The 175,178-nt window shown below is 64.4% G+C and carries 160 protein-coding genes, 1 pseudogene and 2 riboswitches (1 of these 163 only partly in view); of the genes and pseudogenes, 86 read left to right on the top strand and 75 right to left on the bottom strand.

Going from position 1 to position 175,178, the window contains the following annotated elements; all coding sequences use genetic code 11:
• Positions 1–251: hypothetical protein (locus tag AC5RVN_RS10800; protein WP_494137915.1), on the top strand; the 251-nt coding region annotated here is incomplete at its 5' end.
• Between the two features lie 56 nt (positions 252–307).
• On the opposite strand, the gene AC5RVN_RS10795 is transcribed toward AC5RVN_RS10800, so the two are convergent.
• Entirely contained in the window at positions 308–961 is a 654-nt protein-coding gene (locus AC5RVN_RS10795; protein ID WP_494137914.1) for a uracil-DNA glycosylase, read from the bottom strand.
• Between the two features lie 38 nt (positions 962–999).
• The gene (locus AC5RVN_RS10790; protein ID WP_494137913.1) at positions 1,000–1,980 is read right to left on the bottom strand and encodes an aldo/keto reductase; all 981 of its coding nucleotides are present in this window, start codon (positions 1,978–1,980) and stop codon (positions 1,000–1,002) included.
• 223 nt (positions 1,981–2,203) lie between these two features.
• Between AC5RVN_RS10790 and AC5RVN_RS10785 the strand changes: the two genes are divergently transcribed.
• The 3 genes from AC5RVN_RS10785 to xdhC are packed head-to-tail and all read left to right on the top strand — an operon-like array spanning position 2,204 to position 6,892.
• Positions 2,204–3,700: a xanthine dehydrogenase small subunit gene (locus AC5RVN_RS10785; RefSeq protein ID WP_494137912.1), complete on the top strand. Its 1,497-nt coding sequence runs from the start codon at positions 2,204–2,206 to the stop codon at positions 3,698–3,700.
• Positions 3,697–6,084 (top strand): xanthine dehydrogenase molybdopterin binding subunit, encoded by a 2,388-nt coding sequence (gene xdhB / locus AC5RVN_RS10780; protein ID WP_494137911.1) that lies wholly within the window; start codon positions 3,697–3,699, stop codon positions 6,082–6,084. The genes AC5RVN_RS10785 and xdhB overlap by 4 nt, the downstream gene beginning before the upstream one ends.
• A gap of 1 nt (position 6,085) precedes the next feature.
• A complete protein-coding gene (gene xdhC, locus AC5RVN_RS10775) occupies positions 6,086–6,892 on the top strand; it encodes a xanthine dehydrogenase accessory protein XdhC (RefSeq protein ID WP_494137910.1) in 807 nt (268 codons plus the stop codon).
• A gap of 27 nt (positions 6,893–6,919) precedes the next feature.
• Here xdhC and AC5RVN_RS10770 read toward each other — a convergent pair whose 3' ends face one another.
• Positions 6,920–7,099 (bottom strand): hypothetical protein, encoded by a 180-nt coding sequence (locus tag AC5RVN_RS10770; protein WP_494041417.1) that lies wholly within the window; start codon positions 7,097–7,099, stop codon positions 6,920–6,922.
• A gap of 367 nt (positions 7,100–7,466) precedes the next feature.
• Between AC5RVN_RS10770 and pucL the strand changes: the two genes are divergently transcribed.
• Both pucL and AC5RVN_RS10760 read left to right on the top strand, forming a co-directional pair.
• The gene (gene pucL / locus AC5RVN_RS10765) at positions 7,467–8,375 is read left to right on the top strand and encodes a factor-independent urate hydroxylase (protein ID WP_494137909.1); all 909 of its coding nucleotides are present in this window, start codon (positions 7,467–7,469) and stop codon (positions 8,373–8,375) included.
• 146 nt (positions 8,376–8,521) lie between these two features.
• Positions 8,522–10,033 carry a nucleobase:cation symporter-2 family protein gene (locus AC5RVN_RS10760; protein WP_494137908.1) on the top strand — a complete coding sequence of 504 codons (1,512 nt, stop codon included), beginning with the start codon at positions 8,522–8,524 and terminating at the stop codon, positions 10,031–10,033.
• A gap of 71 nt (positions 10,034–10,104) precedes the next feature.
• Here the strand turns inward: AC5RVN_RS10760 and AC5RVN_RS10755 are convergent, their stop codons facing one another.
• Positions 10,105–10,860, bottom strand: a complete 756-nt coding sequence (locus tag AC5RVN_RS10755) for an IclR family transcriptional regulator (protein WP_494041414.1) — start codon at positions 10,858–10,860, stop codon at positions 10,105–10,107.
• Between the two features lie 211 nt (positions 10,861–11,071).
• Between AC5RVN_RS10755 and AC5RVN_RS10750 the strand changes: the two genes are divergently transcribed.
• The 5 genes from AC5RVN_RS10750 to AC5RVN_RS10730 all read left to right on the top strand — a co-directional run bounded on the left by AC5RVN_RS10750 (position 11,072) and on the right by AC5RVN_RS10730 (position 17,494).
• On the top strand, positions 11,072–12,511 hold the full coding sequence (locus AC5RVN_RS10750; protein WP_494137907.1) for an NAD-dependent malic enzyme: 1,440 nt from the start codon (positions 11,072–11,074) through the stop codon (positions 12,509–12,511).
• A gap of 37 nt (positions 12,512–12,548) precedes the next feature.
• On the top strand, positions 12,549–14,147 hold the full coding sequence (aceB, locus tag AC5RVN_RS10745; protein ID WP_494137906.1) for a malate synthase A: 1,599 nt from the start codon (positions 12,549–12,551) through the stop codon (positions 14,145–14,147).
• 3 nt (positions 14,148–14,150) lie between these two features.
• The gene (locus AC5RVN_RS10740; RefSeq protein ID WP_494137905.1) at positions 14,151–15,431 is read left to right on the top strand and encodes a DUF6986 family protein; all 1,281 of its coding nucleotides are present in this window, start codon (positions 14,151–14,153) and stop codon (positions 15,429–15,431) included.
• Positions 15,432–15,442: 11 nt separating this feature from the next.
• Positions 15,443–16,255 carry a bifunctional allantoicase/(S)-ureidoglycine aminohydrolase gene (locus AC5RVN_RS10735; protein WP_494041410.1) on the top strand — a complete coding sequence of 271 codons (813 nt, stop codon included), beginning with the start codon at positions 15,443–15,445 and terminating at the stop codon, positions 16,253–16,255.
• Between the two features lie 87 nt (positions 16,256–16,342).
• Positions 16,343–17,494 (top strand): serine hydrolase domain-containing protein, encoded by a 1,152-nt coding sequence (locus tag AC5RVN_RS10730; RefSeq protein WP_494137904.1) that lies wholly within the window; start codon positions 16,343–16,345, stop codon positions 17,492–17,494.
• A gap of 77 nt (positions 17,495–17,571) precedes the next feature.
• Here AC5RVN_RS10730 and AC5RVN_RS10725 read toward each other — a convergent pair whose 3' ends face one another.
• Positions 17,572–18,753 (bottom strand): zinc-dependent alcohol dehydrogenase, encoded by a 1,182-nt coding sequence (locus AC5RVN_RS10725; RefSeq protein ID WP_494137903.1) that lies wholly within the window; start codon positions 18,751–18,753, stop codon positions 17,572–17,574.
• Positions 18,754–18,929: 176 nt separating this feature from the next.
• Between AC5RVN_RS10725 and AC5RVN_RS10720 the strand changes: the two genes are divergently transcribed.
• Positions 18,930–19,178: a hypothetical protein gene (locus tag AC5RVN_RS10720; protein ID WP_494041407.1), complete on the top strand. Its 249-nt coding sequence runs from the start codon at positions 18,930–18,932 to the stop codon at positions 19,176–19,178.
• A gap of 11 nt (positions 19,179–19,189) precedes the next feature.
• On the opposite strand, the gene AC5RVN_RS10715 is transcribed toward AC5RVN_RS10720, so the two are convergent.
• From AC5RVN_RS10715 to AC5RVN_RS10705, 3 genes are all read right to left on the bottom strand, one after another.
• The gene (locus AC5RVN_RS10715; protein WP_494137902.1) at positions 19,190–19,909 is read right to left on the bottom strand and encodes an HAD family hydrolase; all 720 of its coding nucleotides are present in this window, start codon (positions 19,907–19,909) and stop codon (positions 19,190–19,192) included.
• On the bottom strand, positions 19,909–20,199 hold the full coding sequence (locus AC5RVN_RS10710; RefSeq protein WP_494105138.1) for a hypothetical protein: 291 nt from the start codon (positions 20,197–20,199) through the stop codon (positions 19,909–19,911). Before AC5RVN_RS10710 ends, AC5RVN_RS10715 begins: the two co-directional genes overlap by 1 nt.
• Positions 20,200–20,315: 116 nt before the next feature.
• Positions 20,316–22,124 (bottom strand): glycoside hydrolase family 15 protein, encoded by a 1,809-nt coding sequence (locus AC5RVN_RS10705; protein WP_494137901.1) that lies wholly within the window; start codon positions 22,122–22,124, stop codon positions 20,316–20,318.
• An 86-nt stretch (positions 22,125–22,210) separates the two neighbouring features.
• Between AC5RVN_RS10705 and AC5RVN_RS10700 the strand changes: the two genes are divergently transcribed.
• Together AC5RVN_RS10700 and AC5RVN_RS10695 are read left to right on the top strand one after the other, a co-directional pair.
• Complete coding sequence (locus AC5RVN_RS10700) at positions 22,211–22,942, top strand: DUF72 domain-containing protein (protein WP_494137900.1); 732 nt, start codon at positions 22,211–22,213, stop codon at positions 22,940–22,942.
• Between the two features lie 66 nt (positions 22,943–23,008).
• A complete protein-coding gene (locus tag AC5RVN_RS10695; protein WP_494137899.1) occupies positions 23,009–24,100 on the top strand; it encodes an App1 family protein phosphatidate phosphatase in 1,092 nt (363 codons plus the stop codon).
• Positions 24,101–24,166: 66 nt separating this feature from the next.
• Here AC5RVN_RS10695 and AC5RVN_RS10690 read toward each other — a convergent pair whose 3' ends face one another.
• Positions 24,167–25,744, bottom strand: a complete 1,578-nt coding sequence (locus AC5RVN_RS10690; protein ID WP_494137898.1) for a glycoside hydrolase family 1 protein — start codon at positions 25,742–25,744, stop codon at positions 24,167–24,169.
• 121 nt (positions 25,745–25,865) lie between these two features.
• Here AC5RVN_RS10690 and AC5RVN_RS10685 point away from each other — a divergent pair, with 121 nt between their 5' ends.
• The gene (locus AC5RVN_RS10685; RefSeq protein ID WP_494137897.1) at positions 25,866–27,254 is read left to right on the top strand and encodes an AAA family ATPase; all 1,389 of its coding nucleotides are present in this window, start codon (positions 25,866–25,868) and stop codon (positions 27,252–27,254) included.
• 66 nt (positions 27,255–27,320) lie between these two features.
• Here the strand turns inward: AC5RVN_RS10685 and AC5RVN_RS10680 are convergent, their stop codons facing one another.
• The 3 genes from AC5RVN_RS10680 to AC5RVN_RS10670 form a co-directional block, all read right to left on the bottom strand.
• On the bottom strand, positions 27,321–27,698 hold the full coding sequence (locus AC5RVN_RS10680; protein ID WP_494041399.1) for a hypothetical protein: 378 nt from the start codon (positions 27,696–27,698) through the stop codon (positions 27,321–27,323).
• 83 nt (positions 27,699–27,781) lie between these two features.
• Positions 27,782–28,204 carry a J domain-containing protein gene (locus AC5RVN_RS10675; protein WP_494137896.1) on the bottom strand — a complete coding sequence of 141 codons (423 nt, stop codon included), beginning with the start codon at positions 28,202–28,204 and terminating at the stop codon, positions 27,782–27,784.
• A gap of 81 nt (positions 28,205–28,285) precedes the next feature.
• Positions 28,286–28,711: an Hsp20/alpha crystallin family protein gene (locus AC5RVN_RS10670; RefSeq protein WP_494137925.1), complete on the bottom strand. Its 426-nt coding sequence runs from the start codon at positions 28,709–28,711 to the stop codon at positions 28,286–28,288.
• Positions 28,712–28,848: 137 nt separating this feature from the next.
• Between AC5RVN_RS10670 and AC5RVN_RS10665 the strand changes: the two genes are divergently transcribed.
• Entirely contained in the window at positions 28,849–29,169 is a 321-nt protein-coding gene (locus AC5RVN_RS10665; RefSeq protein WP_494041397.1) for a MerR family transcriptional regulator, read from the top strand.
• 72 nt (positions 29,170–29,241) lie between these two features.
• On the opposite strand, the gene AC5RVN_RS10660 is transcribed toward AC5RVN_RS10665, so the two are convergent.
• Positions 29,242–30,045 (bottom strand): phosphatase PAP2 family protein, encoded by an 804-nt coding sequence (locus AC5RVN_RS10660; protein WP_494137895.1) that lies wholly within the window; start codon positions 30,043–30,045, stop codon positions 29,242–29,244.
• Positions 30,046–30,192: 147 nt separating this feature from the next.
• Here AC5RVN_RS10660 and AC5RVN_RS10655 point away from each other — a divergent pair, with 147 nt between their 5' ends.
• A complete protein-coding gene (locus AC5RVN_RS10655) occupies positions 30,193–31,305 on the top strand; it encodes a DNA alkylation repair protein (RefSeq protein WP_494137894.1) in 1,113 nt (370 codons plus the stop codon).
• Between the two features lie 15 nt (positions 31,306–31,320).
• On the opposite strand, the gene AC5RVN_RS10650 is transcribed toward AC5RVN_RS10655, so the two are convergent.
• From AC5RVN_RS10650 to AC5RVN_RS10640, 3 genes are all read right to left on the bottom strand, one after another.
• Positions 31,321–33,150: a S8 family serine peptidase gene (locus AC5RVN_RS10650; protein WP_494137893.1), complete on the bottom strand. Its 1,830-nt coding sequence runs from the start codon at positions 33,148–33,150 to the stop codon at positions 31,321–31,323.
• Between the two features lie 168 nt (positions 33,151–33,318).
• Positions 33,319–34,191, bottom strand: a complete 873-nt coding sequence (locus AC5RVN_RS10645) for an NAD-dependent epimerase/dehydratase family protein (RefSeq protein WP_494041393.1) — start codon at positions 34,189–34,191, stop codon at positions 33,319–33,321.
• Positions 34,188–34,781 carry an adenylate kinase gene (locus AC5RVN_RS10640; protein WP_494041392.1) on the bottom strand — a complete coding sequence of 198 codons (594 nt, stop codon included), beginning with the start codon at positions 34,779–34,781 and terminating at the stop codon, positions 34,188–34,190. The genes AC5RVN_RS10645 and AC5RVN_RS10640 overlap by 4 nt, the downstream gene beginning before the upstream one ends.
• A gap of 291 nt (positions 34,782–35,072) precedes the next feature.
• Here AC5RVN_RS10640 and AC5RVN_RS10635 point away from each other — a divergent pair, with 291 nt between their 5' ends.
• Positions 35,073–35,816: a GAF and ANTAR domain-containing protein gene (locus AC5RVN_RS10635; RefSeq protein WP_494041391.1), complete on the top strand. Its 744-nt coding sequence runs from the start codon at positions 35,073–35,075 to the stop codon at positions 35,814–35,816.
• 122 nt (positions 35,817–35,938) lie between these two features.
• Positions 35,939–36,376, top strand: coding sequence for a response regulator transcription factor (locus AC5RVN_RS10630; protein ID WP_494041390.1), 438 nt, complete (start codon positions 35,939–35,941; stop codon positions 36,374–36,376).
• 199 nt (positions 36,377–36,575) lie between these two features.
• Here AC5RVN_RS10630 and AC5RVN_RS10625 read toward each other — a convergent pair whose 3' ends face one another.
• From AC5RVN_RS10625 to AC5RVN_RS10605, 5 genes are all read right to left on the bottom strand, one after another.
• Positions 36,576–37,412 carry an alpha/beta fold hydrolase gene (locus AC5RVN_RS10625; protein ID WP_494137892.1) on the bottom strand — a complete coding sequence of 279 codons (837 nt, stop codon included), beginning with the start codon at positions 37,410–37,412 and terminating at the stop codon, positions 36,576–36,578.
• 96 nt (positions 37,413–37,508) lie between these two features.
• Positions 37,509–37,706: a hypothetical protein gene (locus AC5RVN_RS10620; protein WP_494105124.1), complete on the bottom strand. Its 198-nt coding sequence runs from the start codon at positions 37,704–37,706 to the stop codon at positions 37,509–37,511.
• Positions 37,707–37,926: 220 nt separating this feature from the next.
• Positions 37,927–39,111, bottom strand: coding sequence for a fatty acid desaturase family protein (locus AC5RVN_RS10615; RefSeq protein ID WP_494041387.1), 1,185 nt, complete (start codon positions 39,109–39,111; stop codon positions 37,927–37,929).
• Between the two features lie 12 nt (positions 39,112–39,123).
• A complete protein-coding gene (locus AC5RVN_RS10610) occupies positions 39,124–40,221 on the bottom strand; it encodes a ferredoxin reductase (protein WP_494137891.1) in 1,098 nt (365 codons plus the stop codon).
• A gap of 231 nt (positions 40,222–40,452) precedes the next feature.
• Positions 40,453–41,487 (bottom strand): LLM class flavin-dependent oxidoreductase, encoded by a 1,035-nt coding sequence (locus tag AC5RVN_RS10605; protein WP_494137924.1) that lies wholly within the window; start codon positions 41,485–41,487, stop codon positions 40,453–40,455.
• A gap of 146 nt (positions 41,488–41,633) precedes the next feature.
• On the opposite strand from AC5RVN_RS10605, the gene AC5RVN_RS10600 reads away from it, so the two are divergent.
• Both AC5RVN_RS10600 and AC5RVN_RS10595 read left to right on the top strand, forming a co-directional pair.
• Positions 41,634–42,038: a YidH family protein gene (locus AC5RVN_RS10600; RefSeq protein ID WP_494137890.1), complete on the top strand. Its 405-nt coding sequence runs from the start codon at positions 41,634–41,636 to the stop codon at positions 42,036–42,038.
• A gap of 3 nt (positions 42,039–42,041) precedes the next feature.
• A complete protein-coding gene (locus AC5RVN_RS10595; protein ID WP_494041384.1) occupies positions 42,042–42,380 on the top strand; it encodes a DUF202 domain-containing protein in 339 nt (112 codons plus the stop codon).
• A gap of 18 nt (positions 42,381–42,398) precedes the next feature.
• Here the strand turns inward: AC5RVN_RS10595 and AC5RVN_RS10590 are convergent, their stop codons facing one another.
• A complete protein-coding gene (locus AC5RVN_RS10590) occupies positions 42,399–42,797 on the bottom strand; it encodes a hypothetical protein (protein ID WP_494041383.1) in 399 nt (132 codons plus the stop codon).
• Between the two features lie 55 nt (positions 42,798–42,852).
• Here AC5RVN_RS10590 and AC5RVN_RS10585 point away from each other — a divergent pair, with 55 nt between their 5' ends.
• The 3 genes from AC5RVN_RS10585 to AC5RVN_RS10575 all read left to right on the top strand — a co-directional run bounded on the left by AC5RVN_RS10585 (position 42,853) and on the right by AC5RVN_RS10575 (position 45,673).
• Positions 42,853–43,089: a DUF2630 family protein gene (locus AC5RVN_RS10585; RefSeq protein ID WP_494137889.1), complete on the top strand. Its 237-nt coding sequence runs from the start codon at positions 42,853–42,855 to the stop codon at positions 43,087–43,089.
• 122 nt (positions 43,090–43,211) lie between these two features.
• Positions 43,212–44,006, top strand: a complete 795-nt coding sequence (locus AC5RVN_RS10580; RefSeq protein WP_494137888.1) for a carbon-nitrogen hydrolase family protein — start codon at positions 43,212–43,214, stop codon at positions 44,004–44,006.
• A gap of 329 nt (positions 44,007–44,335) precedes the next feature.
• On the top strand, positions 44,336–45,673 hold the full coding sequence (locus tag AC5RVN_RS10575; protein ID WP_494137887.1) for an ammonium transporter: 1,338 nt from the start codon (positions 44,336–44,338) through the stop codon (positions 45,671–45,673).
• A 19-nt stretch (positions 45,674–45,692) separates the two neighbouring features.
• On the opposite strand, the gene AC5RVN_RS10570 is transcribed toward AC5RVN_RS10575, so the two are convergent.
• A complete protein-coding gene (locus AC5RVN_RS10570) occupies positions 45,693–46,307 on the bottom strand; it encodes a PadR family transcriptional regulator (RefSeq protein WP_494137886.1) in 615 nt (204 codons plus the stop codon).
• Positions 46,308–46,483: 176 nt separating this feature from the next.
• Between AC5RVN_RS10570 and AC5RVN_RS10565 the strand changes: the two genes are divergently transcribed.
• Together AC5RVN_RS10565 and AC5RVN_RS10560 are read left to right on the top strand one after the other, a co-directional pair.
• Entirely contained in the window at positions 46,484–48,658 is a 2,175-nt protein-coding gene (locus tag AC5RVN_RS10565; protein WP_494105119.1) for a transglycosylase domain-containing protein, read from the top strand.
• Positions 48,659–48,730: 72 nt separating this feature from the next.
• Complete coding sequence (locus tag AC5RVN_RS10560) at positions 48,731–49,309, top strand: GNAT family N-acetyltransferase (RefSeq protein ID WP_494137885.1); 579 nt, start codon at positions 48,731–48,733, stop codon at positions 49,307–49,309.
• Here the strand turns inward: AC5RVN_RS10560 and AC5RVN_RS10555 are convergent.
• Positions 49,306–49,902 (bottom strand): DnaJ family domain-containing protein, encoded by a 597-nt coding sequence (locus AC5RVN_RS10555; RefSeq protein ID WP_494041733.1) that lies wholly within the window; start codon positions 49,900–49,902, stop codon positions 49,306–49,308. The two genes, AC5RVN_RS10560 and AC5RVN_RS10555, sit on opposite strands and share 4 nt — an antisense overlap.
• Before the next feature lie 137 nt (positions 49,903–50,039).
• Between AC5RVN_RS10555 and AC5RVN_RS10550 the strand changes: the two genes are divergently transcribed.
• Entirely contained in the window at positions 50,040–50,564 is a 525-nt protein-coding gene (locus AC5RVN_RS10550) for a PaaI family thioesterase (RefSeq protein WP_494137884.1), read from the top strand.
• A 64-nt stretch (positions 50,565–50,628) separates the two neighbouring features.
• Here the strand turns inward: AC5RVN_RS10550 and AC5RVN_RS10545 are convergent, their stop codons facing one another.
• Both AC5RVN_RS10545 and AC5RVN_RS10540 read right to left on the bottom strand, forming a co-directional pair.
• On the bottom strand, positions 50,629–51,126 hold the full coding sequence (locus tag AC5RVN_RS10545) for an SRPBCC family protein (RefSeq protein WP_494105117.1): 498 nt from the start codon (positions 51,124–51,126) through the stop codon (positions 50,629–50,631).
• 14 nt (positions 51,127–51,140) lie between these two features.
• Entirely contained in the window at positions 51,141–51,473 is a 333-nt protein-coding gene (locus tag AC5RVN_RS10540; RefSeq protein ID WP_494041374.1) for an ArsR/SmtB family transcription factor, read from the bottom strand.
• 93 nt (positions 51,474–51,566) lie between these two features.
• Between AC5RVN_RS10540 and AC5RVN_RS10535 the strand changes: the two genes are divergently transcribed.
• Complete coding sequence (locus AC5RVN_RS10535) at positions 51,567–52,298, top strand: Type 1 glutamine amidotransferase-like domain-containing protein (RefSeq protein WP_494137883.1); 732 nt, start codon at positions 51,567–51,569, stop codon at positions 52,296–52,298.
• A 28-nt stretch (positions 52,299–52,326) separates the two neighbouring features.
• Here AC5RVN_RS10535 and AC5RVN_RS10530 read toward each other — a convergent pair whose 3' ends face one another.
• The 4 genes from AC5RVN_RS10530 to AC5RVN_RS10515 all read right to left on the bottom strand — a co-directional run bounded on the left by AC5RVN_RS10530 (position 52,327) and on the right by AC5RVN_RS10515 (position 54,842).
• Complete coding sequence (locus tag AC5RVN_RS10530; protein ID WP_494041372.1) at positions 52,327–53,061, bottom strand: GAF and ANTAR domain-containing protein; 735 nt, start codon at positions 53,059–53,061, stop codon at positions 52,327–52,329.
• A 118-nt stretch (positions 53,062–53,179) separates the two neighbouring features.
• Positions 53,180–53,611 carry a hypothetical protein gene (locus AC5RVN_RS10525; RefSeq protein ID WP_494137882.1) on the bottom strand — a complete coding sequence of 144 codons (432 nt, stop codon included), beginning with the start codon at positions 53,609–53,611 and terminating at the stop codon, positions 53,180–53,182.
• A gap of 2 nt (positions 53,612–53,613) precedes the next feature.
• Positions 53,614–53,871 (bottom strand): hypothetical protein, encoded by a 258-nt coding sequence (locus AC5RVN_RS10520; RefSeq protein WP_494137881.1) that lies wholly within the window; start codon positions 53,869–53,871, stop codon positions 53,614–53,616.
• Positions 53,872–54,050: 179 nt separating this feature from the next.
• On the bottom strand, positions 54,051–54,842 hold the full coding sequence (locus tag AC5RVN_RS10515; protein WP_494137880.1) for an ANTAR domain-containing protein: 792 nt from the start codon (positions 54,840–54,842) through the stop codon (positions 54,051–54,053).
• Between the two features lie 480 nt (positions 54,843–55,322).
• Here AC5RVN_RS10515 and AC5RVN_RS10510 point away from each other — a divergent pair, with 480 nt between their 5' ends.
• The 3 genes from AC5RVN_RS10510 to AC5RVN_RS10500 all read left to right on the top strand — a co-directional run bounded on the left by AC5RVN_RS10510 (position 55,323) and on the right by AC5RVN_RS10500 (position 56,870).
• Entirely contained in the window at positions 55,323–55,517 is a 195-nt protein-coding gene (locus AC5RVN_RS10510) for a hypothetical protein (protein WP_494041368.1), read from the top strand.
• A 163-nt stretch (positions 55,518–55,680) separates the two neighbouring features.
• Positions 55,681–56,031: an ArsR/SmtB family transcription factor gene (locus AC5RVN_RS10505; protein ID WP_494041367.1), complete on the top strand. Its 351-nt coding sequence runs from the start codon at positions 55,681–55,683 to the stop codon at positions 56,029–56,031.
• On the top strand, positions 56,028–56,870 hold the full coding sequence (locus AC5RVN_RS10500) for a CPBP family glutamic-type intramembrane protease (protein WP_494137879.1): 843 nt from the start codon (positions 56,028–56,030) through the stop codon (positions 56,868–56,870). The genes AC5RVN_RS10505 and AC5RVN_RS10500 overlap by 4 nt, the downstream gene beginning before the upstream one ends.
• A gap of 66 nt (positions 56,871–56,936) precedes the next feature.
• Here the strand turns inward: AC5RVN_RS10500 and AC5RVN_RS10495 are convergent, their stop codons facing one another.
• Both AC5RVN_RS10495 and AC5RVN_RS10490 read right to left on the bottom strand, forming a co-directional pair.
• A complete protein-coding gene (locus AC5RVN_RS10495; RefSeq protein ID WP_494137878.1) occupies positions 56,937–57,521 on the bottom strand; it encodes a hypothetical protein in 585 nt (194 codons plus the stop codon).
• A gap of 395 nt (positions 57,522–57,916) precedes the next feature.
• Positions 57,917–58,957, bottom strand: a complete 1,041-nt coding sequence (locus tag AC5RVN_RS10490) for an NAD(P)-dependent alcohol dehydrogenase (RefSeq protein ID WP_494137877.1) — start codon at positions 58,955–58,957, stop codon at positions 57,917–57,919.
• A gap of 149 nt (positions 58,958–59,106) precedes the next feature.
• On the opposite strand from AC5RVN_RS10490, the gene AC5RVN_RS10485 reads away from it, so the two are divergent.
• Positions 59,107–59,991: a helix-turn-helix transcriptional regulator gene (locus AC5RVN_RS10485; protein WP_494137876.1), complete on the top strand. Its 885-nt coding sequence runs from the start codon at positions 59,107–59,109 to the stop codon at positions 59,989–59,991.
• 29 nt (positions 59,992–60,020) lie between these two features.
• Here the strand turns inward: AC5RVN_RS10485 and AC5RVN_RS10480 are convergent, their stop codons facing one another.
• Positions 60,021–61,172 carry a PQQ-dependent sugar dehydrogenase gene (locus AC5RVN_RS10480; RefSeq protein WP_494137875.1) on the bottom strand — a complete coding sequence of 384 codons (1,152 nt, stop codon included), beginning with the start codon at positions 61,170–61,172 and terminating at the stop codon, positions 60,021–60,023.
• Between the two features lie 318 nt (positions 61,173–61,490).
• Here AC5RVN_RS10480 and AC5RVN_RS10475 point away from each other — a divergent pair, with 318 nt between their 5' ends.
• From AC5RVN_RS10475 to AC5RVN_RS10460, 4 genes are all read left to right on the top strand, one after another.
• On the top strand, positions 61,491–62,606 hold the full coding sequence (locus AC5RVN_RS10475) for an ABC transporter substrate-binding protein (protein ID WP_494137874.1): 1,116 nt from the start codon (positions 61,491–61,493) through the stop codon (positions 62,604–62,606).
• Positions 62,603–63,466 (top strand): ABC transporter permease, encoded by an 864-nt coding sequence (locus AC5RVN_RS10470; protein WP_494137873.1) that lies wholly within the window; start codon positions 62,603–62,605, stop codon positions 63,464–63,466. The genes AC5RVN_RS10475 and AC5RVN_RS10470 overlap by 4 nt, the downstream gene beginning before the upstream one ends.
• On the top strand, positions 63,442–64,212 hold the full coding sequence (locus AC5RVN_RS10465) for an ABC transporter ATP-binding protein (protein WP_494137872.1): 771 nt from the start codon (positions 63,442–63,444) through the stop codon (positions 64,210–64,212). Before AC5RVN_RS10470 ends, AC5RVN_RS10465 begins: the two co-directional genes overlap by 25 nt.
• Positions 64,213–64,302: 90 nt before the next feature.
• Complete coding sequence (locus AC5RVN_RS10460; protein WP_494137871.1) at positions 64,303–65,694, top strand: LLM class flavin-dependent oxidoreductase; 1,392 nt, start codon at positions 64,303–64,305, stop codon at positions 65,692–65,694.
• On the opposite strand, the gene AC5RVN_RS10455 is transcribed toward AC5RVN_RS10460, so the two are convergent.
• Together AC5RVN_RS10455 and AC5RVN_RS10450 are read right to left on the bottom strand one after the other, a co-directional pair.
• Entirely contained in the window at positions 65,683–66,558 is an 876-nt protein-coding gene (locus AC5RVN_RS10455) for a phosphatase PAP2 family protein (protein WP_494137870.1), read from the bottom strand. The genes AC5RVN_RS10460 and AC5RVN_RS10455 overlap by 12 nt on opposite strands.
• 67 nt (positions 66,559–66,625) lie before the next feature.
• Positions 66,626–67,402, bottom strand: a complete 777-nt coding sequence (locus AC5RVN_RS10450) for an oxygenase MpaB family protein (RefSeq protein WP_494137869.1) — start codon at positions 67,400–67,402, stop codon at positions 66,626–66,628.
• Positions 67,403–67,541: 139 nt separating this feature from the next.
• Between AC5RVN_RS10450 and AC5RVN_RS10445 the strand changes: the two genes are divergently transcribed.
• Entirely contained in the window at positions 67,542–67,964 is a 423-nt protein-coding gene (locus AC5RVN_RS10445; RefSeq protein WP_494105109.1) for a universal stress protein, read from the top strand.
• A 190-nt stretch (positions 67,965–68,154) separates the two neighbouring features.
• Here AC5RVN_RS10445 and AC5RVN_RS10440 read toward each other — a convergent pair whose 3' ends face one another.
• From AC5RVN_RS10440 to AC5RVN_RS10400, 9 genes are all read right to left on the bottom strand, one after another.
• Positions 68,155–68,397, bottom strand: coding sequence for a hypothetical protein (locus AC5RVN_RS10440; protein ID WP_494041358.1), 243 nt, complete (start codon positions 68,395–68,397; stop codon positions 68,155–68,157).
• 366 nt (positions 68,398–68,763) lie between these two features.
• Complete coding sequence (locus tag AC5RVN_RS10435) at positions 68,764–69,591, bottom strand: methylenetetrahydrofolate reductase (RefSeq protein ID WP_494137868.1); 828 nt, start codon at positions 69,589–69,591, stop codon at positions 68,764–68,766.
• A gap of 58 nt (positions 69,592–69,649) precedes the next feature.
• The gene (gene lipA / locus AC5RVN_RS10430) at positions 69,650–70,657 is read right to left on the bottom strand and encodes a lipoyl synthase (RefSeq protein ID WP_494137867.1); all 1,008 of its coding nucleotides are present in this window, start codon (positions 70,655–70,657) and stop codon (positions 69,650–69,652) included.
• Positions 70,658–70,670: 13 nt separating this feature from the next.
• Complete coding sequence (locus tag AC5RVN_RS10425) at positions 70,671–72,113, bottom strand: L-serine ammonia-lyase (RefSeq protein ID WP_494137866.1); 1,443 nt, start codon at positions 72,111–72,113, stop codon at positions 70,671–70,673.
• Between the two features lie 39 nt (positions 72,114–72,152).
• Positions 72,153–73,466: a serine hydroxymethyltransferase gene (gene glyA / locus AC5RVN_RS10420; protein ID WP_494137865.1), complete on the bottom strand. Its 1,314-nt coding sequence runs from the start codon at positions 73,464–73,466 to the stop codon at positions 72,153–72,155.
• An 11-nt stretch (positions 73,467–73,477) separates the two neighbouring features.
• Entirely contained in the window at positions 73,478–73,861 is a 384-nt protein-coding gene (gene gcvH / locus AC5RVN_RS10415) for a glycine cleavage system protein GcvH (RefSeq protein WP_494042166.1), read from the bottom strand.
• 105 nt (positions 73,862–73,966) lie between these two features.
• Positions 73,967–75,115 carry a glycine cleavage system aminomethyltransferase GcvT gene (gene gcvT / locus AC5RVN_RS10410; protein ID WP_494137864.1) on the bottom strand — a complete coding sequence of 383 codons (1,149 nt, stop codon included), beginning with the start codon at positions 75,113–75,115 and terminating at the stop codon, positions 73,967–73,969.
• Positions 75,116–75,125: 10 nt separating this feature from the next.
• Complete coding sequence (gcvP, locus tag AC5RVN_RS10405) at positions 75,126–77,978, bottom strand: aminomethyl-transferring glycine dehydrogenase (RefSeq protein ID WP_494137863.1); 2,853 nt, start codon at positions 77,976–77,978, stop codon at positions 75,126–75,128.
• Between the two features lie 52 nt (positions 77,979–78,030).
• Positions 78,031–78,137: riboswitch (glycine riboswitch) on the bottom strand.
• A gap of 1 nt (position 78,138) precedes the next feature.
• Positions 78,139–78,236, bottom strand: a riboswitch (glycine riboswitch).
• A gap of 172 nt (positions 78,237–78,408) precedes the next feature.
• Positions 78,409–78,972 (bottom strand): DoxX family protein, encoded by a 564-nt coding sequence (locus AC5RVN_RS10400; RefSeq protein WP_494137862.1) that lies wholly within the window; start codon positions 78,970–78,972, stop codon positions 78,409–78,411.
• Positions 78,973–79,018: 46 nt separating this feature from the next.
• Between AC5RVN_RS10400 and AC5RVN_RS10395 the strand changes: the two genes are divergently transcribed.
• From AC5RVN_RS10395 to AC5RVN_RS10385, 3 genes are all read left to right on the top strand, one after another.
• Entirely contained in the window at positions 79,019–79,174 is a 156-nt protein-coding gene (locus AC5RVN_RS10395; protein WP_494042162.1) for a hypothetical protein, read from the top strand.
• Between the two features lie 46 nt (positions 79,175–79,220).
• On the top strand, positions 79,221–80,606 hold the full coding sequence (locus AC5RVN_RS10390; protein ID WP_494137861.1) for a dihydrolipoyl dehydrogenase family protein: 1,386 nt from the start codon (positions 79,221–79,223) through the stop codon (positions 80,604–80,606).
• 109 nt (positions 80,607–80,715) lie between these two features.
• A complete protein-coding gene (locus tag AC5RVN_RS10385; RefSeq protein ID WP_494042160.1) occupies positions 80,716–81,822 on the top strand; it encodes a spore photoproduct lyase family protein in 1,107 nt (368 codons plus the stop codon).
• 4 nt (positions 81,823–81,826) lie between these two features.
• Here the strand turns inward: AC5RVN_RS10385 and AC5RVN_RS10380 are convergent, their stop codons facing one another.
• Together AC5RVN_RS10380 and AC5RVN_RS10375 are read right to left on the bottom strand one after the other, a co-directional pair.
• On the bottom strand, positions 81,827–82,597 hold the full coding sequence (locus AC5RVN_RS10380; protein ID WP_494137860.1) for a GOLPH3/VPS74 family protein: 771 nt from the start codon (positions 82,595–82,597) through the stop codon (positions 81,827–81,829).
• Between the two features lie 89 nt (positions 82,598–82,686).
• Positions 82,687–84,330, bottom strand: a complete 1,644-nt coding sequence (locus AC5RVN_RS10375) for a serine hydrolase (protein WP_494137859.1) — start codon at positions 84,328–84,330, stop codon at positions 82,687–82,689.
• A 209-nt stretch (positions 84,331–84,539) separates the two neighbouring features.
• On the opposite strand from AC5RVN_RS10375, the gene AC5RVN_RS10370 reads away from it, so the two are divergent.
• The 4 genes from AC5RVN_RS10370 to AC5RVN_RS10355 all read left to right on the top strand — a co-directional run bounded on the left by AC5RVN_RS10370 (position 84,540) and on the right by AC5RVN_RS10355 (position 87,862).
• The gene (locus AC5RVN_RS10370) at positions 84,540–84,863 is read left to right on the top strand and encodes a hypothetical protein (protein ID WP_494137858.1); all 324 of its coding nucleotides are present in this window, start codon (positions 84,540–84,542) and stop codon (positions 84,861–84,863) included.
• A gap of 342 nt (positions 84,864–85,205) precedes the next feature.
• Entirely contained in the window at positions 85,206–85,532 is a 327-nt protein-coding gene (locus tag AC5RVN_RS10365) for a hypothetical protein (RefSeq protein WP_494042156.1), read from the top strand.
• A gap of 125 nt (positions 85,533–85,657) precedes the next feature.
• A complete protein-coding gene (locus AC5RVN_RS10360; RefSeq protein WP_494137857.1) occupies positions 85,658–86,131 on the top strand; it encodes a GNAT family N-acetyltransferase in 474 nt (157 codons plus the stop codon).
• Between the two features lie 117 nt (positions 86,132–86,248).
• Positions 86,249–87,862 carry a phospholipase D family protein gene (locus tag AC5RVN_RS10355; protein ID WP_494137856.1) on the top strand — a complete coding sequence of 538 codons (1,614 nt, stop codon included), beginning with the start codon at positions 86,249–86,251 and terminating at the stop codon, positions 87,860–87,862.
• 43 nt (positions 87,863–87,905) lie between these two features.
• Here the strand turns inward: AC5RVN_RS10355 and AC5RVN_RS10350 are convergent, their stop codons facing one another.
• A complete protein-coding gene (locus AC5RVN_RS10350; protein ID WP_494137855.1) occupies positions 87,906–89,351 on the bottom strand; it encodes an HNH endonuclease signature motif containing protein in 1,446 nt (481 codons plus the stop codon).
• 169 nt (positions 89,352–89,520) lie between these two features.
• On the opposite strand from AC5RVN_RS10350, the gene AC5RVN_RS10345 reads away from it, so the two are divergent.
• The 3 genes from AC5RVN_RS10345 (at position 89,521) to fdhA (ending at position 94,463) form a co-directional block, all read left to right on the top strand.
• Positions 89,521–90,084, top strand: a complete 564-nt coding sequence (locus AC5RVN_RS10345; protein WP_494137854.1) for a hypothetical protein — start codon at positions 89,521–89,523, stop codon at positions 90,082–90,084.
• Positions 90,081–92,966, top strand: a complete 2,886-nt coding sequence (locus AC5RVN_RS10340) for an ATP-binding cassette domain-containing protein (RefSeq protein WP_494137853.1) — start codon at positions 90,081–90,083, stop codon at positions 92,964–92,966. The genes AC5RVN_RS10345 and AC5RVN_RS10340 overlap by 4 nt, the downstream gene beginning before the upstream one ends.
• A gap of 279 nt (positions 92,967–93,245) precedes the next feature.
• Entirely contained in the window at positions 93,246–94,463 is a 1,218-nt protein-coding gene (gene fdhA / locus AC5RVN_RS10335; protein ID WP_494042150.1) for a formaldehyde dehydrogenase, glutathione-independent, read from the top strand.
• A 759-nt stretch (positions 94,464–95,222) separates the two neighbouring features.
• Here the strand turns inward: fdhA and metH are convergent.
• Entirely contained in the window at positions 95,223–98,861 is a 3,639-nt protein-coding gene (gene metH, locus AC5RVN_RS10330; protein WP_494137852.1) for a methionine synthase, read from the bottom strand.
• 317 nt (positions 98,862–99,178) lie between these two features.
• On the opposite strand from metH, the gene AC5RVN_RS10325 reads away from it, so the two are divergent.
• Positions 99,179–100,105 carry an esterase/lipase family protein gene (locus tag AC5RVN_RS10325; protein WP_494137851.1) on the top strand — a complete coding sequence of 309 codons (927 nt, stop codon included), beginning with the start codon at positions 99,179–99,181 and terminating at the stop codon, positions 100,103–100,105.
• The gene (locus AC5RVN_RS10320) at positions 100,098–102,722 is read left to right on the top strand and encodes a tetratricopeptide repeat protein (RefSeq protein WP_494137850.1); all 2,625 of its coding nucleotides are present in this window, start codon (positions 100,098–100,100) and stop codon (positions 102,720–102,722) included. Before AC5RVN_RS10325 ends, AC5RVN_RS10320 begins: the two co-directional genes overlap by 8 nt.
• 655 nt (positions 102,723–103,377) lie before the next feature.
• On the opposite strand, the gene AC5RVN_RS10315 is transcribed toward AC5RVN_RS10320, so the two are convergent.
• Positions 103,378–104,664: a hypothetical protein gene (locus AC5RVN_RS10315; protein WP_494137849.1), complete on the bottom strand. Its 1,287-nt coding sequence runs from the start codon at positions 104,662–104,664 to the stop codon at positions 103,378–103,380.
• 214 nt (positions 104,665–104,878) lie between these two features.
• On the opposite strand from AC5RVN_RS10315, the gene AC5RVN_RS10310 reads away from it, so the two are divergent.
• The 6 genes from AC5RVN_RS10310 to AC5RVN_RS10285 are packed head-to-tail and all read left to right on the top strand — an operon-like array spanning position 104,879 to position 114,889.
• Entirely contained in the window at positions 104,879–106,849 is a 1,971-nt protein-coding gene (locus AC5RVN_RS10310; protein WP_494137848.1) for a type I restriction-modification system subunit M, read from the top strand.
• On the top strand, positions 106,846–108,141 hold the full coding sequence (locus tag AC5RVN_RS10305; protein WP_494137847.1) for a restriction endonuclease subunit S: 1,296 nt from the start codon (positions 106,846–106,848) through the stop codon (positions 108,139–108,141). Before AC5RVN_RS10310 ends, AC5RVN_RS10305 begins: the two co-directional genes overlap by 4 nt.
• Complete coding sequence (locus tag AC5RVN_RS10300) at positions 108,138–110,240, top strand: GmrSD restriction endonuclease domain-containing protein (protein ID WP_494137846.1); 2,103 nt, start codon at positions 108,138–108,140, stop codon at positions 110,238–110,240. The genes AC5RVN_RS10305 and AC5RVN_RS10300 overlap by 4 nt, the downstream gene beginning before the upstream one ends.
• On the top strand, positions 110,237–110,584 hold the full coding sequence (locus AC5RVN_RS10295) for a DUF4357 domain-containing protein (protein WP_494137845.1): 348 nt from the start codon (positions 110,237–110,239) through the stop codon (positions 110,582–110,584). The genes AC5RVN_RS10300 and AC5RVN_RS10295 overlap by 4 nt, the downstream gene beginning before the upstream one ends.
• A gap of 10 nt (positions 110,585–110,594) precedes the next feature.
• Positions 110,595–113,672, top strand: coding sequence for a type I restriction endonuclease subunit R (locus tag AC5RVN_RS10290; protein WP_494137844.1), 3,078 nt, complete (start codon positions 110,595–110,597; stop codon positions 113,670–113,672).
• Positions 113,669–114,889: an FRG domain-containing protein gene (locus AC5RVN_RS10285; RefSeq protein WP_494137843.1), complete on the top strand. Its 1,221-nt coding sequence runs from the start codon at positions 113,669–113,671 to the stop codon at positions 114,887–114,889. The genes AC5RVN_RS10290 and AC5RVN_RS10285 overlap by 4 nt, the downstream gene beginning before the upstream one ends.
• 200 nt (positions 114,890–115,089) lie before the next feature.
• On the opposite strand, the gene kilB is transcribed toward AC5RVN_RS10285, so the two are convergent.
• The 10 genes from kilB to AC5RVN_RS10235 all read right to left on the bottom strand — a co-directional run bounded on the left by kilB (position 115,090) and on the right by AC5RVN_RS10235 (position 126,090).
• Positions 115,090–115,542, bottom strand: coding sequence for a plasmid transfer protein KilB (gene kilB / locus AC5RVN_RS10280; protein WP_494137842.1), 453 nt, complete (start codon positions 115,540–115,542; stop codon positions 115,090–115,092).
• 135 nt (positions 115,543–115,677) lie between these two features.
• Complete coding sequence (locus AC5RVN_RS10275) at positions 115,678–117,696, bottom strand: ABC transporter ATP-binding protein (RefSeq protein WP_494137841.1); 2,019 nt, start codon at positions 117,694–117,696, stop codon at positions 115,678–115,680.
• Complete coding sequence (locus tag AC5RVN_RS10270; protein WP_494137923.1) at positions 117,693–119,426, bottom strand: ABC transporter ATP-binding protein; 1,734 nt, start codon at positions 119,424–119,426, stop codon at positions 117,693–117,695. Before AC5RVN_RS10270 ends, AC5RVN_RS10275 begins: the two co-directional genes overlap by 4 nt.
• A gap of 196 nt (positions 119,427–119,622) precedes the next feature.
• The gene (locus tag AC5RVN_RS10265; RefSeq protein WP_494042146.1) at positions 119,623–120,069 is read right to left on the bottom strand and encodes an HPP family protein; all 447 of its coding nucleotides are present in this window, start codon (positions 120,067–120,069) and stop codon (positions 119,623–119,625) included.
• Between the two features lie 97 nt (positions 120,070–120,166).
• A complete protein-coding gene (locus AC5RVN_RS10260; protein ID WP_494137840.1) occupies positions 120,167–121,543 on the bottom strand; it encodes an NAD-dependent succinate-semialdehyde dehydrogenase in 1,377 nt (458 codons plus the stop codon).
• A 56-nt stretch (positions 121,544–121,599) separates the two neighbouring features.
• Positions 121,600–121,836 carry a hypothetical protein gene (locus tag AC5RVN_RS10255; RefSeq protein ID WP_494042144.1) on the bottom strand — a complete coding sequence of 79 codons (237 nt, stop codon included), beginning with the start codon at positions 121,834–121,836 and terminating at the stop codon, positions 121,600–121,602.
• Between the two features lie 41 nt (positions 121,837–121,877).
• A complete protein-coding gene (locus AC5RVN_RS10250; protein WP_494137839.1) occupies positions 121,878–122,972 on the bottom strand; it encodes a heme-dependent oxidative N-demethylase family protein in 1,095 nt (364 codons plus the stop codon).
• 9 nt (positions 122,973–122,981) lie between these two features.
• Positions 122,982–123,953 (bottom strand): PDR/VanB family oxidoreductase, encoded by a 972-nt coding sequence (locus AC5RVN_RS10245; protein WP_494137838.1) that lies wholly within the window; start codon positions 123,951–123,953, stop codon positions 122,982–122,984.
• The gene (locus AC5RVN_RS10240; RefSeq protein ID WP_494137837.1) at positions 123,950–124,555 is read right to left on the bottom strand and encodes a dimethylamine monooxygenase subunit DmmA family protein; all 606 of its coding nucleotides are present in this window, start codon (positions 124,553–124,555) and stop codon (positions 123,950–123,952) included. Before AC5RVN_RS10240 ends, AC5RVN_RS10245 begins: the two co-directional genes overlap by 4 nt.
• A gap of 23 nt (positions 124,556–124,578) precedes the next feature.
• Entirely contained in the window at positions 124,579–126,090 is a 1,512-nt protein-coding gene (locus AC5RVN_RS10235) for an APC family permease (protein ID WP_494137836.1), read from the bottom strand.
• A 344-nt stretch (positions 126,091–126,434) separates the two neighbouring features.
• Here AC5RVN_RS10235 and AC5RVN_RS10230 point away from each other — a divergent pair, with 344 nt between their 5' ends.
• From AC5RVN_RS10230 to AC5RVN_RS10200, 7 genes are all read left to right on the top strand, one after another.
• Positions 126,435–127,196: a FadR/GntR family transcriptional regulator gene (locus AC5RVN_RS10230; protein ID WP_494137835.1), complete on the top strand. Its 762-nt coding sequence runs from the start codon at positions 126,435–126,437 to the stop codon at positions 127,194–127,196.
• Positions 127,193–127,900 (top strand): cache domain-containing protein, encoded by a 708-nt coding sequence (locus AC5RVN_RS10225; protein ID WP_494137834.1) that lies wholly within the window; start codon positions 127,193–127,195, stop codon positions 127,898–127,900. The genes AC5RVN_RS10230 and AC5RVN_RS10225 overlap by 4 nt, the downstream gene beginning before the upstream one ends.
• 375 nt (positions 127,901–128,275) lie before the next feature.
• Complete coding sequence (locus AC5RVN_RS10220; protein WP_494105074.1) at positions 128,276–129,205, top strand: hypothetical protein; 930 nt, start codon at positions 128,276–128,278, stop codon at positions 129,203–129,205.
• Between the two features lie 90 nt (positions 129,206–129,295).
• Positions 129,296–130,711, top strand: coding sequence for a hypothetical protein (locus AC5RVN_RS10215; RefSeq protein WP_494042136.1), 1,416 nt, complete (start codon positions 129,296–129,298; stop codon positions 130,709–130,711).
• Between the two features lie 182 nt (positions 130,712–130,893).
• Entirely contained in the window at positions 130,894–131,247 is a 354-nt protein-coding gene (locus AC5RVN_RS10210) for a SpoIIAA family protein (protein WP_494137833.1), read from the top strand.
• Between the two features lie 172 nt (positions 131,248–131,419).
• Positions 131,420–133,714, top strand: coding sequence for a catalase/peroxidase HPI (gene katG, locus AC5RVN_RS10205; protein WP_494137832.1), 2,295 nt, complete (start codon positions 131,420–131,422; stop codon positions 133,712–133,714).
• Positions 133,715–133,816: 102 nt separating this feature from the next.
• Positions 133,817–134,578, top strand: a complete 762-nt coding sequence (locus AC5RVN_RS10200; protein ID WP_494042133.1) for a glycosyltransferase family 2 protein — start codon at positions 133,817–133,819, stop codon at positions 134,576–134,578.
• Here the strand turns inward: AC5RVN_RS10200 and idi are convergent, their stop codons facing one another.
• Positions 134,579–135,124, bottom strand: a complete 546-nt coding sequence (idi, locus tag AC5RVN_RS10195; protein ID WP_494042132.1) for an isopentenyl-diphosphate Delta-isomerase — start codon at positions 135,122–135,124, stop codon at positions 134,579–134,581.
• A gap of 20 nt (positions 135,125–135,144) precedes the next feature.
• Here idi and AC5RVN_RS10190 point away from each other — a divergent pair, with 20 nt between their 5' ends.
• Genes AC5RVN_RS10190 through AC5RVN_RS10165 form a run of 6 tightly spaced genes read left to right on the top strand, consistent with a single transcriptional unit; the run spans position 135,145 to position 140,272 of the window.
• A complete protein-coding gene (locus AC5RVN_RS10190; protein ID WP_494137831.1) occupies positions 135,145–136,230 on the top strand; it encodes a polyprenyl synthetase family protein in 1,086 nt (361 codons plus the stop codon).
• Complete coding sequence (locus AC5RVN_RS10185; RefSeq protein WP_494137830.1) at positions 136,227–137,141, top strand: phytoene/squalene synthase family protein; 915 nt, start codon at positions 136,227–136,229, stop codon at positions 137,139–137,141. The genes AC5RVN_RS10190 and AC5RVN_RS10185 overlap by 4 nt, the downstream gene beginning before the upstream one ends.
• Positions 137,138–138,745, top strand: a complete 1,608-nt coding sequence (gene crtI / locus AC5RVN_RS10180) for a phytoene desaturase family protein (protein ID WP_494137829.1) — start codon at positions 137,138–137,140, stop codon at positions 138,743–138,745. The genes AC5RVN_RS10185 and crtI overlap by 4 nt, the downstream gene beginning before the upstream one ends.
• The gene (locus tag AC5RVN_RS10175) at positions 138,745–139,089 is read left to right on the top strand and encodes a lycopene cyclase domain-containing protein (protein ID WP_494042128.1); all 345 of its coding nucleotides are present in this window, start codon (positions 138,745–138,747) and stop codon (positions 139,087–139,089) included. Before crtI ends, AC5RVN_RS10175 begins: the two co-directional genes overlap by 1 nt.
• Positions 139,086–139,412: a lycopene cyclase domain-containing protein gene (locus AC5RVN_RS10170; protein WP_494137828.1), complete on the top strand. Its 327-nt coding sequence runs from the start codon at positions 139,086–139,088 to the stop codon at positions 139,410–139,412. Before AC5RVN_RS10175 ends, AC5RVN_RS10170 begins: the two co-directional genes overlap by 4 nt.
• Positions 139,409–140,272 carry a prenyltransferase gene (locus AC5RVN_RS10165; protein ID WP_494105068.1) on the top strand — a complete coding sequence of 288 codons (864 nt, stop codon included), beginning with the start codon at positions 139,409–139,411 and terminating at the stop codon, positions 140,270–140,272. Before AC5RVN_RS10170 ends, AC5RVN_RS10165 begins: the two co-directional genes overlap by 4 nt.
• A gap of 60 nt (positions 140,273–140,332) precedes the next feature.
• Here the strand turns inward: AC5RVN_RS10165 and rlmN are convergent, their stop codons facing one another.
• Positions 140,333–141,574, bottom strand: coding sequence for a dual-specificity RNA methyltransferase RlmN (gene rlmN, locus AC5RVN_RS10160; protein ID WP_494042125.1), 1,242 nt, complete (start codon positions 141,572–141,574; stop codon positions 140,333–140,335).
• Between the two features lie 110 nt (positions 141,575–141,684).
• Positions 141,685–143,637: a glycosyltransferase gene (locus AC5RVN_RS10155; protein ID WP_494042124.1), complete on the bottom strand. Its 1,953-nt coding sequence runs from the start codon at positions 143,635–143,637 to the stop codon at positions 141,685–141,687.
• A 192-nt stretch (positions 143,638–143,829) separates the two neighbouring features.
• On the opposite strand from AC5RVN_RS10155, the gene opgC reads away from it, so the two are divergent.
• The gene (opgC, locus tag AC5RVN_RS10150; RefSeq protein ID WP_494042123.1) at positions 143,830–146,322 is read left to right on the top strand and encodes an OpgC domain-containing protein; all 2,493 of its coding nucleotides are present in this window, start codon (positions 143,830–143,832) and stop codon (positions 146,320–146,322) included.
• Between the two features lie 90 nt (positions 146,323–146,412).
• Here the strand turns inward: opgC and AC5RVN_RS10145 are convergent, their stop codons facing one another.
• Positions 146,413–147,261 (bottom strand): aldo/keto reductase, encoded by an 849-nt coding sequence (locus AC5RVN_RS10145; protein WP_494137827.1) that lies wholly within the window; start codon positions 147,259–147,261, stop codon positions 146,413–146,415.
• 153 nt (positions 147,262–147,414) lie between these two features.
• A complete protein-coding gene (locus tag AC5RVN_RS10140; RefSeq protein WP_494042121.1) occupies positions 147,415–148,299 on the bottom strand; it encodes an NAD-dependent epimerase/dehydratase family protein in 885 nt (294 codons plus the stop codon).
• Between the two features lie 193 nt (positions 148,300–148,492).
• Here AC5RVN_RS10140 and AC5RVN_RS10135 point away from each other — a divergent pair, with 193 nt between their 5' ends.
• Together AC5RVN_RS10135 and AC5RVN_RS10130 are read left to right on the top strand one after the other, a co-directional pair.
• Positions 148,493–149,479 (top strand): aldo/keto reductase, encoded by a 987-nt coding sequence (locus AC5RVN_RS10135; protein ID WP_494137826.1) that lies wholly within the window; start codon positions 148,493–148,495, stop codon positions 149,477–149,479.
• Between the two features lie 113 nt (positions 149,480–149,592).
• Positions 149,593–149,769, top strand: coding sequence for a CsbD family protein (locus AC5RVN_RS10130; RefSeq protein ID WP_494042119.1), 177 nt, complete (start codon positions 149,593–149,595; stop codon positions 149,767–149,769).
• Positions 149,770–150,359: 590 nt separating this feature from the next.
• On the opposite strand, the gene AC5RVN_RS10125 is transcribed toward AC5RVN_RS10130, so the two are convergent.
• From AC5RVN_RS10125 to AC5RVN_RS10115, 3 genes and pseudogenes are all read right to left on the bottom strand, one after another.
• Complete coding sequence (locus AC5RVN_RS10125; protein ID WP_494042118.1) at positions 150,360–150,545, bottom strand: hypothetical protein; 186 nt, start codon at positions 150,543–150,545, stop codon at positions 150,360–150,362.
• A gap of 192 nt (positions 150,546–150,737) precedes the next feature.
• A pseudogene (locus AC5RVN_RS10120) lies at positions 150,738–150,819 on the bottom strand (YkvA family protein); the annotation flags it as partial.
• 314 nt (positions 150,820–151,133) lie between these two features.
• Positions 151,134–151,889 carry a ZIP family metal transporter gene (locus AC5RVN_RS10115; protein WP_494042117.1) on the bottom strand — a complete coding sequence of 252 codons (756 nt, stop codon included), beginning with the start codon at positions 151,887–151,889 and terminating at the stop codon, positions 151,134–151,136.
• A 207-nt stretch (positions 151,890–152,096) separates the two neighbouring features.
• On the opposite strand from AC5RVN_RS10115, the gene AC5RVN_RS10110 reads away from it, so the two are divergent.
• Positions 152,097–152,567 (top strand): sensor histidine kinase, encoded by a 471-nt coding sequence (locus tag AC5RVN_RS10110; RefSeq protein ID WP_494042116.1) that lies wholly within the window; start codon positions 152,097–152,099, stop codon positions 152,565–152,567.
• Between the two features lie 62 nt (positions 152,568–152,629).
• Here AC5RVN_RS10110 and AC5RVN_RS10105 read toward each other — a convergent pair whose 3' ends face one another.
• Positions 152,630–153,241, bottom strand: a complete 612-nt coding sequence (locus AC5RVN_RS10105; protein WP_494042115.1) for an NADPH-dependent FMN reductase — start codon at positions 153,239–153,241, stop codon at positions 152,630–152,632.
• Positions 153,242–153,446: 205 nt separating this feature from the next.
• Here AC5RVN_RS10105 and AC5RVN_RS10100 point away from each other — a divergent pair, with 205 nt between their 5' ends.
• Both AC5RVN_RS10100 and AC5RVN_RS10095 read left to right on the top strand, forming a co-directional pair.
• A complete protein-coding gene (locus tag AC5RVN_RS10100; protein ID WP_494042114.1) occupies positions 153,447–153,596 on the top strand; it encodes a hypothetical protein in 150 nt (49 codons plus the stop codon).
• A gap of 266 nt (positions 153,597–153,862) precedes the next feature.
• The gene (locus AC5RVN_RS10095; protein WP_494137825.1) at positions 153,863–154,777 is read left to right on the top strand and encodes an SRPBCC family protein; all 915 of its coding nucleotides are present in this window, start codon (positions 153,863–153,865) and stop codon (positions 154,775–154,777) included.
• A gap of 211 nt (positions 154,778–154,988) precedes the next feature.
• Here AC5RVN_RS10095 and AC5RVN_RS10090 read toward each other — a convergent pair whose 3' ends face one another.
• Positions 154,989–155,930 carry an SMP-30/gluconolactonase/LRE family protein gene (locus AC5RVN_RS10090; protein WP_494042112.1) on the bottom strand — a complete coding sequence of 314 codons (942 nt, stop codon included), beginning with the start codon at positions 155,928–155,930 and terminating at the stop codon, positions 154,989–154,991.
• Between the two features lie 200 nt (positions 155,931–156,130).
• On the opposite strand from AC5RVN_RS10090, the gene AC5RVN_RS10085 reads away from it, so the two are divergent.
• The gene (locus AC5RVN_RS10085; protein WP_494137824.1) at positions 156,131–156,469 is read left to right on the top strand and encodes a hypothetical protein; all 339 of its coding nucleotides are present in this window, start codon (positions 156,131–156,133) and stop codon (positions 156,467–156,469) included.
• 33 nt (positions 156,470–156,502) lie between these two features.
• On the opposite strand, the gene AC5RVN_RS10080 is transcribed toward AC5RVN_RS10085, so the two are convergent.
• The 3 genes from AC5RVN_RS10080 to AC5RVN_RS10070 form a co-directional block, all read right to left on the bottom strand.
• Complete coding sequence (locus AC5RVN_RS10080; protein WP_494042110.1) at positions 156,503–157,435, bottom strand: threonine/serine dehydratase; 933 nt, start codon at positions 157,433–157,435, stop codon at positions 156,503–156,505.
• A 1-nt stretch (position 157,436) separates the two neighbouring features.
• Positions 157,437–157,697, bottom strand: coding sequence for a hypothetical protein (locus AC5RVN_RS10075; protein WP_494042109.1), 261 nt, complete (start codon positions 157,695–157,697; stop codon positions 157,437–157,439).
• 99 nt (positions 157,698–157,796) lie between these two features.
• A complete protein-coding gene (locus tag AC5RVN_RS10070) occupies positions 157,797–158,678 on the bottom strand; it encodes a hypothetical protein (RefSeq protein WP_494137823.1) in 882 nt (293 codons plus the stop codon).
• A gap of 268 nt (positions 158,679–158,946) precedes the next feature.
• On the opposite strand from AC5RVN_RS10070, the gene AC5RVN_RS10065 reads away from it, so the two are divergent.
• Positions 158,947–160,212: an N-acetylglucosamine-6-phosphate deacetylase gene (locus tag AC5RVN_RS10065; RefSeq protein WP_494137922.1), complete on the top strand. Its 1,266-nt coding sequence runs from the start codon at positions 158,947–158,949 to the stop codon at positions 160,210–160,212.
• 58 nt (positions 160,213–160,270) lie between these two features.
• Positions 160,271–161,764, top strand: coding sequence for an HNH endonuclease signature motif containing protein (locus tag AC5RVN_RS10060; protein WP_494137822.1), 1,494 nt, complete (start codon positions 160,271–160,273; stop codon positions 161,762–161,764).
• A gap of 62 nt (positions 161,765–161,826) precedes the next feature.
• On the opposite strand, the gene AC5RVN_RS10055 is transcribed toward AC5RVN_RS10060, so the two are convergent.
• Both AC5RVN_RS10055 and AC5RVN_RS10050 read right to left on the bottom strand, forming a co-directional pair.
• Positions 161,827–162,711 (bottom strand): Rieske (2Fe-2S) protein, encoded by an 885-nt coding sequence (locus tag AC5RVN_RS10055; RefSeq protein WP_494137821.1) that lies wholly within the window; start codon positions 162,709–162,711, stop codon positions 161,827–161,829.
• A 106-nt stretch (positions 162,712–162,817) separates the two neighbouring features.
• Complete coding sequence (locus tag AC5RVN_RS10050; protein WP_494137820.1) at positions 162,818–163,117, bottom strand: putative quinol monooxygenase; 300 nt, start codon at positions 163,115–163,117, stop codon at positions 162,818–162,820.
• Between the two features lie 125 nt (positions 163,118–163,242).
• On the opposite strand from AC5RVN_RS10050, the gene glgX reads away from it, so the two are divergent.
• The 9 genes from glgX (at position 163,243) to bcp (ending at position 174,350) form a co-directional block, all read left to right on the top strand.
• A complete protein-coding gene (glgX, locus tag AC5RVN_RS10045) occupies positions 163,243–165,456 on the top strand; it encodes a glycogen debranching protein GlgX (protein ID WP_494137819.1) in 2,214 nt (737 codons plus the stop codon).
• Between the two features lie 599 nt (positions 165,457–166,055).
• On the top strand, positions 166,056–166,556 hold the full coding sequence (locus tag AC5RVN_RS10040; RefSeq protein ID WP_494137818.1) for a hypothetical protein: 501 nt from the start codon (positions 166,056–166,058) through the stop codon (positions 166,554–166,556).
• 211 nt (positions 166,557–166,767) lie between these two features.
• The gene (locus AC5RVN_RS10035) at positions 166,768–167,568 is read left to right on the top strand and encodes a hydroxypyruvate isomerase family protein (protein WP_494137817.1); all 801 of its coding nucleotides are present in this window, start codon (positions 166,768–166,770) and stop codon (positions 167,566–167,568) included.
• 120 nt (positions 167,569–167,688) lie between these two features.
• Entirely contained in the window at positions 167,689–168,567 is an 879-nt protein-coding gene (locus tag AC5RVN_RS10030; protein ID WP_494137816.1) for a 2-hydroxy-3-oxopropionate reductase, read from the top strand.
• A gap of 151 nt (positions 168,568–168,718) precedes the next feature.
• A complete protein-coding gene (gene gcl, locus AC5RVN_RS10025; protein ID WP_494137815.1) occupies positions 168,719–170,509 on the top strand; it encodes a glyoxylate carboligase in 1,791 nt (596 codons plus the stop codon).
• Positions 170,510–170,522: 13 nt separating this feature from the next.
• On the top strand, positions 170,523–171,722 hold the full coding sequence (locus AC5RVN_RS10020) for a glycerate kinase (protein ID WP_494137814.1): 1,200 nt from the start codon (positions 170,523–170,525) through the stop codon (positions 171,720–171,722).
• Positions 171,715–173,058 (top strand): allantoinase AllB, encoded by a 1,344-nt coding sequence (gene allB / locus AC5RVN_RS10015; RefSeq protein ID WP_494105049.1) that lies wholly within the window; start codon positions 171,715–171,717, stop codon positions 173,056–173,058. Before AC5RVN_RS10020 ends, allB begins: the two co-directional genes overlap by 8 nt.
• Positions 173,059–173,067: 9 nt before the next feature.
• Entirely contained in the window at positions 173,068–173,790 is a 723-nt protein-coding gene (locus AC5RVN_RS10010) for a winged helix-turn-helix domain-containing protein (protein ID WP_494105048.1), read from the top strand.
• Positions 173,791–173,870: 80 nt separating this feature from the next.
• Positions 173,871–174,350 carry a thioredoxin-dependent thiol peroxidase gene (gene bcp / locus AC5RVN_RS10005; RefSeq protein WP_494137813.1) on the top strand — a complete coding sequence of 160 codons (480 nt, stop codon included), beginning with the start codon at positions 173,871–173,873 and terminating at the stop codon, positions 174,348–174,350.
• Here the strand turns inward: bcp and AC5RVN_RS10000 are convergent.
• Positions 174,347–175,178, bottom strand: partial view of an MFS transporter gene (locus tag AC5RVN_RS10000; protein ID WP_494137812.1) — the 3' portion only. It continues 659 nt past the right edge of the window; 832 of the gene's 1,491 nt are visible here — the last part of the coding sequence; its start codon lies beyond the right edge, outside the window; it ends in the stop codon at positions 174,347–174,349. The two genes, bcp and AC5RVN_RS10000, sit on opposite strands and share 4 nt — an antisense overlap.

The raw sequence follows: 175,178 nt of genomic DNA, 5'->3' as shown, positions 1-175,178 counted from the left end.
CGGACCAGATCCGCCAATTCGTCCCCAACGAATTCGCCACCCTCGGCGCCGACGGCTTCGGCTTCTCCGACACCCGCGCCGCAGCCCGCCGCTTCTTTAAAAACGACATCCACTCCATCGTGGTGAAAGCCCTGCAGATGCTCGCGGCAAGGGGCGAAGTGGAGGAGGGCGCACCGCAGTACGCGATGGATCGCTACAAGCTCCTGGACGTGAACGCCGGCACTACCGGCGGGGCGGGCGGCGACGCCTGACCTGCAGCGCCGCGCGGCGGGCAGGGCCGGCCCCCGGGCCTTGGTTGCGCGAAGGGCTACCGGCCCTCCAGTCCGGCTTCCAGCAGCTCCTCAAGTCCCCGCTTGAAGCCGGACCGTCCGCCATGGGACGGGTGCCGCACCTTCGGCGCGCTATAGCCGCTGGAAAGCAGGGCGCGGTGTGCCACGTTGCCCACTGCCACCACGGTTTTGATGCCGAAGAGTTCTGTCAGCGCCTGCCGGAACGGGATTCCCAGCCTGGCCTCGACTGTCCGGGGCGTGCGGTTGGACTGGGGGTCCCCTGGCACATGGGTATGGAAGGGGCAGGCGCTCCAGAGCAGTGGAAGGAACTTCAGTTCCGCCAGGACCTCCCACATCACCGTTGCGGTAGGCTCCGCCGCCACTCCGGCAGCCTCCGGAGGCAGTGTGTAGCCCTTGCCCGGCCCGAACAAGCCGAAACTGTTGGCCGGCCCCTGAAGCATTGTGCGGTTGGTGAAGGGGATCCCGGTGATCCTCATGCCGCGAAAACCCGGCGCCTCGCCGAGGAGCAGCACCCTTGGGGAACAGTCCAGCATCTCCTGGAGGTAAAGCTCCAGGTTGCGCCGGCGCTGGGCATTAGCAGGTTCCCGGTGGTCAAGGAAGTTGTTGAGCCCGGGTCCTGACGGAACAATGGACAGCCGCTCCACCAAGGTGCTGACGGAAGTTGCCACCATTCGCCCTCCCATTTCCCGTCAGGAATCAGCCTTGCGGGTTACCAGCGCGGGTGGATGGCCTCGCGGAAGTAGTGGTCGTAGATCCAGCGGACTCCGCTGTCGAAGTCTTCACCAACAGCGATACCGGCGGCAGCGGCGTTGGCCGTCGCCTGCTCTATGTTGCGCGCGCCGGGAATCACGGTGGTAACGCCGTCCTGAGCGGCAATCCAGGCGATGGCGGTCTGTGCCGTGGTGGCGCCGGCAGGGACCAGTTGCTGGAACTCTGCCACGGCCTTCAGCCCGAGTTCGTAGTCCACCCCGGAGAACGTCTCGCCGACGTCGAAGGAGTCACCATTGCGGTTGTAGTTCCGGTGGTCGTTTTCCGCGAAGGTAGTCTCCTTGGTGTACTTGCCGGAGAGCAGACCCGAAGCGAGCGGGACACGGGCGATGATGCCCACGTTCGCCGCCTTCGCGGCGGGAAGCACCTCGTCGAGTGGCTTGAGGCGGAACGCGTTCAGGATGATCTGCACGGAGGAGGTGCCTTCGTGGCGGATCGCTTCCAGTGCCTCATCCGTGCGCTCAACACTGACGCCGTAGTTGCGAATGGCGCCTTCTGACACCAGGGTGTCCAGGGCGTCGTAGACTTCGCTGCTGCTGAAAACCGGGGTGGGCGGGCAGTGCAGCTGGACCAGGTCCAGCGTGTCCGTTCCCAGGTTCTTCCGCGAGCGGTCCACCCACTGCCGGAAGTTGGCCAGGCTGTAATTTTCCGGCTGCTGGTCCACGCGCCGGCCCATCTTGGTGGCCACCGTGATGTCCAGCCCGGGGTTATCCGCGAGGAACTTCCCGATGGCCTGCTCGCTCTTGCCGTCACCGTAAACGTCGGCGGTGTCAAAGAAGTTCACTCCCGCCTCGACCGACGCCGCCAAAATGGCTTGGGCCTGTGCCGGATCGACGGCGCCCCAGTCCCCGCCGAGCTGCCAGGTACCCAGTCCTACGGTGGACACGTTCCGTCCGGTCTTGCCTAAAATCCGCTGTTCCATCCCATGACTATATGGCGTGGAAACCCCAACACATGAAGTCGGCGTTGATCCTTCTGCGGAAATCCCCCGGCGCCGGCGCTTTGTGGAAAAACGCTTTCCGGCGGCGTGTGTAAGCTTAATCACATCGGACAGGTGACGGGCATTCCGGCGGGGCCGCTGGCTCGCTTCCCGGAATCGGAGGTCTGCTTGGCGTGGAGGGCTGGTTCGTACGGGAGCGAGAAGCATGGACGGAATGAAGATAGTCGTCAATGGGCAGGCCCGCGATTGCAGTGGGACCAGTGCTCATACCAGGCTTCTTGATTGGCTGAGGGGAGAAGGCCTCACAGGCGCGAAGGAGGGTTGCGCCGAGGGAGAGTGCGGTGCCTGTGCGGTCCTGGTGGTGCGCCCGGATGGGCCCGGTCACAGCCGCTGGACATCCGTTAACGCGTGCCTGCCCCCTGCCCTTGCGTTCGACGGCCAAGAGATCATCACTGCTGAAGGTCTGGCCGGGACCGCCACTGGGCAGAACAAGGAAGGTCTCCATCCTGTCCAGCGCCAGATGGCAGACCGGGGCGGGTCCCAGTGCGGATACTGCACCCCCGGCTTCATTTGCTCCATGGCTGCCGAGTACTACCGCCCGGACCGGAGCCCCGACGAGGCAACCAAAGGGACCGGCACTGACCTCGTTGGTGAAGAGCACGCCACTGACCACGAATGCGGTCCAAACGGTTTTGACCTGCATGCGCTCAGCGGAAACCTCTGCCGCTGTACCGGCTACAGGCCCATCAGGGATGCGGCCTACGCGCTCGGGCAGCCCCCCGAAGCAGATCTGTTGCGCACCCGGCAAAACCTGCCTGCGCCGCCGGCCATGCACACCCGAACAGACGGAGGGGCGCGGTTCCTGCGCCCCCGGACCCTTAACGAGGCGCTGCAAACGCTGCGCGAGAACTCCGGCGCGACGGTGGTGGCAGGTGCAACCGACCTTGGAGTTGAAATAAATCTTCGGCACGCCAGGCCTCCCCTGGTCCTCGCCATTGACCGCTTGGAAGAGCTGCGGCAGCTGACGCTCGGCTCCGGCCACATCGAGATCGGGGCTGCCCTGACGCTTTCGGAGGTTGAGCGCGGCCTCGGCGGTCGTGTACCCCTCCTGGGCCAGCTGTTTCCACAGTTCGCTTCCCGTTTGATCCGCAATGCAGCTACCTTCGGCGGGAACCTCTCCACCGGCTCCCCCATCGGCGACACCGCACCGGTACTCCTCGCACTGGATGCAACGGTTGTCCTGTCCTCGGCGGAGGAGGAAAGTGAAGTGCCGCTCTCGGAGTTTTACACCGGGTACCGGCAGAGTGTCAGGAGGCCGGATGAGTTGCTCCGCGCAGTCCGGATACCCTTGCCGCTGGCTGAAAACACCGCGTTTTATAAAGTCGCCAAGCGGCGCTTTGATGACATCTCCAGCGTGTCAGTCGCCATTGCGCTGCAGGTTGTTGATGGCGTCGTGGCATCGGTCCGGATCGGGCTCGGCGGCGTGGCAGCCACGCCGATCCGGGCATTCGCAACCGAAGAGGCGCTGTCCGGCCAGCCGTGGACCCCTGGCACGGTGGCCCGGGCAGCTGCAGTAATGGCGGGTGAGGGAACACCTATCGATGACATGCGCGCGAGTGCCCTCTACCGCTCGGCCATGTTGGGGCAGGCCCTGCTGCGGTTCCAGGCAGGGAACGCTTCGGCACTGGAGGAGGCACGGTGAAGTCCTTGGCAGACCGTCCCGTCAACCCTGTTGTTGGGGTCGCGGTTTCCCATGAGAGCGCTGCGGCGCATGTAACCGGGACCGCCCTCTACACCGATGACCTTGCAGTCCACACCCGGAATGTCCTGCACGCGTGGCCCGTCCAGGCACCCCACGCCCACGCGCGGATCCTGGCCATGCAGACCCAGGAGGCACTTGAGGTTCCCGGCGTCGTGAAGGTCCTCACGGCGTCGGACGTTCCGGGCGTCAACGATGCCGGCGCCAAAAACGACGAACCGCTCTTCCCCAGCGAAGTCATGTTCTACGGCCACGCCGTGTGCTGGGTCCTCGCCGAAACACTGGAGGCGGCACGGCTGGGGGCGGAGGCAGTCAAAGTCGACTACGAACCCCTGCCGTCCCTCCTGACGCTGTCCGAAGCCATGGAAGCCGGAAGCTTCCAGGGCCACCAGCCCACCATCTCCCGCGGGGATCCGGCGCAGGCCCTGGAAAGCTCCCTCCACCGGTTCACGGGCGAGTTCGAGTTCAGCGGCCAGGAGCACTTCTACCTTGAAACCCATGCGTCCTTTGCGTACATCGACGACGGCGGGCAGGTCTTTGTGCAGTCCAGCACCCAGCATCCCTCCGAGACACAGGAAATCGTGGCGCACGTGCTGGGCCTGCATAACCATGAGGTAACTGTGCAGTGCCTTCGGATGGGCGGAGGCTTCGGTGGTAAAGAGATGCAGCCGCACGGATTCGCGGCAGTCGCGGCGCTGGGTGCCATCCTGACCGGACGCCCCGTCCGCCTCCGCCTCAACCGGACCCAGGACATCACCATGACCGGCAAGCGCCATCCCTTCCACGCGCGCTGGGAAGCAGGATTCGGCCCGGACGGCCGCCTCCAGGCACTCAAAGCCACCCTCACCAGCGACGGAGGCTGGAGCCTGGACCTCTCGGAGCCGGTCCTGGCGAGGGCGCTGTGCCATATTGACAACGCGTACTACATCCCCAACATCGAGGTCCACGGGCGCGTCGCCAGGACGAACAAGACATCCCAGACAGCGTTCCGCGGGTTCGGCGGCCCGCAGGGGATGCTCGTGATCGAGGACCTGCTGGGCCGCTGCGCACCCCTGCTGGGCCTGAATCCGGCCGAGCTTCGCCGCCGCAACTTTTACCAGCCCGGGCAGACCACACCCTACGGGCAGCCGGTGCGCCACGCGGAACGGCTGCTGGCCGTATGGGACACGCTGCTGGACCGCGCTGACGTGGAACGGCGGCGGGCGGATATCACCGCATTCAATGCAGCTCACCCCCACACCAGACGGGCCCTGGCGATAACACCCGTGAAGTTCGGCATCTCCTTCAACCTCACCGCGTTCAACCAGGCCGGCGCATTAGTCCATGTGTATAAGGACGGGTCCGTGCTCATCAACCACGGTGGCACCGAGATGGGGCAGGGCCTGCACACCAAGATGCGCCAGGTAGCGGCCACCGCGCTGGGTGTGCCCCTCTCGTTCATCCGGCTCGCTCCTACCCGCACCGACAAAGTCCCCAACACCTCGGCCACGGCCGCAAGCTCGGGCGCGGACCTCAATGGCGGGGCAGTCAAGAACGCCTGCGATCAGATAAGTGCCCGGCTGGCTGAGGTGGCAGCCAGGAGGCTCAACATCCACCCGGACGATGTACGGTTCGACGACGGAAAGGTAACGGGCATCGGGTTCCACGACCGCTGGCTCAGCTTCGCCGAAGTGGTCCACGACGCCTACTTCCAGCGCGTCCAGCTTTGGGCAGCAGGGTACTACCGGACCGAGGGACTGCACTGGGACAGCGCCCGGATGCAGGGGGAGCCTTTCAAATACTTCAGCTACGGGGCAGCGGTAACTGAAGTGGAGGTGGACCGTTTCACCGGCACCTACCGCCAGTTGCGCGCTGACATCGTGCACGACGTCGGCGACAGCCTCTCGCCAATGATCGACGTCGGCCAGATTGAAGGCGGCTTTGTGCAGGGCGCGGGGTGGTTGACCCTTGAGGACCTGCGGTGGGATGTATCCGACGGCGCGACGCGGGGACGGCTGGCCACCGCATCAGCCAGCACCTATAAACTGCCGAGCTTCTCCGAAATGCCGGAGCAATTCAATGTCCACCTCTTCGAACGTGCCACTGAAAGCGGCGTCGTCTACGGTTCCAAAGCCGTAGGTGAGCCTCCGCTCATGCTGGCAATCAGCGTTCGCGAGGCACTCCGCGCCGCTGTCGCAGCCTTCGGCCCGCCTGGCAGCTCGATAGCGCTGGGCAGCCCCGCAACCCCGGAAGAAGTGTTTTGGGCGCTCGAACGGATAACCGCTCCGTTCCATGACACACCCGACGGCGACGCCCTCCGGCCGCCGGCCCCGACGTCAGCGCTGTGACATGGACTGGTTGGAAGCCCTGCAGTACTTGAGGACCGCAAGCCTGCCTGGGGTCCTGGCCACGGTGTCCGAAGTGCGTGGCCACGCACCCCGGGAGGCGGGCGCCAAAATGGTTGTCGGGGCAGACTCCACCTGGGGCAGCATCGGCGGAGGCAATCTCGAGGCAACGGTGGTGGATCAAGCCCGCGACATGATGGCCCGGGGTATCTCCGCGCCCCAAAACGCCGAGTTCTCGCTTAGTGAGCATGCCCCCGCGCAGCACGGCCGGCAGTGCTGCGGAGGAAAAGTCCGGGTGCTGCTGGAGCCCTTCCTGTCCCTTCCCACCGTGGCGGTCTTCGGCGTGGGGCATGTGGGATATGAACTCGTCCGCATCCTGTCACGGATGCCAATGACCCTGTATCTGGTGGACAGCCGCGGGGAGCAGCTCGACGCCGACCGGCTGGCGGACGTGGCTTCTGGTGTCGCGGACGTGCGTGCCGTGCACACGCCGGTTCCGGATTCGTTCCTTCGGGAGCTGCCCGCCGGCGCCCACGTATTCATCATGAGCCACGACCACTCCGAGGACTTCCTTCTGTGTGATGCGGCCCTGCGCCGCGGAGACCTGGGAAGCGTGGGGCTGATCGGCTCACGGGCCAAGTGGCTTCGCTTCCGGCAAAAGCTGGGGGCGGAAGGTTTTACTGATGCAGAGATTGACCGGATCCAATGCCCGATCGGCTTACCGGATATACCGGGCAAGCACCCGGCTGTCATTGCTGTGAGCGCGGCGGCGGCGCTGCTGCGCGGGCTTCCTTCAGCCCAGCGACGGTAGGCAGCACAAGGAGCAGGATCCGCGCAATTACATGGAGCGCGGGCGCCCGAAGACAGGCAGGCCGCGCAGCCAGTTCGAGAAGCCCCGGCCCCGCCGGTCGCAGTCAGCCGGAATATGAAAGTCCGGGTCCGTGCCTCCATATGGGTGGTACAACTCCTGGCCAACCGCCGGAAACTCCATCGAGCCGTTCTTGTCCTGCAGGTCCATCTCGCCCTCCTTCATGCTGTCGTTTCATATTATGGAAAATAATTATCGTTCAGTGGAAAGCGTAGAACGCTCAAGCTATGCCGTCAAGGGTGCGCGCCCGCCGGCTGAAGGCGGCCCAGGCTTGCCCGCAGTCACAAACCGAATTTTGAACCTGTGATGTACACCACCGGATTCCGGAGGTACGCTGGTTGTCAATTCGTGGCGCAGGTCACGTAACCTGGGAGCAGCAGGCAGGGTCGTAATGAGCTGACATCTATTGATGTCGGCTCTTTTTTGTGGGCCGACGGTACAAGAAACGTGCGGGAAACGCGCGCTTAATTTCTATGCGGGACTGTGGTCCCACATACCTGAAGTTGGGAATCTGACCATGAGCAGCAAAATCATCCTCGGCGAAAACCAGTACGGAAAGGCCGAAGTCCGGGTCGTCAAGATCACCCGCGACAGCGACCGCCACGAAATCGAAGACCTCAACGTCACCTCGCAGCTGCGCGGTGATTTTTCGGCCGCACACCTCGAGGGCGACAACGCCCACGTGGTGGCCACCGACACCCAGAAGAACACCATCTATGCTTTCGCCCGCGACGGTGTGGGTTCCCCCGAGGCGTTCCTGCTTCGGCTCGGCGAGCACTTCACCTCCAGCTTCGACTGGGTGACGGGCGGCCGCTGGGAGGCCGAGTCCTACAGCTGGGACCGAATCCAGGCCCACGGCGCCGAGCATGACCACTCCTTCGTGCGCAACGGCCAGGAAGTCCGCACAGCCGTCCTGGTCCGCGACGGCGCCACCACCCACCTGATCTCCGGACTCAAGGACCTGACCGTCCTGAAGTCCACCCAGTCCGGCTTCGTGGGCTACCCAAAGGACAGGTACACCACCCTGCAGGAGACCACCGACCGCATCCTGGCCACCGACGTCTCGGCACGCTGGCGCTTCAAGACCGGAACCGACTTCAGCGCGCTGGACTTCAACAAGACCTACGAGGACGTCAAGGGACTCTTGCTCGAAGGCTTCACCGAGAAGTACTCCCACGCCCTGCAGCAAACCCTGTTTGACATGGGCACCAAAGTACTGGAGGCCCACAGCGAGATCGACGAGATCAAGTTCTCCATGCCCAACAAGCACCACTTCCTCGTGGACCTCTCACCCTTCGGCCTCGACAACCCCAATGAGGTCTTCTACGCGGCGGACCGCCCCTACGGCCTGATCGAGGCTACCGTCCAGCGGGAAGACGCAGCCGCAGCTCCCGCTGCCTGGTCCGGCATCGCCGGCTTCTGCTAAAGCTCAAGCGCCACCCATTACACCGCCCGGAGTTTTTGCCACCCCGACAAAAGCTCCGGGCTTTCATCCAAGCCTTTCAGCAACACACCGTTAGCCAGACAACGTTAGCCAGACGAAGACGTCTGCCATGAACCAGAAAGTCTGCCATGAACACCAAAAACCCCTTCAAAGCCGCGTCCAGACAACACAGTAAGCGCGCCGTTTCCAACAGGCCCGAAGATGAGCGCCTGTCCGTAGGAAGCAGCTTCGCCTACGGCTTCCAGCACGTCCTGACAATGTACGGCGGCATCATCGCTGTTCCGCTGATTGTGGGCCAGGCCGCCGGGCTGTCACCTGCGGACATCGGCATCCTGATCGCGGCCGCCCTCTTTATGGGCGGCCTGGCCACGCTGCTGCAGACCATCGGCGTCCCCTTCTTTGGCTCGCAACTGCCCCTGGTGCAGGGCGTATCGTTTGCCAGCGTTGCCACAATGGTTGCCATCGTCAGCGGCGGCGGTGGGCTCCCGGCAGTCTTCGGGGCAGTCATGGTCTCCGCGGCGATCGGCCTGCTGATTGCGCCGGTCTTCTCGAAAATCGTCAGGTTCTTCCCGCCGGTAGTGACCGGCACCGTCATCACCACCATTGGCCTGACCCTCATGCCGGTTGCCGCCAACTGGGCGATGGGCGGAAACCGGACCGCTGAGAACTACGGGAGTACGGCGAACATCGGCCTCGCCGCCGCCACCCTGGTGCTGGTCCTGCTCCTGAGCAAGGTGGGCAGCGCAACGCTTTCCCGCCTGTCCATCCTCCTGGCGATGGTGGGCGGCACCCTTATTGCTGTCATCACCGGCATGGCGGATTTTTCCAAGGTGGGCAACGGCCCCATCGTTGCCTTTCCAACCCCGTTCCACCTCGGTGCTCCGACCTTCGAAATCGCGGCCATCATCTCCATGGTGATCGTGGTGCTGGTGATCCTGACTGAAACCATGGCCGACATCCTCGCCGTTGGCGAAATCGTCGGGACCCGGACGGACTCCAAGCGGATTGCGGCAGGCTTGCGGGCAGACATGGGTTCGAGCCTGATCGCTCCTATTTTTGGCTCATTTACCCAAAGCGCTTTTGCCCAGAACGTGGGCCTGGTGGCTGTCACCAGGATCAAGAGCCGCTACGTAGTGGCAGCCGGCGGTGTGATCCTCGTACTGCTGGGTCTCCTGCCGGTCCTGGGCCGGGTCGTCGCCGCCGTGCCCACCGCCGTCCTTGGCGGTGCAGGCATCGTGCTCTTCGGCACTGTGGCAGCCAGCGGCATCAGGACGCTGGCAAAGGTGGAGTACCGGAACAACATGAACCTGATCATCGTGGCCGCCTCCATCGGGTTCGGCATGATTCCCATCGCCGCCCCCACCTTTTACGATCAGTTCCCGTCCTGGTTCAGCACCATCTTCCACTCCGGCATCAGCTCAGCAGCCGTGATGGCCATCCTGCTGAACCTGCTCTTCAACCACCTCAAGGCCGGCAACTCGGAAAACCAGTCGGTGTTTGTGGCCGGTACCGGGCGGGTGGTCCGGGAAGAGGACCTGAAATGCCTGGCGGACGGCGACCGCTTCGAGGGCGGCAAGCTCATCGACTGCGACGGCAAGGAAGTCCCGGTCCAGTCGTCTGAAAAGGCGTCAGAGCACTAGCACCGCGACAAAAGAACGACGGCGGCCCGCTTCAGGAAGGAGCGGGCCGCCGTCGTGCTCAGCATGGCGCGTCAGGTGCGGTTAAGCTCCAGGGAGATGGCCTCGGCCGCCTCGCGGAGCACGGGCACAGCCTGGTCGGCGAAGTTCCCATCCACCCGTGACACCGGCCCGGAAACGGAAATCGCCGCGGGAGTGGGCGCGTTGGGCACGGCCATGGCGAAGCAGCGCACGCCCAGCTCCTGCTCCTCCTCGTCAATGGAGTAGCCGCGTTCCCGGATGAGCTTGAGATCGGCCAGCAGGTCCTCGACATCTCCGATGCTCTTGGCCGTGGGGGTTGGCATCCCGGCACGGGTAACGATCCCGCGGACCGTGTCATCATCCAACTGGGCCAGGATGGCTTTGCCGACGCCGGTGGCATGGGTGTGGGCGCGCCGGCCCACCTCGGTGAACATCCGCATCGAGTGCAGTGACGGCACCTGCGCCACATAGATCACCATGTCCGAGTCGAGCACGGCCATGTTGGAGGTTTCCCCCAGCCGGTCCACCAGAGTCTTGAGCTGCGGGCGGGCCACGGCGCCAAGCTGCTTGTTGGCTCCTTCCCCAAGCCGGATGAGCCGCGGGCCCAGGGCATACCGCCGGTTCGGCAGTTGCCGGATGTAGCCCAGCGACACCAGTGTCCGGAGCAGCCGGTGGATTGTAGGCAGCGGCAGGTCCGTAGAGGAGGACAGTTCGCTAAGAGTGACGTCGCCGCCGGCGTCTGTGATCAGTTCCAGCAGTTCGAAGACGCGCTCAACGGATTGGACGCCACCTGCGGCTTTCTCAGCCATGTACCAGTCTCCTGTGGACTCGGATTCCGACAAGTCTTATCCGCATCGTGAAAAGAGTTGCCCTAATGCTCTCAAGATACAGCACCTGCCTTATGGAAGCGATGAAGAACCGGAAGGGGTTGTCTTTCCACTAAGTAGATAATAATATCCATAATACGAAAACATTTTGTTTCAGCAGCTGCCCATCCCGGGCCGAACCAGAGGACATTCAATGGCGAACCCCAGCCCCGGAAATTCGATCACCCTGCGCGTGGAAGCACCCTCCAGCTTCAGCGCCACCAGCGAGCTCGCCGCGGCCGTCGGCGCCGCGGGTGCAGCCATCACCGCCCTGGACGTCAGTGAGTCCCACCACGAGACCCTGGTGGTCGATGTCACCTGCAACACCACCGACGACGAGCACGCCGGCAGGGTCAAAGACGCCCTCAACGCGCTCGACGGCGTCACGGTCCAACACGTCTCGGACCGCACCTTCCTCATGCACCTGGGCGGCAAGCTGGAGGTCGTCCCCAAGGTGGCCCTGCGCAACCGCGACGATCTCTCCCGCGCCTACACTCCCGGCGTCGCCCGCGTCTGCCTGGCCATCGCCGAGGATCCCGCGGCAGCCCGCAACCTGACCGTCAAGCGCAACACCATCGCCGTTCTCACCGACGGTTCGGCCGTCCTGGGCCTGGGCAACATCGGCCCGGCAGCGGCGCTGCCGGTGATGGAAGGCAAGGCGGCGCTGTTCAAGCAGTTCGCCAACGTTGACGCCTGGCCCGTCTGCCTGGATACACAGGACACCGAGGAAATCATCATGATCGCCAAGGCCATGGCTCCCGTGTATGGCGGCATCAACCTGGAAGACATCGCAGCCCCGCGCTGCTTCGAGATCGAAAACCGGCTCCGCGAGGAACTGGACATCCCGGTCTTCCACGACGACCAGCACGGCACCGCCATCGTCACCCTCGCTGCCCTGGTGAACGCGCTCCGCGTTGTGGGCAAGAAGCTTGATGAGGTTCGGATTGTAGTTTCCGGCGTCGGCGCCGCAGGCTCCGCCATCATCCAGCTGCTGAAGGCCCAGGGCGCACGGCACATCATCGCCGCAGGCCGCTCTGGCGCCATCCACTCCGGCGAGAAGTACAACGACGAGCACCGCAGCTGGATTGCCGCGAACACCAATGAAGAAGGCTTCGCCGGAACCCTGCACGATGCACTCGAAGGTGCCGACGTGTTCATCGGCGTCAGCGCCCCGCACGTGATCGGCGAGGAGCAGGTTGCCGCCATGGCAGAAAACGCCATCGTGTTCGCCATGGCCAACCCCACGCCGGAGATCGATCCCGTCGTCGCCTCCAGGCATGCCGCAGTGGTGGCCACCGGCCGGAGCGACTTCCCCAACCAGATCAACAATGTGCTGGCCTTCCCCGGCTTCTTCCGGGGCCTGCTGGACGCCGGAGCCTCGGACATCACCCCGCAGATGCTGGTGGCCGCCGCGGAGGCCATCGCCAACCGGGTAGCTGACGACGAGCTCAATGCCAGTTACATTATCCCCAGCGTCTTCGATCCCCATGTTGCCGCCGATGTTGCCTCAGCCGTTGCTGCCGCCGCCCACGCTGCCAACGTGGCAACCGCGGCTGCAGCCAAGGAACTCGAAGAAGCCCTGGCCGGCGCCTGATTCACTGCCTGACTTCAGTACAAGGAAAGGACCAGAAATGGCCATCACTGTCACAGATCCCCGGCCCATCGACCGCGCGGAGGAGATCCTCACCCCCGAGGCGCTGGCCTTTTTGGAGGAGCTGCACACCCGCTTCGCCGGCACCCGCAATGAGCTCCTGGCAGCCCGCGCCGTCAAGCGGCAGCGAGTGGCGGAAACGGGAAAGCTTGACTTCCTGCCGGAAACACAGGACGTGCGCGACGGCGACTGGAAGGTTGCGCCCGCGCCCGCACCCCTGCAGGACCGCAGGGTGGAGATGACCGGTCCCGCGTCGCCGGCGAAGATGGCCATCAACGCGCTGAACTCCGGTGCCAAGGTATGGCTCGCGGACCTTGAAGATGCCAGCACGCCCACCTGGGGCAACGTCATCGACGCCATCCTGAACCTTCGCGATGCCGCCAGGGGCACCCTCAGCCATACCTCCGCGGAGGGCAAGGAATACAAGCTCCGCACCGACGCGCCGCTCGCCGTCGTGGTGGCCCGCCCGCGCGGCTGGCACATGCAGGAAAAGCACCTGCTCATCGACGGCGAACCGGCCGTGGGCGCGCTGGTGGACTTCGGCCTGCACTTCTTCCACGTGGCCAGGCAGCTGGTCCTCAACGGACAGGGCCCCTACTACTACCTGCCCAAGATGGAGAGCCACCTCGAGGCCCGGCTCTGGAATGACGTCTTTGTGTTCGCGCAGGATCAGCTGGGACTGAACCAGGGGACCGTCCGTGCCACTGTTCTGATCGAAACCATTCCGGCCGCCTTCGAAATGGACGAGATCCTTTACGAACTGCGGGACCACGCTTCCGGCCTGAACGCCGGCCGCTGGGATTACCTCTTCAGCATCATCAAGTACTTCCGGGACGCCGGCGAGGAATTTGTGCTCCCGGACCGTGCCTCTGTCCTGATGACTGCGCCGTTCATGCGTGCGTACACCGAACTGCTGGTCAAAACCTGCCACAAGCGGGGCGCCTTCGCGATGGGAGGCATGGCAGCCGTCATCCCCAACCGGCGCCACCCCGAGGTTACCGAGGCGGCCTTCGCCAAGGTCCGCGCGGACAAGACCCGCGAGGCGAACGACGGCTTCGACGGTTCCTGGGTGGCCCACCCGGACCTGGTCCCGACGTGCCGTGAGGTGTTTGATTCCGTGCTCGGTGACAGGCCGAACCAGCTGGACAAGCAGCGGCCCGAAGTGTCCGTCACGGCCGGGCAGCTGCTGGATATCGCCTCAGCCGGCGGCCAGGTGACGGAGGCGGGCCTGCGGCTGAACCTCTACGTGGCCGTTGCCTACACTGCCGTGTGGCTTTCGGGCAACGGTGCTGTGGCCATCCACAACCTGATGGAGGACGCCGCCACCGCGGAAATTTCCCGCTCGCAGGTGTGGCAGCAGATCCGCAACAAGTCCGTGCTTGCGGACACCGGCAACACTGTTACCCGGGAGCTGGTGGAGCGGATCCTCGGGGAGGAAACCGAACGGCTGCGCACTGAATTCGGCGATGAAGCCTTCCGTCGCTACTACAAGCCGGCCAGCGACCTGATTGCAGGCATTTGCCTCTCCGAGGACTACACGGACTTCCTCACCACCCCGGCCTACGAATTGGTGGGCTGAGGCATGGCAGGACCCAAAGTGTCACTGTCACCAACGGACCTGGCGGACATTAACGGGCAACTGGCCGCCACGGACCGCCTGCTGGAGCGCAACTACCCCGGCGACGACGGCTCCCGCCAGCCCGTGCACACGGTGTACGTGCCCGCGGACCGCTTTACGCCGTCGTTCGCTGCCAGCTGGGGTGCAGAGGCGCTGGCGACGGCCGAGGCGCACGGGGGCCTCCACAAGCTGGGCGCGCTGCTCGGCCAGGACGCCGCGCTGGCGGAGGCGGTTGCCTCCCGCGTCGAGGGCAAGCTTGCCAGCGAACCGATCGAGGACCTGCGGCTGGACTTTGAGGACGGCTTTGGGGACAGGGGCGACGACGCCGAGGACACCGCCGCCGTCGCCGCGGCGTCCGCGGTGGCTGCCGCCGTTACTGCCGGCTCTGCTCCACCGTTCATCGGTATCCGCTTCAAGTGCTTCGAGGCTGCCACCCGGGCCCGCGGGCTCCGCACGCTGGACCTGTTCGTTTCGGAACTTGCTGCCGCAGGTGAACTGCCGGAGGGGCTGGTCCTGACCCTGCCCAAGGTCACCACCGTCGCCCAGGTCCGGGCGATGGACTACGCGGTCTCCCGCCTGGAGGAAGTGCACTCACTGCCTTCCGGCCGGCTCCGCTTCGAGGTCCAGGTGGAAACCCCGCAACTCATTCTTGGGCCGGAGGGAACGTCTCCGGTGGCGCAGCTGCCGCACGCGGTTCCGGGGCGGATCAGCGGCCTGCACTATGGCACGTACGACTACTCGGCGTCGCTGCAGGTTGCCGCCGAATACCAGTCGATGGAACACCCGGTGGCGGACTTCGCCAAGGAAGTCATGCAGCTGGCCGTGGCCGGCACCGGGATCCGGCTCTCCGACGGCTCCACCAACATCATTCCGGTGGGTGACAACGTGGAGAACGCCTGGCAGCTGCACGGGCGACTGGTGCGGCGGTCCCTCGAACGCGGGTACTACCAGGGCTGGGACCTGCATCCCGCGCAGCTGCCCAGCCGCTTCGCCGCCACCTACGCCTTTTACCGGCAGGGGCTTCCGGCCGCTGCGGCGCGGCTGCGGAACTACGTGGAGCAGACTGAAGGCGGGGTCATGGACGAGCCCGCCACCGCCCGTGCCCTGGCAGCGTTTGTGCTCCGCGGCGTCCAGTGCGGAGCAGTAGGTGCCGATGAAGTCCAGGCACTCGCCGGCGTCGGAATCGCCCAACTTACTGCGCTGGCCCACCCGCGGCTCGCAGCCACCTCCAATTCTCCAGCATAAGGACCTCCTTCATGGGTAAGTACTACTCCCCCACCGGCGGGTTGCCGCCGCAGACCCACCTCACCACCGAACGGGCCATCGTCACCGAGGCCTACACGGTGATCCCCAAAGGTGTCATGACAGACATCGTGACCAGCAACCTGCCCGGTTTCAGCCACACCCGTTCCTGGATTATTGCCCGTCCCATTTCGGGCTTCGCCACCACGTTCTCGCAGCTGATCGTGGAGATTGGCCCCGGCGGCGGCGCTCCCAAGGCCGAGTTCGAAGCCGGCGTGGAAGGCGTCGTTTTTGTGACGCGGGGCAAGGTCAACCTCACCCTGGACGGCGAACTGCACCAACTGGAGGAAGGCGGCTACGCCTACCTGGCCGCCGGCTCGGAGTGGGGCCTGGAGAACGTCTCCGACGACGTCGTCTCCTTCCACTGGATCCGCAAGGCCTACGAACGCCTCGAGGGCTATGAGGCCAAGTCCTTCGTTACCAACGAGAAGGACGTGGAGCCGACGTCGATGCCGGACACTAACGACGTCTGGAAGACCACCCGTTTCACGGACTCCAGCGACCTGGCCCACGACATGCAGGTCAACATCGTGACCTTCCAGCCGGGCGGCGTTATCCCGTTCCCGGAAACCCACGTGATGGAACACGGCCTGTACGTCCTGGAGGGCAAGGCCATGTACCTGCTCAACAATGACTGGGTGGAGGTGGAGGCCGGCGACTTCATGTGGCTCCGTGCTTTCTGCCCGCAGGCCTGCTATGCCGGCGGCCCCGGTGAGTTCCGGTACCTCCTGTACAAGGACATGAACCGCCAGGTCCGGCTCACCTAAGCGCCCTCCCCCAACCAGGCAGCGCTAAGTGTCGTAATGGATTCCCAAAACCGCACTTTGCGCTACCTGGCGGGGGCAAGATTGGTTATGGGCACAAACCGGGGCGGGTGGAAGGCGATTGCAGCGACCCTGTTCTCCGTCCTGCTGCTGGCCGCGTCGGCGGGCTGCATTGAGGAACCGCCAGCTCCGGAGCCGGACAAGCCCGCCGCCTTCGCCCTTCTGGAAGATTTCAGCGCCCGCATGCTGGAGGAAGGTGCCCCCGCAGTCCTGATCTCCGTCCGGGACCGGGGCCAGACCTGGACACATGCAGCCGGCGTCCGGAGCCTCGATTCCCGTGAACCTGCCACGGTTGCCGATCCCGTCCACGTAGGCACCGTCACCGAAACCTTCGTTGCAGTCTCCGTGATGAGGCTGGTGGAGGAGGGAAAGCTTGACCTGGAGGCACAGGTCAGCCGCTATCTGCCCGAGTTTGGGACCGTGCTCCACCCGCCCGGGCCGGTCACAGTCCGCCAGCTTCTGACGCACGAATCCGGCCTCCCCGACTTCACCGTCCCCCTCCTGGCCTCCGGACCATGGGAGGAGACAATGAACCGGCCGCTCAGCCTGGAACAGCAACTCGCCCTGGCCGCCACCGTGCCCTGGGACGGCCGGCTGACGCGGATCTTCGACTATTCCCGCTCAAACTACGCAGCCCTCGCGCTGATCGTTGAGCGGCTCCGCGGCCAGCGGATCGGACAGGTCCTGGCTGAGGACCTCGCCGGGACCCTGGGCCTGAAGTCAACCCGGCTGGGCGGGCCGGCGCCCAAGGACATAGTTCATGGTTACGTCACTGTGGAGGGCGCCCGCAGGGACACAACCATGCTGGCCTCCCATACCGGGAGGCCTGCCACTGGAGCCGTGTCCACCGTGGAGGAAGTGTCCCGTTTCTACGCCGCGCTGCTGCAGGGAAGGCTGCTGACGCCGGAAAGCGTGACGGCCATGAAGGGCGGCTACTCCCAGTATTACGGCTTTGCCCTGCGGCGGTGGAACAACACCTGCAACAACCGCTTCTACTACGGCCTACCCGGTGACACGGACGGCTACGGCATGGTGTCCATGACCAGCGAGGACGGCAGCAGGCAGCTCACCATGGCCGTCACCTACCCGCCGGCCCCGCCGACCCTGGAATCCAACCCGCTGATCCTCGAACTGCAGGACGTGGCCCAGGAAGCCATGAACAGTTTGTGCGGGCCGACCTGACCCGCAGCCAGAGCCGCCCATACAGGGTTTACGGACGCTCACTGCGAGCCAGTCGGGCAAGGCATCAGGGTCAGGGCTTAGGCGCCCGGGTTGAGGACCACCTTGATGCAGCCGTCCTCCTTCTTCTGGAACTTTTCGTAGAGCGCCGGTGCGCCTTCCAGCCCCGATCGGTGGGTGACCAGGTCCATGACAGCCAACGGATCGGCGTCGTCCTCCACAAGGGGAAGAAGGTCATCTATCCATCGCTTCACGTTGCACTGCCCCATCCGGAGCTGAATCTGCTTGTCGAACATGGTCAGCAGCGGCATGGGGCTGGCCTGCCCGCCATAGACCCCGCTCAAGGAGACGGTTCCGCCGCGCCGCACCGCGTCGATGGACGCATGCAGGGCAGCGAGCCGGTCCACGCCTGATGTCTCCATCGCCTTCTGGGCCAACTTATCCGGCAGGAGGCCCAGCGCCTGGTGCGCGAAACCCGCCACCGGCGATCCGTGGGCCTCCATACCGACGGCGTCCACCACCGCGTCAGGTCCGCGTCCGCCGGTCATCTCCCGCAACTGGTCTGCGATGTCTTTGGTGTAGTCAAGCGTCTCAATCCCGTGCCGGGCTGCCATGTCACGCCGCTCGGGAACCGGATCAATGCCAATGACGCGCAGGCCGCGCTGGACCCCGATGCGGCCCGAAAACTGTCCCACGGGCCCCAGCCCGAACACTGCCAGTGTTCCGCCGGCGGGGGTGTCGGCGTACTCCACTGCCTGCCATGCGGTGGGAAGGATGTCAGAGAGGAAAAGGTACCGCTCGTCCGGCAACTCGGTGCCCACCTTAACCGGGCCGTAGTCGGCGTGGGGTACGCGCAGGTACTCGGCCTGCCCACCGGGAACGGAACCGTAAAGCTCAGAGTAGCCAAACAGTGCGGCGCCGGAGCCCTTGTCGTTGACCTGGGTGGTTTCGCACTGGGACTGCAGGCCCTGGGCGCACATGTAGCACCGGCCGCAGGAAATGTTGAAGGGAACCACCACCCGGTCCCCCTTGCGGAGGTTGGTGACGGCGCTCCCCACCTCTTCGACGATACCCATCGGTTCATGGCCGATGACGTCGCCCTTGTGCATGTAGGGACCCAGGACTTCGTACAGGTGCAGGTCTGATCCGCAGATCGCGGTGGAGGTAATCCGGACTATGGCATCCGTGGGTTCCTCGATCACCGGGTCAGGTACTTCTGCCACACTCACGGAGCGCTTTCCCTGCCATGTCAGTGCTTTCACAATTCACCTTTCCTGGAAGTTATTCACTGCAGCCGGACTCGCCGCGCATCCTTCGACGCTATCGGCTCCTGCAACAAAAAGTAAGCAGGCTGACTAAAATCCTTGTTGTCACGGCCTGCAGCTTCTAGCGTAGGAAGAGGCAAACTCACAGGACTCACCAGCGAAAGAGGAACAACATGTCGCTTTACCAGCCCGAACCGGTCGAGATCTCCACCCGCATGCGCCCTGGGGAGTGGACGGAGGAAAGCCTGGAACTGCTTGTGGAAAACTACCGCGAGAGGATCGTGGAGATGGGCGCCAGCCCATCCGATGTGGTGACGGATATCGACCGCAGCGACGACGGCGGGGTGCGTGTCGCGGTTTCCTGGGCCAAGCCGGCCAACGCGGGTGACGAGGACACGGTAGCCGGCGGCCAGACTCTCTGACGCGCTGCTCGTCAGGCGTTCGGCGCCAGCGAGAGGAGCCTGCCGATGGCGCTTGTGGCGAGGTTGTCCAGCAGGTCCCGCGGTCCCTCATAAACCTCTACTGCCCCCGCCTCCAGCAGTTCACCGGCGCTGACGCCCCCGCAGGTCACCGCAATAGCCGGCATGCCCAGGGCGCCAGCGGCCTTCATGTCCCACACGGCGTCTCCCACGTACACGGCGTCGGAGGCCTCAACGCCAAGTGCCTCCAACGCCGCCACGAGGATGTCCGGGGATGGCTTGCTTTCCTTGGCGTCGTCGGCGCTGGTGGCTGCATCGATGAAGGCATCCGAATCCAGGTGGGCCTTCATGACCTGCAGATCCTGCTTGCGCGCCGAGGAGGCAAGGGCCACCGCGAGCCCCGCCTCGTGGCATTGCGCCAGCAACTCCTGGACGCCGTCGAAGGTACGAAGGCTCGGCCAGTGCGAGGCGTACAGCGCGGCGTGGCTGGCCATGATGTCAGGATCAAGGGACCGCTCACGGCCTGCCGGCAGGAGGTTGTCCACCAACCGGTCGCCGCCCATTCCCACGTAGTGGTGGATGGAGGCCATCGGAATATCGTAACCGTGCTGTCGGAAGGCGCCCCACCAGGAAATGGTGTGGATGTAGGACGAGTCGATCAGCGTGCCGTCGATATCAAAGAGGATCCCCTGCCGGCGCCGGACGCCAGGGGATCCAGAGTTCTGCGCGGCCATTAACCGACCGCTGCCCGCCTGGCTCCGGGAGTTTTCCTGGCCCGGGCGGCGTCATCCTTGGCCGTGCTTACGGGACGCACGCGCTCCCGGATTACCGTGCCGGCGCCGTCGTGGCTCTTATCCCGGATAAGGCCGGTCCCGGCGATTTCCCGCGCCATTGCCACTCCGGCGACCGCTGCCCTTTTGGTAGGAAAGGTTACCGAGATGGCCATCAGGTTCCCGGTCCCGTCCATCATGCGAATTCTGTAGCCGCCGTCAGGCGCATCCACGAGCTCAAAATACCCGGCCATTTGCAATCACTCCTCCGTCAGTCACGGCAATGTGCTTACTGGGAGCACTCCATGAGGTTTTAGTAAGTATACTTATCTGTTCCGCGAAGGAGAAGTGCCACCCTGAACGCACCGCCTCAGCGCGCCGGCGCCGTTTCCGGCGGGATAGGGGTGTCACTTCGCCGAACCGTATCCTGATGCAGCTCCAAGGCGCTTGTCACAAGCGCGAAGTGACTGAAGGCCTGGGGCGTGTTGCCCAGCTGGCGGCCCGCCCGGACGCCCCATTCCTCACTCAGCAGCCCCACATCGTTGCGCAGGCCCAGGAGGCGCTCGAAGAGTTTCCTCGATTCCTCGTGGCGGCCCGCGCCCAGCAGCGCCTCCACGAGCCAGAAGGAACAGGCGAGGAAGACGCCCTCATCCCCCGGCAGGCCGTCGTCGCTCTCGGCTGGACGGTACCGGAGCACGAACCCGTCCTCGGTCAACTCCCGCTGGATGGCTTCGATGGTTCCGACAACGCGGGGATCGTCAGGCGGCAGGAACCCCACCCGCGGGATCAGGAGCAGGCTTGCGTCAAGCTCCGGGCGCCCATAGGACTGCACAAACGTGTTGCGGCGGGCATCAAATCCGTTGTCCATCACATCCCGGTGAATGGTGTCGCGGAGTGTTTCCCAGCGCTCCACCGGCCCGGGCAGTCCGGACTCGCGGACACCCTTCACCATCCGGTCCGCGGCAACCCACGCCATGACCTTGGAATGGGTGAAATGGCGGCGTGGGCCGCGCATTTCCCACAGCCCGTTATCCGGCTGGTCCCAGATGGTCTCGAGATGCTCCATCAGCGCCACCTGTACATCCCAGGCCTCATCGGAGTGCGCGAGCAGGGAGTTGCGCGTGAGCGCAAGGCAGTCCAGCACCTCCCCCCAAACGTCGAGCTGGAGCTGTTCTGCCGCCCCGTTGCCGATGCGCACCGGGGACGAGTTTTCGTAGCCCTTCAGCCAGGGCAGCTCCATCTCGGGCAGGCGCCGTTCGCCATGGATCCCGTACATGATCTGCAGGTCCGCTGGATCACCGGCCACGGCCCGCAACAGCCAGTCCCGCCAGGCGGCCGCTTCGGCGGTGTAACCGGCGGCCAGCAGAGCCTGGAGCGTCATGGTGGCATCGCGAAGCCAGCAGTAGCGGTAGTCCCAGTTGCGGGGGCCGCCCAGCTGCTCGGGCAGCGAGGTGGTCACTGCCGCCACGATACCGCCGGTGGGGGCGTACGTCAGGGCCTTCAGGGTCACGAGGGACCGGATCACTGCCTCCCGGTATCTGCCCTCGACGGTGCACTGCGAGGCCCAGCCCCGCCAGAACGCATAGGTGGTGCCCAGTACTTCCTCGGCATCGACGGTATGCGGCCGCCCCACGTGGCTGGGCGCCCACGTGAGGACAAAGGGGACCCGTTCCCCTGCATTGACGGTGAAGTCGCTGACGGTGTGCATGTTCTCGCCGTGCAGCGGGGCGGGGGTGACAAAGTAGACGGCATCGGGGCCGGCAATCGCGTGCAGGCCGTATTCGTCCCGCCGCACCCAGGGGATGATGTGGCCATAGTCGAAACGGAGGGTCAGTTCCCCATGCATCCTGACGCTTCCGCTGACGCCTTCGACAATCCGGACAATGTCCGCCACCGAGTCCCGGGGAGGCATGAAGTCGATGACACGTACAGTTCCTTCGGGGGTTTCCCACTCCGTTTCCAGGATGAGGCTCCCGTCCCGGTAGCCCCGGCGCGTGCAAGGGCCCCCGGCGGCAGGCGCCAGGAGCCAGCGGCCGGCGTCGGGCGTGTCCAGCAGTGCGTTGAAGCACGCGGGGGAATCAAACCGGGGAAGGCAGAGCCAGTCGATGGAGCCTTCCTTATTGACCAGCGCCCCGGTGTGGAGGTCGCCGACAACCGCATAATCTTCAATTCGCGCCATGCCCTTACCCTGCCACAGCCGGAGCCTAAGTGGACCGGGTGGAGGGGTGTAGCCTCAAAACAAAGCAGCAGTCACCGGAGGCATTCATGGCAATCCACATCGGCACCTCCGGATGGAGCTACAACCACTGGGAGAACGTCCTTTATCCTCCCAAGCTGCCGGTGAAGGACCGGCTCCAGCACTATGTGGCCCGTTTTCATACCGTTGAACTGAACGCCAGCTTCTACCGCTGGCCCCGGGACACGACGTTTGCCGGCTGGAACCGGCGGTTGCCGCCCGGCTTCAACATGTCCGTCAAGGCTCCCCGGGGCCTGACACACGCCAGGAAACTCTACGAACCCGAGGTGTGGCTCGAGCGCATCACGCGGTGCTGGCACGAGCTGGGCGATAAGCGGGCCGTCCTCCTGGTGCAGCTGCCGCCCGGCATGGAACGGGACGATGCCAGGCTGGACTACTTCCTGGCCGCTGTCCCGGACTGGATCCGCGTCACCGTGGAATTCCGCCACCCCAGCTGGGACTGCCCCGAAGTATTCGCCCTGCTGGAGCGCCACCAGGCTGCCTACTGCATCATGAGCGGCGCCAACCTTCCCTGCCTCCTGCGCACCACAGCGCCCTTCACCTATGTCCGGCTTCACGGACCGGACCACCAGCACCTGTATGCCGGCTCCTATTCCGACGCGGACCTGCAGTGGTGGGCGGACCGGATCAGGGAGTGGTCCGGCCGGGGGCTGGATGTTTACGCGTATTTCAATAACGACGGCGACGGCCACGCCGTGCGGAACGCCGAGACCATGCGGGCGATCCTGGGGGAAGGATGACGTCACACAGGTCCGCGCAGCCCAGCGTTCCCTTCCGCGGGCGCCGCCCTGTGGCAGAGTGGAACCATGGACACGGCTCCGAATAATTCGTCAGAGAAAACAGCGCAGACCAGGCTCCCGGAAGCGCTCTCGGGAAACCAGGTGTTCCGGCTGGCACACCGGATCTCGGACACCGTTAACTCGGTCCGCATCCGGCTGGCCAAGCGCTGGAAGTTTGTCCCCCAAACGATTGCCTACCAGGGTTACGGCTCCACCACCCAGGTCCGCGTCCTGGGACGGGTCCTGCTGACGCAGAAACCGCTGCCCGGGAGCAAAGCGGAGCACGCGGCGCAGAACGGCAACCAGAACGTCCGCGGCTGGCGGGCTTTCACCAGCGTGCCGCTGCAATTCACCGACGTCGAAATCACTATCGGCGACGTTGTCACCCACGTCCGGGCGGACCGGGGCGGGCTGGTTGACACCGAGGTCAACGTCCAGCTTTCACCTGGCTGGCACACCGCCGTCCTTCGGGCGGAGGGAACGGATCCTGTGGAGGCCCGGATCCGGGTCGTCGCACCGGACGTGAAGTTCGGGATCGTTTCGGACATCGATGACACCGTGATGGTGACGGCCCTGCCCCGGCCGTTCCTGGCCCTCTGGAACACCTTCGTCCTCAGCGAGCGGGCGCGCATGGCCACTCCCGGCATGGCTGTCCTGCTGGACCGGCTCACGGTGGAGCACCCCGACGCGCCGGTGATCTACCTGTCCACGGGGCCATGGAATGCCGCCCCCACGCTGGCCCGGTTCCTGACCCGCAACATGTATCCGTCCGGCGCCCTGCTCCTCACGGACTGGGGACTGACGCAGGACCGCTGGTTCCGCAGCGGCCAGGACCACAAGCTCCGCAACCTGGCGCGCCTGGCCAGTGAGTTCCCGGACATGCAGTGGCTCCTGATCGGTGACAACGGCCAGCACGACGAGGCGATTTACTCAGAATTCGCACAGGAGAACCCGAACCGGGTCGCGGCCATCGCCATCCGGCAGCTGTCCGTCAGTGAGTCGGTGTTCGCCGGCGGCCACTCCGAGGACGGGGACCACACCACCTCCCAGGTACCGTGGATCTACTCGCCGGACGGTGCCGGCATGGCCAAGCAGCTCGCCACACTGGACGTCCTCTGACAAGCCGGGCCGGGAACCGCGGCTAACCACGTTTCCCAGCCCATAGCCTGCCGCTGGGGCAACTCCCTAGGCGCTGGCACCCAAAGGCGCCACGCCGTCGTCGGGCGCTTCGGTATCGAGCACCTCCGGATCCAGAACCCCGGCATCAAGGTCCCCGGACACTGCCGCCTGCGCGATGGCAACCTCCGCGGCGAGGGCAAGGTCCCGCTCCTCGATCAGTTCCTGGAACCAAAAGTAGGAGGCCTTGGGCGTACGCTCCAGGGTTTCGCGGTCCACGTGGAGCAGCCCGAAAGGCTGGTTGTAGCCGGCGGACCACTCAAAGTTGTCCATGAGGGACCAGACGTAATAGCCGCGCAGATCGATGGATTCGGCGTCACCGCCCGGAGCAGTGGCCCGCAGCGCTGCCTCCAGGTGGTCCGAGAGGTATTTCAGGCGGCGCTCGTCGGGGATGAACCGCGTATTGGTGGACTTGTCCCGGACGAGGATGTCCTCGAAGCTGGCCCCGCCCTCGGTGAGGATTACCGGCGGCAGGTTTGGATAACGCTCCGCCATCTCCTTCAGGGCCACCGCCATGTACTCGGGCTTTACCGGCCAGCCGTAAGCCGTGATGTCCGCTTCCGGCCAGGTCTCCACATGGAAGGGCGTTCCGCCGCTGCCCGCAGCACTGAGGTCGCTGCCCATCGCCTCGGCCATGCTTGCCGGCACGGCGCCGCCGCCCGGCCCCACAGCCACCTTGGTGGGCATGTAGTAGTTCAGCCCGTAGAAATCAAGCTGCTGGGAGATGAGTTCCATGTCTTCGGGCGGGTGCTCAAAGGAACTGAAGAACTTGGCCGCGCGGATCAGGTCCGGATACTTCCCGGTGAGCACGGGGTCCGCATAAAGCCGGTTCTGCGCCAGATCCATCAGGCCAGCGCTGATGTAGTCCAGCGGGTTAATGGTGTTGGGCACCATGGGCGAGTAGACGTTTGTCATGCCGATTTCGCCGGGAACCTTCGCGGCCCGCAGGGCCTGCACAGCCAGGCCGTGGCCCAGCAGCTGGTGGTGGACGGTGGGGAAGGCATTCAGGACCAGCTCCTTCCCCGGCGAGTGCAGGCCGAGGGAATACCCGTTGGTACTCACGGTGGCGGGCTCGTTGATGGTCACCCACCTCGCCACCCTGTCGCCGAACGCCTCGGCCAGGATGCCGGCGTACTCCCCCAGCCGGTAGGCAGTATCGCGGTTCATCCAGCCCCCTGCCTCGTCCAAGGCCAGGGGTGTGTCCCAGTGGTAGATCGTGGCCATGGGCGAAATTTCGTTGGCGAGGAGTTCGTCAAGGAGCCGGTCGTAGAAGGCCAGGCCGGCCCGGTTGGCAGGGCCGCTGCCGGTGGGCTGGATGCGGGGCCAGGCGAACGAAAACCGGTATGAGTCCACGCCCAGCTGCTTCATGAGCGCCACGTCCTGGGGCATGCGGTGGTAGTGGTCGCAGGCCACCACCGGGCTGTGGTCCTCCACAATGGCACCCGGCTTGGCAGCAAACACATCCCACCCGGCAGGTCCCCGGCCGTCCTCCTCCAGCGCGCCCTCAATCTGGAAGGCGGCAGTGGCTACCCCGAGCGTGAACCCCGGCGGGATGAGGGCCGCGAGGTCCTTGGCGGAAATATGCATTGAGTAAACCCTTACTACGGACAGGACGGTACAAGCGAGGGTCCTTGAACCCGCGCGAGGTCAGGACCATATCCTCGCATGATTCCCAAGCTGCTGGTGAGCGTGCTGCTAGGGTCTGGGAATGGATGAAAAACTGGGGAAGTTCATCGACAATTTTGCTGATTTGGTGCAGCTGGCCCAGGCCCGCACCCATCGGCGCGAGGCCGGAGTGCAGCTGCTGGATACGATAACGGCGCACGTGGGCCGGGCTGCTGAGGACCTCGCCGTGGTGGAGGAACAGATACCGCCGCACAGATTCGTGGATGCAGACATCGTGACGGCGGAAATCGCGGCGCTGGATCCTGAAAGCCGGTTGGTGGGAATCGGCGGCGGCGGCCAGCGGCACCACCAGTCGTTGAGCGACATGCTTCAGCAGTCACAGGCCTTCCCCCAGTTTCCGATTGCCCAGCCCGACTACGTCAACCTGGCCGTAGGGCCGGACTCCCAACGCCAGGCAGTGGCTTTCGGGCTGCGCCTGTTGACGTATGACGGCGGCCGGCTGGCTGTGTTGCAGCGCGCGGCGGATCCGCGCTCCGGCCGGCAGACAGCTGCCCTCGAGGTGGTGGCGGAAAACACTGGAACGGGGGCGGCGTTCCTCGCCGGGTACCGGCGACGGATGGACAGCCAGAGCGTCTTCAAGGGCCAGGTCATTTCCCTGACCATGAGTGAGTTCGGGCCTGGCAGCGGCGGAGTGACCTTCCACCACCGGCCAAACCTGCCGGGGCAGGACGTCATCCTTCCGGCGGGCCTTCTGCAGAAGGTAGCGGGCCACGCCGTCGGTATTGCCGGCCACCGCGAAACCTTGAAGCGCCACGGCCAGCACCTCAAGCGCGGCATTTTGCTCTACGGCCCGCCCGGTACAGGCAAAACGCACACCGTCCGGTACCTTCTTGGACAGAGTCAGGGAACCACTGCCATCCTCCTCAGCGGCGGCTCCCTTGCCCGCATTTCGGAGGCGGCACGGATGGCCCGGGCTTTGCAGCCCTCGATGGTGGTGCTGGAGGACTGCGACCTGATTGCGGAGGACAGGAGTTTCGGCCACGGGCCGCAGCCGCTGCTTTTTGAGGTCCTGGATGCCATGGACGGCCTGGATAACGACGCTGACGTCGCCTTTGTGCTCACCACCAACCGGCCGGACATGCTGGAGCGGGCGCTGGCACAGCGGCCCGGCCGGGTGGACCTGGCCGTGGAGATCCCGTTACCTGCGCCGGGCGAGCGGATTGAGCTGATCCGCCTCTATGGCCGAGGTGCCGGTTTCAGTCCTGACGCCGTGGCTGCCGCCGCCGAACGTACCCGCGGAACCACTGCATCGTTCGCCCGTGAACTGGTGCGCCGGGCAGTCGTTGCTGCAGCCCTCGAGGACGTGCCGGTCTCCGACACCCACCTGGCTGCGGCCACCGAAGAACTTCTGGGCGACGCCGAATCCCTGACCCGGAGCCTGCTGGGCAGCGGTGCCGCCGGCACCGCTTGACCTCACCTACGCCGGGCAAGGGCTTCCGGGACCTCCTGGCCGCCCGGGCACCACTGGCCCAGAGGCTTACTGTTCACCGAATAGGAATTCCTTCGCGTGTGCCACGGCCTTGCGGAAGGCATCGTTCCGGAGTGTAACGAGGTGCTCGGTGTCGCCGTCGGCCGGTTCCAGGTACCCGGTGTAACCGGGCCGCAGGACCCAGATGTCACCGGCGGGGGGAAGATAGAACACACCGAAGGACCGCTGCTGCCTTTCGTCGTTCGTCCAAACCGGCACTACGGCGAGCGCCGCGCCCGTTGCGGGGTTGATCCACTGGGCTCGGGGTAGGGGTTCCTCGTGGGCTTCCGGATCCAGAAACGGCGCGGTGCCTTTGCCCCACCGCTGCTCAAAGCGCTCGTGGAACACCGGCATCAGGTGTGAATCGTAGCGGCGCCAGTCACTCATACAGTTCTCTGCCTCCTCAAGGTGGTGCTCCCGGGGACGGTCCCGGACAGCTTCGACGTCGAAACGCAAGGGGCGCCGGGCACCTAGGCCCAGGGGCCGCTTTCCCAGCGCACGGGGGTGACACGAATAGCATCCCCGTGCGAGCCGGCCGGGTCCCGGACCTTGCGGACCGGGATGTCGGTACCGGTCCGGGACGCCGGTGCTGTACGGGCTGCCGGCCCTGCCGCGGCTTCACGGTCATACGCCGCCCGCCGGGCAGGATCGTGGAGGACCGCAAAGGCCTGCATGATCCGCAACAGTTCCGCCTCAGGCGGCGGTGTGCCTCCACCTGGGTCAGTCCTCTGCCCGCCGTGCTGCACACCCTGCTGCCCGGCTGCGGCAGCCCGGCCCCCCTCCATGTCCGGATGGTGGCTGCGCATCAGGGCCCGGTAGGCGCGCGAAATCTGCTGCTGGGTGGCGTCCCGCGGGACGTGCAGCGCGGCGTAGTAGTCCGGGGTTTTGCTCATGTCACTCTTCCGGTCAGCTGCTGTGCCGGACGCGCGGCGCAGGGCGGCCAAGGCAACCCTGCGCCGACGCCACCACCTGCTTTAGGTTCCGATCTGCTGCATCTGGCCCTGCTGCGTCTCAATCTCGATCTTGCGGGGCTTGGCCTTTTCCGCCACGGGGATACGCAGGGTCAGGACGCCGTTGTCGTAGCTGGCCTTGATGTTGTCCGTGTTCAAGGTGTCGCCCAGGATCAGCTGCCGGCTGAAGACGCCGCGGGGACGCTCGGAAGCCACCAGCTCTACATTGGGCTGGGTGGGGTCCTGCCGTTCCGCCCGGACCGTAAGGACGTTGCGTTCAACGTTCAGGTCCAGTGAATCGAGCTTGACGTCCGGTAGATCAAAGGCCACCACGAACTCACCGTCTTCCTGCCAGGCATCCATGGGCATGGCGGCCGGGCGGGCGGCGGTTCCCAGGACCTGCTGCGTGAGCCGGTCCAGCTCACGGAACGGATCGGTGCGCATCAACATCATTTCCCACTCCTTCAGCTTGTTAGATGTTGGATCGGTGCGGTATCCAACTCCATGATCTATGGTGTTGGATATAGATTTTTTATAGCACCCGTGGGACACTGAGGCAAGACTCATCAAAGTTTTTTGGAGAACTGATGGCGGAGCAGAAAGCAGGGCGGGACCCAGTGCCCGCAAAGGGACGTGCCCTCTATGCCATTTCAGTTGCGGCGAAACTGGCAGGCACGGGCCAGCAGAACATCCGTCTCTATGAGACGCGCGGGCTGCTGACGCCGTCGCGCACTTCCGGCGGCACGCGGCAGTACAGCGACGCGGACATTGCGGTGCTGCTGCGGATCGGGGAACTCCTGGAACAGGGACTGAACCTCGCCGGAGTGGCAAAGGTCCTGGAACTGGAGGAAGCCAACATCAAGCTTCACCGGGCGCTCAAGCGTGCCCGGTCCCGGCCGCCTGCCTGACAAAGCCCAGGAGCCTGCAGCCGGGGCAAGACAAAGCGCCGCCGGGCCCACATGCCTGCCGGCCGCGCCACCTCAGTCGCGCGGCGCATCCGCCTTCGACAGTTCGCCGGTAATCCGCTCGCCCGGAATCCGCGCTGTCCGCCAGGTATCGAGGGCAATAACGCCACCCAAAATGACCAGGGACAGCGAAAGTGACGCCAGGGCATCGCTGAGCCAGTGGTATCCCAGGTACAGCCGGCTCAGCGCTGCGAGCACAATGCCAATCCCTGCGCCAACAAACCCCAATAAGGCAGCCCGCCGGTTACTGCGCCGGGAGTAGATCAAAAAGGCACCCACCAGCAGGAAGTCGCATGCTCCCAGGACGTGCCCGGACGGGAACGAGAAGGTGCGGTCAATGCCAAAAAGCATTTGATCCACGGGGGGTCGGGACCGCCTCACAATATGGAGGATGATCTGCGAAATGATCACGCCGGTAAGCATTGCGGCGGCCAGCAGCATTGGGCGCCAGGCATGCTTCGCAGAGAATCCCCAAGCCACAACCACCACCAGCACGATGATGGGGAGGGCAATGGGCCCGAAGACCACCGCCAGGACGATCATTGCGACGGTAAGGGCTTCGGACCTCAGCCCGAGCAGCCAGTCCCGGGCGGGACCGTCGGCTGCGGACAGGCCATCGGCCTGCAGGACGCTGACCAGGGTGGTAATGAAGAGCGCCACCCCCACCACGGCGAGGATGGCGGCTGCGCGGTACAGGCCGCGCCGGTCCTCCGGCTCCAGATAACGCTCCTCCACTACGAACTTGTCGTGGAAGGCCCGCCATTTGCCGGCGCTCTTTCCAATAGCTCCGGATCCTGCTGATCCCTGGTGTCCTGTCATGCCCATCCCTAGGTGAGAAATGCTTAGGGTGAAGATTATCCCGTCTGCCCTGCTTTGATCAGTAGCCGGATCAGTAGCCGGGAACGGCACTTCCGCCCCGGAGCCTAAGGCCGCTTATACGCCGTACCCCGGCGGTAGCCTGACTGGATGGGCGTTATGAATGAACTGATCAATCCGCGGGGCATAGAAGCGCTTACCCGGATCCTCCGCGACAGCGCACCAGCTGTGCCGTGGACACAAACGGCTGCCACCGCGTCGCTGCTCGGTGACCTGAACCTGCGGGCCAGGACTGATTTGGTGGCAGACGCCCTCGCCGCTGACGCCGGCTCAGGTCCAGCCCCGGCATATACGACGGCGTCTGCCGCCTTCCGGGCGGCACTGGCAGTTCCGGATTTCACCGGCTGGGTCCTCTGGCCCGTATCGGAGGCGGCCGTCACCCTGGCTCTTGCATCAGGTTCAGCTGATGGCTTCGACAACTGCCTCGGCCTGCTGGCGCAACTGACGCCAAGGCTCACCGGGGAGTTCGCAGTCCGCCGCCTCCTGACAAATAATCCGGAGCGGGCCCTGGCAGCAATCCTGGGTTGGACGGGCAGCACCGATGAGCACGTCCGCCGTCTGGCCAGCGAGGGCACGCGCCCCTACCTGCCGTGGGCGGTGCGCGTCCCGGCCCTACTTCAGCGGCCCGGCGCCACCCTTCCCATCCTTACTGCCCTCTACCGCGACCCGTCCGAGTACGTTCGGCGTTCGGTGGCGAACCACCTCAACGATCTCGCCCGGCATGCCCCCGACGCTGTTGTGGACACCGCCCGCCACTGGCTTTCTGCGGCGGACGGCAACACCGAATGGTTGGTCCGCCACGGGCTGCGGACCCTCGTCAAGAAGGGCCATCCCGGCGCTCTGGCCCTGCTGGGCTTTCCGCCGGCGTCAGTGGCTGTTACAGGCCCGCGCCTTGACCGGGACGTCCTTTCTTTGCCGGGTGAGTTGACGTTTGCCTTTGAGGTCGCCAACACGGGCACCGAGGACGTGCGCCTCGCCGTGGACTATCTGGTGCACTACCGCAAGGCCAACGGCGGCCAGTCCGCGAAGGTCTTCAAGATCTCAACCCTCACCCTGGCCCCGGGTGAAAGCCGGAGCCTGTCCAGGCGCCATGCTTTCAGGCAGATGACCACCAGGGTTTACCATCCGGGCGTGCATGCGTTGGAGCTGCAGATCAACGGAACCGTGCATGGCCGGGCCGAGTTCCTGCTGGAGATGCCGTAGTTCCTGCTGTGTGGGCTAGAACGATCCCGTGGTGAACTGCCAGCTCCTGCCGGCGAACGGGTTTCCGGCAAGGTCACGTACTCCGGCGCTGCCACCGGTCACCGTCACGGTGTACCTGGTCTTCGCAGCCAGGGCCTGCTGGGGGTCCAGGATCCACTGGTTGGTGGTGCCGTTCCGGTAAACAGCCGCCGGTACCACTGCCCCGGTGGCGGCATTCTTCACCGTGAAAGTGGTCCCGGTAACGCCCTGGACAGCCTCACTGAACGTAACGCTGATGTTGTTGGTCCGTCGGACCAGCGTGGCACTGCTGCCGGGGGTGTAGCCGGTGAGTACGGGGCCGGGTCCGGTAACAAAGCTCCAGCTGGTGGAAGCCAGCGGGGTTCCTGCACTGTCGCGGATGGCTGACGTGCCGCCCGCCAGGGTGGCTGTGTAGCGGGTGTCCGCGGCCAGCGCGGCGGCCGGGTCCAGGGTGGCGGTGCGGGTGGTGGTGTTGTAGGTGACGCTGGCGGGAACGGTGCTGCCGGCAGCGTTCCTGAGCACGAACGTTCCGGTGGTGACTCCCTGGACGGCGGCGCTGAAGGTGGCGGTCACGTTGGTTCCCGTTGCCACCGCCGTTGCGTCTGCTCCCGGTGTGGCGGCGGTGACGGTGGGCGCAGGAGCCGGAGCAGGAACGGGCGAGGGTGCGGGCGCGGGTGCCGGAGCCACAGGGGCGGCAAACAGCAGCCGGTTGGGCGTGCCGCTGGTGGCTCCGGTGATCACTCCGGCGGTGGCGTTGGACACCAGCGCGCCAGCTACCTGCGCCGGCGAAAGTGCCGGGTCCTGGGAAAGCAGCACTGCAGCTGCCCCTGCCGCATGGGGAGCGGCCATGGAGGTTCCGGACATGGACGCCGTGGCGGTGGCGGAAGTGTGGTGGGTGGAGGTGATGCTGACGCCGGGCGCGTAGAGGTCCACGCAGGAGCCGAAGTTGGAGAAGGGCGCCTGCCGGTCAGCGGAGTCGCTGGCGGCGACAGTGACTGCCCCTGGGACGCGGGCGGGGGAACCGCCGCAGGCATCAACGGCGGAGTTGCCGGCGGCAACCACTGCAGCGACGCCGTCGTTCATTACAGCCGTGATGGCGGCGTCCACTGAGGAACTGGCGGCGCCGCCGAGGCTGAGGTTTGCCACAGCGGGCGTTCCGGCAGGATGGTGGGCGACGATCCAGTCCAGGCCGGCTATGACGTCGGAGTTGTAGCCGGAGCCGTTGCAGTCCAGAACCCGCACCGGCACCACGGTGGCGCCCTTGGCCACCCCGTAAGTGGACCCGGCAACCGATCCGGCCACGTGGGTGCCGTGCCCGTTGCAGTCGCTGGAGCCCAGGCCGTCAGCGACGGCAGACCAGCCGCCTGCAACCCGGCCGCCGAAATCGGCGTGGGAGGCAAGGACCCCCGTGTCCAGCACATAGGCGTTCACCCCTGTTCCGGACGCCGTCCAGGAGTAGGACCCGGAGAGGGGCAGGGGCCTCTGGTCTACGCGGTCCAGGCCCCAGGGTGCGGGCTGCTGGGAAGCGGAAAGACTGACGGGCGCATCCGCTTCCATCGAGACCACGCGCCCGGACCGCGCCAGGGCAGCGGCCTGTGCAGGATTGGCGGTTACCACTGCGCCGCGGATGGCGTGGGCGAAGGTGCGGCCCACCGCCAGTCCCTGCCCCCGCATTGCTGCTGCCTCTGCGGCAACATCGGCATTGGCTGCGTACTGGACAATGTAGCGGCCCGTCGCTTCTACCGGCGCCGGCGGCGCTGCTGATGCCGGCAGGGAAGCGGCGGAAAGGGCGACGGCGGAAACCAGCACTGCTGCGGCGGGCAGCACAAAGGATGGAGTACGAATTTTGGGGTCCTTGCTTCGGCGTTGCGGGCTGCGCGGGCAGGTGAATCGTCCCGCCCTGCCAAAAGACTAGGACCCGTTTCCGCACTGGACCCGGCTCCTTGCAGGACCCTGTGCCAACCCTTTGGGATTTCTGCGGCTCTGCGCCAAAGCTCAGATCGAGGCGCCCGCGGGGACACTCAACCGGTGGTTCCGCCACGAGTATTCCGGCTCAAAACCCAGCAGGCGCCGTGCCTTGTCAATGGACAGCATGGTTTCGTGCTCGCCCAGGTCCTTGGTGACCTTGACGGCGGGGAACACTTCCGCAGCCAGTTCCGCACTGGACCGGCTCATCACCGTATCCGCGTTGGCGATGATGTACGCCTCGAAGCCCGGCTTTGCGTTTTCCAGCGCGCGGACCACGGCCTGCGCGCCGTCGCGGCCATCGATGTAGCTCCAGAGGTTCCATTTCCGCAGCGTGGCATCGGCGTCGAATGCAGGGAACCCGGCGTAGTCTTCCACGTCCATGACGTTGGAGAACCGGAGCCCGGAGATGCTCAGTTCCGGGTCCCACCGGGTCAGCTCCACGGCCATCTGCTCCTCTAGGTGCTTCACCAGCGAGTAAGTGCTCTCCGGCCGCGCCGGGTACTCTTCGTCCACCGGAATGTAGGGCGGGTCGACGTCGAACGGCAGTCCCAGGACCGTCTCGCTTGAGGCGTACACCACCTTCTTGATGCCGGCGCGCCGGGCCGCCTGGAACACGTTGTAGGTGGCGAGCATGTTGTTTTCGAACGTGGCCGCGTCCGGGATAATGCCGGGCGCGGGAACGGCACCCAGGTGGACCACGGCGTCGAACCCGGCGTGCCGGTCGTCCAGCCCGAGCAGGACATCCACCACCTGGCCATAGTTCCGCAGATCCACCACCACCAGACCGGGGTTCCGCTCCCCTGCCCGGTCCAGGTTCAGCACCTGGTGCCCGTCGCCGGTCAGCCTGCGCACCACGTGCCGTCCCAGCTTTCCGCTTCCTCCCGTTACTGCCACCCTCATGCGCGTTCTCCTTTTTCCTTGATGAAGCGTTCGACGGCGGCGATCGCGAGTTCCGTGATGTCGCCGGGGTCGCCACTGCCGTTAACTGGCACCAGCAGGCTCCGGCCCGAGTAGACGGACACGACCTCGTGTGTCTCGCGGTGATAGAGGTCAAGGCGGCGCCGGAACACGTCCACCGTATCGTCCCCGCGGCCTCCGTCCTCGGCACGCCGCAGCATCCGCCGTTCCAGCTCGGCGTCAGGGGCCCGGAGCTCGATCACCGCATCGATGCCGTGTCCCTGGGAGGACAGCATATTGTCGAGTTCGGTTACTTGGGCTGCCGTGCGCGGATAGCCGTCCAGAAGGAAGCCGCCCTGGACGTCGGCGTCCCGGAGCCGGTCCTTGACCAGGGCATTGGTGAGGTCGTCCGGCACGAACTCGCCGTCGTCGAGGTACCTTGCGGCTTCATTGCCCAGTTCAGTCCCGCTGCTGACGTTGCTTCGGAAGATCTCACCCGTGGAAACGGCCGGGATACCGAAATGCCGCGCCAGGTGTTCTGCCTGCGTTCCCTTGCCGGAGCCGGGCGGACCGATGATGAGCAACCTAGTCATGTGTCTGTCCCTCCATGGCGCAACTGGCGCTGGCTTTCCGGGTCCGCCGCCGGCAGCACCGGCGCGTGCCCCATTCTGCCGGTAATGCCCGTTCCCGCGCCAGTATCAGCGGGCCTGCGCAGCGTGAACCGACGTTTCCGGGCCTCTGGGGATGTATATACTTCTGGATATCGGTTTAGCAGCAGGCCGTTGGAAAGTTCGTCGATCCAGCGAGCACTGCGGCCTTCCCCTTCGGGGCGGCCAGAACGCTACGTGCTCGCTTAGACCTGAGCGAATGGCTTGAAAGAATCCGTGGCCAGCGAGTCAACTGCAAAAATTGATACATCCATTACCGAGCACCTGCACGAACTTGTCCTCAACAGCTCCGATGTTGAGGACTTCCTTATGGAACTGGCCCAGGTATCGGCCCGCAGTCTTTCCGAGCCGGGCGACGAGGTTCTGAGCGCCATCACGCTGCTGCGCCGGCGAAAGGCCGCAACTGTGGTCAGCAGCAGTCCTGCCGCCGAGGCGGTTGCGCGGCTTGAGTACGAGTTCAACCAGACTCCCAGCCTGACGGCCTCCACCACCCAGGAAACCGTCCAGGTGCCGGACATCCGCCATGACGGCCAGTGGCCCGACTACTCCGCAGCACTGGTGGGCGAGGGCGTCCGCTCCGTCCTCGCGCTGCCCTTCCAGCTCGAAGGCGAGACCAAAGCTGCGTTGCTGCTGTACTCGGGACGCCCGAACAGGTTTGAGGCCCGGGTGCTCAAATTCGCCCAGGATTTCGTCAGCCAGACCTCCCTCGCACTCCGGCTGGCAGTCCGATTTGCGCATCACAGCGAGACCGCGGCAAACCTGCGCGCCACACTTGAGTCCCGGACAGTGATCGACATGGCCGTGGGCATCATCATGGCCCAAAACAGGTGCAGCCAGCAGGACGCCTTCGAAATCCTAAAGACAGCGTCCAGCACCCGCAATTCGAAATTGCACGACGTTGCCACGGCAGTGGTCAAGTCCCTGGGCCAGGGCCCGGCACGCACCCACTACGACGGGTAGCAGAGGGCTTCTGGCACCACCGGCGACCGACGTGTGTTGCCGTCGCCGGCCTGCCTGTCATAGTTGCTTCCCTGGCCCGGGCCCGGGGGTAGACTGGGGCCAACTCTTGCCGGGGGGCTCCAATGAAAAACAAGCGTGTCTGCCTCGTCGTTGAAGACAACGACGATATCCGCGGACTGATCACTGTGGTCCTGACCCGTGCAGGTTTCACTGTCAGGGCAGTTGCCACCGGCGCAGAGGGTATCGCGGCCGCGGCGGACCCTGCCGTCACACTGGTAACACTGGACCTGGGTCTGCCGGACATGGACGGACATGTGGTGGCCCGCGCTGTCCGGGCGCTGAGCAAGGCCCCCCTGCTGTTCCTCACGGCCCGGTCCGAAAATGATGACGTCCTTGCCGGAATGGCCTCCGGCGCCGCCGCGTATCTCACCAAGCCCTTCCACCCAAAGGAACTCCAGGCCTTGGCGAACCAACTCTGCCCCGCGCCCCTTACTCCGGAAGATTCTTCCCCGCAGCCTCTTTCGCAGGCGCCCCGCGTGTCCGGCAAGTCCCTCCGCTAGCCTGCCTGCCCGGCCGACATCTGCCGTCGTCGAAACCAGCCACGCTCTCTCACCTGATGCAAGGTTTCCAGACACGCTCTCTCACTTGATGCAAGGTTTCCAGACACGCTCTCTCACCTCACGCAGAATGATGCCAGCGCTCGGTGACTTCCGACGGCGGTTCCCCGCCGCCGTCGGAAGTTCTTGCCTTGTGCGAGGGCTACTTCGCGAGGAAACGCAGCAATGCTTCGTTGACCTCGGCAGCGTGGGTCAACAGCAGGCCGTGCGGGGCACCCTCAACTTCCAGATATTCGGCATCGGGCAGGGCTTTGGCAAACAGCCGTCCTGTGGAGTCGATGGGGAGGATGTTGTCCGCAGTGCCATGGAGGATCAGTGCGGGAACGTCGATCTTGGGGATGTCCTCCCGGAAGTCCGTGAGCCAGGTGGGTTGGGCTGCAACAGATGCCGTGGCTCCGGCGCCGGCGGCGGTGTTCCAGCTGGCAGTGACCGCCTCCTGGCTGAGGCGGGGCGTGCCCAGGAAGGTGTCGCTGTTGTAGAAGTTCTTGAAGAATTCAGTGAAGAAGGCGTACCTGTCCGCAGTCACAGCCTCAGTTAGTCCGTCGAAGACCTCCTGCGGAACGCCGTCGGGGTTGTCATCGGTTTTCAGCAGGAAAGGTTCAAGGGATCCGAAAAACGCTGCCTTGGAAATCCGGGCGGAGCCATAGGTGCTCAGGTAGCGGGCCACTTCGCCGGTGCCCATAGAGAAACCAACCAGTACTGCCTCGTTCAGGTCCAGATCGGTCAGAATGGTGTTGAGGTCGGCAGCGAAAGTGTCGTAGTCGTAGCCCTCGGTGGTCTTGCTCGATTTGCCGAAGCCGCGGCGGTCATAGGTGATAACGCGGTAGCCGGCGTCGAGCAGAGCCCTTGTTTGCTTCTCCCAGGAGGCGCCGTCCAGGGGATAGCCGTGGATCAGCACGACGGGCTGACCCGAGCCGTGGTCCTCGTAGTAAAGCTCGATGTCAGTGCTGTTTTCGGTTCCAACGGTGATGAAGGCCATCGCGGCAGGTCCTTTCGAGACTGTGGTATCGGTGCGGGCGGGAGAGGTCCCTTGCCCACGCAATCCCTACTCTAGGGTGGTCCGCCGTGCCCGGCGCTACTGTGAGGGCTGCGGAAGCTCGCACGATATCTGCGGATTGGCGCCCATGTAGTTCAGGGGGCCGGCGACGATGGTGATCGCTACAGTCCCGGCTTGCGCACAGGTGCCCGGTGCTCCCCCGAAGTAGCCCCGCTGCCAGGCGGCCACACCGCCGATGATCAGCCAGATAACAACAAGAGCTCCGAGAATCCGCATGATTCCTCCATAGGCCGTGGCGGTGTGGGATCAATTATGCGGCGTCGGCCCGGAAAAGTGAGAGAGCGTTAGGGAAAAGCCTGCGAAAAGTGAGAGAGCGTCGGGGAGAAGCCTGCAGAAGGTGAGAGAGCGTCGGGGGGAACAGAAATGCACCTCCGGCGCCGGGGTTGATTCCCGGTACCGGAGGTGCATTCAGTGTTCTAATGCTGCCGTGCTTTGATCAGGCCTTGGCGGTCTTGCCCGGCAGGGCCAGCTTGAAGACCTTGGCCCAGGAGGAGCCCACCTGCTTGAGCAGCGGGCCGGTGGTGTACTTAAGACCGTAACGCTGGCAGATCTCGCGGACCTTCGGCGCCACTTCGGCGTACCGGCTGGACGGCAGGTCCGGGAAGAGGTGGTGCTCGATCTGGTGCGACAGGTTGCCGGTCATGAGGTGCATGAATTTGGAACCTGAGATGTTGGCGGACCCGATCATCTGGCGGACGTACCAGTCGCCGCGGGTTTCCCCCTCCACCATTTCCTCCGTGAAGGTGTCAGTGCCTTCGGGAAAGTGTCCGCAGAAGATGACGGCGTGGGCCCACACGTTCCGTACGGCGTTGGCAGCCAGGGTGCCGTAGAGCGCCTGCTTGCCGGAGCCGGTTAGCATCGCGACCGCCGGCGTGGCGGCGTAGTCCTTGGTGAACTGCGTGACGACCTTCTTGCCCAGGGCTTTCAGGTCCTTGAGCAGGGCCTCCTTGGACTTCGTGCCTTCCTTGAACTCGGTGAGCTCAAGGTCGTAGATGGCGATGCCCCACTCGAAGACGGGAGCAAGGATGGCGTTGAACAGCGGGTTGGCCAGGTTGATGGGCTTCCACGGCTGGTTCTCGTCCATGCGCAGGAGGTTGTATCCGACGTCGTTGTCCTTGCCCACCACGTTGGTCCAGCGGTGGTGGAGGTCGTTGTGGGTGTGCTGCCAGGAGCGTGAGGGTGTGACGAAGTCCCATTCCCAGGTGGTGGAGTGGATGTCCGGGTCCCGCATCCAGTCCCACTGGCCGTGCAGGATGTTGTGGCCCAGTTCCATGTTTTCAAGGATCTTGGCCAGGCTCAGCAGGGTGGTGCCCGTAACCCAGGCGGCCTTGTTTTTGCTGACCAGCAGGGCTGCGCGGCCGGAGATTTCCAGGCCGCGCTGGATTTTGATCATGCGGCGGATGTAGGCAGCGTCTTCCGCTCCGCGCTTGCCGAGGATCTCGTCGCGGATGGCATCGAGTTCGCGTCCAAGCTCGGCCACCTGCTCGTCGGTCAGGTGGGCGGCAGCAGGTGGCCGGACGGTGGGGCTGCCGGTTTCTGCCAGCTTTCCGGGGCGCGTCCTTGACCCTCCGGTGGAACTGCTTTCGGCAGGTGTGTGCTTGCTTGGGGTAATTACAGACATACGTGGTTCTCCTCAGGCTTCGAGGTTGACGGGTCCGGCGGCTGCCGAGACACACGTTTGGATCAGTTGGCCGGGTTCGCCATGAATTTCTCCGGTACGGAGGTCGCGGACCTGTCCGGCCCGGAGCGGGGTAAGGCAGCTGTGGCAGATGCCCATGCGGCAGCCGCTGGGCATCAGCACGCCTGCGTCCTCGCCCACGTCCAGCAGGGGGGTGTCGCCGTCGGCTTCCACTTCCCGGTCGGACGTTTCAAAGGTGACCATGCCGCCGTCGTGCCCCACCCCCGCGTTGAACGTGGTGTTGAAACGCTCAATCATGAGGTTTCCGGGGTCACCAGCCACCGCAACATCCGAACCCGGCGCCCCCGTGGTCAGCGCGGCACGCTTCCACAGCGCCTCGGCGTCGTCCAGGAAGCTGTCCGGACCGCAGGCATAGGCGGCGCGTTCCTTCCAGTCCGGGCAGATCTCGTCCAGCTGTGCGGTGTTGGTCAGGTCCATGCGGCCTTGCTCGCCGGTGAACCAGTGGGCGAGGCGGAAGTTGGGGAATTGATCAGCGAGCTCGGCGAGTTCTTCGCGGAAGAGGCTGTCGCCGGGGGTGCGGGCCGAGTGGACCAGCACGACGTCGGCATCGGGACGCCGCGGAACAAGCGTGCGGATCATGGACATCACCGGGGTGATGCCGCTTCCAGCCGTCACCATCAGGAGGGGCCGGGGGTGCTCCGGGAGCACGAAGTCACCCTGCGGGGGCGCCAGGAACAGGACGTCGCCCGGGCGGGTGGTGCGCACTAGCGTGCCGGAGACTGCGCCAACGTCGGTGACCGTGATGGCGGGGTCCTTGCCGGCGGGGGCGCTGAGGGAATAGGACCGCCAGTGGCGGACCCCGTCCAGCTCAACACCGATGCGGGCCCATTGGCCGGCAAGGTGGGAGTGCCAGCCGCGGCCGGGCCGGAAGAAGATGGTGGCGGACTGCGCCGTCTCCTGGACTACCCGGGTGACTACACCACGAAGCTGCCGCGCAGAGTAAACGGGGTTGAACAGCGCTAAGATGTCCTCCGGCGCCAAGGGCGTGGTGAGTACAGAGGCCGCCTGGGCCAACTGGCGTAGCCGGATCATGCGATCAAGCCTAAAACGGCGCGGGCCATATTTCTCTCTCTCCGTCATATGACCGTTCCGCAGTCACGCTGTAGTGGGGGCGCTAAGCCCCCAAGCCGCACTTTAAGAGTAACGGCTGCATTATGCGGAAGGTTCCCCCACATTCAGTAAGCATGCTTAGTATACCGCGATCAGGGGCGGCAAGAGATATTTTTACATGGCAGGCGCGATCGTTACGCCACCTCTTCTGGGTCAGGAGCCGGAAGGCCTCCATCCCAGTGCGGGCGCTATGTAGCGGGTGACGTTTGCCAGGAGCTTGGTGTTGAACCCGACGCCCAGCTGGTTGGGGACGGTGAGCAAAAGGGTGTCGGCGGCCTGCACCGCTGTGTCTGCCGCGAGTTCCTCGGCCAGGACATCGGGTGCTCCCACGTAGCTTTTCCCGAAGCGGGCGGTCAGCCCGTCAATGACGCCCACCTGGTCCCGGGTGTCCCGAAGCGCACTTCCGGCGAAGTAGCGGCTGTCCTCACTGTCCGCGATGGGAAGCACGCTGCGGCTGACCGAAACACGCGGCGTGTGCTGGTGGCCCTGCGCAGCCCAGGCGTCCCTGAACAGCCGGATCTGCTCCGCCTGAAGTTCATGGAAGGGCACGCCGGTGTCCTCGGTCAGGAGGGTGGAACTCATCAGGTTCATTCCCAGCTCAGCAGCCCAGACGGCAGTCTTCCTGCTGCCGGCTCCCCACCAGATGCGTTCGGACAGGCCCGGTGATTGCGGTTGAACGGGCAGGAGCCCGGTGGCACCGCCGGCGTAGCGGGGATCGGCTTCCGCGATGCCGGCGCCGCTGATGGCTTTCCGGAACATGGCTGTATGCCGGCGGGCCATATCGGCGTCCGTCTCCCCCGGCTGCGGACGGTAACCGAACACTGCCGCTCCGTCCCGCGCCGGCTCGGGTGAACCACGGCTGATGCCGAGCTGAAGCCGGCCTCCGCTGATGAGGTCGGCCGCCGCTGCGTCCTCTGCCATATACAAGGGATTTTCGTAGCGCATATCGATCACCCCGGTGCCGATTTCGATCCGGCTTGTCCTCGCACCAATGGCGGACAGCAGGGGAAACGGCGAGGCCTGCTGCCGGGCAAAGTGGTGGACACGGAAGAATGCTCCGTTAACCCCCAGTTCCTCGGCCGCGACTGCGAGGTCGATTGCCTGCAGCAGGGCGTCGCCTGCCGTCCGGGTGAGGGAACCCTGGCCGGGGCCCCAGTGGCCGAATGAAAGGAATCCAATGCGCTCCATACCTGCCCCAACTGCGGCAGCCACCGGGACATTCCCCGCCGGCATGAGCAAGCAGCTGCCGCCCGCCTGAGCAAGCGGCTTAGGGACGGGGCCAGCCGGCTGCGTAAGGCGCAGGGGCCAACTGGCGCCGTGGCTAAACTGGCACCGTGACCAAGAGTGAGCAGCATGCGGGCGCCGGCAGGCCGCCGTCGCGCGGGAAAATCGCCGAACGGCTGCTGCCCGGCGGCGACGAGCCGGATCCTCGGTTCACGCTTGCGAACGAACGCACTTTCCTTGCCTGGATCCGTACCTCCCTGGCACTCCTGGCCGGCGGCATTGCCATCGAGGCTTTCACCGCCGACCTTTTCCTGGAGCCCGTCCGGAAGGGCCTGGCAGTGCTGCTGCTCCTGCTGGGCATGCTGCTGAGCGCCGGTTCTGCCGTGCGGTGGCTGCGGGTGGAACAAAGCATGCGCAACAAGGCGCCCCTGCCGCTGCCGCTCATTGTTCCGCTGCTTGCCGGGGCAGGGGCGCTGGCAGCCGCCGTCGTGCTGGTCTTTATCCTCTGGCGTTGAACCGTGCCGCACATACATCCTTCCGCCGGGGCACACGGAGATCCGGGCCTCCAGCCGGAGCGGACCACGCTCGCCTGGGGCAGGACCATGCTGGCACTGGTGACGGTGAGCGCCATCTTCCTCCGCTGGCTTCCTGTCCACGGGCTGCCCATCCTGCTGCTATTTGCCGTCTCGGCCGCGGCAGCAGCAGCCATCTACTTCACGCAGCGTCGCCGCTACACCGCCAGTTCACGGGGCATCGCCAGGGAAATGGCCGACGCCGATACCACCGCCGTGCTTTGGACAGCTTTTGCCGGGGTTGTGTTGGGCGGACTCGGCATCGGCGTGGTCCTTGCCGGCTAGGGCTCCAGGCCCTAAGGGCTAGAACATCGGCAGGACAAAGCCCGCCAGCAGAGCAACTGCGCCGATTCCGGTGAGGCACCGGCCCAACACCGCAGCTGTTTTTCCAGCCTCGTCCGGAGCCGCCGTCTGCCACTGGGTAGGGCGCTTGGGGTGGTAGTAGATGGGGAGCGTATCGCCCACGGCCAGGTCCTTGATGTCGTGTGGTGACATGGGCGCATGGTGCACCTGGTACTTCCGGTCGAACCAGCGGAAACCCACCCCGGTGCTGTCCGAATACACCACCGCTTCGGCCATGGCCCACGGGTGCACGAAGCGGCGCAGGAAGCCTGTGTAGAAGAGCAATCCCAACCCGGCAGGCAGGCACAACCAAGTCAGCATTTCCAGGATTGGACCTGCCATATCGAGCACAGTGGGCATGATTCTGATGGTACAGGCGTACGCTGGGGGAAACGTTTCCGCGGAAGGGGTAGGCATGAACGACGAAGATCTTTTGGCCCGTATCCAAGGCCTCGTGGAGGAGGAACACACCCTCCGTGAAGGTGCCGGCGACGGCCAGGCGCCGGACCCGGACAGGCTCAGGCAGGTGGAGGAAAGGCTGGACCAGGCTTGGGACCTGCTCCGCCAGCGCAGGGCCAAAGCGGAATCCGGCGAAAACCCCAACGAGGCCGAAGCCCGGCCGGTCAGCGAAGTAGAGGGCTACAAGCAGTAGCCCCCTACCCTCGTTCAGCGGAAGTCAGCCGATCGGTTCAGGCATCTGCTCCACGTGTACTGGGCGAATCCGCGCGCCTGAACCTCCCATGCATTTTGTGTAAAACAGATCGGAGCCTTCCAATGCGCCTGGCAATCGCCCAAATCATCAGCAGTGCAGACCCTGCCGCCAACCTGGAGCTCATCCGGGACTACGCCACCCAGGCAAAAGCCGCCGGCGCCAGGCTGGTGGTGTTCCCCGAGGCGACCATGCGCGCGTTCGGGCACTCCCTGACAGACATCGCGGAACCCTTGGACGGCCCATGGGCGGAAAAGGTCCGTGCACTGGCCCTGGAACTGGACATTGCCATCGTCGCGGGAATGTTCACTCCCGGAACGGACGGCCGGGTGCGCAACACCCTGCTGGTCGCCGGCCCCGGAGTGGATACCTCTTACGACAAAGTGCACCTTTTTGATGCTTTCGGCTTCGCCGAGTCCAAAACCGTGGACGCGGGTACCAGTCCTGTCACCTTTGACATCGAGGGCACTGTTTTTGGCCTCGCAACGTGTTACGACGTCCGCTTCCCCTCCCTGTTCACCGCCAACGCCCGGGCCGGCGCCCAGGTCAACATTGTGTGCGCCTCCTGGGGCGCCGGCGAAGGCAAAGCGGAACAGTGGGACCTTCTGGTCCGTGCGAGGGCACTGGACAGCACCACCTTCGTGGTGGCCTGCGGCCAGGGTGATCCAGAGACCATCGGCGCTGGCCCGGCCGGAACCGCACCCACGGGCATCGGCCACAGCGCCGTCGTCACCCCGCTGGGCTCAGTGGTGGCCGCGCTGGGCGGTCAACCGGAACTCGCAGTCGTGGACATCGATCCCTCAGTGGTGGACGAGGTGCGCGCCAAGCTCCCGGTACTGGCCAACGCCCGCCCGTTCTGAACCTTTCCTAAAAGCCTGCCGCCCCGCCGGGTCTCCCCCGGCGAAAGAAGCCACGACGACGGCGCGCCGCCTTCCCAGTGCGGGGCGCCGTCGTCGTTTTCCGCCTTTCAGATCGTTCATGCTCCTCCCCGATCTCCCTCCGGATGGGAGCCATTTACACGACTGAAACACCTCCGACACACGGCCTTCATGGAGCACCAGTTTCTGTAACGCGAGCGCAACTTTGCCGGCCCTTCCCCGAAACACGGAACCCGAAAGATGGACGCCGGGGGAAGTGCGAGGGCTGGCAAGTGTCCCCGCTTCGAGGCTCGATGCGAAGGGACCCGCAGGTGGAGATCACTGCCCAACATGTCTGGCTGATGGTGTCAGCCGCGATGGTACTGCTGATGACGCCAGGGCTGGGCCTCTTCTACGGCGGCATGACACGCGCCAAGGCCGCCCTGAACATGATCGTGATGAGCTTCATTTCCGCCGGGACCGTTGGGGTGGTCTGGGTTCTTTGGGGCTACTCCATGACTACCGGCGACGGCGTACTGGGCATCTTTGGAAATCCCTTCGCCAGCTTCGGGCTCCAGAACCTGATGGGTTCGCCCGACCTGATCAAGGCAGGGTGCAGCGCCACCTTCGCCATCATCACCGTGGCACTGATCAGCGGTGCCATTGCCGACCGCGCAAAGTTCGCTGCCTGGGCGGTGTTCGTTCCCGTGTGGGTTACCGTGGTTTACTGCCCCCTCGCCTACATGATCTGGGGCGGTGGCCTGATGAGCGCCGAGGGAGCCATCACCGCCGTTTTCGGCCAGGTCATCGACTTCGCCGGCGGCGCGGTGGTTGAAATCAGTTCCGGCACTGCTGCCTTGGTCCTGGCCCTGATAGTGGGCCAGCGGCACGGATTCGCGAAGGACCCCAACCACCGGCCGCACAACGTCCCGTTCATTATGCTGGGCGCCGCCATTCTCTGGTTCGGCTGGTTCGGCTTCAACGGCGGCGCGGCGACCACCGCGGAACAGGCCGGGCTGATCTGGGTCAACACCCTGGTGACACCGGCGGCCGCGATGCTCAGCTGGCTTGTCACGGAAAAGATCCGCCACGGACACCCCACCTCGCTCGGAGCCGCGTCCGGCGTGGTGGCCGGGCTGGTTGCCATCACGCCTTCCTGCGCCAACGTCAGCCCCGTGGCCGCCATCGGCCTGGGCCTTGTGGCCGGAGCGGCCTGCGCCGTCTTTGTGGACCTCAAGTACCGGTTTGGGCTGGATGATTCCCTTGACGTAGTAGGAGTCCACCTGGGAGCGGGACTTATCGGAACCTTGTCACTCGGTTTTATTGCCCTGCCCGTGGACGGACAGGGTGGCGGACTGTTCTACGGCGGCGGTTTCCAGCAGCTTGTGGCACAATCCGTGGCGGTGGTGGTGACGTTGCTGCTGTCAGGCGCCGGAACCCTGGTCATTGGCCGCGCCATCAACAGGACCATCGGATTCAGGGTGAGCCACGAGGCCGAGACCGCGGGCGTTGATCTGGCCGAACACGCCGAGACCGCCTATGCCTTCGGGGAAACGGGGGCAGGTTTTCACCCTTCACGCATCGCGTCACCGCAGTTCCCCGCGTCCTCGTCCTTCCCCGCGATCCAGGACATTGCCGGCCCACGGGCCCGGGAAGACTCACTCGCCTAGCTGTTGACCCTGGTGAAAATCAATCGGCCAGGATCTGGTACAGGGCCCGCCGGGTTTCATCGAGCTTCACGATGGCTGCTGCCCGCTGTTCGTCCGTGACACCGCTGCGGAACTGGTGGACGGCGGCCATCAGCTTTCCGATGCTCTGGTGGAAGTCCCTGTCCGGGTTGTCCGACCCGGAATTCCAGGCGTTTTCCAGGTCCTCGGCATGCTCCCCCACCCAGGACCTTCCCGCATCAGTCAGCGTGAACTCCGTCCCGCGGCCTTCGCTGAGGGCCGCAATAAGTTCCTCGTCCACCAGCTGCTGAAGCGTGGGGTAGATCGATCCGGGGCTCGGACGCCACGCCCCATTGGTCTTCTCGGCAATCGCCTTAATCAGCCCGTAACCATTTGAGGGAGCTTCGGCCAGGAGCGAGAGAATGGCGGAGCGCACGTCACCCCTGCTTGCCCTGCGTGGGCCCCGCCCAAACCCAGGGCCAAAACCTGGGCCGAAGCCGGGTCCAAAGCCGCCTCCAAACCCGGGTCCGAAGCCGCCACCGCGGTGTCCGTGCGGTCCGCGCCTGCCACGGCCGCGCTCGAACCGGCTCCTGCCGGAGTGCGGGCCTGAAATATCGTCATGAGAAATGCCCTTCATCGTGGCATCATCCTTTCGTGTGTTGGTTCGCGGTTCCTTCAGCGATAGTTAACGATATGTCGTTAACTATCGCTGGTCAAGGAAAAGAATTCATCAAATCATGACCTTCCTTCCTCTGGATCGCCCTTGGGGGCCGGCGTATTCTTTTGGCACTCTCCGAGCTTGAGGGCTGAAACATGGCGACGAAAAAGAAGCGCAGGCGCAGCGGTTCCGCGTGGGGACGGCTCCTGGGATTTATCGCAGCGAGCGCCATGTGCGGGGTGTTGGCTGCCAGCCTGGTTGTGCCGTCTGTTGCGGCCGCCGGGTACGGCGTCAGCACCTCCATCGGTTTCTTTGAAAGCCTGCCGGAAGAGCTCACTGTCCAGCCGCCGTCGCAATCCACCAAGGTCCTCACTTCGGATGGCCAACCTATCGCCACGTTCTACGCGGAGAACCGCGTCAGGATTCCGCTGGACCAGATCTCGCCGTTCATCAAGGACGCCGTCATCGCCATCGAGGACAGCCGGTTCTACGAACATGCCGGCCTGGACCCGCAGGGCATTCTTCGGGCGGTGGTTGCGAACTTGACCAAGGGCGACCAGCAGGGCGCGTCCACCATCACCCAGCAGTACGTCACCAACGTCCTTAACGAGGCAAAACTGTCCCAGGACCGGCCGGAGGAGGTGGTTCTCAGCGGCCAGAAGGACATCGGCGACAAGCTGCGTGAGATGAAACTGGCTGTTGCGCTGGAGAAGAAGTTCAGCAAGGAGCAGATCCTTGAGGGCTACCTGAATATCGTGTTCTTCAACAGTGACGCTTACGGAGTGGAAGCGGCAGCCCGGTACTTCTTCAGCACCAGCGCGAAGGACTTGAACCTTCCCCAGTCCGCGTTGTTGGCCGGGCTCGTGAACAGCCCCACTTTCTACAATCCTGCCATCAACCCGGACAAGTCGGTGACCCGCCGCAACCAGGTACTCGGCGAGATGCTCCGCCTCGGTAAGATCACGCAGGAACAGCACGACGAGGCCGTTGCGGCCCCCATCGACCTGAAAGTCAGTCCGGAGCGGCAGGGCTGCGCCAACGCCACCATGGCCCCGTACTTCTGCGACTACATTTCACACCTGATCCTGAACAACCCGGCGTACGGACCCACCGTGGAGGAACGGGAGAGGAAGCTCTACCGGGGCGGCCTGACCATCACCACAACACTGGACAGCAGGCTCCAGGCAGCCGCCCAGTCCCAGGTGGACGGCACGGCGGGGCCTAACCCGGACCGCTGGGGGGCTGCGCTGGTAACCGTCCAGCCCGGAACCGGCAAGATTTTGGCGATGGCCCAGAACACGGTCTTCCTGGCGGAGCCGGGCAAGTTCGATACCCACTTGAATTTCAATGTCGACGCAAAGGACCCGCAGGGCAACAACCTGAACGGAGCCGGCGGCTTCCAGACCGGATCCACGATGAAGCCGTTCACGTTCGCCCAGTGGCTGAATGAGGGCAAGCGGCTCAACGCAGAGGTGGATGCGTCGAAACGCGTTTACCCCGTGGGTTTCCCCTGGCGGTCGAGCTGTGGAAAGGTGCTGGGCGCCTACAGTACAGCCCAGAAGAACCCTGAGCTGGGCGCGGCAGATGACCTCCAGAACGCAGAGGAGGGCTTCTACCGGAAGATGCCCATCAACTACGGCCTCTACAACTCCATCAACACTGCGACCTTCGCTTCCGCTACCCAGCTCGACTTCTGCGGCATCCAAAAGATGGTGGATGCCGTGGGCCTTCACAACGGCCATGACGGTTCGCCCATCAACATGCACCAACTGGGCAACCTCCTGGGCGCCACCAATGTGGCTCCGCTCCACATGGCGAACGCCTTCGCCACCTTTGCCAATGACGGGCGTTACTGCACACCGATCGCGCTGCAGGAAGTCACCGACGCCGCCGGTGGGAAGCTTCCCGTCCAGGCAAGTGAGTGCCGGGACGCGGTGAAGCCCGATGTGGCCCGCGGCGTCAACTCGGTGCTGCAGGACGTGATGAAGGTCGGTTCCGGGGTCTGGATCAATCCCAAGGTCCATGAGAAGGTTCCGGTGGCGGCAAAGACCGGCACCTCCAACAACAACGGCGCCACCTGGGTGGTTGGCTACACCACTGGCCTTTCCACCGCTTCCTTCTTCGGGGACGCACTGGAAAGCCAGCAAAGGGCGGGGCAGAACGTTACGATCAACGGCACCTTCTATCCCCGCCTGGACGGCTTCATGATCGCCGGGCCGCAGTGGGCGAACTACATGGTGAATGTGGCCCCGCTCTACCCGGCGGCGCCGTTCCCGGGGCCCCCGCCGTCCATGTCGGACCCCAACCCGCCGCCCACGCCCGGCCGCTAGCCTTTCGGCAGGGTTTGAACGGCCGGGCCGGAAATCCTGCCCCAACTCCCCATGCTCTGGCAGGATGGGCGGGTGAAAAGCCTCGAGACAGAGCGGCTGGTCCTCCGGCAGTGGGAGCTGGAGGACGCCGGCTTTGTGCTTGACCTTTATTCCCGCTGGGAGGTCCAGCGCTTCATCGGGAACCATCCGCAGGTGATGAGGGACTTGGCGGAGGCTGAGGAGCGCATCCACACCTGGCGGAACATCCATCAGCAGCCCATGGCCCACACCAGCCACGGCATCTGGGCGGTACAGCTCAAAGGCCCGGGGCAGTTGAAGGGGACGGGAACGCCGGGGCCGCTCGCCGGAACCCTCCTCCTGAAGTCCATCCCGGCGTCGGGCGAAACCCTTCCGCTCCAGCCGTCCGGCGACACGGAAATCGGCTGGCACTTCCACCCCAGCCACTGGGGCAACGGCTACGCCACTGAGGCGGCGGCTGCGGTCCTCGCCCATGCCCTGGAAGGCGGCCTGGACAAGGTCGTGGCAGTGACGGCCCCTGCTAACACGGCGTCACAGAAGGTCTGCCTGCGCATCGGCATGGCGCACGTCGGACAGACCCAGAGGTACTACAACTCACTGTGTGAGCTTTTCGAAGCGCACAGGCGCCACTAGCCCGCCCCTTTCCACAGCCGTTGCCACCACGAGCGGGGCTGCTCCGGTTCGGGTGGCGCCTGCGGAGGATGGGATGCCGCCCGGCGCCCGCGCCACCGTTCCACTTCCTCCTCCACGTCCCGGGTCCTGGTGATTACCGGCGGGCCGCCCTGGAGCTGGCGGCGGGCGTCGATCACGCGGCGGTTGAAGTCCTGCAGGATGTCGCGGACCTGCTGCTCGGTATATTGCCCATCAAGCCTGGCGTCGAGTTCCGCGTCCTCAGTGCGGAGCAGGATGGCTGCCGGACCCAGGCCGCTGATGTTTTCCCGCTGGATGAGGCCTTTGACCCACCAGTCGGGGTCGTACGACTCCCCCAGCCCCGGAATCGGTTTGCCCGCGTACTTGAGGTTGTCGAACTTCCCGTGGGCCATGGCGTCCCGGACCAGGTACTCCGCCCGGGCGGCGTCGCCCACCTTCCGGCGCTTTTCCCGTTCCTTCTCATCCCGGGCGTCCAGCGCGGCTTCCTCGTCCGCACTGATGCCGGCTCCCCGGTACGACCGGACTTCGGCGGCTCGCTCCAGCCGCCTTCGGAAGTCCTCCGCGCCGCTGCCCATCCCTGCCACCGCCTTACCCTTGGAGCAATCCTTCCTTCCAGTATTCAGAAGCTTTCCGTCCTGATCAACGCCAGTGCCGCGGGCGAAATCCCGCGAGGCATAAGCTGGTCACCGGGTCGATCAAAGAGGAGTAACCCATGGATGCCAGCGGATCAGCAGAACGGGCGGAAACCTTCAGCTGGATGGATCCCCGCGTCGGGCTGGAGCACCTCCCGCACATGTCCGGGCTGGAGTTTCTCGCCGGCATGCGGGACGGGACCATCCCGCGTCCGCCCATGGCAGCCCTGATGAATTTGACTCTTGTGAGGGTGGCTCCCGGGCAGGTCGAGTTCGAGTGCCGGCCGGGTGAAGCGCATTACAACCCGCTGGGGATGGTGCACGGCGGGCTTGCCTGTACGCTGCTGGACACCGTGGCGGGATGCGCGGCCCACACCACCCTTGCTGCGGGATCCGGCTACACCTCCATTGACCTCTCCGTCAGCTACCTTCGCCCCATCACGGCCAACCATGGAGTCCTACGGGCAGAGGGTTCGGTGGTCAAAGGAGGCCAGCGCGTCATCTTCGCCCAGGGACGCATCGTTGGTCCTGCCGGGGAACTGCTCGCTACCGCCACCAGTTCCCTGCTGGTGATGCCCGCGGGCAGCACGCCGCGCATGCCCTGAGCGGACGACGGCGGGAAGTCCCGTCGTCGTCCGCTGCCGCTGTGGCGCTGGGCAGGTAAGCCGGTCAGGCGTTGGCGTGCGTCGAAAGGATGGCGTCGATCTGGCCCACAGCTTCGCGCATGCCTTCCTCCATGCCCATCTGCACCATGTGTTCCATCTGTTCCTCCGATTCGAAGGTGGAGACAATGGTCATCCTGGTGCGCGCCCCTGCCTCTTCAAGCGAGACGGTTGCGTGGGTGATGCCCATGGAATCGACGGGCGCTCCGTTTTCGTCGGCGAAACCGTCGTCGAACTCCAGCCTGTGAGGCGCCTGGATGGCGGTGAAGCGCCACCAGCCGCCGGCCTTCTCCCCCTCCGGACCGGTCATGTAGTAGCCGGCCTTTCCGCCGGACTGGAAGTCGAACGTGTCGAAAGTGGCGGGCCAGGTGGGCGGTCCCCACCAGCGTTCCAACTGCCGCGGGTCCTCCCAAAGCTGCCAGACACGTTCGACGCCGGCGTCGAACTCGGCCACAAGGGTGAAGCTGAGCGCCTCAAGATTCTTGGTGGAACTGATAACCGACATTGCAGAACCCTTCCTTATCCTTCAGCCAGAATGTCAGCGATCCGGCCGACGCGCTGCCGCCAGATAGCCTCATACTCATCGAGCAGCCGCCGGGCTTTCCGCAGTCCTTCATGATTTCCCCGCACGATCTGCTCCCTTCCGCGCTTTTCCTTTGTCACCAGGGAGGCGCGCTCCAACACCGCAACATGCTTCTGGACTGCGGCGAAACTCATGGCGTACAGGCCCGCGAGGCCGGAGACCGTGTACTCGCCCACCGTCACGCGCCGGACGATGTCCCGGCGGGTGGAATCAGCGAACGCCTGGAAAAGACGGTCAAGTTCGGTTTCACGGAGCTGATCTACAACCATTTGGTTGTACGATAGTCCTCCACGGTTGCCGGTGTCAATGCTCCAGGCACCTTGATCCCGGGGCCCGGCCTGCCACCGGGTATGTTGTAGCCCATGGGTATTTTCCTGGCCGGCGCCGGGCCGGACTACCGCTCCTTTCCGGAGGTGTTTGAGCACTTCGTCGAGGACATCCGAAGACGCTGCGGCCAGTCACGGCCGGCCCGGATCGCTATCGTGGTGCACCACCGTGGCGGGGACCCGGAAGGCGTGCTGCAGGATTACGCCGGGCCCCTTCAGTCCCTGATGTCCTGCGAGGTGGCTCCGGTCCTGCTCCGTGCCGGCAGTCCCGCAGATCCCGCAGTGTTCCGCAACGCAGACGCTGTGGTGGTGGGCGGGGGGCTGACTCCGGAGTACCTGGCAGGGCTGCACGGATGCGCCGGCGCCCTGGCGGCAAAGGCCGCCGACGGAGTCCCCTACCTCGGGTTTTCCGCAGGGGCCATGATTGCTCCCGCCAGGGGCATCATCGGCGGTTACCGCGTTGAGGGCATAGCAGTGTGCGGGGAGGAGTGTTCAGAGGAGCTGGATGACGTGGAGATCCGCGCGGGATTGGGGCTTGTTCCGTTCGCCGTGGACGTCCATGCCGCCCAGGCCGGCACACTGAGCAGGGCTGTGGGTGCCGTGGCCGCCGGACTCGTGGACAGGGCTGTCGCCGTCGATGAAAACACAGCAATAGTCCTCTCAGACGGCAGCAGGGGGGACTTTAAGGTAATCGGCAGCGGCAACTGCTGGGATATTCGCAGGGCCGAAACAGGATGCCGCGTTTCCGTCCGCTCAGCGTGCACCTGAACCAGGAGAACCGGCTGTTGGAGGCGGCCTACGCGTCGAAGTGCGTCTTGATGCTGTTGCCGGAGAGCTGTTCAATCAGTTCGGTGGCGACGTCCCGAAGTTTGCGGTTGCGGTTACTGGAGACCTTGGTGAGGATTTCCATCGCTTCCGCCTGTGAGCACCTGTTCTGTGCCATGATGACTCCGCATGCCAGGTTGATGGCTGTGCGGCTCTCCATCGCCGCCTCCAAATCCTCCGCCCGCTCCTCCGCGGAGTTGATGCGAACCGACAACAGGAGCGTGCTGTGGGCGGCAGCAGCAAAGCCAACGGCTTTGTCGTAAACATTCGGCGTGAAGACGTTGGGCTTTGAAGCAAAAAAGTTCAGTGCGGCGCTGGCTCCATTGCTGATTTCCAGGGGCACTCCCAAGGAACTGTAAACGCCTGCATCTGCAAATTTCCGAGCCAGCTCCGGCCACCGCGAATCGGAAGCGACGTCATCAATCACTACCGGAGCCATGTCCCGCAGCGCTTTGATGCAGGGACCGTCTCCTACGGCCTGCTCCAGCTGATCCAGCTCGACTGCCCTGCTGCTACTGCCCGCGGCAGTGGAGGGCTTTCGCCTCACCTTAACGGTTACAGCACACTCAATTGAGTCGCCGGCCGCTTCGGAAACCGCGGCGGCAGCCAGTTTGGAGAGTCCGGAGAGGAACTCGGCGGCATCTTCAGTGCCCACAAGAATGCTCTGAAGCTGTTCAAGGGGGTCGCTCCCGGATGAATTCCACATGGGCCTATCTTATGTCCCTGCCGTAGTGGGAAGCGGTTGGACAGACATGAACCAGGAATGGCCGGGCCAGGATATTTCCAATTACCTCCAATGAATTCACTGGGATGGGAGCCGCCTGCTATTCGGGCACCTCCATTTGGAAGCCGCAGGGACAATGCAAAACCTGCGTTGTGAGATAGACGTCAAGCGCGTCCTCGATAGCCTGGTCAGTGAAGGCAGGTGCAGTGAGCCGGCGGAGTTCGGAGCCGGCTTTCTGCATCGGGCGACCACAATGGACGTACTGCCCGCCGAAGGCAAGCACGTCCTCGGAGCTCGCGAGCCGGCTCAGCGCTGCGGCAACAGCAGCGACGTCAGCCCGGTGGAGGTAGTGGCGCCGGCATGAGCCACAGGAGTAACCAACTTCCACAAACGCGCCCGCGGGCGGGTCCAGGGCGGCGATGGAGTGCAGGGCCAGGTCGAGGTCGGTGCCGCACCCCGTGCACCAAAGCGGGCGGCCGTCAGTCCGCTTCCCCTGGATGCGATGGTCCGGTCCCTCCGGATGGATGGACATGATCAGGCAGCTGACGGGTAGCTGGACAGGATGTAGTCAGCCGCTGCCGGGCCCACCATTCGCAGCCTGCTGTCGTGGACGTCAATTCCCGCCCGGTGCATGCCCGCGCGGAAGGCAACATCCGGTCTTGCCTCCAGGCCGTGAATGAAGCACCAGCTGACATACAGGCCGTAAAGGCAGTCTGCGGACAGGGGGCAGTCAGTGTCAAAATCGGGAATGGTGGATTCGGCAAGAAAGGTTGAAAAATGCGAGGCAGCCATGATGGCTCTCTTTCGCTGGCGTGCATCCATCCGCCGTCTTGCTACAGCGGTTTCTCCTGACGGCCCTGCACAAGACCCGGAGGGGGAGCATCACAATGATGTGACACCCGCCACTTAGAACTTACGCGCTGGCCGTCCGCGTGTCCACTGGCAGCCCTCCCCCCCCACGTTCCGGCCTGCTATTCGTCAAAGTGGGTGCGCAACTGCGGGTCCGGTGTGATGGACCGGATAACGCCTACCGCCACATCCCTCAGTTTGATGTTGCGGCTGTTCGACGCTTTCCTCAGGATGGACATGGCCTTGGCCTGGCTGCAGCGGTTTTGCGCCATGATGACGCCAACGGCCACATCGATGGCCGTCCTGGACTTCATTGCCGCCTCCAGGTCCTCCTTCGCATCCCTCAACTGGGTAAGGCGCAGCTCCAGCCGGAGTGTTTTGGCGGACTGTTCCCCAAACAGTTCAGCCCGCGCGATGTCCTCTGGCGAGAAACCAAGCACGGCCGTGGAGTAGATGTTCAGGGCAGCGGAGGAGTCCCCTTCAAGTTCCAGCGGAACGGAGAGGAGTGAGCAGACGCCGTGGGCTGCAACCGCCCGTGCATATTCCGGCCAGCGGCGCTCGCTGCTGACGTCACCCACGTAGGTGGTTTCACCTGTTCGCATGGCGTGGAGGCAGGGACCGTCCTGGAAGGAATACTGCAACTCATCCATTTCGCACGCCCGCGGCGTACTGGAGGCGACAGTCAGGGGCTTCTTTCGGCGGGCCACCGTGACGTTGCAGATGACCTCACCACCGGGCGGGGCAAGGAGGGAGGCTGAGAAAACTGCGAGTTCCTCGAAAAAGTCCTGGGCGTCAGCATTCTGCAGGACGAGGTCCTGCAGACGGGAGGCGATCCCGCCCTGAAAGGCAGCCGAATAAGGGATGGCATCAGCAGTGCCGGGTGAATCGACAGCGATATTGGGTGAGGCGTCCATTGCACATTCCCTGAAGTTGGGGTTTAACCGCTTCAGTTTTTGGTGTGCGGTTCCATAACGCCCACTTCCAAACGATCTCCCCACCCTACCTTGGTTCATCTGGGGCGGATCCATCACGCCGGCAGGGGCAGGGCTGGTGGATCCCGCTGCCTCACCGGGTGTCCGCTGATCTGCAAATGGGCCGCCCCCCTTTTGGCGACGTGATGAGACTCACCTGCAACAAAACGCGCATTGGTTGAGTCGCCTCCCGCGCTTTGGGCACTATGGAAATGCAGGGTGGTGACCTTCCCTGGCACCCCCTCAAGGAGCCGTGTGCTTGGTCACATCCACCCTTGGGAAGGTTGCTAATCCTCGCGGCAACCTGCACCATTGAATATACGGGAATGCGCTTTCCCACTGCAGTCCGTCCTCATAGACGAGGACACAGTCCGGGCAATGACGACTCCGGGCTGCCAAAACGCATGAAATGGAAGTTGAATAATGACGTTCGATACCAATAACTCCGTGACCCTGAAGATCTGGGACAGGTCTGCCCTCCATCACACGCTGGACACCGCAGTGAGCGACCTCTCAGCACGCCACAACACCACCACGTGCCGCATCGCCGTCACCTGCAGCGGACCGAACACCTTTACCCTGAGCGTTCGCGAGGACCTCGCGCTGGCTTCCGCTTAGGTTCCACGCCTCAGCAACACGGGCGACGGCGGCATGTCCCGCCGTCGCCCGTTTTCAGTGGCGCCCAGGCTGGCCATCGAACGTTCGGGCGTTGCGTGTTTACAGGTTCCCGCTGCGCTGGCGGGCTATATCGACAGCCGTCAATTCGTTGCATAATGGGAGCATGACAGCCCTGCAAACCCTCGAGCCCGAGGTGGACCCCGCCTGCTGCAATCCTGCGCAGAAGCCGGCACTGAGCGCGAAGGAAGCCCAGCAGAGGGCACTGGTTTTCAAGGCGCTGGCCGATCCCAACCGGCTTCGCCTGCTGTCCATCGTTAAGGCCGGAAAATCGGGAGAGGCCTGCGTATGCGACCTCACCGAACCGCTGGACCTCGGCCAGCCCACGGTGTCACACCACTTGAAAATCCTGGTGGACGCCGGGCTGCTGCACCGGGAAAAGCGGGGCACCTGGGCATACTTTTCTCTCGTCCCCGGCGCCCTCGATGAGGCGGCCGGACTCCTGGCGACGCTGTGAAACAGCAATCAGCGCAAGCCCAAACGCGCGAAGCCGCGCCTGCTGCCCTTCCCCGCCCATCACTGAACGTTATCCCGGCGGCGCTGGTCTCGGCGTCGGGCTTCTTGCTGTTTGCCCGCCAGGACCGCATCTCGGGCTTCCTCCTCCTGGCTGCCGCCCTGGTCCTGGCCGCTATGCTCAGCCGCCGCCTTGTTATTGACCTGGCCTTGATCGGGGTGGGACTGACCGCCATGAGCCTGGTCCCGATCACCACCGATATCAGTACCGGGCACATGGCCGTGATGGGCACTGCGATGATCCTCGCCGTCGGCATCCCCTACGCGGTGTTGCGGTTCATCACCAAGGACCATGCCATCCGCTTCCCGGTCAGGACGGGGCAGCCGTGGACCCGAGCCGAGAAGTGGTACCTGCCCGCGGTGCTGGTGATTGGGTACGCCCTGATGCCCGTTTACATGATCCGGACCGGCGTCTACACAAACTGGCCCGCCGTCAGTGACCCCGAAGGCATCGCCCGGCTCTTCCTGGGAACCAACGTGCTGGGAATCTGGGACGAACTTTTCTTCATCTGCACTGCCTTCACGCTGTTCCGCCGGCACCTTCCCGACTGGCAGGCAAACCTGCTCCAGGCAGTGCTTTTCACGTCCTTCCTGTGGGAGTTGGGCTTCCACTCCTGGGCGCCGTTTTTTATCTTCCCGTTCGCCCTGCTCCAGGCACGGCTCTTCACCATCACCAAGTCGCTGTCCTACATCGTCAGCGTCCACCTGCTTTTCGACTTTGTGCTGTTCCTGGTGCTCATCCACGCCCACAACCGCGAGTGGATCGACATCTTCCTCTACTGACGCGCCCCCTCTTCCGCTGCCCGCCCCTGTGGCGGCGTCCCCTGTTGCCGCAGTCGGCGGATGTTTCTACCCCGCGGGCCGGAGTGAGGTGATCATGCGCCTGATGTTCTGGTACTCGGTGGTGTCCATGTACTTCCGGGCCTGTTCCAGGTATGGCAGGGATTCAGCACCCGGCGTCCGGTTGTTCACGGGGTCATAGAACGCCCCGAACATCGCCGCGGTGGGCGGCCAGGTGAAAAAGTGGAACATGGCGCAGGCTGAATCGCCGGTGGGAGCGGGAACGGATGTGATGCCGTAGGCGGCCGCCGGCGTATCAGCGGGGCCGGGAGCGTTGGCGTCTCCGCGGGTCTCAAAGACGTACCGCGGCGCTGCGCCATTCTGAGCCAACGCAGGAAGTTCCTGGGACTCAAACTCTGAGTAGGGATACTTTTCCATGCAGGTGGATCCCGTTGCCATGTTGGTCCTCAGCGTGGCCACCGGCCTTCCGGCCTCGTTAGTGACCTCAGCAAACGCGCCGCCGTCTTCAGGCAACTCCCCGGCCGGATCCTGGACGCTCCAGGCGGACGGATAGTCGAAGGCCAACTGCCCGTCCGCGGTCGTAAACGTGGACCAGGCACCCTTCGTTGCAGTGACGGTGGGCGAAGAGGTCACCGCAGGGGACGTTGCTGGCGGGGCTGTGGCGGGCGGGGGTGCCGGCGGTGGGGAAGAAACCACGGTGCTGGGGGCAGTGGGCTCGGTACTGGGCGATACTGAGGTCCCGGGTGCGGTGCCTGTCGCGGTGGGCGGCCCTGCCTGCGGACCGCATCCGGCAAGTACGACAGAAACCAGAATCAACGCGGGCAGCAGCCCGCCGGACCTGCGCATGTCACCCTCCAAAGGCCAGGAAACTTGTCCTCCAATTGTGGAACCGCCGGCAGGTTCCGGACCTGGGCGCTGCCAATTTGGCGCCGAACCGTTGTGCCCAATAACAGAAAGGCTCCCGGGGCTTAAAGCCCGACGGCGGCCCGCCCCTTGGGGAGCCGGCCGCCGTCGAATGCGTTTTGTTATTAGAAGGTGGAAGTGTCGATCACGAAGCGGTAGCGCACGTCCGAGACGAGGACGCGCTCGTAGGCATCGTTGATCTTGTCGGCGGGAATAACCTCGATCTCCGCTCCAATCCCGTGCTCGGCGCAGAAGTCCAGCATTTCCTGGGTTTCGCGGATACCGCCGATCATCGAACCGGCGAAGGAGCGGCGGCCGGCGATCAGGGCGAACGCGTTGACCGGGAGCGGCTCGGCGGGGGCGCCGACGTTGACCAGTGCGCCGTCGAGGGTCAGCAACTGCAGGTAGGAGCTGATGTCGATCGAAGCACTGACCGTGTTGATGATCAGGTCGAAGTGGCCGGCAAGCTCCGTGAAGGTGTTCTCGTCGCTGGTGGCGAAGTAGGAGTCGGCGCCCAGGCGCAGGCCGTCTTCCTGCTTCTTCAGCGACTGCGACAGGACCGTCACCTCTGCGCCCATGGCGTGGGCGATCTTGACGGCCATGTGGCCAAGTCCGCCGAGGCCGACGACGGCGACCTTCTTGCCCGGGCCGGCGCCCCAGTGGTGCAGAGGGGAGTAGGTGGTGATGCCGGCGCACAGCAGCGGCGCGGCGACGTCGAGGTCCAGGCCTTCGGGAATGGTCACCACAAAGTCTTCGGTGACGACGACGTGGGTGGAGTAGCCGCCCTGGGTGATGGTCCCGTCCCGGTCAACGGCGCCGTAGGTTCCCACGTTGCCCTGGAGGCAGTATTGTTCCTCGCCCTTCAGGCAGTTGGCGCATTCGCGGCAGGAGTTGACCATGCAGCCGACGCCGACCCGGTCACCAACCTTGTGCTTGCTTACTTCGGCGCCCACCTCGGTGACGATGCCGGCGATTTCGTGGCCGGGCACCAGCGGATACTGCTGCGGGCCCCAGTCGCCGCGGACAGTGTGGATGTCCGAGTGGCAGATGCCGGCGAACTTGATCTCGATCAGGACGTCATGGGCTCCAACTTCCCGGCGCTCGATGGTGGTGGCAAAAAGGTCCTCGGTGGCGGACGGGGATGCGTAGGCCTTGACGGTGGTCATGGTTCTCCTGTGGGGTTTGGGGGGGATAACTGAATGCTACAGGGTTGATTAACATCAAACAGGTGACCGGCAGCGGTAGCGAGGGCCCTGCCGAAACGGGGTATGGCAGAACCCCCTTAGGGCTTCCCCTTTCGTCGTAACGTTGGCCTATGGATAACCGATCCGAGGTCAGGCAGTTTCTGTCCACCCGCCGTGGACGTATCACCCCGGAGCAGGCAGGCATTGAACCGTACGGCGGGCGGCGCCGCGTGCCAGGGCTCCGCCGGGAAGAAGTGGCCCGCCTGGCCGGCGTCAGCGTGGACTACTACACCCGCCTGGAGCGCGGTAATCTCTCCGGCGTCTCCGACAGCGTGCTGGACTCCATCGCGCGGGCCCTCGAGCTGGACCGCGCTGAGCACGACCATCTCTATGACCTCGCGCGGGCAGCCAACATGTCCGGACGAAAACGTGCAGCGGCCCCGGTTCCGTCAGGGGTGCGGCCGGAACTGCAGTACCTGCTGGACACCATCAGCGGGGCGCCGGCGTTTATCGGTAACAACAGGATGGATATCGTGGCGGCCAACACCCTTGGCTACGCCCTGTACTCCGACATGTATAAGAGCACTGCCAGGCCGGCGAACCACTCCCGGTTCATCTTTTTGGACCCCCGTTCCCATGCTTTTTACACCGACTGGGAACGGGCGGCGAACGCCAACGTGGCCATACTGCGGCGTGAAGCGGGCCGCAATCCGCACGACAAGGGCATCGCCGAGCTTATTGGAGAGCTGTCCATGCGCAGCGACGAATTCCGCACGCGCTGGGCTGCACACAATGTCCGCAGCCACTACGCCGGCACCAAGTTCTTCCAGCACCCGGTGGTGGGAGTCCTCGAACTGAACTACCAGGTCCTCGGCCTGGAAGAAGATCCGGGGCACTCCCTGACGGTGTACCCGGCCACTCCGGGCAGCCCCTCCGACGAGGCCCTCAAGCTCCTTGCGTCCTGGGCCGTGACGGAAAACATTGTTGGCCTGGCCCAGGCGGGAGCACGGAGCTAGCATCGGGCCCGCCGCTTGCCCCGGACCCGTTACCCCTGGGACAACGGTACTTCCAGGATCCGGTCATCCCCGGCCCGGGGGTCACCCCGGCCATCCGTGTTGTTGGTCAGGAACCACAGCTGCCCGCCCGGGGCCACTGTAACGTCACGGATCCGGCCGTACTCGCGGCCGAAGTGTTCTGTGGCGGTGGAGGGGTCGGAAACGGGAACGGACCGCAGGACCTGGCCGCGGAGGTTGGCGATGAAGAGGGTCCCGCCTGCATGGGCCATGCCGCTGGGACTTGCGGCGGTGGGCTGCCATTGCTGCACCGGATCAACAAAGCCTTCCCGTCCCGCAATTCCTTCGACCGTGGGCCAGCCGTAGTTGGCACCCGGTCGAATGATGTTCAGTTCGTCCCACGTGTTCTGGCCGAACTCCGTGGCGAACATGGTTCCGTCGTCCGCCCACGCTATGCCCTGCGGATTCCGGTGCCCGTAGCTATAGACGAGGGAGCCTGGAAAGGGGTTGTCGGCGGGTACGTCACCGTCCGGAGTCATCCGCAGGATTTTCCCGGCCAGGGAGTCCCGGTCCTGGGCGCTGTTCCGCTGGCTCGCGTCGCCGGCGGTGACGTACAGCATGCCGTCAGGGCCAAAGGCGATCCGGCCGCCATCATGGATGCTCGCCGACGGCAGGCGATCGAGGAGGGTCTCAGGCTGGCCCAGCGACAATGAGCCTGGTTCGCCGGTGACGGAGAAGCGCTGGACCCGGTTGCCGTCCGACCCCGTGGAATAGACGAACAGGCTGCCCTCCCGGCCCACGGCAAGGCCCAGCAGGCCCGATTCTCCCCTGGCAGCCACTCCCTCAACGGTTCCGATGGGCCGCGCCGATCCGTCCGGTGCAAGCTCGAGGATGCGCCCGCTGTTCCGCTCGCTGACCAGTGGCGTGCCGTCCCGGAATACCACCGACCACGGAGCGTCAAGGTCCGTGGCCACCGGCTGCGGCGTACCGCCGATGCGGGCCGCTGCCGCCGGAGCGGGTGCACTTGCCGGCGCAGAAGATGGTGGCGCGGAAGACGCCGGAGCAGAAGATGACGGTTCGGGGGAAGCGCTGGAGGTGGGCGTGGGAGGCGGCGGGGCGGCAGTGCAACCTGCCAGCAGGACGGCGGTTCCAATGGCTGCCGCAGCGACTAACCCGTGGCGCATGTGCTTCTCCCATCAATCACATTTCCCCTTCCAGTCACATTAACCCGAGTTGCGGATCGTGGCGCTGCGTTGCCCGCGTTGACCACGGAATGGCGCAATAAGTAGCGCCGTTTCCTCCCGTTGAGCTTCCGTTAAGCAGTGCTGGCCAAGGCGGCGAGAGGCGTGTTTAGGTGAATCACCGGCAACGATCAGGCCGCTTGAACACCACCCACATCGTCCGACGCCGGTACTTTTCTTCTTCTTTACCGCACCTTCCCGCGTCCCGGGTCGATCCACCGTGCCCGGATACTCTCCTCACCCCGTCCCGAAAGGCCCACCATGACCTACGAAGCGTCCTTCCCGCCACAGCACCACTCCCGCCCATCCTTCACCAGGCGAAGCGCACTGGGCGCACTCCTGGCGATTCCCGCCGTCAACCTGCTGACGGCGTGCGGCGGCGCGGCAACCGCCGGCAACCAAGCCAGCCCCGCGTCCTTCGCCCCGCTGGCCTCCTCCGTGCCGGCCGGGACCACCATCACCGTAGGCGATCCCAGCATCAAGGTGGCACTGGAACTGTCCGGCCTCATCAAGGAGCTGGAGGGCATCAACGTGGAATTCGCCAACATCTCCGGCGGGCCCCAGACCACGGAGGCCTTTCGGGCCAACGCGCTGGACGTCGGTTCGGTGGCCGACATTCCGCCGATCCATGCCACCTGGACCGGCCTGGACGTACGCATCATTGCCAGCGCCTACCGGCAGGACGCCGTGAACCACCCGCTGTACGAACTTGGCATCGCCCCCGGGGCCGGCATCACCACACTGGAGGAGCTGCGCGGCAGAAAGGTCGCCTACAGCCCGGGCCAGGCCCAGGGCGCCCTGGTCCTGCGGATCCTTGAAGAGGCCGGGCTGGAGCAGGAGGACGTCAAGCTTGTGGAGCTGCCCAGCAACGGCGACGCGTACTCGTCGGCGCTGTCCAGCAAGCAGGTGGATGCCGCCCCGTTGGGCGGGGTGCAGATCAAGCGCTACCTCGCCAAGTACAAGGCCGACGGCGGCACCACCCTGCGCCACGGGCTGCGCGATGATCCGGGGCACCTGTACTCCCCCGCAAAGGTCCTGGCCGACCCCGCCAAGGCCGCAGCCCTGGCCAAGTACGTCGAAGCGTGGGGCAAGGCCCAGCGCTGGATTGAGGACCACCCCGGGCAATGGCTGGAAGGCTACTACGTCAAGGACCAGGGCCTCTCCCGGGAGGACGGCCAGTACCTGATCGACGCCGCCGGCAAGCGGGACCTCCCCACTGCCTGGGCCGAAGCGATCGAACGGCACCAGCAGACCATCGACCTGCTGTCCCGGGAACAGAAGAAGCCGCAGCTCAAGGCCGCGGACCTTTACGACAACCGCTACGAGGCCATCGCCGGTACGGCCTTTGCCGCGGCCGCCAAAGGAGGCACCGCGTGAGCGCCGCCTCTGTCCTGGAACGTCCAGCCGTCGAACCCCACCTGGATCCGGCGCTCACCGCACGTCCCGACGTACGGCCTACGGGCCGCCGGCTGGGGCCGGGACGACGACCACCGCTGGCATGGCTGCTCGGCCCGTCAGCTTTGTTGGTACTTTGGACCGTTTCTTCCGCGACAGGGCTGCTGGACCCCAGGGTCCTGTCCGAGCCCTGGACCGTCGTGGCCACGGCCGGTGAACTCCTCGCCGACGGCCGCCTGCAGGAAAACCTCGCCATCTCGGCCCAACGAGCCGGACTGGGGCTCTTTCTCGGCATCGTCACGGGCACGGTGCTGGCCCTCCTCGCCGGGCTGAGCCGTGTGGGCGAGGCGCTTATCGACGGGCCGGTGCAGATCAAGCGCGCCATCCCCGGCCTCGCCCTGATTCCGCTGCTCATCCTGTGGTTCGGCATTGACGAGACCATGAAGGTCCTCACCATCACCCTCGGCGTGTTCGTCCCCATCTACCTTCAGACGCATGCCGGGCTGCGCGGGATTGACCTGCGTTACGTGGAGCTTGCCCAAACGGTGGGGCTGAGCCGCGCGGCCTTCATCCGCAAAGTGGTCCTCCCCGGCGCCCTGCCCGGCTTCTTCCTGGGGCTGCGCTTCGCGGTCACCGGCGCCTGGGTGTCCCTGGTGGTGGTGGAGCAAATCAACGCCACCAGCGGCATCGGCTACATGATGGAGCTCGCCCGCACCTATGGCCAAACCAACATCATCGTCCTCGGACTCGCCGTCTACGGCATCCTCGGCTTGCTCTCCGACGGCGCCGTCCGCTTCATCGAACGAAAGGCCCTCTCATGGCAGCGCACCCTGGCGGGCTGACCGCCGTCGCTCCTCCCGCTACAGCACCTTCCGCCGCCGGCGCAGTCTCCGTCCGGAACCTGATCCGCAGCTTCGGACCCAAAGGCGTCCTGAACGGCGTGGACCTGGACATCGCCCCGGGCGAGTTTGTGGCCCTCCTGGGCCCCAGCGGCTGCGGCAAAAGCACGTTGCTCCGGGCACTGGCCGGGCTGGACCACGACGTCCGCGGCAGCGGTGTCATCAGCGTTCCCGAACGCGTGTCCGTAGTGTTCCAGGATTCCCGGCTACTGCCCTGGGATACGGTGCTGGGCAACGTCACCCTGGGTCTACGGGAGCACGACGCCGGGACCCGGGCACGCAGGGCCCTCGCCGAAGTGGGGCTCGCCGGCCGGGAAAAGTCCTGGCCGCACGAACTGTCCGGCGGTGAACAACAACGCGTCGCACTGGCGCGTTCACTGGTCCGCGAACCGCAACTGCTCCTGGCGGACGAACCGTTCGGCGCCCTCGACGCCCTCACCCGGATCAGGATGCACGGACTGCTCCAGGATCTGGTGGCCGCGCACCGGCCGGCGGTCCTGCTGGTCACCCATGATGTGGACGAAGCAATCGCGCTCGCTGACCGGATCGTGGTGCTGGACAGCGGCCGCGTCGCCACCGTCCGCACTGTTGCACTCAAAATCCGAACAGCCGTGGATGCCGCCGGCCACGAAGCCCTGCGCCGGGACCTCCTGGCCGATCTCGGCGTCGAACCTGCCGCCGGCCGCTGACCCGTTCCCCCGCCGGTATGCCCAACCCGGTGGTTGAGCTGCCAACACCCTGCACATTCCCATCCGCACAGCCTGACACAGGAGCACTTCATGACTTCCGCAGACCCTTCCTCCATCCCGTCCAAGCAGCGCCGGCTCCACCTCAACGCCTTCCTGATGAGCACTGGCCACCACGAGGCGTCGTGGCGGCTTCCGGAGAGCGACCCGCATTCCAGCACCAACGTGGAGCACTACAAACAGCTGGCCCGCACCGCTGAGCGGGGCAAGCTGGACTCCATCTTCTTCGCCGACTCGCCAGTGCTCTTCGGCGAGGTGGGCCGCCGCCCGGCAGGCAAGCTCGAGCCCACGGTGCTGCTCACCGCCATCGCGGGCGCCACCGAGCACATCGGACTGATTGCCACCGCCTCCACCACCTATAACGATCCCTTCAACCTGGCACGCCGCTTTGCTTCCGTGGACTGGGTCAGCGGCGGCCGTGCGGGCTGGAACGTGGTGACCACCGCGGGACCGGATGCGGCCCGCAACTTCGGCGTGGACGATCAGCCTGCCCATGCGGTGCGGTACGAGCGTGCCGCCGAGTTCATTGAGGTGGCCCGGAAGCTGTGGGACAGCTGGCAGGACGACGCCGTGCTCGCGGACAAGTCGGAGGGCGTCTGGGGTGACGCCGGGAAGATCCGCGTGATCGACCACGAGGGCAGGCACTTCAAAGTTCGCGGGCCGTTGAATGTGCCCCGCTCCCCGCAAGGGCATCCGCTGATCGTGCAGGCCGGCTCCTCCGAGGACGGCAAGGACCTCGCGGCACAGTACGCGGACGCCGTCTTCACCGCGCACCAGACCCTCGTGGACGCGCAGGAGTTCTACCGGGACCTCAAGGCGCGCACCGCTGCTGCCGGCCGCGATCCGGAAACCATCAAGATCCTGCCCGGGATCGTGCCGGTCATCGGCGCCACGGAGGAGGAGGCCCTGGAACTGGAAAAGGAGCTGGACCGGCTGATCAAGCCCGAGTACGCGCGGATCCAGCTCGCCAAGACCCTGCGCGTTGACCCGGAGGACCTGCCGCTGGACCGCCGGTTGCCGGATAACCTGCCCAGCGAGGACGAGATCGAGGGTGCCAAGAGCCGCTACACCCTGATTGTCCAGCTCGCCCGCCGGGAGCAGCTCACGGTCCGCCAGCTGATTGGCCGGTTGGGCGGTGGCCGCGGGCACCGGACGTTCACCGGAACCCCCATCCAGGTGGCGGACGCCATCCAGGAATGGTTCGACGGCGGCGCTGCGGACGGCTTCAACATCATGCCGCCGGTGCTGCCTTCAGGGCTTGAGACGTTCGTGGACCAGGTGGTGCCCATACTGCAGGAGCGGGGGCTGTTCCGCACCGAATACTCCGGCCACACGCTGCGGGAGCACTACGGCCTGGCGCGCCCCGAGAACCCTTTTGCCGGCGACCGTGCGCCCCAGCTCGCCTCGATCGGATCAGCGTTCTGAGGCACCAACGCTACCGGGCGCCGCCGTCCTGCCCTCCCGCTGAACCGGCAGATCAGGCTGGTGCACCCGGCTGGTGAGGTAGAGGCGGTGGGCGGTGATGACCAGTGCCAGCCAGGCCGCTCCGAGCGCCCAGGCGCCCAGGACATCGGTGAGCCAGTGGTGCCCGAGGTAGACACGGCTCAGCCCCATGGTGAGCGCGAAGATGCCTGCTGCCACGCCGGTCAGGACACGGGCGCGGGCGGACTTGAGGCGGAGGATGATCAGGTACGCCACGATTCCGGCGATCACCACCGAATTCAATGAGTGGCCGCTGGGGAATGACGCCGAGTATTCGTACGGCGGAACCGCGTCGGCAAGGTCCGGCCTGGTGCGGCCCACCAGCTCCTTGCCGGCGATGGTCATCAGAAGGGACCCCAGCCCGGCAACCAGCATCAGGATGACAGGTGTCACGGACCGCCGCTTCAACGCCAGCCCGATCATGATGGCCAGCGCCAGCACGGGCATGCCCACCGTCCCGCCGACGTCCGTGTAGCCGGTGATAATAGCGTCCAGGGCCGGGGACCGCAGTGTTTTGGCACTGTCCAGGACCGGATGATCCAGTCCCGCGACGCCGTCGGCCTCGACTACGGATTCATACACCTCAGCGAACACGGCGGCCAGCGCAACGGCCAGGGCCGCCCCGGCGGAAAGTATGAGGACCAATGCGGCATGCGAACCCAAAAGTGCGCTGATCCGCTGAACCGTGGAGGCCAGGAGCCGGCCAGGTTTGGTATTCCACCGGGTGAGGTCCTGTCCGCCCACAAAGCGGTCCTGCTGAACTTCGCCGCTCACCCCGGCTTCCGGCAGATCCTTCGCTGCAACCATGTTTCCTGAGCCCTCCTGCCGCTTACCCGAATTTAGTAAGCAAGCTTATCTTGCTTGGAGGGCTTATCTATTGCTGGGTTGCCAACTGGTTCAAGCAGTAGTTCTTGAACCAGTGCCGGATGCCCTGCGGCAGCTTCGGGTAGGTCAGGGCCAGGACGTGCATGGTGCGGTGGAAGCGGCGCTCGTGGCGGTCGCTCCAGGGCAGTCCAAAGTCCTGGCGCAGCTGGTGCGGAAGGAGCCCGGCCGTGAGGAACCTGGCGGCCGGCATGCCCGCGCGGTGCCAGCGAGCCGCGCGCTCCGGGTAGAGGAGGCCGCGGCCCACCCGCACGGCGTTTTCATCGGCGCGCAGTGTGCGGATGCGCTCATCCCAGTAGCGGCGGAACGCTGCCCGGTCCTTTGGCCACATCCGCTCCGGAAGCTGCAGGGCCGTGCCGATTTTTGCGTAGTCACGGTACATCGCATCGGCGGATTCGTCGTCAAGCGGTCCGTAGATTTTCTCGATGATGGTGTGGGCAGTGTCGTAAAGCGTCGCCGTCACCCACAGCTGCAGCTCGGCGTTGTAGGCGTTGTAGCCCGGGGAATCTTCATCAGCCGCCCGGCGCACAGGAACGTGGGCCCGGTTCACCCGGCGGCGGACCTCTTTGAGCTGGTCGTCCGTGCCGTACACAACTGCGTAGACGTACGTGAGTGTGCCCGTCAGCCTGTCGATGGGACGGTCCGTGAAGCTGCTGTGCTCGGCAACGCCCCTGCCCACCGCAGGGTCAGCGAGCTGCAGCAGGATGGCACGGCCTGCTCCGGCCAGCAGGATGCCCTCTGCGCCCAAATCCGTCACTCCACGCGCCATCCCAACAGGCTACCGGAGGGGCGGACACTGGACGACGGTGCTGAGGCCGAACCTGAAGTCCTGCCGTAGGGTCTTCAGCCTCAAGTTCTCTAGACTGGCCAGGGAAACGTAAGCCGCAACAAGGGACGAAGGAGCAAAGATGAGCGGAGTAGTCGTTGTAGGAGTGGACGGCAGCGAGTCGGCCAGGAAGGCGGCGGAGGCTGCCCGGGACCTGGCAGCCTCGCTGGGTGCGTCGCTTCATGTGGTGACCGCTTTCGAGACGGAGAACGCCGAGACCTTCGGCAGCGGCTCGGACACGGTCAGGGTCTCGAACGCCGACAGCGCCGAACACGTCGCGAAGGCCCTGGGCAATTCAGCGCAAGGGCTGGAAATCACGCACTCCGCTGCCCGGGGCAAACCGGCTGATGCCCTGATTAAGGAAGCCATCCGCCTCGACGCGCGGGTGATCGTGGTGGGCAACCGCAGAATGCGCGGCATTGGCCGGCTCCTCGGCAGCGTCGCCAACAGCGTGGCGCACAACGCCCCCTGCGATGTTTACATCGCCAACACCTACGAGGACTAGCAGCTTATCCAAGCGAGGACGGGCGACGGCGGGTTTCCACCCGCCGTCGCCCGCTTCCGTTTTCCAGCAAGTCAAGTGCGGGCCACCTGGATCACCGGTATGACTTCGAAAAGCCATGCGCCCAACACGGCCAGCGCACTAATCCAGGTTGTTCCCTGCCGTTTCAGGCCCGCACAGCCCGCAAAATTGGCTAGCTCGAGACGTCCTTTTCGATTTCCTCGGCGAGCTCGTCCACGGCTTCGGGCCGAAGCTCGATGCCGGCCTCATCGAACCGCTCCTCGAGCACATGGCTTACGTCGTCCTGGACGTGGCCCAGGCGGATCTCGTCTTTGACCTCTTCTGCGATGCTTTCCGCAGTTTCCACGCCATCAACCTCCTCCACGCTGTCATCGTCATCAAAAGGGGCACCGGCGGTATCAGCGAAGTCAGTCATACCTCATCGTTGCCGGTTACCGGCGGGCGGTCAATGTGCCAACCGCTTAAGGCAAGGCGGACGACGGCGGAACCTCCCGCCCGTCGTGCGCTTCCTTTGTGTCGGGGTCCCCGTCCGCGTCGCCTCAGGGCGCGAAGGACAGCGACTGCGCAACGGTGACCGTAATCAGGACAAGGAAGGTGGCACCTACCGCCCACGCTTCCAGCCGCAGGCGCCGTCTGCTTCGAGCCTGTGGCGCCTTATGCCGCGACTTCCACTTGTACATAGTCCTCCTTGAGGAACATCCGGGGTTTCTGCCAGCCGTCCATTGCCAGCCAGATGATCAAGCCGGGACGGGTTTTCCATCATTTCTTCACCCCGTCAACCTCACTCCCAATGACGGACCGACGCTTCAGTGTCCATGTCCTGCCCCAGCTCCGACCGGAAGCCCGCGGGCTGGGAGTCAAGGCTGTTGAAGCTGTAAAGATGGATCCCGGCGATGTCGCCGGGCTGGGTTGCCAGGCCGGCAATCAGGCTGTCCGGCGAGTAGCGGTCGCCGCTCAGGAGTTTGCGGGCCAGAGGGCCCTTGCGGCTGAGGAACTTCAGGGAACTTCCGACGCCGATTTGCGTGGACAGTGCCACGAGCCTGGTCCGCGGGACGGAGCCGGCCACGCCCGCCCAGACGGGCAGGTGGACGCCTTCGCGGCGCAGCAGCGCCGCGAAGTCATGGATCTTTTCTGCGGCGAAGCACATCTGGGTGACGATGTGGGAGGCCAGGTGCTGCTTCGCCAAAAGGCCGTCCAGCAGGTCCACGGGGCTGATTGACGGGTGGCCTTCCGGGTAGCCGGCAACACCCGCCCGCATCATCCCGCTGCTGTACTGTGTGATGTCCTTGAGGACCGGAAGGGCCGAGTCATAAATCCCGGCGGGCTGTTTCCGGTCTCCCCCGATAACGAAGACTTCGCGGATGCCGGCCGCGTCGCAGCCGCGGACAATCTCGGTCAGTTCGGCACGGGTGCGGATGCCGCGGGCGGCGAGGTGCGGGATAACCTTGAAGCCGGCATCGGACAGCTCCACGGCGGCGCGCATGGTGCGCTCGATGCCATGGTGCGGCAGGCAGGTCACGCTGAGCGGGGTGGTCCTGGGCACCAGCGCCTGGACCCGCTCAATGATTCCCTGGGCAGGGATGATTTCGATTCTGACGGGGAACGTCATTGGTCCTCTTTCAACATCAGGGCGCCGGGCGGCAGGTTTGGGCTGCCTGCGGGGACACTTAGGCTGTGGCGGCCAGGAGTGAGCTGGCTTCCTGGCGGGTGGTGCCGGAGGACTCAATGTGGGCCAGTTCGGCGGGGATTTCCCAGCCTTTCTTCCGCATCGCGGTGGCCCAGAGCCGGCCGGCCCGGTAGGAGGAACGGACCAGGGGTCCGGACATGACGCCGAGGAAGCCGATCTCGGTGGCCTCGTTTTGGAGGTCCACGAATTCCTGCGGCTTGACCCAGCGGTCCACCGGCAGGTGCCGCTCACTCGGGCGCAGGTACTGGGTGATGGTGATCAGGTCACAGCCGGCCTCGTGCAGGTCCCGGAGGGCTTCGGAGATTTCCTCGCGGGTTTCGCCCATGCCCAAGATCAGGTTGGACTTGGTCACCATGCCCAGGTTCCGGCCCTGCGTGATCACATCAAGGGACCGCTCGTAGCGGAACGCGGGCCGGATCCGCTTGAAAATCCGCGGCACGGTCTCGACGTTGTGCGCGAACACCTCCGGCCGGGAATCGCAGATCGCGGCGATGTGCTCGGGTTTGCCCGAGAAGTCCGGGATCAGCAGTTCGACGCCGGTGCCGGGGTTCAGCTCGTGGATCTTGCGGACCGTTTCGGCGTACAGCCACACGCCCTCGTCCTCGAGGTCATCGCGGGCCACGCCGGTGACGGTGGCGTAGCGCAGCTGCATCGACTGCACGGACCGGGCGACCTTGGTGGGTTCGAACCGGTCCACCGGGGACGGTTTGCCGGTATCGATCTGGCAGAAATCACACCGCCGCGTGCATTCAGAGCCGCCGATCAGGAACGTGGCTTCCTTGTCCTCCCAGCACTCAAAGATGTTGGGGCAGCCGGCCTCCTCGCACACCGTGTGCAGGCCTTCCTTCTTCACCAAGTTCTTCAGGCCCACGAACTCCGGGCCCATCTGGACCTTGGCCTTGATCCACTCCGGCTTCCGCTCCACCGGGACAGCCGAGTTGCGCTGCTCGATCCGCAGCATCTTCCGGCCTTCAGGTGCCAATGTCATTGTTCTTCTTTCTTCAGCATTCCACCACGTTGACGGCGAGTCCGCCCATGGCCGTTTCCTTGTATTTGGAGCTCATGTCCTTGCCGGTCTCGCGCATGGTCACAATGACCTCATCCAGGGACACCCGGTGGGAGCCGTCACCCCAGAGCGCCATCTTCGCCGCGTTGATCGCCTTCGCAGCGGCGATCGCGTTCCGCTCAATGCAGGGCACCTGCACCAGCCCGCCAATCGGATCACACGTCAGGCCCAGGTTATGCTCCATCGCGATCTCGGCCGCGTTCTCCACCTGCGCCGGGGTACCACCCATCACCTCAGCCAGGCCCGCCGCGGCCATCGACGACGCCGAACCCACCTCGCCCTGACACCCCACCTCAGCCCCCGAGATCGAAGCCTGCTCCTTGTACAGCACCCCGACAGCACCGGCAGCCAGCAGGAACTTCACCACCACATCCTCACGGTCCTCCTGGCTGGCGTTCTCCATCCCCGGCGCAAAATGCAGCGCGTAGTACAGCACCGCCGGGATGATCCCCGCCGCACCGTTCGTAGGCGCGGTGACCACCCGGCCGCCGGAGGCGTTCTCCTCATTCACCGCCAGGGCAATCAAGTTCACCCACTCCTGCCAATACTTCGGGTCATGGAACTCCCCCTCCTGGACCTCACCGTCCTGGCCCTCCCCGGCCGGGCGGGCACTTTCCTTCCGCAGCCGGTCATACCAGTCAGGGGCCCGGCGGCGGACCTTCAACCCCCCGGGCAGCACACCCTCACGCTTCAAGGACGTCGCCACGCAGCCCTCCATCACCGAATAGATATGCAACAGGCCCGCCCGGATCTCCTCCTCCGAACGGCTGTCCTCCTCGTTCACCCGCATCACATCACTGATACCCAGGCCGGTCTCCCGGCAATGCTCCAACAGCTCCGCAGCGGTCCGGAACGGCAACGGCAGCTCCTTCTTGGACTCCTCCAGCTCCTGCCGCGCCGCGTCCTCCTCACCCTCCCGGACAATGAACCCGCCGCCCACCGAAAAGAACGTCGCCGTATGCAGGACGTTGCCGCCGGCGTCGGACACGGTGAACGTCATCCCGTTGGTGTGCCGCGGCAGGACGGTCAACGGCCGCAGCACCATGTCCTTCACTCCATACGGCAGGGCCACCGCACCAGCCAACTGCAGCATCCCCGTCTCTGCAATGGCCGCCAGCCGCTCCTCCACCTCATCGGGCAGGATCAGCTCCGGATGGAACCCCTCCAGCCCCAGCAGGATCGCCGTCATCGTCCCATGCCCATGGCCCGTCGCCGCGAGCGACCCATACAGGTCAACCCGCAACGACGCCACCTCCGCCAGCTTGCCGAGGCCCTTGAGCTCCTCCGCGAACACGGCGGCGGCCCGCATCGGCCCCACGGTATGCGAGCTGGAGGGGCCAATACCGATGGAGAAGAGATCAAAAACGCCAACAGCCATGTGCTTGGTTCCTAACTAAAAGACGCAGGTCGGTGTGGGTTAGGCGAGGTTGGTGATGCCTGGGTACAGCGGGTGGGCGGCGGCAAGGGCCTCCACACGTGCGCGCAACCCCGAAAGGTCCGTGCCGGCGTCGGCCGTCAAAGCCTCGGCGATGATGTCCGCAACCTCGCGGAAGGCAGCTTCGCCGAAGCCCCGGGTGGCAAGGGCGGGGGTGCCGATGCGGAGGCCGGAGGTGACCATGGGCGGGCGCGGGTCGAACGGGACGGCGTTGCGGTTGACGGTGATATCGATGGCCGCAAGGCGGTCCTCGGCCTGCTGGCCGTCAAGCTCGCAGTTGCGCAGGTCCACCAGGACCAGGTGCACATCAGTGCCGCCGGAAACCACGCTGATGCCCTTGGCGGTGACGTCCGGCTGGACCAGGCGCTCGGCCAGGATCCGGGCGCCGGCCAGGACGCGTTCCTGCCGTTCCTTGAACTCGTCGGACGCGGCGATCTTGAACGCTACGGCCTTGCCGGCGATGACGTGTTCCAGCGGACCGCCCTGCTGGCCCGGGAACACAGCCGAGTTGATCTTCTTGGCGATGTCGGCGTCGTTGCTCAGGATGATGCCGCCGCGTGGGCCTGCGAGGGTTTTGTGCGTGGTGGACGTGGTGACGTGCGCGTGCGGCACCGGTGAGGGGTGCAGTCCCGCGGCCACAAGCCCGGCGAAGTGGGCCATGTCCACCATCAGGTAGGCGCCTACGGAGTCGGCGATGCGGCGGAATTCGGCGAAGTCCAGCTGCCGGGCGTAGGCGGACCAGCCGGCCACGATCAGCGCGGGCCTGTGCTCCTGGGCCAGGCGCTCCACCTCGGCCATGTCAACGGTGTGGGTGTCCTCGCGGACGCCGTAGGGCACCACGTTGTAGAGCTTGCCGGAGAAGTTGATCTTCATGCCGTGCGTGAGGTGTCCGCCGTGGGCAAGGTTCAGGCCCATGATGGTGTCGCCCGGCTTGATCAGCGCGTGCATCACCGAGGCGTTGGCCTGCGCACCGGAGTGCGGCTGCACATTGGCGAACTCCGCGCCGAACAATGCCTTGATCCTGTCGATGGCGAGCTGTTCAATAACGTCCACGTGCTCGCAGCCGCCGTAGTAGCGCTTGCCTGGGTAGCCTTCGGCGTACTTATTGGTCAGCACCGAACCCTGCGCCTGCATGACGGCGACGGCGGTGTGGTTCTCCGACGCGATCATCTCCAGGCCGTCACGCTGGCGGGTCAGTTCGTCGTCGATCTTCGCTGCGATCTCAGGATCCAGGGCGGACAAGTCCGCGTCCAGGGACGGGGAGACCACCTGCTCGAAAGCTGCCGTGGCCGTCATGCCCGCGCCGCTCACAGCTCGCCGCCGTTTGCTGCAGCGTACTCTTCAGCGGACAGCAGCGGACCCTCTTCGGTCACGGCTACCTTGAAGAGCCAGCCGGCGCCGTACGGATCGTTGTTGATCAGGGCGGGGTCGGAAACCACTTCGTCGTTGGTCTCCACCACCTCGCCGGTGACAGGCGCATAAAGGTCCGAGACGGACTTGGTGGATTCAACCTCGCCGCAGGTCTCCCCCGCGGTCACCGTGGAGCCCACCTCGGGCAGGTCCACGTAGACGATGTCGCCCAGCGCTTCGGCTGCGACGGCCGAAATACCAATGTTGGCAGGGCCGGATCCGTCAGCAGCAACCCACTCGTGCTCGGCGGAGTACTTCAGTTCAGCAACAACTTTTGCCATGTGTGTTTCCTTAGGTAGGTGTGTCAAGTGAGAGAGCGTCAGGCCAAAAGGCGCATCAAGTGAGTGGGCGTTGGGACAGAACGCGCATCAAGTGAGAGAGCGTCGCTACTGCTGGCGCTTGTAGAACGGGAGCGGCACTACCTCGAACGGCTCCGGCTTGCCGCGGAGGTCAATCTCCAGGGCGGTGCCGGGGTTGGAGTGTTCGACGTCGACGTAGGCCAGGGCGATCGGGTACCCCAAAGTGGGGCTTGGCTGGCCGGAGGTCACCTCGCCCACGACGTTGCCGTCCTTGAGGACCGGGTAGTGGCTGCGGCCGGCGCGGCGGCCCAAACCTTTGAGCCCCACGAGCCTGCGGCCGGACGTGGAACCGGCGCCCAGTGCATTGAGTTCGGCCAGCACGGCCCTGCCGATGAAGTCCGATTCCTTGGCCAGCGAAACAACGGGGCCCAGGCCGGCGGCGTAGGGGTTGCCCTCGCGGGAGAGTTCGTTGCCGTACAGCGGCATGCCGGCTTCCAGGCGGAGCGAATCTCGGCAGGCCAAGCCAGCGGGGATAAGGCCGTGCCCGGCGCCGACCTCCAGCAGGGCGTTCCACAGTCCGGGTGCATCCTCGTTGGGGATATAGATTTCGAAGCCGTCCTCGCCGGTGTAGCCGGTGCGGGCCAGCAGCAGCTCCTGGACAGTACCGTTGACCGCGATGCCTACCTCAACGGCCGCGTAGTACTTCAGTTCCGTCACCAGCGGGTGCTGCTCAGTCGGAACCAGTGCCAGCAAAATGGCCGCCGCGTTCGGTCCCTGCACAGCGACCAGCGAGGTCTCCGCGCTGACGTCCTCGACGGTGACATCAAAGTTGGCAGCCCGCTCGGCCAGGGCCGCGGCCACTGCTTTGGCGTTGCCCGCGTTGGGAACCACGAGGTACTTCGCTGTTCCGTCCGCAGCCGCGGGAAGGCGGTACGTGATGAGGTCATCGATGATGCCGCCGTTTTCCTGGCAGATCAGCGTGTACTTGGCCTTGCCCACAGCCACGGCGGACAGCTTGCCAACCAGGGCGTAGTCCAGGAAGGCTCCTGCGTCGGGGCCGGTGACCCAGACCTCACCCATGTGGGAGAGATCGAACAGGCCGGCGGCGTTGCGCACGGAGTGGTGCTCAGCCAGTTCGGAGCTGTACTTCAGGGGCATCTGCCAGCCACCGAAATCGGTGAAGGATGCCCCGGCAATCTTGTGCTGCTCGTACAGCGCGGTGTAGTTCTCCGTCATCACAAATTCCTTAGTTCTCAAACTCTGAAAGTGGTGGGCAGGAGCAGACCAGGTTGCGGTCCCCTGCTGCGCCGTCGATGCGGCCCACCGGCGGGAAGTACTTGTCCTGCCGGAGCGAGGCCAGGGGGAATGCAGCCTGCTCACGCGGGTAGGTCCGGTTCCATTCGGAGGAGACGACGGCGGCTGCCGTGTGGGGTGCGTTGCGCAGCGGGGACTTCTCCACAGTGAAGTCACCGGCAGCCACCTGGTCGATTTCCTTGCGGATGATGATCATGGCTTCGATGAACCGGTCGATCTCCGCGAGGTCCTCGGACTCGGTGGGCTCCACCATCAGGGTGCCGGCCACGGGGAAGGACAGCGTGGGGGCGTGGAAGCCGAAGTCGATGAGGCGCTTGGCCACGTCCTCGGCGGTGACGCCGGTCTTGGCCGTGAGCTCGCGCAGGTCCAGGATGCACTCGTGGGCAACCAGCCCGCTGGTACCCGTGTAGAGGACGGGGAAGTGCTCGTTTAGGCGTGCCGCCACGTAGTTCGCGGCGAGCAGCGCGGACTTGGTTGCCTCGGTGAGGCCCTGCCCGCCCATCAGCTTCACGTAGGCCCAGGAGATCGGGAGCACGCCCGCGGAGCCGAAGCGCGAAGCGGAGATTGCGACGCCGTGCCCCTCCTCGTGCGCTGCCTTGTTCGCGTCACCCGGCATGAACGGCGCCAGGTGCGCCTTGGCTGCAACCGGGCCGACGCCGGGGCCGCCGCCGCCGTGCGGAATGCAGAAGGTCTTGTGCAGGTTCAGGTGGGAGACGTCGCCCCCGAACTTGCCCGGCTGTGCGAGGCCAACCAAAGCGTTCAGGTTTGCACCGTCAACGTACACCTGGCCGCCGGCGGCGTGGACGGCGTCGCAGACTTCGCGAACATCGGAATCGTATACGCCGTGGGTGGACGGGTAGGTGATCATGATGGCCGAAAGGACGTCCCTGTGGGCCTCAATCTTGGCTTCCAGGTCGGCGTGGTCGATGGTGCCGTCGGCTGCGGTGGCCACCACAACCACCTTCATGCCGGCGAGGACGGCGGACGCGGCGTTGGTGCCGTGGGCTGACGCCGGGATCAGGCAGACATTGCGCTGGGCCTCGCCGCGGGAGTGGTGGTAGCCCCGGATGGCAAGCAGGCCCGCGAGCTCACCCTGGGAGCCGGCGTTCGGCTGGATGGACACCTGGTCGTACCCGGTGATCTCCGCAAGATCCGCTTCAAGCCCGGAAATCAGCTCACGCCAGCCCTCGGTCTGGGAATCCGGAGCGAACGGGTGGATGGAGGCGAACTCCGGCCAGGAGATAGCTTCCATCTCGGCCGTGGCGTTCAGCTTCATGGTGCAGGAGCCCAGCGGGATCATGGTGCGGTCCAGCGCCAGGTCCCGGTCCGAGAGCCGGCGGATGTAACGCAGCAGCTGTGTTTCAGAGCGGTGGGTGTTGAACACCGGGTGCTGCAGGTAGGTGGAGGTGCGCAGCACCGGTTCGGGCAGTTCGAACCCGGACGCCTCCACAACCGGACCGGCGCCAAAGGCGACAGCAACCGCGGAGAGCACCTCCGGCGTCGTGGTTTCATCGACTGACACGCCAACTGTGTCCGCATCCATGAGGCGCAGGTTGATGCCGCGGGCTTCGGCGGCGGTGATCACCTTGGCGGCCTTGCCGGGCACGCGGACGGTGACGGTGTCGAAGAAGCTCTCGGACACCAGTTCGCGGCCGGCAATCTTCAGCGTGGTGGCCAGGGCGCGGGCGTTGTTGTGGACGGTTTCGGCGATGGCCTTCAGTCCGTCGGGGCCGTGGTAGACGGCGTAGAACGACGAAACGATAGCCAGCAGCGCCTGCGCGGTGCAGATGTTGGAGGTGGCCTTCTCGCGGCGGATGTGCTGCTCGCGGGTCTGGAGGGCCAGGCGGTAGGCGGGGACACCGGCGTCGTCCTTGGACACACCGACGATGCGGCCCGGAAGGGTGCGCTCCATGCCCTGGCGGACGGCCATGTAGGCTGCGTGCGGACCGCCGAAGAACAGCGGGACGCCCAGGCGCTGGGTGGAGCCGACGGCGATGTCCGCGCCCTGCTCGCCCGGCGGGGTGATGAGGGTGAGGGCCAGGAGGTCGGCGGCGACGGTGACCAGCGCGCCGCGGTCTTTCGCCTCGGCGATGACGGCGGACTGGTCCCAGACGCGGCCGGAGACGCCGGGCTGCTGGAGGACCACGCCGTTGATGTCGCCGTCGGGCAGGCCGTCCGTGAGGTCGGCGATTTCCACCTCGAAGCCGAGGGCTTCGGCGCGGCCCAGCACGATGGCGATGGTCTGCGGGAGGAGGTCGGCGTCGAGGACAGTTTTGCCATCCTTGGCCGTCTTGGACTTGTTGGCCCTACGCATCAGGAGGACTGCTTCGGCGACTGCGGTTGCCTCGTCGAGGAGGGAGGCGTTGGCCACCGGGAGTGCGGTGAGGTCCTGGACCATGGTCTGGAAGTTCAGCAGCGCCTCGAGCCGGCCCTGGGAGATCTCGGGCTGGTACGGCGTGTAGGCGGTGTACCAGGCGGGTGCTTCGAGGATGTTGCGGCGGATCACCGGCGGAGTCACGGTGTCGTAGTAGCCCTGGCCGATCATCTGCACGGCCATCTTGTTCTTGCCCGCAAGCTTGCGGAGCTCGGCGAGGACCTGGACTTCGCTCAAGGCGCTTTCGAGGGTGAGCGGCGTGTCCTGGCGGATGGAATCTGGGACCGCACTGTCAACGAGGCCATCAACGCTGTCGTAGCCAACGGCCTTGAGCATGGTGTCGATGTCGGACTGGCGGCGCGCGCCGATATGGCGGTCTGCGAAGGTGGTAGGGGACGAATGAACCGTCATGAGAGGAACTCCATAATTCAGGTGGCGCCTAAGCTCCACGTTGATTCGGGTTCCTCCCCGCTCTGTATCGGACCTGAGAGTTTTGCGTTGCCCTGCGTTTTGCAGAGCGCCACTTGCACCGTCGGTGAGCCCGGTTGCCCGGACTGCTTTCCAGAGTTGCCTTGCCGCGGCGGTACGTGGGCCTGAGAGATTCCTGGGGAGGATTTGCTCCTACGGCGCCTGCAGAACGTACCGGCAGGACTCTCCCGCCGCAGATCATCAGCACATGCCACTGTTCGGTGACACGGCTCACACGTTACCGTGTTAGGGCGCGGGATGCAAAATTACCGTCCGATGGTTCGGGAATTCTGTCCCTTACCCGGCCGCCCATCGCAAGTGGACGACAGCGGGATGTCCCCCGCCGTTGACAGTCGCGGCGCGCCGGCTTCCGTCAGCCTTCTTCCGGCGCGGTAGCTACAGTCGGCGCCTGCGCGTCGGCTGCCAGGGCCTTGCGCCGGCGGTAAATCTGGATGCCCATGGCTGCGGGGATCACAGCCAGGGCGGTGGCGCGCATCCAGGGCCGGTCCAGCACGTGACCGGTTAGTGCGTCCAGGGAGAAGGGGCCGGAACCACCGATAGTGAACGCCACTGCCGCCAAACCCAGCACCGCCGGGTACTCCAGGCCGCCCTCAGTGGCAAAAAAGCCGTTCGGCGCGTGAACGCTTGCAGCCACACCCATCGTGGTTGCAGCGGCGGCGCCGGCGGCAGGGGTAGCCAGGCCCAGGGCCAAGGCAACACCTGCTCCAGCTTCACCTACACCGGCGAGGATTGCGCTGGGTTTTGCGGGACGGAAACCCATGGCGTGCATGCCCTTGCTGGTACCTTCGAGCCCTCCCCCGCCGAACCACCCAAAGAGTTTTTGGGATCCGTGAGCAATAAGAACACCTCCAAGCGCAACCCGGAAAAGGCTTTGCGCCGCGGCTGCTGCCTCAGGACTGGTTGTTACGTGGCTCATCAGACTCCTCCTTGGGTTGGCTGTGCCGGTGCTGTACCTTGCCATTTTGACGCAGAAAGCCACCACTGCACCCCTCCAATTTTCTGCGAAGAAGTTCCTGCTCCTTGGAGTGCGTTCTTCTGCCGAGCACGTGACCCGCCCAGAAGGCCAGGACAAGCAGATCGACGACGGCGAGCGCCAGGCCGATCTGCGTTCCCCCTGACGAAGTGCGTGCCGCATGGGGCAGGATGGGTGCCAAGGGAGGCGTTATGGATTTTGATGTCCTGGTAGTCGGAGCCGGACCGGCGGGCATGGCTGCCGCAACACGGGCAGCGGAGCTCGGTGCGCGTACCGCCGTTGTTGAGCGTGCCCGGCTGGGCGGCACTTGCGTGAACTCAGGTTGCGTGCCCACGCGGGTGCTGGCGAAGACTGCGCGGTTGTACAGGGAAGTGCGCACCGCCCGGGACTACGGAATTGTGGTCCACGAGCCTGCGGTGGACTGGCCGCAGCTGGTCCGGCGGGTGCGATCAACCGTGGACCGCGTACTTGACGCCAAAGCGTACAACGAGGCCATGCGGCAACTGGACATCACGTTCCTTCAAGGGGATGCAGCGTTCAGCGGGCCGCAGGAAATGTTGATCGGCGGGCGCCCGGTTACCGCTGCTTCGGTCATCCTGTGTGTGGGCGGAAGTGCCCGGAGGCTGCCCATCCCGGGCGCGGAGCACGCCGTGCTGCCTCACGAAGTCTTGGACCTTCCTGAACTTCCCAGCTCCGTCGCAATTATCGGCGGCGGCCACACCGGTGCGCAGCTGGCCACGATCTTCGATGCCCTTGGATCGCACGTTACCCTTTTGGACCTCGCACCGCGCATCCTCACCACCGAGGACGATGACGTCTCCATGGCGGTCACGGAAGGCTTCCGTGACCGCGGCGTGAACGTGGATGTCGGCATCCGTGGTGTGGATGGCATTGAGAAGCACGACGGCGGAGGCCTGGAAATCCGCTGGCAGGGCGGGGACGGCGCGCAGTCGGCACAGGTGGATGCAGTGATCATGGCTGCCGGCTGGCCGGCGAATATTGACGGCCTCGGTCTGGAGGCGGCAGGCGTCGCCGCTGGGAGGGGAGCTATCCCGGTGGACAACTACCTTCGCTCCAACGTCCCGCACATTTTTGTTGCCGGAGACGCGAACGGGACGTCCATGCTGGTACAGGCCGCTGTCTTTGAGGGTGAGACTGCCGCAGAGAATGCCGTCCTGGGAGCGCGCCGGACCACGCCGCACCACCTGCTGCCGGAGGGCGGGTTCACGGACCCGGACTACGCCGGAGTGGGCCTCACCGAGGCGAAGGCCAGGGAACGCGACGCGGAGTGCGCCGTCGTCGTCGTTCCCTATGCGTCGGTGGAACGTCCCATCATCGATGACCGGGAGCAGGGGTTTCTGAAACTGGTTACGGACCGGCACCGGGAGCTGATACTCGGCGCACACGCGGTTGGCGAGAACGCAGTCGAGGTCATCCAGGCAGTTGCGTCCGCAATGGCCGCCGGCACAGACGTGGCCACCCTTGCACGCGTGAAGTTTGCCTACCCGACGTACAGCTCAATAATCGGTCGCGCGGCACGGCAGGTGGTGCGGGGAGCAACGAAAGAGTCCTGGTGAGCGGACTAAATTCGTCGTAGTTTTCCACGGACTCTTACCTCGCCTTTAGGGTATTCCGGGGAAAATACGTGGAACAACCGCACCATCATCATTGTTGTTAAAGGCAATGATGACTCTTCAGGAATCGGACCTGACCACACTTTCTCCCACCCGTTTATGGGTTCCCAAACACGTGCTGATCACGAGGGCCGCAGCAGACCTGCCCCACACAGCTGACATCCTTCGGCGCTGCGAGCGTGCCGGTGTTGACGATGTCCGGTTCCTGCCAGGGAACGCCTTGACAGGGCTGCGCGGTGCCAGTGAGCGCGAAACGTACGCGTCCGCGAAGAACACGCTTGCGGTGGTCGTGGCCCCGCCCAGCGTCCTCAAACCGCAGCCAATCCCGCCGAGCGCTGACTGGCGCATCGACCTCGCCAAGGGTTGCCCCGCCCACTGCCAGTACTGTTACCTGGCCGGATCCCTGCAGGGTCCTCCCGTGACCCGCGTGTACGCGAACATTGACGATGTGCTGGGCGGAATACGCACCCACGCCGGCAGAGGCTCTGTCACCCGCGGGACCTTGGACCGTGGCCACGAGGGTACGACGTTCGAGTTGTCCTGCTACACCGACCCCCTGGGCATCGAGAGCGTGACGGGGTCGCTCGCTGCCGCAATTTCCCGCGTCGGGGCGGGGGAATTCGGCGACGACGTGCAGTTGCGGTTTACGACGAAGTTCGACGACGTCGGTGAGTTGGTAACCCTCGATCATGGGCGCAGGACTCGGATCCGGTTTTCGGTTAACGCCGCAGACGTAGCGGGCCGGTTTGAAGGAGGCACTGCACGGATGCCCGCCCGGCTTGCCGCTCTCCGCGCTGTGGCAGCGGCGGGTTACCGGGTAGGCCTGACAATTGCCCCTGTTATGCCCGTACCTGGCTGGCGGGAGCAGTATGGCACGCTGCTGGACAGCGTCGCCGATGCTGTCGCCGGCATCAATGACCTCGATCTGACCGCCGAGATCATCACGCACCGCTTCACTCCGGCGAGCAAGGAAGTGCTGCTGGGCTGGTATCCGGGAACCAAGCTTGAGATGGACGAGGAATCGCGGAGCCAGAAGCGATCCAAGTTTGGCGGCGTCAAGTACGTGTACCCGAAGCAGACCATGACGGAGATGCGCGGGTGGTTCACAGAGGAGCTGGAGCGGCGGCTGCCGGCCGCCCGGCTCCTCTACTGGACATGACCCGTCACAACGTTGCTGCTTCTTCCTCGGCAAGCCTGATCAGGCGAAGTTCGTCCTCCACGGCGCGGGACGGCCAATAGTCCTTCGCCAGCTCGCTTGCCCGGATCCTGTCTGCCTCGGGGAAGAGCTTGCCGAGCAACCCGGACGCCTGAAGCAGGGCGATCAGCACGATGGTCCGGGCGTCGGGCCCCTTGGCAACGGGCTTGGCATTCGGCACTTTGGACCCTGCCTCTACCGACCCGGCGAACCCGGCCACGGCTGCCTCGGCACTCAGGGCCCCGGCCTCCGCTGCTGTGTCCGGCACCTCGAGGCTGGACGGCGGGCCGCTGAGCGCAGCCCGGATCTTCTCCAGGAGCGCCGCCTCCGGGGCATGGTCCTTCTCCGGGTACCGCGCGGCCCGGAACCTGCCCAGGTGCTTTTCACCGGCATGTTCCACGATGCCCAGTGATACCAGCCCCTCGTAGACACGCAGCACTTCGGAGCGGCTCTCCAGCACGCCCACCCACCACTTGGGAGTGTGGGGCCGGGACTTGCCGCGGATCAGTTCCAGCTCGTGCTCGAACTCGGTTGCCGGGGTGGCGCCGGTGGCCCTAACCCGCTTTCCCTGGAGCTCGATCGCGCCGAGCAGGTCCAGTTCAGCCAATATTGCCCCTGCCACCGTGGTCCTAAGCGCGAACAGCGGCACTTCAGGTCTGCCGTTTGAGTCGTTTGTGGCCAGAAGCAGGAACGCCTGGGGAAGGCTAAGTTCCACTGTTTTAGGAGTTTCAGCATCCATAGGATCATGGTGGCGCAGTTGGGCAGCCACCACAATGAGGACTTGAGCGGACGACGGCGGGACGTCCCGCCGTCGTCCGAATCCCTGGCCTACGCGGCCCGGGTGAAAGTCCCCAGTCCAGTCCTGTCGTAAAAGTCCAGTGTGACGCTTCGGGCGGGGCCGCCGTTTGCCACTGCGAAGATTGCACCGGCCAGGCCGTTGCCGTTCTCGCCGATGGATTCGAAGCTGAACGTGTCGCCGTCGAAGTGGGTGAGCGGGAAGGTTGTGGGGCTGCCGGCCGGTCCCATCCGCATGGCCAGCTTCCCGCCGTCGTCAAGGACCACCAGCGGGCCGTAGTAGGAATTGGTGTAAGTGCCTGTGTAGGCATTGTTCGCTTTGGCGGGAGCGGGGTTGGCCGGAACTTTGGCGTAGTCCACTTCAGGTTTGTCGGCTTCGTCCTGTTGCTTGAAGATACTTGCGGTGAAGGCCAGCCAGTCCACCGTAGGCGATCCGTGCTGGGCGGTATCGAGGAAACCGGCGGCGATTGCTTCAGGAATGCCCTGCGGGCGGCCGTTGGTCAGGGCCACGATGGCCAGTTGCTCGCCGGGCAGCATGGAGACGGCGGTGGCCGCGCCCAGATTGAAAGCCCCGGAGTGGCCCAGCTGGACGCGGGCCTGGTCGTCGTAGGAGACGTTCCAGCCCAGCCCGTAAAAACGGGAGCGGGCGGCCGGAGCAGCCGCGGGGTTGGAGACTGCATGGGGAACACGGGTTGTATGAAGGGCAGCGGGATCAATAATGGGCCTGCCCTCAAATTGGCCGTCTCCGAGCTGCAGCCGGAGCCATTGCGCCAGGTCCCGCACCGACGAACTTGCCCCACCGGCGGGAGCCTCGGCGTCGGCATTGCGGCGGTATCTCGCTGCCCATTCCTTGTTTCCGAGCGGCACGTGAAGGATGGCCTTGTCTGTGGCCTTTTCATAGTCCGAGTGACGGTAACTGGTGGCGGACATGCCCAGCTTCCGAAACAGGATCTCGTCGGCCAGATCCTCCCAGGACATGTGCATCGCATCAGCTGCCGCCTGGCCAGCCTCGGTGAAGCCGAAGTTGCTGTAGTTGTAGCTGGACCGGAACGTATCAAGGGGCTCCTGGTTGAGGTGGCTGAGGATGTAGGCCCTGTCGAACCCGAGGTCCTCCAGCAGGTCACCCGCGCCCGTTCTCAACCCGCTGCGGTGGGACATCAGATCAGCAAAGGTGGCGTTCCGCGTGACGTAGTCATCCTTGAGCGAGAAGCCCTTGTTGTGCTGGATCACGGGGTCGGTCCAGTTGACAATCTTGCGCCCCACCGCCCCTGCCACCACTGTGGACGCCAGGGGCTTGGATACAGAAGCCAACTGGAACACCGTGTCAGGGCTGATCTTTCCGGGCTTTCCGACCTCCCGCACGCCGAAGCCTTTGGAGTACAACACCTCGTCCCGGTACACCACGGCTATTGCCATCCCCGGAAGCCCCGTGCTTTCCATGGCGACGTCGGCCTGTTCGTCGAGCTTGGCCAGCGCGTTGGTGATTGCCTTCAGGTCCAGCAGCGGTTCCACCTGTCCCGGCGGGGCCGGGAGAAGCGCCGGCGACGACGTTGACGCACGCCGTGCGGGTTGGGCGCTGCATGAGGACAGAAGGGGCATTGAGGCAACACTGGCTGCCCCAATTCCGGCCGCTTTGAGCAACGTACGCCGGTTTGGGGAAACGGAGCCATTAGTCATATCGAGTCCTTGGTCCTAGGGCGGTAAGCACTTTTCAGTTGGCCCCAGCCTCCCCGACAGGCTTAATAGTGGACCCGGCACTGCGGCCGGGCAATGGATGCAGCGGAAGTTGGGTAGGCCTTAAGCGGCGTGGACAATTCAGGGCGCGCGCAGGAATCAGCAGGCTTAAGCTGATACCAACAGGTTCCTTCCAGCATCGGGAGGTCATCGTGGATACCGAAACCGCCAGTGTGACCGGTCATGATGTCACCACAATCGTCTGCGTCTGCGGCAACACCGTCAGCCAGGACGGATTGATTCAGGCGAACTCGCAGGGCATACCCGTCCATGCCGGGGGCGACACCCCTGTCCCTGCAGAGCTGGCGCCCTGGCCTGTGGACGAGGACCTTTACACCCTGTGCCCCAGATGCGGCCGCGTGTACCGAGACGCCGTGATCGAAGAGACAGGGACCGCGCCGGTTGCGTTCCGGGTGGATGTTGCCGCCGGCCCGATGGCAGAAGCCATCCGCGTCCACTGGAACCTCAGCACCTGAACGCTGTCTGCAGTCGTCCTCTCTTGCTAGCGAGAGAGTGGCGGGCGTACGACGGCGGGACGCTCCTGCCGTCGGCATGTTTCCGTTCGAGGTGGGGCAAGTAGCCGGTGGCGGCATGTCAGGTACTCCACACTCGTGTGCCGGCTGCGGTCTCCTCGTAAGGTCAGGCCTAACCCGGTACCGGGTGCCTTCGGGGACCGCTGATTCTCCTTCCCCGGCAGCGCGAGGAGCATGGGAGGCGGCCAAGAATGTACAAGGTGGATTCAGCCCGCCGATGTGGCCGCCACGACGCGCACAACTCGGGCACAGAGCCGGCCCAGCAATCGTGGGGAGCTGGCTTTGGTGCAAAAAACTACTAAAGCTACGCGCACCTGGTTGGGACTGGCCTTGGTTTCCGCCGTCCTGCTGGGCGGCCTCATCCTCGCCCAGTTCGCCGCCACAACGAGAAGTTTGTATGCCGCTTGTCTGGCCGTTGGACAGGACTTTGACCGGAACTTTCGTCTTCGGCACCCACACGACGGCCTGCCGGTCTTTCCGCTGCACAACAGGTGCAACGCTGCCTATGACCTCGTTCCCGAATGGGTCAACCCTGCGTTGACTGTGCTGGCAGTGGTGGTGATCATCTCGCTGATTGGTCTGCTCTTCAGCCGTATAAAGGAACCACTCTAGGTTCCGAGCAGTTGGACGCGGCGCAGGACCAGAAGGAGGCGAACGGCGGCAGGAGATGTGGCGTTGACCGCCGGCGAGGTGGCTGACGGCGTAGGCGTCACCTGGCCCGCGGTAAATTTGTGGCCATGATTTCCATTGACCGGGACGACCCCGCACGGGGCGACGTCCGCCAGCTCCTGAGCGAGCATCTGGCTGACATGTTCGCCACCTCGCCTGCCGAAAGCGTCCACGCCCTGGACCACTCCGCGCTGACCGCGCCGTCGATCACGTTCTGGACCGCACGTGAAGACAGCGATCTGTTGGGTTGCGGCGCGCTCAAACTGCTGGACTCCCCGCCCGGTGCCGCACAGCACGGCGAGATCAAGTCCATGCGCACTACAGCGACGGCACGGGGACGGGGCGTCGCCACAAGCATGCTCAGGCACATCCTCGACCACGCACGGAGCCGCAACATCGAGCGGGTCTACCTTGAAACCGGCACGGAGGACTACTTTGCTCCCGCGCGGCGCCTGTATTCCCGCCACGGCTTCACCGAGTGCCCGCCCTTCGCCGACTATGCCCTGGACCCCCACAGCGTTTTTATGGAACTGCGACTCTAGGCGGGGCCTCAGATCCGTTGCGCCAGCCCGCAGCGGCAATCGGTTCACTCGCCGTCGTAGGCTACTGGATAGGTGGGACGCCTAATGACGGGCCTCGGGCCCCGGAAGGGACATCGAGTGGGCAGTGATCCTGGTACATGGTTCTTGAGTGGCGGTGAGCGGGGGAACGCAGCCACCCACGTGCACGCGGAAGATGCCGGATCGGCGGCCTGGTCGGAGGGCAACCTCGTGCGGCCCCTGGTTCACGGGGCCACCTACTTTGCCCGGCTGCATGAGGAGCTGACGGCTCTGAACGCGGGCGATCGTGTGTGGTTCACCGACTGGCGTGGCGACGGCGACGAGCGGCTAACGCCGGACGGCCCGACGATCGGTAACTTGCTGGCTCAGCTAGCCCGGGCCGGAGTGGAAGTACGCGGCCTGATCTGGAGATCCCACGGAGAGCGGGTCTCGGCGCCGATGAGCTGGCGGTCAAACGAGCTCCTCAGCCGCCAAATCAACGACGCCGGCGGTGAGGTGCTGCTCGACCAGCGGGTGCGGCTTTTCGGCTGCCATCACCAGAAACTGTTCGTTGTCCGCCGTCGCGACGACCCTTCCCGGGACGTCGCCTTCGTGGGCGGTATCGACCTCTCCCACGGCCGCAGGGACGATGCCGACCACGCGGGCGACCCCCAGGCGGTGGATATGGACTCCCGCTACGGCAAGCAGCCTCCGTGGCACGATGCTGCCCTCGAACTGCGCGGCCCCGTTGTGGCGGATGTGCTGGAGTTGTTCGCTGAACGGTGGAACGATCCTCATCCCCTGGACCGGCGCACACCGTACCGAATGCTGCTGCAACGCCTTGCTGACATGCCCCGACATCCCGAGCCCCTGCCGGAGACTGCACCGCCACCGCCACCGGCCGGCCCTCACGCAGTGCAGCTGCTGCGCACCTACGGCGTAAAGCATCCGCCGTTCCCGTTCGCTCCCGGCGGTGAACGGAGCGTCGCCCGGGCCTACACAAAAGCTTTCGCCCAGGCCCGCTCACTGATTTACATCGAGGACCAGTACCTGTGGTCGGCAGAGGTCGCCGCGGGAATCGCAGCCGCCCTCGAGCAGAACCCCGGACTGAACGTGATCGCCGTGGTGCCCCGCTACCCGGACTCAGACGGTCCGCTCGGCGGTCCGCCCAAGAGGCTCGGGCAGTTGCGTGCCATCGAGACTATAAGCCGCGTCGCGCCCGAGAGGTTCGGCGTGTTCAATCTGGAGAACAAAGCCGGGACTCCGATCTATATCCATGCCAAAATCTGCATCATTGACGACACCTGGTTCACGTGTGGATCCGACAACTTCAACCGTCGATCCTGGACCACGGACAGCGAGCTGACCTGCGCGGTTATGGACACTTCCCCTGGTCAGGGGGAGGCGACCGGTGCGGGCGCTCCTCCTGGGGCTGCCCAACCGTTGGCCCAAAAGCTCCGGCGCCAACTGTGGGCCGAACACCTGGGCCTCGATGAGAACGACCCCCAGCTCGACGACCCTGCGGGCGCGCTGGGCCTGTGGAATGCTGCCGCTGATGCTTTGGATCATTGGCACACAACGGGCCGCCGTTCGCCCCGCCCTTCCGGCCAAGTACGGCACCACGTCACCGAAACCGTGTCGCGGTTTCAGCGTCTCTGGGCCGATCCTGTCAACCGTTTCCTGGTGGATCCGGACGGCCGCCCCCGCAGGTTGCGTGGCACCACCGAGTTCTAGGCGAGGAGAACGCGCGAGGGATGCTACGAGGCGGCCGAAAGCATCACGCGGCGAGGCGCGCCCGGATTGCTTGTTCCAGGGGGCTGTCAGTAGCGCGCAGGAAGTCACGCGGCAGGAGTGGTGGCAGGAGTGGCGGTTCCCGGTCCGGCTGTTCGGCCGGGAAGTACCGGCCTGTGGGTGAAATCCAGCCAGGCGGCTCATCCTTCGTGGCCGGCGTCGGCGTCCACGTGGAGCGGTGTTTGAGGCGGTGGTGTTTTGGGCACGCCTGTCCAAGGTTGCTGACCCCGGTGGTGCCGCCGTGCTGGTACGCGGTGAGATGGTCAAAGTCATTGTCCAGGCTGTGGTTGCTGCAGCCCGGGAAGGTACATCTGCCGTCCCGCATCTTGAGCCACCGCTTGATCGCTTCCGGGAGCCGGTAGCTGGTGTGCCCGATCTCCAGCGGCGCTCCGTCGCGGGGATCGACCAAAACCCGGTAAAACGAGCCGGCACCGTCGGCAACAAGCCGGCGAGCCATCGACGGCGGGACCGGGCCAAGCCCATCGACGTCAGCGGGTTCGTCAGTGAGGCCCAGGAGGGAGAAGACCGGGACAGTAACGAGCACTTCAGCTTTAGGAGAGGGCACGTCCCCGGCTTTCTGAGTCGCGTTGCCCAGCAGCAGCCCGCCGCCGACGTCGGCGCGCAACTGTGCAAGGTCTCGTGTTTCGTGTGCGCCTTGAAGGCCGCGGGCGATGGCGGTGGTCCTGTTCCAGATGGCGCAGGCTGTGTCCCCCGGGAGGTAGAGCGAGATCCAGGCCATGCCATCCCGGTCCGGGCTGTACTCCATCCGCCGGTCCAGGAGCTTTTCCGCATGGCGTTTCTCAAGGGACTCGGGGTGGTGGCGTTCGCGCCACGCCCGGACCTTCCGCCGGAACCGGGCAGGCACCAACTCTCCCGGTGCGGCACCCCGGGCCGATGCGTCCGGACCGAAGAAGCGCGCTTCCAAAGCAGCGGCTGCTGCGGGGGTTAGGCCGGTTGTTTCCTCCACCACGATGCGGGCGTGCTGCCAGTTGATGCTGCCGGTTTGCAGCGCCTCTAGTGCCGACGGAAGCGACGTGGTCAGCGCATGGGCTTCTCCCAGGAGGGCGGAAGCGGCGCGTCCGCCAATGGTCAGTACGCCGGCGACTTCCGCCACCAGGCTCATCTCCTGCGCCGACGTCTCATACGCGCTGGCGGGCGGGCCCTCAAGCACGGTTGCAACCTCCGCGTAGGCGGCCACCAGCCTCACTTTCGCAGCGGCCGTCGCGGCCTCAACCCGTGCCAGTACCTCCAACCCCGCCAGGCACGCTTCGGACAACTCCTGGACCGGATCAGCATCGGGAAAACGTCCATCCGCCGCAGCCAAAGGACTGGCAACAACACCGGCAAGCTCATCAACCAGCCCGGCCACCGACGCGACGGCAGCCGCCACCGCGGCCCTGCCTCCCACATCGACAACCACACCTGCTTCCATACCCAAAGCATCGCAGGGGGGTCTGACAATTCGGACGCTACGACGGTATGACCCTCGCCGTCGTACGCCTCGATCTGAAGCTGCAAGCGACGGGCAACAGCGCGGTCCGACAACGTCATACAACGAGACAGCCTCGGGATCAGGACAGGCAACGCCCTACCCTTGACTGGTGACTTTGACTAAGCTCCGCACCGCCGCCGCGAGCTCCCTCGCCGCCGCTGGTCTCCTCTTTTCCCTTGCCGCCTGTTCCGCTCCGGCCACCCAGCCAGCGGCCTCTGAACCCGCCGCCCCAACCACCTCAGCGAGCGCCACGTCACCAGCCGCCAACGAGCCGTGCGACGGCGTGAAGCTCATCATCGATTCGGGCGCCCTGGACCAGGCCGCTGCTGACAGCACCACGTGCGTGCCCGTCACCGAGCCGACAGTGGCGTCCAACCTGCTAGCCAAGGCGAACGTGAAAACGGAAGGCACCACCGAGTACCCCAATGAGCTGGTGTGCCGCGTGAACGGTGTGCCCGCCGCAGACTTCGACATCAAGCACAAGGGCGGCACGTACCGGGAAGAATGCGGCAAGATGCCCGCAGCCTTCGCCTACTGGGCACTCTGGGTCAAGCCGGCCACCGGTGACTGGGCCTACGCCCAGGAAGGCCTCGCCACCCTGAAGGTGAGCCCGGGCGAGAGCCTGGAACTGCTGTTCACGGTCGACGGCGAACCGGCCGCCCCGGCAGCATGACCTTCCGACCCGCGCCGTTGCGAGCAGGGGCGGCTCTCGCCGTCATCTTCGTCGCGGCGCGGGTCATCTACCGGGTCCTCTTTAACGGAACCGGCATCGGCAGCCCCGTCCTGCTCAACCTGCCGCAGGTGCCACTGCCGGCCCCGTACGCCCATGTGGTCCTCCTCGGCCCGGTCACCGCACCCGGCCTGTGGGCGGCAGTCCTGTCCGCCCTGCCGATCGCCGGGATGATCCTCGCCTTCGGCATGCTCAACGCCTGCGTGGACGTGACCCGCGTCTTCATGCGCCTGGCACGCGGCGGGTCCGTGCAGGGCATCGCCCGGATGCTCGTGGTGGCCTGGGCGGCGCTCCCCGCGCTTTCCGACGCCGTAACCTCAGTGCGCCTGGCCTTCCGGTTGCGGGGTGAACGCTTCGGAGCCCGTGCCCTGGTGCCCGTACTCGAGCGCACCCTCGAGCACGCCGGCCGGGTTGCCGCAGCCCTCGAGCTGCGCGGCTTCGGGAGCCGGGCGTTACATAAGGCCGGGGACGACGACGGCGGCCCGCTTCTGGTGCGCGACGCCCAGTTCCGCATCGGTGACGCACGGGTGGCCGTCGACGAATTCACCCCGTCGAGCGGATCCATCAACGTCATCACCGGACCGACCGGTTCCGGCAAAACCACCATCCTCCGCGGCATCTCCGGCCTCCTCTCCCACGCTGACGGTGGCGAGATCTCCGGCACGGTACGCGTCGCCGGAACGTACCGTGCCGCCACTCCCCCGCGCGATACCGCCCGCCTGGTCGGCGTCGTCCTGCAGAATCCTCGCGCCGCCTTCGCCACCACCCGGGTCCGGGACGAGATCGCCCTGGCTCTCGAGCTGCGCGGCGTGCCGTCCGCGGCGGCTAAAGCCCGTGTGCTGGACGTGGCGGAGAGCATCGGGGTGTCGGCGCTGCTGGACCGGAATCTCAGCACTCTCTCGGCAGGCGAAGCGACGCTCGTGGCCATCGCCGCCGCGGTGGTCGAGCACCCGCCACTGCTCCTGGTGGACGAACCCCTGGCCGACCTCGACACTTCAGCGCGCGGGCGCGTCATCGCCGTGCTTCGTGCGCTCGCCCGTGATGCCGGGGTCTGCGTCATTGTGGCCGAGCACCGGGCGGAAGCGCTCGTACCTGTTGCCGATTCCTGGTGGACCATCGACGACGGCGCCCTGGTCCCAGGTGTTGCACCAGCCACGTCCTCGCGGGCTGCCCAATTCCTTCGGTCGCCCGTCGAGCCATCGCAGAATGAGCCCGTGCTGACGGCGACAAACCTCGCGGTGCACCGGAAGGGTAAGCCGTTGGTGCGCGACGCGTCTCTCACCCTGCACCGGGGTGAAGTGGTCGCCCTGGTGGGGCCGAACGGTGCCGGAAAGTCGTCCCTGCTTGTCGCTCTGGCCCTCGGTGAGGGCACCGGCGCAGTAACAACTGTCGACGGCGGCCGGGTCGCCCTGGTGCCGGACGCCTCGGATGACCTCTTCACCAGGGACACGGTCGCGGGAGAACTCCGCGCAGCCGACCGGCGCCAGGCACGCGCTGAGCGCCAGGCAGAACGAAAAGGTGCTCATCGTCGTCGCCCTGGCAGCGACGAGAGAACTCCGATACCGGCGGCGTCACGCCTCGCCCGGTTGCGCGGGGACGTAACGATTCCGGTTGGGCACGAGCATCCCCGGGACCTCTCCGCTGGCGAGCGCAGGATCCTGGCCATCGCACTGCAGACCATGGACGATCCGCAGGTGCTCCTGATCGATGAGCCGACCCGCGGCCTCGATCAGGAGGCGCGCAGAGCAGTAGCGGGTGCGCTGCGAGCGGCAGCGGACGCCGGTGCCGCAGTCCTGATCGCTACGCATGACCTCGACTTCGCACACGGTCTCGGCGCCCGGATCCTCCCGATGCGCGACGGCGTCGCGCCTTCAGCGGTGCCGGCAAACGCTCCCGAACAGTTCCTTCCCACTTTCCAGCCTGCAGGCGCGGGATTGAAGACAAAGGCCACCGGGGTTCAAACAGACTCCCACACCCAACAAAGGCAGCGCCGTATCCAGATGCCACGCGCCGTCGAACTCGCAGTCCTAGCCGCCGCAAACCTTCTGGCCCTCGCCGCGTTCTGCTGGCCCTTGCTCGCAACAGCCCTCCCCCAGGACGCCGCCGCGGCGCTCCCCTACGCGGCCCTGGCGATGGCGCCGCTCGCCGTCGTCGCCATCATGGTGTCCCTCGACGGCTCGGTACGATCCGCGCACATGGTGGCGCTGCTCGGCGTCCTGGCAGCAGTCGGTTCCGCGGTGCGGGTGGCGAGTACCGGCGTCGGGGGCGTGGAGGCAGTCTTTATCCTGCTGATCCTGGCCGGCCGGGCGTTCGGTGCCCGGTTCGGCCTGCTCCTCGGCGCCGCCACCATTGCCGTCTCCAGTGCCTTGTGGGGTGGCATCGGGCCCTGGACGCCGTTCCAGATCTTCGCCTGCGCATGGGTAGGCGCCGGGGCCGGCCTGCTCCCCCGACGTGTGCGCGGAAAGGCGGAACTGTGGATGCTGTGCGGCTATGGTGCGGCGGCGTCCTACCTGTTCGGCCTGCTGACCAACCTGTGGTTCTGGCCCTTCGCGGTCGGTGCCGGCATCGGCATCTCCTACCAGCCCGGCGCCCCCCTCAGCACCAACCTCTCGAGCTTCCTGCTGTACTCGCTGGTGACGTCGACGGCGGGCTGGGACACCCTGCGTGCCGTCACCACCATCATTGGTATCGCCGTGATCGGCAAGGCAGTGTTGGCCGCGTTCCGGCGGGTGAAGCCGGTCTCCAGTCCGGGCCGAAGCACCGGTGGAGGCACTGCGCACATTGAGTCCGTGCAGGTCAGGGACCGGCAACAACTGAGGGCTTGAATACCTGCCTTGATTAGTGGCCCGCCGACGCGGAGTCATCATGCAGCAAATCTGCACGGTGATTTACAAAATCTTGCGCTTTTATTGCAGCTGTTGTGACCCTAGTCTCATCAAAGCTGTCCCGTGCGCGTAAAGGGTGCTTCGGTGGCCTAAAACCTGGGGAGGTATGGCCATCGAAGCACCGCTTTCGGGCTATGGGGCAGCGCCTGCAATTTTGCCGGACCAGTGCAAGGCCATCCGATTGGAAGGCTTTGCGCCCCACAACCAACAGGAGTGCCCATGTCAGGAAACAGAGCTGTCGCCTACAAAGAACCCGGTGTCGTCGAAATCATCGACACCGACTACCCGACGTTGGAACTCAAGGACGGGCCCGGCGTTAATCCGGCCAATGTGGGCAGAAAAGTACCCCACGGCGCAATCCTGCGCACAGTGACCACCAACATCTGCGGCTCGGACCAGCATATGGTGCGGGGCCGCACCACGGCTCCCAAGGACCTCGTCCTCGGCCACGAAATCACAGGCGAAGTGGTGGAAGTCGGCCCGGACGTGGAATTCATCAAGGTCGGAGACATCGTCTCCGTACCCTTCAACATCTCCTGCGGCCGTTGCCGGAACTGCAAGGAGCGCAAGACCGGCATCTGCCTGAACGTCAACCCGGATCGCCCGGGCAGCGCCTACGGATACGTGGACATGGGCGGCTGGGTGGGCGGCCAGGCGGAATACGTTCTGGTTCCCTACGCTGACTGGAACCTGCTCAAGTTCCCGGACCGCGACCAGGCCCTGGAAAAGATCATGGACCTGACCATGCTTTCCGATATCTTCCCCACCGGCTTCCACGGCGCCGTCACCGCCGGTGTGGGCGTAGGATCCACCGTTTACATCGCCGGTGCCGGCCCGGTGGGCCTCGCAGCCGCCGTGGGCGCGCACCTGCTCGGTGCCGCCGTCGTGATTGTCGGCGACATGAACGAAGACCGGTTGGCGCAGGCCCGCTCCTTCGGCTGCGAAACGGTCAACGTCTCCAACGGCGATCCGAAGGACCAGATCGAGCAGATCCTGGGTGTCCCCGAGGTGGATTGCGGCGTGGACGCCGTAGGGTTCGAAGCCCGGGGGCACGGCAAGGACGCCTCACACGAAGCCCCGGCCACCGTGCTGAACTCCCTGATGGACATCACCGCCGCTGGCGGGGCCCTTGGCATTCCCGGCCTGTATGTCACGGGCGACCCCGGTGGAATCGACGACGCCGCCAAGCACGGCTCCCTGTCGCTGTCCCTGGGCACCGGATGGGCAAAGTCCCTGTCCTTTACCACCGGCCAGTGCCCTGTTATGTCGTACAACCGCCAGCTGATGATGGCCATCCTGCACGACAAGGTCCAGATCGCCAAGGCAGTAAACGCCACAGCAATCCCGCTTGAGGATGCACCGCGCGGCTACGCCGAATTCGACGCCGGCTCGGCGACCAAGTTCGTGCTCAACCCGAACGGATACGTCAAGGCGTAGGACCCCACGTAAGTAGCAACCCGCCCTGGTGGCACGGGCCTTCCTGGCCCGTGCCACCAGGGCGCATCCACCCCCAGCATCAGCATCAGCATCAGCAAAGGTAGTCACATGACCCATCGCAACGAGCAAGAATCAATTGTCCGCCTTAGCAGCAACGGGAAGGAGCATGGTGACATCCAGCTGGAAGCATCGAGTCCCGTGACCGTTCGGCTCCAGCTGGATGGGGGCTGCAATTGCCAACATGGTGCCCAGAAACGCCCCGGTTCGTATGTTGACACCGACTTCGGCGTCCGCTGACAGCGGCTGCACCGGCCTTTCTGCATGAACGTCAAGGCCTGGTCCACATTCGGATAGGCCAGCAACCTTCGCTGCGCAGATGATCATGAGCACCATGCCCAGCTACACCCCAAACTGACAGTTGAACGCCCTCCAGCGTTACGGAAGATGCACTATCGGCGATTCCTCAGCGGGAATAGCCCCGTCCGCTGGCCCAAACGTTGATCAGCGAAAGGCCCCGCAGCATGGGGGACGCCGCGGGGCCTTCCTGGTCGTTTCGCAATTTTGGGGGATGTGCGAAACAACCGAGAAGCAAAACTACCGGCAGGTAACAAGTTCAGCAACTTGCATCTTTGCACGTCCGGCCTGCAGCTGTGCAGATATAAACCACCACTGCGGAGCTGGTTGGACATAACGTCAATGCCGCCCAGCGGAGCCGGCTGTGCCCGGTGGCTCTCCCCCAGGCCAAAGACCGACCCCGGCTCACACCTTGAAGTACTTCGCCTCCGGGTGGTGGAACACAAACGCGTCCGTGGACTGTTCGGGGTGCAGCATCAGCTCGTCGCTGAGGATTACGCCCATCCGCTCGGGTTTCAGCAGCTCCGTCACCTTGCGGCGGTCCTCCATGTCGGGGCACGCGGGGTAGCCGAGCGAGAACCGGGCACCGCGGTAGTCGAGCTTGAAATACCCTGCCGTGTCCTTCGGCTCCTCGGCCCCGAAACCCAGCTCCGTACGGATGCGTGCATGCCAGAACTCCGCAAGCGCCTCGGTGAGCTGCATGACCAAGCCGTTTAGCTCGTAATAGTCGCGGTACTGGTTCGCCGCGAACATCTTGGACGTGAACTCTTCGATCTTGGAGCCAGCGGTGACCAGCTGCACCGGGAGTACGTCGATCTGTCCCGACTCGCGGGACTTCACAAAGTCGGCCAGGCACAGGTGCCGGTCGCGGCGCTGGCGCGGGAAGTCGAAACGCAACCGGTCGGTGCCGATCGGACCGCCTGAACCACCGTCCGGGGCGAGGAGCCCCGCGGTGCCCAGGACGCCGTCGCGATCCTCCCCGTGGTGCAGCACCACCACCTGCTCCCCCTCGGAGACCACCGGGAAGTAGCCGTAGGCGACGGACGCGTCGAGCATTCCCTCGCCAAGGATGCGATCCAGCCAGTACCGCAGGCGCGGCCGGCCCTCGCGTTCCACCAGCTCCTCGTAGGAGGCGCCGTCCTCGCCGCGGCCGGGCTTGAGCCCCCACTGCCCCATGAACGTGGCGCGCTCGTCGAGGAACGCGGAGTAGTCGTGGAGCGAGACGCCGCGCACTATGCGCGTGCCCCAGAACGGCGGCGCGGGCACGGGGTTGTCGGAGGCGACGTCGGACCGGCCGGGCATTGCCTCCGGCTCGGTCACCGTGAACTTCGCGCCTCCCTTGTGGATGCGCTTCTTCAGCGGCGGGAGGCCGACGTCGTCCGGCGACTCGCCGCGGGCCACGCGCACCAGCGGCTCCATGAGGGCCAGGCCCTCGAAGGCGTCCTTGGCGTACCTGACGACGCCGTCAAACTGCTCGGCCAGGTCCTGCTCCACGTAGGCGCGGGTCAGGGCGGCGCCGCCCAGGATCACGGGCCACTTCTTGGCCAGGCCGCGGGACTGCAGCTCGGCGAGGTTTTCCTTCATCACCACAGTGGACTTCACCAGCAGCCCGGACATGCCGATCACGTCCGCGTTGTGTTCCTCGGCCGCGGCCATGATCTCGGCGATGCCCTGCTTGATGCCGATGTTGACTACCTTGTAGCCGTTGTTGGTGAGGATGATGTCCACCAGGTTCTTGCCGATATCGTGCACGTCGCCGCGGACGGTGGCGATCACCATGGTGCCCTTGCCGGACGAGTCCGACTTCTCCATGTGCGGCTCGAGCAGGGCGACGGCATTCTTCATCACCTCGGCGGACTGCAGCACGAACGGCAGCTGCATTTCACCGGCACCGAAGCGTTCACCCACCACCTTCATGCCCTCGAGCAGGTGGTCGTTGATAATGCCGAGCGGGGTCAGGCCCTCACTGCGGGCCAGGTCCAGGTCCGCCTCGAGGCCCTTGCCCTCGCCGTCGATGATGCGCCGTTCCAGGCGTGCGCCGGTGGGCAGCGCCGCGAGTTCGGCGTCGCGCTGGTCCTTGAGCGCCGCGGTGTCGACGCCGGCGAACATGTCCAGCATGATGGCGAGCGGATCGTAGGTGGTGTTGCCGTCGGCGTCGTACTCGCGGCGGTCCCAGACGAGGTCCAGTGCCACCTTGCGCTGCTCCTCCGGCAGTGACGCGAGCGGGACGATCTTGGCGGCGTCGATGATGCCGCTGGTCAGGCCCGCTCGCACGGCCTCGTGCAGGAACACGGAGTTTAGGACAACGCGCGCTGCCGGGTTCAGGCCGAAGGACACGTTGGAGACGCCGAGCGTGGTGTTGATGCCGGGGTACTTCGCGGTGATCTGGCGGATGGCCTCGATGGTTTCGATGCCGTCCCGGCGGGTCTCTTCCTGGCCGGTGGCGACGGGGAAGGTCAGGCAGTCGACGATGATGTCCTCGACGCGCATTCCCCATTCGCCCACCAGGGCGTCGACCAGGCGCGAGGCGATGGCCACCTTGCCCTCGGTGGTGCGTGCCTGGCCCTCTTCGTTGATGGTCAGGGCGATCACGGCGGTGCCGTGTTCCTTCACGAGCGGCATGATGCGCGCGAAGCGGCTGTCCGGGCCGTCGCCGTCCTCGTAGTTGACGGAGTTGACCACCGGGCGGCCGCCGATGTGTTCGAGCCCGGCCTGAAGTACGGCCGGTTCGGTAGAGTCCATGACCAGCGGGAGCGTGGAGGCCGACGCGAAACGCGAGACGATCTCCTTCATGTCGGCCACGCCGTCGCGCCCCACGTAGTCAATGCAGACGTCCAGCAGGTGCGCGCCGACGCGGATCTGCTCGCGGGCGATGTCCACGCAGTCGTCCCAGCGCTCTTCGAGCATCGCCTGGCGGAACGCCTTGGAACCGTTCGCGTTGGTGCGTTCGCCGATGGCGAGGTAGGAGGCGTCCTGGTCGAAGTTCACGTGCTGGTAGAGGGAGGCGACGCCGGCTTCCCGCTCGGTGGGGACGCGGGCGGGGCCGTTGCTGGCCTTCGTCTCCTGGTTGCGGAAGGGCGCAAGGCGTTCGACGACGGCGGCCATGTGCTCCGGCGTCGTACCGCAGCAGCCGCCCACCAGGCCCAGGCCGAATTCGCGCACGAACTGCTCGTGCGCGGTGGCGAGTTCGGTGGGCGAGAGCGGATAGTGCGCGCCGTTGGCGCCAAGGACGGGCAGGCCGGCGTTGGGCATGCAGGCGATGGCGACGGAGGACTGCTTGGAGAGGTGGCGGAGGTGCTCGCTCATCTCGTCCGGGCCGGTGGCACAGTTCAGGCCGATGGCGTCGACGCCGAGCGGCTCGAGCGCGGTAAGAGCGGCGCCGATTTCGGATCCCATCAGCATGGTTCCGGTGGTCTCGACCGTCACCTCCACGAAGATGGGGAGCCGGATGCCGCGGGAGACGATGGCCTGCTTGCAACCGTTGACTGCGGCTTTGGTCTGCAGGAGGTCCTGGCTGGTTTCGATGAGGAACGCGTCCGCACCGCCGTCGATGAGGCCCTCGGCCTGCAGGGCGAAGGTCTGCTTGAGGTAGTCGTAGCTGGTGTGGCCGAGGCTGGGGAGCTTGGTGCCCGGGCCCATGGAGCCGAGGACCCAGCGCATGCGGCCGTCTGCTTCTTCGGCGGCTTCCGCGCGTTCCCGGGCGATCTTCGCGCCCTTCAGGGCGAGCTCAGCGATGCGGTCGTCGATGCCGTAGTCCGAGAGGTTGGACCAGTTGGCGCCGAAGGTGTTGGTCTCCACGGCATCGATGCCGGTGGCGAAGTAGGCGTCATGGATGTCCGCGATGACGTCCGGGCGGGTGTCGTTGAGGATCTCGTTGCAGCCCTCCAGGTTCTGGAAGTCCGTTTCGAGCTGCAGGTCCCGGCCCTGGAGCATGGTGCCCATGGCGCCGTCGGCGATGACCACGCTGTGGTTCACGGCGTCCAGGAGCTCCTGCGCGCGGGCAGGGCGGGGCACGGACTCGATGTCGAGCGCAAAACGGGGCATCTAAACAGGTTACGGGCGTGGCGCCAAACGTTGCGCTGTGTGTCCGTGTACTACGGCGGCGGGTGGGCCTTCCTGAGACTTTCTCTAGTGGGCAGCTGATTTTCAGCGAGCCTCGGCTCCTACCACAGCGCGATATAGGATGGCGTTCAGGGCTTTGTCGTCCTAACCGACAACACCAGGAGGGGGACGTCATGGCAGTCCCAGTTGCCTCCGCTCTTGGGCTTCTAGAGCCGCAGCGTGGGAGGTCCTGAGTGCATGGTGGCGACCAGACCGTGCTTCGTCGCATTGGTCCTACTGACACCGACGCTCCTCCGCCGTTGCTGGATGTCGTATTTGTTCACGGTCTTGGTGGCGATGGGACTTCTACTTGGACGCCGGAAGGAAGCGCAGAGTCATGGCTTGAGTGGCTCGGCCAGGACATTTCGGCCATTGCAGTGTGGTCTCTGACCTATCCGGCTGGAGCTACTAAATGGACGACAGACGGCGAGGGCATGGCGCTGCCTGACCGAGCGGCAAATCTGATTCCGACGATGCTTTACTACGGCATTGGAACCCGTGGAACAGTCTTCGTCTGTCACAGCCTCGGTGGACTGATCGTTAAGCAGATTCTGCGTCACTCCTCAGAAATGGCGGTTCCGGAGTGGGCGCCCATTGCGGAGTCCACACTTGGTGTGGCCTTTCTAGCAACACCTCATGCTGGCTCGAGTCTTGCGTCCTTTGCGAAGTTCATGAAGCCTTCAAGGCCGACCCGGACCCTGCTGGCGTTGACTGCCCATTGTCCCCACCTAAAGGAACTCAGCGATTGGTACCGCCAAAATGCCCGCGGGCTAAGAATCCAGACTGCGGCTTACGCCGAGAGCCGGAGGATCAGGCGAGGAATCCGCTGGGTTACTGTCGTCACGACAACAAGCGCCAACCCCGGTATCGAAGATTGCATAACCACCAGCATCGACGCCGACCACATAGACATCTCGAAGCCCCTGAGTCGGGAATCAGACACCTATCGAGGCATCGAAACCTTCATCCGACGCCAACTCGCCCGGGAAGACTGCTCCCTCGGCACGGCGGAGTCCAACGGTGCACAAGTTGGATTACTGGTGGGGCCAGCCGAGCCGCCACCGGACCTTGTGCGAAAAATTCGCGAACTGCAAGCAATGCGGGACCTGGAGCTACTTGACCCTTTTGAGGTCAGCACTCTGAAGATGGGCATCCTCAACAGGCACTACGGAGTAGACGATGAGTAATCCAAGCGGAACAGGACGGGAACCAACGCTGCCCATCCGAAAGAGGACCTTCGACGTTTTTATTTCGCACGCTCGACAAGACTCGAGCATTGCAGTTGCTCTGGCCGACGCTTTAGAAGCGCGCGGCTTCACAGTCTGGCACGCGACGAAGCTCGGTGTTGATGAACCACTTCAAACTATCGAGCGTGCGTTGCAATCTTCAGGAGCCCTTGTCGTACTCCTCTCAACGGCTTCTATGTCCTCCCCATTTATCACACGCGAGATCGATTTGGCGTTGAAGTTCTTTCCGCCAAACGCTGTCATTCCTATTGCTGTTGGAAACGTTGACATCCACACGACGCCAGCATGGTTATCGACGCGCAGGTGGCTCCATCTACGAGACCGGCTCCGTGTTGACCGGCTTGTCGACCAGCTTTTGCCCTCTATCGATGCCGCCACAGAAGGAAATAGCAGCGACGAGGGAAGTGTCAGAACTTATGGGGACTTGCCGCCCCGTAGCCCCCTAGTTGGTGTTGATAAACACTTGAACCGGCTTAGGGCTCAGACCACGGGCATGACGTTCCTATTGGGAGCAGCTGGAACGGGCAAAACGATGCTCGCTCGCGAATACGCTTTCCGCATGCGTAACACCGCGCAGTTTCTTTGGTGGTTTCGGGAAGGGAACACTTCTCATGGCGAGCTTGGGCAGCAACTGCAACGCATCAATGACGAGTTCATTCCTGGTGAACGGAGCCTGATCATCGTCGACGATCTCAAAGATTCAGCCGAAATGCCCGTCATCATGTCGGAGCTCGGACGATTAAGCCGTCGGCATCAAGTAATCATCACCGCCAGGCGCCTCCCAGAAGCAAAAATCTTGCACCACTGGAACCCTACTTTGCTGAATTTGGGTCCAATGTCTTTGGCAGATGTTAACCAATACCTCGACATTTTCATGCCGGAGCTCCCCCCGCAGGAGCGGTCAGAAGTGGTACGTATTGCTAATTCGACCGGCGGGTCCGCCTTTGCTTTGCGTTTGATCACCCAAGTACTACAAACTCACACCCTCGAAGTGCTGAATGCTTCATCGACAGATAACGGGATCATCGAAGCCAGTGTCCAGCTGCTGCTGCGGCGTCTCACTGGGAAACAACGTCGTCGCCTAGACGTGCTGTCGTTTTGTTCAGGATTTTTTTCTCTAGTTCGAACCGACAAGCAATGGATCATAGAAGGGGACGACTCGCTATTTTCTCGCCTCATCGACTGGGGATTATGTGCGGCAGAAGGTGACGGTACTGTGCTTTTTCCACAACTCGTCTTGGACTCTCTGCGCACGAGTGCTTCGCGTGGAGCCCTAGAGGAGGCTCTTGCATACCTTGCACCGCGGCTTCCGGATCCCAATGATCCACACTCGCAGAAGTACTTGAGCGGTGTTGCTGAATTAACTGAACTCGCGGACCTAGATTGGGGCCCGAATACCTCAGGAAACCTTGCGGAGTTGCTGATCTGGCAGGCATCGCTTTGGCTAGCCATGGGAGAGCCAGAACGCGCCGACATGGTGAGTTCGAGGGCTCTCACCATGGCGAACGAGTCCGGCCAGACGCTCCTGCGCATTAGAGCATTGAATCTACAATCAGCTTTGGCGTTCGAGCGCGGACGCATCGATGAAGCAAGCGCCATTGAGATACAAACAGCAGACATCGCCGTGAACGAACTAGGATCCAACCACCCCATTGCAATCTCCGCGCTGGCCAATCTCGCAACTACCCGCCGCGCGCAAGGGGACCTCCCCGAGGCGATAGCTTTGCTCCGGCGGGCATTGACGCTTGGACAACGCATCCTTCCGGCTGACCATCCAGACCTTACGGCTGCTCAACTAAACCTAGCAGTCTGCCTTCGTGACGCTGGCCTAGCGAAGGAGTCGCTTGAGCTGCTGAACCAGGCCGTCCAACATGCGACCGACCAACGGGTACGGTTCCAAGCGCAGCAGACTCGTGCAGCCGTACTCATGGACGTCGGCAGGCCAGTGGAGGCAGCAGCGCTGCTTTCAGAGGCTCTCCAGAATATGGAGTATAGGGGTCTTTCCGCCACCACAGAAGCACTCACTGCACGAACGAAGCTAGCCATGATCTATGCCCGTACTGGAAGGCTTGAGCAGGCCCTCGCACTCCAAAGGGAGGCAATTGAACAGCTTGACGTTATCTCCGGCCCCGATCATCCTGCAACGTTGTCAGCCCGAAACGGCTACGCCGGATTTCTTGCCGAATCAGGATCCCTTGCTGACGCCTTTCGGTTGTGGTCAGACGTGGCAACTAGCCGTGCTCGCGTCCTCGGGCCGGAGCACCCCGACACACTACAGTCTTTGTTGCGAGTTGCGGCCGCAGCTGGGGCACGAGGAGATAGCACTGGGGCCCTCAAGGTTTACGCAGATCTCTTGGAGCGCGTTGTCCGGGTGCTAGGTCCGAACCACTCAACAAGCTACACAGTACGTGAAGAGTATGCGCGCGAGCTTAGACGCGGTGGTGATGCCGAGGGGGCAAACCGCGCCTATAGGGAGCTTCTGGCGGACATGGAAACAATTCTGCCCTCCGACCACCCAGCAATCAGGCGCGTCGCCGCCGCTGCGCACGAGTACTAAGCACAATTTCTATGGCTTAGCAAGCATTGCGGATTTAACTGACGATCGGGCTGCTGCCTTCGGGGCACCTCATGTTTCAGCACCCAGGTCAATGATGGGATTGAGAAAGCTTTTGGTCTGAACGATAAGGGGGCCCTGATTGGCATTTATCCGCAAGTTGGAGAGCTAGCTACCAGCAAGCGGACGAACCTTCCGATTCTGTTGCCCTCGGTATCGAAGTTGTCCTTGGGATCGGTCACGGTGACGAAGGGACCTATGAACGCCTCGGTTTGATCCCGCCAGTTGGTGCTCACGAGGCTGTCACGCCGCCAGCGGCCGCAGTATGGACCTCACGGGAGCACTTCGACCATCGGATAGTCGATTCCGTTGTGGATTGGGCAATTCAACTGACAAGCGAATCCATCAGGTTATATGGGTTCCGTTGTGTCCCCTCTGCTGCCGCGTTCTCAAAGATGAGGGAGTTGCGTGCACCGAAGCTCCTACGTTACTCCGGTTGGGCAGCCGCCTCCGGAGATTGGGATCGTGATTGCTGCCCGGGGACGGGTCAGAAACCGGTTGTATTTGACGACGCCCTGCTTGTAAACGGCGGAACGTCCGAGCCGGCGTTTGCCAGCGGGGCGGAACGGTTGCGGCCATGTATTGCTGTCAGCAGCGGCTACCGAGTGACGGCCGAATCGTCAGCCTCAGGTTGAGGGTCTGATTTCTCAATTTCTGCCGGGCTCCGCCGTCGCTCCTCGATGCCTTGGGCAACGTGCAGGATGGTCTCTTCGACGGTGCCCCCGATCGCTTTGGGGACCGAGGCCACTCCTTCGGCCACAGCAGCGGCGGTGACTGCCACGGCGCCCCCAGCTTTCTGGCCCAGGCGGATTACGGTTTCGTGCCATTGTGTACGCTCGATGGACTCTGGTTCCGGCAAGCCAAAGCTTAAGCTGAAAATTCGCAACAATCGCTGCATTTCCTCGGCGGCAGTGTAAAGCTTGGGCATTTCCAAGGGATTGGTAATGCGGGTGAAAGTATCTACGTCCACCGCCTTAGAAATGGCGTCTGACAAGTTTTTCATGGCCGTGCTGGTGGTGGTCATGCGCCGCTCGCGCGCCTTGGCGATATGCCGCTCATGAGCCGGGGAGTCCGACCCGTCCTGCACACTTCGGACTGCCTCGAGGGCGTCCATGCGAACCATGTTTGTCAGGGCCACCGCCGCAATAACCAGCCAGTGCTTCAGTTCGCCCTTTGCCGCGGTCTCAGCATTATTGACCCGCTTGCCAAAGTTTTTGACGGTAAGACTGTCGGCAATCGTGTTCAGGTGGTTCAGTGCGACGGCGTGAGCCTGGGCAAGAGCCGCCGCCTGCCCCGACACCTGGTCCCATAGAGCATCGTTCAGCCGCCCCGTCTCCTCGAAGTATCCAAATGCCTTGTCTAGGACGTGGGTCGTTCCCTGTACGTTGCCGAGCGCCTCGTCACGGTTATCCCGGACGATTGTGTCCAGCTTCGCGTCCACAGCCTGAACAAGCGTATCGAGGTCTTTGAGGGCCACGCGGATCGCCAAAGTCGCGGCCATGAGCTGCACGTTCGCGGCCGCGGCAGGGTTGACTGGAGAAGAGCTCACCAGTTCGATGATCGTGTCAATCCTCCCATCTGACTGTCGTAGCACCCCGCTGACAATCCCGAGCTTTTCCTCGGTGGAACCGACGAGTTCCAGAAATCGAGCGTAGGACTCGGGAGTCATGTGGAAGGAGTTGCCCGGGATATTTGCCGACATCGCCATCGCAACCGCCCCAGCCAGGCCGGCGAGGAGATCAGCCACCCCTGACCCCAAGTTGCCACGGTCCTCTGGCTTGACATCCAACTTGCGGAAAAGCTCCGCAATGGCTGTCGGATCGCCCGCCACCAAGGCATTCTTGCCGTCAACATACAGGGAAAGCTCGTGGTCGTTGTCACTCATTTGAACATCTTCACACATCCTTCCGACGCAGCACGGTGACGCGGCCCCGGAGTCTCCATCACCCATCGATCGCCCACCAAGCCACCCTCGCCAATACAATGCAAGGGCAAGTACGTGCGTGATCAATTGAACGCTGCACGGCAATGGGGGCGCCGACGGCGAGATGGGCTAAAGTCAGCACACCCCACTGCCCGCGGCACAGAAAGTGGGAACAGTGGCCGGCAACAACAACGCCAACCTGGTGTGGAGCATCGCGAATATTCTGCGGGGCACCTACAAACCGGCCCAGTACGGCTCGGTGATCCTGCCATTCACCATCCTGCGCCGCCTGGATTGCGTCCTCGAAAAAACGAAGGTTGCCGTCCTGCAGGAAGCCGAGGCCAAGAAGGACTTGAACATCCCGCTGGACGCCTTCTTGCAGAAGGCATCGGGCCACAGCTTCTTCAACACCTCCAAGTTCAACTTCACCAAGCTCCTGGATGACCCCACCAACATCAAGGCGAACATCCTCAACTACGTCCAGGGCTTCTCGGAGAACACCCGGGACATTTTCGAGCGCTTCGAGTTCTACAAGACGCTCGAGAAACTCGACAGCTCGGACCTGCTCTACCACGTCACCAAAGACTTCGCGGCGATCGACCTCCACCCGGAGACCATCAGCAACATCGAGATGGGCCTCATGTTCGAGGAACTCATCCGCCGCTTTGCCGAAGCCTCCAACGAGACCGCCGGTGAGCACTTCACCCCGCGCGAGGTCATCCAGCTCATGGTCCAGCTCCTGCTCAACTACGACGACGACGTCCTCACCAAAGAGGGCATCGTCCGGTCCATTTACGACCCCACCGCTGGAACCGGCGGGATGCTCACCGTCGCCCAGGAGCACCTCCACGCTCTGAACCCAAGCGCCTCCCTCGTCGCGTACGGCCAGGAAATCAACGACGAGTCCTACGCCATCTGCAAGTCCGACCTGCTGATCAAGGGCCAAGACATCTCCAAGATCTCCGTCGGCGACACCCTCGCCAACGACCAGAACATTGGACAGCAGTTCGACTTCATGCTCTCCAACCCGCCCTTCGGCGTGGAGTGGAAGAAGATCCAGCCGCAGATCCAGAAGGAACATGAACTCCACGGCTTCGACGGACGCTTCGGCCCGGGCCTCCCCCGCGTCAGCGACGGATCCCTGCTGTTCCTCCTTCACCTGGTCCGCAAGATGCGCCCGGCGCACGACGGCGGGTCCCGCATCGGTATCGTCCTGAACGGCTCGCCACTGTTCACCGGCGGCGCCGGCTCGGGCGAGTCCGAGATCCGCAAGTACCTGATCGAGAACGACTTCGTGGAGGCCATCATCGCACTGCCCACGGACATGTTCTACAACACCGGCATCGCCACCTACATCTGGATCCTCTCAAACAGCAAGAAGCAGAAACACCCCGAGCGCGTCGGCAAGATCCAGCTCATCAACGGCGTCGACTTCTTCCAGAAGATGCGCAAGAGCCTCGGCTCCAAGCGCAAGGAGCTCGGCCCCAAGGACATCGCGAGCATTGTTCAGCTTTACGGTGCTTTCGAGGACGACGGCAAGACCTCAAAAATCTTCAACAACCGGGGCTTCGGCTACTCCACCATCACGGTCGAACGCCCGCTCAAGCTCAACTTCGCCTTTACGGCCGAACGGATCGAAGTCGTGCTGGCGCAGAAGCCGGTGGAAAAGCTGTCCGACGACGACCGGCAGCTTCTCGAGAAGACGCTCACCCGGGTCGGCGAAGACGAAACGAAGCTATGGAAGAACCGTGAGGCTTTCCTCAAAGTCCTCAAGCCGGCCCTCGCCAGCGCCGACCTCAAGCTCGGCGCCCCAATCCTGAAAGCCGTTCTCTCGGGACTATCCGAACGCGACGAGACCGCCGATGTCTGCAAGGGGCCCAAGGGAACACCCGAAGCAGACACGGACCTGCGCGACACCGAAAATGTGCCGCTCGGTGAGGAAATTCAATCCTACTTCGAGCGGGAGGTCCTCCCGCACGTCCCCGACTCCTGGATCGATGAGTCAAAGACCAAGGTCGGGTACGAGATCCCGTTTACGCGGCACTTCTACAAGTACGTCGCGCCCAGGACACTGGAGGAGATCGACGCCGACCTCAACAAGCTCATCTCCGAGATCACGACGCTGCTCGCCGAGGTCGAACAGTGACTGTGACAAGCCAATGGGCATCAAAATGGCCAATCGGCAGACTCAAGAATGTATTGGCCGCCCCGATAACCGACGGACCTCATTCAACACCGGAATTCATCGCGGAGGGCGTCCCCTTCCTCTCAGTAGACGCCATTCAAAACGGTGAACTTGTTTTTGACGGGTGCCGTTACGTCTCCGTTGACGACCACACCGATTTTTCCCGCAAGGCTCGCCCACGTATGAACGACCTCCTGATGGGAAAGGCCGCATCAACCGGAAAGATTGCTCGAGTCAAGACGACGGCGGAATTCAGCATCTGGTCACCGCTGGCGCTCATTCGCATCGACGAAACCGTGGCAGATCCGGGTTTCATCGAATACTGCCTCAAGTCGCCTGAATGCCAATTTGAAATTGACGGTTACTCTAATGCCAACACGCAGAAGAACATAGGCATGGGAGACATACCGAGAATCAGCCTGCCACTCCCGGCCCTCGAAGTACAGAACGCAGCCGCCCGCTTCCTCGATCGCGCGACGGCCCAGATCGACGAGCTGATCGGCAAGCAGGAGCGGCTCATCGAACTGCTCGCCGAAAAGCGCCAGGCCATCATCACCCACGCCGTCACCAAGGGCCTCGACCCCGCTGCCCCCACCAAGCCCTCCGGCATTACCGGGCTCGGCGAAGTCCCTGCGCATTGGACCGAAAAACCCATGTGCCACTTCATGACGGGCCGAGTCGACTATCGCGGCGCGACCCCTCAGAAGACTGATCATGGCGTCTTCCTGGTGACTGCCAAGAATGTGCGCAAGGGTTTTATTGACTACGCTGCTTCCTCCGAATACATAGCGCAGGAGGACTACGGCAGCGTCATGAGCCGCGGAATTCCTGCTGTGGGCGACATCCTAATGACGATGGAGGCGCCGCTTGGAAATGTCGCCCTCGTTGACGACCCGAACATCGCTCTTGCTCAGCGCGTCGTCAAATTCCGTCCCGCGAACGAGCTGATTCCAGGATTTGCTGCTTATACAATGAACTCTCCGTACTTTCAGAGTCAGCTGGAAGCGCGGGCTACAGGGTCCACGGCCCTGGGGCTCAAGGCCAGCAAGCTCATAGAGCTTCGTCTTGCGGCGCCGTCGGGCGCAGAACAGCAGCGGATCACTGACTATCTCGACTCAGCCACGGGGCGCATCGACGCCTTAGTGCGCAGGTCGCAGGCCGCCGTGAAACTGTTGATGGAACGCCGCTCCGCCCTGATCTCCGCCGCCGTCACCGGCAAAATCGATGTCACTAACGAAGGAGTTGCGGCATGAGCACGGTATTCAAGCCAGTTGGATGGAAGGTCCAAGGCCTTGTGGACTCCGTAGAATCAGGGGTCGTTCAGCTGCCCGACTTACAGCGGCCCTTTGTGTGGCCTAAGTCGAAGATCCGAGACCTGCTCGACTCCATGTATCGCGGCTACCCTGTCGGCGAGCTGATGTTCTGGAACGTCTCGCAGGAAGACTCGTCCCGAACGATCTCGGGTGCCACGGGACGGATCGGCGCGCATCAGATCATTGACGGTCAGCAGCGGCTCACCAGTCTGTATGCCGTTTTCAAGGGAGCGGCTGTCCGGGACGCGGACTACAACTCGAAAACCATGTCAATCGGTTTCAATCCGGTCACGGAAAAATTTGAAGTAACTAATACTGCCATCGAGAAATCCGCGGATTGGATAGGGAACGTGTCGGAGTTCTTCGATAACCCCTTCAAGATCCGGCGATCATTCAAGAAACGCTACGAGGAAGCCCGCGGTGAGCTGACCGAGGAGATGGAGGAGCTCATCGAGGAGCGTCTCGGTCGACTCGATGGCCTGCGCAATTACGAGTTCACGGTCGTTGAGATCCAGCCTGACGCGGACAAGAAGGTTGTCGCTGACATCTTCGTCCGGATCAACTCAGAGGGAGTCAGTCTCAAGGCGTCGGACTTCATCTTGACGTGGCTCAGTGTTTTCTGGCCAGAGGGACGTGAGCGTCTGGAAAGCTTTGCGCGAGATTCGCGTCTCACACCTCAGCGGGTAAGCGAAATTGCGGGCCGGACCGTTTCCTGGACTCCGATAAACAATTACCTGGCGGTCGACGCTGGGCAGCTGGTGAGGGTCCTTGTCGCCGTTGGACAGAACCGGGCAAAGCTCGGCGACGCATACAACGCGCTCCAGGCCAAGGATCGCAGTACTGGCTTCGTCGTGCCTGAGCGGCAAGAGGCCGAACTGGCGAAGCTCCAGGCCGCACTGCCCGTCGTGCTCAAGGATCTGCACTGGACCGAGTTCATCAGATGCCTTGCCGTGGCCGGCTTCAAATCGCGAAAAATGGTCACTTCCGACATGAACATCTTGTCCAGTTACGCACTCTGGATACTGGGCCGAACCCGCTTCGGCGTGGATGTGACCACACTGCGGAACCTCATGGCCCGGTGGCTATTCATGTCCCAACTGTCGGGTCGCTACACCGGAAGCGCGGAAACCCAACTCCAGAAGGATCTGGACCGTTTGACGGCCATCCAGGGCAGTGATTCGAGCAGCTTCGTCTCAACGCTGGAGGCAGTCATTTCTGCCGAACTATCGGACGACTTCTGGACCCTGCGCATGCCGGACTCTCTCGTGACGTCGTCGTCCGCATTGTCCCCCGCGTACCAGACCTACCTAGCCGCACTGAATATTCTCGACGCGGACATGTTTATGCTGAGGAACAAAGTCCAACAGTGGATGGACCCGGCGCTGCCGGCGATCAAGGGGACCGAGGGGCACCATCTCAACCCTCGCAAATACCTCGAAAACGTCGTCGGAATTAAGGACCTCAAGAGGATTAACCAAGTCGCCAACTTCGCCCCGACCGACTGGAGCACCAACATCCTGATCTCCGACCGAGAGCCGGCCGAATACTGGCCGGCACTAGTTTCCGAACGCGGATTCAGTGGCGACGCCCTTCGGCAGCAGATGTTCTGGCATGCTCTCCCCGAGGATTGGGAAACGATGGGCTACGACGAATTCGTGCAGGAACGCCGGATCCTCATGGCCCAAGTCACGAGGGCCGGTTACGAACGGCTCAAGTCCGGCCAGTCGGTCGCCTCCCCCGCCATTCAGGTGATCGCACAGCCTGCCAGCCATGTTGACTCCGATGTTGCTGACCTCGTCGAAGCGGGCATCCTTTCGCCCGGTGATTTCCTCAGCCCCGCAGACGACTCCATCAGAATGCGGGCCGAGGTCACTGAAGACGGAGTTGTCGTCATTGATGGTCATGAGTTTTCCACGTTGGACGCCGCAGCCCATCACGCCGGCGCTGATAACATCCCCGGAGCGGAGTTTTGGCAGGTGGAAAACAACGAGGGCGAGCCGGTAGCGGTTCAAGGTCTCATGGATCGAGTTTCGCCATGAACGAATCTTCGCCCGCTCAAGGCGCAACGTATTACTTTCGCCACCGTAGCTGCGATTTGGAAGGTCGCCTAGTCGGTGAGAAGATGCTCGTCGCCGCAGGCTCGTCGGCCCGGGCCGAGGCTAGGCCCGGCGCGCCTGAGACAAATCTGAGTCGCCGAAGCCAACTCATCTCGGACGGCGTCGCCGAAGTTCTTGGCGATCGATTTGTCCTGAAACAGGATTACATTTTCACGGGTCCTGGACAGGCAGTCGATTTGATGAACGGCGGTCATGTGCGGGAGCCACTAAAGCTGTGGTGTGACGCGGACGGAACATCACTGCAGGATATTCGTACCAACGAGTAGGGGACTCATTTTGGCGCAGCACAATGAAGTGACATTCGAGGACGAGATCTGCCAGGCCCTTGCCGCCGAGGGATGGATCTACGAGGCGCACCGCAAGGCCAGCGATCTGTATGACGCCACCCGCGCCCTGGTCCCGGACGATGTCTTCGGGTGGCTACAGGACACGCAGCCGGAGCAGATGGCAAAGGTCCTGAAGCCCACTGACTCCCCCGCCGAACACGACGTCGCAAAGCGGCTACTCCTGGATCGGCTGTGCAAGGTCCTGGACAAGCCGGCGGCCAAGGAAGCCGGCATGCTCTCGGTCTTGCGCACCGGGTTCAAGGACGTCGCCACGAAGTTCGAAATGTGCCAGTTCAAGCCGGCAATGGGTCTGAACCCGGAGACGCTGGAGCGTTACGGCAAAGTGCGCCTCCGGGTGATCCGGCAGGTCCACTACTCCACGGTAGACACCATGAAGAGCATCGACCTCGTCTTGTTCGTCAACGGCCTGCCGGTCGCGACCATTGAACTCAAAACGGACTTTACGCAGAACATCAACGATGCCGTCGAGCAGTACCGCAAGGACCGGCTGCCCCGGAATGGCAAGAACACGGACGAGCCGCTGTTGTCCTTTGGGCGCCGTGCCCTAGTGCACTTCGCCGTCAGCAACGACGAAATCCAGATGACTACTGAGCTCAAGGGCAAGGACACCTACTTCCTGCCCTTCAACCTCGGCAATGACGGCCACGCCGGCAACCCGGTCAACCCCAAGGGGTCGGCCACCAGCTACCTCTGGGAACAAGTCCTGCAGCGCGACTCCTGGCTGAACATCATCGGCAAATTCCTGCACCTGCAGATCAGCGACAAAACCAACCCCGTGACCGGCGAACGGGAAGTGCGCAAATCCCTGCTGTTCCCCCGCTACCACCAGTGGGACGTGGTCAACCAGCTCATCGAGACCGCCCGCGCCGAAGGTCCCGGCCATCGCTACCTGGTGCAGCATTCCGCCGGGTCGGGCAAGACCAATTCCATCGCCTGGACCGCGCACCAGCTCAGCTCCCTGCACGGCGCCGACAACGAGAAGATCTTCGACTCCGTCATCGTCGTGACCGACCGGACCGTGCTGGATGCCCAGCTGCAGGACGCGATCTACCAGATCGAGCACAAGTCGGGTGTCGTGGTTCCCATCCGCGGCAATGCCGGCTCCAAGTCCGCCGAACTCACGGCTACTCTGGTGGCCCGGACGCCGATCATCATCGTCACCATCCAGACCTTCCCGTTCGCGCTGAAGGCCATCGCCGAATCCCAGGCGCTAAAGGGCCGGAACTTCGCCATCATCGCCGACGAGGCCCACTCCTCGCAGACCGGGTCCACCGCGAACAAGCTGAAGAAGGTCCTGTCCGCGGAAGAACTGGCGGACGTCAACGACGGCGGCGAGTTCGACGTCGAAAGCTATCTGGCGGCCGAGATGGCCGAGCGTGCCGATGCCAAGAACATCAGCTACTTCGCCTTCACCGCCACGCCCAAGGCCAAGACCCTAGAGCTGTTCGGCCGCAAGGGTCCGGACGGGCTGCCGCAGCCGTTCCACCTGTACTCCATGCAGCAGGCCATCGAGGAGCGCTTCATCCTGGACGTGCTGCAGAACTACACCAGCTACAAGGTGGCATACCGGCTCACGCACGAGGGCCGGGACTACGACTCGGACGACGCCCAGGTGGAGAAATCCGAGGCGCTAAAGTCGCTGATGAACTGGGTGAAGCTGCACCCGTACAACATCAGCCAGAAGGTCCAGGTAATCGTGGAGCACTTCCGCGGCAACGTCGCATGGCGCCTCGACGGCAAGGCCAAAGCGATGGTGGTTACCGGCTCCCGAAAGGAAGCTGTGCGGTACAAGCTCGCTATCGACAAGTACATCCACGCCGCCGGCTACTCCGGCCTGGGCACCATGGTCGCCTTCTCCGGCGAAGTGAACGACGAGGACTCCGGTACCGAGGCGTTCACCGAGCTCAATATGAACCCCGGGCTCAAGGGCCGCACGCTGCCCGAGGCGTTCTCCACCGACGAGTACAAGATCATGTTGGTGGCCAACAAGTTCCAGACCGGCTTCGACCAGCCGCTGCTCGTGGCCATGTACGTAGACAAGAAACTCTCCGGCGTCTCGGCGGTGCAGACCCTGTCCCGGCTGAACCGCACCGCCGTGGGCAAGGATCAGACGTTCGTGTTGGACTTCGTCAACAATCCGGATGAGATCCTGGCGTCCTTCCAGCCGTACTTCCGCGAGGCCGCCCTGGAGGGCGTGTCCGATCCGAACGTGGTGCATGACCTGCAGGCCAAGCTCGACGCGGCGCAGATCTACCTCGAGTCCGAGGTCGATGGTCTGGTGAAGTCCTACGTGCTGGAGGCTGGCAACAGCGCCCTGTCCGGCTGGGTGGCGCCGGCGAAGTCGCGCTTTAACACCCGTTACAACGCTGCTGTGGCCGAGGGTGACAAGGCAGCCCAGGACGAGCTGGACCTGTTCCGGAAAGACCTCGGCTCCTTCGTCCGCGCTTACGACTTCCTCTCGCAGATCGTCGATTTCGCAGACACGGATTTGGAGAAGCGCTCGATCTACTACAAGCATCTCCTGCCGGTCCTCCGAGTCAACGACGCGAAGGTGGCACTGGACCTCTCCGGGGTGGTGCTTGCCAAATACGCGCTCAAGGACAAGGGCCAGGCCCAGCTGCAGCTTTCCGGCGAGGACGCGCTTTTGAAGCCGCCCACAGAGGTGGGCACTGGACAGGCAAAGGACCCGGTGCTCGCGACGTGGGAGGAGATCATCCAGCAGGCGAACCTTCCGTTCGAGGGTGAGGAACTTGACGCTGTAGCCCATTTTGTGGAAGGCGTCCGCAGAGAGCTGGTGAAGAACGAGACACTTCAGAAGCAGGCGCAGAATAACTCACGGAAACACTTCGGCAGCAGCCCACACTTGGAAAAGGCCGTCACGGACGCGGTGTCGAACTCCATGGACAGCCACTACAACCTGAGCCTCCAGGCGCTCGGAGACAAGTCGAAGATGGCCGCCTTGCTGAAGGTGTTAGGCGAGCTGGTTTACGAGGAGATGCAGGCATGAACGACGACGCACCTAAGGCACCCGAAGGTCTCGTCGGTATTACCCCAAACCTTTCTGAGGTGCTAAGAAACTTTGTTGACACAGCGCGACCCGATATAAAAAAGCTGATTTCGAGTCAATTCTCCGGTTCAGGCGGCCTGACAACATTTCATATACGCGACACGTTTCGGGCACTGAGTAATGCGCAGGACTTCCAAAAAGTTATCGAAACTCCAACTATCTATTCCCCCGAATTAAGATCTCCTGCCAGTTATTTCGAACGGGACGAAGTGGAAGTGGAGAGCTTTGATGATCTTAATAAGCAGATTGCGGCCCTGATTAACAAAGTTGACGATCTGCCACTAGTTTGGCGCGGCGCGCAAAATGCGTCATGGGGCCTCTACAGCTCACTATACCGGCACCTAATGAAGCAAAATGGTGTAAAGATGCCGCATGAACGACCAAAGCAGGCCCAAAACTTTCCGACTGAAGAACAGATGGTCCGCGCCGAAGCCCGGATACTGGAAGTTGCCCGCGATGAATGGAGGATGGATGGCACGCCAGCACTAGAAGTTTTTGCCAAGCTTCAGCACTACGGTGCCCCGACTCGCCTGCTCGATGTGACGCGGAACCCGTATATTGCGGCATGGTTTGCCGTTGAAGAATCCGAGGAAAACGATTCTGACGATGCTCGTCTTTTTGCCCTTGCTACACGACCGGTTCAGCGCTCTGACGATGTTGAGATTGAGGCCGGCACTCAGATTCGTCTGGATGAAATAGGCGGTGGTTACGATCCTTTTTGGCACCTGCTAACGACGAGCTCCGCCCGCCAGGAGTTCGATTGGGGAACCGGTGCTCGTCGCCGCTTTTGGGTGCCCCCGGCATATGACGCAAGAATAGTCGCACAGAACGCTGGATTTATCTTGGATGCTGTACCCATGGTCACGCAGAAAACTGCCTCATCATTCCGCCGGCCAACTCCGGAACAAAAGTTCTGGACGAAGAACGACCTTTTGGCGAGCGCCTCAATATATGCGAAGACTTATCCCCCTCACCGTAAACCTCAAGCAACCCTAAGACGCTTCTCGCCCACCTTCACGTTTCGGATCACGTCAAAAGCAAAAGCAGAAATTAGAAAGGTCTTGGAAGAAAGATTCAGTTACCGTCGTTCTACAATTTATCCGGATGTCGCTGCGTTGGCAGGCTTTCTAAGAGCGACCAACGGCATTTACGACTAAGGGGACGTTGCCACGCATCCTTTAGCACCTTCCATATCCGCGAGCCCAGTTGGCGCCGCGCACCGAGGCGATGTCGACGCCGTCGAGTTTTATCTGGCCCGCATCAATCCATTAGAATCAGGTTCACCAGGGTCCTCTTGCCCGCCCCGGCCGGGCCAACAATAACCGTCTGCCCGGGCTCCGCAGTCCTACTGCATTGGTCATACGGATCTTGTCGCTTCCACATCCCTCCGGGCTTTTTCGACAAAACCATCCACCTCTTCTCGACACACCTCACCCAGACGGTTTAGTTCTTCCCGGTGTTCTACATCCTTTAGGTGCGTGATCCGGTCTAGGACTCGACGCCCCATTTTCCCCAGTTGCGGATCGCTGGTGACCAGGCGGACGCCATAGTAAGCCGACCATGCGGCGCTACGAGCCCTGTGCACATCGTCATCGTCTGTCGGCTCCTGTAATCGGTGGTCTTCAAACCACTGGTCCATTACGGCCCGCCGGTAGTCCATGGCACAGCTGGCAAACAGCTTGTATGCCTCAATTCGAGACTCGTGCAACCGCATAGAAACAGCATTCCTGCGATCAAGAACGTAGGTCAGGAAGCCACCGAGTAATACGCCGGCAAGGCCACCGAGGAGGCCGGTAGTCGCAGCATCCATGCGGTCAAACTAGCAGCAGAATCTCGGCCAGGAAAGAGGTGTGGGTGTCAATCCTGTCCGTGAGCTTCTAGGAAATGACGCCACGACTTTCCTCATTACTGTGGAGCCGAGTTCCCAATTTTCGGCCCGGTTACATCAAACCTCCGCCACCGGAGCCGCGAACTGCGCTTCATACAGCCGCGCATAGGGCCCGCCAGCAGCCAACAATGAAGCGTGCGTTCCCTGCTCCACGATCTGGCCGGCTTCCATCACCAGGATGAGGTCGGCGTCGCGGATCGTGGACAGACGGTGGGCGATCACAAAGGAAGTCCGGTCGGACCGCAGCGCACTCATCGCCTTCTGCACCAGCACCTCGGTCCGGGTGTCCACCGAAGACGTCGCCTCGTCCAGGATCAACACAGAAGGCCGCGCCAGGAAGGCCCGTGCAATCGTCAGCAGCTGCTTCTCCCCCGCGGACACGTTGGCACCCTCGTCGTCCAGCACCGTGTTGTACCCGTCAGGCAGTGACCGCACGAACCGGTCCACATACGTCGCCTTCGCCGCCTCCAGGATCTCGTCCTCAGTAGCCGAAGGCCGCCCGTACGCGATGTTGTCCCGGATCGTCCCGCCGAACAGCCACGTATCCTGCAGCACCATCCCCAGCCGCGAGCGCAGCTCCCGCCGCGGCACCGAGGTGACGTCCACGCCGTCGAGCGTTATCCGCCCGGCATCCAGCTCGTAGAACCGCATCATCAGGTTCACCAGCGTTGTCTTCCCCGCCCCGGTGGGCCCCACTATCGCCACCGTCTGCCCCGGCTCCGCCACCAAGGAAAGCCCGGAGATCAGCGGCTTGTCCGGCGAATACGAGAACGACACGTCCTCGAACACCAGCCGCCCCCGCCCAAAAACAGGCCCGGCAGAAGGGGCTGGCTCCACGGATTCCTCGTCCTCATCCAACAACGAGAACACCCGCTCCGCCGACGCCACCCCGGACTGCAGCAGGTTCGCCATGGACCCCAGCTGCGCCAGCGGCATAGTGAACTGCCGCGAGTACTGGATGAACGCCTGCACGTCGCCCAGCTGCATCGCCCCGGACGCCACCTGCAGGCCGCCCACCACCGCGATCCCCACGTACACCAGGTTCCCGATGAACGTCATGGCCGGCATGATCAGCCCGGATATGAACTGCGCCCCGAAGCTCGCGTCATACAGCTCCGCGTTCTTCTGCCGGAACCGCTCCTCCACCTCGCGCTGCCGGCCGAACACCTTCACCAGCGCATGCCCGGTGTACGTCTCCTCGATCTGCCCGTTCAGCTCCCCCGTGTTCTTCCACTGCGCCACAAACAGCTTCTGCGAGCGCTTGGCAATCAGCGCCGTGATCCCCAGCGTCAGCGGAATGGTCACCAGCGCGATCAGCGCCAGCGTGGGCGAGAGGATAAACATCATCACCAGCACGCCCAGCACTGTCAGCACGGATGTGACCGCCTGGCTGATGGTCTGCTGCAGGCTCTGGGAGATGTTGTCCACGTCGTTCGTGACCCGGCTGAGCAGCTCGCCGCGCTGGATCGAATCAAAATACCGCAGCGGCAGCCGGTGGATCTTCGCCTCAATCTCCTCGCGCAGCCCGAACACCGTCCGCTGCACCACCCCGTTCAGCACATACGCCTGCACCCACATAAACCCCGACGCCAGCACGTACAGCACCAGCGCCCACGTCAGCACACTGCCCAGCGCAGCGAAGTCGATCCCCTGCCCCGGCGTCAGGTCCATGGCACTGAGCATGTCCGCGCGCTGCCCCTCCCCGGACGCCCGCAGCTGCGCAATCACCTGCTCCTTGCTCACCCCGGCCTGCAGCTCCCGGGACACCACGCCGGCGAAGATCAGGTTGGTGCCCTCCCCCAGCAGCCGCGGCCCGATCACGGACAGAGCCACCCCGGCCACCGCCGTCGCGAACACCAGCAGCAACCACGCCCGCTCCGGCCGCAGCGTCCCCATCAGCCGCTTGGCCGACGGCCAGAAGTTCAACGCCTTCTCCGCCGGGACATTCATCCCCGCAAACGGGCCGCCGCGCCCCGGCCCGCCCGTGGGACGGGGAATGCGTACGACGGCGGCGCCTCCGGGTGCGGAGGCGGGTGCGGCCTTGGTGCCGGGTGCGGGAGAGGGTTCCGGGTTCATACCGTCTCCTCCGCCGCCAGCTGCGAGTTCACGATCTCGCGGTACGTCTCGGACGTCTCCAGCAGCTCACTGTGCATTCCGCGCCCCACGATCCTGCCGTCGTCGAGCACTAATATCTGGTCCGCGTCCACGATGCTGGACACGCGTTGGGCGATGATCACCAGCGTAGCGCCGGCGGTGCTGCGTTTCAGAGCCTGCCGGAGCCTGGCGTCGGTGCCGGTGTCCAGCGAGGAGAACGAATCATCGAAGATGTACAGCTCGGGCCGCTTCACCAGGGCCCGGGCGATGGCCAGCCGCTGCCGCTGCCCGCCCGAAACGTTGGTGCCGCCCTGGCTGATGGGCGCGTCCAGGCCCTCGTCCATCCGCTCCACGAAGTCCCGGGCCTGCGCGATCTCCAGCGCCTCCCAGAGCTCGTCCTCGGTGGCGTCCGGCTTGCCGTAGAGCAGGTTGCTGCGGACTGTGCCGCTGAACAGGTAGGGCCGCTGCGGGACCAGGCCGATGTGCCCCCAGAGCAGGTCCGGGTGCAGCTCGCGGACGTCCACGCCGTCGATCCGCACCGAGCCGCCGGTGGCGTCGAACAACCGGGGCATGAGGTTAACCAAGGTGGTCTTGCCGGAGCCGGTGCTGCCGATGATCGCCGTCGTCTGCCCTGCCTTGGCGGTGAAGCTGATCCCGGTGAGGACCGGCTGGTCGGCACCCGGGTAGGCGAATCCGACGTCGCGCATTTCCAGCTCGCCGTTCCGCACTTTCGTGGTGACGGGGCGTTCCGGCGGGCGGACGCTGGACTCCGTGGCCAGCACCTCGCCAATGCGGTCCCCGGAAACGACCGCGCGGGGGATCATCACGGCCATGAACGTGGCCATCATGACGGACATCAGGATCTGGATCAGATAGCTGAGGAACGCGATGAGTGTGCCCACCTGCATGGAGCCGTCCTGGATGCGGAACGAGCCGAACCAGATCACGGCCACGCTGGAGACGTTCAGGACCAGCATCACCACGGGGAACGCGAGCGCCATCAGCCGGCCGGCGCGGAGGGCAGTGTCCGTGACGTCCTCGTTGGCGCGGGCGAAACGTTCCGTCTCGATGTCCTCGCGGACGAAGGCGCGGACCACCCGGATGCCGGTGAGCTGTTCGCGAAGGACGCGGTTCACGGTGTCGATCCGCTTCTGCATCTTGCGGAACAGCGGCACCATCCGGACCGTAATCAGGGCCACCGCAACCAACAGCACCGGGACGGCGACGGCGATCAGCCAGGACAGCTGCACGTCCTGCCGGATGGCCATGATCACGCCGCCGATGCTGAGCATGGGCGCGGTGACCAGCATGGTGGCGGACATGAGGACCAACTGCTGGACCTGCTGGACGTCGTTGGTGGAGCGGGTGATCAGGCTGGGTGCACCGAATCTGGTGACTTCCTGCTCGGAGAACTCCCCCACCCTTTGGAAGATGGCGCCGCGCACGTCCCGGCCCACGCCCATGGCGGCCTTAGCCGCGAAGTACACGGCGATGACCGCGCATACGATCTGCAGCAGGGTGATCCCCAGCATCACGGCGCCGAGGCTGAGGATGTAGCCGATGTTCGCCTTGGCCACGCCCTCGTCGATGATGTCCGCGTTCAGGGTGGGCAGGTACAGGGACGCAATGGACTGCGCCAGCTGGAAAACCACGACGGCGGCCAGCAGCTTCCGGTGCGGCCGGACGTATTCAACAAGCAGCTTCCAGAGCATGGGCGGCTCCTGGTCCTCGGCGCTGGCCCGAAGGCTCACGGGACGTGATGCGAAGGTTAGTTTACGTCCGGCGGCTGCGTAGATCAGGAGCGGCAGCAGGAGAAGTTGGGCAGGTTCTCGGACAGCGTAGCCGCTGGCCACTGGGGCCCGCTGGCTACGCTGTCCGCGGTCAGGCTCTGCGAGCCACTGTCCCTCATCAGAACCAATAAATTGGATACGTGGCTCCGCGGAGCCGGGACCCGACGATTCCAAACCCGACCAGGATGCAGGCCGCGATCCCGGAACACACCACAAAGGCGACCTGACCCGTCGTCGCCATGGTACCGATGACTGCGGTGGCAGCTGCCGGTGAATGGGGCATCCTCAGCCACAAAGTCGCTCCGATAGCCAGGCTGCCCGCAACAGCGGCGGCCCAGAACGAGTGGCTGACCAACCCCGTGCCCACACCAACCAAGGCGGAAACAACCTGTCCCCCGATCACGCTCCGGGGCTGGGAGAGTGGCAGATGGGGCGCTGCGGCCACGAGCGCCATGGACGCAGCCATCGGCGGGATGAGCAGGAGGTGGCCCGACAGCTTGCCTAGCAGCACCAGGCAGGCGAGGGCGGCGACGCTGGTAAGGGTGGTAACAGCGAGCTTTGCCATCGGAGGCCGGTGGGGTGCTTGCGAGGACCAACGCATGCGGGGCTGAGGGGGATGGACCGGTGACCGGGCAGGACTGGTAACGGGCACGGTCATCCCCTTACTCGGCGACGAAGTACAGGCGCTTGTTGACGAATTCGCCCATGCCCAAGGGACCCATCTCGCGGCCAAAGCCTGACCGCTTCACGCCACCGAAGGGAAGTTCTGCTGCCTCCGCGGCAATGATGTTCACGTGCGCCATCCCAACGTTCAAGCGGGACGCAATGTTCGCAGCCCGCGCCTTATCGGTGGAGAAGACTGAGCCGCCCAGGCCGAAGTCGGAATCATTGGCGAGTTCGAGCGCCTCTTCATCGCTTGATACCTTGAACACGATCGCCACCGGCCCGAAAATCTCTTCCCGGAAGGAAGCCGATTCGCGGCTGATACCGGTCAGGACAGCGGGTGAGAAGTACGCACCTTCCCCCTCGGAGAGGACACCGCCCACTTCAAGAGTGGCGCCTTCGGCGACAGCCCGCTGCACCTGGGCGCTCACCTGCTCCGCAGCTGCCCTGCTGGAAAGAGGACCATAGGCACCCTCCGGCATGTTCAGGGGATCACCCGGCACGAGCCCATCAGCGAGCTTCTTCAACTGGGCCACGAACTCGTCATAAATATCTTCCATGACGATCATCCGCTTGTTGCCGTTGCATACCTGGCCCCCGTTGTAGACGCGGAAGTTCCAGGCGTCCGCAGCGACTGATGCGAGGTCGTGGGAGTCGAGCACGATCATCGGATCGGTTCCGCCGAGTTCGAGCACAGCCTTCTTCAGGTGCCTGCCGGCCTGCTCGCCGATGATGGAGCCGGCGCGCTCGGATCCTGTGAGAGATACGCCCTGCACCCGGGGATCGGCGATGATCGCACCGATTTGGTCGTGTGTGGCGAAGATGTTGGTGTAACCGCCGTCGGGAACACCAGCTTCTTTCATGATCTGCTGGACCGCCAGCGCAGAACGGGGGCATATGTCTGCATGCTTGAGCAGGATGGTGTTGCCGAGGACCAGGTTGGGCCCAGCGAAGCGGGCCACCTGGTAATACGGGAAGTTCCAGGGCATGACGCCCAGCAGAACGCCCACGGGGCAGTTCTCGATGACCGCCTTGCCGGGAACAGTGCTGGGAATCTCCTGGTCAACAGCGAGGCTGGGGCCGTGCACGCCGTAGTAGTCAAGGATCGAAGCGGCGAACTCCACCTCTTCGATGCCCTCTGCCAGGGGTTTACCCATCTCCTCGGCGATGATCCTGGCGAGCTCTTCCTTGCGCTCTTCAAAGAGCTCAGCAATACGGCGGACGACGGCGGCTCTGTCCTGAATGCTTTTCCCGCGCCACTGGCCGTAGGCGGCATCAGCACTGGCCACTGCCTGCTGTATCTGTTCGTCCGAAGCTGCTTCAAAGGTCTCTACGACCTCACCTGTTGCAGGGTTCTGCACCCGGTACCGGGACATATGTCTCCTTTTGTGTTGCTTCTCTGACGGTTTCTGGTGTCCAGGGTCTGATGTGGTTAGGGCTGATAGGTGGACCGGCTGCCCGCGGTGGGTGCTTTCTCCACGGTCAGGTGATGCCCGGTGTTGCTGCGATACATACGGCGCTCCAGCGTCGGCGAAAGTACCCACAGCGCCGAACCACTCGTGGTTTTGGCCACGACCGTCCCGTGATGCAGGAGTTGGCCGTTGCTGGAGAGTGAGACTTCGGTGCCAAGTTCAACTTGGGCCCACGCAGTACGTGTTGCAGGTTCCACTTTTAATCGGCTTTTCTTGTCGAGGTTTTTACCGGTGTCGGTCAGCGATCGCCGGGCTGTATTCCATCCGGGGCCCAGGGGTAGCCGGTGGCCAGGGGTGCGCCGTCGTCGTGGCGGGAAAGCCATTCGACCGCTGCACCGTGGTAGCGGTGGAAGCCTTTGTAATCCACGAGTTCGGAGTCCAGCGACGCGAGGGCCCGGTGGATGCGCTTGGCCCAGTCGGGAGCGAACTCCACAAGCTCGGCGAGGCTGACGAGGTAAGTACGGACGGGGAACACTATCGCGTTTGACCGGGGCAGGCGGTGCAACGGCTGCAGTTCAATGCGCAGGTACACCTTTTCGCCGGCGTTTTCGCTGGTGACTGTCGTCCGGTCCGGCGCCCATTCCGGGAGCGTTTCCACTGACGTCTCAAGACGCGGGTTGACGGTAAGCGACCAGTTGACCCTCCTTACAGGGTGACCGGCCTTCATGCGCAGCAGGAACTTGAGGGCCCTGTCCAGGATGCCCATCTCGTGCAGCTTCGGTACCGGGCCGTGGAACTCAAAGAAGCTCATGCCGAGGTTGAACTTCAAGGAGTAGTCGGCACGCTGGGTGGTCATGCCCGCGCCGATGACGAGCGTGTTGTCCCTTTCCTCGAGGACGACGAATTCGCCCTGTGCTTGCCGGGTGGCGTACTCCATGGGGTCCATCGGCAAGGTGGCCGGGTCACCGAACGTGAACGAATCATCGATTCCGAGGAGCCGGTTCTGCCACCGCCACTCGTTTCCGTTCTTAGTGAGAGTGAAGTGTTCCGGGAAATCCCTGGCGTAAGACTCAAAGATGAGCTCGAGCAGATCCCACTGCGCTTCCAGCATGTGCGGCAGTGCAAGGTAGTGTACGTCCGGCATATCGCTGAGCATTTGGGCGCGGTGGGCGCACTCCGACACATAGTGTTCATCAATATCGAATGCGGCTCTCAGGGCACCGTTTCCGGCCGGGACGTGCGGTTCCAGGTTCATTGAATACATGTAATCGTCGTCCGGGAACGGGAACGGCAGCCGGCGAACACCCTCGGGTGAATTCCGGAACTGGTATTCACCCTCCGGCGTGTAGGTTTCATCCGTCTTAAAGGCTGCTGGTTCAGATACGGCAGTCATGTCATTTTCCTAAGCGTTGATAACGAGTTTTGTGCAGGTGGCCCGCGAAACGCAGGGCATGATGAGCTTGCATGTTGCCCGGTCTGATTCGGACAACCAGTCGTCACGGTGGTCAATGGTGCCCTCGAGTTCCAGGACCTCGGTCTCACACTCCCCGCAGGCGCCTCCCCTGCAGAGGTAGGGCAGCTTGTGGCCTGCCTCCTCGACCGCTTCCAGCAGCGACTGCTCGGGAGAAACCTCAATCACGGCTCCCGAACGTGCCAGTGTCACGGAGAACGGATCTCCCGTGGAACCGAGGTCCTCGAACCTCTCGAAGTGGATGTTCGCGTCCGACCAGCCAAGGGCATGGGCGGAACTGACGACGTCGTCGATCATCCGGGTGGGCCCGCACACGTAAGCGTGCGTACCCAACGGCCGTCCTGCCAGGATGTCCATGATGTTGAGCCTGGACTGGCCGTCGTGGCCGTAGAGCGTGACCCGATCGCCGTAGCGTTCCTTGAGTTCGTGGCCAAGCGCGGCGTGGTCCGGGCCCCGGACGGCCAGGTGGAGTTCGAAAGGGCTTCCCTTGAGGCTTAGTTCTTCGAGTTGGGCAAAAACGGGCGTTACGCCCACACCGCCCGCGATGAAGAGATGGTGCGGTGCGTGTTTCGAGACGGGGAAGAGATTCGCGGGAATACCTGCGAGGAGGACATCGCCTTCCCGTACGTTGGTGTGCATGGCGAGCGAGCCGCGCTTGCCGTCATCCACCCTTCGGACAGCTATCTGGTACTCGCTGGTGTCGTAGGGCGAACTCATCAGTGAGTACGCGTTGCGCCTGGTGTCTCCGTCGGCCGGAATCAGGACGGTAAGGTGGCTGCCGCCCGAAAATGGTGGGAGCCAGGAGCCGTCGGCTGCGCCGAAGGTGTACCGGTTGATTTCCGGGGTCACCGCTTCGATCCGTTTGACCCGGAGCCGCAAGGCTCCATGCTGGGACTCGCTCACGTATCTAACTCCTCATTTTCCGGCATTTCGCCGGGTACTTCGCTGTCTGCTTTCACTCCCTGGAAGGCCGCGAGCCTCCCGGAGTAGTGATCGCGCACGATCAAGTTCAGGTCACAGCCAGGGCATACAAAGACCCTGTGGGTGACATTTTCGGAATAGTGGCCACAGTGAGCGCACCACACGCGCCTTACGAAGGAACCGGCATGCTCGCGCAGCACTTCGTCCCGGTTCATGCCGTACGAGGTAGCGACTTGCATTGAGGTGCCGATAAACCCCTCAGAACCGGCCAGGTAGAGGCGTGTTCCCATCTTCGCCGTCGCGAGGAACGCATCGAGTCCGCGGACGGCATCCGCGTTAGTTGGGAACACCGCCAGCTCATGCACGTTGAACTGTTGGAGATCGATCAAGTAGTTCTGGCCGGTAAATGATTCTGTTGAATACAGAACGGTGGTGGCCGCCAGCTGTTCAGGGGTCATGGCCCGGAGAAGGCGCACCAGGGCTTTCCCACCGCTGCCCTGGGCGGCTGCGAGATGGTTAAGGCCGCTGGACATTGGCGCCAGCTCGTCGTAGACGGGTCGGCTCTTGATGCCGGTGATCAACATTGGATTTTGTTACCTTTCGTCCTTCACGCCGGCTGACGGGCCGAAAGCGCGGGAACTGCATCAGCTGCCGGGGCGTCACCCTTGAGGTGCGGCTTCTTCCATGCCATGTACCCCAGGCCAACCACGACGACCGTGACGGCGGAAATCAGGACCACATGGTTGGCGAACCATCCGTCTTCCGGTGTCCGCGGCCAGGCCATGTTGACCATGCCGAGCAAGCCCCACACGAGAGCTGCGATATTTACGGGAATACCCCATACGCCCAGGCGGAAGGCTCCGTTCGGCTTCCAGCCCAGGATGCGTGCCCGGAGCGAGGCAAGGACAACCATCTGGAAGCCCATGTACATGCCCATGGCAGCAAAGGAGATGATCACTGTCAGCGCATCGCTGGAGACCTTGGATCCGATGACGATGAGTGCCGGCACCAACCCTGCCAGGAGCAGTGCGTAAGGGGGCACATGGCGCGATTCGCTGAAGGTGCTGAGGAGCTTGCTGGCCGGAAGGATTCCGTCACGGGCCATCGAGTAGGCAAGGCGGGAGGTTGCGGCCTGCAGGCTCAGCACGCAGGAGAGGAATGAGACCAGGACAACCGCAAGAACTGCCTTGAATCCGATGGGGCCGAACGCCGAAAGGAGGATATTGCCGACCGGGTCCGTATCGGTCCCGGAGATCACGGCAGCGAAATCGGGAACGGCGAGGATGAGGGACAGGCAGACGAACATGGCTGCGAAACCGCCGATGTAGATGGTCATCCGCATGGCCTTGGGGATGGTGCGGCCCGGGTTGGGGACCTCCTCCGCCACATCGCCGCACGCCTCAAAGCCGTAGTACTGGAAGATGCCAATGAGACCGGCAGCCGCAAAAGCAAAGAAGTAATTACTGCCTTCTCCTGCACCGAATGTCTGGAACAGGACGCTGAGGTCGTGGTGCCTGGCGGTAGCAAGCAGCCAGATGCCAACGACCAGGGCACCACCGAGCTCTGCCAGGAGACCAATCATGGCCACGGCGTTCAGCACCTTGGTGCCGCCAAGGTTCAACACAGTAGCTAGGGCTATGACCACCAAGCCGCACACGATCGTGGTGTCCACGCTGCTGTCCATGCCTGCCAGGGTGCTCAGGAACGGGCCCGCCCCATACGCCACGCTGGCGATGGTGGTCAGGAGCGCCACCAGGTAAACCCAGCCGTTCATCCAACCCCATTTACGGCCCCAGAGCCGCCTGGACCACGGATAGACTCCGCCGGCCACCGGGTACGCCGCCACAACTTCACCGAAGACCGTTGCCACCAGGAGTTGTCCGACCCCGACGATGAGCAGTGACCAAAACATCGGCGGCCCGGCAACGCTTAGGGATGCCGCGAACAAGGAATAGATCGCTACTACAGGTGACAGGTAGGTGAATCCCAGCGAGACGTTCCCCCAGAACGTCATCTCCCGCTTGAATTGCCTCTCGTACGAGTAACCAAGGCTGGCGAGATGCTGAGCGTCATCATCGACCGCAGCTTCCCCAACAGATTCAGGTGCTTCTACACGCATTGGACTCCTTCTAATCGGTCACACCGCTGCCTGTGAGCGGGACCACGTCGTAAAAACCATAGTTTCATATCTTTATTCGCGCAACCCTCACCGTGGACGCCGTGAAAATCGCGATCTTCGGGGCTCTCACGGCCTAATCCGGCTCGAAAAACTATGCTTTCCAGGCTTTTAGTACGTCTGCAGTACACTTCATAAGCAGCAGCACTCGAAGGTGCCAATGGCAAGAAGGAAGCTTGCGGGACTTCTGAGCGGGGCCGGCTGATCGGCGCCGCATCGGCTGGGCGGGGAAGCCCGTCAGTGCCGGACTAGAGTTACTGCTGTCCCTATTCCCCATGGAGTCGTTCTTGGCATCTACCACCGCTTTCCAAGCCCAGGTGTACCGGGCATTGCCGGAAACAGAGCGCTCCGAAGCCATCGTCAACCGGATCTCCAAGGCAATCGCCCTTGGACTGCTGAAGGTCGGCGAGCGGCTTCCCCCCGAGACGGCACTGTCGGAAATGTTTGGCGTTGCGCCGTCTACCCTCCGTGAGGCATTGTCCGACCTTCGGGATCAGGGAATTGTTGCAACGCGGCGGGGCCGCAGCGGCGGCACATTCGTTGTGAAGCAGCCCTTCACCTCCGCTGATGTCATAAAAAAATGGTTTCAGGACACGTCCATTGCCGAAATTCGGGACGCGGGCGACGAGCATGCTGCCATCGCCGCCGCAACTGTAAGGCTGGCCTGCGAACGGGCCGAACCCCACGAGATCAACAGACTTACAGACCTTGCGCGCGGCGTAGTCATGACTGACAAGCCTGAACTGCAGGCGCGCGCCGACAGCAGATTTCATATCGAATTGGCCGTCTTGGCGCAGTCCCCTCGACTGACGAATGCAGAGATTAGGCTGCAGGCCGAGACAGTCCAAGCACTGTGGGCGCCGGTATCCCTGACCCGCGATCCCGAACAGGTGGCCGCCGAGCACCTGGCCTTGGCACGTGCCATCGCAAACGACGCACCTGAGGACGCTCAACATCTGGTGCTGAAACACATCCGGCATGACGTACACCACTTGGTGGACGCGAAATTGTCCCTCGGATACCCGACGTATCAGCAGGAGCGCCCATGACAACCACTACCCCTGCAACTAAGGCCGCACAGGAAATAGCCGCCTGGACGGACACCCTCGGACTCGACGTCGACAAGTTCGCCTTCCAAACTGCCGCTTTGTGGACAAATCGCCAAAGCCCTTTCCCTTTCACCGTTACGCCCCGGGACGTGGGGCAGCTGGAAAACATGGGCAAGGATTTCCTTGCAACCCATAGTTTCGTTGTGGGGGCCGGGGTCATCTTCTCGGCAGACGCCATCGAAAACCGGGACGGCGTCCTCGAGTGGTGGATCAGGCGCGGTGAAGGAATCGAAAAACTGGAATTCGACCTCACCCCTGGCGGGGAGCGCTTTTACGACTACCAGAACATGCCCTTCTTCACCTCGGCAAGCCGGACAGGGGAACGGTCAATGTGGGGCCCCTACGTCGACTACCTGGGCCTGGACGAATACATCCTCACCTACACGGCGCCGATCCAGGTGGATGGAGAATTCGCGGGAGTGGCGGGCTGCGACATCAGGATCCGCAAGCTCGAAGAGATATTCATGCCTGCGCTCCGGGCCATCCCGGGAGATGCTGCCCTCCTCAACGGAAGCAACCGCGTCGTCGTAGGAAACTCCGGCGCGCACCTGGTGGGCGAAAGAATCCGCCACATCCCGACGGACAAACACTTGATCCCGATCGAGGTGGCGCACCTGGGCCTCACTCTGATGTGCAGCCGCTGACTCCCCCGCAAAGGGTGAGGATGTTGAGGGTCAGCCCTGCTGCCCAGTTCGGATGGCGTCACGCCACGAGCTCAGCGGCATAGAAGCCGCCCTGCCCTGCGAGGTACACAGTGGTCCCCACTTTCCCGGCCTGGGATGAGGTGAAGACGGGGCAAGCACAAGTACCGCTTCCCGTTCAGTCGCATCAGGCGAATTTCGTCATCGGAAAGGATATTTCCGGCCAACTCCCCCAACGAGTGTCAGCAAAATATGACAATTCCGTAAAAAGGTGCTTCGTACTTTACATTGGCGAGACAATAAGTAGACTTTCTTTGTGCCGTCGTCATATTCTGGGACGGTCGTCTGAAGCAGACATTACCGGGGGGGGTGGTGCACGTGACTGGAACCAGTTCTCTGTGGCGTACCCTCAGGCCGACCCTCTTGGCAGGGGCAGCCGCCCTCACGTGGCTCACAGTGTCGTCCACTGCTGCCAGCGCTGACACGCTTCCTGAGCCTTCGTCGCTGCTTGGCAGTGTCACATCCTCGGTGGCATCCGTTGGCGAAGTGCTGCCCGCCCTGTCGCCAAGCGTCGAAACGGGCCGTACGCCCGCATCCGTTCCGAACGGACTGCTGCAGCCCGCAGCGGCACCAGTGGCCGGCGCCGTCGACAGCCTCATTACTTCGGTACCCGTGGTCAACCATGTTGTGCCGGCAAATACTGTCTCTGCCGTTACGGCACCTGTAACGGCTGTCGCCGATAACGTGGCAGCCGGGGCCATTGGCGCGGTGGTATCACCGCTGACCGAAGCTGTTCCCGTTCCGGAACCTGTGGTTCAACCCATTACCGATCTGGTTGGCGGTATCTCACCCCTGCCTGGCGACCTCCCGGAGCTCCCGCAACTTCCGGCCGCACCGGATGCGGAACCGACTGCCGAAAATACTGGCATCAGTGACGGCACTGCGGTACCAGAATCGATCCCAAGCTCCGCTGGTCCTGTGACCGCCGAAGACCCGGAATACACCGCCGCTCCGGCGACGTCCGAACCTGCATACTTCGCGTCCTATCCCACTTCCGGCGTAAACCCGATAGCAGTGGTGGGCGTGCAGACGGTTCCCTCCGGCGGGTCGCCTTACCCTGCCCATGCTCCTGCTCCCCCTGCCTCAGGCGGCGGCAGCAGCACGGCATCGGGAACAGGTTCCGGTCCGGCAGCCTGGCTGGACGCCTTCATTCTTCAGCTCCCCCTGGCGGGCAACAGCCTGCTGGGCGAATACGCCAAGCACGCTCCTTCACCGGTGTTTTTCGACCCCGGTTCCTCTCCTGATTAGTTGAGTGCCCACTGCCGCACGTGTGGCAGAACACGGCTAACGGGTTGCTGATCCAGCGCCCGACCTCAACTACTTCAGGAGAAACGAATCATGAGTACCAACCTTCGCAGGGGGCTGATCGGCACCCTCTTTGCCGGCGGGCTGCTTGCCCTGAGCTGCACCGCAGCCAACGCTGCAGACGCCACCACCGCACCCGAAACCCCTCAGGCCGGCCTCGCAGTTGCCGCGGACGTGAACTTGGGCCTGGGCGGCATCACCGAAACTGGCGCCACCAACGGCAGCATTGCTGATGCAGCGGTAGCCGCCGACGTCGCCCTCAATCTCGGCAGCGTGACAAATACCGGAAACGCCGGCAGCCTCGTTGACGCAGCCGTTCTTGCCGACGTCAACCTCGGAAGTCTGACGGGAACCAATGGGACCCACACAGACGCTGGCGTACTCGCCGATGTCGACCTCAACCTCGGCGGCACCAACGGCACCGGCACTGCGCTCCCCGATGGCACAGTCCTCGCAGACGCAGCGGTCAATCTCGGCGATGTCACGGGCACAGGCAACACCGGCAGCCTCGACGCAGCCGTTCTTGCCGACGTTAACCTCGGTCTTGGAAACGTGACGGGCACCAATGGGACCCTCGCCGACGCTGCCGTACTCGCCGATGTCGACCTCAACCTCGGCGGCACCAACGGCACCGGCACTGCGCTCCCCGATGCCACCGCCGTCGCAGACGTAGACGCAGCGGTCAATTTAGGCGATGTCACGGGCACAGGCAACACCGGCAGCCTCGTTGACGCAGCCGTTCTTGCCGACGTTAACCTCGGCCTGGGCGGCACCAACGGCACCGGCACCACCATCCCCAACACCGACGTCCTGGCAGACATCGACCTCGACCTCGGACTCGGCGGCACCAACGGCACCGGCACCACCGTCCCCAACACCGACGTCCTCGCTGACATCAACCTCGACCTCGGACTCGGCGGCACCAACGGCACCACCGTCCCCAACACCGACGTCCTCGCTGACATCAACCTCGGCCTCGGCCTGGGCGGCAGCAACGGCACCGGCACCACTGTCCCGGGGAACACCGGAGACGTGAATGTGGACGTTGATCTGGGAGTTGGTATTGGTGGTTCCGGCAACGGGACAGAAGTTCCCGGCGGCGGAACTGGCGGCACCGGAACTGTGGACCCGGGCACGGGCGGCACGGGCACTGGCGTAGCTCCCGGAACGGGCACTGGCGGCACCGCAACAGTTGCCCCGGGAGCCGGCATCAGCGTCGTTACCCTGGTCTCCGGCACCACCAACTCTGAGGCTAAGACCAGCGCTGGTTCAATCAGCGCTGGAGGCCTCGCGGCCGGCAACGCCGTCAATGCTGCTTCAGCAGGCAATGCACAGACGCAGGGCTCCAGCGCCCTGGCCAACACGGGTGCCGACGCTTCACTGCTCCCGTTTGCCCTGGTCCTTCTGATTGCTGGCCTGCTGCTTCTTATGAAGCGCCGCTCAGCCTAGCCTGCAGCAGGAATAATAACCGACAGGCATCAGGACTGCCGGCATAAGTGCAAGCAGCCCTGCACAGGATAAAGGTCCGGTGGTGGACGCAGGTTCGCCACCGGACTTCCTGCTGGGAGCCCGGAGCCTGTCCCTGATCTTCATAACCCGTCACGATTTAGAACACCGCAAGGAACAACACTGTGCAACACCAGGAATGGTTTACGGCTTCGAAGGATAACGGCACGCTGCAGCTGCGATGGGCTCCACGGACTTTCGTCACCTACGAGATCGCCGTCCAAGCTGCCAATGCGCTAGCCGGACTTAGCAGCAACCAGCCCCTGCCGCTCCTCGTCGACATCACCGGCGTCACGGGCCTCGCCCCCGAAGCCCGGGCCGGGATGAATGCCTACAGCGGGTTCTCGACTGTTGCACTCGTTGGCGACCATCCCATGGGCACGGTAATCGCCGGTTTCGCCCGGCAGTCGACAACTCCGACACGGTTTTTCACTGACGAAACAGAGGCGCTCCGCTGGCTTTCGGGCCATACCCTTTAGCCTCCAGGCGCCTGCCGGCGTCGACGCGCCGGCTCGGAGCCGCAGAAGAAACAGGGCCCGTTTCTCTCATCGCGGACAGGGGTTCTCCCCGGCCTTCCTGTCCATGTTCAAATGGGAAGGTTGAACCGGCCGCCGAGTCCGCTCCCGGCCTCGGCCACATGGAAGGAAGCATATGACCGATCCCCAGGAACACCCCCCGGTTCCCACCCCTGGAAGCGCCCAAGGCCTGGACAGCAAGGTTGAGGGCGGATGCCCCGTTGCCCATGGCAGCGTGACCTCGCACGGCAGCGAGAGCGAGAACCCGGCGATTGACTCGCCCCAGCCGAAGGGGCACCGGCCGCGGACCGTCGCCGACTGGTGGCCCAACCAGCTGGACCTCTCGGTGCTCCACGCCAACAACCCCAAGGGCAACCCGCTTGACCCGGGCTTTAGCTACCGTGAGGAATTTCAGAAGCTCGACGTCGAGGCACTGAAGCAGGACATCACTGAAGTCCTGACCACCTCCCAGGACTGGTGGCCCGCGGACTTTGGCCACTACGGCGGCCTGATGATCCGCTTGAGCTGGCACGCCGCCGGCACCTACCGCGTCTATGACGGCCGCGGCGGCGCAGGCGACGGCAGCCAGCGGTTCGCGCCGCTGAACAGCTGGCCGGACAACGCCAACCTGGACAAGGCCCGGCGCCTGCTGTGGCCCGTGAAGCAGAAGTACGGCCAGCAGCTTTCCTGGGCAGACCTGCTGGTCCTCGCTGGCAACGTAGCCCTTGAGTCCATGGGCTTCAAGACGTTCGGCTTCGCCTTCGGCCGCGAAGACGTGTGGGAGCCCGAAGAGATCTTTTGGGGACCGGAGGACACCTGGCTGGGCGACGAACGCTACATCGGCGAGGGCCAGATGTCGGAGGAGGTCGGCTCCACGGAGATGGGCCTGATCTACGTCAACCCCGAGGGGCCGATGGGCAACCCGGATCCCAAACTGGCGGCAGCCTTCATCCGTGAGACCTTCAAGCGGATGGCGATGAACGACGAAGAGACCTTCGCGTTGATCGCGGGCGGCCACACCTTCGGCAAGACCCATGGTGCGGGCCCCGCGGATGCGCACGTGGGCCCCGAGCCGGAGGGCGCGGACCTTGAGGCGCAGGGCCTTGGCTGGCTCAGCACCTACGGCAGTGGCAAGGGCGGCGACACCATCACCTCCGGCCTCGAGGTCACCTGGACGGACAAGCCCACCGAGTGGAGCAACCGCTTCCTGGAGATCCTGTTCGAGTACGAGTGGGAGCTGGTCAAGAGCCCCGGCGGCGCCCACCAGTGGGTTGCCAAGGACGCCCCGGCCATCATCCCGGACGCGCACGACCCCAACAAGAAGCACCGTCCCACGATGCTGACCACGGACCTGTCACTGCGCGTCGACCCCGCCTACGAGGCAATCGGGCGGCGCTTCCTGGCGAACCCCGATGAGTTCCAGCTGGCCTTCGCGAAGGCCTGGTACAAGCTCCTGCACCGTGACATGGGACCGGTGGGCCCGCACATGCTGGGGCCATGGGTCCCGGAAGCGCAGCTCTGGCAGGATCCCGTTCCGGCTGTGGACCACGAGCTGATCAACGAGCAGGACATCGCCTCGCTCAAGGCATCGCTTTTGGACTCGGGACTGTCCGTCTCCCAGCTCGCGACCACCGCATGGGCCTCCGCGTCCACCTACCGCAAGACCGACAGGCGCGGCGGCGCAAACGGGGCACGGATCCGGCTGGAACCACAGCGCGGCTGGGAAATTAACGAACCTGAGCAGCTTTCGACGGCGTTGCAGGCAATTGAGCGCGTGCAGCAGCAGTTCAACTCAGCTCAGGCCAACGGCAAGAAGGTTTCTCTTGCCGACCTGATCGTCCTCGGCGGCTGCGCCGCTGTGGAGAAGGCCGCGGCCGACGCCGGGTTCCCCGTCACCGTGCCGTTCCGCCCGGGACGCACCGATGCCGCCCAGGAACAGACCGACGTCGACCAGTTCCAGTACCTGCAGCCGCGGGCAGACGGGTTCCGCAACTACGTGCGCCCCGGCGGGAAGCTCCCGCCGGAGACCCTCCTGCTGGACAAGGCGTACCTGCTGGACCTCTCCGCACCCGAAATGACGGCACTCGTCGGCGGCATGCGTGCGCTCGGAACCAACGTGGGCGGCTCGGCCCACGGCGTCCTCACCGACAAGCAGGGAGTACTGACGAACGACTTCTTCGTCAACCTGCTCTCCCCCGGCACCAAGTGGAAGGTGTCGGAGGCGGAGGAGAACGTCTACGAGATCACGGACGTGGCCACCGGCGAGCTGAAGTGGACTGCCACCCCGGTGGACCTGGTCTTCGGCTCCAACTCCCAGCTCCGGGCATTGGCCGAGGTCTACGCAAGCAATGACGGCCGCGAGAAGTTCGTCAACGACTTCGTGGCCGCCTGGGTGAAGGTCATGGAGGCTGACCGCTTCGACCTGCGCTAACCCCCGGGTTACCAACGAAGCGTCCGGTCCGGCTGCAACTGCGGCCGGTCCGGGCGCTCCCCGCAGGGGCATCGGCCGCATGCCCGCGGCTAGGATCAGGACATGCTGTCCCTGTCAGTGGTGATCCCGTGCAAAGACGACTCCATCTTCCTGTCGCGCTGCCTGCAAGCCCTGGAAGCCCAGACGGTGGCCCCGCTGGAAGTCATCGTTGTGGACAACAATTCCGCCGACGACAGCGCGAAAGTAGCCACCAGGTACGGTGCCCGGGTACTTCACGAAGCAGCGCCCGGCATCGCCGCCGCTGCTTCTGCCGGTTACGACGCCGCCCTTGGTGACGTGATTGTCCGCTGCGACGCAGACACCATTCCGCCGCCTGGCTGGCTGGAACGCATCGCTGCCCGCTTCACCCGTGAGCCAGAGCTGGCGGTCCTCACGGGGCCCGGCGACTTCTACGACGCCGGCCCCATCCGTTCCAGGCTCGCCGCACTCGCTTACATGCAGGCGTACTTCGTTCTCATGGGCTTCGCGATGGCCCATTGGCCGCCCTTCGGATCGAACTGCGCCTTCCGGCGCGAGGATTGGGAGGCTGTCCGCGGCCGGATCCACCGTGACGATGTGGGCGTGCACGACGACGTCGACCTCGGCTTTGCGCTCGGCCCCACCCAACCCACGGCCTACGACCGCCGGCTCCGGGTGGGCATTTCGGCGCGCTCCCTGGCCGGGGGCGCTGCCGGGCGCCGCCGCTTCCGGCGTGCGTTCCACACACTCGCCCTGCACTGGCGCGTGGCACCGCCGTGGGAACGTTGGAAGGTAACGCTCGGCGCCCGCCGCGAGCGCCGTCGTCGGACACCACTGCAGCGGTGATCACCGCGTAGTTGAGCTGAACCTCGCGGGATAGAGCAGCGGCAGTTGGAGGGTCAGCCACGGGCTAAAGGCCCACGGCGCCGCAGCGACAGCAGCGGTGACCTGCAGCGGATCGGCCCACTGCCACTCCATGACCTCGTCATCCCGAGGGTTCAGGGGGGACGCGGCTCGGGCCGTGTAGACGGGGCAGATTTCGTTTTCGACTACTCCTGAGGCGTCCACGGCCCTGTACCGGAAGTCCGGCAACCGGAGCTCCAGGGACTCCAGGCGAAGCCCCAGCTCATACCCGGCCCGCCGCGCCACTGCGTCTTCGGTAGTTTCCCCCGGGCCGGGGTGTCCGCAGAACGAGTTGGTCCAGACGCCGGGCCACGTGCGCTTGGACAGGGCGCGCCGGGTGATGAGGATGCGGCCGTCGTCGTCGAACACATGCGCCGAAAAGGCCAGGTGCAGTGGTGTGGAGGTGGAGTGCACTGTTTCCTTGGCCTGGGTTCCGACGGGCGTGCCGTCATCGGCAGCCAAGACAACCAGCTCCGGCGTGTGGTTCATTTCCCTCCAAAGGTCCTCGCGTGTTTACTTTACCTATGGACAAGGAGACCACGCTGTCTAGTTTCTTCGACAGCCGGCTGGTGGACGACGTCCTCACGTCCTTTTTCGCCCGGTCCAAGTCCCGCGCCGAAGCAATGCACCCGGACTACCTCGCCATGTGGGAGCACCTCGAAGCCTGCACGGCGGGCGGGAAGCGTTTCCGGCCCCGCCTGGTCATGACCGTCTACAGCCTGCTCGGCGGCAACGATATGGCGACGGCGGCAACCGTCGCCGCGTCCTTCGAACTGTTGCACACCGCCCTGATTGTGCACGACGACGTGGTGGACCGTGACTTCGCCCGCCGCGGGGTGCCCAACGTCTCAGGCACCTACCGCAACCTCGCCGCAGCCCGGGGAACCGGCCCATCCCGGGCAGAACATACGGGCCTGTCAGTCGGAGTGATTGCCGGTGACCTTGCCCTGTCCAACGCCTACCGGCTCCTGGGGGAAGTGGACGCGGACCCCGCCACCCGGCAGCAGCTGGCTGACCTTCTCGACGAGGCCATCTTCGCCTCCGCCGGCGGCGAATTGCTTGATGTGCTTGCTCCGTTGGACCCCAACCCCCAGCCCGTGGACGACGTGCTGGATATGGCGCGGCTGAAGACGGCCGTCTACTCCTTTGAGGCTCCGCTCCTGGCCGGAGCAATCCTTGCCGGCGCTGAAGACGGACTGCTGGGCGCGCTGGGCGAGTTTGGCCGCTGCATCGGCACCGCGTATCAGGTGGCCGATGACCTGATTGGAGTCTTCGGGGACGAATCGCGGACCGGCAAAGTGGGGTGGAGCGACCTGCGGGAGGGAAAGCGCACCGCGGTGATCTCCTATGCGGCGGCGCAGCCCCAGTGGCCCCGGATCGCGGAGCTGCTGTCCGCCCCGGACCTCACCGCCCCGGGCGCGGCGGAGGTCCGAGGACTGCTGATCGACTCCGGTGCCCGTGACCGGACCATGCAGCTCGCCGCCGATCTTACTGACCGGGCGGAACAGGCACTTGACCAACCGTGTGTGCCGCAGGCTATCCGGGACGGCCTGGCACCCATCACCGGGGCTGTCACTGAACGGATTGCCGCATGAGCCAGGACCGCGACGCGTTGGCAGAGTACACGAGTACTGCCATGAGGGCCTCCGCTGTGGTGTTGCGCTCCTACTCCACCTCCTTTGGGCTGGCTTCCCGCCTGTTCGGCGACAGCGTGCGCCGCCAGGTGGAGTCTGTGTACGCGCTGGTGCGGGTCGCGGATGAAATTGTCGACGGCGTCACCTCCGCCGCAGGCCTGGAACCTGCCGAGACCCGGCGGCAGCTCGATGAATTCGAGCGGGAAACGGAACGCGCCCTGGCCCTGGGGTACAGCGCCAACCTGGTGGTCCACGCCTTTGCAGACACCGCGCGCCGGACGGGCATCGGCACGGACCTCACCCGCCCGTTCTTTTCCTCCATGCGCGCTGACCTTGACCAGGTTGAGCACACCCCGGAGTCTTTCGCCGAGTACGTTTACGGGTCCGCCGAAGTGGTGGGCCTGATGTGCCTGAAGTGCTTCCTGCACGGGCAAGCCGTGAGTGCCGTGGAGAGGGAACGGCTGGAGCGCGGTGCCCGGCACCTTGGCGCCGCCTTTCAGAAGGTCAACTTCCTCCGGGACCTCGCCGAGGACTTCACGTCATTGGGCCGCAGCTACTTTCCCGGCGTCTCCCCCGCCAACTTTGACGAGGCGCACAAGAAGCAGCTCCTGGCCGACATCGACCATGATCTGCAGGAATCCCGTGCCGTGCTGAGGCAACTGCCGCCGTCCAGCCGGCGTGCGGTGGCCCTTGCACAGGAACTCTTTGCAGAACTTGCCGAGCGGATCCGGGCGACGCCCGCGCCGGAGCTGATCCGCGCCCGGGTCAGCGTCCCGAATACCGTGAAGGCGCGGATCGCCGTCGCCGTCCTCACCGGCAGGCGTGGACTGGAACCGGCCTCCCCGGACACCAGCCGGGTAGGGGCACAGTGAAGGCAAGCACGCCCGCCGGAACTGCCGTCGTCGTCATCGGCGGCGGCATCAGTGGCCTGGCCACCGCCGCGCTGCTGGCCGCAGAGGGCTACCGCGTCACCGTGCTCGAGAAGCAGGACGTTGTAGGCGGCCGCGCATATTCCTGGAGCGAGGACGGCTTCCGGTTCGACGCCGGTCCTTCCTGGTATCTCATGCCCGACGTGATCGACCACTACTTCCGGCTGCTGGGAACCTCTGCCGCTGAGCAGTTGGACCTGGTGAAACTCGATCCGGCGTACCGGCTGGTCTCTGAAGGGTTCAGCGATCCCGTAGACGTGCCGGGCGGGCGGGGCCGGGTGGTGGAACTCTTCGAGCGGCTGGAACCCGGTGCCGGCGTCCGGCTGGAGCGGTACCTCGATTCCGCGGCCGATACCTACACCATGGCAACCCGCCGGTTCCTCTACTCCACGTTCGAGTCCTATGCCTCCTTGCTGACGCCGGACGTGCTGGGCCGCCTGCCGCGCCTTGCCCGCCTGCTGCTGGAACCGCTGCACAGCTACGCCCGGCGCTACGTGTCGGATCCCCGTTTGCAACAGATCCTCGAGTATCCGGCAGTGTTCCTCGGAACTTCGCCGTTCACCGCGCCGAGCATGTACCACCTGATGAGCCATTTGGATCTCGACGACGGCGTGCTCTACCCCATGGGCGGGTTCGCCCAGCTTGTGGACGCTTTGGAGCGGCTGGCCAGGAGCGCCGGTGTCACCATTGTGACGGGCGCTGAAGTGCTCGGGATCGACACCACTCCCACAACGTCCCGGAGACGCCCAGCGGCGGTGCGGGGCGTGCGCTACCAGGCCGGTGACGGGACCGAACAGACTCTGGCAGCGGACGTCGTCGTATCCGCTGCGGACCTGCACCACACCGAAACCGAGCTCCTCCCCCGGAACCTGCAGACCTACCCCGAGCGGTACTGGTCACGGTCCACCGCCGGGCCCAGCGCCCTCCTCCTCTACCTGGGCGTCCGCGGTGAACTGCCCCAACTGCAGCACCACACCCTGCTCTTCACCAAGGACTGGGAGGAGAACTTCCGGGCGATTTTCGGCAAGGACACCTTTGTCCCCGCGCCCGCGTCCCTGTACGTGTGCAAGCCCAGCGCCACCGACCCCGCCGTTGCCCCGGATGGACACGAGAACGTCTTCGTCCTGGTTCCCATCCCCGCAGACCCCGGCCTCGGCGGCAGCGGTGATGACCGGCTCGAACGCGTGGCGGACGCTGTGATCCAGCAGCTCAGCGACTGGGCCGGAATACCGGACCTCGCGCAGCGGATCGTGTTGCGGCGCAGCTACGGCCCCGAGGACTTCCGGCGCGACTACCACTCATGGAAGGGCACCTCGCTGGGACCGGCGCACACGCTGCAGCAAAGCGCTTTTTTCCGCGCCGGCAACGTAAGCCGCAAGGTCCAGGGGCTGTACTACGCGGGCGGTTCCACCATTCCGGGGATTGGCATTCCCATGTGCCTGATCAGCGCCGAACTGGTCATCAAGCGGCTGCGCCGTGACCTGAGCACAGGTCCCCTGCCGGTGCCGCTGCGCCCGGGCAGGGTGCGGGAGAACACGGACGCGTGATGCCCGCCGCCTACTTACTGTTCCTGCTCGTGTCGCTGGGCTGCATGGTGCTTCTCGACCAGCGCCTGCGGTTGTTCTTCTGGCGTGATGCCCGCCGGGCAGCTGCCGTGCTCATAGCCGGGCTGGTGTTCTTTTTGGCGTGGGACCTGGCGGGAATCGGGCTTGGTATTTTCTTCCGCGGACACAACGAGACGATCGGGATCGAACTCGGCCCGGAGCTGCCCCTGGAGGAACCCATCTTCCTGGTCTTCCTCACCTACCTCGTGATGAACCTCTTCCTGCTGTTCCAGCGGGGCCTCCAGGCCCGGTCGCGTCCAACCGAAAGGGTGAGGGAACGCTCATGACCTACTGGGCGCTGAACTCGGTGTTCCTTACCGTGGCTCTTGTTGTGGGCAATGCAGCGGTGGCCTTGAAATTGCGCGGCCGGGGCCGCCGCGTGGCACTCGGGGCAGCAGGCTGCACCACCGCCGTCGTGCTGGTCCTGACGGCCGTGTTCGACAACCTGATGATCGCCGCCGGGCTCTTCACCTACTCCCCCGACCATACTTCGGGTGTCTCCGTGGGCCTGGCACCGCTGGAAGACTTCGCCTACCCGGTGGCCGCGGTGCTTTTGTTGCCCTCTCTATGGATTCTCCTGGGCGAGCGTGCAGAGCGGGGGCGGGCATGAAGACCCTGCGCACGCTGCTGGTCTCCTCCCGCCCGCTGTCCTGGGTGAACACGGCCTTTCCATTCGGAGCGGCCTACCTGTTGACCTCTGGGCAGATCGACCTTGCTTGGGTGATCGGAACACTGTACTTCCTGATCCCCTACAACCTGGCGATGTACGGGATCAACGACGTCTTCGACTACGAATCGGACCTCCGGAACCCGCGCAAGGGAGGTGTGGAAGGCGCTGTGCTGGACCGGACCATGCACACCATCACCCTCCGCGCCGCGATTGCCACCAACCTGCCGTTCCTCGCGGCGCTCGTGCTGCTCGGCGGGCCGGCCTCGTGGCTGGTGCTGGCCGTCAGTATTTTTGCGGTGGTTGCATACAGTGCGCCCGGGCTGCGCTTCAAGGAGCGCCCGTTCCTTGATTCGGTCACGTCCAGCACGCACTTTGTGAGCCCAGCGGTTTACGGTCTGGTGCTGGCACAGGCAGAGTTCACAGGGGCGTTGTGGGCGCTGCTGGCTGCCTTTTTCCTTTGGGGCATGGCGAGCCAGGCGTTCGGTGCTGTGCAGGACATCGGCGCCGACCGCGCCGGCGGCATAGCGTCGATCGCCACCGTCACCGGCGCCCGCGCCACGGTTCGGTTCGCCATCGCCGCTTACCTGGCCGGCGGCGCACTGATGCTGTTCACCCCATGGCCGGGACCGCTGGCAGCGGTCCTGGTGCTGCCGTACGTGATCAGCATCCTGCCGTTCGCTTCCCTTGACGACGACAAAGCTGAACTTGCACACCGGGGCTGGGAGCGGTTTCTGTGGCTGAACTACGGCACCGGGTTCTTCGTCACGATGCTGCTGATCTGGTACGCGGCGGTCCGCTGACAGGTACTCCCGGGCCGGTAATCTGGTCCGGAAGTTTGGGCCGCGGCTGGGCCCGCGGTTCTAGTCGGCGGCGGCGAGCTGGCCGCAGGCGCCGTCGATCTCTTTGCCGCGGGTATCCCGGAGGGTGCAGGGCACGCCTGCGGCGCGGAGCCGCTCGATGAACTCCTGCGCCACCGGCTTGTCAGAAGCGGTCCAGATGGAGCCGGGGGTCGGGTTGAGCGGGATCGGGTTCACGTGCACCCAGCCGCGGCCGCGCTGGTTAAGCTTCTTGGCCAGCAGGTCCGCACGCCAGGGATGGTCGTTCATGTCCTTGATCAGCGCATACTCGATGCTGACCCGGCGGCCGGTCTTGCGGTAGTAGTTGTAGGCCGCGTCCAGCGCCTCGTCCACCTTCCAGCGGTTGTTCACCGGGATCAGCTCGTCACGGAGTTCGTCGTCCGGAGCGTGCAGGGACAGCGCAAAGGTGACAGGCAGGTCTTCGTCAGCGAGCTTGCGGATGGCCGGGACGAGGCCCACCGTGGAGACAGTGATGTTCCGGGCAGACATGCCCAGGCCCTCGGGTGAAGGGTCCACGAAGCGGTGGAGGGCAGCCATCACGCGCTTGTAGTTGGCCAGCGGTTCGCCCATGCCCATGAACACGATGTTGGTGACCCGCTCGCCGTCGTGCTCGTTCTCGCCCAGCTCGCCGGCGGCGATGGCGCGGTTGGCAGCGACTACCTGGTCAACAATCTCGGCGGTAGACATGTTGCGGGTCAGGCCGGCCTGGCCGGTGGCGCAGAAGGGGCAGTTCATTCCGCAGCCGGCCTGGGAGGAAACGCAGAGGGTGATGCGGCCGGGGTAGCGCATCAGCACGGACTCCACGAGCGCACCGTCAAACAGACGCCAGAGGAACTTGATGGTGTCCCCCTTATCGGTCCGCAGGCGGCGTACCTCAGTGAGCAGCGGCGGGAACATTTCGGCGACGAGTTCCTCACGTCCGGCCTTGGGCAGGTCACTCATGGCGTCCGGGTCCGTGGTCCAGTGCTGGAAGTAGTGCGTGGAAAGCTGCTTAGCCCGGAAGGCGGGCACGCCAAGCTCCTTCAGCTTCGCGGCGCGCTCGGCCAGGGTCAGGTCCGCCAGGTGCACCGGCGGCTGCTTCACGCGCGGGGAGGCGAACTGGAGGAGCGGCCGGCCCTCGGCAGTGCGTGCCTGCTCCCAGCCCTCGGCAGTGGGACGGACCTGCGGGCGGGTGCTGTCAGCAGCCTCGCCCTCCCCTGCGCGGGGGCGGACGGGAGTCTGGGAGGAAGGAGTGGGGGAAGTCATCCTATCAATGATCGCATGCTGGTTTTCATTTGGGGAATCGGGGCGCTATGATTCCGCTCTCGCTGGAGCGCGGGCCGGCTGCAGGCAACTCCGCGGGCACCGGGTGGGTCCTATCGTTCTGCCGGTGTGGCTGCTTCTTCCGGGACGTATCCGTCGTAGCGGACGGCCTTGAAGAGCACGCTGAAAACCACCAGGTCGTAGATGACCCAGGCGACGTTCACGAGCGTGCCCAGCGGTTCGTTCATGCCCAAGGCGAGGCGGACCAGGCCGATCACGCCGGCGCCGGCGAGCATTCCCATGGCGATGAGCTGTGGCCGGATGAGGTGCCAGTCGCGGCTGTTGCCTTCCTTCACCTTCGGCGTGACGGCGAACCCGAGAGGCCGGCCGAACCAGACGTTGCGGGCCGCGGTGGTGCAGGCCTTGATCCAGGTGGGGAACAGGGCCAGGGAGTACTGCTGTCCCCGCCATGTTTTCGCGCCGCGGCCTGCGTAGGCAAAGAGGATCTGGTTGGCCACCATGAAGGGGATGAACCTGATGAAGAAATCGGTGCTGAGGCTCGTGACCGGCAGGATGCCCAGGACCAGGTAAATAATTGGGGCCGCGATGTAGACGACGGCGGCGAACCCGGACAGGTAGCTCCACATGGTGGCGAAGTACATCAGCCGCTGGGCGCCGTTCATGCCTTTCTTGGTGAGGGGGTTTTCCCGGAGCAGCACCTGGATGGTGCCCTGGGCCCAGCGCAGCCGCTGGGTGAGCATGGTTTTCAGGTCCTCCGGTGCCAGGCCGAGGGCCAGGATCTCGTGGTGGTAAACGCTCTTCCAGCCGAGCGAGTGCAGGCGCATGGAGGTGGCCATGTCCTCGGTGACGGAGATGGTGGCCAGCGGCATGAGCGGCTGCGCCTCATCGCCGCGCTCCACGGAGATCGCTTCCAGAACCGCCTGCACTGATTCGAGCGCACCCAGCGGGGACCATTGCCGGGAGGACAGTTGCGCCACCGCATTGTCCACTTCCTCGGGGGACAGCTGCCCATGCCCGGCGTCCAGGTCCATAGCCCGGATCTCGGCGAGGTCTGCCTGCAGGGCGGAGAAGTCCGCGGCCACGAGCTCTGCAACGGCAGCGTCCACCGTGCGGCGCAGGTCATAGGTGATCTCGCTGTACGACCGCCCGGACTTGAGGTCCGCTGCCGCTTTTGTGGTTGCCCGTTCCACTTCGTCAAGCAGCCGGGCGACCGTGGGATTGGCGGCCTGGGTGGATTTGCGTGCATGACGGAGCGCTTTTCGGGAACCATTAAGGGCGCTGCGGATGTTCCGGTCGACCTCGGCGACGTACCCGGCAAGGCCCAGTTGCATGAGCGCCTCACGCCGCAGCAGCGCGTTTGAGCCGCAGAAAAACGCGGCATTCCACCCGTCTTTGCCCTGTTGTAGTGGCCCGTAGAACAGCGGCGCCTGGCTGCCCAGCGGATCGTCGTCGGGAACGTTGATGAACCACTGCGGGGTCTGGACCAGGGCGACCCTGCGATTGTTGAAGTATCCCAACGTTCGATCGAGGATCTCCGGTTTCGGAATCTGGTCGGCGTCCAGGATCATCATGAACTCGCCCTGGGTCATCATCAGGGCGTTGTTGAGGTTGCCGGCCTTGGCGTGGCGGGGGAGGCTGGAAGTCCAGTCAGCACTGCGGGTCAGGTACCCCACACCGTGCTGCGCAGCTGCTTCCCGCATTTCCGGCCGCGCACCATCATCCAGAATCCAGGTTTTGTGGGGATAGCGGATCCTTTGGGCAGCCAGTGCGGTGTCCATTACCATCTCGATTGGCTCGTTGTACGTGGTGATGAAGACATCCACCGTCAGTCCGGGAGGGGCTTCCGGCGGTGTTCTTTCCCTCAGCCGCCACATCGTCAACCCAAACAGGCACACGTCGATCAAACTGTACGTTTCGGCAAGCACCAACGGCACCGCAATCCACCACGCCGACCAGTTGAGGGACTCCAGCCACCGCCAGGCCACATAGTTGACTCCAAGGATTACCGTGAGCACCACCAGCAGGCGAAGCACGAAACGATGCACGCTATCCCTCCTGTATACGGCCGGGCGTGTACGCAACCGGGCAACGAGATCCGATGCGCTCCCCTCGACGTCATCAGGCGCCGGGAACCGGCGCGGTAGTCCACCAGCCTAGTCCAGGCCACCGGTTTGCAGACAGGGGCAACAGGGAAAGGGCAGGATAGTACCTACTGCCAGTGGACTCTGAGGGAGAACATGACTTTCAACCTGCGGCGGTTCCCGCCCCTGCCGATGCTCACAGCGCTCTTTGTCCTCCCGCTACTGACGGCGTTGCTTCTGACCACTGCTGCACCCGCCCGGGCTGCCAGCCCGTCGCCGACTCCGCCGCCCACACCCGGGGCATCAGGTGGGGGCCCTTACCTCGGTGCGCTGCTGGATTGGTCCACGGACTCACCGGCCGCCTACGAGGATCGGCTCGGGACCCCGGCTGCGCTTTACGGCCGGCCGGTGCAGTTGCCCATGAGCGAGCAGGAACAAGGGTTCCTGCGTTCATACTTTGGCCAAGTCGCCGCCCAAGGTGCCCAGGCGTTGCTCACAGTACGGCCCGACGTTCCATTGACGGACGTTGATGACCCCCTGGCCTCGGCACTGGCAGCGCAGGTTGCTGACGCGGCCCAGGGCTATGAAGGTACCGTGTTCATTCGTTTCGCCCCGCTAATGAATGCCACCTGGGTACCTTGGGGGCAGCAGCCCGAGGCCTACCGGGACGCCTTCCGCGTCCTCAGCGCGGCAATGGATGACGAACTCGGGGATCCGGTGATGGTCTGGTCCCCCACAGCGGCTGAGGACTACCCCTTCCGGGCTCCCTCCCCCACCTCGCCTGCGGGCGGGGCCCTTGGGGCACTGGATACTGACGGCAACGGGGAGTTCAACTTCAACGATGACGCCTACGCCCCCTACTATCCCGGTGACGACGTCGTTGACTGGGTAGGGCTGTCCGCCTACCACGACAAAACTGACGGGACACTGGAGCCCAATACTCTGCCTCAGCCCGGAGAGTTCGAGGCGCTGCTGGGCCCCGCCACCTCCGCCGGGGCCGCCGCGGAAAACTTTTACGGCGCCTATGCCTCCGCCCGGAACAAACCCTTGATGGTGGAGACAGCAGCTTTCTACAGCCCCGACGTCAGCGGCGGGCCCACCGAAACGGACATCAAAAACAATTGGTGGGACCAGGTGATGAAAGCACCTGGCAACGGATACGACCGGATAGAAGCGGTGGTGTGGAACGAAACGGCCGAGCAACGCCAGCAGGGAACAGTCGCAGTGGACTGGCGATCCACGCACACTCCCGACCTGGCCGGCGCTTTCGCCCAGCGCATCACAGCCACTGGTACGGTAACCGGGCCGGTCTTTGAGCAATCAACCCTGGACGGGGCGGCGGCGCCTGCCACGGGAACCGTCCTTAACGGATCCGCCGCGTGGGTAACAGCTGCCGCCGGCCTTGCCGGGGCCCTTGCCCTGTGCCTGCTGCCCCTCTGGGGTCCGGTGCGCCGATGGGCCTATGCGGTCGATTCCCCCCGCGACGCCAGGATCGACATGCTGCGCGGGGCAGCCATCATCTTCGTCGTCGTAAACCACGTAGGACTTACCTCATTCTTCCAACTGCTGACTCAGGAAACCATCGGAGTGGTCTCCGGAGCCGAACTGTTCGTACTCCTATCCGGAGCCGTCCTGGGCCTGGTCTACGGCCCCCGGGTCAAAGACAATTTAGGTGACGTGGTGGACCACACCAGCAAACGGGCGTGGAAACTTTACCTCACCGCACTGGCGGTCGTGCTGCTCGTCTTCGCCCTGAGCCGCCTGCCATTCCTGAACGCCACCGCCGTCACCACCTTCACCGACCAGGGCACCGGCGCAACGGGCGCCGGGGGCGTAGGGTCCACCTACAACCTGTACGCAGGGATGGAGTCGCTGTTCCAGTTTCCCGTCCCCGACTACCTCATACCGTCACTGCTGCTGCTGCAGTTGGGGCCCTGGCAATTCAACGTCATGGGCCTCTACGTGATCCTCCTGGCCATCAGCCCCCTGGTGCTCGTAGCACTCAGCCGGGGACGGGCCTGGCTGGTTCTCACCATTAGCCTGGGGCTCTACGCCGTGGGAACCATCACCCAGTTCCGGCTGCTGCCCTCACAGTTCGAGGATTCCTTCCCGCTGCTGGTCTGGCAGGTGCTGTTCGTCCTGGGCATGGTCGCCGGCTACTACCGCGGCCAGATCGTGGCCTGGTTCTCCCATCACCGGCAAAGAACGCTGCTTTGGGCATGCGTCCTCCTGACGGCCGCCCTGGCGATCTTCTCCTGGACCAGCACCTACTACTCAAACGCCTACGATGTCAGGCTGGCGCTGCTGCCCGAACAAACCTTCCGCACCATCTATGAGGGCTTCTTCGAACGCACCTACCTCGGCCCCGGCCGACTGCTCAACGTCCTGCTGATCATCATCACCGGGTACGCCCTGCTCAGCGCCTACTGGAAACCACTTGAGCGGGCCCTCGGCTGGTTCCTCATCCCCCTTGGCCAGGCAACGCTCTACGTCTTCATCCTCCACGTCTTCCTGATCCTCGCCGCAGCGAATATCCCGGCGCTCCGGCAAGATGACATCTGGCTCAACACCGCCGCCTACGTGGTGATCCTGGCCGTTCTCTGGGTCATGGTCCGGACCCGCTTCCTTTTCCGCGTAATTCCACGATAAGACCCACTTCCTGGCTATTGCACAGGTCGTTGCCCCAACGCTGTTGCAGACGGGACTACGGCGATAGCGGCTTGATTAGTTGTCCGCTGCCTACATTTGGCTGTGCGCGGCCACGGCTGGATCCGCGCCGACACGGACGCCGGACTCCAGTCCCGTGATGCCCGCCAACTCGGTGGGGGTGAGCGTGAGACGCACGGCTTCCAGGTTTTCCCGCATACGTGTGGAATCCGCTGACTTCGGGATGACGATTGTGCCTTGTGCGAGGTGCCATCCCAGCAATATCTGTGCCGGGCTGACACCGTACTTGGCCGCAAGTGACTTGACTGCAGCTGCCGTGAGGTCTGCGCCCTGACCCAGGGGACTGTACGCCTCCACGGCGATGCCGAGGGAGCGGCTTGTCGCGGACAGTTCCTCCTGCTGGAAGGTGGGGTGGATTTCGATCTGATTGACGGCCGGAACAACATCGGACCCTGACAGGAGCGTGTCCAGGTGGTCGGCCAGGAAGTTGGAGACGCCGATTGCGCGGGCCTGGCCGTCGGCGTAGAGCTTTTCCATTTCTTTCCATGCCTCCAGGAAGAGTCCCTGAGACGGTACGGGCCAGTGGATCAGATAGAGGTCCACGTAGTCGACCCCCAGAGCCAGGGCACTGTTATGGAACGCCTCTTTTGCTTTGCCCTGCTCGCCGTTGCGCAGCTTGGTGGTTAGGAAGATCTCCTCCCGGGGGATCCCCGACGCGGTAATTGCTGCCCCAACGCCGGCCTCATTTCGATAGGCGGCAGCCGTGTCTATGTGGCGGTAACCAGCTTCCAGGGCATCCTCGACAATGCGCTGAGTCTCCTCCGGCGGAACCTGAAATACGCCGAATCCGAGCTGCGGGATCCGGACGCCGTTGTTGAGGGTTACGGTGGGGACCGTTGTTCTTTGTGTTGGAAACGTCATTGTTTTCTTCCGTTGGTTCGGTTGGATGCACTTGTAGGAAATGCACTGGAGAGCCCGGCAGGAGTCTGTCTACGTGCGGTTACGCCTAAAGCATTCCGGCGGGTGTGACAAGGGACCGGCGGGAGTGCATGCTAGCACTCACTCCCGCTGAGGTCAGCGGTTGATCAACTGTCCTTCGGCGTCGAGGTAGTCACGCCAGGAACGCTTCGCCGTCCAACCGAGCATTCGTTGGGCTTTCGCGCTGGAGATGCCCGACGCATCGGAGCGGTCAAGGCCGCGCAATTCGATGCTGTCCCCGTAGTACTTGCTCAGGATCTCGGCGAAGTCGTGGCCGCCAACATTGTCAGGGGCAGCGATGTAGAAGACCTCGTGTCCGGGCAGGTCTGACTCCGTGGCCAACACGATGGCGTCGGCGAGGTCGTAGACGTCGATGTAGCTCCATAAGTTGGGGCTGAGGACCGACGCATCACGGATTTGCGGTCCGAGGTTTATCTGGTAGTTGCCCTCGAACTGGACCCAGCTGGGACGGATGGAGATGCACTGGACGTCCGAGCGGGCGATCGCCGCGTCCATGAGCTGCTCGCCGAAGTGCTTGGAGAGCGCGTAGGGGTCCTGCGGGTGGATCGGGTGCTCCTCGTCCACGGGGGCGTAGTCCGGGAGGAAATCCCGCTCGGGAAAAAAGAAGCCGGGGACAGTCTCACTGGAGATGTAAACAAAGCGCTTCACGCCAAATCGAATGGCGGCCTCGAGAACGTTGAAAGTCGCCATGAGATTGGTTTGGAATACAACGTGGGGCGGATGACCGGTGGGTTCGGGGATCGCAGCGATGTGTACCACGGCATCCACTCCACGGACGACGGCGTACGCTTCCCCTGCGTTGGTGAGGTCAGCCATCATGTACTTCGGAGTGCCTTCAGGCTTGCGCTCGAAGCCGGGACGGGTCAGATCGGTGGTTAATACTTCGTGCCCGGCGTCGATCATCGCCTGGGTAGCGGCCCGACCGACCTTTCCATGGGCACCAGTGATGAGGACCTTCATAATGTCTCCTAGATGGCGTCTAAATACATAGTTTATTGCCTGAACTATATGCGAGTAATGAATCAAGGTCAATGCCCGGCGCTTGATCCCGGCGGACTCCCCCTTACTAGGTTCTGTCGTTGACACCGCAGGGCGCCTCTCCCTAGGCTCCTGCCAGTGTGACCCCAGGATACGGAACCGAGAGGACAGTGCCATGGACCAGGACAACAGGCAGTTACGGGATCGGCTTGGGCGGTTAGGCTTCGGCGGCACCGGCGTGGGCAACCTGTACCGCTCCATTCCGGATGGGCAGGCTGCAGCAACGGTGGAGGCGGCATGGGACGCCGGCATCCGCTACTTCGACACCGCACCCCACTACGGGCTGGGCCTGTCCGAACGGCGGATAGGTGAAGTCCTTGGCAACAAGCCACGGGAAGAGTTTGTCCTCTCCACGAAAGTGGGCAGGGTCCTCGTCCCGTCACCTGCAACCAAGGACACAAAGGACCCTGACGGCTTCGACGTACCGGCCTACATGCGGCGTGAATGGGATCCTTCGGAAGCAGGAGTGCGGCGCAGCATCGAAGATTCGCTGGAACGGCTGGGCCTTGAGTACATCGACATCGCCTACTTGCACGACCCCGACGTCTACAGCATGGAAGACGCCGTGAGCTCCGCGCTGCCCGCCCTCGAAAAGCTCCGGGCCGAGGGCCTGGTGCGGGCCATCGGCGTCGGCACCAACACCGCCGGTGCAGCACTGCAATGCGTCGAAGCGGCGGACCTTGACCTCCTCATGCTTGCCGGTCGGTTCACCATGCTGGAACAGCCCGGCTCAGACGGCCGCCCCGGCGAGGGACTGCTGGACCGCTGCCTGGAACTCGGCACCGGGATGGTGAGTGTCGGCGTCTACAACTCCGGCATCCTCGCCAAGCCGGAACTGCCCTCGGACGCGCACTACAACTACTCCCCGGCAAGCGAAGGGGTCTTGGAGCGGGCCCGGCAACTGGCCGGCGTCTGCAAGGAACACGGGGTCGAACTTCCTGCTGCCGCCATCCAGTTCCCGTTCCGGCACCCCGCCGTCGTCAACGTCACGGTTGGCGCCAGCAGGCCCGAACAGATCAGCGAAAGCGCCAAGCGTTTGTCCACCAATATTCCGGATGAGCTGTGGCAGGACCTCCGGCAACGGGGGCTGGTCAATGTATGAGTCCAGCTCAGGGGTTTCTTTCGGAATCCAGGGATCCCGCAGGGAGCCAGCGTAGGATAAAACAGTAAGCCGTCAGCGTGATGCTGGCGGATTCCGACCGAAGGAGAAACACCATGGGTTTGGACGACAAGATCGGTAATGCAGCCGAGAAGCTGGGCGGCAAGGGCAAGGAAGCCGCTGGAGAAGCTACCGGCGATGAAAGCCTGAGGGCCGAAGGACAAGGCGATCAGGCCAAGGGGGACCTGAAGCAGGCCGGCGAGAAGATCAAGGACGCTTTCAAGAAAGACTGACTTCCCGCTGCAGGAAGGGCGCTGCTCCAACCGGAGCGGCGCCCTTTCCCTTTTCCTGCGGGTTTCCCGGGCCTCTCCCTACAGACAAGTGGACTCCTCGGTATTAACAAGTGGACTCCTCGGTATTAACGAGTACCGACTACTCGTGTACGTGCCGCCGGAGCAATTTAGTGTTTCTAGCAGCGGATCAATTACTTCCGCTGCCAAGGTCTCAGCCTCCGATTTCCCCGGCCACTTGCCAGGGATCAAGCTGGGGCCGGCGATGATGGTGTCCGTTCTGAGACCGCGGGCACCGCCCCCCAGCCATCGCCGGCCCCTCTCAATCGCCCGTCCGCCAGCCATCCGCGGGCAATGCCCGTCCTGGGCGTTGGCTGGCAGGGCAAGCACCGGCAGCACCTCGTTGTTAGAAGCCCCCACGCGAGTCTGGCTCAAGCGCGGGGGCTTCCGTTGTGCTTCCGCATCGGGGGGAACTTGGAAGCATCTAAAAATCTACCGGCTGGTAACCTTCCGGAAAGCCGGTTTGGGTCGACCGAATTGAATCTTGATTGAACCTTGAGCCGGGCCTGCAGGCGGCATCAGGCCGCCGGGCTTCAGTCCGTCTGCGGCTCTTCGGTTGCCTCGGGATCCTCTTCGGGTTCGAAGGTATTGGGCTCCGCATCGGCGCCAAGGCCCACGCCGTCCGCGCCCCCGGGAACACTGCCGTCCTTGCCCTTGCCGGGGGCCGCGCCCCCCTGCAGCTTGTCATCAGGCAGTGAATCGGGTGAGTTGATGGTCATTGCTCCTCCTTCTTTGGCCGGGCCTCCACGCTAACAGCACATGGCGCGAAAGGCGCGGACCAGGCCAAAGAATTTACGGCCGACGGCGGGCCGGCGCCGCCGCTTTCAGGATAATCTCCAGCCCGGGCCGGCTTCCCGGCCAGTGCCTTTCCAGCGCCCCGGGCCCGGCCCGCCGAAACACCGAGCGCAGCACCAATGCCACAATGACGACATCGTCCGCGTATCCGATCACGGGGATGAAGTCCGGCACCAGGTCAACGGGCGAGAGGAGGTAGGCGAGCAGCAGTGCCAGGAGCACCCGGACCCCGACGGCGACCGTCCGGTCAGCGGCCAGCCTCCTGATCAGCCGGAGCAGGTCCGGCAGCAGGCGCAGCGCATCCTTCATGGAGACGGTCTCGGGATGCCGGCGGGCGTACCACCACAGCAGGAGGAGCAGAACGGCGTACGCCAGCAAAAGGCCCGCCACGAGGCCGGCGACTGTTTCCCAGGACATCCGCACCTTTCTTGAAGCACCGACCATGGCCGGGTTCTTCAACGAGGGTACTCTGCCGAACGCTGTCGAGAAGGTGGTCCTGTCCCCGCTAAGCCCTAACCCCCGAGGTGATGAATGGTGAAGGCGGCAAGGAAGCCTACTGACGCCGTGAGCCCGGTTAGGTTGTGGTGTTCCTCGAAGGCCTCGGGGATCATCGTGTCCGCCAGCATTGCCAGGATGCCGCCGGCCGCGACTGCGGTAATGAGTGCCACTACTTCCCCGGGCGCGTTCTCCAGGGCGGCATAGCCCAGCAAAGAGGCCACCCCGCAGAGCAGCGCGATGCCGCCCCACATCCCGAACACGTAGCGGGCGCTCCTGCCGGCTTTCTTCATTCCGGCGGTTCCGGAAAGTCCCTCCGGAACGTTGGAGATGAATACCGCCGCCATCATCGCCGGACTGACCGCCCCGCCTGCCAGTATGCCAACGCCGAGGACCACCGATTCCGGCACGCCGTCAAGCAGCGCGCCCACGGCGATTGCCGTTCCGCTGCCGGGGTCTTCGGATTCCGACGGCTGCTGCCCGCCGGAGCGCTTTCGGTGCTTGGCCCCGGCCCTGGCCAGCATCATGTTGGCCCCGACGTACACCACGGCACCCGCCAGGAATCCAACCACGGTGGGCCACAGTCCGCCGCCCTGAACTGCCTCGTCAACGAGTTCGAATGCCAGGGCAGAAATGAGCACCCCTGATCCGAAGGACATGATCGAGGAAACCAGTTTGGCCGGCAAGTTCCAACGCCAGGAAAGCGCCGCGCCAATGACCAGCGCTGCTCCGGCGCCAGTCCCCCACAGCAGTGCCTGCGCCCACAACGGCATGTCCTCCAACTTTCCGGCCCCCAGCCGGGCCTTGAACCTTCGAACCGGCCAGGATCCGGAATCCCGCCGGGCTTGAAGCAGCCAGACTAATTCAGCGCCTTGCGGCACGGAGAATTGATGGGATTTTGAGGATAACCTTGCTGCCCGTTGACGCTGGAGGTCCACTCTGGAGGTATCGAACCAACAGCTTGCGGGGTGCAGGAAGTCATGGGAAACGAAACAGCTTTTGAAGACGTGAAGGTTGTGGCAGGCGTGCTGACAGATCAGCAGCCGCTCGACTTTTACACCCTGGGGCTGGCCGGCTGCATCCACCGGCTCACGGCGCCCCTCCGCCGGAACGGGATGGCGGTCGCCTGGGACACTCCGCACTGGGGCATCGAGATTCCGGCGGACTGCGCCCTTCTGCTCTACCAGTCGGCGCGCGAGGCGCTCAGTAACGCGTTCAAGTATTCGGAAGCGTCGCAGCTCAACCTGGGGCTCGCCGCCGTGGACCACGGCGTGCGCCTGGTAGTGGCCGACGACGGCAAAGGCTTCGACCGCAACCTCGCCACGTGCGGGCGCCACGGTTACGGCCTCAGGCTCATGACCGCGGCTGTCCACGAGGCCGGCGGCTCCGTGGACATCTGCTCCGCCCCGGGGCAGGGCACCACCGTGACAGTCACCCTGCCGCTTGACTAGGGACCCGGATGCCCGCCCTCCCCTTGACGGCAGGCATCCGTGATTCTGCAGTGCGAGGGTTTTTACCTGGACAGCTTGGCCGTATCAGGTTCACGGTCGCCGATGTGGCCGGGTGCGTTGGCGGTCAGGACACGTTCCACGAAGGCCTCGTACTCCTCCATGTAGTGGCGCAGGAACTTGGCTGTGCCCTCATCCTTGACCTCGCCGTCGTCGCCGAACACTTCGGGGTTGTAGTGGATGTACATTTCCGGAGCGTTCAGCTGCGGTGCGTCCAGGAAGCTGAGGACGCTGCGCATCGAGGACTGCATCACGGCAGTGCCGATACTGCCCGGGGATGCCCCGATGATTCCGGTGGGCTTGCGGGCAAAGGAGTTGCTCCCCCACGGGCGCGAGCCCCAGTCGATGGCGTTCTTCAAGGCACCGGGAATGGACCGGTTGTATTCAGGGGAGACAAACAGGATGCCGTCCGACGCCTCGATGGCCTCCTTCAGCGCACGGCCTTCGGGCGGGAAGTCCGCGTCGAAGTCGTAGTTGTAAAGCGGGAGATCCTTGATGGGGATTTCTGTGAACTCGAGGTTCTCCGGAGCGAGTTTTATCAACGCTTTGGCGAGGACCCTGTTGATGGAGCCGGCTGCCAGGCTCCCCACGAAGTAGCCGATTTTGTATTGTGCCATGAGTGTTCCTTCCGAAAGCCGGTAGATCCCGGCGGCAATATTCGTCCTGGAAAAGATGCCGCCTCCCAGGCGGCCTTGATGCCACTGCAGCATCAGTCCAGCACAGAAGGCCTGTCCCGGCCAGAGTAAGCGGCGGGTCCTTGACAGGCCGGGCCCTGGAGCGCTGAATGACTGTAGCGAAACCCCCGTGCGGTCAGGAGCAGCCATGAGCGAGAATCCAATGCAGGATGAACGGGTCCACACGGAAGCCCCCGCTGAGGGCGACCCGGATGCCGATGCCACAGAGATCAGGGTCCACTCCCAGGACCCGGCCGAGGGCGCGGATACTCCGGAAGCCGCCGGGTCCGGCAAGTAATCCGCATCAACAGCTATTGAAACGCTGGCCTTGGCGGACTCCGGCTACATCCCTCCCCGCGGCGCCCTCCGGACAGCCCTGAACAGCCCTTCCTGCCCTGACCTCGGGAAAGGCCCGACGGCGGCGCTGGACCGGCAGTCCGGCGCCTCGGGCCGCCGTCATTTTTTCTTGCTCTGGAAACCAGCCAGCCCATTAGGTATGTTGGTAAGCATGCTGATGATTTTTACCAAGCTCATCAGCTCCGGTAACAAAGCGAAGGAGACGTTATGAGCACGAAGGTCGAAAAACGCATTCTGGTGAACGTACCGGTAAGCACCGCTTACAACCAGTGGACCCAGTTCGAGGAGTTCCCGCACTTCATGGGCGGCGTCAAGAGCGTGACGCAGCTCAGCGACGACCGGCTGGAGTGGGTGGCCGAAATCGGCGGGATCCGCCGGCAGTGGGAAGCAAAGATTCTGGAGCAGATCCCGGACCGCAAGGTTGCGTGGGCAGCCACGGAAGGCGCCACGAACGCCGGTGCCATTGAATTCGAGGACATCGGCGGCGGCCAGACCTCCCTGCAGCTGACGCTCGAGTACGAGCCCGAAGGCATCATCGAGAAGGTGGGCGACAAGCTCAACGTCGTGGAGCGCCAGGCCGAGGCAGACCTGCAGCGGTTCAAGGAATTCATCGAGGCTGAGGGCTACGCCAGCGGAGCATGGCGCGGCAGCGTAAGCTCCGGCGCACCCGCAGGCACGCCTGGTGTGGAGGACGCAGCAGGATCCCGCGGCGATTCCGGCAAGGCGGGCATCTCCGGCAAGGTCGCGGCCGGCCTGGGCGTTGCTGCTGCAGCGGGCGCCGCGGCAGCCATGGCCGGGTCCAAGAAGGACACCACCGAGGGTGCCGACGTAACGGTGACCCCAGTGTCCCCCGCCGAGCCGGTAACCTTCACGCCAGTCCCCACGGATACGACCACTACCACGGGCACGACGGCGGCAGCTGGCTCCACCGGTTCAGTCGCCGACTTGGGTAATGACCGTATTGGCCACGCCTTCGACCAGACCAACGGCCTGGTGGACACCACGGGCGAGTCCGACGAAACCCTCGAGGGCGAGAACCTCAGCGCCGGCGAACGGCGTGCAGGCGACGGCCGGCCCGACGGTGGACTGCCGCCCATCGGCGGGAACCTCGGCCAGCACTAGACCGGGACCCACCCGGCACCGGAACTGACTGCGGCTGACCGCTGAGGCAGCGTCCGGCGTCGAAGTTTCCCGGACCCAACGAAAGCGCCGCCCACCTCCACTGGAGGCGGGCGGCGCTTCGCTGTGCTTGATGCCTTTGTGTCGGTGCTTGCGTACTGCACCGACGGCGCGGCCGGAATCTCCATGCCCCCGGGGATGAAGCTGGGATCAGTCAGTCGCGTGCCGGAACCAGCACTACCTCGTAGACGGTTGGGGTGGGCTGCACGCCGAACTTCGCGTTGACAGCGGCAAGGGTGTTGCCGAACTTGGCAATCGTCGTCGGGACGTTGAACGCCGGGCTGGTGATGACGTCCCGGACGGTGCCGGACGAAAGGTCACCGGCAAGCTTGACGCGGACAATCTGGTTGAGCCTGTTCTGGACCGCCCACAGGTTGTTGCCCTTCACGAGGATGCCGTCTACGAACTCGACATCCAGGCCTTTGATCCTGTTGCTTTCGCCGCTCCACGGATCGACTGTGTAAAGGGCCTTGTTTTTTGTGTGGGCCACGATCAGCGCACGGTCATCCCTGCTGGACGCGATGCCGTTGAATCCAAAGTCCGCAGGTGCCAAGGCAGCTCCGGCCTCGCCCTTCACGGTCAGCGTCCTGGCGGCTTTGCCCACCTCGCCCCACCGGCTGACCTTGACCTGGTACAGCTCACCGTACTTTGAGTTGTTGAACCAGGCGCCGTCGTCGGTGAGAACCACATCGTTAATGAACGAGCCCGCCTTGGTGGTCAGCGTGAGCTCCGCCACCGTGGCCTTGGTTTCCGTGTTGTAGACATATGCCTTCCCGGTGCCCCCGCCTGCCACGAACAGCAGATCGTTCCGGACGTCCGCCTTCATCCCGACAGCCATCCGCCCATCCGGTACGTCAATAAACCGTTTGGCCTTCCCGTCACGAATATCGCCGCGGAAAATATCCCCGGTCATCAGCTCCCCGGCATAGAAAGTCTTCCCCTTGCCTGCGGCGATGCCTTCGGCGGACTTGGCACCGTCGAGAATAATGACTTCGTCCCGGGAGGGCGGCGAGGCCACCGCCGGCAGCGCAGCGGGTGAGAGCAGGGCCAGAAGAGCAATGATTCCGACGGCGGTTCGGCGTGGTACTCGGCGCATGATGCTTCCTTGGATTGGGCTGGTGCGCGGGGCCCAATCTGCGGCAGCTCCGCACGATGGTGCTGCCATTTTAGGCACTGGCCGAAGGGCCCGCCAGAGCCCGATGCCCCCTTCATAGTCGTTGGTGCGGGGATCACGGACCAGCACCGGCTTCCGGATTCTGCTTACAATCGAAGCCTCAATCAACTACTGAGGGACCCATGAAGAAACTCGCCACAGCCCTGATCGCCGCCGGACTCGTTGTCTCCGCCACGGCCTGCACCGCTTCGACCCAGCTCAGCACCGCGGAAACCTGCGAGCGCATCCAAAGCGTTGTTTCCAACCCGGCGAACAACGCCGGCAAGACGGGCATGAACCGCCTGGCCAACCAGATCCGCCCTATTCACGCGGTTGCATCCGAAGAGCTCAAGCCGGCTCTCCAGTCGATCATCGAATACACGGACGAGCAGGCCAAGGAAACCCCGGACCAGGCCAGGCTGACTGAACTCCAGGCCGGCTACGAGCAGGCCGGCAGCACCTACAGCCAGTTCTGCAGCTAAGCGCTAACCTCCGCCTGGACCCGGCTGCCCGTTCTAAAGGGTGGCCGGGTCTGTGTTTGCCCCGCAGAGAACCACTGCCACGCGCTCGCCCGGCTTCGGCACATAAGCGCCCGAGGTCAGGGCAGCGTATGCCGCGGCAGCGCCGTGTTCCACAATCACCCGGTACTCGTTCCACAGGAGCGCCCGGGTACTGACGATGTCGGCGTCGGACACCAGGACGCTTTCGACGCCGGTGCGGACCGCGACCGAGAAGCCGATGTCGCCGATGCGGCGGGCTCCCAGGGAGTCAGCAGCGATGCCGGAAACTGCTACGTCAACGGGCTCACCAGCGGCAAGGGCGCCATGGAGTGTTGGCGCGTTTTCGGGCTCGACCCCCACCACCTGCGCGTGGCCTTCCACTGCTGCGGCGACTCCGGCCATCAGCCCGCCCCCGCCCACCGCAACCAGCACCGTATCCACCCCGGTTATTTGCTTCAGCAGTTCCGTCCCTACGGTTCCGGCTCCGGCTGCGATTTCGGGTTGATCGTAAGCGTGGCAATAAACAGCACCGGTTTCCCGGGCGTGGGCCACAGCAGACTGGTAGGCCTCAGCGTATTCGGCGCCGCCCTGGATAACCGTGGCTCCGATTGCCCTAAGCTTCTGCACCTTCACAGCCGGCGCGGCAGCGGGGACAAACACCGTTGCCGGGACACCCAGCAGGGCTGCGGCGTAGGCGTTGGCCAGGCCGGCGTTTCCACCGGAGGCCACCACCACGCCGGCGTCCTGCTTCAGCTCTCCGCGTTCCTTGCTGGCGAGGATGCGGTTCAGCGCTCCCCGTGCCTTGAAGGTCCCGGTGTGCTGCATGAACTCGCATTTGAACCACACCTCGCCCTGGAAGGCGCCCGGGGCCGCCTGCAGGACCGGCGTCAGGCGGGTGAGGCCGGCGGTTCGGTGTGCCGCGTGCTCCACATCGGCCCGGGTGATCATGTCAGACTTCGTCGTCCCAGGTTCCCGGCTCCTGCAGTGCTTCCTCGGGCTTGTGCTCCTGGGGCGGCCCGCCACTGCCGGAGTACGACGCCGGCACGGTTCCGGCTGCATGCCCCTGCTGCTCCTCACGGATATTGCTCGCACCTGGCAGCTCCGGGTGCTGGCCGCTCTGCGGCGCCTCCGTCACGTGCTTGGCCTCGTCGGGATCACCAGGGCCGCGAAGGTCAGCCGTGTTCCCGGGCTCCTCATTTGAACTGGTCATGCTCCTGCCTTTCACCTGGCATACATGGGAAAAGGCGGGCGGGACCCTTGGGGTCCGCCCGCCTTTGCCTACTCTAACCCGACTCTTCCGCGCGATCCTTTAGCGCGACGAAGTCGGTGAAGCGGAGGACGTCTCGGCGCTTTCCGTTTCGGTCTCGGTGGCGGACGGTTCGGTCTCGGTTGCGGACGGTGATGCCGATCCGCTCGGTGAGGAGGTGCCCGCTGTACCGGAAGTGCTGGTGGACGTCGGGCTGGAAGTTGCGCTGCCGCCGTCGGCCTTCTCCAGCACCTCATCGATGAGGTCCTCGAGCTCCTTCTGGTCCGGATCGCCCAAGTTTGCGCCGCTCTTGGTGGCAACAACCAGCAGCTTGCCCTGTGCGGCGGAGACCTGCATCAGCTTTTCCTGGTCCTCGCCGCTGCGGGTGCTGAGCGTTCCGAAAGTTTTCTCGGCGTCCGTCTTGGCCTGGAGCTCCTCGCTGGTGACCTCATAGGTCTGGCCCAGCGCGGTGACGGAGAACTTATCGCACTGGTCCATCTTGCCGCTGATTTCGTCCAGAACTTCGACGGCACCGGGCCCGTCGCTGCCCGACTGCGCGGAGATTGTACGGGGCTGGTCGCCCTCGGAGAGCGCGACGGCGATCTCGCCGCTTTCCACCGAGTCCAGCAGGCCCGCCGTGGCGATGTCCTTGCAGTCGACGGGGTCCACGGTTGCCGTGCTCAAAAGGAGGTTGGCGATGTTGCCGCCCTGGTGCACCTGCTCTTTGGAGTACAGCTTCAGCTCGTTGCCGTCTTCGTCCTTCATTCCCGAGATCAGCTCGCGGAGCTCATCCTCGGTGTAAACCTTGGCTTCCGCCGTCTGGCTGGCCGAGGCGCTCGCCGTCCCGGTAGCACTGGGGCTGGCGGCTCCACCGCCGCCGCCCGTGCAGCCCGCCAGGGCGATCATTGCTGCAGTCATCAGTCCAAGCGCGGGTACTTTTCGCATCAGGTATAACCCCTTAAGTGAAATAGGAAGCATGCTTAGTGTTTCCTACACTAAAGGGTTTTGGACGGAGATGGGACATTTCCCATCCTTTGTTGCGGGTGGAACTCCAGCGCCGCGCCCCCGGCTTGCGACGCAGGCTGCCGGGGGTGACCAGGAGCGGTGGCACCGTTCGTCTGCAATAATCCGAAACAGCAGCTTTCCTTGGCTGATGGGATGCGGCGGTTTGCCATACCTGCACGCTGCGGGCGAAATACAGAACACGGTGACCATGGGTGCAGAGATTGTCCTTCGGGGCCACATCGTGAGCGCGGGCATGGACGTCGAGGACGGCCTGGTAGCAGTTGACGGCGGCCGGATCACCTATGCCGGGCCGGTGTCAGGATCTCCCGGGGAGATCGGCCCTGCCGGCCGCCCCGGTGATGACGGCGACGCTGCAGGGCGCCTGCTGCTCCCGGGGCTCGTGGACCTGCATTGCCATGGTGCCCACGGCTCTGACTTTTCCGACGGCTCGGTGGAAGGCGCGCGTGCTGCGGCCCGCTACCTCCACAGCCGTGGCTCCACCACACTACTGGCCAGTTTGGTCACGGCAGCTCCCGCAGAACTGCTGCGCAACCTACAGGCACTACGGACCGTGACCGAAGAGGGGCTGATCGCCGGGTCCCACCTGGAGGGGCCCTTCCTCTCAGCCGGGCAGTGTGGAGCGCACAACCCTGCGTTGCTGCTGGAACCCGATGCCGGGCTCTTGTCTGAACTGCTGGAGGCGGCGGGTCCCACACTGGCCTCCATGACCCTGGCCCCAGAACTTCCCGGAGCCCTGGATTTAGCGGACCTTTTGGCCGCCCGCGGGGTCGTTCCGTCGCTGGGGCACACCGCAGCGGATCACCAGTCAGCCGCCACGTTCCTGGAGCGGGCAGCCGCCGGAGTTTCGGAAGCATCACCAGGGGCGGGCTTCAGGGGGAAGCGTCCATCCGTCACCCATCTCTTCAACGCCATGCCCGCCATGCACCACCGGTCCCCGGGGCCCGTCACCGCCTGCCTCAGCGCGGCCCGCGCCGGGACGGCCGTCGTCGAACTCATCGCCGACGGCGTCCACCTGGCCCCCGAGACGGTCAAGACGGTCTTCGAACTCGTTGGCGCTGACAATATAGCCTTGGTCACCGACTCCATGGCGGCCACCGGCTTGCAGGACGGCCAGTACAAGCTGGGCACGGTGGCCGTAAGGGTTGACGGCGGAGTGGCCCGGGTTGACGGCACCGGTGCGATCGCCGGCGGAACGGCCACGCTGCTGGACGTGGTCCGGACCGCGGTGGCCGCCGGCGTCTCTTTGCGTGACGCGGTGACGTCTGCGAGCGCTGTCCCTGCGGCCGTCCTGGGACTGTCACGACAGGTAGGTGACCTGCACGCCGGGATGCGGGCGGACGTCGTCGTGGTCGGCAATGACCTGAATCTTGCCGGAGTCCTCCGACGCGGCGGGTGGGTGACTGATCTGCAACCGCAGCAGGGAAAGAGTTACTGGCCACCCGCTTCCGCCTGAGCCAGGACCAGCCGGTACGACACTCAATATTGTCGGTGCCCGGACGGATGATGTGGGTATGGGAAACGGCGTGGGAACGGCGGCAGTGATGGAGGGCATTCGTGCCTCTATTACCGCCATGACAGCCTTGTTCCTGGAGGACGCCAGCCTTGAGGCCGGAGAGCCGGTACCTGCCCCCGGCACCGAGCAGGATGTGCTGCAGCGCCGGTACGAAATTCGGCTTGAACGGTTAGCGGCAGTAAAACGGCTGGAAGGGCAGCTCGCCGCAGTCAAGGCCCAGGACGCAGCTGAGGCCGTCGACATTCAGCACGCCATTACCCCGCCGGATGCGCCTGTGCACGAGCGGACCTACACCGAAATGTCCGCCATAGAGGAAATCGCTGGTGTCCTGACCGTTAGCTCCGCGGCGGCCGGTGCGCTGGTCAGCCAGGCCCGGCAGCTCTCCTCCCTTCCGCTGGCCATGGACGCCCTGTCAAGCGGGACAATCTCCTGGCAGCATGCCAAAATCCTGGCTGACGAAACCAACTGCCTCGGCTCCGCCGGGGCCGCCGCCCTGACCGCCCACTTCCTGGACCCCTTCGCCCCCAACCCCGCCCGCGGAGCCGCCGCGGGCGACCTGGTCCCCGCACGCTTCCGCAGCAAAGTGCGGACGTGGCGCGAACGCCACCACCCCGAAACTCTTGAAAAACGCCACACCAAGTGCGCCGCCGACCGGCGGATGGAGTACAGTCCGGACCGCGACGGCATGGCATGGCTTTCGCTGTATATGCCCGCCGAGACTGCAAACGCCATCTGGAACCGGGCCACCGCCCTCGCCCGCGGCCTCCAGGGACCGGAAGAGCCCCGGACATTGCCACAGTTACGCCCCGACATCGCCGCCGGCCTGCTCCTCAACGCTCCCGTTGGAAGCGGTGCCGGCGGCAGGAATGAATTTGTCGGGATCGGAAACGTCCCGGTACCGGATGCCCAGGTCCTCATCACCGTCCCGGTGTTCGCCCTGCTCGGCCTCACCGACGAGCCCGCGATGCTCGACGGGCACGGCCCCATCCCCGCCGCCACTGCCCGCAGACTCCTCACTGACGGAGCTGCCTGCTTCCACCGCGTCCTCGTGGACCCCCGTGACGGAGCACCGCTGGAAATTGGACGAACCAGCTACCGGCTCACCAAGGCAATGAGGCGGGCACTGACCCTGCGCGACGGAAGATGCACTTTTCCCAGCTGCAATAACCGCACCCCCGACAATGAAGCAGACCATCTTCAAGCGTGGCAGCATGGTGGAACCACCGGGATCAGCAACGTTGCCCAGCTCTGCCCAAAGCACCACCGCCTCAAGCACAACAGGCCCTGGGCACCCACACCAGCCACCCGGAACGAACCACCTGGCTGGACATCGCCCGCCGGCCGGCACTACAAAGGCGAACAGCCCGATTGGGAACCACCACATTGGCCAGAGAAGCTGAAGTTCCAGGCCAGCCATGCTGACTTCCTCTACACAGGGCTTTCCCCCGGTGAAGACGGTTTAGGGAAGTTCCTGCACCCTAGCCTCACTTGACGCGCGCCACTCATTGCTGGGCATAGAGGCGGGCGCCTCAGCAGGCAGTCTTCTGGATTCTCCTAATCCGCGCCGGGGAGGTTCACTTCCACGAGCCCGCCGGTGACGCGGGTTTCGAAGCGCGGTTGCCGCGCTGTGGCTGGACCCGCCTGCACCTCGCCCGAACGGAGCGAAAAGGTACTGCCGTGCCACGGGCACACGACGCAGGGGTCGCCGTCGTTCTTACTGCCATCCTTGAGTTTGCCCTCGTGGAGCGGACCCGCCAGGTGGCTGCAGACGTCGGACAGCACGTTGACTGTACCCGCCTCGCGGAACACCACGAGCGGGAGTCCGGCCACCACGCGCTTGTGCAGCTTTCCTTCAGGCAGGTCTTCCAGGGGCGCGAGGGCCTGCCAGCCGCTCGGGAAGCGGTGCAGAACGTCCTCAGTGTGGTTCGCGCCGGCAGCCTGCCGGTAGCTGAGGTGACCGCCCAAAAACCCGCCGAAACCGACAACGCCGAGGCCCAGGTACGCGAGCACCTTGCCTGCATTCTGCTGCCCGTTTGCCCGCGCCACCAGCGACGCCCCGTAGAGGCTCGCGGCAGTGATGTTGGCGGCGGCGTGGACAAGTCCCACCCGCTGCTGCTGGCTGTGCAGCTGGGACCAGTCCATGAAACCTGCCATCGCCGAAGGCAACGCGGAGGCGGTTCCGACGCCGATCAGTACGGTGGCGGCCCGCGTGTTGCCGGGGAGCGCATCCAGGACGGCGGCGGAAATCCAGGATCCCAGGGGAACCTGGACTGCCAGGGGATGAACCGGGTGGCCGATGGGCACCCCGTGCAGAATGTCCCGGGCCCACTGCGGGCGGACCGTGCGCTTCACTATTTTCCGGACCTTCTTCGCCACGGGATCCAGCCAGTCGGCATCTTCCAGGCGGGTAACAAGTTCAAGTGCAGGCAGCGGTTTCATGTGTCTCCCTTACCCCGTTCGTCAGTGTCCACACGTTAGTGTCCAGTCGATGCCGGTCAGCCTAGTTGCTGGCGAGCGGAAGAGACAGGGGCGCGCGGGAGACGGTTCAGCGAAGCGGGGATCCGAGCACTGTGAACTGGTTGCCGCCCATCTCCCCGGAGAGCAGCGGCATCGCCTCGCTGATGGCTGCCCGAACGCTGTCCAGCTGCAGCGAGGCCCGGTGCGCCTCCGGCGACTCCCACAGCTCGGACACAAATACTGTGTCCGGCACCTCATCATTGACGCCCACCTCGTACAGCAGGCAGCCGGCTTCCTTCAGGCCCTCCATGGGCCGGAGCAGGATGGACACGACGGCGTCGCGCTGGCCGGGCATGGTTCCAAGGCTTCCCACATTCGCAAAAGTCATGAAAACAGTGTGCAGCACGGCGTGCCGTACCTGCGAAGGCGGGGCCCGCCGTCGTGCGTGCATCTCCCGTTCCAGAAGAACCGGCACCTCTGTGATTCGATGGAGTTCTTTGGAGGGAGGCGGGCATGGAAGTCTGGACGGGGAGCCCTTATCCGCTGGGTGCCACCTATGACGGCAGCGGCACGAATTTCGCGGTGTTCAGCGAAGCGGCGAGCGCGGTGCAGCTGTGCCTCTTCGACGAGGACGGCGCTGAGCAGAGGATCACCCTGGAAGCAGTGGATGCCTTCGTCTGGCACTGCTACCTCCCGCATGTCCTGCCCGGCCAGCTCTATGGGTACCGGATAGAGGGCCCGTATGATCCTGCCCGTGGGCTCCGCTGCAACCCGCACAAACTGCTGCTGGATCCCTACGCCAAGGCAACCAGCGGCGACATTGCCTGGGGCCAGCCGATGTTTTCCTACAACTTTGGCGACCCTTCCTCGTTCAACACGGAAGACTCCGCTCCCAACACGATGAGATCCGTGGTGATCAGCCCGTTCTTCGACTGGCAGCACGACCGCCCGCCGCGGACCCCCTACAGCGACAGCCTGATCTATGAAGCCCACGTGAAGGGCCTGACGATGACCCATCCGGAGGTGCCGGAGCGGGAACGCGGCACCTATGCCGGCATCGCCCACCCCGCCGTCATCGAACACCTGCAGAAGCTCGGCGTGACGGCGATCGAGCTGATGCCCGTCCACCAGTTCGTCCAGGACAGCACGCTGAAGGACAAAGGCCTCACCAATTACTGGGGTTACAACACCATCGGCTTCTTCGCGCCCCACGAGAGCTACAGTTCCAGCAGCAAACCGGGGCAGCAGGTGCAGGAATTCAAGGCCATGGTCCGCTCCCTGCACGCCGCCGGCATCGAGGTGATTCTCGACGTCGTCTACAACCACACCGCGGAAGGGAACCACCTGGGGCCAACCCTTTCCTTCAAAGGCATCGACAACCAGGCCTACTACCGGCTGGTTGACCACGAGAAGCAGCACTACCTGGACTACACGGGCACCGGCAACACCATCAACGTGCGCCACCCGCACGCCCTGCAGCTGATGATGGATTCCTTGCGGTACTGGGTGCTAGAGATGCACGTGGACGGGTTCCGCTTTGATCTCGCCTCCGCGCTGGCGCGGGAGTTTTACGACGTGGACCGGCTGTCCAGCTTTTTCGACCTCGTCCAGCAGGATCCCGTGGTGTCGCAGGTGAAGCTCATCGCCGAGCCGTGGGACGTTGGCCCCGGCGGGTACCAGGTAGGGAACTTTCCGCCCCTCTGGACCGAATGGAACGGGAAGTACCGCGACGCCGTCCGCGACTTTTGGCGCGGCGCACCTGCCACGCTTGGCGAGTTTGCCTCCCGCCTGGCAGGCTCCTCGGACCTGTACGAAAGTTCAGGACGCCGGCCCGTGGCTTCCATCAACTTCGTCACGGCGCACGACGGATTCACCCTGCGGGACCTGGTGTCGTACAACTCCAAGCACAACGACGCCAACGGAGAAAACAACAACGACGGCGAGTCCCACAACCGCTCGTGGAACTGCGGCACAGAGGGACCCACCACCGACAGCGGCATCCTTGCCCTGCGGGCACGCCAGCAACGCAACTTCCTCGCCACGCTCCTCCTTTCCCAGGGCGTTCCCATGGTGTTGCACGGCGACGAACTGGGACGCAGCCAACTGGGGAACAACAACGTTTACTGCCAGGATTCGCCCCTGTCATGGATTAACTGGGAAGAAGCCGACCAACCCCTGGTGGAGTTCCTTGCCGCCGTCACCAGGTTGCGCCGGGAACACCCCACCTTCCGGCGCACCAGGTTCTTTGAAGGCAGGCCCGTCGTGCGCGGTGCGGGCCAGCCGCTGCCTGACATCGTCTGGCTCGACAAGGATGCTTCGGCCATGGGACCCGGAGACTGGGACAACCCCCTCGCGCGGGCACTGGGGGTGTTCTACAACGGGGCCAGCGTTGGCAAGGACCACCGTGGCCGGGTTATCCACGACCACAACTTCCTGCTGTTCTGCAATTCCGGGGACGAGCCGGTGGTCTTCACACTGCCCAGCGCCGAGTATTCGCCCAGCTGGGAACAACTCATCGATACCGCAGGTGAGCACGCGGGCACCGGCCTCCTTCATGCCAGTGAAACGGTAGAACTGGTGGGGCAGTCGCTGCTGGTGCTTCGGTCCTACACCAGCCCGCCGGAAAAGCCCGACCACTCTGTCACCGCCTCGCTGGCCCTGCTCGCCCGCCCCGGTCCAGCCGTCCCGCCGACAGCGGTCCCGCCGGGGGCGAAGGAGCTGCCCTAAACCGTGCCAGTTTTGGCACCGCCGCGTCTGGCGGTGGCCAAACCTGAAGCGGAATGCTTCACATCAGTGCGTGCATCCCGTGTCGTCGTGGCCGGCCCAACGAAGCGGCGCCCAGGAATTCGACGGCGACGAACGGCTGGTCCCCCACCACCCACTCGTCGTGGCCGGGAGGGCGCATAGGTGTCGTTCGCGCGGATAGTGGACCTCGCGCGTCGGCCGTTTCAATTTCCAGCACGCCGGAGATGCAGTAGCCCCTTGCTCCCGGCGCACACGCGTTCACCAGCCTCTGCTGGCGTATCTCCAACCAGAGCCTGCGGCACCTGAAGTCAGTGGGGGGATTTGAGGCCAAAGAAGGGTAGTCCCGACCCTAGCGTCGGGCGGAATTGCGGGCGCAACATATTACTACCGGACCCCGAAAACGGGTCCGAAGCCGCGCCCCACACATTAGCCGGGCGTGCTGTTTGAAAAATGGGACGGGCAGCTGCGGCCGCCAGACTGAACAATCGCGACACGCTCAGCCGCGTGGTTTCATGCTGTCCAAAAATGAGGACTCGCACCCTCACAAAAATGGTGAATCGCATCCTTACAGGAGCAAAAAAATGTCAAACACTCCCTCAAAGAGCCGTTCAATCCGGGCAAAGATCGCCCTGGTTCCGGCCCTCTCATTAGGTCTGCTCGGCGGGGCAATGGCTGGCCCTGCGCAAGCCCATGACGACTACAGGCATGGATACACCCATGGCTGTTGGGTCAAACCGCTGGATCCCAAGGATCTCCGGGGCAACAGGGTCGACTTCAAGATCAAAGTCGATTGCGACGGCGAGAAGTCTGTCCAGATACGCCAGCTTCGCTACGAAGACGAGGACGGCCCGCGGCGCAGTGACGACTTCCTCGGGCACTCGCACTTCTATGTGAAGTTCGAAAAGCACGACGGCGAAAAGACCCTTCACAGCGTTGACCGCGTGCGCAACCTTGACCGCAGGGGCGCAGAAGAGGTCTACCATCTCGTGTCATTCCGTGTGAAGGACCACAAGGGCCACTGGTCCGACTGGTCGAAATGGTCCGACTGGAAGAAGAGCGAGGTAGTTAAGGTACGCCGCTAAAACGCGCAGATCTCCGTATAGAAGGATTGGCGCACGGGAGCCAGGGGCACATGCCCCTGGCTCCTTCGTGTGTCCACGCGCTCTTGACGCACCGGCACCTCCTTCCCTACACTTTTCATAAAGCAGAATCTAAATTCCACAAAGCGGAAACCGACAAGACGCCGGGAAGCGCAGGAAAATAGATCAAAGCCCCTCCTCGGAAGGACCCACGATGACGTACACAGTGAACTGCTCCATCCTCCTCACGGAGCTGCCCCTGCTCGAACGCCCCGCAGCGGCGAAGGCAGCCGGCTTTGACGCTGTCGAGTTCTGGTGGCCCTTTGAAAGCTCAGTCCCCTCCGATTCGCAGGTCACCGCATTCGAAAATGCCATCCAGGACGCAGGCGTTCAACTGACGGGCCTGAATTTCAACGCCGGCGATATGCCCGGCGGCGACCGCGGCCTGGTGTCTTGGAAGGGCCGCTGCTCGGAGTTCAAGGACAACATCGACGTGGTCGCCGGCATCGGCGGGCGCCTGGGCTGCAAGGCCTTCAACGCCCTCTACGGCAACCGGCAGGACGAGTTCACGCCCGAAGAACAGGACGAGCTGGCGCTCAAGAACCTCGCCGCAGCAGCAGAGGGTGTCGCCCGGATCGGCGGCACGGTCCTCCTCGAACCCGTCAGCGGCGCACCAAAGTACCCGCTCCTCACGGCCGAAGACGCACTCAAAGTCATCGCCCGCGCGAAGGCGGAGGCCGGCGTCGGCAACATCAAACTCCTCGCCGACTTCTACCACCTGTCCGTCAACGGCGACGACGTCAAATCGGTCATCGAGAACCATGCCAAGGACTTCGGCCACATCCAGATCGCCGACAACCCCGGCCGCGGCGCCCCCGGCACCGGCACCCTCCCGCTTGGCGAGTGGATCGCTCGCAGCCGCGAACTTGGCTACGACGGCTACATCGGCCTCGAATACAAGCAACCGCAGGAAACGGCCTTCAGCTGGGCCATCCGCCAGCACGCCACGCAATAGTTCTCCGCCCCGCCCAACCAGGTAGCACCAACTGTCGTTCTGGCCCGTCAAAACGGCAGTTACTGCTACCCAGTTGGGCCCCGGCCGCCACTAATCACATACTTCAGAAAGAGAACCATCATGAGCAACGTTGCTGTTATCGGACTCGGAATCATGGGCCTGCCCATGGCCATCAACCTGGTTAAGGCCGGCCACACCGTCACCGGCTATAACCGCAGCCAGGACAAGATCGACAAGCTTGTCTCCGAAGGCGGCAAGGGCGCCACGAGCATCGCGGACGCGGTCAAAACTGCCGACGTCGTGATCACCATGGTCCCGGACTCCCCCGATGTTGAGGGTGTAGTCAGCGGCAAGGACGGCGTCTTCGCGAACGCCAAACAGGGCACCTTGTGGATCGATGCTTCGAGCATCCGCCCGGACGTAGCCAAGCGCCTTTCCGACGACGCCCGCGAAGCAGGCATCCGCCCGCTGGACGCCCCGGTCTCCGGCGGTGAACAGGGCGCCATCGACGCCGCACTCTCCATCATGGTGGGCGGCGAAAAGGAAGACTTCGAGGCCGCCTCCGATGTCCTGAACGCCGTCGGCAAAACCATCGTCCACGTGGGCCCCTCCGGCTCGGGCCAGACCGTCAAGGCTGCAAACCAGCTGATCGTCGCCGTCAACATCGAGGTCCTGTCAGAGGCAATCGCCTTCCTCGAGGCCTACGGCGTGGACACGGACGCCGCGCTCAAGGTCCTGGGCGGGGGGCTAGCCGGCTCCAAGGTGCTGGACCAGAAGGGCCAGAAAATGCTGGACCGCAACTTCGACCCCGGCTTCCGCCTCGCCCTCCACCACAAGGACCTGGGCATCGTCACCTCCGCCGCCCGCGAAGCCAACGTCGCCGTCCCCCTCGGCGCCGTCGTCGCGCAGCTCGTCGCCGCCACCGTCAACCAGGGCGACGGCGGTCTTGACCACTCCGGACTCTTCAAGCAGGTCCTGAAGCTCAGCGGCCGCGAGTAACCCCCCGGCTCAATCAACACAAACTTGAACGCCCTGACCACCAGGGCTTCCTTCAGCACACCCTCCCCACCCGCCCCCTAACCTCGCAAGCCCGGTCAGGGAACCCTGCGGGCGTGGACCCACAGACTTTCAGGCTTTCAAGGAGCACACCATGAGCAAGATGCGTACCGTTGATGCAGCGGTGGCCATCCTGGAAAAGGAAGGCGCCATCGAGGCGTTCGGCCTGCCAGGCGCCGCGATCAACCCCTTCTATTCCGCAATGCGCGCCCACGGCGGCATCCGCCACACCCTGGCCCGCCACGTTGAGGGCGCCAGCCACATGGCGGACGGCTTCAGTCGCGCCAAGGACGGCAACATCGGCATCTGCATCGGCACCTCCGGCCCTGCCGGAACGGACATGATCACCGGCCTCTACGCCGCATGGGCCGACTCGATCCCCATGCTCTGCATCACCGGCCAGGCCCCCGTGGCCAAGCTGCACAAGGAAGACTTCCAGGCCGTGGACATCGAGTCCATCGCCAAGCCCGTCACCAAGATGGCCATGACCATCTTGGAACCCGGCCAGGTTCCCGGCGCCTTCCAGAAGGCCTTCCAGCTGATGCGCTCCGGCCGTCCCGGCCCCGTGCTGCTGGACCTGCCCATCGACGTGCAGATGGCCGAGATCGAGTTCGACATCGACACCTACGAGCCCCTCCCCATCGATAAGCCCAAGGCCTCCCGCAAGCAGCTGGAAAAGGCCCTGGACATGCTCACCGCCGCCCAGCACCCGCTGATCGTAGCCGGCGGCGGCATCATCAACGCCGGCGCCTCCGCACAGCTGGTGGAGCTGGCCGAGATCCTGAACGTTCCGGTCATCCCCACCCTGATGGGCTGGGGCACCATCCCGGATGACCACATCCTGATGGCCGGCATGGTGGGCCTGCAGACTTCCCACCGCTACGGCAACGAGAACTACCTGCAAAGCGACTTCGTGATCGGCGTCGGCAACCGCTGGGCCAACCGGCACACCGGCGGCCTGGAGACCTACACGGCCGGCCGGAAGTTCGTGCACATCGATATCGAGCCCACGCAAATTGGCCGGGTGTTCTCGCCGGACCTGGGCATCGCGTCCGACGCCGGTGCGGCGCTGGCGGGGCTGGTTGAGCTCGCCAAAGAGCGCAAAGCGGCAGGATCCCTGCCGGACTACAGCGCCTGGGTTGCCGAGTGCCAGGAGCGGAAGGCGAGCCTGCACCGCAAGACCCACTTTGAGAACATCCCCATCAAGCCCCAGCGCGTGTACGAGGAAATGAACAAGTCCTTCGGCCGCGACACCATCTACGTGTCCACCATCGGCCTGTCGCAGATCGCCGGGGCACAGATGCTGCACGTGTTCGGACCGCGCAAGTGGATCAACGCCGGCCAGGCCGGTCCCCTGGGCTGGACCGCCCCGGCAGCCCTCGGCGTCGCACGTTCCAACCCGGACCAGACCGTGGTGGCCCTCTCCGGCGACTACGACTTCCAGTTCATGATCGAGGAACTGGCAGTGGGCGCGCAGTTCAACCTCCCCTACATCCACGTGGTGGTGAACAACTCCTACCTGGGCCTGATCCGCCAGTCCCAGCGCGGGTTCAAAATGGAGCAGAACGTGTCCCTGGCGTTCGAAAACGTCAACAGCGCTGACCTGTCCGAAAACGCACGCGGGTACGGCGTTGACCACCTCAAGGTGGCCGAAGGGCTCGGCTGCAAGGCGGTCCGCGTGGAGGATCCCAAGGACCTCGCCGCCGCCTTCGACAAGGCCAAGGCACTCGTGGGCGAATTCCGAGTTCCGGTAGTGGTGGAAGTGATCCTGGAAAAGATCACCAACATCTCCATGGGTGTGGAAATCAACGCGGTGAACGAGTTCGAGGAACTGGCGGGCTCCGCTGCCGACGCCCCCACCGCCATCCTGGCCCTGCAGGCCTAGACAGGAAAGACCGATGCGCATCCTCATTGCCCCGGATAAGTTCAAGGGTTCCCTGTCCGCACCCGAAGTTTGCAGTCACCTGGAAAAGGGACTGCAGCGCGGAGCGGGAGGCAACCTGGACGTGGTCCGGATTCCAGTAGCCGACGGCGGCGAGGGAACCCTGGACGCCGCCGCCGGCTCCGGATTTACCCGCCGCAGCGCCCTGGTGGCCGGACCGTCAGGCGAGCCCGTCACGGCCGACTTCGCCGTCCGGGGCAATGAAGCTGTCATCGAAATGGCGGCCGCCTCGGGCCTGGGCCTGCTCCCCGCCGGAGCACTTGTTGAGGGACGGCCAGGCCCCGCGGCTGCACGCACCGCCACCAGCCTGGGCACCGGCCAACTCGTCCGCGCCGCACTGGACGCCGGCTGCAACCGCATCATCCTCGGGGTCGGCGGCAGCGCCAACACCGACGGCGGGGCCGGCGTCCTGCAGGGACTCGGCGCCACCTTCCTTGATGCAGAGGGCAACGAACTTCCGGGAGGCGGTGCCGCGCTGGCCCGCCTGGACCGGATCGACTTCAGCGGGTTTGACGCCAGGCTGAAGGACACACGCTTTGTGCTGGCGTCCGACGTCGACAATCCCCTGCTGGGCCCCCAGGGCGCCGCGGCGATTTTCGGCCCGCAGAAGGGCGCCGCACAACAGGACGTCGGCTTGCTCGACGCCGCCCTGGCCAGGTTTGTCGAAGTCCTGGCCAGGGAAATCGGTCACCGCGCCATCAAGGCAGCGGAAGCCCCGGGAGCCGGTGCAGCCGGCGGCGTTGGCTACGCGGCCATCGCCGCCCTGGCGGCAACACGGCGCCCGGGCATCGACGTCGTCCTCGAATTCACCCGGTTCGCGGACCGGCTGGCCGGCGCCGACCTGGTGATCACGGGCGAAGGCAGCCTGGACGGTCAAAGCCTGCTGGGCAAAACGCCCATGGGTGTTGCCCGGGCAGCCGCCGGGCAGGGCGTTCCGGTGATCGCCGTGTGCGGACGGACCACCCTTGAACCGGGCCAGGCACGTGCCGCCGGATTCGAGGAGGTCTACGCTTTGACCGAACTCGAAAGCAATGTAAACAGGTGCATAGCAGAGGCAGCGCAGCTTCTGGAGCAGCTGGGCACCCAGATCAGCGGACGGCTGGCAGCCAGTGGGCTGTCCGGTTCCGCCAGTACCAAGGAGGACCTCCATGTCTGAAGAACGTTTTGACCTGGTCATCCGCGGCCAGCGCATCCTCACCACCGCCGGCCTGGCACCCCGCGAAGTGGGTGTCCGCGGCGGCAAGATCGTTGCCCTCGAGCCGCTCGGCAACGGCCTGGCCGGGACCGAGGTTATTGAACTGGCCGATGATGAAACCCTGATCCCGGGCCTGGTGGACACCCACGTCCATGTCAACGAGCCCGGCCGGACCGAGTGGGAGGGCTTCGCCTCGGCCACCCGGGCCGCCGCCGCCGGCGGTGTCACCACCATCATCGACATGCCGCTGAACTCCGTTCCGCCCACCACCACGGTGGAAAACCTGAAGCTCAAGCGCGAGGTGGCGGAGGACCAGGCTTTCGTTGACGTCGGATTCTGGGGCGGTGCGATCCCCGGCAACAAGGGGGACCTGCGCGCCCTGCACGATGAAGGTGTGTTCGGCTTCAAGTGTTTTCTCCTGCACTCGGGCGTTGACGAGTTCCCGCACCTGGACGCGGACGAGATGGAGGAGGACATGGCCGAGCTGAAGTCCTTCGACTCCCTCATGATCGTCCACGCCGAGGATTCGCACGCCATCGACCGGGCACCCCACCCCGGCGGCGACCACTACCAGACGTTCCTGGCCTCCCGCCCCCGCGGCGCCGAGAACAAGGCCATCGCCGAGGTTATCGAACGGGCCCGCTGGACCGGTGCGCGGGCGCACATCCTGCACCTCTCGTCGTCGGACGCGCTGCCCATGATCGCCTCGGCAAAGCGCGACGGCGTGAAGCTCACCGTGGAAACGTGCCCGCACTACCTGACGCTGATGGCGGAGGAAATCCCGGACGGCGCCACCGCCTACAAGTGCTGCCCGCCCATCCGCGAGGCCTCCAACCGGGAGCTGCTGTGGCAGGGGCTTCAGGACGGCACCATCGACTGCATCGTCTCGGACCACTCCCCCTCAACACTGGATTTGAAGGACCTGGAGAACGGTGACTTCGCCGTGGCGTGGGGCGGTGTCTCGTCGCTGCAGCTGGGCCTGTCCCTGATCTGGACCGAAGCCCGGCACCGGGGCATTCCGCTGGAGCAGGTGGTGTCCTGGATGGGTGAGAAGCCGGCAGCGCTGGCACGGCTCTCCAACAAGGGCCAGCTGGCGCTGGGCTACGACGCCGACTTCGCCGTCTTCGCCCCGGACGAGGCCTTCGTGGTGGACGTGTCCAAGCTCAAGCACAAGAACCCCATCACCCCGTATGACGGCAAAGCGCTCTCCGGCGTGGTCCGCAAGACCTTCCTGCGCGGCACGGTCGTGGACGGTCAAGTCCCCACGGGTAAGCTGATCCGCCGCGGCGGAGTCTAAGGACGCGCCATGGCAGTGGAAGCTGTACGTCCGAGGACGGTGGCACGCCGGCGGCTTGCTGCCACGGGAGCGGCCGTACCAAGGACTGCTGCCTCACCTGCTGCGGCCTGCCCCCGTCCGGTGATTGCCCGCGGCCTTGCCGTATGGGTGGTTCCCGGGGACGGCACCAGCCCCGAACTCCTGGCCCGGGCAGCCGAACTGGTCCTTGCCCGGGCCCTCGAAACTGCTCCGGAGGCGGAAGTCCACTGGCCTGCCGCCGGAGCTCCCACCGGGTTCTCCGCTGACGCGGGAGGAGCCGCAGACGACTCCTCTCAACCTCCTCCCGCAGCGGAGGCCCTTTCCGGGGAACCCGCCGGGGCACCGGATGAGGCCGACGGCGGCACCCGCCTGCCGCCGTCGGCCGGCCCCGTCAGCCGGGTTGCCGTTGACCTCGCCGCCGACAACGTGCTGCTGGACGGCCGTCCCGTCCCGCTTACGGGCGTGGAGTTCAAGGTGCTGCGGTACCTGGTGACCCACCTGTCCCGCACGGTGGCACGGGAGGAACTCCAGGACTTCCTGGATTCGTTTGAAACCCCGGGCGCCTCCGCGCGGTCCATCGACGTTTACGTAGGGCGGATCCGGAGGAAACTTGGGAACGCCCGGCACGCTGTTGCCACCGTCCGCGGCGGCGGTTACCGGTTTGTGCCCGGCCAGCTGGCAACTGTCCGCGGTCCGGCGGAATACTGCATATGACGCCGGAGTTGTATGACTGAGCGGGAAGCCGCTTCACTTGATGTTTTGCCAGTAATGACAAAGTCTTCCTAAGGAACGCCATGAGCCAGACCCTGACCACCAAGCTTCAGCCCGGATCCCAGGCCCCTGAATTCACCCTTCAGGACGCCCAGGGCCGTGAGACTGCCTTGGCCGACTACCGCGGCAAGAACGTCATTGTGTACTTCTACCCCAAGGCCGCCACCCCCGGCTGCACCACCGAGGCCTGCGATTTCCGTGACAGCCTGACCTCCCTGCAGGGCAAGGGCTACGAGGTCATCGGCATCTCCCCCGACGCCCCCGAGGCCCTAGCCGGCTTCACCGGCGACTTCTCCCTGACCTTCCCGCTGCTGTCCGACCCGGACCACGCAGTTGCCCTGGCGTACGGCGCCTGGGGCGAAAAGCTGGTGGACGGCGAAATTGTCGAGGGCATCGTCCGGTCCACCGTGGTGGTGGACCCCGAAGGCAAAGTCACGCTCGCCCAGTACCAGGTAAAGGCTGACGGCCACGTCGCAGCGCTCAAGGAAGCCCTGGGTATCTAGGACTTGGCGCTGGCCGTCTCCGCAGCCGCCGCCTCCGCGTACTCCGCTGAAACCCGGCGGTAGACCGGCGTCAGGAAGGCCAGCACCGCGGCGGCGACCATGATGAGGCCGGCAACCAGGAACACCAAGGCGATGCCGCGGGAGGTGCCCTCCCCGAGCAGCGGGGCCAACTGGGCTGCGCCGTCGGCCGAGCGCGCGTACGGTATGATCCAGAACTGGGCAATCGGCGCAATAAGGAACGCGGTGACCGGCGCCGCCGCGGACTCAAACGCCATGGCGAATCCGAACACCCGGCCCTGCCGCTCCAGGGGCACCACCTGCTGGATGACCGTTTGCTCGGCCGCCTCCACGAAAGGCACCAGGGTCAGGTACAGCCAGATCCCCACGATGTACAGCCATGCCCACTCCCGCAGCGTGAACACTGCGCCCAGGACGCCCATCGCAATCACGGCCAGCAGCAGGGTGCGCAAAGGGTTGGAACCCAGGCCGAATTTGCCGATCAAGGCTCCGCCCAAAAGGAAGCCGCTGGAACCAACCGCCAAAAGGATCCCCCACAGCTCCACCGAAAACATTTCCAGGCCGTAGGGATCCATCAGGGCCATGTAGACCCCGCCGATGAAGTTGTTGAACGTTGAGAACAGGATCAGCGCGAACAGCCCGGAGATGGCCAGGACGGCGGCAAGGGCACCGCGGAAATCGAATCCGCCGTGGGCATCCGTGGCCGCCGGGCGCAGCTCCTCGGGCATTCGCAGCAAGAGGAGATGCGCGAAGGCCAGGGCGGTGAGCACGACGGCGACGGCGATCGTCCAGCCCATTCCGAGCAGCCCA

The sequence above is a fragment of the Arthrobacter sp. sptzw32 genome, from assembly GCF_059089735.1.
Note: the sequence above shows the minus strand (reverse complement) of the source record. Positions and strands in the feature narration are given on the sequence as shown.

What these genes read in the sequence shown, in the direction of transcription:
- AC5RVN_RS10795 (WP_494137914.1), bottom strand. Translation starts at nt 961, where the DNA reads ATGGTGGCAACTTCCGTCAGCACCTTGGTGGAGCGGCTGTCCATTGTT.
- AC5RVN_RS10790 (WP_494137913.1), bottom strand. Translation starts at nt 1,980, where the DNA reads ATGGAACAGCGGATTTTAGGCAAGACCGGACGGAACGTGTCCACCGTA.
- AC5RVN_RS10785 (WP_494137912.1), top strand. Translation starts at nt 2,204, where the DNA reads ATGGACGGAATGAAGATAGTCGTCAATGGGCAGGCCCGCGATTGCAGT.
- xdhC (WP_494137910.1), top strand. Translation starts at nt 6,086, where the DNA reads ATGGACTGGTTGGAAGCCCTGCAGTACTTGAGGACCGCAAGCCTGCCT.
- AC5RVN_RS10770 (WP_494041417.1), bottom strand. Translation starts at nt 7,099, where the DNA reads ATGGACCTGCAGGACAAGAACGGCTCGATGGAGTTTCCGGCGGTTGGC.
- pucL (WP_494137909.1), top strand. Translation starts at nt 7,467, where the DNA reads ATGAGCAGCAAAATCATCCTCGGCGAAAACCAGTACGGAAAGGCCGAA.
- AC5RVN_RS10760 (WP_494137908.1), top strand. Translation starts at nt 8,522, where the DNA reads ATGAACACCAAAAACCCCTTCAAAGCCGCGTCCAGACAACACAGTAAG.
- AC5RVN_RS10755 (WP_494041414.1), bottom strand. Translation starts at nt 10,860, where the DNA reads ATGGCTGAGAAAGCCGCAGGTGGCGTCCAATCCGTTGAGCGCGTCTTC.
- AC5RVN_RS10750 (WP_494137907.1), top strand. Translation starts at nt 11,072, where the DNA reads ATGGCGAACCCCAGCCCCGGAAATTCGATCACCCTGCGCGTGGAAGCA.
- aceB (WP_494137906.1), top strand. Translation starts at nt 12,549, where the DNA reads ATGGCCATCACTGTCACAGATCCCCGGCCCATCGACCGCGCGGAGGAG.
- AC5RVN_RS10740 (WP_494137905.1), top strand. Translation starts at nt 14,151, where the DNA reads ATGGCAGGACCCAAAGTGTCACTGTCACCAACGGACCTGGCGGACATT.
- AC5RVN_RS10735 (WP_494041410.1), top strand. Translation starts at nt 15,443, where the DNA reads ATGGGTAAGTACTACTCCCCCACCGGCGGGTTGCCGCCGCAGACCCAC.
- AC5RVN_RS10730 (WP_494137904.1), top strand. Translation starts at nt 16,343, where the DNA reads ATGGGCACAAACCGGGGCGGGTGGAAGGCGATTGCAGCGACCCTGTTC.
- AC5RVN_RS10720 (WP_494041407.1), top strand. Translation starts at nt 18,930, where the DNA reads ATGTCGCTTTACCAGCCCGAACCGGTCGAGATCTCCACCCGCATGCGC.
- AC5RVN_RS10715 (WP_494137902.1), bottom strand. Translation starts at nt 19,909, where the DNA reads ATGGCCGCGCAGAACTCTGGATCCCCTGGCGTCCGGCGCCGGCAGGGG.
- AC5RVN_RS10710 (WP_494105138.1), bottom strand. Translation starts at nt 20,199, where the DNA reads ATGGCCGGGTATTTTGAGCTCGTGGATGCGCCTGACGGCGGCTACAGA.
- AC5RVN_RS10705 (WP_494137901.1), bottom strand. Translation starts at nt 22,124, where the DNA reads ATGGCGCGAATTGAAGATTATGCGGTTGTCGGCGACCTCCACACCGGG.
- AC5RVN_RS10700 (WP_494137900.1), top strand. Translation starts at nt 22,211, where the DNA reads ATGGCAATCCACATCGGCACCTCCGGATGGAGCTACAACCACTGGGAG.
- AC5RVN_RS10695 (WP_494137899.1), top strand. Translation starts at nt 23,009, where the DNA reads ATGGACACGGCTCCGAATAATTCGTCAGAGAAAACAGCGCAGACCAGG.
- AC5RVN_RS10690 (WP_494137898.1), bottom strand. Translation starts at nt 25,744, where the DNA reads ATGCATATTTCCGCCAAGGACCTCGCGGCCCTCATCCCGCCGGGGTTC.
- AC5RVN_RS10685 (WP_494137897.1), top strand. Translation starts at nt 25,866, where the DNA reads ATGGATGAAAAACTGGGGAAGTTCATCGACAATTTTGCTGATTTGGTG.
- AC5RVN_RS10680 (WP_494041399.1), bottom strand. Translation starts at nt 27,698, where the DNA reads ATGAGTGACTGGCGCCGCTACGATTCACACCTGATGCCGGTGTTCCAC.
- AC5RVN_RS10675 (WP_494137896.1), bottom strand. Translation starts at nt 28,204, where the DNA reads ATGAGCAAAACCCCGGACTACTACGCCGCGCTGCACGTCCCGCGGGAC.
- AC5RVN_RS10670 (WP_494137925.1), bottom strand. Translation starts at nt 28,711, where the DNA reads ATGTTGATGCGCACCGATCCGTTCCGTGAGCTGGACCGGCTCACGCAG.
- AC5RVN_RS10665 (WP_494041397.1), top strand. Translation starts at nt 28,849, where the DNA reads ATGGCGGAGCAGAAAGCAGGGCGGGACCCAGTGCCCGCAAAGGGACGT.
- AC5RVN_RS10660 (WP_494137895.1), bottom strand. Translation starts at nt 30,045, where the DNA reads ATGACAGGACACCAGGGATCAGCAGGATCCGGAGCTATTGGAAAGAGC.
- AC5RVN_RS10655 (WP_494137894.1), top strand. Translation starts at nt 30,193, where the DNA reads ATGGGCGTTATGAATGAACTGATCAATCCGCGGGGCATAGAAGCGCTT.
- AC5RVN_RS10645 (WP_494041393.1), bottom strand. Translation starts at nt 34,191, where the DNA reads ATGAGGGTGGCAGTAACGGGAGGAAGCGGAAAGCTGGGACGGCACGTG.
- AC5RVN_RS10640 (WP_494041392.1), bottom strand. Translation starts at nt 34,781, where the DNA reads ATGACTAGGTTGCTCATCATCGGTCCGCCCGGCTCCGGCAAGGGAACG.
- AC5RVN_RS10630 (WP_494041390.1), top strand. Translation starts at nt 35,939, where the DNA reads ATGAAAAACAAGCGTGTCTGCCTCGTCGTTGAAGACAACGACGATATC.
- AC5RVN_RS10625 (WP_494137892.1), bottom strand. Translation starts at nt 37,412, where the DNA reads ATGGCCTTCATCACCGTTGGAACCGAAAACAGCACTGACATCGAGCTT.
- AC5RVN_RS10620 (WP_494105124.1), bottom strand. Translation starts at nt 37,706, where the DNA reads ATGCGGATTCTCGGAGCTCTTGTTGTTATCTGGCTGATCATCGGCGGT.
- AC5RVN_RS10615 (WP_494041387.1), bottom strand. Translation starts at nt 39,111, where the DNA reads ATGTCTGTAATTACCCCAAGCAAGCACACACCTGCCGAAAGCAGTTCC.
- AC5RVN_RS10610 (WP_494137891.1), bottom strand. Translation starts at nt 40,221, where the DNA reads ATGATCCGGCTACGCCAGTTGGCCCAGGCGGCCTCTGTACTCACCACG.
- AC5RVN_RS10605 (WP_494137924.1), bottom strand. Translation starts at nt 41,487, where the DNA reads ATGGAGCGCATTGGATTCCTTTCATTCGGCCACTGGGGCCCCGGCCAG.
- AC5RVN_RS10590 (WP_494041383.1), bottom strand. Translation starts at nt 42,797, where the DNA reads ATGCCCACTGTGCTCGATATGGCAGGTCCAATCCTGGAAATGCTGACT.
- AC5RVN_RS10585 (WP_494137889.1), top strand. Translation starts at nt 42,853, where the DNA reads ATGAACGACGAAGATCTTTTGGCCCGTATCCAAGGCCTCGTGGAGGAG.
- AC5RVN_RS10580 (WP_494137888.1), top strand. Translation starts at nt 43,212, where the DNA reads ATGCGCCTGGCAATCGCCCAAATCATCAGCAGTGCAGACCCTGCCGCC.
- AC5RVN_RS10570 (WP_494137886.1), bottom strand. Translation starts at nt 46,307, where the DNA reads ATGAAGGGCATTTCTCATGACGATATTTCAGGCCCGCACTCCGGCAGG.
- AC5RVN_RS10565 (WP_494105119.1), top strand. Translation starts at nt 46,484, where the DNA reads ATGGCGACGAAAAAGAAGCGCAGGCGCAGCGGTTCCGCGTGGGGACGG.
- AC5RVN_RS10555 (WP_494041733.1), bottom strand. Translation starts at nt 49,902, where the DNA reads ATGGGCAGCGGCGCGGAGGACTTCCGAAGGCGGCTGGAGCGAGCCGCC.
- AC5RVN_RS10550 (WP_494137884.1), top strand. Translation starts at nt 50,040, where the DNA reads ATGGATGCCAGCGGATCAGCAGAACGGGCGGAAACCTTCAGCTGGATG.
- AC5RVN_RS10545 (WP_494105117.1), bottom strand. Translation starts at nt 51,126, where the DNA reads ATGTCGGTTATCAGTTCCACCAAGAATCTTGAGGCGCTCAGCTTCACC.
- AC5RVN_RS10540 (WP_494041374.1), bottom strand. Translation starts at nt 51,473, where the DNA reads ATGGTTGTAGATCAGCTCCGTGAAACCGAACTTGACCGTCTTTTCCAG.
- AC5RVN_RS10535 (WP_494137883.1), top strand. Translation starts at nt 51,567, where the DNA reads ATGGGTATTTTCCTGGCCGGCGCCGGGCCGGACTACCGCTCCTTTCCG.
- AC5RVN_RS10530 (WP_494041372.1), bottom strand. Translation starts at nt 53,061, where the DNA reads ATGTGGAATTCATCCGGGAGCGACCCCCTTGAACAGCTTCAGAGCATT.
- AC5RVN_RS10525 (WP_494137882.1), bottom strand. Translation starts at nt 53,611, where the DNA reads ATGTCCATCCATCCGGAGGGACCGGACCATCGCATCCAGGGGAAGCGG.
- AC5RVN_RS10520 (WP_494137881.1), bottom strand. Translation starts at nt 53,871, where the DNA reads ATGGCTGCCTCGCATTTTTCAACCTTTCTTGCCGAATCCACCATTCCC.
- AC5RVN_RS10515 (WP_494137880.1), bottom strand. Translation starts at nt 54,842, where the DNA reads ATGGACGCCTCACCCAATATCGCTGTCGATTCACCCGGCACTGCTGAT.
- AC5RVN_RS10510 (WP_494041368.1), top strand. Translation starts at nt 55,323, where the DNA reads ATGACGTTCGATACCAATAACTCCGTGACCCTGAAGATCTGGGACAGG.
- AC5RVN_RS10505 (WP_494041367.1), top strand. Translation starts at nt 55,681, where the DNA reads ATGACAGCCCTGCAAACCCTCGAGCCCGAGGTGGACCCCGCCTGCTGC.
- AC5RVN_RS10490 (WP_494137877.1), bottom strand. Translation starts at nt 58,957, where the DNA reads ATGACCACCGTCAAGGCCTACGCATCCCCGTCCGCCACCGAGGACCTT.
- AC5RVN_RS10485 (WP_494137876.1), top strand. Translation starts at nt 59,107, where the DNA reads ATGGATAACCGATCCGAGGTCAGGCAGTTTCTGTCCACCCGCCGTGGA.
- AC5RVN_RS10480 (WP_494137875.1), bottom strand. Translation starts at nt 61,172, where the DNA reads ATGCGCCACGGGTTAGTCGCTGCGGCAGCCATTGGAACCGCCGTCCTG.
- AC5RVN_RS10475 (WP_494137874.1), top strand. Translation starts at nt 61,491, where the DNA reads ATGACCTACGAAGCGTCCTTCCCGCCACAGCACCACTCCCGCCCATCC.
- AC5RVN_RS10465 (WP_494137872.1), top strand. Translation starts at nt 63,442, where the DNA reads ATGGCAGCGCACCCTGGCGGGCTGACCGCCGTCGCTCCTCCCGCTACA.
- AC5RVN_RS10460 (WP_494137871.1), top strand. Translation starts at nt 64,303, where the DNA reads ATGACTTCCGCAGACCCTTCCTCCATCCCGTCCAAGCAGCGCCGGCTC.
- AC5RVN_RS10455 (WP_494137870.1), bottom strand. Translation starts at nt 66,558, where the DNA reads ATGGTTGCAGCGAAGGATCTGCCGGAAGCCGGGGTGAGCGGCGAAGTT.
- AC5RVN_RS10450 (WP_494137869.1), bottom strand. Translation starts at nt 67,402, where the DNA reads ATGGCGCGTGGAGTGACGGATTTGGGCGCAGAGGGCATCCTGCTGGCC.
- AC5RVN_RS10445 (WP_494105109.1), top strand. Translation starts at nt 67,542, where the DNA reads ATGAGCGGAGTAGTCGTTGTAGGAGTGGACGGCAGCGAGTCGGCCAGG.
- AC5RVN_RS10440 (WP_494041358.1), bottom strand. Translation starts at nt 68,397, where the DNA reads ATGACTGACTTCGCTGATACCGCCGGTGCCCCTTTTGATGACGATGAC.
- AC5RVN_RS10435 (WP_494137868.1), bottom strand. Translation starts at nt 69,591, where the DNA reads ATGACGTTCCCCGTCAGAATCGAAATCATCCCTGCCCAGGGAATCATT.
- lipA (WP_494137867.1), bottom strand. Translation starts at nt 70,657, where the DNA reads ATGACATTGGCACCTGAAGGCCGGAAGATGCTGCGGATCGAGCAGCGC.
- AC5RVN_RS10425 (WP_494137866.1), bottom strand. Translation starts at nt 72,113, where the DNA reads ATGGCTGTTGGCGTTTTTGATCTCTTCTCCATCGGTATTGGCCCCTCC.
- glyA (WP_494137865.1), bottom strand. Translation starts at nt 73,466, where the DNA reads ATGACGGCCACGGCAGCTTTCGAGCAGGTGGTCTCCCCGTCCCTGGAC.
- gcvH (WP_494042166.1), bottom strand. Translation starts at nt 73,861, where the DNA reads ATGGCAAAAGTTGTTGCTGAACTGAAGTACTCCGCCGAGCACGAGTGG.
- gcvT (WP_494137864.1), bottom strand. Translation starts at nt 75,115, where the DNA reads ATGACGGAGAACTACACCGCGCTGTACGAGCAGCACAAGATTGCCGGG.
- gcvP (WP_494137863.1), bottom strand. Translation starts at nt 77,978, where the DNA reads ATGACGGTTCATTCGTCCCCTACCACCTTCGCAGACCGCCATATCGGC.
- AC5RVN_RS10400 (WP_494137862.1), bottom strand. Translation starts at nt 78,972, where the DNA reads ATGAGCCACGTAACAACCAGTCCTGAGGCAGCAGCCGCGGCGCAAAGC.
- AC5RVN_RS10390 (WP_494137861.1), top strand. Translation starts at nt 79,221, where the DNA reads ATGGATTTTGATGTCCTGGTAGTCGGAGCCGGACCGGCGGGCATGGCT.
- AC5RVN_RS10385 (WP_494042160.1), top strand. Translation starts at nt 80,716, where the DNA reads ATGACTCTTCAGGAATCGGACCTGACCACACTTTCTCCCACCCGTTTA.
- AC5RVN_RS10380 (WP_494137860.1), bottom strand. Translation starts at nt 82,597, where the DNA reads ATGGATGCTGAAACTCCTAAAACAGTGGAACTTAGCCTTCCCCAGGCG.
- AC5RVN_RS10375 (WP_494137859.1), bottom strand. Translation starts at nt 84,330, where the DNA reads ATGACTAATGGCTCCGTTTCCCCAAACCGGCGTACGTTGCTCAAAGCG.
- AC5RVN_RS10360 (WP_494137857.1), top strand. Translation starts at nt 85,658, where the DNA reads ATGATTTCCATTGACCGGGACGACCCCGCACGGGGCGACGTCCGCCAG.
- AC5RVN_RS10350 (WP_494137855.1), bottom strand. Translation starts at nt 89,351, where the DNA reads ATGGAAGCAGGTGTGGTTGTCGATGTGGGAGGCAGGGCCGCGGTGGCG.
- AC5RVN_RS10340 (WP_494137853.1), top strand. Translation starts at nt 90,081, where the DNA reads ATGACCTTCCGACCCGCGCCGTTGCGAGCAGGGGCGGCTCTCGCCGTC.
- fdhA (WP_494042150.1), top strand. Translation starts at nt 93,246, where the DNA reads ATGTCAGGAAACAGAGCTGTCGCCTACAAAGAACCCGGTGTCGTCGAA.
- metH (WP_494137852.1), bottom strand. Translation starts at nt 98,861, where the DNA reads ATGCCCCGTTTTGCGCTCGACATCGAGTCCGTGCCCCGCCCTGCCCGC.
- AC5RVN_RS10320 (WP_494137850.1), top strand. Translation starts at nt 100,098, where the DNA reads ATGAGTAATCCAAGCGGAACAGGACGGGAACCAACGCTGCCCATCCGA.
- AC5RVN_RS10315 (WP_494137849.1), bottom strand. Translation starts at nt 104,664, where the DNA reads ATGAGTGACAACGACCACGAGCTTTCCCTGTATGTTGACGGCAAGAAT.
- AC5RVN_RS10300 (WP_494137846.1), top strand. Translation starts at nt 108,138, where the DNA reads ATGAGCACGGTATTCAAGCCAGTTGGATGGAAGGTCCAAGGCCTTGTG.
- AC5RVN_RS10295 (WP_494137845.1), top strand. Translation starts at nt 110,237, where the DNA reads ATGAACGAATCTTCGCCCGCTCAAGGCGCAACGTATTACTTTCGCCAC.
- AC5RVN_RS10285 (WP_494137843.1), top strand. Translation starts at nt 113,669, where the DNA reads ATGAACGACGACGCACCTAAGGCACCCGAAGGTCTCGTCGGTATTACC.
- kilB (WP_494137842.1), bottom strand. Translation starts at nt 115,542, where the DNA reads ATGGATGCTGCGACTACCGGCCTCCTCGGTGGCCTTGCCGGCGTATTA.
- AC5RVN_RS10275 (WP_494137841.1), bottom strand. Translation starts at nt 117,696, where the DNA reads ATGAACCCGGAACCCTCTCCCGCACCCGGCACCAAGGCCGCACCCGCC.
- AC5RVN_RS10270 (WP_494137923.1), bottom strand. Translation starts at nt 119,426, where the DNA reads ATGCTCTGGAAGCTGCTTGTTGAATACGTCCGGCCGCACCGGAAGCTG.
- AC5RVN_RS10265 (WP_494042146.1), bottom strand. Translation starts at nt 120,069, where the DNA reads ATGGCAAAGCTCGCTGTTACCACCCTTACCAGCGTCGCCGCCCTCGCC.
- AC5RVN_RS10260 (WP_494137840.1), bottom strand. Translation starts at nt 121,543, where the DNA reads ATGTCCCGGTACCGGGTGCAGAACCCTGCAACAGGTGAGGTCGTAGAG.
- AC5RVN_RS10250 (WP_494137839.1), bottom strand. Translation starts at nt 122,972, where the DNA reads ATGACTGCCGTATCTGAACCAGCAGCCTTTAAGACGGATGAAACCTAC.
- AC5RVN_RS10240 (WP_494137837.1), bottom strand. Translation starts at nt 124,555, where the DNA reads ATGTTGATCACCGGCATCAAGAGCCGACCCGTCTACGACGAGCTGGCG.
- AC5RVN_RS10235 (WP_494137836.1), bottom strand. Translation starts at nt 126,090, where the DNA reads ATGCGTGTAGAAGCACCTGAATCTGTTGGGGAAGCTGCGGTCGATGAT.
- AC5RVN_RS10225 (WP_494137834.1), top strand. Translation starts at nt 127,193, where the DNA reads ATGACAACCACTACCCCTGCAACTAAGGCCGCACAGGAAATAGCCGCC.
- AC5RVN_RS10215 (WP_494042136.1), top strand. Translation starts at nt 129,296, where the DNA reads ATGAGTACCAACCTTCGCAGGGGGCTGATCGGCACCCTCTTTGCCGGC.
- katG (WP_494137832.1), top strand. Translation starts at nt 131,420, where the DNA reads ATGACCGATCCCCAGGAACACCCCCCGGTTCCCACCCCTGGAAGCGCC.
- AC5RVN_RS10200 (WP_494042133.1), top strand. Translation starts at nt 133,817, where the DNA reads ATGCTGTCCCTGTCAGTGGTGATCCCGTGCAAAGACGACTCCATCTTC.
- idi (WP_494042132.1), bottom strand. Translation starts at nt 135,124, where the DNA reads ATGAACCACACGCCGGAGCTGGTTGTCTTGGCTGCCGATGACGGCACG.
- AC5RVN_RS10185 (WP_494137830.1), top strand. Translation starts at nt 136,227, where the DNA reads ATGAGCCAGGACCGCGACGCGTTGGCAGAGTACACGAGTACTGCCATG.
- AC5RVN_RS10175 (WP_494042128.1), top strand. Translation starts at nt 138,745, where the DNA reads ATGCCCGCCGCCTACTTACTGTTCCTGCTCGTGTCGCTGGGCTGCATG.
- AC5RVN_RS10170 (WP_494137828.1), top strand. Translation starts at nt 139,086, where the DNA reads ATGACCTACTGGGCGCTGAACTCGGTGTTCCTTACCGTGGCTCTTGTT.
- AC5RVN_RS10165 (WP_494105068.1), top strand. Translation starts at nt 139,409, where the DNA reads ATGAAGACCCTGCGCACGCTGCTGGTCTCCTCCCGCCCGCTGTCCTGG.
- rlmN (WP_494042125.1), bottom strand. Translation starts at nt 141,574, where the DNA reads ATGACTTCCCCCACTCCTTCCTCCCAGACTCCCGTCCGCCCCCGCGCA.
- opgC (WP_494042123.1), top strand. Translation starts at nt 143,830, where the DNA reads ATGACTTTCAACCTGCGGCGGTTCCCGCCCCTGCCGATGCTCACAGCG.
- AC5RVN_RS10145 (WP_494137827.1), bottom strand. Translation starts at nt 147,261, where the DNA reads ATGACGTTTCCAACACAAAGAACAACGGTCCCCACCGTAACCCTCAAC.
- AC5RVN_RS10140 (WP_494042121.1), bottom strand. Translation starts at nt 148,299, where the DNA reads ATGAAGGTCCTCATCACTGGTGCCCATGGAAAGGTCGGTCGGGCCGCT.
- AC5RVN_RS10135 (WP_494137826.1), top strand. Translation starts at nt 148,493, where the DNA reads ATGGACCAGGACAACAGGCAGTTACGGGATCGGCTTGGGCGGTTAGGC.
- AC5RVN_RS10130 (WP_494042119.1), top strand. Translation starts at nt 149,593, where the DNA reads ATGGGTTTGGACGACAAGATCGGTAATGCAGCCGAGAAGCTGGGCGGC.
- AC5RVN_RS10125 (WP_494042118.1), bottom strand. Translation starts at nt 150,545, where the DNA reads ATGACCATCAACTCACCCGATTCACTGCCTGATGACAAGCTGCAGGGG.
- AC5RVN_RS10115 (WP_494042117.1), bottom strand. Translation starts at nt 151,889, where the DNA reads ATGCCGTTGTGGGCGCAGGCACTGCTGTGGGGGACTGGCGCCGGAGCA.
- AC5RVN_RS10110 (WP_494042116.1), top strand. Translation starts at nt 152,097, where the DNA reads ATGGGAAACGAAACAGCTTTTGAAGACGTGAAGGTTGTGGCAGGCGTG.
- AC5RVN_RS10105 (WP_494042115.1), bottom strand. Translation starts at nt 153,241, where the DNA reads ATGGCACAATACAAAATCGGCTACTTCGTGGGGAGCCTGGCAGCCGGC.
- AC5RVN_RS10100 (WP_494042114.1), top strand. Translation starts at nt 153,447, where the DNA reads ATGAGCGAGAATCCAATGCAGGATGAACGGGTCCACACGGAAGCCCCC.
- AC5RVN_RS10095 (WP_494137825.1), top strand. Translation starts at nt 153,863, where the DNA reads ATGAGCACGAAGGTCGAAAAACGCATTCTGGTGAACGTACCGGTAAGC.
- AC5RVN_RS10090 (WP_494042112.1), bottom strand. Translation starts at nt 155,930, where the DNA reads ATGCGCCGAGTACCACGCCGAACCGCCGTCGGAATCATTGCTCTTCTG.
- AC5RVN_RS10085 (WP_494137824.1), top strand. Translation starts at nt 156,131, where the DNA reads ATGAAGAAACTCGCCACAGCCCTGATCGCCGCCGGACTCGTTGTCTCC.
- AC5RVN_RS10080 (WP_494042110.1), bottom strand. Translation starts at nt 157,435, where the DNA reads ATGATCACCCGGGCCGATGTGGAGCACGCGGCACACCGAACCGCCGGC.
- AC5RVN_RS10075 (WP_494042109.1), bottom strand. Translation starts at nt 157,697, where the DNA reads ATGACCAGTTCAAATGAGGAGCCCGGGAACACGGCTGACCTTCGCGGC.
- AC5RVN_RS10070 (WP_494137823.1), bottom strand. Translation starts at nt 158,678, where the DNA reads ATGCGAAAAGTACCCGCGCTTGGACTGATGACTGCAGCAATGATCGCC.
- AC5RVN_RS10065 (WP_494137922.1), top strand. Translation starts at nt 158,947, where the DNA reads ATGGGTGCAGAGATTGTCCTTCGGGGCCACATCGTGAGCGCGGGCATG.
- AC5RVN_RS10060 (WP_494137822.1), top strand. Translation starts at nt 160,271, where the DNA reads ATGGGAAACGGCGTGGGAACGGCGGCAGTGATGGAGGGCATTCGTGCC.
- AC5RVN_RS10055 (WP_494137821.1), bottom strand. Translation starts at nt 162,711, where the DNA reads ATGAAACCGCTGCCTGCACTTGAACTTGTTACCCGCCTGGAAGATGCC.
- AC5RVN_RS10050 (WP_494137820.1), bottom strand. Translation starts at nt 163,117, where the DNA reads ATGACTTTTGCGAATGTGGGAAGCCTTGGAACCATGCCCGGCCAGCGC.
- glgX (WP_494137819.1), top strand. Translation starts at nt 163,243, where the DNA reads ATGGAAGTCTGGACGGGGAGCCCTTATCCGCTGGGTGCCACCTATGAC.
- AC5RVN_RS10040 (WP_494137818.1), top strand. Translation starts at nt 166,056, where the DNA reads ATGTCAAACACTCCCTCAAAGAGCCGTTCAATCCGGGCAAAGATCGCC.
- AC5RVN_RS10035 (WP_494137817.1), top strand. Translation starts at nt 166,768, where the DNA reads ATGACGTACACAGTGAACTGCTCCATCCTCCTCACGGAGCTGCCCCTG.
- AC5RVN_RS10030 (WP_494137816.1), top strand. Translation starts at nt 167,689, where the DNA reads ATGAGCAACGTTGCTGTTATCGGACTCGGAATCATGGGCCTGCCCATG.
- gcl (WP_494137815.1), top strand. Translation starts at nt 168,719, where the DNA reads ATGAGCAAGATGCGTACCGTTGATGCAGCGGTGGCCATCCTGGAAAAG.
- AC5RVN_RS10020 (WP_494137814.1), top strand. Translation starts at nt 170,523, where the DNA reads ATGCGCATCCTCATTGCCCCGGATAAGTTCAAGGGTTCCCTGTCCGCA.
- allB (WP_494105049.1), top strand. Translation starts at nt 171,715, where the DNA reads ATGTCTGAAGAACGTTTTGACCTGGTCATCCGCGGCCAGCGCATCCTC.
- AC5RVN_RS10010 (WP_494105048.1), top strand. Translation starts at nt 173,068, where the DNA reads ATGGCAGTGGAAGCTGTACGTCCGAGGACGGTGGCACGCCGGCGGCTT.
- bcp (WP_494137813.1), top strand. Translation starts at nt 173,871, where the DNA reads ATGAGCCAGACCCTGACCACCAAGCTTCAGCCCGGATCCCAGGCCCCT.